The organism is Pseudomonas sp. CP4 (assembly GCF_047758505.1).
Taxonomy (GTDB): Bacteria; Pseudomonadota; Gammaproteobacteria; order Pseudomonadales; family Pseudomonadaceae; genus Aquipseudomonas; species Aquipseudomonas fluorescens_AO.
Window position 1 is genome coordinate 3,571,049 of sequence record NZ_CP180489.1, and the last position, 223,006, is coordinate 3,794,054.

Annotated in this window: 211 protein-coding genes, 1 other RNA gene and 1 riboswitch (2 of these 213 cut by a window edge); of the genes, 118 read left to right on the top strand and 94 right to left on the bottom strand. The window is 61.2% G+C overall.

Going from position 1 to position 223,006, the window contains the following annotated elements:
- The 3 genes from ACMYUN_RS15910 to ACMYUN_RS15920 all read left to right on the top strand — a co-directional run.
- On the top strand, positions 1-198 hold the 3' portion of the coding sequence (locus ACMYUN_RS15910; RefSeq protein ID WP_415761102.1) for an ATP-binding cassette domain-containing protein. 1,713 nt of this gene lie to the left of the window's left edge; the window shows 198 of its 1,911 coding nt (coding positions 1,714-1,911); the start codon falls outside the window, past its left edge; its stop codon occupies positions 196-198.
- A complete protein-coding gene (locus tag ACMYUN_RS15915; RefSeq protein WP_039757413.1) occupies positions 198-779 on the top strand; it encodes a mechanosensitive ion channel family protein in 582 nt (193 codons plus the stop codon). Before ACMYUN_RS15910 ends, ACMYUN_RS15915 begins: the two co-directional genes overlap by 1 nt.
- Positions 780-971: 192 nt before the next feature.
- Complete coding sequence (locus ACMYUN_RS15920; protein WP_039757414.1) at positions 972-1,604, top strand: LysE family transporter; 633 nt, start codon at positions 972-974, stop codon at positions 1,602-1,604.
- Between the two features lie 219 nt (positions 1,605-1,823).
- On the opposite strand, the gene ACMYUN_RS15925 is transcribed toward ACMYUN_RS15920, so the two are convergent.
- The 5 genes from ACMYUN_RS15925 to ACMYUN_RS15945 all read right to left on the bottom strand — a co-directional run bounded on the left by ACMYUN_RS15925 (position 1,824) and on the right by ACMYUN_RS15945 (position 6,590).
- The gene (locus ACMYUN_RS15925) at positions 1,824-2,570 is read right to left on the bottom strand and encodes a penicillin-binding protein activator LpoB (RefSeq protein ID WP_129997904.1); all 747 of its coding nucleotides are present in this window, start codon (positions 2,568-2,570) and stop codon (positions 1,824-1,826) included.
- A 3-nt stretch (positions 2,571-2,573) separates the two neighbouring features.
- Entirely contained in the window at positions 2,574-3,161 is a 588-nt protein-coding gene (lpoB, locus tag ACMYUN_RS15930) for a penicillin-binding protein activator LpoB (RefSeq protein WP_016772610.1), read from the bottom strand.
- Between the two features lie 36 nt (positions 3,162-3,197).
- Complete coding sequence (locus tag ACMYUN_RS15935) at positions 3,198-3,569, bottom strand: YcfL family protein (protein WP_016772611.1); 372 nt, start codon at positions 3,567-3,569, stop codon at positions 3,198-3,200.
- A 16-nt stretch (positions 3,570-3,585) separates the two neighbouring features.
- The gene (locus ACMYUN_RS15940) at positions 3,586-4,980 is read right to left on the bottom strand and encodes a COG3014 family protein (RefSeq protein WP_415761103.1); all 1,395 of its coding nucleotides are present in this window, start codon (positions 4,978-4,980) and stop codon (positions 3,586-3,588) included.
- A 215-nt stretch (positions 4,981-5,195) separates the two neighbouring features.
- Positions 5,196-6,590 (bottom strand): COG3014 family protein, encoded by a 1,395-nt coding sequence (locus ACMYUN_RS15945; RefSeq protein WP_129997902.1) that lies wholly within the window; start codon positions 6,588-6,590, stop codon positions 5,196-5,198.
- A 167-nt stretch (positions 6,591-6,757) separates the two neighbouring features.
- Here ACMYUN_RS15945 and ACMYUN_RS15950 point away from each other — a divergent pair, with 167 nt between their 5' ends.
- Complete coding sequence (locus ACMYUN_RS15950; protein WP_415761104.1) at positions 6,758-8,656, top strand: FTR1 family protein; 1,899 nt, start codon at positions 6,758-6,760, stop codon at positions 8,654-8,656.
- 102 nt (positions 8,657-8,758) lie between these two features.
- On the top strand, positions 8,759-9,214 hold the full coding sequence (locus ACMYUN_RS15955) for a YaiI/YqxD family protein (RefSeq protein ID WP_415761106.1): 456 nt from the start codon (positions 8,759-8,761) through the stop codon (positions 9,212-9,214).
- A 128-nt stretch (positions 9,215-9,342) separates the two neighbouring features.
- Here the strand turns inward: ACMYUN_RS15955 and elbB are convergent, their stop codons facing one another.
- Together elbB and ACMYUN_RS15965 are read right to left on the bottom strand one after the other, a co-directional pair.
- Positions 9,343-10,011 (bottom strand): isoprenoid biosynthesis glyoxalase ElbB, encoded by a 669-nt coding sequence (gene elbB / locus ACMYUN_RS15960; protein ID WP_016772616.1) that lies wholly within the window; start codon positions 10,009-10,011, stop codon positions 9,343-9,345.
- 166 nt (positions 10,012-10,177) lie between these two features.
- On the bottom strand, positions 10,178-10,837 hold the full coding sequence (locus tag ACMYUN_RS15965; RefSeq protein ID WP_039757420.1) for a DedA family protein: 660 nt from the start codon (positions 10,835-10,837) through the stop codon (positions 10,178-10,180).
- Between the two features lie 207 nt (positions 10,838-11,044).
- Between ACMYUN_RS15965 and hemB the strand changes: the two genes are divergently transcribed.
- Both hemB and ppk1 read left to right on the top strand, forming a co-directional pair.
- A complete protein-coding gene (gene hemB / locus ACMYUN_RS15970) occupies positions 11,045-12,058 on the top strand; it encodes a porphobilinogen synthase (RefSeq protein ID WP_415761107.1) in 1,014 nt (337 codons plus the stop codon).
- An 18-nt stretch (positions 12,059-12,076) separates the two neighbouring features.
- Positions 12,077-14,302: a polyphosphate kinase 1 gene (gene ppk1, locus ACMYUN_RS15975; RefSeq protein ID WP_101161521.1), complete on the top strand. Its 2,226-nt coding sequence runs from the start codon at positions 12,077-12,079 to the stop codon at positions 14,300-14,302.
- 171 nt (positions 14,303-14,473) lie between these two features.
- On the opposite strand, the gene ppx is transcribed toward ppk1, so the two are convergent.
- The 5 genes from ppx to ACMYUN_RS16000 all read right to left on the bottom strand — a co-directional run bounded on the left by ppx (position 14,474) and on the right by ACMYUN_RS16000 (position 18,945).
- Positions 14,474-15,976, bottom strand: coding sequence for an exopolyphosphatase (ppx, locus tag ACMYUN_RS15980; protein WP_039757422.1), 1,503 nt, complete (start codon positions 15,974-15,976; stop codon positions 14,474-14,476).
- Between the two features lie 122 nt (positions 15,977-16,098).
- Complete coding sequence (locus ACMYUN_RS15985) at positions 16,099-16,836, bottom strand: amino acid ABC transporter ATP-binding protein (protein ID WP_129997898.1); 738 nt, start codon at positions 16,834-16,836, stop codon at positions 16,099-16,101.
- On the bottom strand, positions 16,823-17,473 hold the full coding sequence (locus ACMYUN_RS15990; RefSeq protein WP_415761108.1) for an amino acid ABC transporter permease: 651 nt from the start codon (positions 17,471-17,473) through the stop codon (positions 16,823-16,825). Before ACMYUN_RS15990 ends, ACMYUN_RS15985 begins: the two co-directional genes overlap by 14 nt.
- Positions 17,470-18,138 (bottom strand): amino acid ABC transporter permease, encoded by a 669-nt coding sequence (locus tag ACMYUN_RS15995; RefSeq protein ID WP_016772622.1) that lies wholly within the window; start codon positions 18,136-18,138, stop codon positions 17,470-17,472. The genes ACMYUN_RS15990 and ACMYUN_RS15995 overlap by 4 nt, the downstream gene beginning before the upstream one ends.
- Before the next feature lie 21 nt (positions 18,139-18,159).
- Positions 18,160-18,945, bottom strand: coding sequence for a transporter substrate-binding domain-containing protein (locus ACMYUN_RS16000; protein ID WP_039757425.1), 786 nt, complete (start codon positions 18,943-18,945; stop codon positions 18,160-18,162).
- Positions 18,946-19,201: 256 nt separating this feature from the next.
- On the opposite strand from ACMYUN_RS16000, the gene ACMYUN_RS16005 reads away from it, so the two are divergent.
- The 7 genes from ACMYUN_RS16005 (at position 19,202) to ACMYUN_RS16035 (ending at position 27,379) form a co-directional block, all read left to right on the top strand.
- Positions 19,202-19,906, top strand: coding sequence for a FadR/GntR family transcriptional regulator (locus tag ACMYUN_RS16005; protein WP_415761109.1), 705 nt, complete (start codon positions 19,202-19,204; stop codon positions 19,904-19,906).
- A 120-nt stretch (positions 19,907-20,026) separates the two neighbouring features.
- Positions 20,027-20,356 carry a thioredoxin TrxA gene (trxA, locus tag ACMYUN_RS16010; protein ID WP_003206727.1) on the top strand — a complete coding sequence of 110 codons (330 nt, stop codon included), beginning with the start codon at positions 20,027-20,029 and terminating at the stop codon, positions 20,354-20,356.
- Positions 20,357-20,604: 248 nt separating this feature from the next.
- Entirely contained in the window at positions 20,605-21,864 is a 1,260-nt protein-coding gene (gene rho, locus ACMYUN_RS16015; RefSeq protein WP_003229334.1) for a transcription termination factor Rho, read from the top strand.
- Positions 21,865-22,002: 138 nt separating this feature from the next.
- Positions 22,003-23,958 carry an acyltransferase family protein gene (locus tag ACMYUN_RS16020; RefSeq protein WP_415761110.1) on the top strand — a complete coding sequence of 652 codons (1,956 nt, stop codon included), beginning with the start codon at positions 22,003-22,005 and terminating at the stop codon, positions 23,956-23,958.
- A gap of 80 nt (positions 23,959-24,038) precedes the next feature.
- Positions 24,039-25,505 carry a 4-hydroxy-3-polyprenylbenzoate decarboxylase gene (gene ubiD, locus ACMYUN_RS16025; RefSeq protein ID WP_039757427.1) on the top strand — a complete coding sequence of 489 codons (1,467 nt, stop codon included), beginning with the start codon at positions 24,039-24,041 and terminating at the stop codon, positions 25,503-25,505.
- Positions 25,505-26,473, top strand: coding sequence for a CDP-6-deoxy-delta-3,4-glucoseen reductase (locus ACMYUN_RS16030; RefSeq protein WP_415761111.1), 969 nt, complete (start codon positions 25,505-25,507; stop codon positions 26,471-26,473). The genes ubiD and ACMYUN_RS16030 overlap by 1 nt, the downstream gene beginning before the upstream one ends.
- A gap of 237 nt (positions 26,474-26,710) precedes the next feature.
- Entirely contained in the window at positions 26,711-27,379 is a 669-nt protein-coding gene (locus ACMYUN_RS16035) for a gamma-glutamylcyclotransferase (RefSeq protein WP_039757429.1), read from the top strand.
- Here the strand turns inward: ACMYUN_RS16035 and glpT are convergent.
- Positions 27,355-28,704 carry a glycerol-3-phosphate transporter gene (gene glpT / locus ACMYUN_RS16040; protein WP_039757430.1) on the bottom strand — a complete coding sequence of 450 codons (1,350 nt, stop codon included), beginning with the start codon at positions 28,702-28,704 and terminating at the stop codon, positions 27,355-27,357. The two genes, ACMYUN_RS16035 and glpT, sit on opposite strands and share 25 nt — an antisense overlap.
- Positions 28,705-28,961: 257 nt before the next feature.
- Positions 28,962-29,939, bottom strand: a complete 978-nt coding sequence (locus tag ACMYUN_RS16045) for an NADPH:quinone oxidoreductase family protein (RefSeq protein WP_415761112.1) — start codon at positions 29,937-29,939, stop codon at positions 28,962-28,964.
- A 150-nt stretch (positions 29,940-30,089) separates the two neighbouring features.
- Here ACMYUN_RS16045 and ACMYUN_RS16050 point away from each other — a divergent pair, with 150 nt between their 5' ends.
- Positions 30,090-30,497 (top strand): flagellar basal body-associated protein FliL, encoded by a 408-nt coding sequence (locus tag ACMYUN_RS16050; protein ID WP_039757432.1) that lies wholly within the window; start codon positions 30,090-30,092, stop codon positions 30,495-30,497.
- Between the two features lie 140 nt (positions 30,498-30,637).
- Here the strand turns inward: ACMYUN_RS16050 and ACMYUN_RS16055 are convergent, their stop codons facing one another.
- The gene (locus tag ACMYUN_RS16055) at positions 30,638-31,090 is read right to left on the bottom strand and encodes an EVE domain-containing protein (protein WP_415761113.1); all 453 of its coding nucleotides are present in this window, start codon (positions 31,088-31,090) and stop codon (positions 30,638-30,640) included.
- Between the two features lie 197 nt (positions 31,091-31,287).
- On the opposite strand from ACMYUN_RS16055, the gene ACMYUN_RS16060 reads away from it, so the two are divergent.
- Entirely contained in the window at positions 31,288-31,443 is a 156-nt protein-coding gene (locus tag ACMYUN_RS16060) for a hypothetical protein (protein WP_007911192.1), read from the top strand.
- A 35-nt stretch (positions 31,444-31,478) separates the two neighbouring features.
- Here ACMYUN_RS16060 and ACMYUN_RS16065 read toward each other — a convergent pair whose 3' ends face one another.
- From ACMYUN_RS16065 to ACMYUN_RS16080, 4 genes are all read right to left on the bottom strand, one after another.
- Complete coding sequence (locus tag ACMYUN_RS16065; protein WP_039757434.1) at positions 31,479-32,084, bottom strand: 5-formyltetrahydrofolate cyclo-ligase; 606 nt, start codon at positions 32,082-32,084, stop codon at positions 31,479-31,481.
- Between the two features lie 79 nt (positions 32,085-32,163).
- A non-coding RNA gene (ssrS, locus tag ACMYUN_RS16070) (6S RNA) lies at positions 32,164-32,342 on the bottom strand.
- Between the two features lie 30 nt (positions 32,343-32,372).
- Positions 32,373-32,690, bottom strand: coding sequence for a cell division protein ZapA (locus ACMYUN_RS16075; RefSeq protein WP_016772632.1), 318 nt, complete (start codon positions 32,688-32,690; stop codon positions 32,373-32,375).
- Complete coding sequence (locus tag ACMYUN_RS16080) at positions 32,687-32,896, bottom strand: TIGR02449 family protein (RefSeq protein ID WP_007911197.1); 210 nt, start codon at positions 32,894-32,896, stop codon at positions 32,687-32,689. Before ACMYUN_RS16080 ends, ACMYUN_RS16075 begins: the two co-directional genes overlap by 4 nt.
- A 125-nt stretch (positions 32,897-33,021) precedes the next feature.
- On the opposite strand from ACMYUN_RS16080, the gene ACMYUN_RS16085 reads away from it, so the two are divergent.
- From ACMYUN_RS16085 to gcvP, 10 genes are all read left to right on the top strand, one after another.
- The gene (locus ACMYUN_RS16085; protein ID WP_016772633.1) at positions 33,022-33,582 is read left to right on the top strand and encodes a YecA family protein; all 561 of its coding nucleotides are present in this window, start codon (positions 33,022-33,024) and stop codon (positions 33,580-33,582) included.
- 27 nt (positions 33,583-33,609) lie between these two features.
- Complete coding sequence (gene pepP / locus ACMYUN_RS16090; RefSeq protein ID WP_039757435.1) at positions 33,610-34,944, top strand: Xaa-Pro aminopeptidase; 1,335 nt, start codon at positions 33,610-33,612, stop codon at positions 34,942-34,944.
- Positions 34,941-36,128 (top strand): 2-octaprenyl-6-methoxyphenyl hydroxylase, encoded by a 1,188-nt coding sequence (gene ubiH, locus ACMYUN_RS16095; protein WP_415761114.1) that lies wholly within the window; start codon positions 34,941-34,943, stop codon positions 36,126-36,128. Before pepP ends, ubiH begins: the two co-directional genes overlap by 4 nt.
- The gene (locus ACMYUN_RS16100; protein ID WP_310403284.1) at positions 36,121-36,606 is read left to right on the top strand and encodes a DUF4442 domain-containing protein; all 486 of its coding nucleotides are present in this window, start codon (positions 36,121-36,123) and stop codon (positions 36,604-36,606) included. Before ubiH ends, ACMYUN_RS16100 begins: the two co-directional genes overlap by 8 nt.
- Before the next feature lie 9 nt (positions 36,607-36,615).
- Positions 36,616-37,833 carry a 2-octaprenyl-3-methyl-6-methoxy-1,4-benzoquinol hydroxylase gene (locus tag ACMYUN_RS16105; RefSeq protein ID WP_415763978.1) on the top strand — a complete coding sequence of 406 codons (1,218 nt, stop codon included), beginning with the start codon at positions 36,616-36,618 and terminating at the stop codon, positions 37,831-37,833.
- A gap of 220 nt (positions 37,834-38,053) precedes the next feature.
- A complete protein-coding gene (locus ACMYUN_RS16110) occupies positions 38,054-39,058 on the top strand; it encodes an extracellular solute-binding protein (protein ID WP_415761115.1) in 1,005 nt (334 codons plus the stop codon).
- 147 nt (positions 39,059-39,205) lie between these two features.
- Positions 39,206-40,819, top strand: coding sequence for an ABC transporter permease (locus tag ACMYUN_RS16115; protein WP_415761116.1), 1,614 nt, complete (start codon positions 39,206-39,208; stop codon positions 40,817-40,819).
- Positions 40,820-41,242: 423 nt separating this feature from the next.
- Entirely contained in the window at positions 41,243-42,325 is a 1,083-nt protein-coding gene (gcvT, locus tag ACMYUN_RS16120) for a glycine cleavage system aminomethyltransferase GcvT (protein WP_039757440.1), read from the top strand.
- Positions 42,326-42,373: 48 nt separating this feature from the next.
- Positions 42,374-42,757: a glycine cleavage system protein GcvH gene (gene gcvH, locus ACMYUN_RS16125; protein ID WP_129997883.1), complete on the top strand. Its 384-nt coding sequence runs from the start codon at positions 42,374-42,376 to the stop codon at positions 42,755-42,757.
- Between the two features lie 255 nt (positions 42,758-43,012).
- On the top strand, positions 43,013-45,886 hold the full coding sequence (gene gcvP, locus ACMYUN_RS16130) for an aminomethyl-transferring glycine dehydrogenase (protein ID WP_415761117.1): 2,874 nt from the start codon (positions 43,013-43,015) through the stop codon (positions 45,884-45,886).
- A 186-nt stretch (positions 45,887-46,072) separates the two neighbouring features.
- On the opposite strand, the gene ACMYUN_RS16135 is transcribed toward gcvP, so the two are convergent.
- The 3 genes from ACMYUN_RS16135 to ACMYUN_RS16145 all read right to left on the bottom strand — a co-directional run bounded on the left by ACMYUN_RS16135 (position 46,073) and on the right by ACMYUN_RS16145 (position 48,674).
- Complete coding sequence (locus tag ACMYUN_RS16135) at positions 46,073-46,393, bottom strand: DUF2388 domain-containing protein (RefSeq protein WP_172667868.1); 321 nt, start codon at positions 46,391-46,393, stop codon at positions 46,073-46,075.
- A gap of 65 nt (positions 46,394-46,458) precedes the next feature.
- On the bottom strand, positions 46,459-48,243 hold the full coding sequence (locus tag ACMYUN_RS16140; RefSeq protein ID WP_415761118.1) for a GspE/PulE family protein: 1,785 nt from the start codon (positions 48,241-48,243) through the stop codon (positions 46,459-46,461).
- A 92-nt stretch (positions 48,244-48,335) separates the two neighbouring features.
- Positions 48,336-48,674 (bottom strand): hypothetical protein, encoded by a 339-nt coding sequence (locus tag ACMYUN_RS16145; RefSeq protein WP_415761119.1) that lies wholly within the window; start codon positions 48,672-48,674, stop codon positions 48,336-48,338.
- A gap of 125 nt (positions 48,675-48,799) precedes the next feature.
- Between ACMYUN_RS16145 and ACMYUN_RS16150 the strand changes: the two genes are divergently transcribed.
- The gene (locus tag ACMYUN_RS16150) at positions 48,800-49,264 is read left to right on the top strand and encodes an Lrp/AsnC family transcriptional regulator (protein ID WP_024014730.1); all 465 of its coding nucleotides are present in this window, start codon (positions 48,800-48,802) and stop codon (positions 49,262-49,264) included.
- 106 nt (positions 49,265-49,370) lie between these two features.
- Here the strand turns inward: ACMYUN_RS16150 and ACMYUN_RS16155 are convergent, their stop codons facing one another.
- A complete protein-coding gene (locus ACMYUN_RS16155; protein WP_415761120.1) occupies positions 49,371-50,741 on the bottom strand; it encodes an inorganic triphosphatase in 1,371 nt (456 codons plus the stop codon).
- Between the two features lie 156 nt (positions 50,742-50,897).
- Here ACMYUN_RS16155 and argE point away from each other — a divergent pair, with 156 nt between their 5' ends.
- Together argE and argA are read left to right on the top strand one after the other, a co-directional pair.
- Positions 50,898-52,052, top strand: a complete 1,155-nt coding sequence (argE, locus tag ACMYUN_RS16160; RefSeq protein WP_415761121.1) for an acetylornithine deacetylase — start codon at positions 50,898-50,900, stop codon at positions 52,050-52,052.
- Positions 52,053-52,314: 262 nt separating this feature from the next.
- On the top strand, positions 52,315-53,616 hold the full coding sequence (gene argA / locus ACMYUN_RS16165) for an amino-acid N-acetyltransferase (RefSeq protein WP_415761122.1): 1,302 nt from the start codon (positions 52,315-52,317) through the stop codon (positions 53,614-53,616).
- 139 nt (positions 53,617-53,755) lie between these two features.
- On the opposite strand, the gene tauA is transcribed toward argA, so the two are convergent.
- Positions 53,756-54,745 carry a taurine ABC transporter substrate-binding protein gene (gene tauA, locus ACMYUN_RS16170; RefSeq protein ID WP_129997876.1) on the bottom strand — a complete coding sequence of 330 codons (990 nt, stop codon included), beginning with the start codon at positions 54,743-54,745 and terminating at the stop codon, positions 53,756-53,758.
- 364 nt (positions 54,746-55,109) lie between these two features.
- Here tauA and ACMYUN_RS16175 point away from each other — a divergent pair, with 364 nt between their 5' ends.
- The 8 genes from ACMYUN_RS16175 to ACMYUN_RS16210 all read left to right on the top strand — a co-directional run bounded on the left by ACMYUN_RS16175 (position 55,110) and on the right by ACMYUN_RS16210 (position 62,453).
- Positions 55,110-56,453, top strand: coding sequence for an OprD family porin (locus ACMYUN_RS16175; RefSeq protein ID WP_039757452.1), 1,344 nt, complete (start codon positions 55,110-55,112; stop codon positions 56,451-56,453).
- Between the two features lie 292 nt (positions 56,454-56,745).
- Entirely contained in the window at positions 56,746-57,384 is a 639-nt protein-coding gene (locus ACMYUN_RS16180) for a peroxiredoxin (RefSeq protein ID WP_024014725.1), read from the top strand.
- Positions 57,385-57,704: 320 nt separating this feature from the next.
- A complete protein-coding gene (ssuE, locus tag ACMYUN_RS16185) occupies positions 57,705-58,298 on the top strand; it encodes an NADPH-dependent FMN reductase (protein ID WP_415761123.1) in 594 nt (197 codons plus the stop codon).
- 89 nt (positions 58,299-58,387) lie between these two features.
- Complete coding sequence (locus ACMYUN_RS16190; protein ID WP_415761124.1) at positions 58,388-59,362, top strand: sulfonate ABC transporter substrate-binding protein; 975 nt, start codon at positions 58,388-58,390, stop codon at positions 59,360-59,362.
- Positions 59,363-59,387: 25 nt separating this feature from the next.
- Positions 59,388-60,536, top strand: a complete 1,149-nt coding sequence (gene ssuD, locus ACMYUN_RS16195) for an FMNH2-dependent alkanesulfonate monooxygenase (RefSeq protein WP_016772653.1) — start codon at positions 59,388-59,390, stop codon at positions 60,534-60,536.
- 9 nt (positions 60,537-60,545) lie between these two features.
- Entirely contained in the window at positions 60,546-61,328 is a 783-nt protein-coding gene (gene ssuC, locus ACMYUN_RS16200) for an aliphatic sulfonate ABC transporter permease SsuC (protein WP_027610511.1), read from the top strand.
- On the top strand, positions 61,325-62,131 hold the full coding sequence (gene ssuB, locus ACMYUN_RS16205; RefSeq protein ID WP_415761125.1) for an aliphatic sulfonates ABC transporter ATP-binding protein: 807 nt from the start codon (positions 61,325-61,327) through the stop codon (positions 62,129-62,131). Before ssuC ends, ssuB begins: the two co-directional genes overlap by 4 nt.
- 106 nt (positions 62,132-62,237) lie before the next feature.
- Positions 62,238-62,453, top strand: a complete 216-nt coding sequence (locus ACMYUN_RS16210) for a TOBE domain-containing protein (protein WP_003229256.1) — start codon at positions 62,238-62,240, stop codon at positions 62,451-62,453.
- A gap of 167 nt (positions 62,454-62,620) precedes the next feature.
- On the opposite strand, the gene ACMYUN_RS16215 is transcribed toward ACMYUN_RS16210, so the two are convergent.
- Together ACMYUN_RS16215 and ACMYUN_RS16220 are read right to left on the bottom strand one after the other, a co-directional pair.
- Entirely contained in the window at positions 62,621-63,247 is a 627-nt protein-coding gene (locus tag ACMYUN_RS16215; RefSeq protein ID WP_039757467.1) for a TetR/AcrR family transcriptional regulator, read from the bottom strand.
- Positions 63,248-63,532: 285 nt separating this feature from the next.
- On the bottom strand, positions 63,533-64,909 hold the full coding sequence (locus ACMYUN_RS16220) for a glutamine synthetase family protein (RefSeq protein ID WP_039757469.1): 1,377 nt from the start codon (positions 64,907-64,909) through the stop codon (positions 63,533-63,535).
- Between the two features lie 728 nt (positions 64,910-65,637).
- Here ACMYUN_RS16220 and ACMYUN_RS16225 point away from each other — a divergent pair.
- The 7 genes from ACMYUN_RS16225 (at position 65,638) to ACMYUN_RS16255 (ending at position 73,995) form a co-directional block, all read left to right on the top strand.
- Positions 65,638-66,996: a glutamine synthetase family protein gene (locus ACMYUN_RS16225; RefSeq protein ID WP_016772658.1), complete on the top strand. Its 1,359-nt coding sequence runs from the start codon at positions 65,638-65,640 to the stop codon at positions 66,994-66,996.
- A 56-nt stretch (positions 66,997-67,052) separates the two neighbouring features.
- On the top strand, positions 67,053-68,417 hold the full coding sequence (locus ACMYUN_RS16230; protein ID WP_039757470.1) for an aspartate aminotransferase family protein: 1,365 nt from the start codon (positions 67,053-67,055) through the stop codon (positions 68,415-68,417).
- Positions 68,418-68,588: 171 nt separating this feature from the next.
- Positions 68,589-69,701: a polyamine ABC transporter substrate-binding protein gene (locus tag ACMYUN_RS16235; protein WP_039757472.1), complete on the top strand. Its 1,113-nt coding sequence runs from the start codon at positions 68,589-68,591 to the stop codon at positions 69,699-69,701.
- Positions 69,702-69,887: 186 nt separating this feature from the next.
- Positions 69,888-70,985, top strand: a complete 1,098-nt coding sequence (locus ACMYUN_RS16240; protein WP_051600552.1) for a polyamine ABC transporter substrate-binding protein — start codon at positions 69,888-69,890, stop codon at positions 70,983-70,985.
- Positions 70,986-71,048: 63 nt separating this feature from the next.
- A complete protein-coding gene (locus tag ACMYUN_RS16245; RefSeq protein ID WP_016772662.1) occupies positions 71,049-72,191 on the top strand; it encodes an ABC transporter ATP-binding protein in 1,143 nt (380 codons plus the stop codon).
- Positions 72,192-72,226: 35 nt separating this feature from the next.
- Entirely contained in the window at positions 72,227-73,108 is an 882-nt protein-coding gene (locus ACMYUN_RS16250; RefSeq protein ID WP_178083722.1) for an ABC transporter permease subunit, read from the top strand.
- Positions 73,105-73,995 carry an ABC transporter permease subunit gene (locus ACMYUN_RS16255; protein WP_415761126.1) on the top strand — a complete coding sequence of 297 codons (891 nt, stop codon included), beginning with the start codon at positions 73,105-73,107 and terminating at the stop codon, positions 73,993-73,995. Before ACMYUN_RS16250 ends, ACMYUN_RS16255 begins: the two co-directional genes overlap by 4 nt.
- A gap of 175 nt (positions 73,996-74,170) precedes the next feature.
- Here the strand turns inward: ACMYUN_RS16255 and ACMYUN_RS16260 are convergent, their stop codons facing one another.
- Entirely contained in the window at positions 74,171-74,812 is a 642-nt protein-coding gene (locus ACMYUN_RS16260; protein ID WP_310403310.1) for an HD domain-containing protein, read from the bottom strand.
- A 311-nt stretch (positions 74,813-75,123) separates the two neighbouring features.
- Between ACMYUN_RS16260 and ACMYUN_RS16265 the strand changes: the two genes are divergently transcribed.
- Positions 75,124-76,089, top strand: coding sequence for a GlxA family transcriptional regulator (locus ACMYUN_RS16265; protein WP_415761127.1), 966 nt, complete (start codon positions 75,124-75,126; stop codon positions 76,087-76,089).
- A 114-nt stretch (positions 76,090-76,203) separates the two neighbouring features.
- On the opposite strand, the gene ACMYUN_RS16270 is transcribed toward ACMYUN_RS16265, so the two are convergent.
- Positions 76,204-78,615, bottom strand: coding sequence for a penicillin acylase family protein (locus ACMYUN_RS16270; protein ID WP_415761128.1), 2,412 nt, complete (start codon positions 78,613-78,615; stop codon positions 76,204-76,206).
- Positions 78,616-78,717: 102 nt separating this feature from the next.
- Positions 78,718-79,296, bottom strand: coding sequence for a DUF6436 domain-containing protein (locus tag ACMYUN_RS16275; protein ID WP_415761129.1), 579 nt, complete (start codon positions 79,294-79,296; stop codon positions 78,718-78,720).
- 98 nt (positions 79,297-79,394) lie between these two features.
- On the opposite strand from ACMYUN_RS16275, the gene ACMYUN_RS16280 reads away from it, so the two are divergent.
- Entirely contained in the window at positions 79,395-80,342 is a 948-nt protein-coding gene (locus tag ACMYUN_RS16280; RefSeq protein ID WP_039757480.1) for an alpha/beta hydrolase, read from the top strand.
- 132 nt (positions 80,343-80,474) lie between these two features.
- On the opposite strand, the gene ACMYUN_RS16285 is transcribed toward ACMYUN_RS16280, so the two are convergent.
- Positions 80,475-81,206, bottom strand: a complete 732-nt coding sequence (locus ACMYUN_RS16285) for a DUF2059 domain-containing protein (protein WP_024014712.1) — start codon at positions 81,204-81,206, stop codon at positions 80,475-80,477.
- A 108-nt stretch (positions 81,207-81,314) separates the two neighbouring features.
- On the opposite strand from ACMYUN_RS16285, the gene ACMYUN_RS16290 reads away from it, so the two are divergent.
- Both ACMYUN_RS16290 and ACMYUN_RS16295 read left to right on the top strand, forming a co-directional pair.
- On the top strand, positions 81,315-81,947 hold the full coding sequence (locus tag ACMYUN_RS16290; RefSeq protein WP_073470999.1) for a 2OG-Fe(II) oxygenase: 633 nt from the start codon (positions 81,315-81,317) through the stop codon (positions 81,945-81,947).
- A 2-nt stretch (positions 81,948-81,949) separates the two neighbouring features.
- Entirely contained in the window at positions 81,950-82,435 is a 486-nt protein-coding gene (locus ACMYUN_RS16295; RefSeq protein WP_415761130.1) for a DUF523 domain-containing protein, read from the top strand.
- Between the two features lie 103 nt (positions 82,436-82,538).
- On the opposite strand, the gene ACMYUN_RS16300 is transcribed toward ACMYUN_RS16295, so the two are convergent.
- A complete protein-coding gene (locus ACMYUN_RS16300) occupies positions 82,539-83,105 on the bottom strand; it encodes a transporter substrate-binding domain-containing protein (RefSeq protein WP_415761131.1) in 567 nt (188 codons plus the stop codon).
- 135 nt (positions 83,106-83,240) lie between these two features.
- On the opposite strand from ACMYUN_RS16300, the gene ACMYUN_RS16305 reads away from it, so the two are divergent.
- The gene (locus tag ACMYUN_RS16305; RefSeq protein WP_024014708.1) at positions 83,241-83,666 is read left to right on the top strand and encodes a DUF4399 domain-containing protein; all 426 of its coding nucleotides are present in this window, start codon (positions 83,241-83,243) and stop codon (positions 83,664-83,666) included.
- Positions 83,667-83,785: 119 nt separating this feature from the next.
- On the opposite strand, the gene serA is transcribed toward ACMYUN_RS16305, so the two are convergent.
- On the bottom strand, positions 83,786-85,015 hold the full coding sequence (gene serA, locus ACMYUN_RS16310) for a phosphoglycerate dehydrogenase (protein WP_415761132.1): 1,230 nt from the start codon (positions 85,013-85,015) through the stop codon (positions 83,786-83,788).
- A gap of 205 nt (positions 85,016-85,220) precedes the next feature.
- Between serA and ACMYUN_RS16315 the strand changes: the two genes are divergently transcribed.
- The 4 genes from ACMYUN_RS16315 (at position 85,221) to ACMYUN_RS16330 (ending at position 89,580) form a co-directional block, all read left to right on the top strand.
- Entirely contained in the window at positions 85,221-86,615 is a 1,395-nt protein-coding gene (locus ACMYUN_RS16315; RefSeq protein ID WP_415761133.1) for an FAD-binding oxidoreductase, read from the top strand.
- A gap of 41 nt (positions 86,616-86,656) precedes the next feature.
- Positions 86,657-87,322 (top strand): fumarylacetoacetate hydrolase family protein, encoded by a 666-nt coding sequence (locus ACMYUN_RS16320; RefSeq protein ID WP_024014705.1) that lies wholly within the window; start codon positions 86,657-86,659, stop codon positions 87,320-87,322.
- Between the two features lie 300 nt (positions 87,323-87,622).
- Positions 87,623-88,546 carry an SdiA-regulated domain-containing protein gene (locus tag ACMYUN_RS16325; RefSeq protein WP_415761134.1) on the top strand — a complete coding sequence of 308 codons (924 nt, stop codon included), beginning with the start codon at positions 87,623-87,625 and terminating at the stop codon, positions 88,544-88,546.
- Between the two features lie 116 nt (positions 88,547-88,662).
- Positions 88,663-89,580, top strand: coding sequence for an SdiA-regulated domain-containing protein (locus ACMYUN_RS16330; RefSeq protein ID WP_415761135.1), 918 nt, complete (start codon positions 88,663-88,665; stop codon positions 89,578-89,580).
- A gap of 141 nt (positions 89,581-89,721) precedes the next feature.
- Here the strand turns inward: ACMYUN_RS16330 and rpiA are convergent, their stop codons facing one another.
- Entirely contained in the window at positions 89,722-90,396 is a 675-nt protein-coding gene (gene rpiA, locus ACMYUN_RS16335) for a ribose-5-phosphate isomerase RpiA (protein ID WP_039757496.1), read from the bottom strand.
- Positions 90,397-90,711: 315 nt separating this feature from the next.
- Between rpiA and ilvA the strand changes: the two genes are divergently transcribed.
- Entirely contained in the window at positions 90,712-92,226 is a 1,515-nt protein-coding gene (gene ilvA / locus ACMYUN_RS16340; RefSeq protein ID WP_039757497.1) for a threonine ammonia-lyase, biosynthetic, read from the top strand.
- 41 nt (positions 92,227-92,267) lie between these two features.
- A complete protein-coding gene (locus tag ACMYUN_RS16345; RefSeq protein ID WP_415761136.1) occupies positions 92,268-92,681 on the top strand; it encodes a DUF2269 family protein in 414 nt (137 codons plus the stop codon).
- Between the two features lie 120 nt (positions 92,682-92,801).
- On the opposite strand, the gene ACMYUN_RS16350 is transcribed toward ACMYUN_RS16345, so the two are convergent.
- Complete coding sequence (locus ACMYUN_RS16350) at positions 92,802-93,458, bottom strand: HAD family hydrolase (protein ID WP_415761137.1); 657 nt, start codon at positions 93,456-93,458, stop codon at positions 92,802-92,804.
- Positions 93,459-93,601: 143 nt separating this feature from the next.
- Here ACMYUN_RS16350 and ACMYUN_RS16355 point away from each other — a divergent pair, with 143 nt between their 5' ends.
- Together ACMYUN_RS16355 and ptsP are read left to right on the top strand one after the other, a co-directional pair.
- A complete protein-coding gene (locus ACMYUN_RS16355) occupies positions 93,602-94,081 on the top strand; it encodes an RNA pyrophosphohydrolase (protein ID WP_003229203.1) in 480 nt (159 codons plus the stop codon).
- A gap of 22 nt (positions 94,082-94,103) precedes the next feature.
- On the top strand, positions 94,104-96,383 hold the full coding sequence (gene ptsP, locus ACMYUN_RS16360) for a phosphoenolpyruvate--protein phosphotransferase (RefSeq protein ID WP_024014698.1): 2,280 nt from the start codon (positions 94,104-94,106) through the stop codon (positions 96,381-96,383).
- A gap of 93 nt (positions 96,384-96,476) precedes the next feature.
- On the opposite strand, the gene ACMYUN_RS16365 is transcribed toward ptsP, so the two are convergent.
- Complete coding sequence (locus ACMYUN_RS16365; protein ID WP_415761138.1) at positions 96,477-97,238, bottom strand: NRDE family protein; 762 nt, start codon at positions 97,236-97,238, stop codon at positions 96,477-96,479.
- A gap of 130 nt (positions 97,239-97,368) precedes the next feature.
- Between ACMYUN_RS16365 and ACMYUN_RS16370 the strand changes: the two genes are divergently transcribed.
- From ACMYUN_RS16370 to ACMYUN_RS16380, 3 genes are all read left to right on the top strand, one after another.
- The gene (locus tag ACMYUN_RS16370) at positions 97,369-98,151 is read left to right on the top strand and encodes a sulfite exporter TauE/SafE family protein (protein WP_039757504.1); all 783 of its coding nucleotides are present in this window, start codon (positions 97,369-97,371) and stop codon (positions 98,149-98,151) included.
- 79 nt (positions 98,152-98,230) lie between these two features.
- The gene (lgt, locus tag ACMYUN_RS16375) at positions 98,231-99,046 is read left to right on the top strand and encodes a prolipoprotein diacylglyceryl transferase (protein WP_016772683.1); all 816 of its coding nucleotides are present in this window, start codon (positions 98,231-98,233) and stop codon (positions 99,044-99,046) included.
- Between the two features lie 50 nt (positions 99,047-99,096).
- Positions 99,097-100,068, top strand: a complete 972-nt coding sequence (locus ACMYUN_RS16380; RefSeq protein ID WP_160769644.1) for a thymidylate synthase — start codon at positions 99,097-99,099, stop codon at positions 100,066-100,068.
- A 128-nt stretch (positions 100,069-100,196) separates the two neighbouring features.
- Here the strand turns inward: ACMYUN_RS16380 and cadR are convergent, their stop codons facing one another.
- Positions 100,197-100,646, bottom strand: coding sequence for a Cd(II)/Pb(II)-responsive transcriptional regulator (gene cadR / locus ACMYUN_RS16385; RefSeq protein WP_401213519.1), 450 nt, complete (start codon positions 100,644-100,646; stop codon positions 100,197-100,199).
- An 85-nt stretch (positions 100,647-100,731) separates the two neighbouring features.
- On the opposite strand from cadR, the gene ACMYUN_RS16390 reads away from it, so the two are divergent.
- The 7 genes from ACMYUN_RS16390 to ACMYUN_RS16420 all read left to right on the top strand — a co-directional run bounded on the left by ACMYUN_RS16390 (position 100,732) and on the right by ACMYUN_RS16420 (position 109,728).
- On the top strand, positions 100,732-103,038 hold the full coding sequence (locus ACMYUN_RS16390) for a heavy metal translocating P-type ATPase (protein WP_415761139.1): 2,307 nt from the start codon (positions 100,732-100,734) through the stop codon (positions 103,036-103,038).
- A 15-nt stretch (positions 103,039-103,053) separates the two neighbouring features.
- Positions 103,054-103,917, top strand: coding sequence for a LysR family transcriptional regulator (locus ACMYUN_RS16395; protein WP_415763979.1), 864 nt, complete (start codon positions 103,054-103,056; stop codon positions 103,915-103,917).
- A 144-nt stretch (positions 103,918-104,061) separates the two neighbouring features.
- The gene (locus ACMYUN_RS16400; protein ID WP_415761140.1) at positions 104,062-105,138 is read left to right on the top strand and encodes a putative 2-aminoethylphosphonate ABC transporter ATP-binding protein; all 1,077 of its coding nucleotides are present in this window, start codon (positions 104,062-104,064) and stop codon (positions 105,136-105,138) included.
- Positions 105,138-106,862: a putative 2-aminoethylphosphonate ABC transporter permease subunit gene (locus ACMYUN_RS16405; protein WP_415761141.1), complete on the top strand. Its 1,725-nt coding sequence runs from the start codon at positions 105,138-105,140 to the stop codon at positions 106,860-106,862. The genes ACMYUN_RS16400 and ACMYUN_RS16405 overlap by 1 nt, the downstream gene beginning before the upstream one ends.
- Positions 106,863-106,899: 37 nt before the next feature.
- Positions 106,900-107,925, top strand: a complete 1,026-nt coding sequence (locus ACMYUN_RS16410) for a putative 2-aminoethylphosphonate ABC transporter substrate-binding protein (RefSeq protein WP_039757513.1) — start codon at positions 106,900-106,902, stop codon at positions 107,923-107,925.
- Between the two features lie 118 nt (positions 107,926-108,043).
- A complete protein-coding gene (locus tag ACMYUN_RS16415) occupies positions 108,044-109,177 on the top strand; it encodes a TIGR03364 family FAD-dependent oxidoreductase (RefSeq protein ID WP_415761142.1) in 1,134 nt (377 codons plus the stop codon).
- Positions 109,174-109,728 (top strand): phosphonate degradation HD-domain oxygenase, encoded by a 555-nt coding sequence (locus tag ACMYUN_RS16420; protein ID WP_415761143.1) that lies wholly within the window; start codon positions 109,174-109,176, stop codon positions 109,726-109,728. Before ACMYUN_RS16415 ends, ACMYUN_RS16420 begins: the two co-directional genes overlap by 4 nt.
- A gap of 114 nt (positions 109,729-109,842) precedes the next feature.
- Here ACMYUN_RS16420 and ACMYUN_RS16425 read toward each other — a convergent pair whose 3' ends face one another.
- Both ACMYUN_RS16425 and ACMYUN_RS16430 read right to left on the bottom strand, forming a co-directional pair.
- The gene (locus ACMYUN_RS16425) at positions 109,843-111,219 is read right to left on the bottom strand and encodes a GTPase/DUF3482 domain-containing protein (RefSeq protein WP_415761144.1); all 1,377 of its coding nucleotides are present in this window, start codon (positions 111,217-111,219) and stop codon (positions 109,843-109,845) included.
- The gene (locus ACMYUN_RS16430) at positions 111,212-112,585 is read right to left on the bottom strand and encodes a DUF2868 domain-containing protein (RefSeq protein ID WP_415761145.1); all 1,374 of its coding nucleotides are present in this window, start codon (positions 112,583-112,585) and stop codon (positions 111,212-111,214) included. Before ACMYUN_RS16430 ends, ACMYUN_RS16425 begins: the two co-directional genes overlap by 8 nt.
- 85 nt (positions 112,586-112,670) lie before the next feature.
- On the opposite strand from ACMYUN_RS16430, the gene ACMYUN_RS16435 reads away from it, so the two are divergent.
- Complete coding sequence (locus ACMYUN_RS16435; protein ID WP_415761146.1) at positions 112,671-113,189, top strand: dihydrofolate reductase; 519 nt, start codon at positions 112,671-112,673, stop codon at positions 113,187-113,189.
- A 128-nt stretch (positions 113,190-113,317) separates the two neighbouring features.
- On the opposite strand, the gene ACMYUN_RS16440 is transcribed toward ACMYUN_RS16435, so the two are convergent.
- Positions 113,318-114,706, bottom strand: a complete 1,389-nt coding sequence (locus tag ACMYUN_RS16440) for an L-cystine transporter (protein ID WP_415761147.1) — start codon at positions 114,704-114,706, stop codon at positions 113,318-113,320.
- A 239-nt stretch (positions 114,707-114,945) separates the two neighbouring features.
- Here ACMYUN_RS16440 and ACMYUN_RS16445 point away from each other — a divergent pair, with 239 nt between their 5' ends.
- Complete coding sequence (locus ACMYUN_RS16445; protein ID WP_415761148.1) at positions 114,946-116,001, top strand: haloacid dehalogenase-like hydrolase; 1,056 nt, start codon at positions 114,946-114,948, stop codon at positions 115,999-116,001.
- A gap of 278 nt (positions 116,002-116,279) precedes the next feature.
- On the opposite strand, the gene ilvD is transcribed toward ACMYUN_RS16445, so the two are convergent.
- The 6 genes from ilvD to ACMYUN_RS16475 all read right to left on the bottom strand — a co-directional run bounded on the left by ilvD (position 116,280) and on the right by ACMYUN_RS16475 (position 123,998).
- Positions 116,280-118,121, bottom strand: a complete 1,842-nt coding sequence (gene ilvD, locus ACMYUN_RS16450; RefSeq protein WP_024014684.1) for a dihydroxy-acid dehydratase — start codon at positions 118,119-118,121, stop codon at positions 116,280-116,282.
- A 256-nt stretch (positions 118,122-118,377) separates the two neighbouring features.
- Positions 118,378-119,610 carry a multidrug effflux MFS transporter gene (locus ACMYUN_RS16455; protein WP_415761149.1) on the bottom strand — a complete coding sequence of 411 codons (1,233 nt, stop codon included), beginning with the start codon at positions 119,608-119,610 and terminating at the stop codon, positions 118,378-118,380.
- Positions 119,603-120,580 (bottom strand): diiron oxygenase, encoded by a 978-nt coding sequence (locus ACMYUN_RS16460; protein WP_039757524.1) that lies wholly within the window; start codon positions 120,578-120,580, stop codon positions 119,603-119,605. The genes ACMYUN_RS16455 and ACMYUN_RS16460 overlap by 8 nt, the downstream gene beginning before the upstream one ends.
- The gene (locus ACMYUN_RS16465) at positions 120,577-121,650 is read right to left on the bottom strand and encodes a SagB family peptide dehydrogenase (RefSeq protein WP_415761150.1); all 1,074 of its coding nucleotides are present in this window, start codon (positions 121,648-121,650) and stop codon (positions 120,577-120,579) included. Before ACMYUN_RS16465 ends, ACMYUN_RS16460 begins: the two co-directional genes overlap by 4 nt.
- A gap of 451 nt (positions 121,651-122,101) precedes the next feature.
- Positions 122,102-123,298 carry a class I SAM-dependent rRNA methyltransferase gene (locus ACMYUN_RS16470; RefSeq protein WP_016772700.1) on the bottom strand — a complete coding sequence of 399 codons (1,197 nt, stop codon included), beginning with the start codon at positions 123,296-123,298 and terminating at the stop codon, positions 122,102-122,104.
- 160 nt (positions 123,299-123,458) lie between these two features.
- Positions 123,459-123,998: a type 1 glutamine amidotransferase domain-containing protein gene (locus ACMYUN_RS16475; RefSeq protein ID WP_039757526.1), complete on the bottom strand. Its 540-nt coding sequence runs from the start codon at positions 123,996-123,998 to the stop codon at positions 123,459-123,461.
- Between the two features lie 228 nt (positions 123,999-124,226).
- Here ACMYUN_RS16475 and ACMYUN_RS16480 point away from each other — a divergent pair, with 228 nt between their 5' ends.
- The 3 genes from ACMYUN_RS16480 to ACMYUN_RS16490 are packed head-to-tail and all read left to right on the top strand — an operon-like array spanning position 124,227 to position 126,244.
- The gene (locus ACMYUN_RS16480; RefSeq protein ID WP_415763980.1) at positions 124,227-125,039 is read left to right on the top strand and encodes an HDOD domain-containing protein; all 813 of its coding nucleotides are present in this window, start codon (positions 124,227-124,229) and stop codon (positions 125,037-125,039) included.
- Positions 125,040-125,051: 12 nt separating this feature from the next.
- On the top strand, positions 125,052-125,864 hold the full coding sequence (gene mutM, locus ACMYUN_RS16485) for a bifunctional DNA-formamidopyrimidine glycosylase/DNA-(apurinic or apyrimidinic site) lyase (RefSeq protein WP_016772703.1): 813 nt from the start codon (positions 125,052-125,054) through the stop codon (positions 125,862-125,864).
- A gap of 56 nt (positions 125,865-125,920) precedes the next feature.
- Complete coding sequence (locus ACMYUN_RS16490) at positions 125,921-126,244, top strand: multidrug transporter (protein ID WP_076564452.1); 324 nt, start codon at positions 125,921-125,923, stop codon at positions 126,242-126,244.
- A gap of 125 nt (positions 126,245-126,369) precedes the next feature.
- Here the strand turns inward: ACMYUN_RS16490 and ACMYUN_RS16495 are convergent, their stop codons facing one another.
- From ACMYUN_RS16495 to ACMYUN_RS16515, 5 genes are all read right to left on the bottom strand, one after another.
- Positions 126,370-126,621: a YfhL family 4Fe-4S dicluster ferredoxin gene (locus tag ACMYUN_RS16495; protein ID WP_003195146.1), complete on the bottom strand. Its 252-nt coding sequence runs from the start codon at positions 126,619-126,621 to the stop codon at positions 126,370-126,372.
- Positions 126,622-126,751: 130 nt separating this feature from the next.
- On the bottom strand, positions 126,752-127,231 hold the full coding sequence (gene coaD / locus ACMYUN_RS16500; RefSeq protein WP_202698266.1) for a pantetheine-phosphate adenylyltransferase: 480 nt from the start codon (positions 127,229-127,231) through the stop codon (positions 126,752-126,754).
- Between the two features lie 115 nt (positions 127,232-127,346).
- Positions 127,347-128,942, bottom strand: coding sequence for a GMC family oxidoreductase N-terminal domain-containing protein (locus ACMYUN_RS16505; protein WP_415761151.1), 1,596 nt, complete (start codon positions 128,940-128,942; stop codon positions 127,347-127,349).
- A 131-nt stretch (positions 128,943-129,073) separates the two neighbouring features.
- A complete protein-coding gene (locus ACMYUN_RS16510) occupies positions 129,074-129,619 on the bottom strand; it encodes a twin-arginine translocation pathway signal protein (protein ID WP_415761152.1) in 546 nt (181 codons plus the stop codon).
- A 29-nt stretch (positions 129,620-129,648) separates the two neighbouring features.
- Complete coding sequence (locus tag ACMYUN_RS16515) at positions 129,649-131,079, bottom strand: coniferyl aldehyde dehydrogenase (RefSeq protein ID WP_415761153.1); 1,431 nt, start codon at positions 131,077-131,079, stop codon at positions 129,649-129,651.
- 147 nt (positions 131,080-131,226) lie between these two features.
- Between ACMYUN_RS16515 and ACMYUN_RS16520 the strand changes: the two genes are divergently transcribed.
- Together ACMYUN_RS16520 and ACMYUN_RS16525 are read left to right on the top strand one after the other, a co-directional pair.
- Complete coding sequence (locus tag ACMYUN_RS16520) at positions 131,227-131,898, top strand: TetR/AcrR family transcriptional regulator (protein WP_016772708.1); 672 nt, start codon at positions 131,227-131,229, stop codon at positions 131,896-131,898.
- 31 nt (positions 131,899-131,929) lie between these two features.
- A complete protein-coding gene (locus ACMYUN_RS16525; protein ID WP_415761154.1) occupies positions 131,930-132,784 on the top strand; it encodes a sulfurtransferase in 855 nt (284 codons plus the stop codon).
- A 120-nt stretch (positions 132,785-132,904) separates the two neighbouring features.
- Here ACMYUN_RS16525 and ACMYUN_RS16530 read toward each other — a convergent pair whose 3' ends face one another.
- From ACMYUN_RS16530 to ACMYUN_RS16550, 5 genes are all read right to left on the bottom strand, one after another.
- Entirely contained in the window at positions 132,905-133,900 is a 996-nt protein-coding gene (locus tag ACMYUN_RS16530; RefSeq protein WP_415761155.1) for a hydrolase, read from the bottom strand.
- A 65-nt stretch (positions 133,901-133,965) separates the two neighbouring features.
- Positions 133,966-134,580: a 16S rRNA (guanine(966)-N(2))-methyltransferase RsmD gene (rsmD, locus tag ACMYUN_RS16535; RefSeq protein ID WP_016772711.1), complete on the bottom strand. Its 615-nt coding sequence runs from the start codon at positions 134,578-134,580 to the stop codon at positions 133,966-133,968.
- Positions 134,580-136,070 carry a M16 family metallopeptidase gene (locus ACMYUN_RS16540; protein ID WP_415761156.1) on the bottom strand — a complete coding sequence of 497 codons (1,491 nt, stop codon included), beginning with the start codon at positions 136,068-136,070 and terminating at the stop codon, positions 134,580-134,582. The genes rsmD and ACMYUN_RS16540 overlap by 1 nt, the downstream gene beginning before the upstream one ends.
- Positions 136,063-137,418, bottom strand: a complete 1,356-nt coding sequence (locus ACMYUN_RS16545) for a M16 family metallopeptidase (protein WP_415761157.1) — start codon at positions 137,416-137,418, stop codon at positions 136,063-136,065. Before ACMYUN_RS16545 ends, ACMYUN_RS16540 begins: the two co-directional genes overlap by 8 nt.
- 151 nt (positions 137,419-137,569) lie before the next feature.
- Positions 137,570-137,764 (bottom strand): hypothetical protein, encoded by a 195-nt coding sequence (locus ACMYUN_RS16550; protein WP_056786354.1) that lies wholly within the window; start codon positions 137,762-137,764, stop codon positions 137,570-137,572.
- On the opposite strand from ACMYUN_RS16550, the gene ftsY reads away from it, so the two are divergent.
- The 4 genes from ftsY to rpoH all read left to right on the top strand — a co-directional run bounded on the left by ftsY (position 137,763) and on the right by rpoH (position 141,931).
- A complete protein-coding gene (gene ftsY / locus ACMYUN_RS16555; protein WP_415761158.1) occupies positions 137,763-139,271 on the top strand; it encodes a signal recognition particle-docking protein FtsY in 1,509 nt (502 codons plus the stop codon). The genes ACMYUN_RS16550 and ftsY overlap by 2 nt on opposite strands.
- Positions 139,268-139,939, top strand: coding sequence for a cell division ATP-binding protein FtsE (ftsE, locus tag ACMYUN_RS16560; RefSeq protein ID WP_016772715.1), 672 nt, complete (start codon positions 139,268-139,270; stop codon positions 139,937-139,939). The genes ftsY and ftsE overlap by 4 nt, the downstream gene beginning before the upstream one ends.
- A complete protein-coding gene (gene ftsX / locus ACMYUN_RS16565) occupies positions 139,936-140,961 on the top strand; it encodes a permease-like cell division protein FtsX (RefSeq protein ID WP_122594673.1) in 1,026 nt (341 codons plus the stop codon). The genes ftsE and ftsX overlap by 4 nt, the downstream gene beginning before the upstream one ends.
- 115 nt (positions 140,962-141,076) lie before the next feature.
- Complete coding sequence (gene rpoH / locus ACMYUN_RS16570; protein WP_016772717.1) at positions 141,077-141,931, top strand: RNA polymerase sigma factor RpoH; 855 nt, start codon at positions 141,077-141,079, stop codon at positions 141,929-141,931.
- Positions 141,932-142,113: 182 nt separating this feature from the next.
- Here the strand turns inward: rpoH and mtgA are convergent, their stop codons facing one another.
- Positions 142,114-142,836, bottom strand: a complete 723-nt coding sequence (mtgA, locus tag ACMYUN_RS16575; protein WP_095181330.1) for a monofunctional biosynthetic peptidoglycan transglycosylase — start codon at positions 142,834-142,836, stop codon at positions 142,114-142,116.
- A gap of 74 nt (positions 142,837-142,910) precedes the next feature.
- Here mtgA and ACMYUN_RS16580 point away from each other — a divergent pair, with 74 nt between their 5' ends.
- The 4 genes from ACMYUN_RS16580 to trmB all read left to right on the top strand — a co-directional run bounded on the left by ACMYUN_RS16580 (position 142,911) and on the right by trmB (position 145,154).
- On the top strand, positions 142,911-143,291 hold the full coding sequence (locus ACMYUN_RS16580) for a DUF423 domain-containing protein (protein ID WP_039757539.1): 381 nt from the start codon (positions 142,911-142,913) through the stop codon (positions 143,289-143,291).
- Positions 143,292-143,362: 71 nt separating this feature from the next.
- Positions 143,363-143,563, top strand: coding sequence for a sulfur carrier protein ThiS (thiS, locus tag ACMYUN_RS16585; RefSeq protein ID WP_052269070.1), 201 nt, complete (start codon positions 143,363-143,365; stop codon positions 143,561-143,563).
- A 61-nt stretch (positions 143,564-143,624) separates the two neighbouring features.
- A complete protein-coding gene (locus ACMYUN_RS16590) occupies positions 143,625-144,419 on the top strand; it encodes a thiazole synthase (protein ID WP_039757540.1) in 795 nt (264 codons plus the stop codon).
- A 9-nt stretch (positions 144,420-144,428) separates the two neighbouring features.
- A complete protein-coding gene (trmB, locus tag ACMYUN_RS16595; protein WP_024014663.1) occupies positions 144,429-145,154 on the top strand; it encodes a tRNA (guanosine(46)-N7)-methyltransferase TrmB in 726 nt (241 codons plus the stop codon).
- A 133-nt stretch (positions 145,155-145,287) separates the two neighbouring features.
- Here the strand turns inward: trmB and ACMYUN_RS16600 are convergent, their stop codons facing one another.
- The 9 genes from ACMYUN_RS16600 to ACMYUN_RS16640 all read right to left on the bottom strand — a co-directional run bounded on the left by ACMYUN_RS16600 (position 145,288) and on the right by ACMYUN_RS16640 (position 151,992).
- Positions 145,288-145,611, bottom strand: a complete 324-nt coding sequence (locus ACMYUN_RS16600) for a DUF3392 domain-containing protein (protein WP_008083808.1) — start codon at positions 145,609-145,611, stop codon at positions 145,288-145,290.
- A 22-nt stretch (positions 145,612-145,633) separates the two neighbouring features.
- Entirely contained in the window at positions 145,634-146,839 is a 1,206-nt protein-coding gene (hemW, locus tag ACMYUN_RS16605) for a radical SAM family heme chaperone HemW (protein WP_136493113.1), read from the bottom strand.
- A complete protein-coding gene (gene rdgB, locus ACMYUN_RS16610) occupies positions 146,836-147,432 on the bottom strand; it encodes an RdgB/HAM1 family non-canonical purine NTP pyrophosphatase (RefSeq protein WP_122698589.1) in 597 nt (198 codons plus the stop codon). Before rdgB ends, hemW begins: the two co-directional genes overlap by 4 nt.
- Positions 147,429-147,863 carry a DUF4426 domain-containing protein gene (locus ACMYUN_RS16615; protein WP_016772726.1) on the bottom strand — a complete coding sequence of 145 codons (435 nt, stop codon included), beginning with the start codon at positions 147,861-147,863 and terminating at the stop codon, positions 147,429-147,431. Before ACMYUN_RS16615 ends, rdgB begins: the two co-directional genes overlap by 4 nt.
- 26 nt (positions 147,864-147,889) lie before the next feature.
- Positions 147,890-148,510: a methionine biosynthesis protein MetW gene (metW, locus tag ACMYUN_RS16620; RefSeq protein WP_039757544.1), complete on the bottom strand. Its 621-nt coding sequence runs from the start codon at positions 148,508-148,510 to the stop codon at positions 147,890-147,892.
- 7 nt (positions 148,511-148,517) lie between these two features.
- Positions 148,518-149,657, bottom strand: a complete 1,140-nt coding sequence (gene metX / locus ACMYUN_RS16625; protein ID WP_415761159.1) for a homoserine O-succinyltransferase MetX — start codon at positions 149,655-149,657, stop codon at positions 148,518-148,520.
- A gap of 205 nt (positions 149,658-149,862) precedes the next feature.
- Positions 149,863-150,453, bottom strand: coding sequence for a YggT family protein (locus ACMYUN_RS16630; RefSeq protein WP_039757546.1), 591 nt, complete (start codon positions 150,451-150,453; stop codon positions 149,863-149,865).
- A 10-nt stretch (positions 150,454-150,463) separates the two neighbouring features.
- Positions 150,464-151,282, bottom strand: coding sequence for a pyrroline-5-carboxylate reductase (gene proC / locus ACMYUN_RS16635; RefSeq protein WP_415761160.1), 819 nt, complete (start codon positions 151,280-151,282; stop codon positions 150,464-150,466).
- Between the two features lie 23 nt (positions 151,283-151,305).
- Positions 151,306-151,992, bottom strand: a complete 687-nt coding sequence (locus tag ACMYUN_RS16640; protein ID WP_129997824.1) for a YggS family pyridoxal phosphate-dependent enzyme — start codon at positions 151,990-151,992, stop codon at positions 151,306-151,308.
- A gap of 56 nt (positions 151,993-152,048) precedes the next feature.
- Here ACMYUN_RS16640 and ACMYUN_RS16645 point away from each other — a divergent pair, with 56 nt between their 5' ends.
- A complete protein-coding gene (locus tag ACMYUN_RS16645) occupies positions 152,049-153,083 on the top strand; it encodes a type IV pilus twitching motility protein PilT (protein ID WP_016772732.1) in 1,035 nt (344 codons plus the stop codon).
- Positions 153,084-153,234: 151 nt separating this feature from the next.
- Here ACMYUN_RS16645 and ACMYUN_RS16650 read toward each other — a convergent pair whose 3' ends face one another.
- Positions 153,235-153,852 (bottom strand): C40 family peptidase, encoded by a 618-nt coding sequence (locus tag ACMYUN_RS16650; RefSeq protein ID WP_016772733.1) that lies wholly within the window; start codon positions 153,850-153,852, stop codon positions 153,235-153,237.
- 248 nt (positions 153,853-154,100) lie between these two features.
- Between ACMYUN_RS16650 and ACMYUN_RS16655 the strand changes: the two genes are divergently transcribed.
- Complete coding sequence (locus ACMYUN_RS16655) at positions 154,101-154,535, top strand: NINE protein (RefSeq protein ID WP_039757549.1); 435 nt, start codon at positions 154,101-154,103, stop codon at positions 154,533-154,535.
- Between the two features lie 146 nt (positions 154,536-154,681).
- On the opposite strand, the gene ACMYUN_RS16660 is transcribed toward ACMYUN_RS16655, so the two are convergent.
- The 7 genes from ACMYUN_RS16660 to gshB all read right to left on the bottom strand — a co-directional run bounded on the left by ACMYUN_RS16660 (position 154,682) and on the right by gshB (position 160,791).
- Complete coding sequence (locus tag ACMYUN_RS16660) at positions 154,682-155,953, bottom strand: dihydroorotase (RefSeq protein ID WP_415761161.1); 1,272 nt, start codon at positions 155,951-155,953, stop codon at positions 154,682-154,684.
- Positions 155,950-156,954, bottom strand: coding sequence for an aspartate carbamoyltransferase catalytic subunit (locus tag ACMYUN_RS16665; RefSeq protein WP_016772736.1), 1,005 nt, complete (start codon positions 156,952-156,954; stop codon positions 155,950-155,952). Before ACMYUN_RS16665 ends, ACMYUN_RS16660 begins: the two co-directional genes overlap by 4 nt.
- Positions 156,955-156,981: 27 nt before the next feature.
- The gene (gene pyrR, locus ACMYUN_RS16670; protein ID WP_024014655.1) at positions 156,982-157,488 is read right to left on the bottom strand and encodes a bifunctional pyr operon transcriptional regulator/uracil phosphoribosyltransferase PyrR; all 507 of its coding nucleotides are present in this window, start codon (positions 157,486-157,488) and stop codon (positions 156,982-156,984) included.
- An 81-nt stretch (positions 157,489-157,569) separates the two neighbouring features.
- Positions 157,570-158,007 carry a Holliday junction resolvase RuvX gene (gene ruvX, locus ACMYUN_RS16675; protein WP_415761163.1) on the bottom strand — a complete coding sequence of 146 codons (438 nt, stop codon included), beginning with the start codon at positions 158,005-158,007 and terminating at the stop codon, positions 157,570-157,572.
- On the bottom strand, positions 158,007-158,579 hold the full coding sequence (locus ACMYUN_RS16680) for a YqgE/AlgH family protein (RefSeq protein WP_016772739.1): 573 nt from the start codon (positions 158,577-158,579) through the stop codon (positions 158,007-158,009). The genes ruvX and ACMYUN_RS16680 overlap by 1 nt, the downstream gene beginning before the upstream one ends.
- A 171-nt stretch (positions 158,580-158,750) precedes the next feature.
- The gene (locus ACMYUN_RS16685) at positions 158,751-159,650 is read right to left on the bottom strand and encodes an energy transducer TonB (protein ID WP_329515635.1); all 900 of its coding nucleotides are present in this window, start codon (positions 159,648-159,650) and stop codon (positions 158,751-158,753) included.
- A gap of 169 nt (positions 159,651-159,819) precedes the next feature.
- Positions 159,820-160,791: a glutathione synthase gene (gshB, locus tag ACMYUN_RS16690; protein WP_310403419.1), complete on the bottom strand. Its 972-nt coding sequence runs from the start codon at positions 160,789-160,791 to the stop codon at positions 159,820-159,822.
- Positions 160,792-161,016: 225 nt separating this feature from the next.
- Between gshB and pilG the strand changes: the two genes are divergently transcribed.
- The 16 genes from pilG (at position 161,017) to madM (ending at position 179,406) form a co-directional block, all read left to right on the top strand.
- Positions 161,017-161,421, top strand: a complete 405-nt coding sequence (gene pilG / locus ACMYUN_RS16695; protein WP_016772743.1) for a twitching motility response regulator PilG — start codon at positions 161,017-161,019, stop codon at positions 161,419-161,421.
- A gap of 60 nt (positions 161,422-161,481) precedes the next feature.
- Positions 161,482-161,847 (top strand): twitching motility response regulator PilH, encoded by a 366-nt coding sequence (gene pilH, locus ACMYUN_RS16700; RefSeq protein WP_039757553.1) that lies wholly within the window; start codon positions 161,482-161,484, stop codon positions 161,845-161,847.
- Positions 161,848-161,857: 10 nt separating this feature from the next.
- Positions 161,858-162,397: a chemotaxis protein CheW gene (locus ACMYUN_RS16705; RefSeq protein WP_039757554.1), complete on the top strand. Its 540-nt coding sequence runs from the start codon at positions 161,858-161,860 to the stop codon at positions 162,395-162,397.
- A 209-nt stretch (positions 162,398-162,606) separates the two neighbouring features.
- On the top strand, positions 162,607-164,655 hold the full coding sequence (locus ACMYUN_RS16710) for a methyl-accepting chemotaxis protein (RefSeq protein WP_415761164.1): 2,049 nt from the start codon (positions 162,607-162,609) through the stop codon (positions 164,653-164,655).
- 11 nt (positions 164,656-164,666) lie between these two features.
- On the top strand, positions 164,667-170,576 hold the full coding sequence (locus ACMYUN_RS16715; RefSeq protein ID WP_415761165.1) for an Hpt domain-containing protein: 5,910 nt from the start codon (positions 164,667-164,669) through the stop codon (positions 170,574-170,576).
- Entirely contained in the window at positions 170,569-171,039 is a 471-nt protein-coding gene (locus tag ACMYUN_RS16720; RefSeq protein ID WP_071172230.1) for a chemotaxis protein CheW, read from the top strand. The genes ACMYUN_RS16715 and ACMYUN_RS16720 overlap by 8 nt, the downstream gene beginning before the upstream one ends.
- Before the next feature lie 476 nt (positions 171,040-171,515).
- Positions 171,516-171,881: a DUF6124 family protein gene (locus ACMYUN_RS16725; RefSeq protein WP_415761166.1), complete on the top strand. Its 366-nt coding sequence runs from the start codon at positions 171,516-171,518 to the stop codon at positions 171,879-171,881.
- A 311-nt stretch (positions 171,882-172,192) separates the two neighbouring features.
- Positions 172,193-173,863, top strand: coding sequence for a malonate decarboxylase subunit alpha (gene mdcA / locus ACMYUN_RS16730; RefSeq protein ID WP_415761167.1), 1,671 nt, complete (start codon positions 172,193-172,195; stop codon positions 173,861-173,863).
- Positions 173,863-174,720 carry a triphosphoribosyl-dephospho-CoA synthase gene (locus ACMYUN_RS16735; protein ID WP_415761168.1) on the top strand — a complete coding sequence of 286 codons (858 nt, stop codon included), beginning with the start codon at positions 173,863-173,865 and terminating at the stop codon, positions 174,718-174,720. Before mdcA ends, ACMYUN_RS16735 begins: the two co-directional genes overlap by 1 nt.
- The gene (locus ACMYUN_RS16740; protein WP_039757560.1) at positions 174,720-175,019 is read left to right on the top strand and encodes a malonate decarboxylase subunit delta; all 300 of its coding nucleotides are present in this window, start codon (positions 174,720-174,722) and stop codon (positions 175,017-175,019) included. The genes ACMYUN_RS16735 and ACMYUN_RS16740 overlap by 1 nt, the downstream gene beginning before the upstream one ends.
- A complete protein-coding gene (locus ACMYUN_RS16745) occupies positions 175,012-175,863 on the top strand; it encodes a biotin-independent malonate decarboxylase subunit beta (RefSeq protein WP_415761169.1) in 852 nt (283 codons plus the stop codon). The genes ACMYUN_RS16740 and ACMYUN_RS16745 overlap by 8 nt, the downstream gene beginning before the upstream one ends.
- Positions 175,860-176,645: a biotin-independent malonate decarboxylase subunit gamma gene (mdcE, locus tag ACMYUN_RS16750; RefSeq protein WP_415761170.1), complete on the top strand. Its 786-nt coding sequence runs from the start codon at positions 175,860-175,862 to the stop codon at positions 176,643-176,645. The genes ACMYUN_RS16745 and mdcE overlap by 4 nt, the downstream gene beginning before the upstream one ends.
- The gene (locus ACMYUN_RS16755; protein WP_415761171.1) at positions 176,639-177,259 is read left to right on the top strand and encodes a malonate decarboxylase holo-ACP synthase; all 621 of its coding nucleotides are present in this window, start codon (positions 176,639-176,641) and stop codon (positions 177,257-177,259) included. Before mdcE ends, ACMYUN_RS16755 begins: the two co-directional genes overlap by 7 nt.
- The gene (mdcH, locus tag ACMYUN_RS16760) at positions 177,256-178,176 is read left to right on the top strand and encodes a malonate decarboxylase subunit epsilon (protein ID WP_415761172.1); all 921 of its coding nucleotides are present in this window, start codon (positions 177,256-177,258) and stop codon (positions 178,174-178,176) included. Before ACMYUN_RS16755 ends, mdcH begins: the two co-directional genes overlap by 4 nt.
- Positions 178,177-178,243: 67 nt before the next feature.
- Positions 178,244-178,636, top strand: coding sequence for a malonate transporter subunit MadL (madL, locus tag ACMYUN_RS16765; RefSeq protein ID WP_016772756.1), 393 nt, complete (start codon positions 178,244-178,246; stop codon positions 178,634-178,636).
- Between the two features lie 5 nt (positions 178,637-178,641).
- On the top strand, positions 178,642-179,406 hold the full coding sequence (gene madM / locus ACMYUN_RS16770) for a malonate transporter subunit MadM (protein ID WP_024014642.1): 765 nt from the start codon (positions 178,642-178,644) through the stop codon (positions 179,404-179,406).
- Positions 179,407-179,541: 135 nt separating this feature from the next.
- Here madM and ACMYUN_RS16775 read toward each other — a convergent pair whose 3' ends face one another.
- Positions 179,542-180,462, bottom strand: a complete 921-nt coding sequence (locus ACMYUN_RS16775; RefSeq protein WP_310403441.1) for a LysR substrate-binding domain-containing protein — start codon at positions 180,460-180,462, stop codon at positions 179,542-179,544.
- A gap of 141 nt (positions 180,463-180,603) precedes the next feature.
- On the opposite strand from ACMYUN_RS16775, the gene trhA reads away from it, so the two are divergent.
- On the top strand, positions 180,604-181,221 hold the full coding sequence (trhA, locus tag ACMYUN_RS16780; RefSeq protein ID WP_039757573.1) for a PAQR family membrane homeostasis protein TrhA: 618 nt from the start codon (positions 180,604-180,606) through the stop codon (positions 181,219-181,221).
- Positions 181,222-181,363: 142 nt separating this feature from the next.
- On the opposite strand, the gene ACMYUN_RS16785 is transcribed toward trhA, so the two are convergent.
- A complete protein-coding gene (locus tag ACMYUN_RS16785; RefSeq protein ID WP_415761173.1) occupies positions 181,364-182,083 on the bottom strand; it encodes a 16S rRNA (uracil(1498)-N(3))-methyltransferase in 720 nt (239 codons plus the stop codon).
- 208 nt (positions 182,084-182,291) lie between these two features.
- Positions 182,292-183,698, bottom strand: coding sequence for an adenosylmethionine--8-amino-7-oxononanoate transaminase (locus ACMYUN_RS16790; protein ID WP_415761174.1), 1,407 nt, complete (start codon positions 183,696-183,698; stop codon positions 182,292-182,294).
- 221 nt (positions 183,699-183,919) lie between these two features.
- Here ACMYUN_RS16790 and ACMYUN_RS16795 point away from each other — a divergent pair, with 221 nt between their 5' ends.
- The 3 genes from ACMYUN_RS16795 (at position 183,920) to ACMYUN_RS16805 (ending at position 187,198) form a co-directional block, all read left to right on the top strand.
- The gene (locus ACMYUN_RS16795) at positions 183,920-185,689 is read left to right on the top strand and encodes a flavin monoamine oxidase family protein (protein WP_415761175.1); all 1,770 of its coding nucleotides are present in this window, start codon (positions 183,920-183,922) and stop codon (positions 185,687-185,689) included.
- 347 nt (positions 185,690-186,036) lie between these two features.
- The gene (locus ACMYUN_RS16800) at positions 186,037-186,588 is read left to right on the top strand and encodes a cytochrome b (RefSeq protein WP_129997802.1); all 552 of its coding nucleotides are present in this window, start codon (positions 186,037-186,039) and stop codon (positions 186,586-186,588) included.
- 31 nt (positions 186,589-186,619) lie between these two features.
- Complete coding sequence (locus ACMYUN_RS16805) at positions 186,620-187,198, top strand: YceI family protein (protein ID WP_039757580.1); 579 nt, start codon at positions 186,620-186,622, stop codon at positions 187,196-187,198.
- A 265-nt stretch (positions 187,199-187,463) separates the two neighbouring features.
- On the opposite strand, the gene ACMYUN_RS16810 is transcribed toward ACMYUN_RS16805, so the two are convergent.
- From ACMYUN_RS16810 to ahcY, 4 genes are all read right to left on the bottom strand, one after another.
- Positions 187,464-189,323 (bottom strand): DEAD/DEAH box helicase, encoded by a 1,860-nt coding sequence (locus ACMYUN_RS16810; protein ID WP_415761176.1) that lies wholly within the window; start codon positions 189,321-189,323, stop codon positions 187,464-187,466.
- A gap of 221 nt (positions 189,324-189,544) precedes the next feature.
- On the bottom strand, positions 189,545-190,357 hold the full coding sequence (locus ACMYUN_RS16815; protein ID WP_310403453.1) for a substrate-binding periplasmic protein: 813 nt from the start codon (positions 190,355-190,357) through the stop codon (positions 189,545-189,547).
- Positions 190,358-190,520: 163 nt separating this feature from the next.
- The gene (gene metF, locus ACMYUN_RS16820) at positions 190,521-191,366 is read right to left on the bottom strand and encodes a methylenetetrahydrofolate reductase [NAD(P)H] (protein ID WP_415761178.1); all 846 of its coding nucleotides are present in this window, start codon (positions 191,364-191,366) and stop codon (positions 190,521-190,523) included.
- Between the two features lie 186 nt (positions 191,367-191,552).
- Complete coding sequence (gene ahcY / locus ACMYUN_RS16825; RefSeq protein WP_016772771.1) at positions 191,553-192,962, bottom strand: adenosylhomocysteinase; 1,410 nt, start codon at positions 192,960-192,962, stop codon at positions 191,553-191,555.
- A 23-nt stretch (positions 192,963-192,985) separates the two neighbouring features.
- A riboswitch (S-adenosyl-L-homocysteine riboswitch) is annotated at positions 192,986-193,084 on the bottom strand.
- A gap of 190 nt (positions 193,085-193,274) precedes the next feature.
- On the opposite strand from ahcY, the gene ACMYUN_RS16830 reads away from it, so the two are divergent.
- Together ACMYUN_RS16830 and ACMYUN_RS16835 are read left to right on the top strand one after the other, a co-directional pair.
- Entirely contained in the window at positions 193,275-193,679 is a 405-nt protein-coding gene (locus ACMYUN_RS16830) for an acyl-CoA thioesterase (protein WP_415761179.1), read from the top strand.
- A 174-nt stretch (positions 193,680-193,853) separates the two neighbouring features.
- Positions 193,854-194,741, top strand: coding sequence for a formate/nitrite transporter family protein (locus ACMYUN_RS16835; protein WP_415761180.1), 888 nt, complete (start codon positions 193,854-193,856; stop codon positions 194,739-194,741).
- Here ACMYUN_RS16835 and ACMYUN_RS16840 read toward each other — a convergent pair whose 3' ends face one another.
- Both ACMYUN_RS16840 and ACMYUN_RS16845 read right to left on the bottom strand, forming a co-directional pair.
- On the bottom strand, positions 194,742-196,007 hold the full coding sequence (locus tag ACMYUN_RS16840; protein ID WP_016772774.1) for a cation:proton antiporter: 1,266 nt from the start codon (positions 196,005-196,007) through the stop codon (positions 194,742-194,744).
- 250 nt (positions 196,008-196,257) lie between these two features.
- Complete coding sequence (locus ACMYUN_RS16845; RefSeq protein WP_415761181.1) at positions 196,258-197,427, bottom strand: MFS transporter; 1,170 nt, start codon at positions 197,425-197,427, stop codon at positions 196,258-196,260.
- A 344-nt stretch (positions 197,428-197,771) separates the two neighbouring features.
- On the opposite strand from ACMYUN_RS16845, the gene ACMYUN_RS16850 reads away from it, so the two are divergent.
- On the top strand, positions 197,772-198,155 hold the full coding sequence (locus ACMYUN_RS16850; protein WP_024014628.1) for an MAPEG family protein: 384 nt from the start codon (positions 197,772-197,774) through the stop codon (positions 198,153-198,155).
- Positions 198,156-198,269: 114 nt separating this feature from the next.
- Here ACMYUN_RS16850 and ACMYUN_RS16855 read toward each other — a convergent pair whose 3' ends face one another.
- Entirely contained in the window at positions 198,270-199,454 is a 1,185-nt protein-coding gene (locus tag ACMYUN_RS16855; RefSeq protein WP_310403464.1) for a murein transglycosylase A, read from the bottom strand.
- Between the two features lie 128 nt (positions 199,455-199,582).
- Between ACMYUN_RS16855 and ACMYUN_RS16860 the strand changes: the two genes are divergently transcribed.
- Positions 199,583-200,032 (top strand): c-type cytochrome, encoded by a 450-nt coding sequence (locus ACMYUN_RS16860; RefSeq protein ID WP_039757595.1) that lies wholly within the window; start codon positions 199,583-199,585, stop codon positions 200,030-200,032.
- 165 nt (positions 200,033-200,197) lie between these two features.
- Here the strand turns inward: ACMYUN_RS16860 and ACMYUN_RS16865 are convergent, their stop codons facing one another.
- The 4 genes from ACMYUN_RS16865 to ACMYUN_RS16880 all read right to left on the bottom strand — a co-directional run bounded on the left by ACMYUN_RS16865 (position 200,198) and on the right by ACMYUN_RS16880 (position 204,793).
- Entirely contained in the window at positions 200,198-200,593 is a 396-nt protein-coding gene (locus ACMYUN_RS16865) for a DUF1090 domain-containing protein (protein ID WP_039757598.1), read from the bottom strand.
- Between the two features lie 97 nt (positions 200,594-200,690).
- On the bottom strand, positions 200,691-202,367 hold the full coding sequence (ligB, locus tag ACMYUN_RS16870) for an NAD-dependent DNA ligase LigB (protein WP_415761183.1): 1,677 nt from the start codon (positions 202,365-202,367) through the stop codon (positions 200,691-200,693).
- 221 nt (positions 202,368-202,588) lie between these two features.
- The gene (metK, locus tag ACMYUN_RS16875; protein WP_024014624.1) at positions 202,589-203,779 is read right to left on the bottom strand and encodes a methionine adenosyltransferase; all 1,191 of its coding nucleotides are present in this window, start codon (positions 203,777-203,779) and stop codon (positions 202,589-202,591) included.
- Between the two features lie 18 nt (positions 203,780-203,797).
- A complete protein-coding gene (locus tag ACMYUN_RS16880; protein WP_039757602.1) occupies positions 203,798-204,793 on the bottom strand; it encodes an ArsR/SmtB family transcription factor in 996 nt (331 codons plus the stop codon).
- A gap of 259 nt (positions 204,794-205,052) precedes the next feature.
- Here ACMYUN_RS16880 and tkt point away from each other — a divergent pair, with 259 nt between their 5' ends.
- The 6 genes from tkt (at position 205,053) to fba (ending at position 211,403) form a co-directional block, all read left to right on the top strand.
- Positions 205,053-207,050, top strand: coding sequence for a transketolase (gene tkt, locus ACMYUN_RS16885; protein ID WP_039757603.1), 1,998 nt, complete (start codon positions 205,053-205,055; stop codon positions 207,048-207,050).
- Positions 207,051-207,200: 150 nt separating this feature from the next.
- Entirely contained in the window at positions 207,201-208,253 is a 1,053-nt protein-coding gene (epd, locus tag ACMYUN_RS16890; RefSeq protein ID WP_039757604.1) for an erythrose-4-phosphate dehydrogenase, read from the top strand.
- Positions 208,254-208,265: 12 nt separating this feature from the next.
- Positions 208,266-209,429, top strand: a complete 1,164-nt coding sequence (locus tag ACMYUN_RS16895; RefSeq protein WP_415761184.1) for a phosphoglycerate kinase — start codon at positions 208,266-208,268, stop codon at positions 209,427-209,429.
- A gap of 34 nt (positions 209,430-209,463) precedes the next feature.
- Entirely contained in the window at positions 209,464-209,685 is a 222-nt protein-coding gene (locus ACMYUN_RS16900) for a hypothetical protein (RefSeq protein ID WP_016772786.1), read from the top strand.
- 57 nt (positions 209,686-209,742) lie between these two features.
- Positions 209,743-210,075, top strand: coding sequence for an MliC family protein (locus tag ACMYUN_RS16905; protein ID WP_039757606.1), 333 nt, complete (start codon positions 209,743-209,745; stop codon positions 210,073-210,075).
- 263 nt (positions 210,076-210,338) lie between these two features.
- A complete protein-coding gene (gene fba, locus ACMYUN_RS16910; protein WP_008081027.1) occupies positions 210,339-211,403 on the top strand; it encodes a class II fructose-bisphosphate aldolase in 1,065 nt (354 codons plus the stop codon).
- A gap of 79 nt (positions 211,404-211,482) precedes the next feature.
- Here the strand turns inward: fba and ACMYUN_RS16915 are convergent, their stop codons facing one another.
- The 3 genes from ACMYUN_RS16915 to ACMYUN_RS16925 form a co-directional block, all read right to left on the bottom strand.
- On the bottom strand, positions 211,483-212,682 hold the full coding sequence (locus ACMYUN_RS16915; protein ID WP_415761185.1) for a type II toxin-antitoxin system HipA family toxin: 1,200 nt from the start codon (positions 212,680-212,682) through the stop codon (positions 211,483-211,485).
- Positions 212,679-212,930: a helix-turn-helix domain-containing protein gene (locus tag ACMYUN_RS16920; protein WP_415761186.1), complete on the bottom strand. Its 252-nt coding sequence runs from the start codon at positions 212,928-212,930 to the stop codon at positions 212,679-212,681. The genes ACMYUN_RS16915 and ACMYUN_RS16920 overlap by 4 nt, the downstream gene beginning before the upstream one ends.
- 166 nt (positions 212,931-213,096) lie before the next feature.
- Positions 213,097-213,765 (bottom strand): polysaccharide lyase family 7 protein, encoded by a 669-nt coding sequence (locus ACMYUN_RS16925; RefSeq protein WP_415761187.1) that lies wholly within the window; start codon positions 213,763-213,765, stop codon positions 213,097-213,099.
- 312 nt (positions 213,766-214,077) lie between these two features.
- On the opposite strand from ACMYUN_RS16925, the gene ACMYUN_RS16930 reads away from it, so the two are divergent.
- Genes ACMYUN_RS16930 through ACMYUN_RS16940 form a run of 3 tightly spaced genes read left to right on the top strand, consistent with a single transcriptional unit; the run spans position 214,078 to position 217,054 of the window.
- Complete coding sequence (locus tag ACMYUN_RS16930) at positions 214,078-216,201, top strand: putative bifunctional diguanylate cyclase/phosphodiesterase (protein WP_415761188.1); 2,124 nt, start codon at positions 214,078-214,080, stop codon at positions 216,199-216,201.
- A gap of 44 nt (positions 216,202-216,245) precedes the next feature.
- Positions 216,246-216,740 carry a M48 family metallopeptidase gene (locus ACMYUN_RS16935; protein WP_039757611.1) on the top strand — a complete coding sequence of 165 codons (495 nt, stop codon included), beginning with the start codon at positions 216,246-216,248 and terminating at the stop codon, positions 216,738-216,740.
- A gap of 17 nt (positions 216,741-216,757) precedes the next feature.
- Complete coding sequence (locus ACMYUN_RS16940; RefSeq protein WP_415763981.1) at positions 216,758-217,054, top strand: winged helix-turn-helix domain-containing protein; 297 nt, start codon at positions 216,758-216,760, stop codon at positions 217,052-217,054.
- Positions 217,055-217,150: 96 nt separating this feature from the next.
- Here the strand turns inward: ACMYUN_RS16940 and ACMYUN_RS16945 are convergent, their stop codons facing one another.
- Positions 217,151-217,603 (bottom strand): GNAT family N-acetyltransferase, encoded by a 453-nt coding sequence (locus ACMYUN_RS16945; RefSeq protein WP_415761189.1) that lies wholly within the window; start codon positions 217,601-217,603, stop codon positions 217,151-217,153.
- 255 nt (positions 217,604-217,858) lie between these two features.
- On the opposite strand from ACMYUN_RS16945, the gene ACMYUN_RS16950 reads away from it, so the two are divergent.
- The gene (locus ACMYUN_RS16950; protein WP_415761191.1) at positions 217,859-218,596 is read left to right on the top strand and encodes a substrate-binding periplasmic protein; all 738 of its coding nucleotides are present in this window, start codon (positions 217,859-217,861) and stop codon (positions 218,594-218,596) included.
- 72 nt (positions 218,597-218,668) lie between these two features.
- Here ACMYUN_RS16950 and yccS read toward each other — a convergent pair whose 3' ends face one another.
- The 3 genes from yccS to dbpA form a co-directional block, all read right to left on the bottom strand.
- Complete coding sequence (gene yccS / locus ACMYUN_RS16955) at positions 218,669-220,843, bottom strand: YccS family putative transporter (protein ID WP_415761192.1); 2,175 nt, start codon at positions 220,841-220,843, stop codon at positions 218,669-218,671.
- Positions 220,844-221,099: 256 nt separating this feature from the next.
- Positions 221,100-222,278 carry an NAD(P)/FAD-dependent oxidoreductase gene (locus ACMYUN_RS16960; RefSeq protein ID WP_129997783.1) on the bottom strand — a complete coding sequence of 393 codons (1,179 nt, stop codon included), beginning with the start codon at positions 222,276-222,278 and terminating at the stop codon, positions 221,100-221,102.
- 146 nt (positions 222,279-222,424) lie between these two features.
- Positions 222,425-223,006: the 3' portion of an ATP-dependent RNA helicase DbpA gene (gene dbpA, locus ACMYUN_RS16965; protein ID WP_024014613.1), read on the bottom strand. It continues 804 nt past the right edge of the window; 582 of the gene's 1,386 nt are visible here — the last part of the coding sequence; the start codon falls outside the window, past its right edge; it ends in the stop codon at positions 222,425-222,427.

The window sequence follows — 223,006 nt, forward strand, 5'->3', positions numbered from 1 at the left end:
CTGCACGAGAAACTGGCCAGGGTCGATGCCAGTCTCGGTGACAGCGATATCTACGAGCCGGCGCGCAAGAATGAATTGCGTGATCTGCTCGCCGCACAGGCGAAATTGAAGGTGCGTGAAGCCGAGCTGGAAGAGGCCTGGATGGAAGCCCTGGAAACCCTGGAAAGCATGCAGGCGGAGCTGGAGGCGTTGTCCTGATGGAAGCCTTCAAGCTGCCCTTTGCGGCGGTGTGGGTCGAGCCCATCTGGTTCACCGCGCAGATTCTGCTGATTCTGCTGGCCGGTTACCTCACCCAGCGTTTCGTTGCCAAAGGCCTGACTCGCCTGGGTGAGCGCTATCCGTTTCCACCGCAGTTGCTGATGCCGCTGCGCGGCGTGTTGCGCTGGCTGATCATGGGCAGCGCGCTGCTCTTCGTGCTCGAGCGCCTCGGCGTTTCGGCCACGGTGCTGTGGACGGCGCTGTCGGGATTTGTCGCGGTGGCGGCGGTGGCGTTCTTCGCCATGTGGAGTGTGCTGTCGAACCTGCTCTGCGCAATTCTCATTTTCACCGTCGGGCCGTTCCGCCTCGGCGACGTGGTCGAGCTGGTGGACACCACCGACAAGCCTGGCGTCAAAGGCCGGGTGATCGCGATCAATCTGCTCTATACCACGCTGGTCGAGGCCGAAGAGCTCGGCACCGGCAGCGCCATGGTGCAGGTGCCGAACAGCCTGTTCTTCCAGCGTTCGGTGCGGCGTTGGCGCGGGACCGATGTGTTGCCGTCGAGCGGGTTTGAGAAGTAATTTCTACGTCGTCTGTTCCGACGCCTTCGCGAGCAGGCTCGCTCCCACATTGGAATGCGTTCCCCCTGTGGGAGCGAGCCTGCTCGCGAAGGGGCCCTCAGCTTCCCGCAATATTTAGCAAAAAACTGGTAGTCATCCACACGAAGCCGCATTAGCTTAGGCATTTGTCACAAGCATCAGCCGAGGTATGCGATGGAGCTTCAAACATGGCTGGCATTCTTTGCCGCCTGCTGGGTGATCAGTTTGTCCCCGGGCGCGGGCGCCATTGCGTCGATGTCCAGCGGTCTGCAATACGGGTTCTGGCGCGGCTATTGGAACGCGCTGGGCCTGCAGATCGGTCTGGCGGTGCAGATTGCGATTGTCGGCGCGGGTGTTGGCGCCGTGCTCACTGCTTCGGCCACGGCGTTCCATGCGATCAAATGGTTCGGCGTTGCCTATCTGGTTTATCTGGCGATCAAGCAATGGCGCGCGCTGCCCATGGACATGAGCGATGACGCTGCGGTTCGGCCGATCGGCAAGCCGCTGGCCCTGGTGTTTCGCGGCTTTCTGGTGAATATCAGCAATCCCAAGGCATTGATATTCATGCTCGCGGTGCTGCCGCAGTTCATCAATCCCCATGCGCCGCTGCTGATTCAGTATCTGGTGATCGGCGTGACCATGGTCTTTGTCGACCTGATTGTCATGGCCGGCTACACCGGGCTCGCGTCGAAGGTGCTGCGCCTGTTGCGCACACCCAAGCAGCAGAAACGCATGAACCGCACCTTTGCCGGGCTGTTCATCGGCGCGGCGGCATTCATGGCGACGTTGCGCAAAGCGGCGGCGTAAACCGTTCGGGCAGAAAAAAAGGCGACCTCAAGAGGTCGCCTTTTTCATTTCTACCGAGACATCGGGGCAAGCGAGCTTTTGTGGCGAGGGGATTTATCCCCGTTGGACTGCGCAGCAGTCCCAATCGTCTTGAATCAATAGCGAGGGCCGCTTCGCGACCCAACGGGGATAAATCCCCTCGCAACAGAGCCCTTCGCCACAAAAGTCCTCAGATCCGGCTCAGCGTAAAATCACCGGCGCCGTGTCACGCGGCAGATTGTTGCGCTGCGGCGCCTCACGCGGTTGTTCATAACCGTCACCGCCACCGAGCTGCATGCTCAGTTGCCCGGCCACGTCTTCGCCCAACGCCTTGGACACGTCACGCACCACCCGCGGACGGTTCAGCGAGATCTTGATGTCGCGGTGGTTCACCAGTTTGGTGTCCTGCGCTTCGCCCATCGCCGTGAAGGCCGAGGTGATCTCGTAGGTCTTGGTATTGATCAGGCTGAAATCCGCCACCAGCGTCAGGCCCAGCACCGCCGAATAGCTGTCGGTGTGCGCCAGCTCGTTGATGTCCTGGGTGAAGTCGATGTCGGACACAGTGCCGAACAGCACATAGTCGGCGCCTTTGAAGTTGCCGGCCTTGATGCGCTTGATCACGTCATACACATCGCCTTTGGATGAGGCGGTATAAGGCGTGCCCTGCACCAGCTGGAACATACCGGTGCGCAGGATTTCACCCTTGATGTCGCCGGTGAATTTGCGCAACTCGCCCTGTTCGATGTAGCTGGTGGTTGCTTCGATCTCGTTGTAGCTCGAAGAACCGCTGGCGCTGTAGTAACTCTCGCGGTGGTTGCTCTGCGCCGAAACGATGTGGATGTATTGCTCCACGCGTTCCTGATACGCCAGATCCGTCACCGCGACTTTCGGGGCCGCCTGCGCGCTGAACGCGCAAGCCAGGGCCATCATGCCAATCCATGTGCGCATCGATTAACGCTCCGTGGTTTTGCGGATCTCTTTTTCGTCCATCCACTCGGCCAGACCGCTTTCAACGTCGATCAGTTGCAGGCTGAATTTGTAGAAGACGTCCTTGTAGTCGCTGCTGCGCTTGACGATCGAGCTGATCGAGCCTTCGATGCGGTACTTGGCGGCAACCATGTTGCCGGTCTTGGCCACGGTGCTTTTCTTGTACAGACCGCTCTGGTTTTGCAGCTTGAGCTGGTCAACCTGGCTCTGCATGGCGTTGTTGTCACTGGCGAAGCGCGCAACACCGGTCTTCATCAACTGAGTCTTGATGCTGGTGGTGATTTCGCGAGTGTCGATGTACTCGCTGGTCTTGTTCTTCACGTCGTAGACCTGAACCACCGGACGACCCTGCAGAATGCCGGACTGGGCCAGCGAGCGGGTCATCGACTCGGCGATCATTTGCAGGTCGGTCGAACCGAATTCGTTGGTCACGGTTTCAACCGCTTTGGTGTCGCCGTAGCTGATGTTCTTGCTGCCCAGGGTCGGCGAGGTGTTGGCGCAACCGGAGGCGAGCAGGGCGATGACGGCGATGCAGGAAAAGCGTGCAAACATGAGAAAGCTCTCTCAATCAGAAATAAGGTGGCGGGCTTAAGGCGTCTTGATTTCCAGACGGAAATCCACGGCTTTCGGGGTCGGCGCGATGGCCTGAATGAAGCTGGTCTGAGCGCCGTACATCATTTGGCTTTTCCACACTTCTTCTTCGGCAACCGGGAAACCTTCGGCGCCAAGCCAGGCGAAGCGGTAGTAGAAAATCTTGTTGCTGTTGAGGGTGTTGCTCAACTGCACGTTGACGGTCATGAAGCCGTTTTCCCGGGCCACGCGCATGGCGCCGACGACGATGTGTTTCTGCGGGCCCATGGCCACGACTTTGCTCGCGGCGCTGCCCGGCTCTGGCGGTGGCGGGGTGGCGCAGCCTGCCAGCAAGGCGAGGGCGGCGACGGCGATGATCTTCAAGCGCATTGCAAAGACTCCGTTCTTAAGGTTGTTTGAGGCTGGCGACGTTGGTCGCGGCAGCGCTCGGCATTACGTGAGCGGCGATGCCACCGGCGAATACCTGGTTGCCCACGGCACGCAGGCTGATCACTTGGTAACGTTGATCGACGGTGACCTTGACCACCGAGCCGCCGACGGCGCTCGGCAGGGTAACCTGATGCTCGCCTTTTTTCAGGCGCAGGCGCACCACTTGGGTGTTGTCCGGCAGGGTGCGCCATGTACGGGTATCGGCACCTTCGAGCACTGCTGAAGAAATACCCACAGCGAGACCGGCCAGCGGATTGGTTTCGTTGATCTTCTTTTGCGCCACGCCTTTGGTGATCGCGCGCACGGTGGTGCGCACGATGATCCCCGGCATGTCATCGCGCAGGGCGCGGCGCGACATGGCGGTGGTGCTGTTCAGCGCGGTCAGGTCGACTTGCTTGCCGTCGACGCCGATCTGCGCAAACGGCGCGGTGGAGGTGTCAGGCTTGATGATCGGGAACGACAGCGGAGTGATCACGACGTTATTGGAGATCGGTAATGGCAGCGGCACACGAATCGAGTCGCGGGCCGGGGCCAGACCGCTCTGCACCACGATCAGAATGTCGCTGTCGTCGGACTTCGACGGCTTGTCCAGATTGACCAGCGCCTGCTCGAGCAGCGGCGTGTTCGGGCGCAGTTCGGCAGCCTTGCGATAACCCGGCGCGGCCAGATCCTTCTCGCCCAAAGCTTCGTAAACGAAACCGGCCAGGTAATGGCTGAACGCACTCTGGTAGCTGTTCTTCAGGCCGACCACTTCCGGCGCGTCGAGGCTGGCCACCGGATAACCCTGCAAATCCTTGTACTGGGTCTTGATGCCTTCTTTCTCTGCCTCTTCTTCGCTCTTGAGGTATTCCTTGTCACGCAGGTCGGCGATCACCGCTTCGCGTTCGTGGGTCTTTTTGATCGCCGTGCGGGCGCCATCGAAATCGTTGACCGCCAACAGGTTCAGGGCCATCTGCGTGGTCAGCATGACTTTTTCGTAGTCATAGCCTTCGTAGCGACGCACCTTGTCGTTGACGATGAAGCTGCCGAACTGTGCCAGGTACTTGGCCGAGTCGAGCTTGACCGCGTCTTCCCACTGACCGACCACCTGATCGGCACTGCCCCAGGCGTTCTGGCTGCCCGACAGGTCGCCCTTGGCGCGCAGCAGTTCACCTTTCTCGAAGTAATAGAGCAGGTCTTTGTCGGCGCCGGTGTTGTTCTTTTCCAGCAGGGTCAGCGCCGCATCGACGTTGCCGGAAGCCAGTTGCTGATTGGTCTGGGCCAGTTCGGAATCGTAGTTGCGAAACGCTGCGCAGCCGGACAACAGCGTGACGGCGCTGAGCGCGAGCAGCATGGGAGCGCGGAATGCCATGGGTACTTCTTCCCTGAGTAACAAGACTTGCAGCCGCGTGTGCTGGTCGGGCTGGTGTGACCTATCGACGGCGGCGCTGGCCTCCTGCCAATTCCTCATGGGTGAGGAGCTTTTGATGCCGGCTCGCTGGGCGAGGGCGCGGCATTATAAGCGTGTAATGATGGCTATGTAATGTCTTTTTGGTGGCGTGGAGGGCGTTCGTGCCATCACTTGGTTTAGTTGTTCACGACGCGTTCGGCCGCTGTTTTGCCGGGCCCGAACGCGCTGCCATTGGCGAAAACCCGATCGCCGAGGGCGCGCAGGGCGATGACCTGGCGGTTCTGATCAATCCGGATCTTCAGCGGTGCGGCGTTGTTGATGTGGGGCAGAGTGATCGCGTGTTCGCCTTTCCTCAGGCGCACGCGCAATACCTGAGTCAGGTTGGGCAGGGTGCGCCAGGTACGCGTATCGGCCTGTTCGAAACCATCCCAATGGGTCACGTACGATGCTTTGCTCGGGTCGCGTCGGTTGTCGGTGGCTTGCACGTCGGCTGCCAGAAAGGCCCGGTAAGTGGTGCGCTGGATAATGCCGGGCATGTCATCGCGCAGCGTGCGCAAGGACATGTCGGTGATGCTGTTGACCGCGATGAGTTTCTTCTGCCGGCCATCGATGCCGATCTGATTGAAGGCCGGCGTCGAAGTGTCGGGCACCATCACCGGGAACGAGATGTTGGCGACAATGACCTGCCCGTCTGCCAGCTTCACCGGGTACGGCACACGCAGCGAACTGCGTGCGGGAGCGAGGCCGCTTTGCACGATGATCAGCACATCGCTTTCGTCACCCTTGAGGCCGGGACTGTCGAGGTCACGCAATGCCTGCTGAAAGAACGGCAAGTCCGGGCGCAATTCGATGGCCTGGCGATAGCCGGGCGCGGCGAGATTCTTTTCCCCTAGCGCTTCATAGGTAAAGCCCGCAAGGTAGTGACTGAACGCGCTTTGGTAACCGTTCTTCAAGGCGATCACCGCCGGCGCGTCCAGCATGACTACCGGATAGCCCTGCAGATCCTTGTAGTGCACACGCACGCCCTGCTTTTTCGCCACCTCTTCGACGCGCTCATATTCGAGCTCGCGCTGCCGGGCGATCAGCGCTTCGCGCTCATGGGTTTTCTTGATGTCGGCGCGAGCACCATCGAAATCATTCACGGCCAGCTGGTTGAGGGCCATCTGCGTGGTCAGCATGACTTTTTCATAGTCATAACCATCGTAGCGCCGCAGCTTGTCATTGATGATGCTGCCCCAGTGATTACCCATGGCGGCCAAGAGTTTGTCGCCGGTGGTTTCAAGGGTGTCCTGGCGCTCGATCACCATTTGCTCGGCACTGCGCCATGCCGCCTGACTCTGGGGCAGTTCACCGCCCGCGCTCAACACCGCGCCTTTCTCGAAGTAATAGAGCAGATCCTTCTGCTCGTCCGGGTTATGGGCCTCGATCAAGGCCAGCGAGCCGGCGACGTTGCCTTGTTTCAATTGCTCGGTGGTCTGTTCCAGCTCTAGGTCGTAATTGCGATAAGCCGCACAACCCGCCAGTTGTGTCATGGCGGTCAGCAGCAGGGGAAGCAGCAGGCAAGGGCGCATTGAAAGGGTCTTCCTTGAACAAAGCGGGAACATTTACGTTATTGGAGTCGATGGTGGCACATGGCTTCAACGATATGAATCATTCCCTGCCAACATCGACAAAGCTTGAGAGAAACGTCTACGAAGTGAACAATATGTAACTTCGCATTTCCATTTGAGATTCGTTCATGATTGCCTCGTCCCGATTGCTGGCCTGGCTGCTGTTCCCGTTATTGTCCCTGAGCAGCCTGCCGCTGCTGGCCGATACCGTGGAAGGCGCGCCGCAAGCGTTGCACCTGCTCGATTACATCAGTGCCGATTACCCGCCGACGGTCGCGGCAGGCAAAGTCATCGACGATGGCGAATACCGCGAGCAGCTGGAATTCACCCAGGTTCTGCAAGGCTTGATCACTGCATTACCGGCCAAACCGGAAAAAGCCGCGCTGGAACAGGGCGTCGAATCTTTGCACGCCGCCATCAGTGCGAAGCAGGACGGTGCTGATGTCGCCCGTCAGGCCCGACAGTTGGGGGCGAAACTGGCGGTGGCTTATGAAGTCAGTCAGGCGCCGATCATCACCCCGGACCCGACACGCGGTGCGCCGTTGTATGCGCAGAATTGCTCGGTGTGCCACGGCGATTCCGGTGCCGGCGACGGCCCGGCCGGCGTAGGTCTGACCCCTGCGCCAGCCAACCTGCGCGACGCTGCGCGCATGGATCACCTGAGCCTGTACGCGATCTACAGCACCCTCGGCCAGGGCGTCGAAGGCACCGACATGCCGGCGTTTGCCGATCAGCTCGATGATCGCCAGCGCTGGGATCTGGCCACCTACATCGCCGGCTTCAGTGCCGATGCGGCGGCCGCCAAGTCCGACAAGGTCTACAACATCGCCGATCTGGCCCGCCAGACCCCGGCCGAAGTGCAGGCGGCGGAAGGCGCAGAGGTTGCGGCGACGTTCCGGGCTCAGCGCGCACAACCACCGCAGGTCAAACGCGGTCCGGCGCAGTTGCTCGATTACACTGCCGCCACGCTGGACAAGAGCCTCGCGGCCTACCGCGCCGGTGAACATGATCAGGCCTATGACCTCTCGGTGGCGGCGTATCTGGAAGGCTTCGAACTGGTCGAAAGCTCGCTGGACAACGTCGATGCCAATGTGCGCAAGGACACCGAAAAATCGCTGATGGCGTATCGGCAGTCTCTGCAGGACGGTCTTCCGGTCGAGCAGGCCGAGCAGCGACTGGGTGCGGCCAAGGCCAAACTCAAGGAATCCGCCGGCCTGCTGGGCAGCGATGGTCTGAGCTGGTCGCTGAGCTACATCTCCGGTCTGCTGATTCTGCTGCGCGAAGGTCTGGAAGCGATTCTGGTGCTGGCGGCGATCCTCGCCTTCCTGCGCAACACCGGTCAGCAGTCAGCGGTGCGCAGTGTCAACGTTGGCTGGGGCCTCGCGTTGCTGGCGGGCTTGGGCACCTGGGCGCTGGCGGCGTATGTGATCGACGTCAGCGGTTCGCAGCGTGAGTTGCTGGAAGGCGCCACCGCGCTGTTTGCCAGCGTCATGGTGTTGTGGCTCGGCGTGTGGATGCATGACCGCCGTCACGCGGCGGCCTGGCAGGATTACATCAAGAGCAGCCTGGTCGGCGGCGGTGGACGTTTCGGCTTTGCGATCCTCGCGTTCTTCTCGGTCTATCGCGAGTTGTTCGAAGTGATCCTGTTCTACGAAACCCTCTGGCTGCAGGCCGGGCCCGCCGGGCACAACGCCGTGCTGGCCGGCGGTGCGACGGCGTTGGTGCTGCTGGTCGGCCTGGCCTGGGTGATTCTGCGCGGCTCGGCGAAACTGCCGCTGACGCTGTTCTTCAGCATCAACGCCGCGCTGTTGTGCGCGTTGTCGGTGGTGTTTGCCGGGCATGGCGTGAAAGCCTTGCAGGAGGCCGGGATCTTCGGCACACGGCCGGTGGCGTTCTTTGAATTCGACTGGCTGGGGATCCATGCCGATGCCTATTCGCTGATTGCGCAGGCGGTGGCGATTGTGGCGATTGTTGTGTTGTACGGGCGTAGTTGGGTGGCGGAGAAGCGCCGGGTTTCGGCTGCATAAAGGCATTCGCTGCGCTTATATTCGCGAGCAGGCTCGCTCCCACAGGTTCGGTATGTATCCTGTGGGAGCGAGCCTGCTCGCGAATTTTTTGGAGGCAAGAACATGCGTGTATGGATCGATGCCGACGCCTGTCCACGGGCGGCGAAGGATCTGGTGGTGAAGTTCGCGTTAAAGCGCCAGTTCGAAGTGGTGCTGGTGGCCGGGCAGCCGCAGACCAAGCCGGGGCTGGCCATCGTCAAACTGATCGTGGTGCCGAGCGGGCCGGATGCGGCGGATGATTATCTGGTCGAGCACGCCGTGCCGGGTGAGCTGGTGATCTGCAGCGATATCCCGCTGGCCGATCGGCTGGTGAAGAAGGGCGTGGCGGCGGTGGATCCGCGCGGCAAGGAGTTCGATGCGCAGAACATGGGCGAGCGTCTGGCAGTGCGTAACCTGTTCACCGATCTGAGGGAGCAGGGCCAGATGAGCGGCGGGCCGGCGCCGTTTGGTGAGCGTGAAAAGCAGGCGTTTGCCAATGCTTTGGACCGGATTCTGACCCGGCTCACCCGCAAGGACTGAGTCTTGCACAATCCCTGTGGGAGCGAGCTTGCTCGCGAAAGCTGTGCGTCATACAACCAGATGTTGGCTGATACGACGCATTCGCGAGCAAGCTCGCTCCCACATTTGGTTTTATCTACGGCGAGGGATCAAGCGTCGTTTTCGTGGGTCAGTTCGAGCACGCGGTCGACCAGTTTGTTGATCCCCGAAGCCGCTTCACTGATGGTCTGCGCCAGCATGTACGCCGGGGTGGTGACCAGTTTGCGCGCCTTGTCTTCGACGATTTCGGTCACGGCGCACTCTTCGTGGGTGGCGCCCATTTTGTTCATGGCCGCCGCGGTGTCGGCGTCGTTGCCAATGGTGCAGGTCACGCCCGGGCCATAGATTTTCGCCGCCAGCGCCGGGGAGATGCAGATCAGCCCGACCGGCTTGCCCGCTTCGGCAAATGCTTCGGCCAGGGCCAGCACTTCAGGTTGCACGGTGCAGCCGGCGCCTTCGATGGCGAAGTTCGACAGGTTCTTCGCTGCGCCAAATCCGCCGGGCACGATCAGTGCGTCGAAGTCCTCGACGTCGGCATCGCGGATATCCTTGACGTTGCCCCGGGCAATGCGCGCCGACTCCACCAGCACGTTGCGCGATTCCGGCATTTCTTCGCCGGTCAGGTGGTTGATCACATGCAATTGCGCGATGTTCGGCGCGAAGCACTGCACCTGTGCGCCGCGCTGGTCGAGGCGCAGCAGGGTGATGACACTTTCCTGGATTTCGGCGCCGTCGTACACGCCACTGCCGGACAGGATCACTGCAACTTTTTTGCTCATGGGCTTCTCTCCAGATTCATGGCGCTCAATGTCCCTTAAATCGTCACGCGTTGCCATAGGGCATGGGCGACGCGCGCGGGAACAGAGCGCTCTCTCAATGGATCGCAACGGCGGCGGGGTGTTCATTATTTGCCTGGGCTGCGCGTGGAAGCCGCCAGCGAATGGCTTATTCGGCTGGCGTTTTCGGTTCGGCAGGAGGGCTCGCTTCGACCTGGCGCAACTGCTCGGCCTCGGCGGCTTTGGCGAGTTGCTCGTCCTGATAGATTTTCTTCGCCAGTTGCGCATTCTTGAAGCGGCGTCGCAGCCACAGGCCCAGCCCCAGAATCAGCAAGGCGCCGAGCACCCACAGCTCGTACTTCTTGATGCTGCCGAGCATGCCTTCCAGCACTGCGCCGAAGTGGTAAGCCGCCGCAGCCAGTGCGGTGGCCCAGATTGCCGCGCCAATGCCGTTGAGCAGCAGGTAGCGTCCCGGCGGATACCCGGACAGGCCGATCGCCACCGGCATCACCGTGCGCAGGCCATAAACGAAGCGGAAGCTCAGGACCCAGATGTCCGGATGCTTGCGAATGTGCTCCAGGGCACGGTCGCCCATCATCTGCCAGCGCGGTTTGCGCGCGAGCAATTTGCGCCCGTGCTTGCGCCCCAGGAAGTACCACAGCTGATCGCCGGCGTAGCTGCCGAAGAACGCCACGACCACCACCAGATTGATGTCCATGTATCCACGGAACGCAAGGAAGCCTGCGAGCACCAGAATGGTTTCGCCTTCGAAGAACGTGCCGAGAAACAAGGCAAAGTAGCCAAAGTCGTGCAGAAATTGTTGGAGCATTGTCTGGGTGCTGGCGAAATGAACGCGCAGCCTAACCCTTCGGGCACATTCATGAAAGTGTCCAAATGTGTCTCGACGTGAACATTTCCTACATCGACAATGGATTGCGGCTACCTGTCACAGAGCACACACAACTGTCATCTGTTGGTCATAATGGCCGTCTATAACTGTCACGCTCGCCCGTTTGCCCGGGCTCAGGAGTCTGCCGTGAGCTTTACCCCCGCCAATCGTCTGTTCCCAGCCACTCGTCTGCGCCGCAATCGTCGTGATGATTTTTCGCGGCGCCTGGTGCGTGAAAACGTATTGACGGTCGATGACCTGATCCTGCCGGTGTTCGTGCTCGACGGTGAAAACCGCCGCGAAGCCGTGGCCTCGATGCCGGGCGTCGAGCGACTGAGCATTGATCTGCTGCTTGAAGAAGCGGCGAAATGGGTCGAGCTGGGCATTCCGGCGCTGGCTCTGTTCCCGGTCACCCCGCCTGAGCTGAAATCCCTTGATGCCGCCGAAGCCTGGAATCCCGAAGGCATCGCCCAGCGCGCCACTCGCGCCCTGCGCGAGCGTTTCCCGGAGCTGGGCGTGATCACTGACGTGGCGCTGGACCCGTTCACCACCCACGGTCAGGACGGCATTCTCGACGAAGAAGGCTACGTGCAGAACGACATCACCGTCGATGCGCTGGTGCGTCAGGCGCTGTCCCACGCCGAAGCCGGCGCGCAGGTCGTGGCGCCATCGGACATGATGGACGGTCGCATCCAGGCCATCCGTGAAGCGCTGGAAATCGCCGGTCACGTCAATGTGCGCATCATGGCCTACTCGGCGAAGTACGCCAGCGCCTACTACGGCCCATTCCGCGATGCTGTGGGTTCGGCGTCGAACCTCGGCAAGGCCAACAAAGCCTCTTATCAGATGGACCCGGCCAACAGCGACGAAGCGCTGCACGAAGTCGGTGCGGACTTGTCCGAAGGCGCGGACATGGTCATGGTCAAACCGGGCATGCCCTACCTGGACATTCTTTTTCGGGTCAAAGATGCCTTCAAGGTGCCGACCTTCGTCTATCAGGTCAGTGGCGAATACGCCATGCACATGGCCGCTATCAAGAATGGCTGGTTGAGCGAAGCGGTGATCCTCGAGTCACTGACCGCCTTTAAACGTGCCGGTGCAGATGGCATCCTGACTTACTTTGCCGTTCGTGCCGCTCAATTGTTACGAGAGCAGAAATAGCCCTCCCAGGAACATTCCATGAATACCGAAGGACTCACTGAAGTTGCCGTAAAAGAAGCTCAGCCGGTGGTCGAGCAAATCACCGAAACTCCGCCGGAACTGGAGCCTGCGCCACCCGCGCCGGTCGCCGAAACCGCCGCGGCGGTGCCGGCGATCGCCATTCCCGGCCTGGATGACAGCAGCCTGTACATCCACCGCGAGCTTTCGCAATTGCAGTTCAACATCCGCGTGCTGGAACAGGCGCTGGACGAGTCCTACCCGCTGCTGGAGCGGCTGAAGTTCCTGCTGATCTTCTCCAGCAACCTCGATGAATTCTTTGAAATCCGCGTCGCCGGGCTGAAAAAGCAGATCACCTTCGCCCGCGAACAGGCCGGCGCTGACGGCTTGCAGCCGCATCAGGCGCTGGCGCGGATCAGCGAGCTGGTTCACGGTCACGTTGACCGCCAGTACGCGATCCTCAACGACATCCTCCTGCCGGAGCTGGAAAAGCATCAGGTGCGCTTCATCCGTCGGCGCAACTGGACGACCAAGCTCAAGACCTGGGTCCGCCGCTATTTCCGCGACGAGATCGCGCCAATCATCACCCCGATCGGCCTCGACCCGACGCACCCGTTCCCGCTGCTGGTGAACAAGAGCCTGAACTTCATCGTCGAGCTCGAAGGCATCGACGCCTTCGGTCGCGACTCCGGTCTGGCGATCATTCCGGCGCCGCGTCTGCTGCCGCGGATCATCAAGGTGCCGGAAGAAGTCGGCGGCGCCGGCGACAACTATGTGTTCCTGTCATCGATGATCCACGCCCACGCCGATGACCTGTTTCAGGGCATGAAGGTAAAGGGCTGCTACCAGTTCCGTCTGACCCGAAATGCCGACCTGGCGCTCGACTCCGAAGACGTCGAAGACCTCGCCCGCGCCCTGCGTGGCGAGTTGTTCTCGCGGCGTTACGGTGACGCGGTGCGTCTGGAAGTCGCCGACACTTGCCCGAAACACCTCTCGGACTACCTGCTCAAGCAGTTCAACCTGAGCGAGACCGAGCTGTATCAGGTCAACGGCCCGGTCAACCTGACGCGCCTGTTCAGCATCACCGGTCTGGACAGCCATCCGGAGCTGCAATACACGCCGTTCACCCCGCAGATCCCGAAACTGCTGCAGAACAGCGAAAACATCTTCAGCGTGGTCAGCAAGCAGGACATCCTCCTGCTGCACCCGTTCGAGTCGTTCACCCCGGTGGTCGACCTGCTGCGTCAGGCGGCGAAAGACCCGCACGTTCTCGCCGTTCGCCAGACCCTGTACCGCTCCGGCGCCAACTCCGAGATCGTCGATGCGCTGGTCGACGCCGCGCGTAACGGCAAGGAAGTCACGGCGGTGATCGAGCTGCGCGCGCGCTTCGACGAAGAGTCCAACCTGCAACTGGCCAGCCGTCTGCAAGCGGCGGGTGCCGTGGTGATCTACGGTGTGGTCGGCTTCAAGACCCACGCCAAGATGATGCTGATTCTGCGCCGCGAGGCTGGCGAGATCGTCCGTTACGCGCATCTCGGCACCGGCAACTATCACGCCGGTAACGCCAAGCTCTACACCGACTACAGCCTGCTGACCTCCGATGACGCCTTGTGCGAGGACGTCGGCAAACTGTTCAGCCAGTTGATCGGCATGGGCAAGACGCTGCGCATGAAAAAGCTGCTGCATGCGCCGTTCACCCTGAAGAAGGGCATGCTCGACATGATTGCCCGCGAAACCCAGTTCGCCCTCGAAGGCAAACCGGCGCACATCATCGCCAAGTTCAACTCGCTGACCGATCCGAAGATCATCCGCGCGCTGTACAAGGCCAGTCAGTCCGGGGTGCGCATCGATCTGGTGGTGCGCGGCATGTGCTGCCTGCGCCCGGGCATCGCCGGGGTCTCGCACAACATTCATGTGCGCTCGATCATTGGCCGCTTCCTCGAGCACACGCGGGTGTTCTACTTCCTCAACGGCGGCGACGAGCAGATGTTCCTCTCCAGCGCCGACTGGATGGAGCGCAACCTCGACAAGCGCGTCGAGACCTGCTTCCCGGTGGAAGGCAAGAAGCTGCTGACCCGCGTCAAGAAGGAGCTGGAGCTGTACCTGACCGACAACACCCACAGCTGGAGTTTGCAGTCGGACGGCCGCTACATCCGCAACACGCCCACTGGCAACCAGAACCCGCGCAGTGCGCAGGCGACGTTGCTGGAGCGGTTGGGCAGCCCGATATTGCCGGTGAGCAGTTGACCGTCAGCCCAATAAAAAAGGCGATCCCTCGGGATCGCCTTTTTTGTATCTACACTGATTCCCACCTGTGGCGAGGGGATTTATCCCCGTTGGGCGCGAAGCGACCCCTTGAGGCAAAATCGGGCCTGCTGCGCAGGCCAGCGGGGATAAATCCCCTCGCCACAATCAGTGTCAGTGCACCGTGAGAACAATCCCCACCCGCGTCAGCCAGTCCGCCTCAAGTCCGAAATCCGCCTGGGTCAGCTGATTTTCATCCAGCCAGTTCTCCGGGAATTGCACATCGAGATGGTCGCCATTGGCGTGCAGCACCACCTGCGGCATCGCCTGGGTTCCGCGAATGTGATGGAACAGAATGGCAAACCGCAGCAGCACGCACAGGCGAATCAGCTTGATGCCGTCATCGCCGAATTCGGCGAACTTGTCCTTGGGAATATTGCGCCGATGGCCACGCACCAATAGCGCGAGCATCTGCTGGTCTTCTCGCGAGAAGCCGGCCAGATCGGAGTGCTCGATCAGGTAGGCACCGTGCTTGTGGTAGTGATAGTGAGCGATGTCGAGGCCGACTTCGTGGACTTTCGCCGCCCAGCCGAGCAGTTCGCGCCAGATGCCGTCGTCCAGTTCCCAGTCGACGGCGACCTGATCGAACGCGTGCAGGGCCTTGCGCTCGACCCGCGCCGCCTGTTCCAGATCGACGTGATAGCGCTCCATCAATGAGGTCAGGGTGCGTTCGCGCACGTCTTCGTGATGATGGCGGCCGAGCAGGTCGTAGAGCACGCCTTCACGCAGCGCGCCTTCGCAATGGTCCATGCGTTGCAGTTCGAGGGCGTCGAAGATCGCTTCGAGAATCGCCAGTCCCGCCGGGAAGATCGCGCGGCGGTCAGGCTTGATGCCTTCGAAATCGATCTTGTCGGCGTCGCCCAGCTTGAACAGCTTGCGCTTGAGCCACGCCAAGCCTTCGGCGTTGACCTCGCCGCTGCCATGGCCGCCAGCCTTCAGGGCCAGGCCGATGGCGCGAATCGTACCGGAAGAGCCGATGGCTTCATCCCAGGTCAGGCGATGCAGGGCGTGCTCGATGCTCATGATTTCCAGGCGCGCCGCCGTATAGGCCTGGGCGTAGCGGGCCGGGGTGATTTTGCCGTCCTTGAAGTAGCGCTGAGTGAAACTCACGCAGCCCATCTGCAGGCTTTCACGCAGCAACGGCTCGAAGCGCTGGCCGATGATGAATTCGGTACTGCCGCCGCCGATGTCGGCGACCAAACGTTTGCCTGGGGTGTCGGCGAGTGTGTGCGAAACGCCGAGATAGATCAGGCGCGCTTCTTCACGGCCGGAGATGACTTCTACCGTGTGGCCGAGGATTTCCTCGGCGCGGCGGATGAATTCGCCGCGGTTGCGCGCTTCACGCAGGGCGTTGGTGCCGACGATGCGCACGGCGCCGAGCGGCATACCGTTGATCAGTTGGGCAAAGCGCTTGAGGCAATCGAGGCCGCGCTGCATCGATTCTTCGTTGAGCTGGCGCGCGTCGTCGATGCCGGCGGCCAGTTGCACCTTCTCGCCGAGGCGCTCGAGGATGCGGATTTCGCCGTTCTGGGCCTTGGCCACGACCATGTGAAAGCTGTTGGAGCCCAGGTCGATTGCGGCGATCAGGGACAGATTCTTGGCTTGGGATTGCGGCATGGTCAGGGGGTCTCGGTCGATAACCCCGACATCGTGCCACGATCAAACGCTGGCGCCAACGCGCATGGTTCAAACCTGATCGTTCCTACGCTCTGCGTGGGAACGATCAGGATGAGGCTGCTTCAGGCTGTCGCCTCCACCGTGCCAATAAAGTTCGCCAGCTCCGCCGTCTGCGGGTTGGCAAACAACACCTTCGGATCGCCCGCCTCATGCACCTTGCCGTGGTGCATGAAAACCAATTTATCGCCGACTTCCCGGGCAAAGCGCATTTCGTGGGTGACCATGATCAGTGTCATGCCTTCCTTGGCCAACTGCCGCACCACGCTGAGCACTTCGTTGACCAGCTCAGGGTCGAGGGCCGAGGTGATTTCATCGCACAGCAACACCTTCGGCGACATCGCCAACGCCCGGGCAATCGCCACGCGCTGTTGCTGGCCGCCGGACAGGCGATCCGGAAAGGCATCGAATTTTTCCCCGAGCCCGACCCGCTCGAGCATTTCGCGCGCCAGTTCGGCTGCCTTGGCCTTGGATACTTTCTGCACCACTTGCGGGGCGAGCATGACGTTTTCGCCGACGGTCAGGTGCGGGAACAGGTTGAACTGCTGAAAGACCATGCCGACTTTCTGTCGCAGACTGCGCAGATCGGCGCGGGCGGCGTCGAGGTATTCGCCGTCGACTTCGATCACGCCGTCGTTGATCGACTCCAGGCCATTGAGCGTGCGCAACAGGGTCGATTTGCCCGAGCCACTGCGGCCGATGATCGCCACGACCTGACCTTCCTCGACGCTGAGGTCGATGCCTTTGAGTACGTGGTGATCGCCGTAATATTTATGCAGGGCGGAAATTCTAAGCAGAGGCATGCAGTCTCCTTTCCAAGTAGCGCGCACTGAGGGACAAGGGGTAGCAGAGCAGGAAGTAGCCGAGGGCGACGAGGCCGTAGACCATGAACGGTTCGAACGTGGCGTTGGCGAGCATGCCGCCGGTCTTGGTCAGTTCGGTGAAGCCGATGATCGAGGTCACCGCTGTGCCTTTGACCACTTGCACCGAGAAGCCCACGGTCGGCGCCACGGCGATGCGCAGCGCTTGCGGCAGAATCACGTAGCGCAACTGCTCGAGTGGATAGAGCGCCAGGCTCGACGAGGCTTCCCACTGACCGTGGGGAATGGCCTCGACGCAGCCGCGCCAGATCTCCGCCAGATAGGCGCTGGTGAACAAGGTCAAAGCGATCGCCGCGGCCATCCACGGCGAAATCCCGATCCCGGCCAGTGCCACACCGAAGAACACCAGAAACAGCTGCATCAGCAGCGGCGTGCCCTGGAACAGCTCGATCCAGGTGCGGGCGATGCTGCTAGGCAGGGTGTTCTTCGAGATGCGCATCACCAGAATCAGCAGGCCGACGAGGCCGCCGCCGATGAACGCCACCAGCGACAGCGCCAGGGTCCATTGCAGGCCGGTGAGCAGGTTGCGCAGGATGTCCCAGAAAGTGAAATCGCTCATTGGCTGCTCCTCGCAATGAACCGGCGGCCGAACCAGTTGAGCAATTGGCGGATCAGCAGCGCCATGCACAGGTAGATCAGGGTGGTCAGCGCGTAGGTTTCAAAGGCGCGGAAGTTGCGTGACTGAATGAAGTTGGCGGCGAAGCTCAATTCTTCCGTGGCGATCTGCGAACACACCGCCGAGCCGAGCATGACGATGATGATCTGGCTGCTCAGCGCCGGCCAGACCTTGCCCAGCGCCGGCAGCAGGACGACGTGGCGGAACGCTTCGAAGCGCGTCATCGCCAGTGCCGCAGCCGCTTCCAGTTGCCCGCGCGGAATCGCCTGGATGCCGGCGCGGATGATTTCGGTCGAATAGGCGCCAAGGTTGATCACCATCGCCAGCACCGCCGCCTGCCACTCCGAGATCTGCATGCCGAGCGACGGCAGGCCGAAGAAGATGAAGAACAGTTGCACCAGAAACGGCGTGTTGCGGATCAACTCGACGTAGACGCCGAAGATCGCCGAGAACGGGCGGATCTGCCACGCCCGCACCAGCGCCCCGACAATCCCGACGCCGACCCCGAGCAATGCGCCGATGGCGGTCAGCTCGAGGGTGAACAGGGCGCCGCGCAGCAGCAGGTCGGTGTTTTCCACCACCGGCAAAAAATCGAACTGATAAGCCATGAAGGTCTCCCGCGCAGTCGATCAGAGATCGGCCGGCAGCGGCTCTTTCAGCCAGGTCTGCGAGTTCTTTTCCAGTGCGCCGTCAGCCTTGGCGGTGTTGAGGATGTCGTTGACCCTGGCCAGCAGCGCCGCTTCGTTCTTGTTCACACCGACGTAGACCGGCGAATCCTTGAGCTTCACCTTCAGCGCCGGTACGCGCTTGGGGTTCTTCTCGCTGATGGCCACCATCACTACGTTGCCGCTGGCGATCAGATCGACTTGCCCTGCCAGATAAGCGGCGATGGTCGAGTTGTTGTCTTCGAAACGTTTGATGGTCACGCCTTCGGGGGCGACTTTGCTCAGCTCGATGTCTTCGATGGCGCCACGGGTGACGCTGATGGTCTTGCCCTTGAGGTCGTCGAGGCTGGTGATCGCAGCGTCTGGCGGGCCGAACACGGCGAGGTAGAACGGCGCATAGGCGCGAGAGAAGTCGATGACCTTCTCGCGCTCGGCGTTTTTGCCAAGGCTGGAAATCACCAGATCGACCTTGCCCGTGGTCAGGAACGGAATGCGGTTGGTGCTGTTGACCGGCGTAAGCTCGAGTTTGACCTTGAGTTGGTCAGCCAGCAGTTTCGCCGTGTCGATATCCAGGCCGCGCGGCTTCATGTCCGGGCCGACCGAGCCGAAGGGCGGGAAGTCCTGGGGCACGGCGACTTTCAGCGTGCCGCGTTTGACCACGTCGTCCAGACCGTCGGCGTGAGCGGGAGCCTGGCACAGCAGCAGGCCGGCAAACAGGGAAGCGAGGAGGGCGCTGTAACGCTGGGTCATGGACAATCTCCGGATCGGCGGGAAGTGGTTGCTGCGATCGGACAGAGCATGGGCCGTGCCAAGAGGTGGATTTCGCCCCGGCAGGCCGCGGTAGCAGCGGCTTGGTTCGGTCTTACTGGTCTGAACAGTCAACTTGGTTTTCGCACTGCGATGGCGCATCGGCTGCCCGCGCCGAACCCCGCTGGGGCACGACTTGCCGGACTCGGCGAATAGCTTTACAACTAGCCGCACCTTGGCCCTGATGCGTCCGCAAACCATGAATTCGATCTCCCGCGCCGTACCCGAAGTGGCGCTGCAAGCGATCCGCAAACTGATCACCGAACAGGGTTTCGGCGCCGGCGATGCGTTGCCGTCGCAACGGGATCTGGCGCTGCAACTGGGCGTCAGCCGCGCTTCCTTGCGTGAAGCCTTGTCGTCGCTCAGTGCACTGGGCGTGGTCAGTATTCAGCCGGGCAAAGGCGTGTTCGTGCAGACACCAGTCGAATTGTCGCGCGGCGAAGCGCCAGGCTGGCCGTTCGCGGCGCAGGCCTCGCCGCTCGACATCTTTCAGTTGCGTTACGCGCTGGAGGGCTTTGCCGCCGGGCTTGCCGCGACAACCTTGAGTACATTTGACCTGGATGCGCTGGAAGACAACGTCGCGGCGATGCGCGAGGACTTGCGCGGCGGCGACTTCGAAGCGGCGGCGAAACTCGACTTCGAATTTCATCGGCGCATCCTCCTCGCCAGCGGCAATCAGGCGATGCTGAGCATCCTCACCGCCAGCGCCGAGATCTTTCTCGAGAGTCAGAAACTGCCGTTCATCCGCGCCGAGCGCGCCATGGAAACCTGGCAGGAACACCGCAAGATCCTCCGCGCACTGGCCCGCCGTGCGTCGGGAGCTGCGCAGAAAGCCATGCAGGAACACGTGCGCAACGCCGCACTGCGCACCGGAATCGCCTTCATCGCTCCCGCCACGGCGTGACTTGAGCTATACCCAAACTCATCAGGGGCCATAGCAACACTCAATCATCTGCGGCTTCCTGAACAAGGGAAGGGCGGCTATGATGGGCCACGTTTTTTTGCTTACAACCTGGAGAATTCCATGAGCAGCGATCTGATCAAACACGTTAGCGACGCTAGCTTCGAAGCCGACGTACTCAAGGCCGAAGGCGCTGTCCTGGTCGACTACTGGGCTGAATGGTGCGGCCCTTGCAAAATGATCGCACCGGTTCTGGACGAGATTGCCGAGACTTACAAAGGCAAGCTGACCGTCGCCAAACTGAACATCGACGAAAACCAGGAAACCCCGGCCAAGCATGGCGTGCGTGGTATCCCGACGCTGATGCTGTTCAAGAACGGCAACGTTGAAGCGACCAAAGTCGGCGCACTGTCGAAGTCGCAACTGGCGGCTTTCCTCGACGCCAACATCTGAGCGTCGCAGTAAAACGCTGAAAAAAAGCCCCGCAAATCGCGGGGCTTTTTGCGTATTCAGGGCTAGACGCTCCGAAACTCAGGTGGTACATTCGGCCCCGCACTGGTTTCTCCACTGCCCCCTGCTAGCCGTCGCCGACGCACTCCTTTTCGAATTAGTTCGCGATCCTGTCGCCTTCTCCGCGGCGCGGCCTCATTAAGCCAAAAAGCTTAATTTCCCCCCTCCATAAATGATTACGTCATTCCTATATGAATCTGACTGAACTCAAGCAAAAGCCGATTACCGAACTGCTCGAATTAGCCGAACAGATGGGCATAGAAAATATGGCCCGTTCGCGCAAGCAGGACGTGATTTTCTCCCTGCTGAAAAAACATGCGAAAAGCGGCGAGGAAATCTCCGGTGATGGCGTGCTGGAGATTCTCCAGGACGGCTTCGGCTTCCTGCGCTCCGCAGACGCTTCCTACCTCGCCGGCCCTGACGACATCTACGTCTCGCCGAGCCAGATCCGCCGCTTCAACTTGCGCACCGGTGACACCATCGTCGGCAAGATTCGTCCTCCGAAGGAAGGCGAGCGGTATTTCGCCCTGCTCAAGGTCGACACGATCAACTTTGATCGTCCGGAGAACGCGAAAAACAAGATTCTCTTCGAGAACCTGACTCCGCTGTTCCCGACCGTGCGCATGAAGATGGAAGCCGGCAACGGTTCCACCGAAGACTTGACCGGTCGCGTGATCGACCTGTGCGCACCGATCGGCAAAGGTCAGCGTGGCCTGATCGTCGCACCGCCGAAAGCCGGTAAAACCATCATGCTGCAGAACATCGCAGCGAACATCGCCCGTAACAATCCTGAAGTTCACCTGATCGTGCTGTTGATCGACGAGCGTCCGGAAGAAGTGACCGAAATGCAGCGCACCGTGCGCGGCGAAGTGGTTGCCTCGACCTTCGACGAGCCGCCGACCCGTCACGTGCAGGTTGCTGAAATGGTGATCGAGAAGGCCAAGCGCCTGGTCGAACACAAGAAAGACGTGGTGATCCTGCTCGACTCCATCACCCGTCTGGCCCGAGCCTACAACACCGTGATCCCGAGCTCCGGCAAGGTCCTGACCGGTGGTGTCGATGCCCACGCCCTGGAGAAGCCGAAGCGTTTCTTCGGCGCCGCGCGTAACATCGAAGAAGGCGGCTCGCTGACCATTATCGCCACCGCGCTGGTTGAAACCGGCTCGAAGATGGACGAAGTGATCTACGAAGAGTTCAAGGGTACCGGCAACATGGAACTGCCGCTGGATCGCAAGATCGCCGAGAAGCGTGTGTTCCCGGCCATCAACATCAACCGCTCCGGCACCCGCCGCGAAGAGTTGCTGACCGCCGACGACGAGCTGCAGCGCATGTGGATTCTGCGCAAGCTGCTGCACCCGATGGACGAAGTCGCCGCCATCGAGTTCCTGGTCGACAAACTGAAAACGACCAAGACCAACGACGAGTTCTTCTTGTCGATGAAGCGCAAGTAGTACGCCGCTGACAGAAGGAGCGCTCCGCAAGGGGCGCTTTTTTTTGTCTGCGATTTATTTGTATCTGGATTGAAGTTTGCGCGGCTGCTAACGTCGCGCCTTCAAGGGATTCTGTATCCAGAACAGGTAAGGTTTTTCATGCACACGTTTGGCAATCGCCGTGATATCGACGGCTTACGCGCGCTCGCGGTACTTCCCGTCGTGCTCTTTCATTTCGGATTCAATACATTCAGCGGCGGCTTTGTCGGCGTGGATGTTTTCTTCGTCATCTCCGGATTCCTGATCACCTCGATCCTGTTCCGTGAAATCAGCGCCAAGCGTTTCAGCTTTGTCGATTTCTGGGCGCGCCGTGCCCGCCGCATTATTCCGGCCCTGACGGTGGTCATGCTGGTGACGCTGGCGCTGGGTTGGCTGCTGCTGACAGCGAAGGATTTCTCCGAACTTGGCCGGACGGTGCGTTATCAGTCGCTGTTCATCTCCAATATTCTGTTCATGCGCGAGGACGGCTACTTCCAGCCGGCCTCCGATCTGAAACCGTTGTTGCACACCTGGTCGCTGGCGGTTGAAGAGCAGTACTACATCTTCTTCCCGTTGCTGACGGCGGTGCTGGTTCGCTATGTCAGACACTGGCGCTGGATGTTGCTGGGATTGCTGCTGATTTCCTTTGGCCTGAACATCGCCTGGATTGAGCACAAGCCGGAATTCACCTTTTTCTCTCTGCCGACCCGTGCCTGGGAATTGTTGTGCGGGGCAATGCTTGCGGTAATGCCTGCGCCGAGACAGGCCGTACGACCGTGGCTGTACCAGTTGGTCGGCATTGCCGGTCTGGCAGCGGTGCTGCTCGCCGTGTTCACGTTTGATCGCTCAACGGTGTTTCCCGGATGGGCGGCGTTGCTGCCGGTATTGGGCACCACTGCCCTGATCTGGTCAGGCGCCCAGGGACCAAGCTGGGCCGCGCGACTGTTGAGCCTGCGACCGCTGGTCTGGATCGGCCTGCTGTCTTATTCGCTGTATCTGTGGCACTGGCCGATTTACGTTTACGCCAACGCCATTTCCATCGACGGTATCCAGCCGCTCGAGGCGCTCGCCTGGATGGTGCTGGCAGTGGGTCTGGCGTGGCTGAGCCTGCGCTACATCGAATTGCCGTTTCGAGAAAAGCGTTTGCTGGGCGAACGTAAATCGATACTGGCGGGTGCGGTAGTGGCCATTGCTGTACTGGTCGCGGTCGGTTCGGCGATTCGCTCGGCCGACGGTATCCCCGGGCGCCTGAGCGGCAAGGCTCTGGAATATGCGCAGGCCCGCGAATGGCGTGCCGGGCAGATGAAATGCATGGTGGTGACGCAAGACAAATCGATCGACAAGGCCTGTCTGGTCGGCGGCGAACAGAGTACGCCGCCGACCCAGGCGTTCTGGGGTGACAGCCATGCGGCTGCGTTGATGCCGGCCATCGAGGCCAATGCCCGCCGCGACGGTCGTTCGGTGTGGTTGTTCAGTATGAGCGCCTGTCCGCCGATTCTCAGCGACGAGCCGCGCCAGCGGTGCAAGGACTTCAACCAGCAGACCATGGACAAAGTGCTCAGCCTTGGCATCAAGGACGTGGTATTGGCGTCCAATTGGAGTCTTTACGTCTATGGTCGCGAGGATGGCGACAGAAAGGTTTTGCTCAACGCCCATGACGATACCGCCCAGGCTGAGGAACGCATGGCCGCCGCGTTGCGCGCGCGGGTGGCCGCCTTGCGCGCAGCCGGCGTGCAGGTCTGGCTGTTCAAGGAGGTGCCGCTGCAACGCAAGGGCACCATTAACCGCCTGACCAGTCTGGCAAGGATTGGCCGGTCCGCCGAAGGTCTGGGGCGTCCGCTTGATGAGCATCTGGCGCGCCAGCATTTTCTCGGCAACTTGTTCACGTCCATGAGCGAAGCCGATCCGGGTGTTCACGTCATCGACCCGACGCCGATGATGTGTGCTGACGGGGTCTGCAGCATCGAGGTGAACGGCCACTCGCAGTACAAGGATGAGGACCATCTCTCGGACATTGGCAGCGCCAGGCTGAGCCCGTTGTTTGCACCAATATTGCTGGGCACAAACCGACATTGAGTACTGTCAGGCTCTGACGGACTGCTGTTTGCCCGTCAGAGCAGGTAGGATGTACGCCTATTTTGAGGGTGCCATCGTCAATGAAATTCAAGGATCTTCGGGATTTCGTGCAGCAGCTTGAGCAGCGCGGAGAGTTGAAACGCATCCAGATTCCCGTCTCGCCGGTGCTGGAGATGACTGAGGTGTGCGACCGCACGCTGCGAGCCAAGGGCCCGGCGCTGCTGTTCGAAAAACCCACCGGTTACGACATTCCGGTGCTCGGCAACCTGTTCGGCACCCCCGAGCGGGTGGCCATGGGCATGGGCGCCGAGTCGGTCAGCGAGCTGCGTGAAATCGGCAAGCTGCTGGCCTTTCTCAAGGAGCCGGAGCCGCCGAAGGGCTTGAAGGACGCCTGGTCGAAACTGCCGATCTTCCGCAAGATCATTTCCATGGCGCCGAAAGTGGTCAAAGACGCGGTGTGCCAGGAAGTGGTCATCGAAGGCGACGACGTCGATCTGGCTATGTTGCCGGTGCAGACCTGCTGGCCCGGCGACGTCGGCCCGTTGATCACTTGGGGTCTGACCGTCACCAAAGGCCCGAACAAGGAACGCCAGAACCTCGGTATCTATCGCCAGCAAGTGATCGGCCGCAACAAGGTGATCATGCGCTGGCTCAGCCACCGTGGCGGCGCCCTCGACTTTCGCGAGTGGTGCGAGAAACATCCGGGCCAGCCGTTCCCGGTGTCCGTGGCCCTTGGCGCCGATCCGGCGACGATTCTCGGTGCGGTGACGCCGGTACCGGACAGCCTCTCCGAATATGCTTTCGCAGGGCTCTTGCGCGGCAATCGCACGGAACTGGTCAAGTGCCGTGGCAACGACCTGCAAGTGCCGGCCACTGCCGAAATCATCCTTGAAGGCGTGATTCATCCGGGCGAAATGGCCGATGAAGGCCCGTATGGCGACCACACCGGATACTACAACGAAGTCGACAGCTTCCCGGTGTTCACCGTCGAGCGCATCACCCACCGGATCAAGCCGATCTACCACAGCACTTACACCGGCCGTCCGCCGGATGAGCCGGCGATTCTCGGCGTGGCGCTGAACGAAGTGTTCGTGCCGATCCTGCAGAAGCAGTTTCCGGAGATCACCGACTTCTACCTGCCGCCGGAAGGCTGCTCGTACCGCATGGCCGTGGTGACGATGAAGAAGTCGTATCCGGGGCATGCCAAGCGCGTGATGCTCGGCGTCTGGTCGTTTTTGCGACAGTTCATGTACACCAAGTTCGTTATCGTCACTGACGACGATATCAACGCCCGCGACTGGAACGACGTGATCTGGGCCATCACCACGCGCATGGACCCCAAGCGCGACACGGTGATGATCGACAACACGCCGATCGACTACCTCGATTTCGCCTCGCCGATTTCCGGCCTGGGCTCGAAAATGGGCCTGGATGCCACCCACAAGTGGCCGGGCGAAACCACCCGCGAGTGGGGCCGCGTAATCGTCAAGGACGACGCCGTCACCCAACGGATCGATGCCATCTGGAATCAGTTAGGAATAGATTGATGCGTGTAACCCTGCAGCCTTCCGGAGCCGTGCTCGAGATACAACCCGGTGAGCGGATTCTCGACGGCGCGCGGCGCCTGGGCTATGACTGCCCGCAAAGCTGCCGCAACGGCAATTGCCACGTGTGTGCCGCGCTGCTGGTCGAGGGGCGCGTCGAGCAGGCCGGCAAAGTCCACGACCATGGCGAGTTCTACACCTGCATCGCCGCACCGCTGGAAGACTGCGTGCTGTTGTGGGATGGCGTGCTCGCATTGGGTGAGCTGCCAGTGCGCAGCCTGTCGTGCCAAGTCATCGAATGCCGCGAGGTCGGCGGCGACACCTGGCGCGTGCGTCTGCGCGCACCGGCGGGCAAGCCGCCGCGCTATCACGCCGGGCAATATTTGATGATCGAGCGCGAGAGCGGCGAGAAATCGGCGTTCTCCATGGCTTCGGCACCGCACGGCGGACGTGATCTGGAAATTCATGTGCTGGCGCGCGAAACCAGTGCGTTAAGCCTGGTCGAGCAGTTGCAACGCAACCCGATGGTGCGTGTCGAGCTGCCCTTCGGCGACACACATCTTGCTGAGCTACCTGACGGTCCTCTGGTGTTGATCGCTGCCGGCACCGGCATGGGCCAGATTCACAGCCTGATCGAACATTGCCGCGCCGAAGGCTTCAAGCATCCTGTGCATCTGTACTGGGGCGTGCGCCGGCCCGAGGATTTCTATCAGATCGAGCACTGGGACGAATGGCTGAAGCTGCCCAATCTGTTCCTGCACAGGGTGGTCAGCGACCAGTGCGGCTGGGAGGGGCGCTGCGGGATGTTGCACGAGGCGGTTTGCGAGGATTTCCCCGACCTGAAGCCGCTGCACGTCTATGCCAGCGGTTCGCCAGCGATGGTCTACGGCACGCTGGACGCGCTGGTCGAGGCGGGCATGGATGCGCATCAGATGCGCGCCGATGTGTTCGCCTACGCGCCGCGCTCTTGAAAATGTGGGAGCAAGCGCGCTCCCACACTGGTTTAATGCGTAGCGCTCGCAACGCGTTATAACTCTACATATAGCCGATCGGTATTTATCTAATTGCATAAATACCGCTAGGTTATATATCAATCAGGCGATTAATCAGTGGCACTTAAATTGCCTTAAAACATATGTGCCTTATTGTTACAGCGGTGCGTTCTATTAAGTAATTCTTCACCCGCGGGGAGCTGAACGCTATTCGCCATGAGCGCCATTGAAAACGCAATTCTGAACCTGGCTTACCCTCCGCGGCTCGATCTTGGGCCGCAGCTGACGCACGAACAACTTCTCGCTTCCATGCAATCGACCATGGCGCGCCACAAGGGCGGGCCGGTGTGGCTGTTCGCGTATGGTTCGCTGATCTGGCGCCCGGAATGCACGGCAGTCGAGCGCATGCGCGGTCGCGTGCATGGCTATCATCGTGGCTTGTACCTGTGGTCCCACGAGCACCGGGGTACGCCGGAAATGCCCGGCCTGGTATTCGGTCTGGATCGCGGTGGCTCATGCAGTGGCTTTGCCTACCGTTTGCCGGAAGACGATCTCGATACGGCGCTGTATGCCTTGTGGAAACGCGAGATGCCGTTTCCGTCGTATCGCCCGCACTGGCTCAATTGCCGGCTCGAAGATGGCACTCAGGTGCAGGCCTTGGGATTTGTTCTGGAGCGTCACCTGCCGAGCTATGCCGGCAACTTGCCGGATCATGTGCTCAGCCAGGTCTTTGCCAGCGCCAGCGGGCGTTACGGCACCACTCGCGATTATGTCGAGCAGACCGTGCACGCCCTGCGCAGCCACGCCATGCCGGATCGAAATCTGGAGGCGCGGCTCAAGCGCTGTAAATCACACAGCGATCAGGCGACCGCTTCACGGCTTTGACTGGCAACTTGCTTGTGCCATAGCGTTGGCGCAAGGAAGGCCATCGCCAGCAGGCAAGCGCCGACCAGCAGGACGAAACCGCCATCCCAGCCGAAGTGGTCGACGGTGTAGCCCATCGCCGCACTGGCTGCGACCGAACCGCCCAGATAACCGAACAGGCCGGTGAAGCCCGCTGCGGTACCGGCGGCTTTCTTCGGCGCCAGTTCCAGCGCCTGCAGACCGATCAGCATCACCGGACCGTAGATCAGGAACCCGATCGACAGCAGGGCGATCATGTCGACCATCGGGTTGCCGGCCGGATTCAGCCAGTACACCAGGGTCGCAACAGTCACCAGCGCCATGAACACCATGCCGGTCAGGCCACGATTGCCACGGAAGATCTTGTCCGACATCCAGCCGCACAGCAGCGTGCCCGGAATCCCCGCCCACTCGTAGAAGAAATAGGCCCACGAGGTTTTATCCACGGTGAAGCCCTTGGCTTCCTTCAAGTAGGTCGGCGCCCAGTCCAGCACGCCGTAGCGCAGCAGGTAGACGAAGACGTTGGCCATGGCGATGTACCAAAGCATTTTGTTGCGCAGCACGTACTTGACGAAGATTTCCTTGGCGCTGAATTCGTCTTCGTGGCTGGCGTCGTAGCCTTCCGGGTAATCGTTCTTGTACTGCTCGATCGGCGGCAGGCCGACCGATTGCGGGGTGTCACGCATGGTGATGAAGGCGAATACCGCCACGCCCAGCGCTACCGCTGCCGGTACGTAGAACGCCGCGTGCCAGTCGTTGAACAGGCCCATGCCGATCAGGAACAGCGGGCCGATCAGACCGCCGCCGACGTTATGCGCCACGTTCCACACCGAGACTACGCCACCGCGTTCCTTCTGCGACCACCAATGCACCATGGTCCGCCCGCTCGGCGGCCAGCCCATGCCCTGCGCCCAGCCGTTGATGAACAACAGAATGAACATCATCGTCACGCTGGACGTTGCCCACGGCGCGAAACCGAAAATGAACATCACCCCGGCCGACACCAGCAGGCCGAACGGCAGGAAGAAGCGCGGGTTGGAGCGGTCGGACACCAGGCCCATGAGGAATTTCGACAAACCATACGCAATGGCGATCGCCGACATCGCCAGACCGAGGTCGCCACGGCTGTAGCCTTCGTCGATCAGGTACGGCATGGCCAGGGAGAAGTTCTTGCGCAGCAGGTAGTAACCGGCGTAGCCGATAAAGATACCGGCGAAGATCTGCCAGCGCAGGCGGCGGTAGGTGCTGTCTATTTTTTCTTCAGGCAAAGGAGCCTGATGTGCGGCAGGACGAAAGAAAGCAAACATTCAAGAGCTCCAGTTTTCTTGTTTTGACTGCGGATGCGAATGTTACAGTTTCGTTACCGAAAATAGCATTGCTTCACGTCGGCAAAACAGCGGAAATTTGGGCAGGTGAGCGTTCCTTTATGAACATGTCGCTCTGAGACAAGTACGGGGCGCGGAGGGAATGGTGGCTCGGGTGGGTTTCTGCGGTTTTGCGTATTTCAGAGGCGCATGTCAGTGCTGAGGCGATCCGGATCGCTGCTCCGGATCGCTCCATGTTCTTAACGAACCTGAACGACAACCTTGCCCACGGCTTTGCGCTGGCCAAGATCATCGATTGCCTGTGCGGCGTTGCTCAGTGGGTACACCTGTGACACCAGCGGTTTGAGCTTGCCCTCGGCAAACCAGGCGAACAGCTGCTGAAAGTTGGCTGCGTTGTCCTGGGGTTGGCGCTGGGCAAAGGAGCCCCAGAACACGCCGAGCACCGCCGCGCCTTTGAGCAGCGCGAGGTTGACCGGCAGTTCGGGGATGCGGCCGCTGGCGAAGCCGACTACGAGCAGGCGGCCGTTCCAGGCGATGGCGCGGATGGCCTGGTCGAACAGGTCGCCGCCGACCGGGTCGTAGATCACGTCGGCGCCCTGGCCGTCGGTGAGGCGTTTGATCTCGTCCTTGAGGCTGGCTTCGCTGTAGTTGATCAGTTCTTCGGCGCCGGCAGCCTTGGCCACCGCGAGTTTCTCGGCACTGCTGGCGGCGGCGATCACGCGGGCGCCCATGGCTTTGCCGATCTCCACCGCGGCGAGGCCGACACCACCGGATGCGCCGAGCACCAGCAGGGTTTCGCCCGGTTGCAGGTTGGCGCGTTGTTTGAGCGCGTGCATCGACGTGCCGTAGGTCATGCTGAATGCAGCAGCGATATTGAAATCCATCGACGGTGGAATCGGCAGCACGTTGTAACCAGGTACCGCCACTTGCTCGGCGAAGCTGCCCCAACCGGTCAGCGCCATGACCCGGTCGCCGACTTTCAGGTGGCTGACCTTTTCCCCGACTTCGCGCACGACGCCCGCCGCTTCACCGCCCGGCGAGAAGGGGAAGGGCGGCTTGAACTGGTATTTGCCCTCGATGATCAGCGTGTCCGGGAAATTGACCCCGGCGGCGTGCACGTCCAGCAGGATTTCGTTTTTCTTGGCGACAGGGCTGGCGACGTCTTCCAGCACCAGCGATTCGGCAGGGCCGAAGGCTTTGCACAGCACGGCTTTCATCAGGGCTATTCCTTTGGGAGTGATGGCCGATAAGTGTAGGTGTGTGAATCAACGGGTCAACGAGCATGCCCGGCCCTGATAGTCAGCCATAAGCTTGTGCTTGCGCGGCGGGTCGCTATGCTAGGCCGCAAACCGGATAAGGAGCGAATTGTGAAAGCGTGGATCATGTTGTTGCTGGCCCTGTCTCTGCCTGTGGCAGCACTGGCAGAAGAAGCCAAAGAAGGCGAGGCGCCGAAGGTCAATTACATCACCCTGAGCCCGCCGTTCGTCGGCAACTATGGCCTCGACGGCACCGCCAAACTCAAGGTCTATAAGGCCGATGTGGCCCTGCGCGTCACTGGCGAAGAGGCGACCAAACTGGTCAAGGCCAACGAGCCGCTGATCCGCAATCAGCTGGTGGCGCTGTTCACTCAGCAGACCACCGAGGCGATGGGCAGCATCGAGGGCAAGGAAAAGCTGCGTCAGGAAGCGTTGAAGCAGACCCAGCAGGTGATGAATGACGAGACTGGCAAGCCTGTTGTTGAGGATCTGTTGTTCAACAACCTGATCATTCAGTAAGTCGTTCGCTGTCCGGGCTGGCCCTATCGCTGGCAAGCCAGCTCCCACAGGTTTTTCGGGTGGTCACAAAATATGTGTCCACTGAAATCCCTGTGGGAGCTGGCTTGCCAGCGATTGCATTTTGGCAGGCGCCGAATAAATCAGGGTTTAAGGGCAAGCACCGCCGCCCACTGTTCTGGTGTAACCGGCATCACCGACAACCGCGAGCCCTTCTGCACCAATGGCAGTTCGGCCAGCGCCGTCTGCTGCTTCAGATAATCGAGCTTCAACACCCGCGCAAACGTTTCGACATGCTCGACATCGATCGCGCTCCAGGCATTTTTCTCCAGCGTAGCCTTCGGATCGAAGTAATGGCTGTCCGGCTCCAGTGCCGTCGGATCGGGATACGCTGCTTCGATTATCTTGCCGATCCCGGCAATCCCCGGCTCCGGGCAGCTGGAATGGTAGAAAAAGAACTCGTCACCGACCGCCATCGCCCGCAGGAAGTTGCGTGCCTGATAGTTGCGAACCCCGTCCCAGCGCGCCTTGCCGAGCTTTTCCAGACCCTTGATCGAGAGTTCGTCGGGCTCTGATTTCATCAGCCAGTAGGCCATGTGGTGTGCTCCTGAAGCGGTCATTGGGCAGGTTGTCGGGCAATTTTATGACAAACCGACAGTCGGTTGACGTCAGCGTTTGCGCACAGGTTCACGTTGCCGCAAAATGCCGGCCTTTAAAGCTTGACGCTGCTGCACGGCCTACGAACGGAAACCGCTGCTGTCATCGTGATGATGTGCCTTGAGGGGGGCAATCGATGAAACGCAAACCGGATTTGCTATGGACTTTGGTAATTTTGTTTGGCCTGGGCGTGGTAACCACCGGTTACGCGCAGAGTCTGTGGGCGAACAAGGCCGACGCGCCGATTGAAGTGGCGCAACAAGTACAACAGTCGACTGCTTTCAAACGCTGAACCTGTTTCTTCGACGCCGCTGTTCTGTGCGGCGTCTACTCTGCGAAATACCATGCCTTGTCTGTGACCGTGCCTTGTAACGGGACATCCCAGCTCGCCTGCGCCAGACGCTCGACCTTCTGACATTCATGGGCCAGGCCCAGCAGCGTCGGCTTGCGCCAGTTCTTGCGCCGGGCCAGATAGGCGAGGCTGCGATCATAGAATCCGCCGCCCATGCCCAGGCGCCCGCCGACATCGTCAAACCCCACCAGCGGCAACAACACCAGATCCAGCGCCCAGACCTTGCGTTGCCGAGCCAGATTGGCCCGGGGTTCAAGAATCCGGAAACGATTGGGCTTGAGCTTCTCGTCGGGGCGGATGCGCTGGAAGACCATCTTCGTTCGCGGCCAGGCGCTGAGCACCGGCAGATAAGTCGCCTTGCCACGCCGCTGGGCCTCGCGCAGCAACAGGCGCGGATCGATTTCACCGTCGGTGGGTAAATACAGAGAGATATGTTTCGCCCGGCGAAAATGCGGGTCTTGGGCCAGTTGCCGGAACAGGCCTTTGGCGGCCTGGCGTTGTTCGCCCGGCGTCAGTGCGCGGCGCGCCTTGCGCAGCAGGCGGCGGAGTTGCGGGCGGGGCAGCAGCGCGGGTTCGGTCATGGTTCGGCTTCGGCAGGTTGGACGAAAACGTACGCATAAAAAATCCGATGTCGGCATACACCGACATCGGATTCGAATCAGGCTCCCCGGATGAACCGCTGTCAACTCAGCCCTTGAACCCGAAAGTTCAAGGTGGAAGAAGCAGTAGACTTTAAGGCTTTCCGTCTAGCGGACATGCACACCAGCCCAACGTGCAACTTCCAGGGTAGTGCGAATCGGCTCCGGGACATCGTCAACTGGCAAGCACCCCAGGGAGTGCCGCGAGTATACCTCAAGCTGTCAGTCGAATCAGCCCTTGGCGGTGTTCTGATCGTCGGCCAGGACCAGATCGACACGATCGAGCAAGTCGCGCACCTGTTCGCGGGTCGAACCGCTGGCCTGGATGTCCGGACGCTCTTCTTTGTGCAACAGGTCGTGGGTGATGTTCAGCGCGGCCATCACGGCAATGCGGTCGGCGCCGATGACTTTGCCGCTGCTGCGGATCTCGCGCATCTTGCCGTCCAGGTAGCGGGCGGCGCTGACCAGATTGCTGCGTTCTTCCGGCGGGCAGATGATCGAATACTCTTTGTCGAGGATCTGCACGGTAACGCTATTGCTTGAACTCATGAGTCTTGCTCCAGGGCCTTGAGGCGCGAAATCATCGATTCGACCTTACGCCGGGCGATTTCGTTTTTTTCAATGAGGTGAGCGCGTTCCTCGCGCCAGGTTTTTTCCTGAGCTAGTAAGAGTGCGTTTTGACTCTTAAGTTGCTCGACTCGGCCAATCAGCAGTTCGAGTCTGGCCATCAGCGCTTGCAGGTCGGTGTCTTCCATTGGGTCCATGTGTTCGTCTGATGGGTGGTAACTGGCGGACAGCCTTTAATGGTCTTGGCGGGGCTGTCGATGTAGGATACAAGGCCTTCATTCTAGACATAGCGCCGTCTGGCGCCTAGCTGCCCATGACCATTGCGAATTCCCCGTACCAAGCCTTTGCCACCCTGCTGACTGCCAGCGGCCACAACGTCTCGCCTGCCGAACTGCACGGCGTGCTGCTCGGGCGCAGTTGCGCCGGCGCCGGCTTCGATCACGAAGGCTGGCTGATCGACGCCGCCGAACTGCTCGAAGGCGATATCCAGGACAACGTCCGCAATGCCCTGATCGGCCTGCAGGAGATGGTCAAGGGCGAGCTGACCGGCGACGACGTCACCGTCGTTCTGCTGCTGCCGACCGACGATGCGCCGCTGGCCGACCGCGCTGCTGCACTGGGCGAATGGTGCCAGGGCTTCCTCAGCGGTTTCGGCCTGAACTGCCGCGACAGCAGCATGCTCAGCACCGAAGCCACCGAAGTGCTGCAGGATCTGGCCGCCATTTCCCAGGTGCAGGACGCGCTGGAAGAATCCGAAGACGGCGAATCCGACTACATGGAAGTCATGGAATACCTGCGCGTCGCGCCGCTGCTGCTGTTCTCGGAAACCAAAAAAGCCGATGTGCCGCCAGCCGCCAAGCCGTCGTTGCATTAATCGCGTGCCAGGGAAAGCCATCTGCCCATGACCCATATCCCCAAAGCGGAATACAGCCGTCGCCGCAAGGCCCTGATGGCGCAGATGGAACCCAACAGCATCGCGATCCTGCCCGCCGCCGCGGTGGCCATCCGCAACCGCGACGTCGAGCATGTCTACCGTCAGGACAGCGACTTCCAGTACCTCAGCGGTTTTCCCGAGCCACAAGCCGTCATCGTCCTGATGCCCGGCCGCGAGCACGGCGAGTACATCCTGTTCTGCCGTGAACGCAACGCCGAACGCGAATTGTGGGATGGCCTGCGCGCAGGGCAGGAAGGCGCGATCCGCGAGTACGGCGCCGACGATGCTTTTCCGATTACCGACATCGACGACATCCTCCCGGGCCTGATCGAAGGCCGCGACCGGGTGTATTCGGCGATGGGCAGCAATCCCGAATTCGATCGGCACCTGATGGACTGGATCAACGTGATCCGCTCCAAGGCGCACCTCGGCGCGCAGCCGCCGAATGAATTCGTTGCCCTGGATCATCTGCTGCACGACATGCGCCTGTATAAATCGGCGGCAGAAGTGAAGGTGATGCGCGAAGCCGCGCGGATTTCGGCGCAGGCGCATATCCGCGCGATGCAGGCCAGCCGTCCGGGGCTGTATGAATACAGCCTCGAAGCCGAACTGGATTACGAATTCCGCAAGGGCGGGGCGAAGATGCCGGCCTACGGTTCGATCGTCGCCGCCGGGCGCAACAGCTGCATCCTGCATTACCAGCAGAATGACGCCTTGCTCAAGGACGGCGATCTGGTGCTGATCGACGCCGGTTGCGAGATCGACTGCTACGCCAGTGACATCACCCGCACGTGGCCGGTCAACGGCAAGTTCTCGCCGGAGCAGAAGGCGATCTACGAGTTGGTGCTGGCGTCACAGGAAGCCGCGTTCGCCGAGATCGCACCGAACAAGCACTGGAACCAGGCGCACGAAGCCACGGTGCGGGTGATCACCGCAGGTCTGGTCAAGCTTGGTTTGTTGCAGGGCGAGGTTGACGAATTGATCGCCAGCGAAGCCTACAAGGCTTTTTATATGCACCGCGCCGGCCACTGGCTGGGCATGGATGTGCATGATGTTGGCGAGTACAAGGTCGGCGGCGAATGGCGCGTGCTGGAGGTCGGCATGGCGCTGACCGTGGAGCCGGGTATCTACATCGCCGCGGACAATCAGAACGTGGCGAAGAAATGGCGCGGCATTGGCGTGCGCATCGAGGATGACGTGGTCGTGACCCGATCCGGCTGTGAAATCCTCACCAGCGGCGTGCCGAAAACCGTCGCCGAGATCGAAGCGCTGATGGCACAAGCAAGGACACATGCAGCATGAGTCGAGTCAATCTGGCAATCATCGGTGGCGGTCTGGTCGGCGCCAGTCTGGCGTTGGCGTTGCAGGCCGGGGCCAAGGCGCAGGGCTGGAAAATCGTCCTGATCGAACCGTTCGCCCCCGGCGACAGCTGGCAGCCGAGCTACGACGCCCGCTCTTCGGCACTGTCGTTCGGCTCGCGGCAGATTTATCAGCGCCTGGGCGTGTGGCAGGAAATCTCCCGCCGCGCCGAGCCGATCAAACAGATTCATGTCTCCGACCGCGGCCGCTTCTCCACCGCGCGCTTGTCGGCGATGGAAGAGGGTGTGCCAGCGCTCGGTTACGTGGTGGAAAACGCCTGGCTCGGCCAGTGCCTGTGGCAGCACCTCGACAAAGACGTGATCACGTGGCGCTGCCCGGCAGAGGTCACGCGCATGGAGCCGTTGGCCGATGGCTATCGCCTGACCCTCAACGATGAAACCACGCTGGAATGCGACCTCGCGGTGCTCGCCGATGGCGGCCGCTCCGGGCTGCGCGAACAGTTGGGCATCAACGTGCGCACGCGCCCTTACAACCAGAGCGCACTGATCGCCAACATCACCCCGAGTGAAGCGCATAACGGCATGGCCTTCGAGCGCTTCACCGACGAGGGGCCGATGGCCCTGCTGCCGTTGCCGGACAATCGCTGCGCACTGGTGTGGACGCGACTGGGCATGGATGCGCAGCGTCTGACTGAATTGAGCGAGCGTGAATTCCTCAGCGAATTGCAAAGCGTGTTCGGTTACCGCCTCGGCACTTTGAAACAGGTCGGCGCACGGCATCTGTATCCGCTGTCGCTGATCGAAGCTGAAGAACAGGTGCGTTCGCATCTGGCCGTGCTCGGTAACGCCGCACACAGCCTGCACCCGATCGCCGGACAGGGCTTCAACCTGTCGCTGCGTGACGCCGACGCCTTGGCTACCGCGCTGCTGGCGAGTGATAAGCCGCTGGGCGACTTCGCTACGTTGCAGGCCTATCGCGAGCGGCAGCGCCTCGATCAGGACCTGACGGTGGGCTTCTCCGATCAGGTCACGCGCCTGTTCGGCAGCACCCAGCCGCTGGTGTCGCTGGGGCGCAACCTCGGCCTGCTCGGCCTCGACCTGCTGCCGCCAGCCAAACGCTGGTTTGCCCGGCAGGCGATGGGCCTGGGAACCCGTCCGGATGCTTGAGTGGCTGAGCAACACATTCGGCAAGGCGCGGTTGATGCGCTGGGTGATGACCTTTTATCCGCCGTATCTTGGCGCCGGAGTACGCGTTCGGCACATCAGCGATGACTTTCGCGACGTGCAGGTGTCCATGGGGTTGGGCTGGTACAACCGCAACTACGTCGGCACCCAGTTTGGTGGCAGTCTGTATTCGATGGTTGACCCGTTCTTCATGTTGATGCTTATGGAAAACCTCGGTCAGAAGTACATCGTCTGGGACAAGGCCGCCGACATCGATTTCATTGCGCCTGGCAAAGGCCCGGTGTTCGCCCGGTTCAACATCGACCAGACCCTGCTCGACGAGATCCGCCGGCAGACCGCCAACGGCGAGAAATACCTGCCGCAGTTGCAGGTCGACATTCATGACGGCGCCGGCAATCTTGTGGCGCGGGTCGGTAAAACCCTTTACGTGCGGCTCAAGCCGCAAGCGAGACAGGCCTAAAGCATGGAAATGCGCGCAGATCTGCTGATTGTCGGAGCCGGAATGGTCGGCAGCGCCCTGGCGCTGGCGCTACAGGACAGTGGGCTGGAAGTGCTGCTGCTCGACGGCAGCCCGCTGAGCGTGAAACCGTTCGATGCCGAAGCGGCGTTCGAACCGCGCGTCAGCGCGTTGTCGGCGGCGAGCCAGCGCATCCTCGAACGCCTCGGCGTCTGGGACGGCATCGTCCAGCGGCGCAGCAGCCCGTACACCGACATGCACGTCTGGGACGGCAGCGGCACCGGGCAGATTCATTTCTCGGCGAGCAGCGTGCATGCCGATGTGCTCGGGCATATCGTCGAGAACCGCGTGGTGCAGGATGCGCTGCTCGAGCGTTTGCATGACTGTGACCTCGGCATGCTGGCCAATGCGCGGCTGGAACAGATGCGTCGCTCCGGCGATGACTGGCTGCTGACCCTGGCCGATGGCCGCACCTTGCGCGCGCCGCTGGTGATCGCGGCCGATGGCGCCAATTCAGCGGTGCGCCGTCTCACCGGCGTGGCGACTCGCGAGTGGGATTATCTGCATCACGCCATCGTGACGAGCGTGCGCTGCAGCCAGCCGCACCGCAAAACCGCCTGGCAGCGCTTTACCGATCACGGGCCGTTGGCGTTTCTGCCGCTGGAGCGTGATGGTCAGCAGGACTGGTGCTCGATCGTCTGGTCGACCACACCGGGTGAAGCCGAGCGCTTGATGGCGCTGGAGGAAACCGCGTTTTGCGCTGAGCTGGAGCGAGCGTTCGAAGGGCGTCTCGGTGAAGTGATCAGTGTCGATCCGCGTTTGTGCGTGCCGCTGCGTCAGCGTCACGCCAAGCGTTATGTTGCCGAAGGCCTGGCGTTGATCGGTGATGCGGCGCACACCATTCACCCGTTAGCGGGGCAGGGCGTGAACCTTGGTTTCCTCGATGCAGCGGTGCTGGCGCAAGTGCTGCTGCAAGCGCATGAGCGTGGTGAGCGACTGGCGGATGTCAAAGTATTGAGCCGTTATGAGCGCCGGCGCATGCCACACAATCTGGCGCTGATGGCGGCGATGGAGGGCTTCGAGCGGTTGTTCCAGGCCGACCCGCTGCCACTGCGCTGGTTGCGCAATGCCGGGTTGAAACTGGTCGAGCAGATGCCCGAGGCGAAGGCGTTGTTTGTGCGCGAGGCGCTGGGGTTGACTGGGGATCTTCCAGCTCTGGCAAAGCCCTGACCGCCTCATTGAGGCTGATGGCCCCTTCGCGAGCAGGCTCGCTCCCACTGTTGAGATGCATTCCAATGTGGGAGCGAGCCTGCTCGCGAAAGCGTCCGCCCACTTACCGCAGTTTTGAGCCGTGCAACATCTGGTAACGCCTTCCCCCAGTGTTCGATTGTGGTGGTAAATGTGAGTCCTTATCATTTGGCCCACATTTCCCGACCGAGAGACCACTCCCATGTTGGCACCCAAACGTCTTCTGACCGCACTGGCCTTGACCCTGATCGGCACCACCACTGCCCAGGCTGCCGATGAAGTGGTGGTTTACTCGTCGCGTATCGATGAGCTGATCAAACCGGTATTCGACGCCTACACCGCCAAGACCGGGGTGAAGATCAAGTTCATCACCGACAAGGAAGCGCCGCTGATGCAGCGCATCAAGGCCGAAGGTGAAAACGCCACCGCCGACCTGCTGCTCACCGTCGATGCCGGCAACCTCTGGCAGGCCGAGCAGATGGGCATCCTCCAGCCATTCACTTCAAAGACCATCGACGCCAACATCCCCCTGCAATATCGCTCGTCCACCCACGCCTGGACCGGCCTGAGCCTGCGCGCGCGGACCATCGCCTATTCCACCGAGCGAGTGAAACCGGGCGAACTGACCACCTACGAAGCGCTGGCCGACAAGAACTGGGAAGGTCGCCTGTGCCTGCGTACGGCGAAGAAGGTCTACAACCAGTCGCTGACCGCGACCATGATTGAAGTCCACGGCGCCGAGAAGACCGAGCAGATCCTCAAGGGCTGGGTCAACAACCTGTCCACCGACGTGTTCTCCGATGACGTTGCAGTGCTGGAAGCGATCAACGCCGGGCAGTGCGACGTCGGCATCGTCAACACCTACTACTACGGTCGCCTGCACAAGCAAAAGCCAGAGTTGCCAGTGAAGCTGTTCTGGCCGAACCAAGCCGATCGCGGCGTGCACGTGAATCTGTCGGGCATCGGCCTGACCAAACATGCACCGCACCCGGAAGCGGCCAAGGCTCTGGTTGAATGGATGACCACGCCTGAGGCACAGAAGATTTTTGCAGATGTGAACCAGGAATTCCCGGCCAACCCGGCTGTGGCACCATCGGAAGAAGTGGCGGCGTGGGGCAAGTTTGTCGCCGATACCTTGCCGGTAGAAGTGGCGGGCAAGCGTCAGGCTGAGGCGATCCGGATGATGGATCGGGCTGGCTGGAACTGAGGCGTTTGCGATTGATCGTTCCCACGCTCCGCGTGGGAATGCAGCCTTCGACGCTCTGCGTCGTGCCGCTGAAAGCGTGACGCGGAGCGTCACAGGATGTGTGCCCACGCAGAGCGTGGGCACAATCATTTGAACGAGATTGTTTCCTTGGCCCACCCCGCCCAACGCCGCTGGTACCCCATCGTCTTCGCCATCGCCGCGCTGGTGCTCTTGCCGCTAAGCGTGCTGCTGTTGTCGTGGCAGACCATCGATCAGCAGATCTGGTCGCACCTGTGGCAAACCCAGATGCCGCGTCTGCTCGGCAACACCCTGACGCTGATCCTCGGCGTCGGTGTCGGCGTGACCCTGTTGGGTGTGAGCCTTGCCTGGCTGACCAGCCTCTGCGAATTCCCCGGTCGGCGCTGGCTCGACTGGGCGCTGATGCTGCCCTTCGCCATCCCTGCCTATGTGCTGGCGTTTGTCTTCGTCGGCCTGCTGGATTTCGCCGGCCCGGTGCAAACCCTGCTGCGCGAATGGTTCGGCAGCGGCCTGCGCCTGCCGCGAGTGCGCTCCACCGGCGGGGTGATCGTGGTGCTGGTGCTGGTCTTCTACCCCTACGTTTACCTGCTGGCGCGTACTGCGTTTCTGGCTCAGGGCAAAGGCCTGATGGAAGCGGCGCGGGTGCTCGGGCAGTCGCCGTGGCAGGCGTTCTGGCGGGTTGCGCTGCCGATGGCGCGTCCGGCGATTGGCGCGGGCGTGGCGCTGGCGCTGATGGAGACCCTGGCGGATTTCGGCGCGGTGTCCGTGTTCAATTTCGACACCTTCACCACGGCCATCTACAAGACCTGGTACGGCTTCTTCAGCCTGCCCAGCGCTGCGCAACTGGCCAGTCTGTTGCTGCTCGTGGTGATGCTGGTGCTGTACGGCGAGCGCCGCGCGCGCGGGGCGAATCGGGCCAGCAATGAGCGGCCACGGGTGAAGGCGCTGTATCACTTGCGCGGGCTCAAGGCGTTGGCGGCGACAGGCTGGTGTGGAATGGTGTTCGCCTGCGCCTTCGTCATTCCGGTTCTGCAACTGGTCGTCTGGTTCTGGCAGCGCGGACGCTTCGATCTGGATGAACGCTACGCCGGGCTGATTCTGCACACGCTGTATCTGGGCGCGATGGCCGCTCTGATCACCGTCAGCGTTGCGCTGTTGTTGGCGTTCGCCCGGCGTCTGGCGCCGACCCCAGCCATCAACTCCGGCGTCGGCCTGGCCAATCTCGGCTACGCCTTGCCTGGTTCGGTGCTGGCGGTGTCGATCATGCTCGCCTTCAGTTATCTGGATCGTGAACTGGTGATTCCGCTCTCCGCCTGGCTCGGTGGTGCCGGCAAACCGTTGCTGCTTGGCAGCCTCGCGGCGTTGCTGATGGCGTATCTGGTGCGCTTCATTGCCGTGGCGTATGGACCTCTGGAAAGCAGTCTGGCGCGTATACGGCCATCTTTGCCCGAAGCGGCACGGAGCCTGGGTGTCAGTGGGCCGCGACTGTTTTTCAAAGTGTATCTGCCGCTGTTGCTGCCCGGCACCTTGAGCGCCGCGTTGCTGGTGTTCGTCGATGTGCTCAAGGAAATGCCTGCGACCCTGCTGATGCGCCCGTTTGGCTGGGACACGCTGGCGGTGCGCATCTTCGAAATGACCAGCGAAGGCGAATGGGCGCGCGCCTCATTGCCGGCATTGACGCTGGTGCTGGTTGGCCTGTTGCCAGTGATCGGATTGATTCGACGTTCCGCGCACCGAAACTAGGGGGCGTTCTCGATTGGTTTCCCCACCGCGCCGGGTCTGCTGTTGTGCAGGGCAAGACGCGAGAAGCGTGGTTTGGTTGTTCCAAATAAGCTTCGAGCAACGCAGCCCTGCACAACAGCAGGCCCGGCCCTCCGGGTTGTGCCTAAAAGCGAGCCAGCCTGCGTTGCAGGCCTTGAAAAGGGAATACCATTCCCAGCGGCCTGCGCCTTGCCTGGCTCGCTTTTAGGCGACAACGCGGTGGGGAAACCAATTGAGAACGCCCCCGTAGTAGTGAGTCCTACATCATGCGGCTACAATGCGCGGCATTCGGTGCGGTTCGTCTGACAGACCCGTGCGCTGGAATCGACTGAAAGCCTTATCCATCAAGGCTTTCAGCCGTATAGCGGCGGTCCGCACCCTCGCCACGCCCGGAAGGAGAAACCCATGGGACAGCGTACGCCTCTGTATGACCTGCACCTCGCGCTTGGCGCGAAGATGGTCGATTTTGGCGGTTGGGACATGCCATTGCATTACGGCTCTCAGGTCGAGGAGCACCACGAAGTGCGCCGCGATTGCGGGGTGTTCGATGTTTCCCATATGACCGTGATCGATGTCACCGGCGCCCAGGCCAAGGCCTGGCTTCAGCATTTGCTGGCCAACGACGTCGAACGTCTGCACAGCCCCGGCCGGGCGTTGTACAGCACCATGCTCAACGAGCGTGGCGGCATCGTCGACGACATGATCGTCTATCGCCTCGACGATGCGTACCGGCTGGTATTCAACGCCTCCACCCGCGATCAGGATCTGGCCTGGATGAACGCCCAGCTCGGCGCTTACGACGTGCAGTTGCACGAGCGCGCCGAGCTGGCGATGCTCGCCATTCAGGGCCCGCAGGCGCGGCACAAGATTGCCGAACTGGTCACCCAGTCGCGCGCCACGCTGATCCAGCAACTCAAACCTTTCGAAGGCGCCATCGACGGCGACTGGTTCATCGCGCGTACCGGCTACACCGGCGAGGATGGCCTGGAAATCTGCCTGCCGGCGAATCAGGCGCCGGGTTTCTTCAACGACCTCGTCGGCGCCGGCATTTCGCCGATCGGCCTCGGTGCCCGTGACACCTTGCGTGTCGAGGCCGGAATGAACCTGTACGGTCAGGACATTCATCAGGACGTTTCACCGCTGGCCTCGAACATGGCCTGGAGCATCGCCTGGGAGCCGGCTTCGCGGCAGTTCATCGGCCGTGCGGCGCTGGAGGCGGAAAAAGCCACCGGCGTGGCGCACAAACTGGTCGGTCTGGTGCTGGAAGAGCGCGGGGTTTTGCGTGCTCACCAGGTGGTTCGCATCGCCGATGTTGGCGAAGGGGAGATCACCAGTGGTAGTTTCTCTCCTACGCTGAGCAAATCGATTGCCCTGGCGCGTGTACCGATGGCAACCGCCGACCGCGCCGAAGTGGAAATCCGTGGCAAGTGGTACCCGGTACGGGTGGTCAAACCGACCTTCGTACGCCATGGCAAGACTTTGATCTAACCTTTTTTGGCGGGCACGACCGCTGACCAATTCCTGAGGAAACCGAAGATGAGCGATATCCCTGCCGAACTGCGATTTGCCGAGAGTCATGAATGGGCGCGTCTGGAAGCCGACGGCACCGTCACCGTGGGCATCAGCGATCACGCGCAGGAAGCGCTGGGCGACGTGGTATTCGTCGAACTGACCGAAGTCGGCAAGGTCTTCGCTGCCGGTGATCAATCCGGTGTGGTCGAGTCGGTAAAAGCCGCCTCCGACATCTACGCCCCGGTCAGCGGTGAGGTCATCGCGATCAACGAAGACCTGAGCGGCTCGCCCGAGCTGCTGAACTCCGACCCGTACGGCGCGTGGATCTTCAAGCTCAAGCCAAGCGACCAGGCCGAGCTGGACAAGCTGCTCGATGCTGGCGCGTACAAGGCTGCCATTGGCGAGTAAGCGTTAAGCAACACCGCAAAGCCCCGACCTGTCGGGGCTTTTTTGTGCACGATGATTTCCCCCTGTGGGAGCGGGCTTGCTCGCGAAGGCGGTGTATCAGACACATTCATGTCGACTGACAAACCGCCTTCGCGAGCAAGCCCGCTCCCACAATGGAAATGCGTCTGATACTGGAATATTGGGCGCGATACGGGCTGCTATGCTGGTTTGACCGTGTTGCAATGACGCCGAGCGCAAGCCAAGAGAGAGCCCGTCATGTCCCAGTCGCCGTCCCTGAGCCAGTTACGCGATCCCGAAGCCTTTCTGCGCCGCCATCTCGGCCCGGATGCCGCCGAGCAGCAGGCGATGCTCGACAGCCTCGGCCTGGGCAGTCGCGCCGAGCTGATCGAACAGACCGTGCCGCCAGGCATTCGCTTCAATCGCGCACTGGATCTGCCGCCGGCCCTCGACGAACAGGCTGCGCTGGCGAAGCTGCGCGGTTATGCCGAGCAGAATCAGCTGTTCACCAGCCTGATCGGCATGGGCTATCACGGCACCGTCACGCCAACCGTCATTTTGCGCAACGTCCTGGAAAATCCCGGCTGGTACACCGCGTACACCCCGTACCAACCGGAGATCGCCCAGGGCCGGCTCGAAGCGCTGCTCAATTTTCAGCAACTGACCATCGACCTCACCGGCCTGGAACTGGCCAACGCCTCGCTACTCGATGAGGCCACCGCAGCGGCCGAAGCCATGGCTTTGGCCAAGCGCGTAGCGAAGTCCAAGAGCAATCTGTTCTTTGTTGACGAAAACTGCCATCCGCAGACCCTCTCAGTAGTGCAGACCCGTGCCGAAGGTTTCGGCTTCGAGCTGATCGTCGACGCGGTGGATAACCTGGCGCAGCACGAGGTGTTCGGCGCGCTGCTGCAATATCCCGACACCCACGGCGAAATCCGCGACCTCAAACCGCTGATCGATCACCTGCACGCGCATCAGGCCCTGGCCTGTGTCGCCACCGATTTGCTCAGCCTGCTGGTGCTGACGCCGCCGGGTGAGTTGGGTGCCGATGTGGTGTTCGGTTCGTCCCAGCGTTTCGGTGTGCCGATGGGTTATGGCGGCCCGCACGCGGCGTTCTTCGCCAGCCGCGAGGAATACAAACGGGCGATTCCGGGGCGAATCATCGGTGTATCGAAAGATGCTCGCGGCAGCGTCGCGCTGCGCATGGCCCTGCAAACCCGCGAGCAACACATCCGCCGCGAGAAAGCCAATTCGAACATCTGCACGGCGCAGGTGCTGCTGGCCAATATCGCCAGTTGCTACGCGGTGTATCACGGCCCCGAGGGCTTGAAGCGGATTGCCCAGCGCGTGCATCGCCTGACCTGCCTCCTCGCGGAAGGGCTCCAGCGCAACGGCATCAAACGGCTCAACAGGCACTTCTTCGACACGCTGACCCTGGAGGTCGGCGGTGCACAGACGGCGATCATCGAAAGTGCTCAGGCAGCGCAGATCAACCTGCGCATTCTTGGTCGTGGCCGCGTCGGTCTGAGTCTGGACGAGACCTGTGATGAGCACACCGTGGCGAAACTGTTCGATGTGCTGCTCGGCGCCGATCACGGCTTGAGCGTTGATGCGCTGGATGCGCAAGACATTGCCTCGGGACTTCCCGACGAACTCCGGCGCAGCACACCATATCTGCGCCATCCAGTGTTCAATGCGCACCACAGCGAAACCGAGATGTTGCGTTACCTCAAGCAGCTGGAAAACAAGGATCTGGCGCTCAACCAGTCGATGATCCCGCTGGGCTCGTGCACGATGAAACTCAACGCCACCAGCGAGATGATCCCGATCACCTGGCCGCAGTTCGCCCATCTGCATCCGTTCGTGCCGAGGGAGCAGGCGGTCGGTTATACGCTGATGATCGAGGAGCTTGAGCGTTGGCTCTGCGCGATTACCGGTTTCGATGCGATCTGCATGCAGCCAAACTCCGGCGCGCAGGGCGAGTACGCCGGGCTTTTGGCGATTCGCAAATATCATGAAAGCCGGCGCGAGGGCGCGCGGGATATCTGCCTGATTCCGTCGTCGGCCCACGGCACCAACCCGGCCTCGGCGCAGATGGCCGGGATGCGTGTGGTGATTGTCGAATGCGATGCGGCGGGCAACGTCGATCTGGATGATTTGCAGCTGAAAGCCGCCGAGGCCGGGAACAAGTTGTCGTGCCTGATGGCGACCTATCCGTCGACCCACGGGGTTTACGAGGAAGGCATCAGCGAAATCTGCGCAGTGATTCACCAGCACGGCGGCCAGGTGTACATGGATGGCGCCAACCTCAATGCCCAGGTCGGCCTGGCCAGACCGGCGGACATCGGCGCCGACGTGTCGCACATGAATTTGCACAAGACCTTCTGCATTCCCCATGGCGGCGGCGGGCCGGGCATGGGCCCGATCGGCGTTCGTGCGCACTTGGCGCCGTTTGTGGCCAACCACCCGGTGGTGCCGATCGACGGGCCGCTGGCGCAGAACGGCGCAGTCAGCGCAGCGCCGTGGGGCAGTGCGAGCATTTTGCCAATCAGCTGGATGTACATCGCTATGATGGGCCCGCAACTGGCAGACGCCAGCGAGGTGGCGATTCTGGCGGCGAATTATCTGGCGCAACATCTATCCGGCGCGTTCCCGGTGCTTTATACCGGGCGCAATGGTCGCGTGGCGCATGAATGCATTCTTGATCTGCGCCCGCTGAAGGCGCAGACCGGCATCAGCGAGGAAGACGTTGCCAAGCGGCTGATGGATTACGGTTTCCACGCGCCGACCATGTCCTTTCCGGTGCCGGGCACGTTGATGGTCGAGCCGACCGAGAGCGAATCCAAGGCGGAGCTCGACCGCTTCATCGCGGCGATGCTGAGCATTCGCGCCGAGATCAATGAAGTGCAGAAGGGCAACTGGCCGGCGGAAGATAACCCGCTGAAACGCGCGCCGCATACCTTGGCCGATGTCACCGGAATCTGGGAACGGCCCTATAGCCTCGAACAGGCCATCACCCCGGATGCGCACACACGCTTGCACAAATATTGGCCGGCGGTGAATCGGGTGGATAACGTTTACGGCGATCGCAATCTGTATTGCGCTTGTGTGCCGGTGGATGATTACCGCTGATCTCTAAATCCACCACCGTCCCTGTGGGAGCGAGCCTGCTCGCGAAAGCAATCGTCCAGCCAGCATTTTCGGTGACTGGCTCACCGCTTTCGCGAGCAGGCTCGCTCCCACAAGGGATGGTGGTGAGGCGGTAATCCGGGCAAAAAAATGCCGCTCGATCGAGCGGCATTTTTCATGGCGCGAGGCTTACTCGGAAGCCACGGCGTTCTTCGCCAGGATCGCGTTCGCCAATTCCATGTCCGAAGCCTGCAGGCCCGGGTTGTCGGCGCGGACTTTCTGCATCGCTGCTTCCAGGTACGGGCCACGGATACCGCCGTCGCTGGCGACGAAGCTGCCGGCGTCGTCCTGGGCCGCGACGATCAGCTTGTGATCCTTGAAGGTCAGGTAGGTCGAACCGGTGGTGGCACCGGAGGAGATGACGTTACGCCAAAAGCTGTCCGCCATGGCCGAACCAACGGGAAGCGACAGCAGGGCCAAGGTGGCGACAGCAAGTTTGAGACGCATGATGAGGTGACTCCTGAGATTGACTACGGCGTTGGATAGGCGATTCCCCGATCCAGTTCCGTGCCGACCTATTTCAACTCACTTTGTGGCGTCACCCGCAACACTTCTTCCACCGTGGTCAGCCCTGCCGCGACTTTCTGCGCCCCTGAGAGGCGCAGGCTGCGCATGCCTTCCTTGAACGCCTGGCGCCTGATCGCGGTGAGGTCGGTATCCGGGGTGATCAGCGCCTTGAGGCTGTCGCTCAGTTGCATGATTTCGTAGACCCCGGCGCGGCCGCGATAACCGGTGTCGCGGCATTCCAGGCAACCGATCGCTCGCTGCGCATTGCTCGGCAGCGGCGCCTGCCAGGGCCGGGTCAGGGTTTGCCAGTCTTCTTCATCGAGCGTCAACGGCGCCTTGCAGTGCGGGCACAATGTGCGCACCAGACGCTGGGCCATGACGCCGAGCACGGTGGCCTTGATCAGGTAATGCGGCACGCCGAGTTCGAGCAAACGGCTGATGGCGCTTGGCGCATCGTTGGTGTGCAGCGTCGACAGAACCAGGTGCCCGGTGAGCGCGGCCTGAATCGCCATTTCGGCAGTTTCCAGATCGCGGATCTCGCCGATCATGATGATATCCGGGTCCTGCCGCATCAGCGCGCGCACCCCGGCGGCGAAAGTCAGCTCAATGTTGTGCTGCACCTGCATCTGGTTGAAGGCCGGCTCGACCATTTCGATCGGGTCTTCGATGGTGCAGAGGTTGACCTCCGGCGTCGCCAGTTTTTTCAGCGTGGTGTACAGGGTGGTGGTCTTGCCCGAACCGGTCGGCCCGGTGACCAGAATGATGCCATTGGGCTGGCGGGTCATGTCCTGCCAGCGGCGCAGGTCGTCGGCGCTGAAACCCAACTGGTCGAAATTCTTCAGCAGCACTTCCGGGTCGAAAATCCGCATGACCATTTTTTCGCCGAACGCTGTCGGCAAGGTCGACAGCCGCAACTCAACTTCGCCGCCGTCCGGGGTCTTGGTCTTGACCCGGCCATCCTGGGGTTTGCGCTTTTCCGCGACGTTCATGCGGCCAAGACTTTTCAGGCGGCTGACGATCGCCATGGTCACCTGCGGCGGGAATTGATAGACGTTGTGCAACACGCCGTCGATGCGAAAGCGTACGGTGCCGTGCTCGCGGCGCGGTTCGATGTGGATATCACTGGCGCGCTGCTGGAAGGCGTACTGGAACAGCCAGTCGACGATGTTGACGATGTGCGCGTCGTTGGCGTCCGGCTCCTGGTCGCTGGCGCCGAGGTTGAGCAGTTGTTCGAAATTGCCGAGGTTACCGCCCTGGGCGTCGGCATTGCTGGCGCCGCTGACCGATTTGGCCAGCCGGAAAAACTCCACGCTGAAGCGCTGGATGTCGACCGGGTTGGCCACAACCCGTTTGATCGGCAGCTTCAACACGTGGGTCAGGTCAGCTTCCCAACCGTTGACGTAGGGCTGAGCGCTGGCCACGGTGACCGAGTCGCGGTCCACGGCGACGGCGAGAATCCTGTGCCGTTGCGCAAAGGCATAGGACATCAGCGGCGTGATCGCCGCAACATTGATTTTCAGCGGATCGATGCGCAAGTACGGCTGGCCGGCCTGCTGCGCCAGCCACAGGGTCAGGCTTTCCAGATCCAGATATTTGCCCGGACGGCTGAGGTCGTCGAGTTGCTGGCTGGCGATGAATTCCAGCGGATGCATCTGCCCGTGAGCCGCATGGCGACGGCGGGCATTGAGCGCCTGTTCCGCCGCGTCCTGGCAGATGAAGCCTTGGGCGACCAGTTCTCGCAACACATCGTTGAGGTCGAGCCAGCGGTCCTGAGTGACAAATTGAACGGACATGCGGCTTTCCTTTTTGAGCGTCATGCGCAAAAGGATAGTCGTGGCCCCGCTGACCGTTGGGCCACTACCCGACGAAGCCGTTGCCGGATTTGTCAGCCGGCGGCCTGGGTGGGCGCCTGCCAGGCCGCGTCGGCGTTGTGCAGGTCCACCGCGCAGACGCTGATCAGGTTGCGCAGTTTTTCCGCGATCACTTGCGCGCGGTGCCAGCTCAGGCCGCTCATGAGCAGATCGATCGACAGCAGATCGTCCTGGCGCTGGACGTTGACCTGCTCCGGAGTCAGAAACTGCAAGGCGAACAGATTCAGCACGCGCACCAGCAGATCCGGCTCGGCCTCGGCGAGGATTTGGTATTGCGCCAGGCAATGGGCGTTGTTGACGTTCCAGACATCGGCGCGGGCAGGCGCGCTGTTCACGGCTTCAAGGTGCGGCATGGCGAATCTCCAGATCAGTGGAGAAATTTTTACATTCGGTGCGGGGTATTTCTTGGCTATGATCGGGCTTTATAGCGATTTGTCGAAACGGATAATTCGTTAAAGGCGATCTTGGAGGAATTGTTATGCACAGCGAGCTGGACGCTTACGACCGGAAGATCCTCGCCCTGCTGCAGGAAGACGCTTCGCTGTCGAGCGCGCAGATCGCCGAGCAGGTCGGCCTGTCGCAATCGCCGTGCTGGCGGCGGATTCAGCGGATGAAGGAGGAGGGCATCATTCGCGGTCAGGTGACCTTGCTTGATCGCAAGAAGATCGGCCTGAACACGCAGATCTTTGCCGAGATCAAACTCAACGCTCACGGCCGCTCGAACTTCACCGAATTCACCGAGGCGATTCGCGGCTTTCCGGAAGTGCTGGAGTGTTATGTGCTGATGGGCGCGGTGGACTTCATGTTGCGCATTGTCGCGGCGGACATTGAGGCGTACGAGCGGTTCTTCTTCGAGAAGCTGTCGCTGGTGCCGGGGATACAGGAAGTGAACTCGATCGTGGCGCTGTCGGAGATCAAGTCCACCACCAGCCTGCCGGTCTAGTGCGGATGGCCTTTGTGGCGAGGGGATTCATCCCCGCTGGGCTGCGCAACAGTCCCCGCTTGATCGTTCCCACGCAGAGCGTGGGAACGATCAGGTGGGAAGGTGTTTAGCTGCGCAGCAGGATTTTCCAGGCGCGGTTCTGGTACACCGCAATCGCCTGATGCTTGCGCGCATCGAGCAGTTCGTCAGTGATGGTCGGCTCGTTGGCCAGTTGCGCCAGTTTGTTCAGCTCACCGTACAGGCGATCCATTTCCGGAATGTCCAGCACGTTGCGCGCATGGTGCAACCAGACCTGAATGCGCTCGATACGCGGCAGTTGCTCGGCGAGATCTTCCGGCTGCTGCTGATAGCGCTGCAGCTGCAAAGCGGTGGCTTCTTCACCCAACAGACGCGGCAGCCAGCTGTGCAGTTGCGCGTCACCCTGACGATTACCGCGAGTGTTGCGGTCGGCGGTCCAAGTGCGGGCCAGCAGCCAGCGCGAGGCGTTCAGCGAGAACTGACCCCAGCGCGGGTCTTCCAGCTCTTCAAGGAACTGCTCCGGCGCGGCCTTGCGCACGTCTTCGTCTTCGATGCCGACTTGCACCAGCGGGCGCCAGTCTTCCAGCAAGGCATCGAGGGCCACGCGCAAATCGTGGGTCGACTGCCGCGGTGCGGCCTGGCCGAGGCTGCTGAGCAGGGCGCGCATTTCCGCAAGGTTCTCGACCCAGTCCTGCAGCAGGCGCCAGTGGCCGTTGAAGCGATATTGCTCGGCCAGTCGCTGGCTGCTGCCGAGAAGATGCCAGCTCAGCGCGGCGAAGGTGTCGTCGAGGCGGGTTTCGCTGGTCAACTGCGGCGCCGGCAGGCTCAGCGAATAGCTGTTTGCATCGTGAAGACGATAGCCGCGCTCGGCCTTGCTGATATCGCACGGCATCAGCGCCAGGGTTTCGGCCAGTTCGGCAGCCAGTTCCAGCAACGCGGCAGGCTCGCCTTCGCGCAGCTCCAGTTCCAGCTCGCAGATTTCTTCCTTCTGCTTGCCGACCACTACGTGACCGAGATCCAGGGCGGCTTCGATGACCACTTTGGTCTTGCCACGGCCCCAGGCGATTTCGGCGCGCTCGCGGACGAAATCGGTGGTGAAGATCGGCTTGAGGGTTTTCTTGTCCAGCTCGGCGAGCGCCTCGGGCCAGCATTCGCCGTCGAGTTTCTTCACGTCGAGCTTGGCTTTCGGCAGTTTCCAGTCGTACTCGTTACGCTCGGACAGACCGGCGACGCTTTGGCCACGGGTCTTGAGGGTCTGAATCACTTCGTCACCGTCCTTGCGCAGGCGCAGGGCGACTTTGGCCTGGGCGAGGTCGCGCTCGGGGGTGTCGAAGTACTGGTTCATCAACTCACGGCGTTCCCAGCCACTTTTGTTGCGTTTCTTCAGCAGCGGGTGCTCGCGCAGGGCAGCGAGGGTTTCGCGGCTGACGCGGAGTTTGATTTCAGTTTCTTTTTGCATGGCCGGAACATCCAGAATCGGGAGCGCAGCCGGGGGGATGGGTGGCTGCCAAGGCCGTGCAGTGTACAGGAGTCAAACTTCCTACGCCCTGCGGCGGTTTATTCCGCGCGCCGGATGGTTCTATAGTGGGCCTCAATCCGGGACCTGGAGTCAGTGATGCCATTGCCGTCCATGCAAGACCAGTTCGCCGCGCTGATTGCCGCGCCATCGGTCAGCTGTACTCAACCGAACCTGGACCAGTCCAACCGCGCCGTCATTGATTTGCTCGCTGGCTGGCTCGCTGACTTGGGTTTCAGCTGTGATATCCAGCAGGTCAGCCCCGGCAAATTCAATCTGCTTGCCAGTTTCGGCAGCGGCCCCGGTGGCCTGGTGCTGGCCGGGCACAGCGACACTGTGCCTTATGACGACGCGTTGTGGCAGACCGACCCGCTGAAGCTCACCGAAGTCGATGGCCGCTGGGTCGGGCTGGGCAGCTGTGACATGAAGGGCTTCTTCGCGCTGATCATCGAGGCGGTGCGGCCGCTGCTCGATCAGCCGTTCAAACAACCGCTGCTGATTCTCGCCACCTGCGATGAAGAAAGCTCGATGTCCGGCGCCCGAGCGCTGGCCGAGGCCGGGCAACCGCTGGGCCGCGCGGCGGTGATCGGCGAGCCGACCGGGCTCAAGCCGATTCGCATGCACAAAGGCATCATGATGGAGCGCATCGACATCCTCGGGCAGAGCGGCCACTCGTCTGATCCGCGCCTGGGCCATAGCGCCCTTGAAGCGATGCACGATGCTATCGGCGAATTGCGCGGCCTGCGCCTGTTGTGGCAGCGCGAATTCAGCAATCCACAATTCAGCGTGCCGCAACCGACGATGAACTTCGGCTGCATCCATGGTGGCGACAACCCCAATCGCATCTGCGGCCAGTGTTCCCTGGAGTTTGACCTGCGGCCGCTGCCGGGCATGGACCCGAGCGTGCTGCGCGCGGAAATCCTGCGCAAGCTCAACCCGGTGGCCGAGCGGCACAAGGTGAAGATCGACTACAAGCCGCTGTTCCCGGAAGTGCCGCCGTTCGAGCAGGCCGAGGACGCAGAACTGGTGCGTATCGCCGAAAAGCTCACCGGCCATCGCGCCGAAGCAGTGGCGTTTGGTACCGAAGCGCCTTATCTTCAGCGCCTCGGCTGCGAAACCATCGTCCTCGGCCCCGGTGACATTGCCTGTGCGCATCAACCCGGCGAGTACCTTGAAATGTCACGTTTGCAGCCTACCGTGCATCTGATTCGGCAGTTGATTGAACATTATTGCCTGACGACAGACGAACGATGACGGCCCTGTGTGGGAGCGAGCCTGCTCGCGAAAGCGTTTTGTCAGTCGCCATTGATGAACCTGATCCACCGCTTTCGCGAGCAGGCTCGCTGCCACAGGGTTAAATGTCTTGCATCAACCCGGTAAATTGCCTGCACCCCAACCCGTATTCATGAGGAGAGCGCGCGTGTCGCCAAGCCTGTTCCGACGATAACCATCAGCCCGCTGTGCGTTTTTCGTTTCGCCCCTTTTTTCGGCTGCTCTTTATTACAGGCCCAGGTTCATGCCCGAATACGTCAATTGGCTCCGCCACGCGTCTCCTTACATCAATGCCCACCGCGATTGCACCTTCGTCGTCATGCTGCCCGGCGACGGCGTCGAGCATCCGAATTTCGGCAACATCGTCCACGACCTGGTCCTGCTGCACAGCCTCGGCGTGCGTCTGGTGCTGGTGCACGGCTCGCGCCCGCAGATCGAAACCCGCCTCGCCGCCCGTGGCCTGACCCCGCATTACCATCACGGCATGCGCATCACCGATGCCGCGACGCTGGAGTGTGTGATCGATGCGGTCGGCCAGTTGCGCATCGCCATTGAAGCACGACTGTCGATGGACATGGCCTCGTCGCCAATGCAGGGCTCGCGCCTGCGCGTGGCCAGCGGCAACCTCGTCACCGCGCGGCCGATCGGCGTGCTGGAGGGTGTCGACTATCACCACACCGGCGAAGTGCGCCGGGTCGATCGCAAGGGCATCAACCGCCTGCTCGATGAACGCTCGATCGTGCTGCTGTCGCCGTTGGGCTATTCGCCGACCGGCGAGATCTTCAACCTCGCCTGTGAAGACGTCGCCACCCGCGCCGCGGTCGATCTGGGCGCGGACAAGCTGCTGTTGTTCGGCGCCGAACTCGGCCTGATCGACGAGAACGGCAAACTGGTGCGTGAACTGCGCCCGCAACAAGTGCCGGCCCATTTGCAGCGCCTCGGCATGAGCAACTATCAAGCGGAGTTGCTCGATGCCGCCGCCGAAGCCTGCCGTGGCGGCGTGGCGCGCAGCCATATCGTCAGTTACGCCGAAGATGGCGCGCTGCTGACGGAGCTGTTCACCCGTGACGGTGGCGGTACGCTGGTGGCGCAGGAGCAGTTCGAACTGGTGCGCGAAGCGGCGATTGAAGACGTCGGTGGCCTGCTTGATCTGATCAGTCCGCTGGAAGAGCAGGGCATTCTGGTGCGTCGCTCGCGGGAAGTACTGGAGCGAGAGATCGAGCAGTTCAGCGTGGTCGAGCGCGAAGGCATGATCATCGCCTGTGCGGCGCTGTATCAGATTGCCGATTCCGATGCCGGCGAACTGGCGTGCCTGGCGGTGAATCCGGAATATCGCCATGGCGGTCGCGGCGACGAATTGCTCGAGCGCATCGAAACCAGAGCTCGGGCGCAGGGTTTGAAAACCCTGTTCGTGCTTACCACCCGAACGGCGCACTGGTTCCGCGAGCGCGGGTTCGAGCCAAGCAGCGTAGAACGCCTGCCAGCAGCGCGGGCATCGCTGTACAACTATCAGCGCAACTCGAAGATCTTCGAAAAGACTCTCTGAACAACAGCGAGGTCTCCTGTGGCGAGGGGATTCATCCCCGCTGGGTCGCGTAGCGGCCCCCAGTGTTTTCACCTGGAAACGCAAGGGGACTGCTGCGCAGTCCAACGGGGATAAATCCCCTCACCACAGGGTTCTGCATTCAGTCAGTGATGAATTTAGCGCTGACGTACGGCGAGTAATCCGGCAGCACCGTCTCGACCTTGCCCTGTTCCTTCAAGAATTTTGCCGTTTCGGCAATGGCCTTCGCGGTGCCGCCGTCCAGCAGCGCCGTGGTTTGCTGCGCCTGCGCGTCGGGGAATGCCGACCCGGCCAGCAGTTCCGGTACATCCGCCGCATTGGCGCCGGTCAATTTGGCGATTTTCTGCACAGGCACCGAGTCCGCCGTCCAGCTGTCCTTGTGCGCGGCGTAATCAGCGAACGAGTCCAGGGTGACCCTGGCAAACTTGGCCACGACCTCGGGATGCTTCTCGGCAAAGTCCTTGCGCGCCACCCACACTTCGAAGGTCGGCGCGCCCCACTGGCCGACTTGGGCAGCATCGGTCAGGGTCTTGCCGGTCTTGCGGATCTCGCCCAGCGCTGGTGACCAGACAAACGCCCCGTCGATGTCGCCGCGCTTCCACGCGGCGGCGATCTCGGCCGGTTGCAGATTGACCACTTTGACTTGCGAAGTCGTCAGGCCCCAGTGCTTCAGCGCCCCAAGCAGACTGTAGTGCGAGGTCGACACGAACGGCGTGGCGATGGTTTTACCGATCAGATCCTGCGGCTTGTCGATGCCGCTGCCGTTGCGCACCACCAAGGCTTCGGCGGCATTGATCTGCGCCGAGACGATGAAAGCCACGATCGGTAAATTGCGCGAGGCAGCCGCTGCCAAGGGACTCGAGCCGAGGTTGCCGATCTGTACGTCGCCAGAAGCAATGGCTGTCACTACTTCCGGGCCGCTGTTGAAGCGTCGCCAGTCGATCTTTTCGCCGATGGTTTTTTCATAGACACCATCGGCCTGCGGCACTTTGCTCGGATCAATCCCGGTCTGGTAGCCGACCGTCAGACCGGCGGCATGTGCGGAAAAACAAAACAGTGCCGACACACAAACTGTAACAAATTGACTTGATAGTGCGCGTTTCGCCATGATGCGTCGCCTTTTCGATGGGGTTTGACGTGTTGGGAGTACGGCAAAGCTAATCGATCTAAAAAAAGGTCAACAAATACCATTTAGGAATGAGCTTAGGCGCCGATACGCTGTTTCCCGGCGTGGATGGCCATTAATGGGCCATATACCCGAATGGTATGAAAAAGAATGAATAAATTCTTTTTGGGATTATCAGGAAGTCTTTACGCTGCAGGGACCCAATCACTTGCGATTAGACGATGGTCGTAGACACACAAGGTTACGATTGACTTGGCAGTCACGGTCTGGCGCTAATCGCGAATCTTAGGATTCAGGGCAAATCGACCCCGAACCAGGAACACAAGAATTAGAACGAGAGGAGCGATACATGAACAAGTCCACCTTGGCCCTGGCTGTGGCCGTTGGGGTTATGGCGCAGCAGGCAGGCGCCGCCGGTTTCATCGAAGACAGCAAGGCTACTCTGGGTCTGCGCAACTTCTATATCAACACTGACAACCGTGACGGCGCTGGCGCCAACAAGAACGAAGAGTGGGGTCAAGGCTTCGATCTGCGTTTCATCTCCGGTTACACCCAAGGCACCGTAGGTTTCGGTCTCGACGCCATCGGCCTGCTCGGCATCCGTCTTGATTCGGGCGGCGGCACCAACGGCAACAGCGGCACCGCTTACGGCGGCACCGTGTTCCCGAGCGAGTCCAACGGTAAAGCCGTGGACAACTTCTCCAGCCTGGGTCTGACGGCCAAAGCCAAGATCTCCCAGACTGAATTGAAGCTCGGCACCCTGCAGCCGAAACTGCCAGTCATCGTCACCAACGACGGCCGCCTGCTGCCACAAACCTGGCAGGGCGGTCAGATCACTTCCGGCGAGATCAAGGACCTGACCCTGGTCGGTGGTCAGATCGAAGCGGTAAAAGGTCGTAACTCCAGCAACAACGAAAACTTGTCGATCGGCGGCGCCAACACCCGCGGCACGGCTTTCCGTGACAGCAACAAGTTCATCTACGCCGGTGGTGACTACAAGATCACCAAAGACCTGACTGCCCAGTACTACTACGGCAACCTGGAAGATTTCTACAAGCAGCACTTCCTCGGTCTGGTACACAACTGGTCGATCGGCCCGGGTGTGTTGAAGTCTGACCTGCGTTACTTCAACAGCTCCGACGACGGCAAGAATGGCACTGACTCGGCTTACTACAGCTCGGGTAACTACACCGGTTTCCGTAACGGCCGTGGTGAAGTCGACAACAACCTGTACAGCGGCCTGTTCCTGTACACCGTTGCCGGTCACACCTTCGGTGGCGGTTACCAGGTTTCCAACGGCAGCAGCGACTTCCCTTGGCTGAACCAGGGTGACGGTTCGTCGAACTACACCATCACCGATATGCAGATCCAGAAGTTCGGTCGTGCCGGTGAGAAAACCTGGCAGGCTCGCTACTCCTACGACTTCGCCAAGGTCGGCGTACCTGGCCTGACCGCCGGTGTGGTTTACCTGAAAGGTGACAGCATCGACACCGTGGGCACCAATGGTCGTGAGAGCGCGTCGAACCGCTCCGAGTGGGAACGCGACTTCACCATCGGTTACGTAGTACCGGAAGGCCCGTTCAAGAACGTCGGCCTGATGTGGAAAAACGCTGTATGGCGCACCGACCTGCCGAACACCCGTTCGCAGGATGAAAATCGCCTGATCGTCAGCTACTCGATCCCGCTGCTGTAATCACGCGGCTCGACACGCAGACAAAAAAAGCCCCGTCCGGCATCGCGCCGGACGGGGCTTTTGCGTTTCGAGTCAGGCTCACCCCCGTAAGCCCTTCTCGATTTCCCTCTTTGCTGCAACTCAAGGCCTTCTCGAACCTTGCGTTGGATGTTCGTCGCGATGCCGGTCGGTGTCCAATGAACAGATGTTTAATATTCATTAATGATCTAGATATCTAGTTATTTATTCTTTTTCACGCTGACCGATCACGAGCTACAGTTGTTGTCTCCCATCCCTCATCAGGAGCAGCACCATGAGCCTCAGACTCGGCGACATCGCCCCCGATTTCGAACAGGATTCCAGCGCCGGCAAGATTCGTTTCCACGAATGGCTGGGCGATAGCTGGGGTGTGCTGTTTTCCCATCCGGCGGATTTCACTCCGGTGTGCACCACCGAGCTGGGTTTCACCGCCAAGCTCAAGGATGAATTCAGCCAGCGCGGCGTCAAGGCCATCGCGCTGTCGGTCGACCCGGTGGACTCGCACCACAAGTGGATCGAGGACATCAACGAAACCCAGAACACCATCGTCAACTTCCCGATCCTGGCCGATGCCGATCGCAAGGTCTCCGATCTTTACGACCTGATCCATCCGAACGCCAATGACACGTTGACCGTGCGTTCACTGTTCGTGATCGATCCGAACAAGAAGATCCGCTTGACCATCACCTACCCGGCGAGCACCGGGCGCAACTTCCACGAGATTCTGCGGGTGATCGACTCGCTGCAGCTCACCGACAACTACAAGGTCGCCACCCCGGCCAACTGGCAGGACGGTGAAGAGGTGGTGATCGTGCCGTCGCTCAAGGACGAAGACGAGATCAAGCAGCGCTTCCCGAAAGGCTATCGCGCGGTGAAGCCGTACCTGCGCCTGACGCCGCAGCCGAACAAATAAGTCAGTGAGATTTTGATCGTTCCCACGCTCTGCGTGGGAATGCCGCCCGTGACGCTCCGCGTCACAGTGGACGCGGAGCGTCCATGGATTCATTCCCACGCAGAGCGTGGGAACGATCTTCGTGTGACTACAACGCAGGGGAATTCGGCCGTTTCGACGGCCTTTTTTTTCGCCTGAATTCTGTCCGTCCGCATATCTCTTAAATGCATAACCAAATGAATAAATATGATTTATGGATATATAAATCAGCTGGTAAGGTCACTGCCATTGAAGCGAGATCGCAGCCTGCGAATCGCCTGTAACGCTTAAAGGAATCTGCAATGCTGGTCGTCTCACTCGGTGGCAGCCCCAGCCTGCGCTCCCGTTCCGGGGTGCTGCTGGAGCGTGCGCAACGCTGGTTGCAACAGCAAGGGGTGGAAGTGGTGAGTTATCAGGTACGGGATTTCCCGGCCGAGGATCTGCTCCACGCCCGCTTCGACAGCCCGAAGGTCCTCGACCTGCTGCAACAGATCGCAAACGCCGACGGCCTGCTGATCGCCACGCCGGTGTACAAGGCCTCGTTTTCCGGGGCGCTGAAGACCCTGCTGGATCTGCTCCCCGAGCGTGCGTTGAATCACAAGGTCGTCTTGCCGATGGCCACCGGCGGCAGCATCGCCCACATGCTGGTGGTCGATTACGCCCTCAAGCCTGTGCTGTCGGCACTCAAAGCGCAGGAAATGCTTCAGGGCATTTTCGCCGAGGACAGCCAGATCGCTTACGGCGAAGGCAGTGCCGCCGCGCAATTGGCGCCGGCCCTGGAGCAGCGCTTGCACGAGGCCCTGGACCAGTTCATCGGCGCCATGGCGCGCCGGCCGAAACCGCTGGAGCCGGGCCTGCTGAACGAACGGTTGTTGAGTGCTCGCTGGAGCATTTAAGCCTCATCGAAATTTGAAGTACTGGCCTTACTCGCCCGCCAACGGGCAAGCAGGTGCAGCCAAAACCCAACAGCAAAAAGGAGAGCGCTATGCGCACTGTATTTTTGCGTCGTGGTCTGGTCGCTCTGTTTGCTGCGGCTGTCACCTTCGGCGCCATCACCCAAGCTCAAGCCGAGACATTGCGCATCGGTTATCAGAAGTACGGCACGCTGGTGCTGCTCAAAGCCAAGGGCACGCTGGAAAAACGTCTCGCCGCGCAAGGCGTCGATGTGCAATGGACCGAGTTTCCCGGTGGCCCGCAACTGCTTGAAGGCCTTAATGTCGGCTCGATCGATTTCGGCGTGACCGGCGAAACCCCGCCGGTTTTCGCCCAGGCCGCTGGCGCGGATCTGCTCTACGTCGCCTATGAACCGCCAGCGCCGAACAGCGAAGCGATCCTTGTGCCGAAAGACTCGCCGATCAAATCGGTCGCCGATCTCAAGGGCAAGAAAGTCGCCCTGAACAAGGGCTCCAACGTGCACTACCTGTTGGTGCGTGCACTGGCAGACGCCGGTCTCAAGTACAGCGACATTCAAACCGTATTCCTGCCGCCAGCCGATGCCCGCGCCGCGTTCGAGCGTGGCAGTGTCGACGCTTGGGTCATCTGGGATCCGTACCAGGCCGCTGCCGAGAAACAACTGCAAGCGCATACCCTGCGTGACGGCAAAGGCATCGTCGACAACCACCAGTTCTATCTCGCGACCAAACCTTACGCGCAGAAAAATCCCGAGGTGATCAAGACCCTCGTCGAAGAAGTGCGCGCGGTGGGTGAATGGTCGAAAGCCAATCCCGAAGACGTGACCCAACAGGTCGCGCCGCTGCTGGGCCTGCCGGCGGACATCACCCTGACCTCGGTGAAACGCCAGGGTTACGGCGCGCTGTTCCTGACCCCGGAAGTGGTGGCCGCGCAACAGAAAATCGCCGACACGTTCTTCCAGCTCAAGCTTATTCCCAAGCCGTTGAGCATCAAGGATGTGATCTGGACCCCGCCGGCCGCTGTGGCCCAAAGCTCCCCAGCCCAGTAATTCGAATCCATAAGGAGACCACTCCATGAGCCTCAATATTTTCTGGTTCCTGCCTACTCACGGCGACGGCCATTACCTTGGCACCGCCGAAGGCGCCCGCGCGGTTGATCACGGTTATCTGCAACAGGTCGCCCAAGCGGCGGATCGTCTGGGGTTTGGCGGTGTGCTGATTCCCACCGGGCGTTCCTGCGAGGACTCATGGCTGGTCGCGGCCTCGCTGATTCCGGTCACCCAGCGTCTGAAATTCCTCGTTGCCTTGCGCCCCGGGATCATTTCTCCGACGGTCGCGGCGCGGCAGGCAGCGACGCTGGATCGCTTGTCCGGCGGGCGCGCGCTGTTCAATCTGGTCACCGGTGGCGACCCGGAAGAACTGGCCGGCGATGGCCTGTTCCTCAACCATGAAGAACGCTATCAGGCCTCGGTGGAATTCACCCGCATCTGGCGCCGTGTGCTGGAAGGCGAAACCGTCGATTACGACGGCGAGCACATCAGCGTGAAGGGCGCGAAGCTGCTCTATCCACCGATCCAGCAACCGCGTCCGCCACTGTATTTCGGTGGTTCTTCGGAAGCGGCGCAGGATCTGGCTGCCGAGCAAGTGGAAATGGTCCTGACCTGGGGCGAGCCGCCGGCCGCGGTGGCCGAGAAGATCGCACAAGTCCGGGCCAAAGCCGCCAAGCTCGGCCGTACCGTGCGCTTCGGCATTCGTCTGCATGTGATCGTCCGTGAAACCAACGCCGAAGCCTGGCAGGCGGCGGACCGGCTGATCTCGCACCTGGACGACGACACCATCCAGCGTGCCCAGGCGTCGCTGGCGCGTTTTGACTCGGTCGGCCAGCAACGCATGGCCGCGCTGCACGGCGGCAGCCGCGACAACCTTGAAGTCAGCCCGAACCTCTGGGCCGGAGTGGGTCTGGTGCGCGGCGGTGCCGGTACCGCGCTGGTCGGCGATGGCCCGACCGTGGCAGCGCGGGTCAAGGAATATGCGGATCTGGGCATCGACACCTTCATCTTCTCCGGTTATCCACACCTCGAAGAATCGTATCGGGTGGCCGAGCTGCTGTTCCCGCACCTCGACGTCGAACGCCCGGAACTGCCGAAGAGCGCCGGTTATGTGAGCCCGTTCGGCGAGATGGTCGCGAACGACATCCTGCCCAAAGCCGCATCGCAGAGCTGAGGCGCGGCCATGAACAAATTTATCCACAGCCTCGCGCCTTGGGCGTTGCCGGTGTTGCTGCTGGCGGTGTGGCAGCTGTCGGTGTCGGCGGGCTGGTTGTCGACACGGATTCTGCCGGCACCGGTGGCGGTGATCGAGGCCGGCGTCAGTCTGGTACGCAGCGGCGAGATCTGGACGCACCTGGCGATCAGCGGCTGGCGCGCGGCACTCGGGTTTACGATCGGCGGCAGCATTGGCCTGGTGCTGGGTTTCATCACCGGCCTGTCAAAATGGGGCGAGCGCCTGCTCGACAGCTCGGTACAGATGATCCGCAACGTGCCGCATCTGGCGCTGATTCCGCTGGTGATCCTGTGGTTCGGCATTGACGAGTCGGCAAAGATTTTTCTTGTGGCGCTGGGCACGTTGTTCCCGATTTACCTGAACACGTATCACGGCATCCGCAACGTCGACCCGGCGTTGGTGGAGATGGCGCGCAGTTATGGCTTGAGCGGTTTCAGCCTGTTCTGGCAGGTGATTCTGCCGGGTGCGCTGCCGTCGATTCTGGTCGGCGTGCGCTTCGCCCTGGGCTTCATGTGGCTGACGCTGATCGTCGCCGAAACCATCTCGGCCAGCTCCGGCATCGGCTATCTGGCGATGAACGCCCGAGAGTTTTTGCAGACTGACGTGGTGGTGCTGGCGATTTTGCTTTATGCGGTGCTGGGCAAACTCGCCGACCTCGCCGCCCGTGGACTTGAGCGCGTGTGGTTGCGCTGGCATCCGGCCTATCAGGTTGCCAAAGGAGGTGCGGCATGACCGCTCAACAACCTCCACGCCTGTTGCGCGGGATTCCGCTGGCGGTGCGCAACCTGCAGAAAACCTTCGGCACGCGCCAAGTGCTGCGCGACATCGATCTGCACATTCCGGCGGGGCAGTTTGTCGCCGTGGTCGGGCGCAGCGGTTGTGGCAAGAGCACGTTCTTGCGCTTGCTCGCCGGCCTCGATCAACCCACTGGCGGCGAGCTGCTGGCCGGCTCCGCGCCGCTCAGCCAGGCGCGCGACGATACGCGGCTGATGTTCCAGGAAGCGCGGCTGCTGCCGTGGAAAAGGATCATCGACAACGTCGGTCTCGGCCTCAAGGGCAACTGGCGCCAGCAAGCGCTGGATGCATTGGACGCAGTGGGTCTGTCTGATCGCGCCAATGAGTGGCCGGCAGCATTGTCCGGTGGCCAGAAGCAGCGCGTGGCGTTGGCCCGGGCGCTGATCCATCAACCGCGTCTGCTGCTGCTCGACGAACCGCTCGGCGCACTGGATGCACTGACCCGCATCGAGATGCAGCAACTGATCGAACGGCTTTGGCAGCAACACGGTTTTACCGTGCTGCTGGTGACCCACGACGTCAGTGAAGCGGTGGCGATTGCCGATCGGGTGATCCTGATCGAGGACGGCGAAGTCGGCCTCGACCTGCACGTCGAACTGCCGCGCCCAAGGGTGCGCGGCTCGCATCGCCTCGCCGCGCTGGAAACCGAAGTGCTCAACCGTGTTTTGTCCCTGCCCGGCGAACCGCCGGCGCCGGAACCCGTTTCACCCCTGCCTACGCAATTGCGTTGGGCGCAATGACGCAGCTGCAAGCTACAAGTTGCAAGCTGCAAGTAGAAGCACTGTGCTTTTACTTGTCGCTTGTAGCTTGCCCCTTGCAGCTTATTTCGACCTCAGGAGAAATATCATGACTATCAAAGCCATCAACGTGCGCAACCAGTTCAAAGGCTCGATCAAGGAAATCGTTCTCGGTGACGTGCTGTCGGAAATCGACGTGCAGACCGCTTCGGGCATCGTTACTTCGGTGATCACTACCCGCTCGGTCAAGGAGTTGGAGTTGGTCGTGGGTAGCGAAGTGATCGCCTTTGTGAAATCCACCGAGGTGTCGATCGCCAAGTTGTGAGCCGATGAGCAAAAAACAACCCCGGAGGGTGTGAGCCCTGCGGGGTTTTTTGTGCCTGTCGATCGTTCCCATGCTCCGCGTGGGAATGCCTCTAGGGACGCTCCGCGTCCAGTGACGCGGAGCGTCACGGGCTGCATTCCCACGCAGAGCGTGGGAACGATCATGTCTCAGCGCTTGGGTAGATACGGCGGTAGGTACAACCCGATATAGGCATCAAACACCCGCATCCCTTCCTCGGCCATGCGCGAGGTGATCTGTCCGTGTTGCTGCACCGAACGTGCATACACCCGGTCGCCGAGTTCCATCGCCAGGGCAAACACATCGACATCGTCCGGCAGCCTCGGCAACTCGAAATGCTGGTCGAACAGCTTGTGCATCAGGTCGCCCAGTTCGAGGTCGTGCTGGCGGTCAGCCTGGGTCACTTCGGTCAGGCCGTGTTGCGCCAGGATCAATTGCCGCGCAGCCGCATCCTGGTCGTAGATCTCGAGCATGCGCTGTTCGACCAGTCGCGACAGGTCACGCCAGTCACGCAACGCATCGTGATCGATCGGCGCTTGCAGGCAAGCACGAAATGCTGCGTGGACATCGGCGGTCAGCGCTTCGAGCAGCGCCGGGACGCTGGCGAAGAAGTGATACACGGAGGAGGGCGGGATCTGCGCGCGCTCGGCGACGCTGTAGATCGACAGACTGGCCACGCCCTCGGCCGCCAGCAGCGTGCGTGCGGCATCGAGTATCGAATCGATCCGCGCCTGACTGCGGGCACGGGGTTTGCGGACGGTGGCGGGACGCGTCATGGAAGTCTCCTGCGGGGCAGCGGGCATTGTACGAGGCGGTTCCTGTGTTGTCTGCCAGTACCCGGTGGCGAGGGGATTTAGCGAATCGTCGCACCGCCCCGTTCGGCTGCGCAGCAGTCGTAAACCCTGAGAGCCGGGTATTCCTGACACACCGAGTGGGATGGATTTGGGGCTGCTTCGCAACCCAACGGGGATAAATCCCCTCGCCACAGGTTTTGTGTTCGGCCATAAAAAAACGCCGCTGGCTGAATCAGCCAACGGCGTTTTCCTGAAACTGCAATCCGCTTAAACGGTATGCAGATACCAGTTGTACTCAAGGTCGGAGATGGAGTGTTCGAACTCCTCCAGCTCGCTTTCCTTGCAGGCGACGAAGATATCGATGTACTTCGGATCGATGTACTTGGCCATCACCTCGCTGTCGTCCAGCTCGCGCAGGGCATCGCGCAAGTTGTTCGGCAGGCTCTGTTCGTTCTGTTCGTAGCTGTTGCCTTCGACAGGCGCGCCCGGTTCGATCTGGTTGACCAGGCCGTGGTGCACGCCGGCCAGTACCGAAGCCATCAGCAGGTACGGGTTGGCGTCGGCACCGGCCACGCGGTGCTCGATACGTACGGCATCGGCCGAACCGGTCGGTACGCGAATCGCCACGGTGCGGTTGTCCAGGCCCCAGCACGGCGAGTTCGGTACGTAGAACTGCGCGCCGAAGCGACGGTAGGAGTTGACGTTCGGGCAGAGGAAAGCCATCTGCGCCGGCAGGGTCTCGAGCACACCGCCGATCGCGTGACGCAGCGCGGCGTTCTGCTCGGGATCCTCGCTGGCAAAAATGTTTTTGCCGGCTTTGTCCAGAATCGAAATGTGTACGTGCAGACCATTGCCCGCCTGGCCCGGATACGGCTTGGCCATGAAGGTGGTGTCCATTTCATGGTCGTAGGCGATGTTCTTGATCAGACGCTTGAGCAGGACCGCGTAGTCGCAGGCCTTGATCGGGTCGGCGACGTGGTGCAGGTTCACTTCGAACTGCGCCGGGGCACTTTCCTTGACGATCGCATCGGCCGGGATGCCTTGCTCTTTGGCGCCTTCCAGAATGTCCTGGAGGCAATCGACGTATTCGTCGAGGTCATCGATCAGGTAGACCTGGGTCGAGTGCGGGCGTTTGCCGGAGATCGGCGAGCGTGGCGGCTGCGGACGGCCGTTCACGTTTTCCTGGTCGATCAGGTAGAACTCGAGTTCGAAGGCGGCGCAGATGGTCAGGCCGAGCTCGTCGAACTTGGTCACCACTTGGCGCAGCACTTCACGGGGATCGGCGAAGAACGGATCGCCTTCGAGTTCGTGCATGGTCATCAACAGCTGCGCGGTCGGGCGCTTCTGCCATGGCTCGTTGCACAGGGTATCGGGGATCGGATAGCAGATACGATCGGCGTCGCCGATGTCCAGGCCCAGACCGGTGCTTTCCACCGTGGAGCCGTTGATATCCAGGGCAAATAGAGAGGCCGGCAGGTTGATGCCTTTCTCGTAAACCTTGTGGAGGCTGGTGCGTTCAATGCGCTTGCCGCGCACCACACCATTCATATCCGCAATCAGAAGGTCAACGTACAGAACCTCAGGATGTTCCTTAAGGAACGCGTTCGCTTCGTTAAGCTGAACGGCACGCGGGGGTACCGACATGATGCAACACCTTTGTTGTTAAAAATATCAATCATTGATCTTTTCTGGTTTCAGTCAACCCGAACGGCCTGCCGAAGTCAAGCGAGGCCTTTTATGCCCCGAAAAAGCGCTTGAGGGGCATTTATGGGGCACTTTGGGGCGTTTTTTCCAACCTTGAACGTTGCTCAGCTGCGGGCTTGAGCAGGCCGTGTTGTATTTTTTACGGGGGTGTTGTGTAAAAAAATGAACAAGGCTAAGCTCCGGTCAAACCCATAACAGCAATAATACCGGGGTGCTTCATGTCTCGCCTGCCGTTAATCGGCATCACCGACTGCTCGCAACAGTCCGGTCTGCATGCTCATCACATCAGTGGCGATCCATCCGTCCGGAGCGCAGCCAGCAAGGCGCGCAGCCTGTCGACGAGACTCTCGTCAGCATCGGGAAAAACGGCAGCGTCCGATATTCTGGACGTCGGACACAGCTTCCGCTTTATGGCGTCTCCTTCCACTATAGAACTCTTTCCCTCCCAAAGCCCGTGCCGCACTCAGCGTCGTGCCTGTGATTCTGCACGTTTGCAAAGTGCACGGGAAATGCAACGCCAGCGTCAAGGGCAGGTAAGCTCCTCTTTCATTGTCTATGCGCGGTGCCAGGCGTAAGCCGGCACTGCGCGAGCAAGCCCCCTTTAACGCGACGCCGCAAGCGTCAAAATTGCCTGACATTGCGTCAGGAGACTCAGCCCAGAGGCATTTATGAGTAACAACCTCGACCAGCTCACCGATTGGTTGAAAGACCGCAAGATCACAGAAGTCGAATGCATGATCGGCGACTTGACCGGGATCACCCGGGGCAAGATTTCGCCGACCAACAAGTTCATCGCCGAGAAAGGCATGCGTCTGCCGGAGAGCGTGCTGCTGCAGACCGTGACCGGCGACTACGTCGAAGACGACATCTATTACGAACTGCTCGACCCGGCCGACATCGACATGATCTGCCGTCCCGACCAGAACGCCGTGTACCTGGTGCCGTGGGCCATCGAGCCGACCGCGCAGGTGATCCACGACACCTACGACAAGCAAGGCAACCCGATCGAGCTGTCGCCGCGCAACGTCCTCAAGAAAGTCTTGAAGCTGTATGCCGACAAGGGCTGGCAGCCGATCGTCGCGCCGGAAATGGAGTTCTACCTGACCAAGCGCAGCGACGACCCCGACTATCCGTTGCAGCCGCCGATCGGCCGCTCGGGCCGTCCGGAAATCGGTCGACAGTCGTTCTCCATTGAAGCGGCGAACGAATTCGACCCGCTGTTCGAAGACGTCTACGACTGGTGCGAATTGCAGGAGCTGGACCTCGATACGCTGATCCACGAAGACGGCACGGCGCAGATGGAAATCAACTTCCGTCACGGTGACGCGCTGTCGCTGGCCGATCAGATTCTGGTGTTCAAGCGCACCATGCGCGAAGCCGCGCTCAAACACGATGTAGCGGCGACGTTCATGGCCAAGCCGATGACCGGCGAGCCGGGCAGCGCCATGCACCTGCACCAGAGCATCATCGACATTCAGACCGGCAAGAACGTCTTCTCCAACGAAGACGGGACGATGAGCCAACTGTTCCTGCACCACATCGGTGGTTTGCAGAAGCTGATCCCCGAGCTGTTGCCGCTGTTCGCTCCGAACGTCAACTCGTTTCGCCGCTTCCTGCCGGACACTTCGGCACCGGTGAACGTCGAGTGGGGCGAGGAGAACCGCACCGTTGGCTTGCGCGTGCCGGATGCCGGCCCGCAGAACCGTCGCGTGGAAAATCGCCTGCCGGGCGCCGACGCCAACCCGTACCTGGCGATCGCTGCCAGCCTGCTCTGCGGTTACATCGGCATGGTCGAGGGCCTGAACCCGAGCGCGCCAGTGGTCGGCCGTGGTTACGAGCGCCGCAACCTGCGCCTGCCGCTGACCATCGAGGACGCGCTGGAGCGTATGGAAAACAGCGCGACCATCGAGAAGTACCTCGGCAAGACCTTCATCACCGGCTACGTCGCGGTCAAGCGGGCCGAGCATGAAAACTTCAAGCGCGTGATCAGTTCCTGGGAGCGTGAGTACCTGCTCTTCGCCGTCTGATACGCCCGGCGCGGCGGCCAGCCGTCGCGCCTTCACCGATAACAAGGAGAATTGGCATGACCAGCAACAACCCGCAAACCCGCGAGTGGCAAGCACTCAGCAGTGATCATCACCTGGCCCCGTTCAGCGATTTCAAGCAACTGAAAGAGAAGGGCCCGCGGATCATCACCAATGCCAAGGGTGTTTATCTGTGGGACAGCGAAGGCAACAAGATCCTCGACGGCATGGCCGGGCTCTGGTGCGTGGCGATCGGTTACGGTCGCGATGAGCTGGCTGATGCTGCTGCCAAACAGATGCGCGAGCTGCCGTACTACAACCTGTTCTTCCAGACCGCCCACCCGCCGGCACTGGAACTGGCCAAGTCGATTGCCGACGTGGCGCCGGAAGGCATGAACCACGTGTTCTTCACTGGCTCCGGCTCCGAAGGCAACGACACCATGTTGCGCATGGTCCGTCACTACTGGGCGATCAAAGGTCAGCCGAACAAGAAAGTCATCATCAGCCGCAAGAACGGCTATCACGGTTCTACCGTGGCCGGCGCGAGCCTCGGCGGCATGACTTATATGCACGAGCAGGGCGACCTGCCGATCCCGGGCATCGTCCACATCGCGCAGCCGTACTGGTTCGCCGAAGGCGGTGACATGTCGCCGGAAGAGTTCGGCATCTGGGCGGCCAATCAGCTCGAAGAAAAGATTCTCGAAGTCGGCGTCGACAACGTCGGGGCCTTTATTGCCGAGCCGATCCAGGGTGCCGGCGGCGTGATCATTCCGCCCGACACTTACTGGCCGCGCATCAAGGAAATCCTCGCCAAGTACGACATCCTTTTCGTTGCCGATGAAGTGATCTGCGGTTTCGGCCGTACCGGTGAGTGGTTCGGTAGCGATTTCTACGACCTCAAGCCGCACATGATGACCATCGCCAAGGGCCTGACCTCAGGCTACATCCCGATGGGCGGGCTGATCGTGCGTGACTCGGTGGTGGCCGTGCTCAATGAAGGCGGCGATTTCAACCACGGCTTCACTTACTCCGGCCACCCGGTGGCCGCAGCGGTGGGTCTGGAAAACATCCGCATCCTGCGCGACGAAAAAATTATCGAGAACGCCCACAACGAAACGGCACCGTATTTGCAGAAACGTCTGCGCGAGCTGAACGATCACCCGTTGGTGGGTGAAGTTCGCGGCGTCGGTCTGCTGGGGGCGATTGAGCTGGTGCAGGACAAGGCCACGCGCAAGCGTTACGAGGGCAAGGGCGTTGGCATGATCTGCCGGCAGTTCTGCTTCGACAATGGCCTGATCATGCGCGCGGTAGGCGACACCATGATCATCGCGCCGCCGCTGGTGATCAGCAAAGCCGAGATCGATGAGTTGGTTACAAAGGCACGCAAGTGTCTGGACCTGACCCTCGGTGTGCTGCAGGCCTAGGTGCTAGGCTTTGAGCGGGGGAGCTGCGGCGCACTCGCTCAAAGCTGTCAGAAAGGCTGGTCTTTTGTTGAAAGACCGCCTCGGATCTTGCCAGACTAGCCGCGGTTCCAGTTGTCCGGGTTCGGCCGCTGAACAAAGTGGTTCAAAAAAGAAAAATTTGGAGCATGACGCATGAAGGCATTAGGTAAAAAGCTAGCTGGCAAGACTCTGCTCGCGCTGTCCATGGCGGGCATGATGGCGGGTGCGGTGCACGCGGACGACAAGGTACTGCACGTCTACAACTGGTCCGACTACATCGCGCCGGACACCGTGGCCAACTTTGAAAAAGCCACCGGGATCAAAGTCGTCTACGACGTCTTCGACAGTAACGAAACCCTGGAAGCCAAGCTGCTGGCCGGCAAGTCCGGTTACGACATCGTGGTGCCTTCCAACAATTTCCTCGCCAAGCAGATCAAGGCCGGCGTCTACCAGGAGCTGGACAAGTCCAAGCTGCCAAACTGGAAAAACCTCGACGAAGACCTGCTCAAGGCCGTTGGCGATGCCAGCGACCAAGGCAACAAACACGCCTTCCCGTACATGTGGGGCTCGATCGGCATTGGCTACAACCCGGCCAAGGTCAAGGCTGCACTGGGCATCGACAAGATCGATTCGTGGGACGTGGTGTTCAAGCCGGAAAACATCGAGAAACTCAAAAGCTGCGGCGTGAGCTTCCTCGATGCGCCGACCGAAATGATTCCGGCGGCATTGCACTATCTGGGCAAGCCGACCAACAGCAAGGACAAGGCTGACCTGAAAGCCGCCGAAGACCTGTTCCTGAAGATTCGTCCTTCGGTTGCCTACTTCCACTCTTCCAAGTACATCTCCGACCTGGCCAACGGCAACATCTGCGTCGCCGTCGGTTACTCGGGTGACCTGGAACAATCCAAGACCCGCGCTCAGGAAGCCGGTGACAAGGTCAAGCTGGCCTACACCATTCCAAAAGAAGGCGCCGGTACTTTCTACGACATGGTCGCCATTCCCAAGGATGCCGAAAACGTCGAAGCCGCCTACAAGTTCATGAACTACCTGCTGGAGCCGCAAGTGATGGCCGGCATCACCAACGCCGTGCGTTTCCCGAACGGCAACAAGGCGGCGACGCCTCTGGTGGACAAGGACATCACCAGCGACCCGAGCATCTACCCTTCGGCTGAAGTGAAGAAACAGCTCTATGCGATCAGCGATCTGGACGCCGCCACGCTGCGCCTGATCACCCGCAGCTGGACCAAGATCAAATCGGGCAAATAAGCCGGTTTGTCGCCACAACCACTGGCCGTCGTCGTCGCGACGGCGGCCAGCGGATAATTAAATGACAGAAAGTTTTGCTGGATCGGTTTTTCGAGGGTAAGTTGCGCGCCGGTTTTGTTGTCGGGCAGCCATGGCTGTCATGCAGCGCGGGGCAACTTGGGCCCAATCCATTTAGAGGACCTCCACTTGCCTGTATTTTCTTCTTTGCGCAAAGCCCTGCTGGTCGCTGCCGGCCTGACAATCGCTGTCGGAGCCCAGGCCGCCGGTACGGTGCATATTTATAACTGGTCGGATTACATCGGCGAATCGACCCTGGCCGACTTTGAGAAAGAGACCGGGATCAAACCGGTCTACGACGTTTTCGACTCCAACGAAACCCTGGAAGGCAAGCTGCTGGCCGGGCGTACCGGTTACGACGTGGTCGTGCCGTCGAACCACTTCCTTGGCAAGCAGATCAAGGCGGGCGCGTTCCAGAAGCTCGACAAGGCGCAACTGCCGAATTATTCCAACCTCGACCCGGTGCTGCTCAAGCGCCTGGAGCAGAACGATCCCGGCAACCTCTACGCCGTCCCGTATCTGTGGGGCACCAACGGCATCGGCTACAACGTCGACAAGGTCAAAGCCGTGCTCGGTATCGACAAGATCGATTCGTGGGCCGTGCTGTTCGAGCCGGAAAACATCAAGAAGCTGCACAGCTGCGGTGTCGCGTTCCTCGATTCGGCTGATGAAATGATGCCGACCATGCTCAATTATCTGGGCCTGAACGCCAACAGCACCAACACCAAGGACTACGAAAAGGCCACCGCCAAGTTGCTCGCGGTGCGTCCTTACGTGACCTATTTCCATTCCTCGAAGTACATCGGCGATCTGGCCAACGGCGACATCTGCGTGGCCATCGGTTTCTCCGGCGATATCTTCCAGGCGAAGAACCGTGCCGAGGAAGCCAAGAAGGGCGTCAACATCGCCTATTCGATTCCGAAAGAGGGCGGCGCGCTGTGGTTCGACATGCTGGCGATCCCCAAGGATTCGTCCAACGTCAAAGAGGCCCACGCCTTCATCAACTATTTGCTGAAACCTGAGGTGATCGCCCAGGTCAGTGATTACGTCGGTTACGCCAACCCCAACCCGGGTTCGGACAAGCTGATGGAACAATCCATTCGCACCGATGAAGCGGTTTACCCACCGCAAGCAGTCCTCGACAAGACCTACGTGTCGACCGAGTTGCCAGCCAATATTCAGCGTTTGATGACCCGCAGCTGGACCAAGGTCAAGTCGGGCAAATAACGCACAAACTATCCAGGGTTCGTCTTGCGGGGCGAACTGCTGCTTCTGTTGGGAGTTTCGTAAATGGCAGTTGCCTCCGGCGCCTACAAGAAAGCCCTCGAGGGCGACCAGACACCGAAACAGGTGCTGGTCAAAATCGACCGGGTCACGAAGAAGTTCGACGAGACGATTGCCGTGGACGACGTGTCCCTGGAAATCAAGAAGGGCGAGATCTTTGCCCTGCTCGGGGGTTCGGGATCGGGCAAATCCACCTTGCTACGGATGCTTGCAGGCTTCGAACGGCCCACGGAAGGGCGGATTTTCCTCGACGGCGTCGACATCACCGACATGCCGCCGTACGACCGTCCGATCAACATGATGTTTCAGTCCTACGCACTGTTCCCGCACATGACCGTGGCGCAGAACATTGCCTTCGGCCTGCAGCAGGATAAGATTCCCAAGGCTGAAATCGACGCCCGCGTGGCCGAGATGCTCAAGCTGGTGCAGATGAGCCAGTACGCCAAGCGCAAGCCGCATCAACTGTCCGGCGGTCAGCGTCAGCGCGTGGCCCTGGCCCGCTCGCTGGCCAAGCGGCCGAAGCTGTTGCTGCTCGACGAACCGATGGGCGCACTGGACAAGAAGCTGCGTTCGCAGATGCAACTGGAACTGGTGGAAATCATCGAGCGCGTCGGCGTGACCTGCGTGATGGTGACTCACGATCAGGAAGAGGCCATGACCATGGCCGAGCGCATCGCGATCATGCACCTGGGCTGGATCGCCCAGATCGGCAGCCCGATCGACATCTACGAAACCCCGACCAGCCGTCTGGTCTGTGAATTCATCGGCAACGTCAACATTTTCGAAGGCGAAGTGATCGACGACGCCGAAGGCCACGCGACCATCACCTGCAAGGACCTCGACCGGCAGATCTACGTCGGCCACGGCATCAGCACCTCGGTCCAGGACAAGTCGGTCACCTACGCGATTCGCCCGGAAAAACTGCTGGTCACCGCCGACATGCCGACCTGCGAGTACAACTGGTCGAGCGGCAAGGTCCACGACATCGCTTATCTGGGCGGGCACTCGGTGTTCTACGTCGAATTGCCGAGCGGCAAACTGGTGCAGTCGTTCGTCGCCAACGCCGAACGTCGCGGCGCACGTCCGACCTGGGGTGATCAGGTCTACGTGTGGTGGGAAGACGACAGCGGCGTGGTACTTCGCTCATGAACATGCGCAAATTCAAACGCCGTATAAACCGAATCATCCCCAATGGCCGGCAAATGGTCATCGGGGTGCCGTTCATCTGGCTGTTCCTGTTCTTCATGCTGCCGTTCTTCATCGTTCTGAAGATCAGCTTTGCCGAAGCCGATGTCGCGATCCCACCGTACACCGAGATCTACACCTACGCCGAACAGAAGCTGCAACTGCTGCTGAACCTCGGCAACTACGCGATGCTCGGCGACGACGAGCTGTACATCGCCGCCTACCTCGGCTCGCTGAAAATGGCCTTTATCAGCACCGTGCTCTGCCTGCTGATCGGTTACCCGATGGCCTATGCCATCGCCAGCGCCCGCAAAGAGCTGCAAACGGTGCTGGTGCTGCTGATCATGATGCCGACCTGGACGGCGATCCTGATCCGCGTCTACGCGTGGATGGGCATTCTCAGCAACAACGGTCTGCTCAACGGTTTCCTGATGAGCATGGGCCTGATCGACGAGCCGCTGCAGATCCTCAACACCAACCTCGCCGTGTACATCGGCGTGGTCTATTCGTACCTGCCGTTCATGATCCTGCCGCTGTACGCTAACCTGGTGAAGCACGATCAAAGCTTGCTGGAAGCAGCTTCCGACCTCGGTTCGAGCACCTTCAACAGCTTCTGGAAAATCACCATTCCGCTGTCCAAGAACGGGATCATTGCCGGTTGCATGCTGGTGTTCATTCCGGTGGTGGGCGAGTTTGTGATTCCGGAACTGCTCGGTGGCCCGGAAACCCTGATGATCGGTAAGGTGCTGTGGCAAGAATTCTTCAACAACCGCGACTGGCCGGTGGCGTCCGCGCTGGCGGTGGTGATGCTGGCGATCCTGATTGTGCCGATCATCCTGTTCAACCGCAGTCAGGCCAAGGAAATGGAGGGTAAAGAATGAAGCGCTTCCGTTTCTCCAGCCTGATGCTGGTATTGGGTCTGCTGTTCATCTATCTGCCGATGCTGATCCTGGTGATCTACTCGTTCAACGCCTCGAAACTGGTAACGGTGTGGGGCGGCTGGTCGATCAAGTGGTACGTCGGCCTGCTCGACAACTCGCAATTGATGGGCTCGGTGTTACGCTCGCTGGAAATCGCCTGCTACACGGCGGTTGCCGCGGTGGCGCTGGGTACGCTGGCGGCATTCGTGCTCACGCGTATCACCCACTTCAAGGGTCGCACGCTGTTCGGCGGCCTGGTGACTGCGCCCTTGGTGATGCCGGAAGTGATCACCGGTCTGTCGCTGTTGCTGCTGTTCGTGGCCATGGCGCAGATAATCGGCTGGCCGCAGGAACGCGGCATCGTCACCATCTGGATCGCCCACACCACGTTCTGCGCGGCGTATGTGGCAGTCGTGGTGTCGGCGCGCTTGCGTGAGCTGGACCTGTCGATCGAAGAGGCGGCGATGGACCTGGGTGCACGGCCGTGGAAGGTGTTCTTCCTGATCACCATCCCGATGATCGCACCGTCGCTGGCAGCGGGCGGGATGATGTCGTTCGCGCTGTCGCTGGATGACCTGGTGCTGGCGAGCTTCGTGTCCGGCCCGGGTTCGACGACCCTGCCGATGGAAGTGTTCTCGGCCGTGCGCCTGGGCGTGAAGCCGGAAATCAACGCCGTGGCCAGCCTGATTCTGCTGGCGGTGTCGCTGGTGACCTTCCTGGTGTGGTTCTTCAGCCGCCGTGCCGAAGAAGCACGCAAGAAAGCCATCCAGCAAGCCATCGAAGAGAGCGCGGCTGATTCGTGGAAGCAACCGGACGCACGTCGCGCGCCTGCGCCACAGACCGTGTGAGCCGACGGGGTGGTCTCATTCCCGAGGCCAACCCAAATCAAAATGTGAGAGCGGGCTTTTGTGGTGAGGGGATTTATCCCCGATGGACTGCGCAGCAGGCCTTTTTTTTTGGGGTCGCTTCGCAACCCAACGGGGATAAATCCCCTCGCCACAAGGCCCAGTTCCAAATCTGGTTTTAAGCAGTCCAGGGAGACTGCCGGATGACCTCGACGAAGTTCATCGGTTTGAACCCCGGCTCCTGATCCACCAGCACATCGGTCTTCACATTGCCGAACGTGGTCTGCGGACGATGACGCAGGCCGTCGGCAAACGCGCAGATGATGCACTCCTTGAAACCTTCCCCGCGTGGATGCGCATGCACCACGGCTTCGCGCTGCACGCTGCTGAACGCCGCGTAATCCATGCCCAGCACGTCCATTTCCACCCCGGCTGTGACCAGCGCGACGGTCGGGCGCAGATGCTTGGGCACGCCCGGCGTGGTGTGCAATGCGATCGACAGCCAGACTTGTTCGATATCGTCTTCGCTCAGCCCGTAAGGCTTGAGAAAGGCTGCCGCGGCATTCGCGCCATCGACTTCGAAGCGCTCGTCATCGCTGCGATGACCTGCGACCAGACCAAGGTCGTGGAACATTGCGCCGACGTACAGCAGCTCCGGGTTATAGGCCAGTTGCTGGCGCTCGCCGCTCAAGGCACCGAACAGAAAAACCCGGCGCGAGTGGTGATAAAGCAGGTCGGATTCAATGTCGCGGATGTATTCGGTGGTGGCCCGGGCGAGGGCGCTATCAGGGATCTTGATGCCGGCGATGGTGCTAGTCATAACGGTTTCCTCGTCGAAAACGCCGTCGTGGCGCTGCTGGAGAAAGTCTGTTCCCGGCGCGCATAGCGAACAATCGAGGCATGGCTGCGATCCTTGCCAATCCACCTGCAAATCGTGCCAGGCTCGCTTGTCGGGTGTGGATTGGCTAGGGTGACCCGGGCAACAAGCCAGGTACGGCCCATGTGGGAGCGGGCTTGCTCGCGAAGGCGGTGTGTCATTCGACAGCTATGTTGCGTGTGACGGCCTCTTCGCGAGCAGGCTCGCTCCCACAGGTTTGTGTGTTTGTCACAGGTATTGAGGACATTTGAGTCATGAGCAAAGCCGTCGCCATTGTGGTGTTCCCCGGCGTGCAGTCACTGGACGTCAGCGGCCCCATGGACGTGTTCGCCGAAGCCAACCGCTTTCTTGCGCCGCAGGATCACTATCGGCTGGAAGTGATCGGCGTCGAGCACGGGGCGATGGCCTGTTCCAATGGACTCAGCCTGCATGCCCACCGCCATTTCAGCGAATCTACGCAGGCCTGTGACCTGCTGCTGGTCGCCGGTGGACCGCAATTGCCGTTCATGGATTTTGGCCCCACATTCGACGCTTGGTTGCGTGAAGCCTGTGGCCGCGCCCGGCGTTTCGGCTCGATCTGCAATGGCGCGTTCATGCTCGCCCGCGCCGGTTTGCTCGAGGGGCGCACCGTCACCACGCACTGGAACGATGCCGACGCGTTGGCGCAGTTGTGCCCGAGCACGCGGGTCGAGGCGGATCGTCTGTATGTCGAGGACGGCGCGCTCTACACCTCGGCCGGGGTCACGGCGGGCATCGATCTGTCGCTGTACCTGCTGGCGCGCGACCACGGCGCCGAGGTGGCGCTGAGCGTGGCGAAACGGCTGGTGGTGTTCACCCAGCGCTCGGGCGGGCAATCGCAGTTCAGCCCGTTCCTCACGCCGCATGCCGAACCGACGTCAGCGGTGGCGCTGGTGCAGTTGTATGTGCTGGCCAATCTCACTGGCGATCTGACGATTGCCGACCTGGCCAATGCGGCGAACATGAGTGCGCGCAATTTCTCCCGGGTGTTCGCGCGGGAAGCCAAAGTGACCCCGGCGGAGTTCGTCGAACGGGCGCGGGTGGATGCGGCGCGGGTCATGCTGGAAAGCACCACGGCGCCGTTGAAGACTGTGGCGTATCAGTGCGGTTTTCGTGATGCGCAGCATATGCGCAGTGTGTTCAACCGCAGATTAGGCGTGACGCCGCAGCAGTTTCGGCTGAATTTTGCCGTGAAGCTTTGAGTTTCCGGTTGCTGCTGATGGCCTCTTCGCGAGCAAGCTCGCTCCCACATTTGGAATGCAATCTCCTGTGGGAGCGAGCTTGCTCGCGAAAGGGCCGGTGCAGATTGCATCAATCTATTGCGCAGCCCGCGCAGGCAACAGCTTCAACGTACTGCGCGTATTCGCCAGCACCTCTTCCTCGCTGAAATGCGCCTGAACATAAATCCCCTCCACATACGCCTCGGCCTGGTCGTCATAGTGACTGTCCAACGGTACGCCACTCTGGCCGACCGGGTTGATCGTCAAGCCATGCACCGGATCGGCAAAGTCCACCAGACGCCGGGTCGACGGCCCATAAGTCACCGGCCACGGCGCCGGGCCGATCTTCGCCGAGAGGTTGTTCGGCACTTCGTGGCTGCCCGGCGCTGCGAACGGGCCGACGTTAAACAGGCGATCCAGCGGCTTCTGCTGCCCCAGCGGATGGCCGTGAGTCAGGGTGTGCGCCGCGCCCCACTGCCAACCGGCCACGTTATCGCCGAGGGTGAGTTTCAGATGCGCCATGCTTGCCGCCCACGCCGTGCGCACGACATCGGCGCGGGTTTCTTTGGCTGGCGTGCTGCGATTGTCCCACCACGGTGAATCCGCCTTCGCCGCCAGGCGTGGCAAGGCGGAATCGATCACCCGCGTCGACAGCATCGTTTCGAAAAAGTCATTGCCCAACTCATCGCGCATCGCCGCGTCGGCAAGGTCGTAGAGGAACTGGTTGAACACCGTCGCGCTGACCGAATCCAGCGGATAGTCGCCGGGCCATTGCGCCAGTTGCTCGACCAGTTTGCGTTGCGCCGGATCGCTCACCACTTCACGCAACACCGGCAGCAGCGGCGCCAACAGACGCGGTCCATAACTTGTCGCCGTGCCCAGTTGCAGTTTCTGGTTGGCCTCGTTGCTCCACTTCACCCGGTCGTCGCTGAGTTGACGATCGAGCTGCTGGCCGCGATCGGCAAGGTTGTAGTAACCGGGAATCTCCATGCCGGTCGGCGACACGGGCTGGAAGTTGGCCGAGACGATATAGCCCCGCGCCGGGTTCTCTTCCTGCGGGTTGGCGCTGAACGGGTAGTAACCCTCCTTGTCCGCCTGATTGGTGCTGCCATCGAGAATGAATTCCGGTTTCACCCCGGCCGGCCGCTTGGGCAGCAGCGCCGACGCCCACCAGGCGATATCACCTTTGGCGTTGGCGTAAATCAGATTCAGCCCCGGTGCCTGGACCCTGGCCGCAGCCGCGCGGGCCTTGGTCAGGGTGTCGGCACGGTTGAGCTGGTAGAAGCCTTCAAGGATCGGGTTCGGCGTTTCCAGAAAGGCCCACCACATGGCGATCGGTGTTTTCCCGGCAGCAGTGCCCAGCGCATCGTTGACGATCGGCCCGTGCGGGGACTGGCGCAGGGTTATCGTCACCGGCGCCTGTCCCTTCACATTGATCTGCTGCTCGCTCACGAGCAGGTCGGTCCACTGGCCGCGATACCAGACCTGATTGGTATTGTCCGGGTTGACCTTCTCGGCGATCAGGTCGAGATCGTCGTTCTGGAACATGGTCAGGCTCCAGCCGAAATCGAGGTTGTGTCCCAGAAACGCGAACGGCACCAGCGCCTGATGATGGCCGTACAACTCGAAACCCGGCGCCGACAGCTGCGCCTCGTACCACACCGACGGCACCGAGAAACGGATATGCGGATCGCCGGCCAGCAATGGCTTGCCGCTCTGGCTGCGGCTGCCGGCAATCACCCAGGCGTTGCTGCCCTCAAACTGCGGCAGGCCGTTGTCGAGCAGCGCCTGTTCTCTGAGGCGGGCGAGGGCGGTGAGGTCCTGCCAGTCGCCGGCGGCGAGGGCCGGCGCGTGCCGGGTGTGATCGGTAGCCAGAACGCCTTTGGCCTGCCAGTCCAAATCAAAGACATTGAGGTAATCGGAGCCGAGCTGATCGCGCACGTAGGTCAGCAGCGGCTCGGTGCGAAACGCGGCGGCAAAGCTGTAGGCCATGTAACCGGCGACGCTGATGCTGTCTTCTGCCGTGAACGGCCGCTTGGGGATGCCCAGCACGTCGAACTCGATCGGCGCGGCGTGGCTGTCCTGATATTGGTTGATGCCGTCCAGATAAGCTTGCAGGCCCTTCCACGCCGGCGACTGCCTATCGAGGCTGGCGACGTAACTGGCCGCGCGCTCGCGGATGCGCAGGCTGCGAAACAGCTTATCGGTGTCGAGCAGCTTCGGCCCGAGCACTTCGGCCAGTTCACCGCGGGCGAGGCGGCGCATGGCTTCCATCTGGAACAACCGGTCCTGCGCGTGGACATATCCGAGGGCGCGATAGAGGTCGGTTTCGTTCTCGGCGCGGATATGCGGCACACCGCGCTCGTCGTAGCGCACGGTCACCGAGCCTTGCAGATTGCGCAGCTCGACCTGGCCCTGGCGCGTTGGCTGCTTGCTGTAGATATAGCCGCCAACGGCGCAGAGCAGGACAACGATGAGCAGGGCAACAACGGTGAACGCACGCTTCATGGTGACTCCTTGTGCAGGCGGGAGGGCCGCCCATCGGGCTGCAAACATTTAGCACAGAGCATCTGTGCGCTGCAGCGCTGTCCTTGAAAAGTCCGGAATGCCTTACTTCGCGTCCGCCGGCCACGGGCAATAACACCCCACCGCCAGCGTATGCGTGGCATTGACCGGGCGATCCTCGGTCAGGGCATGCAGGATCGGTTCGATAAAGCTGTTGCTCGAGTTGCAGGCCAGACCTTCGCTGTACGGGCCGAAGTATGCAAGTTTGCCGCTGCGATCCCAGATCGCCACGGCGGGACTGGCGGGTATTTGTTCGGAGCCGGGCAGGACGATGATGGTTTTCAGGCTGGCGAGGGTGGCGGGCAACTGGCCGTGGCTGCCGGGCTTTTGCACGGCGAAGAACTCCACGCCGCGAGGACCGAACTGTTCGACCATCTCGCTCAGGTGCTGTTGATTGCCGACGTTGCACGGGCAAGCCGGGTCCCAGAAGTGCACCAGGCGAATATTGCCCGGCCCGGCGAGGTTGCCCGGCAAGCGCAGCGGGTCACCGGAAAACACCGCGGTGTGCTCGCTGAATGCACGCAGATAGCGGCCCTGAAACCAGTCATACGCCGCCCACAGCACCCCGGCGCAGATCAGCGCGAGCAGGCTGGCGAACAGTGCGGTGCGGTACGGCGAACGCATGGATTGACTTCCTCAGAGGCGGGCTAGCTTGCCATGTCTGTCTCTACAGATGAATATCGCAGGCCGATAAAGTCCGTTTACCGCTCTGGAATGCCCGCATGCCTGATACTTTCGACCCCGATCATTTACGCGCGAGCCTCAAGCCGTTGGCCGAGTGGCAGCCGTTATCGGATGAGGCGAAGGCTTATCAGCGCTTCTACAAGACCGACTTCGTCGAGCGCGATGTGTGGCGCGGCATGGGTCGTTTCGAAGTCGATGGCTACGAGCTGGTCAGCCATTGCTGGTGGCCGGAGAAGGTCAAGGCGACGCTGTTTCTGCTCCACGGTTATTACGATCACATCGGCCTGTACCGGCATGTGATCGAGTGGGCGCTGGATCAGGATTTCGCCGTGATCGCCTGCGACTTGCCGGGGCATGGTCTGTCGAGCGGGCCGCGGGCGAGCATTCGCGATTTCGCCGAATATCAGCACATGCTGCAGGCGCTGTTTGCCGAAGCTCATTCGATCACGCTGCCGCAGCCGTGGCATTTGTGTGGGCAGAGCACCGGTGGGGCGATTGTCGTCGATCATCTGCTTAATCATGGCGAGAACAGTCCGGCGCAGGGGCAAGTGATTCTGCTGGCGCCATTGGTGCGACCAAGGGCGTGGGGCTGGTCGCAGTTGAGTTATTACCTGCTGCGGCCGTTTGTACGCGGTGTGGCGCGACGCTTCAGCGAGAACTCCAACGATCCGGATTTCCTGCCGTTTCTGCAGGCCGATCCGTTACAGCCAAGGCGTCTGCCGACGAAATGGGTGGGCGCGCTGTCGCGCTGGATCATTCGCGTCGAGCACGCGAAAAAAAGCCCGCGACGGCCGCTGATCATTCAGGGGCAGGCGGACATGACGGTCGATTGGCAGCACAATCTGCAGGTATTGAAATGGAAGTTCGACCGCCCGCAGATTCTGCTGTTGGCCGAGGCACGGCATCACCTGGCCAATGAGACGGCGGAGATGCGTGAGGAGTATTTCGAGTTCTTGAGCAAGCGGATCAGGGGCCGAAACCTTTAGCGCTTGTGAGGGCCTCTTCGCGAGCAGGCTCGCTCCCACAGGGGAGTTGGGCTGTTCACAAATTTTGTGTCCGCTGGAGACCCAATGTGGGAGCGAGCCTGCTCGCGAATGCGGTCTGTCAGGCAACGAAGATCACTGGCCGACCGCCAACCCCGCCCGAATCGCCGCCAGTGCCGCCTGATAATAAGCCTTGCCCTCGGTCGACTCGGCAAACGTCGCAAACTCTTCCAGCTCTTCATCCGACAAATCGCGATAAACGTAGAGCAGCGTATTGTTCAGATCCGCGCCGATCTGATCCATCAGCCGCTGGCGCTGACCGTTCAACATGCCCTGTGCCTGACCGCCACCGAGCAATCCCGGGATCATCGAACTCAAACTGTCCGCCGCTACGCCGGCAATCGCCAGACTGACCTCGGCGCCAGCTTCACGGGCCGGCAGTGCCTGAGCGAGATGGCCGATGATCAGCAAACGACTGTCGCTCGCCTGCATTTTTGGCAGGCCCTGGGCATTTTTTGCCAGTTGATCGCGACGAGTCGCTAGCAACTCGGCGGCGACGATTTTCTTGCCCAGCGGCGACTGGAAGAAGGTCAGCGCCGGTTTCGGGTCGGCGAGTTTCTGCCGCAGTTGCGCTTCGGCGCGTTGATCCATGGCCTGTGCGGCGAAGCGCTGGTTGCTATTGTTGACCAGCGCCTGAAATACCGCAGGCGGCAGGCTGTTCTGATAGCGCTGCTGAGCGGCGCTCAGGGCATCGTTGAAATGCGCGCGTTGTTCTGGCCAGCCGGCGACCTTGTACAACTGATCGTGGCCGTCCGCCCAGGCGGGCAATACGCAGAACATCAACAGTGAAAAAAGCAAACGGCGCATAGGGACTCCTGTCAGCAGCGGACTATTGTCCGTGCGGTGCCGGTACTTGTCGAGAATTCGTAGCAAGGCGCTGCATGGCTCTGTCGGATTTGTTGCCGTCGGCATACTATGCGCGCCATGCCGATATCCTCTGAACACCCGCTGCTGTTACGCATTGTCGACGACCTGGCCGAACACGGCTGGTCGCAGCAGAACATCTTCCTGCCCGCCGATCTGACCCGGGCGCTGGCGGCCGAGTGCCGTAAACGTGAAGCCGAAGGTGAGCTGGCGCCGGCAGCGGTCGGTCGCGGGCCGTTTTCGGAGATTCGCGAGGGTATTCGCGGCGATCACATCCAGTGGATCGACCCGGGTCAGGCCGAGGCCACCGACCGTTACCTGAGCCTGATGGACAGTCTGCGCGAGGCACTCAATCGCGGCTTGTTTCTGGGGCTTGAGGATTTCGAATGCCATTTCGCCCTGTACCCGCCCGGCGCGTTCTACCTCAAGCACGTTGACCGCTTTCGCGATGATGACCGGCGCATGGTGTCGGCGGTGATCTATCTCAATGACGCCTGGCTGCCGGAGGACGGTGGCCAATTGCGCATGTACCTGGGCGAGGAACGCGTGCATGACGTACAGCCGACCGGCGGCTGTCTGGTGGTGTTTCTCTCCGGCGAAGTGCCCCACGAAGTGATGCCGGCCCATCGCGAGCGCCTGTCGCTGACTGGCTGGTTCCGTCGCCGTGGCAACGAGCCGTTCTGAACATGGAAAAGATCCTGGTCAGTCGCTGCCTGTTGGGCCATCGCGTGCGTTATGACGGTGGTGCGAGCGGGCCGTTTGATCTGCTTGAGCAGTGGATCGAAGAAGGGCGCGTGGTGCCGTTGTGTCCAGAGGTGGCCGGTGGATTGCCGACGCCGCGGGCGGCGGCTGAGATTCCGGGCGGGCAGGGCGGTGAGGTGCTGGATGGCATTGCTGCTGTGATCACTACCGATGGCAAGGATGTCAGCGCGCAGTTTCTCGAGGGTGCACGGCAAGCGCTGGAACTGGTGCAAAAGCACGGCATTCGGGTGGCGGTGCTCAAGGCCAACAGTCCTTCTTGCGGGAATCTGCTGACGTATGACGGCACGTTCAGTGGGGTCAGAGTCAGTGGCGAGGGGGTGACGGCGGCGTTGCTCAAGCGTCATGGGGTTCGGGTTTTCAGTGAGCTTGAGCTGCCGCAAGCCGCGCAGGCCCTGGCCCGACTCGACTAAAGCGCCAGCACCAATTCAACTGTAGGAGGCTGACGAGTGAAACGAGGCTGCGATCTTTTGATTTTTTGAATCAACATCAAAAGATCGCAGCCTGCGGCAGCTTCTACGGTTCGGTGAACCACTTCTTCGACAGCGCCGCCAAACGCCCATCCGCCTTGATCCGTTCCAGCGCGCTCTTGAGGCTGGCCTGAAACGCCGGATTACCCTTCTGAAACGGTATCGCCAATTCCACCGGCGCTGCCGCTTTCGGCTTCGCTTCGGTCAACGCCTGCACCAGCACCATCGGCCGCGGCGTCTCGTCCTTCTTCGCCAACAACTGCCCGTCGACCTGGCCGTACGGCTCGCTGAAGTCGAAACGATCCTTGAGTTCGGGTGTCAGTGCTATGTGGTTGAGCGCGACGTCGTACTTGCCGCTTTCAACGCCCTGGAGCAGGTCGCCCTCGTCGGTGACGATGAAGTCGGCGCGTACATCCAGCTCGTTGGCGATCAGTTGCCCAAGCTCGACCTCGAACCCCGTGAGGGTGTCGCCCTCCTTGTAATTGAAGGGCGGTGTATTAGCCTCAAGGGCTATGCGCAGCTCGCCACGGTCGTTGACGTCATCAATCAGTTCGGCGTGAACCAGCGGGCTCAGAAGGGGTAGCAGGCAGAACAGGCCAGGCAGCAGGCGCATGGTCACTCCTTTGAAATCATTATCGCGACGCTCTGATTCAGGCTCGCTTTGCTATGGTTGTCGAGTGCCTTCGACAACGAATGGTCATGAAGTTGTCATGACCGTGCGGATTTTACGGAAAAACTGGAGAAGAAAATGAAAAGCTTTTTGTCACGTGCAGCGTTGGCCGGTGTGCTGATGGGTGTTTCGGTGCTGGCCAGTGCGGCGACGCCGGCGCCGAAAGATGCTGAAGTGTTCATCGTTTCTCCCGAGGATGGGGCTACCGTCTCCCAGGAATTCAAGGTCAAGTTCGGCGTCAAGAACATCGCGCTGGCCCCGGCGGGTGACACCACCAAGAACACCGGCCACCATCACCTGCTGATCGACGTCGACGACCTGCCGGCCGAAGGCGCGCCGATCCCGACTGACGCCCACCACATGCATTTCGGCAAGGCGCAGACCGAAGCCACGATCAAACTGGCTCCGGGCAAGCACACCTTGCAACTGATCCTCGGCGACAGCGGCCACATGCCGTTCGACCCATCGATCGTTTCGGAAAAAATCACGGTTAACGTGAAATAAAAAAAGGGAGCCCTGCGGGGCTCCCTTTTTTTATTCAGCTTCGAGTGGCTAGCTGCAAGCGGCAAGTAACGGCACAGCGCTTTCACTTGCCGCTTGTAGCTTGCGGCTTGTAGCTGCTTTTAGAAAAGCACCCGACTACGGATAGTACCGTTGACGTGTTGCAGCTTCTCTTGCGCCAGCTCGGAATATTCGGCGTCGACGTCGATCACCACATAGCCGACTTTCTCGTTGGTCTGCAGGAACTGACCGGAAATGTTGATGCCGTTTTCGGCAAAGACCTTGTTGATCTCGCTCATCACACCCGGGATGTTCTCGTGGATGTGCAGCAGGCGGTGCTTGCCAGGGTGAGCCGGCAGGGCCACTTCCGGGAAGTTCACCGACGACACCGAAGTACCGTTGTCGCTGTACTTGACCAGTTTCTCTGCCACTTCCAGACCGATGTTGGCTTGCGCTTCGGCGGTCGAGCCACCGATGTGCGGGGTCAGGATCACGTTGTCGAGGCCACGCAGCGGGCTTTCGAACTCTTCGTCGTTGGAGCGTGGTTCCACCGGGAACACGTCGATGGCTGCGCCGATCAGGTGCTTGTCCTTGATCGCGTCCGCCAGGGCGTTGAGCTCGACCACGGTGCCGCGCGCGGCGTTGATCAGGATGCCGCCCTTCTTGATTGCACGGATTTCCTTCTCGCCGATCATCCACTGAGTGGCGGCGGTTTCCGGTACGTGCAGGGTGACGATGTCGGACATGCCCAGCAGCTCGTGCAGGTTGTTGACCTGCGTGGCGTTGCCCAGTGGCAGCTTGGTCACGGTGTCATAGAAGAACACCTGCATGCCCAGGCCTTCAGCCAGCACCGACAGCTGCGTGCCGATCGAGCCGTAGCCGACGATGCCCAGCTTCTTGCCACGGATCTCGAACGAGTTGGCGGCGGACTTGATCCAGCCACCACGGTGGCAGGAGGCATTTTTCTCAGGGATGCCGCGCAGCAGCAGGATCGCTTCGGCCAGTACCAGTTCCGCTACGGAGCGGGTGTTGGAGTACGGCGCGTTGAACACGGCGATACCGCGCTCGCGGGCCGCACTGAGGTCAACCTGGTTGGTGCCGATGCAGAAACAGCCGACCGCGACCAGTTTCTTCGCGTGATCGAAGATCTCTTCGGTCAGTTGCGTGCGCGAGCGAATGCCGATGAAGTGAGCGTCAGCGATCTTTTCCTTGAGCTGGGCTTCCGGCAAGGAACCAGTCAGGTATTCGATGCTGGTGTAGCCCGCCGCCTTGAGGACGTCGACAGCCGATTGGTGGACGCCTTCGAGAAGAAGGAACTTGATCTTGCTCTTATCGAGAGAAGTCTTGCTCATCTGCGTAAACCTGTATCCCGGAGAAAAATGGCAGGGAGGGAGCAGCCTGGAGCTGACCCGCACGGCAACAAAGCCGTCACCGCGGATCTGGCCTTGGGCACTGTCCTGCGGGGTCGGTATGCTAGCATAGCCACCCCGCTAAACACTCATTCCTGCGACGTGAAGCGTTCTCAGGATGACCATGAATTGTTCGAGAGTTCTGTCGATGACCAATCCTGCGCTGATTGATGAACTGAAGACCCTGGTTGAGCCTGGCAAAGTCCTCACCGACGCCGACTCCCTGAACACCTACGGCAAGGATTGGACCAAGCATTTCGCCCCGGCGCCGAGCGCCATCGTGTTTCCCAAGACCATCGAGCAAGTGCAGGCCGTGGTGCGTTGGGCCAACACCCACAAGGTCGCACTGGTGCCGTCCGGCGGGCGCACCGGGCTGTCCGCCGCAGCAGTGGCGGCCAATGGCGAAGTGGTGGTTTCGTTCGATTACATGAACCAGATTCTCGACGTCAACCTCACCGACCGCACCGCCGTGTGCCAGCCGGGTGTGGTCACCGAGCATCTGCAGAACGTCGCCGAAGAAAACGGCCTGTACTATCCGGTCGACTTCGCCTCGGCGGGTTCCAGCCAGGTTGGCGGCAATATCGGCACCAATGCCGGCGGAATCAAAGTGATTCGCTACGGCATGACCCGCAACTGGGTGGCCGGCATGAAAGTCGTCACCGGCAAGGGCGACGTGCTCGAGCTGAACAAGGACCTGATCAAGAACGCTACCGGTTACGACCTGCGTCAGCTGTTCATCGGCGCCGAAGGCACCCTCGGTTTCGTCGTCGAAGCGACCATGCGCCTCGATCGCGCGCCGAAAAACCTCACGGCGATGGTCCTCGGCACCGCCGATTTCGATTCGATCATGCCGGTGCTGCACGCCTTCCAGGGCAAGCTCGACCTGACCGCTTTCGAATTCTTCTCCGACAAGGCCTTGGCCAAGGTCATGGGCCGCGGCGACGTGCCGGCTCCATTTGAAACCGAGTGCCCGTTCTACGCCTTGCTGGAATTCGAAGCGACCACTGAAGAAGTGGCCAACAGCGCGCTGGAAACCTTCGAACACTGCGTCGAGCAGGGCTGGGTGCTGGACGGCGTGATGAGTCAGAGCCAAACCCAGCTGCACAACTTGTGGAAGCTGCGCGAGTACATCTCCGAAACCATTTCCCACTGGACGCCGTACAAGAACGACATCTCGGTGACCGTCTCGAAAGTGCCGGCGTTCCTGCGCGAAATCGACGCGATCGTTGGCGAGCACTACCCGGATTTCGAAATCGTCTGGTTCGGCCACATCGGCGACGGCAATCTGCACCTGAACATCCTCAAGCCCGAAAACCTGAGCAAGGACGAGTTCTTCGCCAAGTGCGCCACCGTCAACAAGTGGGTGTTCGAAACGGTCGAGAAGTACAACGGCTCGATCTCGGCCGAGCACGGCGTGGGCATGACCAAGCGTGATTACCTGACCTACAGCCGCTCGCCGGCCGAGATCGAGTACATGAAAGCGGTCAAGGCAGTGTTCGACCCGAACGGCATCATGAACCCGGGCAAGATTTTCCCGGTTTGATCGGTAATCTCTGTTGAATCAATAAAGGCAGGAGTCGGTAAATGAGCTATCAGCACCAGTACGTCGACGGCACGCGCATCCACTTTCCGATCGGGAAAGTCGTGTGCATTGGCCGCAATTACGCCGAGCACGCCAAGGAACTGGACAACCCGGTGCCGACCGAGCCGCTGCTGTTCATCAAGCCGGGCAGTTGCGTGGTGCCGCTGGAAGGCGGTTTCAGCATTCCGACCGAGCGCGGTTCGGTGCACTACGAAGCGGAAATCGCCGTATTGATCGGCAAGCCGTTGTCGACCAAGCCGAGCCGTGAAGAAGTCCTCGATGCGATCTCCGGCTTCGCCCCGGCGCTGGACCTGACCCTGCGCGACAAGCAGGCCGAGCTGAAAGCCAAGGGCCTGCCATGGGAAATCGCCAAGTCGTTCGATGGCGCGGCGGTGATCGCCCCCTTCGTGGTCGGCAGCACCTTCGCTGACCTGACCGATATCGGCATCCGCCTGACCATCAACGGCGAAGTGCGCCAGGACGGCAACAGCAGCGCGATGCTCAACCCGATCGTGCCGATGATCCAGCACATGGCCGGCTGCTTCTCGCTGCAGGCCGGTGACGTGATCCTCACCGGTACGCCAGTGGGCGTCGGCCCGCTGAACGTCGGCGATGAGATCGTCCTCGAACTGCCAGGGGCGAGCAGCTTCAGCAGCAGCGTGCGCTAACCGCAGAACCCCTTGTAGGGGGTGAGCTTTGTGGTGAGGGGATTTATCCCCGGTGGCGCGCGAAGCGGGCCCCTCTTGATCTTAAAGAGGGGCCTGCTGCGCAGTCCAACGGGGATGAATCCCCTCGCCACAAGGGCCATTCCATATCTGTAATGTGTTGCTGCTGGCAAAATGCACACGGCGATCCCGCCATTTCCCGTTTTTTTCACATCCTCTCTGGATAATTTCCGCGATTCTGGCGTCTCAGCCGGCCTCTTTGTGCTATTACCCTTGGCCTGAATTAACGGAACGCATCCCTCGATGGCACCTCCAACTCAGCAGAAACCCTCCCTCCGATCCCGCTTCGTCCTGCGCTGGTATGTCTGGCTGTTGCTGGTCATCGCCGCAGCCTATGGGCTGGCGTTCGCCATGCACTGGGATGATCGTGGCGTGTTGTGGGTGCTGGAGCGTTTCGAGAGCAAGGCCGAGCAGAAGGAGAGTGTGTGGCTGCCCGATTATCAGGTGGTGATTGATGCCAAGCCGCTGCCGGGCATGGAAAAGGACGAAGCTTCCGACCTGGCTTACAACCCGCAGACCAAAACCCTGTTTTCGGTGATGGGCAAAAATCCGTTCCTCGCTGAGCTGACACTGCAGGGCGATGTCCTGCGCAAGATGCCGCTGGTGGGCTGGAGCAATCCGGAAGGCCTGACGGTCATGGAAAACGGCCTGCTGGCGATTGTAGATGAACGTCAGCACATACTGTCGATCGTCAAGGTCGACGCCGGTACACGCGAGCTGAACATGGCCGACTTTCCGAAGTACGACCTCGGGCCGTCGAAAGACCAGAACAAAGCCTTTGAAGCCATCACGTGGGATCCGCGTAATCGACAGCTGGTGTTGGGGGAAGAACGCCCGCCAGCGCTGTTCACCTGGAAGAGCGACGGCAGCCAGACACTGACCGGCGAAAAGCAGAAACTGGCCAGCGACGAGCTCGATATTCGCAACCTCTCAGCGCTGGCGGTCGACCCACGCACTGGCCATCTGCTGGTGTTGTCCGCCGATTCGCACCTTTTGCTGGAACTGGACGAGAGCGGCGAGCAGGTCAGCTTCATGACCCTGCTCGGCAATTTCAACGGTTTGAAAGACACCATTCCCCGCGCCGAAGGGGTGACGATGGACGAGGACGGCACGCTGTACATGGTCAGCGAACCGAACCTGTTCTACCGCTTCGAAAAACACCGGTAATTTTCCCTACGACAATCGCGGAATTGTGCGGTTGTAGTGGCAGGCAAGTGGCCATTAAGCTTCAGTTCAGACAGGCGTGATATTTCATCGGCCTGTTTTGAATCCGAGCCCCCCCAATGCGTCGACTTGCCCGTCCCAAACCGCTGATTCTTGTCCTGTTGATGATTGCCCTGATCGCGTTGCTCGCGCTCGGCCAATACCTGCGCCTGTTCGAGCGCGCCTGGTTCAACCTGCACACGTTGTGGCAGCCGTTGAGCAGCGAGGCGATTGGCCTGGATCAATATCGGGTGACCATCGAAGCGCGGCCGATTGAGGGGCTCGACGATGACGTTTCGGCGCTGACCTACGATCCGGTGCGCAAAAGCCTGTTCACCGTGACCAACAAGAATTCCGAACTGATCGAACTGTCGCTGGAAGGCAAGATCCTGCGGCGCATTGCCCTGGTCGGGTTCGGCGATCCGGAAGCGGTCGAGTACATCAGTGCCGACACTTACGTGATCACCGACGAGCGCCAGCAACGCCTGATCAAGATCCACCTTGAAGCCGACACCACTTTCCTCGATGCCGAAGACGCCGAGCAGATGACCCTCGGTGTGCACATGGCCAGCAACAAGGGTTTCGAGGGGCTGGCTTACGACTCGGTGGGCAAGCGGCTGTTCGTGGCGAAAGAACGCGACCCGATGCTGATTTACGAAGTCCACGGTTTCCCGCATTTCAAACCCGACAAGACCTACGCCGTGCACGTGATCAACAACCCCAAGCGCGATGCCGGGATGTTCGTGCGTGATCTGTCGAGTCTGCAGTACGACGAACGCAGCGGGCACTTGCTGGCACTGTCGGACGAGTCGCGTTTGATTATCGAGCTGGATGTCGACGGCCGTCCGTTGAGCACCATGTCGATCAGCGGTGGGCGCCAGGGGTTACAGAAAACCGTGCCGCAGGCCGAGGGAATTGCGATGGATGATGATGGCACGTTGTACCTGGTGAGCGAGCCGAATCTGTTTTACGTCTTCAAAAAGCCCACGCAAAACTGACCAACACCACAAAACACTGTGGGAGCGAGCCTGCTCGCGAATGCGGTTGGCCAGTCAATAAAGATGTTGGCTGAACCGGCGCATTCGCGAGCAGGCTCGCTCCCACTGGTTTATTTGTCTGCCCATGATTCGGGCAGTCTGTTACTCAGCCTTCAGGGTTTTCACGCCTTCGCTGGTGCCCAGCAATAACAGATCCGCCGGGCGCGCGGCGAACAGGCCGTTGGTGACCACGCCGACGATGGCATTGATCTGCGCTTCCAGCTCCACCGGGTTGGTGATCTGCAGGTTGAACACGTCGAGGATGATGTTGCCGTTGTCGGTCAACACGCCTTCGCGGTACACCGGGTCGCCACCGAGTTTCACCAGTTGGCGGGCTACGTGGCTGCGGGCCATCGGGATTACTTCCACCGGCAGCGGGAACTCGCCGAGTACCGGCACCAGTTTGCTGGCGTCGGCGATGCAGATGAAAGTCTTGGCCACGGCGGCGACAATCTTCTCGCGGGTCAGGGCCGCGCCGCCGCCCTTGATCAGGTTCAGGTGCGCGTCGCTCTCATCGGCGCCGTCGATGTAGAACTCCAGATCGCTGACGGTATTGAGCTCGTACACCGGAATCCCGTGGCCTTTGAGGCGCGCGGCGGTGGCTTCGGAGCTGGCGACCGCGCCATCGAACGCGCCCTTGTGCTGGGCCAGGGCGTCGATGAAGCAGTTGGCGGTGGAGCCGGTGCCGACGCCGACAATGCTCTTGTCGTCGAGTTTCGGCAGGATGAAATCGACGGCGGCCTGGGCCACGGCCTGTTTGAGTTGATCCTGGGTCATGCGGGCTCCGAAGCGGGCAAGGGGTGGGCAGAAAGGCCGGCATTATAGGCCTCGCGGTGGTACAGGGGGAAACAAGCTGTAGCGAGGGGATTTATCCCGTTCGGCGACGCAGTCGTCGTAAAACCCAGGAACGCGGTGTGACTGAAAAAAAGCAGGGGAGCGCTTCGCACTCCAACGGGGATAAATCCCCTCGCCACAACGGTGCTCACTCAAGAATGGGTTTCCAGACCCTAAAACCACCTGTTTAGTGTGGTCGCCTCGGCAAAAGGCGGGTTAGACTCGCTGGTCCCGCCCAATCGCCAGTGATGCTTTCCGATGCTCGAACAGTACGTCAAAAAGATCCTCACCTCGCGCGTTTATGACGTTGCCGTAGAAACCCCGCTGCAGAACGCTCGCCAGCTCTCCGAGCGGCTGGGCAACGACATCTGGCTCAAGCGCGAAGACTTGCAGCCGGTGTTCTCGTTCAAGATTCGCGGTGCCTACAACAAACTCACCCAGCTGACTGACGAGGAGCGCGCCCGTGGCGTGGTCACCGCGTCGGCGGGCAATCATGCGCAGGGTCTGGCTCTGGCGGCGAAAGTGTTGGGCGTCAAAGCCACTATCGTCATGCCCAAGACCACCCCGGAAATCAAAGTCGAAGGCGTGCGTTCGCGCGGCGGCAAAGTGGTGCTGCACGGTGACTCGTTCCCGGAAGCGCTGGCCTACTCGCTGAAACTGGTCGATGAAAAAGGCTACGTCTACATCCACCCGTACGACGATCCGCACACCATTGCCGGGCAGGGCACCGTGGCCATGGAAATCCTCCGTCAGCACCCGCAGCCGCTGGACGCGATTTTCGTCCCGGTCGGCGGTGGCGGGCTGATCGCCGGTATTGCGGCGTACGTGAAATACCTGCGTCCGGACATCAAGGTGATTGGCGTCGAGCCGGACGATTCCAACTGCCTGCAAGCAGCGATGGCGGCGGGCGAGCGCGTGGTTCTGCCGACCGTGGGCATCTTCGCCGACGGCGTAGCGGTGGCGCAGATCGGCCAGTACACCTTCGAGATCTGCAAGGATTACGTCGATGAAGTGATCACTGTCAGCACCGACGAAATCTGCGCGGCGATCAAGGATATCTACGACGATACCCGCTCGATCACTGAACCTGCCGGTGCGCTGGGCGTGGCCGGGATCAAGAAATACGTCGAGCAGCGTGGCGTCAGCGGCCAGACCTTCGTCGCCATCGACTCCGGCGCCAACGTCAACTTCGACCGCCTGCGCCACGTCGCCGAGCGCGCCGAACTGGGCGAAGGTCGCGAGGCGATCATCGCCGTGACCATCCCGGAAAAGGCCGGCAGCTTCAAGGCGTTCTGCGAAGCCATCGGCAAGCGCCAGATCACTGAATTCAATTACCGCTACAACACCGGCAGCGAAGCGCACATCTTCGTCGGCGTGCAGACCCATCCGGACAACGACCCGCGCAGCGCCTTGCTGGCGAGCCTGACCGAGCAGGGTTTCCCGGTCATCGACCTGACCGACAATGAACTGGCCAAGCTGCACATCCGCCACATGGTCGGCGGCCGCGCGGCGCAGGTGGTCGATGAAGTGGTGCTGCGTTTCGAGTTCCCGGAACGTCCGGGCGCGCTGTTCAACTTCCTCAACAAGCTCGGCGGGCGCTGGAATATCTCGATGTTCCACTACCGCAACCACGGCGCGGCGGACGGCCGTGTGGTTGCCGGCCTGCAAGTGCCCCATGACGAGCGTCATCTGGTGCCGGCGGCACTGGCGGAAATCGGCTACCCGTATTGGGATGAAAGCGACAACCCGGCCTATCAGCTGTTTCTTGGCTGAGCGGCTACGCTGATGGGCATGGATCTACGGAAGAGAATGACATGGAAACCCTGACCACTCTGAAAGTCCTCCACGTCGCGGCGACCGTGGTCATCCTCGCGAGCGGGCTGGGGCTCGCCGTCCTGACCTGGCGTAATCGCAGCGAAGGGCCGGCCAGTACGATGCGCCGTCCGTGGCTGTTCATCTGGTGCCTGATGCTGATCGGCATGCTCAGCATGCCTTTCACCGGCTGGTGGCTGGTGCATCTGGTTGGTTGGCCATTGGGCCAATTGTGGATTCTGGGGTCCAGCGTGATCTATGCCGTGGCCACATTCAGTGCGGTCTGGCTGCTGGTCCGGCTGGATCGGCTGTGGACAACCGGCGTGGGCAATCGAAAATTCAATCTGGCGCTGGCGATTGTCAGCGGCGTCGGCTTTGTCGCCATCGCGGGGTTGATGGGGGCCAAGCCGGTTTAAGGCTTGAGACCGGGGCGCCCCTATCGCTGGCAAGCCAGCTCCCACAAGGATTTTCAGTGAACACAGATTTTGTGACCACCCGAAAAACCTGTGGGAGCTGGCTTGCCAGCGATGGCCATTTCAGCCGCGCAGACTGATCACCGGCCAGCCCCGCTTCTCGGCCTCGGCACGCAAATTCGGATCCGGGTCTACCGCCACCGGATTCGCCACCTGCTCCAGCAACGGCAGGTCATTCATTGAATCGCTATAGAAATAGCTGCCCTCCAGCGAATGCCCGGTCTCTTCCAGCCAACGATTCAGGCGTGTGACCTTGCCTTCACGGAAGCATGGAATGTCGGTGCTGCGCCCGCTGTAGCGGCCGTCGATCATTTCGCATTCGGTGGCGATCAGGGTTTCCACGCCCAGGCGCACGGCGATCGGCGCCGTCACGAAACGGTTGGTCGCGGTGATGATCACCAGTTTGTCGCCGGCGTCGCGGTGCTTTTTCAGCAGCTCGAGTGCCTTGGGCAGCACGATCGGCTCGATGCAGTCGCGCATGTAATCGCTGTGCCAGGCGTCGAGCACGGCCATTTCGGTGCGGCCGAGAATTTCCAGGCAGAAGTTCAGGTAGGCGGCGTTGTCCAGCTTGCCGGCCAGGTAATCCTGATAGAACTCGTCGTTGCGCGCCTTGTAGGCGATCGGGTCGAGGAAGCCGCGCTCGCACAGATAATCGCCCCAAGCGTGATCGCTGTCGCCGCCCAGAAGGGTGTTGTCCAAATCGAATAGAGCCAGGCGCATTGCAGTTACCCGCTGAAAAGTCAGTAAAAAGGCGACAAGAATACGGTCTTTTCACAAGAGTGCACATAAGGTAGGAACCTTCGTTGCCGCCTGCTCAAGCTTTGTGGAACAATGCGGCGACATGCGTTTGCGAGGTTGTTGCCGTGATCGACCCCGATGGTTTCCGCCCCAATGTCGGGATCATTCTGACGAATGACGCCGGCCAGGTGCTATGGGCTCGCCGTATCAATCAGGACGCCTGGCAGTTTCCGCAAGGGGGGATCAACCCCGAGGAGACGCCGGAAGACGCCTTGTACCGCGAGCTGAACGAAGAAGTTGGCCTGGAACGTGAAGATGTTGAAATACTGGCCTGTACCCGAGGCTGGTTGCGCTATCGTTTGCCGCAACGCCTGGTGCGTACCCACAGCCAACCGCTGTGCATCGGCCAGAAACAGAAATGGTTTCTCCTGCGCCTGATCTCCAACGAGCAGCGGGTGCGGATGGATCTGACCGGTAAACCGGAGTTCGATGGCTGGCGCTGGGTCAGCTATTGGTATCCGTTGGGCCAGGTGGTGACATTCAAGCGCGAGGTGTATCGACGCGCTCTCAAAGAGCTTGCCCCGCGCCTTTTAGCGCGCGACTGACGACGGAGTTCGACCCCGAGCCATGCTCAATACGCTGCGCAAGATCGTCCAGGAAGTTAACTCCGCCAAGGATCTCAAGGCGGCGTTGGGGATTATTGTGTTGCGCGTCAAAGAGGCCATGGGCAGCCAGGTCTGCTCGGTCTACCTGCTTGATCCGGAAACCAATCGCTTCGTCCTGATGGCCACCGAGGGCTTGAACAAGCGCTCGATCGGCAAGGTCAGCATGGCCCCCAACGAGGGTCTGGTCGGTCTGGTCGGCACGCGTGAAGAACCCCTGAACCTCGAGAACGCTTCGGTCCACCCGCGCTATCGCTACTTCGCCGAAACCGGTGAAGAGCGTTACGCCTCGTTCCTCGGTGCACCGATCATTCACCACCGCCGCGTCGTCGGCGTGTTGGTCATCCAGCAGAAAGAACGCCGCCAGTTCGACGAAGGTGAAGAAGCCTTCCTCGTGACCATGAGCGCGCAGCTCGCCGGCGTTATCGCCCACGCCGAGGCCACCGGTTCGATCCGTGGTCTGGGCCGTCAGGGCAAGGGCATTCAGGAAGCCAAGTTCGTCGGCGTGCCGGGCTCGCCGGGTGCGGCCGTCGGTACCGCGGTGGTCATGCTGCCGCCAGCGGACCTGGACGTGGTGCCGGACAAGACCATCACCGATATCAACGCCGAGCTGGCGCTGTTCAAGACCGCCATCGAAGGCGTGCGCGCCGACATGCGCGCGTTGTCCGCCAAACTCGCGACCCAACTGCGCCCGGAAGAGCGCGCGCTGTTCGACGTCTACCTGATGATGCTCGACGATGCCTCGCTGGGCAGCGAAATCACCACGGTGATCAAGACCGGTCAGTGGGCCCAGGGCGCGCTGCGTCAGGTGGTCACTGAGCACGTCAACCGTTTCGAACTGATGGATGACGCCTACCTGCGCGAGCGCGCCTCGGACGTCAAAGACCTTGGCCGTCGACTGCTCGCCTATTTGCAGGAAGAGCGTCAGCAGAACCTGGTCTACCCGGAAAAAACCATTCTGGTCAGCGAAGAGCTGACGCCGGCGATGCTCGGCGAGGTACCGGAAGGCACGCTGGTCGGTCTGGTCTCGGTGCTCGGTTCAGGTAACTCCCACGTCGCGATTCTGGCCCGGGCCATGGGCATTCCGACGGTGATGGGCCTGGTCGACCTGCCGTACGCCAAGGTCGACGGCATCGAAATGATCGTCGACGGCACCCGTGGCGAGGTCTATACCAACCCCAGCGAAGTGCTGCGCAAGCAGTTCGCCGAAGTCGTCGAAGAAGAGAAACAACTGGCGCTGGGCCTCGACACCCTGCGCGACCTGCCGTGCGTGACTCTCGATGGCCACCGCATGCCGCTGTGGGTCAACACTGGTTTGCTCGCCGATGTGGCGCGGGCACAGAAGCGTGGCGCCGAAGGGGTCGGTCTGTACCGCACCGAAGTGCCGTTCATGATCAACCAGCGCTTCCCGAGCGAGAAGGAACAACTGGCGATCTACCGTGAACAGCTCGCCGCGTTCCACCCGCAACCGGTGACCATGCGCAGCCTCGACATCGGCGGTGACAAGTCGCTGTCGTACTTCCCGATCAAGGAAGACAACCCGTTCCTCGGCTGGCGCGGTATCCGTGTAACCCTCGACCACCCGGAAATCTTCCTCGTGCAGACCCGCGCGATGCTCAAGGCCAGCGAAGGCCTGAACAACCTGCGGATTCTGCTGCCGATGATCTCCGGCACCCACGAACTCGAAGAAGCCCTGCACCTGATCCACCGTGCCTGGGGCGAAGTGCGCGACGAAGGCACCGATGTGCCGATGCCGCCGATCGGCGTGATGATCGAAATCCCCGCAGCGGTGTACCAGACCAAGGAACTGGCGCGGATGGTCGATTTCCTCTCCGTCGGCTCCAACGACCTGACCCAGTACCTGCTGGCGGTCGATCGCAACAACCCGCGCGTCGCCGACCTCTACGACTATCTGCATCCGGCGGTGCTGCAAGCCCTGCAAACCGTGGTTACCGACGCCCACGCCGAAGGCAAACCGGTGAGTATCTGCGGTGAAATGGCCGGTGATCCGGCGGCAGCAGTGTTGTTGATGGCGATGGGTTTCGACAGCCTGTCGATGAACGCCACCAACCTGCCGAAGGTGAAGTGGATGTTGCGCCAGGTGAACCTGAGCAAGGCGCAGGAGATGCTGGCGGAACTGATGAAGATCGATAACCCGCAAGTTATCCACAGCTCGCTGCAACTGGCGCTGAAGAATCTAGGATTGGCGAAGATGAATTCGCCGGTGGTGACCAAGGCTCTCTAACAGGCTGATGTCCTCTTCGCGAGCAGGCTCGCTCCCACAGGGATTCGTATCGATCACGAAACCCATGTGGGAGCGAGCTTGCTCGCGAAGGCGTCAGTTCAGGCACCGCTGAACCACAATCTCCACCTCGCCCAAATGACCGCCATACGGCCCAAAACTGCGCTCTACCATCCGCCGCGTCCCGTCTGCCTGCACGATCAACGCTGTACTCGCCCGGGTGCCATAACTCTGGCTGGCAATAAACACACTCGACAACAACGCTTCCGTCGCCATGCCCACCCCCGTATCCGGCAACTCCGCCTCGGGTGCTGTCTGCGCATCGCTCAGCAAGGCCAGCAACCGCTCAGGCTGCGGATCATCCAGCACCGCGCTCAACGCCGCCCTGGCCTTGAGCAGTTTCGGCCACGGCGTATCCAGCCCCGCGTTGGATAGCCCATAAACTCCAGGCTCCAACATCACCGGCTCTGACGCCCGCGCATTGAAATGCCACAGCTCATGGGCGTTGCCCAGCAGCAGATTGAACCCGGCATATTCCGCTGCACGACCCACCACATCGCTCAAATAATCATCAATCGACAGATCACCGGTGAGAAAGCGCGCCACCAGTTCACCCCGGGATTTGGTTGCCGGCGGCTGTTGCGGATCGCGGATATTGGTCAGCGCGGCAAAGCGTCCGTTGGCGCCGATCCCCAGCCAGGTGCCGCCAGCTTCAAGATCACGCCCGGCATGCACTTGCGGCGCCTCGGGCCACGGCGCCAATGGCAGACTGGGGCGGGCGTAGAACTCGTCGCGGTTGGCCGCGACGATCAGTGGCTGGGCATGGCCCGGGCGCCAGGCGAAAACAATCAGGCACATAAGGTGGTCCTTGTGTGTTTTTTGCCCACTCTACGCATCCGGCGTCCGTGCATCCATCGCCAGTGGAGCAGAAGGCTGCGCATCCGTTAACATGCCGCTCCTGTTTTGCCGATGCGTGCTGGAGACGGTCATGGAATTTCTGCTCTACCTGGCGCTCGGCGCCTGTGCGGGCGTGCTCGCCGGGCTGTTTGGCGTTGGCGGCGGGATCATCATCGTCCCGGTGCTGGTGTTCAGCTTTACCTTGCAGGGTTTCGATCAGTCGATTCTCACGCACCTGGCGGTGGGCACGTCGCTGGCGACGATCATTTTCACCTCGGTCAACGCCGTACGTGAACATCACCGCCGGGGCGCGGTGCGCTGGGCGATTTTTCGCTGGATGACCGTGGGCATTCTGCTCGGTGCCGGTTTCGGTGCGCTGACCGCAGAAGCGATCTCCGGGCCGAACCTGCAAAAGATCATCGGCGTATTCGCACTGATTATCGCCGTGCAACTGGCGCTGGACGTCAAGCCCAAGGCCAGCCGAACGGTGCCGGGCAAACTCGGTCTGACTGCCGCTGGTACGGTGATTGGCTGGGCCTCGGCGATTTTCGGCATCGGTGGCGGCTCGCTGACCGTGCCGTTTCTGACCTGGCGCAGCGTGCCGATGCAGCAGGCCGTGGCAACCTCATCGGCCTGCGGCTTGCCGATCGCTCTGGCCAGTGCAGCAAGTTTCATGATTCTGGGGTGGCACGATCCGTTGTTGCCGGCCCATAGTCTCGGTTTTGTGTATTTGCCGGCATTGTTGGGCATCGCCCTGACCAGCATGGTGTTTGCTCGGCTCGGCGCGCGTCTGGCGCACAGGTTGTCGCCGCGCTTGCTGAAAAGGCTGTTCGCCGCTTTGCTGTTCTGCGTGGGTTTGAGCTTTCTGCTCTGACCGCGTGGCAATCCTGGCTTAATCCTGAGGTGGCAGCGTCGCCCGGGAATTTCGCTTTCCACTCTAACAAGGAGTCGCAATGCTGCCTTACCCGCAGATCGACCCGGTGGCCCTGGCCATCGGTCCGCTGAAAATCCACTGGTACGGTCTGATGTACCTGATCGGCATCGGCGGCGCGTGGCTGTTGGCGTCGCGCCGGCTCAACCGCTTCGACCCGACCTGGACCAAGGAGAAACTCTCCGATCTGGTGTTCTGGCTATCAATGGGCGTGATCGTCGGCGGCCGTCTGGGTTACGTGCTGTTCTATGATCTGAGCGCGTACCTGGCCAACCCGACGCTGATTTTCGAAGTGTGGAAGGGCGGCATGTCGTTCCACGGCGGATTCATCGGCGTGATGCTGGCGGCCTTGTGGTTCGGCAAGCGCAATGGCAAGTCGTTCTTCCAGTTGATGGACTTCGTCGCGCCGATGGTGCCGATCGGCCTGGGCGCCGGGCGCATCGGCAACTTCATCAACGCCGAGCTGTGGGGCAAGGCCACCGATGTGCCATGGGCGATGGTGTTCCCGCCGTTCAGCGATCCGGCGCAACTGCCGCGTCACCCGTCGCAGCTTTACCAGTTCGCCCTCGAAGGCGTGGCGCTGTTCCTGATCCTGTGGATTTTCTCGCGCAAACCACGCCCGACCATGGCGGTCTCCGGCATGTTCGCGCTGTTCTACGGCATCTTCCGTTTCATCGTCGAGTTCGTCCGCGTGCCTGATGCGCAGTTGGGCTATCTGGCGTGGAACTGGCTGACCATGGGTCAGGTGCTCTGCGTGCCGATGATTGTCGGCGGGCTGTTGCTGATCTGGCTGGCCTATCGTCGCGCCCCGGCAGCGCCGCTCGCGCCGACGGCTTAAACTACGAACCCCGGCGCGCGACGCCGGGGCTCAAAGGACACAGGTAACTCATGAAGCAATATCTCGAACTGGTCTCGCACGTCATAAAGAACGGCACCAAGCAGGCCAACCGCACCGGCATCAACACCATCAGTTTCCCGGGAGCGATGCTGCGTTTCGACCTGCAGGAAGGTTTTCCGGCGATCACCACGCGCAAAATGGCCTTCAAATCGGCCATCGGCGAGATGTGCGGGTTTCTGCGTGGCGTGAACAACGCCGCTGAATTCCGCGCGCTGGGCTGCAAGGTCTGGGACCAGAACGCCAACGAAAATGCGCAGTGGCTGGCCAATCCGTTCCGTCAGGGCGACGACGACCTCGGCGAAATCTACGGCGTGCAATGGCGCAAATGGCCGGCGTACAAGCAAATCCCGCTGAGCAACACCGCCGCCATTGAACAAACCCTGGCCAACGGCTACAAGCAGATCGCTCAGGGCGAAGAAGACGGCCAGGCCTACGTCGTGCTGTACAAAGCGATCGATCAGGTGCGCCAGTGCGTCGACACGATCATCAAGGATCCGGGCAGCCGGCGCATTCTGTTCCACGGCTGGAACGTCGCCCAGCTCGATGAAATGGCCCTGCCGCCGTGCCATCTGCTGTACCAGTTCCACCCGAACGTCGAGACCAAGGAAATCTCCCTTACTCTCTACATCCGCTCCAACGATCTGGGGCTGGGCACGCCGTTCAACCTCACCGAAGGCGCCGCCCTGCTAAGCCTGATCGGTCGCCTGACCGGCTACACGCCGCGCTGGTTCACCTATTTCATCGGTGATGCGCACGTTTACGAAAACCACCTCGACATGCTCAACGAACAGCTCAAGCGCGAGCCGTTTGCCATGCCGAAGCTGAAAATCTCCGACCGCGTACCGGAGTTTGCCAAGACTGGCGTGTACCAGCCAGAGTGGCTGGAATTGGTGGAGCCGAGCGATTTCTCGCTGGAAGGTTACGAGCACCATGCGCCGATGACCGCGCCGATGGCGGTCTGACGGTCCTCACGCACAACCCTTGTGGGAGCGGGCTTGCTCGCGAAAGCGGTGTATCAGTTAACGATGATGTCGACTGACATACTGCCTTCGCGAGCAAGCCCGCTCCCACATTTGGCTTTGTGTAGGGCTCAGTGGCCGTGGCTACGGCCCACATGGGAATGTTCAACTTCGGTCGCGACAACCCCGCCACTGACTTCCAGCCGCTGCAAGATCCCGCATTGATCTGCCGCCGGCCCTTCGCCACAGCGTTGGCGCAGGTCGAGCAGTTGTGTCTGCAACGCCAATAACCCATCAATTCGCGCCTTCACGTGCTGAATATGTTCGTCGATCAGCGCATTGACGCTCTCGCACTGATCCTGCGGGCTGTCGCGCAGGGCAAGGAGGCTGCGGATTTCTTCGAGGGTCATGTCGAGGGTGCGGCAGTTGCGGATGAAGGTCAGGCGCTCGGCATGGGCCTGGGTGTAGACGCGGTAGTTGCCGTCGCTGCGCGCCGGTTCCGGCAGGAGATTTTCGCGCTCGTAATAGCGGATGGTTTCCACCGCGCAGTCGGTGAGTTTCGCCAGTTCGCCGATCTTCATGACGGCCATCTCCAAAAGGGTGCTTGACCCTATAGTGGCTACAGGGTCTTTACTTGGCAACAGGCACCTTTCATGGACGCGACCAATGAGCGATTCCCTGCACACCCACAAGCCCGGCGACGGCCACGATCACAGTCATAAATTGCAGCCAGTGCATAACCATGAGCACGGCGGCGATTCCTGCTGCGCTTCGAAAGCTGCGCCGGCCCCGGTCCATTCGCACGAAGATTCCTGCTGCTCGTCGAAAGCCGCAGCGCCTGCCTTGGTGCAATTGAGCGAAAAGACCAGCGATGATGCGCGCCTGAGCAGTTTCCGCATCGAGGCGATGGACTGCCCGACCGAGCAGACGCTGATCCAGAACAAGCTCGCCAAACTGGCCGGTGTGCAGCAGCTGGAATTCAATCTGATCAACCGCGTGCTTGGCGTGACCCACAATCTGCCGGGTACCGAGCCGATCACCGAGGCGATCAAATCCCTCGGCATGCACGCCGAGCCGCTGGAGGCGGGCGTCGATGCGCCGGCCCCGGCTGCGGTGAAAAAACACTGGTGGCCACTGGCGCTGTCCGGCCTGACCGCGCTGGGCGCCGAAGTCATTCATTTCACCAGCGTCGCGCCGGACTGGGTGGTGGCAGTCGTTGCGCTGGTGTCGATCCTCAGCGGCGGCCTCGGCACTTATAAAAAGGGCTGGATCGCCCTGAAGAACCTTAACCTCAACATCAATGCGCTGATGAGCATCGCCGTAACCGGCGCCATCCTCATCGGTCAGTGGCCGGAAGCGGCGATGGTGATGTTCCTGTTCACCGTCGCCGAGCTGATCGAAGCACGCTCGCTGGACCGCGCGCGCAATGCGATCAGTGGTTTGATGCAAATGACTCCCGAGCAAGCCACGGTATTGCAGGCTGACGGCAACTGGCGCGAACAAGAGGTAAAAAGCGTCGAACTGGGCGCCCGTGTGCGGGTGAAACCCGGCGAGCGCATTGCGCTCGACGGCGCGGTGATCAGTGGCAGCTCGACCATCGATCAGGCACCGATCACCGGGGAAAGCTTGCCGGTGGAGAAAACCATCGGAGACAAAGTCTTCGCAGGCACGATCAATCAGGCCGGGTCGCTGGAATATACGGTGACCGCAGCGGCGAACAATTCGACGCTGGCGCGGATCATTCACGCCGTCGAACAGGCCCAGGGCGCGCGGGCGCCGACTCAGCGCTTCGTTGATCAATTCTCGAAAGTTTATACCCCAGCGGTATTCGTCTTCGCTTTGGCGGTGGCGGTGATCCCGCCGTTGTTCATGGGCGCGGCTTGGTTCGACTGGATCTACCGCGCGCTGGTGTTGCTGGTGGTTGCCTGCCCGTGCGCACTGGTGATTTCCACGCCGGTGACCATCGTCAGCGGCCTCGCGGCGGCGGCGCGCAAGGGCATTCTGGTCAAGGGCGGCGTGTATCTGGAGGGCGGCTTCAAGCTCGATTACCTGGCGCTTGATAAAACCGGCACCATCACCCACGGCAAACCGGTGCAGACCGATTACCTGTCGCTTGATCCGACAGCCGATGCCAGCGCGCCGGCCATCGCTGCCGCGCTGGCCGGGCGCTCCGATCATCCGGTGTCGCTGGCGATTTCCAATGCCGCTGTGGATAAAAATTTAAGCGCACTGCCTGTGGACAACTTCGAGGCACTGGGCGGGCGCGGTGTTAAAGGCGACATCAATGGCCAGACCTATCACCTGGGCAATCATCGTCTGGTTGAAGAATTGGGCCTTTGCTCGCCGCAACTGGAAGAGAAGCTGTTCGCGCTGGAAAAACAGGGCAAATCCGTGGTGCTGCTGCTCGACCACTCAGGCCCGCTGGCGCTGTTCGCCGTGGCCGACACGGTCAAGGAAACCAGCCGCGAAGCGATTCGCCAGTTGCATGAGCTCGGGGTGAAAACCCTGATGCTGACCGGCGACAACGTCCACACCGCGCAAGCGATTGCCGCCCAGGTCGGGATCGACGAGGCGCGCGGCGATTTGCTGCCGACCGACAAGCTGCAAGCCGTTGAAGATCTGTACAAGCAGGGTCACCGGGTCGGTATGGTCGGCGACGGCATCAATGACGCCCCGGCATTGGCCCGTGCCGAGATCGGTTTCGCCATGGCCGCCGCCGGCACCGACACCGCGATCGAGACCGCCGATGTCGCCTTGATGGACGACGATCTGCGCAAGATCCCTGCGTTCATCAGCCTGTCGCGCAACACCGCGAGCATCCTCAAACAGAACATCGCACTGGCGCTGGTGATCAAGGCGATCTTTCTTGCGGTAACCTTCGCCGGGCTCGCCACCATGTGGATGGCGGTGTTTGCCGATATGGGCGTGAGCCTGCTGGTGGTGTTCAACGGTTTGCGCCTGCTGCGCAAATAAACGTGAGGGATGGTTGTGCTGAGTGCCGAGCTGAAAGCGTTTTACATGGTCGCCCGCCTGGGCAGCATTACGCTGGCGGCGAAAAAACTCGGCCTCAGCCAACCGACCGTGACCACGCAGATCCGCAATCTGGAGAGTCAGTATTCGGTGGAACTGTTCTACCGTGGCGGGCGCCGTTTAAGTGTCAGTGACGAAGGCGCGCGCTTGCTGCCGATGGTCAAGGTGCTGCTGCAGCAAGAGGCGGACATCGAGTTCTTCCTGCGCAACAGCGGTCAGGTGCAGGGCGCGCTGCGCATTGCCGCCACCGCGCCGTATTACATTCTCGATCTGGTGAAGACCTTCCGCGAGCGTTTGCCGCAGGTGGAAGTGTCGGTGGAAATCGGCAATTCGCAGCAGGTGCTGGAAGCGCTGGAGGATTACCGCGTGGATGTCGCGGCCTCGTCGCAGCTGCTCGACGATGCGCGGCTGATTCGCCGGGTACTCGGCACCGATCCGCTGGTGCTGGCGGTGCATCGCAATCATCCGTTGGCGGCGCAGGAACATGTGACGCTGAGTGCGCTGGCCGGGCATACGTTGTTGATGCGCGAGCCGGGTTCGACCACGCGGCGCTTGACCGAAGAGTTGCTGGCCAGCGCCGGGGTCAGCTTCGGGCCGTTGCTGGAAATTGGTAGCCGCGAGTCGATCCGTGAAGCCGTGCTGCGCAATATCGGCATCAGCATCATTGCCCGCCAGGAGGTGCCGCATGATCCGCAACTGAGGGTGCTGACCATCGAGAATGCGCCGCAGATTCCGGAGTATCTGTATTGCCTCAAAGAGCGCAAGGGTGCGCGGTTGCCGGCGGCGTTCCTAGGCTTGGCCCAAGAGATGTCTCCCGCGTAATGATCGTTCCCACGCGGAGCGTGGGAACGATCGGCGGCGAACCAAAATCCCCGAATACCACTATCAGCCGTTTTTGCCTCGCTGCCACATGACGGACGCATTACAACTCTAGGATTGGCCTCATCTGCTTGATGAGGTCCGTCCATGAATCCTGCCATCGCAACTGCCCTGACCAACCCCGGCGCGCCGATGAAAGTGCGCGGCGTGCACAAGCGTTTCGGTGCGTTCACTGCGCTGGATAACGTTTCCCTCGACGTCGCCGCCGGCGAACTGGTGTGTCTGCTCGGCCCGTCGGGCTGTGGCAAGACCACATTGTTGCGCTGCATTGCCGGGCTGGAGCAGCAGGACAGTGGCGAGCTGTACCTGGGCGATCGCGATGTCTCGCATCTTGCCCCGCAAGCGCGGGATTACGGGATCCTGTTCCAGTCCTACGCGTTGTTCCCCAATCTGACGGTCGAGGCGAACATTGCCTACGGCCTTGCCGGCAGCGGTCGCGATGAAGTGCGCCGGCGTGTTGGTCAGATGCTGGAGCTGGTCAGCCTCAGCGGCAGTGAGAAAAAGTACCCCGGCCAATTGTCCGGCGGTCAGCAACAGCGAGTAGCACTCGCTCGCGCATTGGCTCCGGCCCCTTCGCTGCTGTTGCTTGATGAACCGATGTCGGCCCTCGACGCGCGGGTGCGCGAGCATCTATGCACCGAGCTGCGTCAGCTGCAACGCAATCTCGGCATCACCACGCTGATGGTCACGCACAATCAGGACGAAGCGATGTTGATGGCCGATCGCATCGCAGTGATGAACAACGGCCGCGTCGAGCAGTACGCCACGCCGCAGGAAATCTACAACCGCCCGGCCACGCCGTTCGTGGCCGAGTTTGTCGGCCAGGGCAACTGGCTGCCGTTTCAGCGCAGCAGTGACAGTCACGCCCAGGTCGGCGGGATGAATCTGCGTCTGGCCGATGGCAGCGTGCACGGCGCATCGGGTCGACTGTTCTGCCGCCCGGAGGCGATCAACGTCAACCCGCTGGTACACGAAGAGAACCTGTTCCCCGCCAAGGTTCGCGAAATCACTTTCCTCGGCAACCGCTGCCGGATGAGCTTCGAACTCGATCAATTGCCGGGCCATGCGCTGCTCGCCGAGCTCGCACCAGAAGCCATGCCGCGCCTGGGCGCCCAGCAGATCATGGTCGCCTTGCCGCCGCGCAGTTTGCAGGTGTTCGCCTGATGAACAGCAACCTCGCGCTGCCGCTACCGCACAAGCAGGTGCGACAGTCTTCGAAAGCCGAGATCGGCGATCGCCTGTTCGTGCTCGGCGGCAAAGTCCTCCTGCTGGTATCGCTCGGCCTCGCGGTACTGATGCCATTGCTGGCGATTTTCTGGCGCGGCTTCAGCAATGACGCCGGGCAGGGCGGTGGCTGGCTCGCGGCGAAGGAGTTGGTGACCAGCGCCAATTTCCACTGGCTCCTCGGCAACAGCCTGAAAGTGTCCCTCAGCGTTGCGGCCATTGTCGTACCGCTGGCCTACCTGTTTGCCTACGCGCTGCAACGCACGCTGATTCCGGGCAAAGGCATCTGGCGCGGTATCTCGTTGCTGCCGCTGATGGCGCCGTCGATGCTACCGGGGATTGCGCTGGTCTATCTGTTCGGCAACCAAGGCATGCTGCGTGGGCTGCTCTCGGACAATATCTACGGGTTCTGGGGCATCGTGCTCGGCGAGGTGATCTACACCTTTCCCCATGCGCTGATGATTTTGCTCTCGGCATTGTCGCTGGCCGATGCACGTTTGTTCGATGCCGCATCGAGCATGGGCGCCAGTCCGGCCAAGGCGTTTCGCAGCATCACTTGGCCGGCGACCCGCCAAGCGGTGTTTGCGGCGTTCTGTCTGGTGTTCACCCTGACCATCACCGATTTCGGTGTGCCGGTGGTGGTCGGTGGCGATTATCAAGTGTTGGCGCTGGAAGCCTACAAAGCCGTGGTCGGCCAGCAACAATTCGGTCGCGGCGCGTTGATCGGCATGGTGCTGTTGCTGCCGGCGCTGTTCAGTTTCGGTGTCGATGCGTGGTTGCGTCGGCGTCACGGCGACTCCATGAGCGGGCGCGCGCAGGTGTTCAAACCGCTGCCATCGAGGCTGCGCGACGGCTGCTATCTGGCGATCGTTTTGCTGATCTGCGCCGCGCTGCTGCTGGTGTTCGGCATGGCGGTGTTCTCCTCGCTGGTGAAATTCTGGCCGTACAACCTGTCGCTGTCGCTCAACCACTATCAGTTCAACGAGACCGCCGGCGGTGGCTGGCTCGCCTACAGCAACAGTCTGAAAATGGCGCTGGGCACGGCGCTGATTGGCAGCGTGCTGATTTTCACTGGCGCCTATCTGATGGAGAAAACCCGCACTCAGCGCGGGCTCAACCTTGCTTTGCGCATGCTCAGCTTCGTGCCGATGGCGGTGCCGGGGCTGGTGCTTGGCCTGGGTTACGTCTTTTTCTTCAACCTGACAGGCAACCCGCTGCACGTGCTCTACGGGACGATGACGCTGCTGATCGTCTGCACCATTGCGCACTATCTGACCACCGCACAAATGACCGCGACCACCGCGCTGCGCCAGCTCGACGCCGAGTTCGAAGCCGCCGCGCTGTCACTGAAGGCGCCGCTGTACCGGCATTACCTGCGTGTCACCGTGCCGATCTGCCTGCCGGCGCTGCTCGACATCGTGCGCTACCTGTTCGTCTCGGCGATGACCACGGTTTCCGCTGCGATCTTTCTCTACAGCCCCGACACCATTCTCGCGGCAGTGGCGGTGCTGAACATGGACGACGCCGGCAACGTCGGCGGTGCTGCAGCGATGTCGACCCTGATTCTGTTCACCTCGGCCGGCGTGTCCTTGCTGCTGGCGTGGGCTTCGCGCGGCCTGTTGCGCCGCTCCCAGGCCTGGCGGCAAACCGCGCCCGGTCACTGATTGCAAACCCGATCAACTCATCTACAGGAAAACGCTCATGTTCAAGCCTATGGCCCTGGCCGCTGCTGTGCTCGCGACTTTCAGCCTGAATGCCTTCGCGGCAAAAACCGAGTTGACGGTGTACACCGCCCTCGAAGCCGAACAACTGAAGTCCTACAAGGACGCTTTCGAAAAGGCCAACCCGGACGTCGCGATCAAGTGGGTGCGCGATTCCACCGGGATCATCACCGCCAAACTGCTCGCCGAAAAGGCTCGTCCGCAGGCCGACGCCGTATGGGGCCTGGCCGCGTCGAGCCTGGCGATTCTCGATCAGCAAGGCATGCTGCAAAGTTATGCGCCGAAGGATCTGGGCAAGATCGGCGCGAATTACCGCGACGCCGCCAACCCGCCAGCCTGGGTCGGCATGGACGTCTGGGCCGCGACCATCTGCTTCAACACTGTCGAAGCCGAGAAGCAGGGGCTGAGCAAACCGGTGAGCTGGCAGGACCTGACCAAGCCTGAGTACAAGGGCAAGATCGTCATGCCCAACCCGGCGTCGTCCGGCACCGGTTTCCTCGACGTCAGCGCCTGGCTGCAAACCTTTGGCGAGAAGCAGGGCTGGGCCTACATGGACGGCTTGCACCAGAACATCGGCCAGTACGTTCACTCAGGTTCCAAACCGTGCAAACTGGCGGCGGCGGGGGAGTTTCCGATCGGGATTTCCTTTGAATATCCAGCCGTACAGTTGAAACGCCAGGGCGCGCCGCTGGACATCATCCTGCCGAAGGAAGGTCTGGGCTGGGAGATCGAAGCGACGGCGGTGATTAAAGGCACACCGCATGAAGAAGCGGCGAAGAAGCTCGCCGATTTCTCCGCCAGCGCCGAGGCGATGGATCTGTACAAGGAAAACTTCGCCGTGCTCGCCCAGCCGGGGATTGCCAAGCCGCAAACCGAATTGCCCGCCGACTATGAGCAGCGCCTGATCAAGAACGACTTTGCCTGGGCCTCGAAGAATCGCGACGAGATCCTGGCTGAATGGCGCAAGCGGTATGACGGCAAGTCCGAAAAAGTTGTCGCCAAGTAAGATCTTTATCGACTGACAAGGCCCCTTCGCGAGCAGGCTCGCTCCCACAGTTGCAATGCTGTCCCCTGTGGGAGCGAGCCTGCTCGCGAAAGCGGTTTCTCATTCAGAGCACCTCTCCATGACACAACCCAAAGACCTGCTCATCATCGGCGCCGGCATCCTCGGTCTGTCCCACGCCTACGCCGCCGCCAAACGCGGCCTGAAAGTCGCGGTATTCGAACGCACCGCCACGCCCCTCGGCGCTTCGGTGCGCAACTTCGGCCAGGCGCTGGTCACCGGTCAGCCGCCCGGCATCATGCTCGACCTGGCCAAGGCCAGCCGCGAGATCTGGGGCGACTGGGCGCAACTGGCCGGCCTGCAGATCAAGCGCAACGGCTCGTACCTGTTCGCCCGCAGCGAAGCCGAAGAACACCTGCTCGAAGCCTTCTGCGCCGGCCGTGCCGTCGAGCATGGCTACGACGTCGAGCTGCTGCGCGGCGCGGCGTTGCGTGATCTGTATGGCGGCCAGTTCAGCCATCACCGCGCCGCGCTGCACGGTGTCGATGATCAGCAGTTGTACTCGCGCGAAGCGATTCCGGCGCTGATCGATTATTTGCGCCGCGAGCTCGGCGTCGAGTTTCACTTTTCCACGCTGGTGCGCGACGTCGAGCCGGGGCGACTGCGCAGCACTGCCGGTGAGTTCTGCGCCAAGCAGATCATCGTCTGCTCCGGCCACGACTATCAGACCTTGCTGGCCGAGCCGATTGCTGCGCTCAATCCGCAGATCTGTCGTTTGCAAATGCTCCGCGCCAGACCAAGCATCGAGTTGAACCTGCAACACGCCGTGCTCACCGGCCTGAGCTGCGTGCACTACGGCGCTTTCGCCGATTTGCCGCAAGCCGCAGCGGTGCAGGCGCAGATTCTCCGTGAACAACCGCACCTGCACGCCAACGGCATTCACCTGCTGATCAGCCCGACGCCGTATGGCGAACTGATCATCGGCGATTCGCATCATTACGGCAGCGATGCTTCACCGTTCAACGCTGAGCAGGTCGACAACTGGATGCTCGAACTCGCCGAGCAGACGCTGGGCTGCAAGGTTCAAGTGGTCGAGCGCTGGCAGGGCGTTTATGGCGCTCGCGGACCGGGCCCGTTCTCGTTCCTGCGTCCGGCACCGGGCCTGAGCGTGGCGCTGATGCACACCGGCGTCGGCATGAGCGTCGGCCCGGCGCTGGCCGAACGCAACGTCGCGCAGCTACTGGAGGAGGCATGAATCACGACCAGGTGATCGCGCGGGTGTTCGGCCTGTATGAACGCTTCGGCGCCAGCGATTACATCGGCGAACCGGTGTCGCAATTCGAGCACATGTCCCAAACCGCAGAACTGGCCATGGCTGAAGGCTGTGACGATGAAGTGGTGCTGGCGGCGTTCTTTCATGACATCGGCCATCTATGTGCCGAGGGCGCAGAAAACATGGGCGGCTATGGCGTGGTCAGCCATGAGCGGCTCGGGGCGGATTATCTGCGCGAGGCAGGTTTCAGCGAACGGCTGGCGCGACTGGTGGAATATCACGTCCAGGCCAAGCGCTATCTGACCTTGCGCGAGCCGGGGTATTACGCGCGGTTGAGTGAGGCGAGTCGCAGGACGCTGGAATATCAGGGCGGGGTAATGAGCGCGGCTGAGGCGGATGCGTTCGAGGCTGATCCGTTGTGTGCGCTGAGTTTGCGCATGCGGCGCTGGGATGAGTTGGCGAAGGAGAGGGCGGTGCCGGTGATGGATCTCGGTTTGCTGAAGGAGAAGGCGGCGCGGCTGCTGGCGGCGTAATCCAAGTAACCCGAGTCGCGCCATTCGCGAGCAAGCTCGCTCCCACAGGGTTTTGTGTTGTGACCACGATCCAATGTGGGAGCGAGCTTGCTCGCGAAGAGGCCGGCTAAGACGCTACAAATCTGCTGCCAGCAAATCAATCTGCTCCTGCCTTTCCGCCTGATTCAACTTCGCCTGCGGATTGAGCGACGACCACTGCGGATGCGCGCGCGCCTTGTTCAGCGCCTCCGGCAACTTGCCTTCGCGCCAGGTTTTATCCACAGGTGTGGCCACCTGAATGCTGTCCATCGCCGCATGCCCACGCTGATCGAGTGCCAGCAATAACTGCCGCTGGCGCAACGCCAACAGGCGCAGCACGGCGTCATCCACCGTCAATTCCCGCTGGCCTTTGATCTTGCCGAGCAGGCGACTGCCATAACTGCGCGCGGTTTGCAGCGCACCGCCGGCGATCGCACCGGCCAACGCCGCTGCGCCGAGGGTAATCCCGCCGACCAGCAGATCCACGCCAGCCCCGGCCGCCGCACCGGCCGCAATGCCGCCGCCGACGCGCACGCCGAGTTGCTTCAGGGTTTCCGGGTTGAACAGGTCATCGCCCCAGCGCCCGTCGAGCAACGGCAAGTCACTGGCCGCCGCGTCCTGCGGGCGAAACGCGTAGAGCTTGAGCAGCGCCTCAACGCACTTCTGCTCACGCTGACGTACGGCTTTGCGCAGCTCGCTGATCGCCTGTTGTTCCTGCTCGGCTTCGCTGACCACACTGCGCCGGCACGCAGCGCAGTCGATCAGCAATTCGGCAATCAGGCGTGCGGCGCTTTGCTGACGGGCGAGGCGCTGCGCCTGCTGGTCGGCGATCAACCGCTCCAGTTGCGGCCGGGCGTTTTCCAATAGCAGGGCGAGGCTCTCGTACAAGCGCCGCTCGCCATCCTCGGGCGGTGCGACGCTGTCGAAACGTACCAACGCATGCAGCCCCAACCGCGCCAGCGCCTCGCGCCAATCGGGTTCGCGATGGTTGGCGCTGCTGACGAAATTCAGCACCGGCAGCAGCGGTTTGCCGCAACTGGCGAGCACTTCCAGTTCGTCGCGGTACTTGGCCAGCACCGGTTCGCGGGCGTCGATCACATACAGACCGGCATCGGAGTCCAGCAGTTGTCGCAGTACCTTGGCCTCCTGCTCGAAACGCTGGCGCGCCTCGCTGCCGTCGAGAAACCGCGCCAGTCGTGCCGGGCCGTCGAGGCGTTCGCCGGGGCGTTCCAGACGCTCGAGAAAATCCAGCAGGGCGATCGCATCTTCCAGCCCCGGCGTGTCGTACAGATCGAGCAACGGCTCGCCATCCACCGACAACCGCGCGCCTTCGACATGCCGGGTGGTACTCGGCCGGTGCGAGACTTCGCCGAAGCCGACATCGCGAGTCAGCGTGCGCAGCAGCGAGGTCTTGCCGACGTTGGTGTGGCCGACCACCGCGAGTTTCAGCGGGGCCTTGCGTGCATCAGTCATGTCCGCTCTCCAGCCAGTTCATCGGCGCGCAATCGGCGAACGGCAGTTCCAGTTGTTGCAGCGCCGCGTGCCAGTCACCCAGACGTTGCCCGTCCAGCGCTTCGCCGGGTGGCGCTTGCAGCAGCCAGACGCGAGTGGCGCCGGCATTGCGTGCCAGTTCGGCGATCAGCGCAAGGCTGCCGCGATCCGGCGAACGTCGCGGATCACAGGCGATGGCCAGCCGCGCCGGCGGGAAGCGACTGAGTTGCTCGAGCAGTTTGTGTCGCGATTCCCGGCTGTCGAGGATGCCCGCGTTGCTAACATTTTTCGGCAGCACGGGTGGCCACGGACGCTGTTCGTCCAGCTCGATCGCCACCAGCAGCGCGCCCTCGCTGACGAGTTCGCCGACGTTGCTTTCGACGCGATGCAGCTGCGCCGGCTCCGGGTCGTTGACGCCGAGGCGTTCGCTGGTTGGCATCAACCGTTCGCGCAGTTGCGCGTAGCCGGGCAGGTTCAGATCCAGGTGCAACGCAGCTTTGCCGCTGTTCCAGCGCCACAGGCACAACAGCGCGAGCAGCAGACGCGGCAGCACGCCGTAGACCACCAGCACGCCGACCAGCCAAATCGCCCAGGCCTGTCGTGCGCTTTCGATGTCGAGGGCACCGGCGCCGCTGGCGCGGATCATTTCCTCGGTCGGCACGTTGAAGCCGAGCAGCGACGGCAGATAGCCTAGAGCCTGGGTGACGTGGATGAAAGTGTCGGCGCCGAGGATCGTGGTTTCCCAGACAAAGCCGTAGCGCCGCGTGGCCATCAGCGTCAGCAACAGAATCAGCGCGCTGAGCATCGCCAGCAGCCACAAACCATTGATCAGCGCGCCGAGTGCCCAGCGATTGAGTTTCTTGCGTTGCAGCAACAACAGCAGGGCCGGCGCCAGTTGCGCGGCTTTGGCGTCGCGGGCGAATTTTTCGCTGAGCCACAGCCACAAGCGCCCGAGGGTGGCGCCGTGTTCGCCAGCGAAAATCAAGCCCAGCGCCCAACTCAGCAGCAAAATCAAATTGATCCCGAGCAGACTGCCCAGCGCCCAGAACACATTCACCGGCGTCTGGCCAAGTGCGGCGAATGCCAGCCCGGCGCCGCTGAGCACGGCGAAAATCATCAACAGCACCAGCGCCAGGCGCGCGCCTTGCAGCCAGTGCTTGAGCGCGGCGGCGAGTCCGTCGCGCTCGGCCAGCCATAGCGCCCGGCGCGCAATGCGGCTCGGCAGATCGCCGCCAGCGGCACGGGCCAGACGATTGGCTTCCAGATCATCCAGCGGCCCCGCGTGTTCTTCGCGCAGGCGGATGGTTTCGGTGAGCCAGAGGTTTTGCAGTGGAGTCAGTTCAGTCACGCGGCGTCCCGTCGCTAAATCGAGCGCTGAGCATAACCGCTGTGGCGCTTATCGGGGTAAGCGCGGCTCTGGTATCCTCGCCGGCATGACTAAATCACTGCCCCTCAGCCTGATCGCAGCCCTCGGTGAAAACCGCGTGATCGGCGTCGACAACAGCATGCCCTGGCACCTGCCGGGGGACTTCAAATACTTCAAGGCGACCACGCTCGGCAAGCCGATCATCATGGGTCGCAAGACCTGGGATTCGCTCGGCCGGCCGCTGCCGGGGCGCTTGAACATCGTGGTCAGCCGCCAGACCGATCTGCAACTCGAAGGCGCCGAGGTCTATCCGTCGCTGGAAGCCGCCGTGGCCCGCGCCGAGGAATGGGCGAAGGCCCAGGGCGTTGATGAACTGATGCTGATTGGCGGCGCGCAGTTGTATGCGCAGGGACTGGCCCAGGCCGATCGGCTGTACCTGACCCGCGTGGCGCTGAGCCCGGAAGGAGACGCGTGGTTTCCGGAGTTTGATCTAAGCGAATGGAAGCTGGTGTCGAATGTTGAAAACCCGCCGGTTGAAGATAAGCCGGCGTACAGCTTCGAAGTCTGGGAGAAAAAGCAGCTTTAGCCTCAAGCTGCAAGCTGCAAGTAAAAGCTGATTGGCTCTTGGCTTGCAGCTTGCAGCTTGCAGCTTGCAGCTTGCAGCTTGCAGCTTGCAGCTTGCAGCTTGCAGCTTGCAGCTTGCAGCTTGCAGCTTCAGCTGACTAGCTGCGCGTGTTCATCGGCATCCAGCAACGCTTTATCAGTCTGCTGCATGACCTGGCTGGTAATCGCCCCAGCGGTAATCGAGCCACTCACGTTCAATGCCGTGCGACCCATATCGATCAACGGCTCGACCGAAATCAGCAACGCCACCAGCGACACCGGCAAGCCCATCGCCGGCAGCACGATCAGTGCGGCGAACGTCGCGCCGCCACCGACCCCGGCGACACCGGCCGAGCTCAACGTGACAATCGCCACCAGCGTCGCGATCCACAGCGGATCCAGCGGGTTGATGCCGACAGTTGGCGCGACCATCACCGCCAACATCGCCGGATAGAGACCGGCGCAACCGTTCTGGCCAATCGTTGCACCGAAAGACGCAGCGAAACTGGCGACCGACGACGGGATGCCCAGACGACGGGTCTGCGCTTCGATGCTCAGCGGAATGGTCGCTGCGCTGGAGCGGCTGGTGAAGGCGAACGTCAGCACCGGCCAGATCTTGCGGAAGAAACGCAACGGGTTGATCCCGGCGGCCGACACCAGCACACCGTGCACGACGAACATCAGGCCCAGGCCGATATACGAGACCACGACGAAACTGCCGAGCTTGATGATGTCCTGCAGGTTGGAACCGGCGACCACTTTGGTCATCAGCGCCAGCACACCGTACGGGGTCAGCTTCATCACCAGACGCACCAGACGCATCACCCAGGCTTGCAGGGTGTCGATGGCGGTGATCACTTTCTGGCCTTTCTCGACGTCGTCCTTGAGCAGTTGCAGCGCAGCCACCCCGAGAAATGCCGCGAAAATCACGACGCTGATGATCGAGGTCGGCTTGGCCCGGGCCAGGTCGGCGAACGGGTTCTGCGGGATGAACGACAGCAGCAATTGCGGCACATTGAGGTCGGCGACCTTGCCGGCGTAGTCGTTCTGAATGGTTTGCAGGCGCGCCATTTCCTGAGTGCCGGCGACCAGACCTTCAGCGCTGAGGCCAAACAGATTGGTCAGGCCGATGCCGATCAGCGCGGCGATGGCGGTGGTGAATAGCAGCGTGCCGATGGTGAGGAAACTGATCTTGCCCAGCGACGAGGCATTGTGCAGACGGGCGACCGCGCTGAGGATCGAGGCGAACACCAGTGGGATCACGATCATCTGCAGCAATTGCACGTAGCCGTTGCCGACCAGATCGAACCAGCCGATGGAGGCTTTCAGCACCGGGTTGCCGGCACCGTAAATCGTGTGCAGCGCAACGCCGAACGCCACGCCGAGAACCAGTGCGAGCAGCACTTTTTTCGCCAGGCTCCACGAGGTGTGGCGGGTTTGCGCGAGACCGAAGAGTAGGCCGAGGAACACCAGCAGGTTGAGAATCAGCGGTAGATTCATGAGGACTCCAGTAAAGACTGTGCCAACAGCCATCCGGGGCTGCTGTGAACCGGCAAGCCTAACAGCTTGATTTGCAATGAATTAATACCAAAATCGCAGGGTGTCCGTCGTTTTTGGAATAAGCCTGTGTCGCTGTCGGCAATGCAACTGGCGCGCAGGGGATGCAGACGGTCGCTGACAGGCGAGGGTTGTCACACTTATTTGTTAGCGTCGAACTCTTTGCATCGGGGAGTAGCGCTATGAAAATTGCACGCACGTTGTTGGCTGTGGCACTGGCGGCTGGCCTCGCCGGCCATGCATTGGCCACGGACCTCAAGCATTGGCCGGCGGATCAGGCCAAGGCGCTGGACGCGATGATCGCCGCCAACGCCAACAAGGGTAATTACGCGGTGTTCGACATGGACAACACCAGTTACCGCTACGACCTCGAAGAATCCCTGCTGCCGTTCATGGAAAACAAGGGCCTGATCACCCGCGACAAGCTCGATCCCTCGCTGAAACTGATGCCGTTCAAGGACACCGCCGAGCACAAGGAAAGCCTGTTCAGTTATTACTACCGCCTCTGCGAAGTCGACGACATGGTCTGCTACCCGTGGGTGGCGCAGGTGTTCTCCGGCTTCACCCTCAAGGAGCTCAAGGGCTACGTCGATGAGCTGATGGCTTCGGGCAAACCGGTGCCGGCGACGTATTACGAAGGCGATGTGGTGAAGAAGCTCGACGTCAATCCGCCGAAGATCTTCACTGGCCAGCAGGAGCTGTACAACAAGCTGATGGAGAACGGCATCGAGGTCTACGTAATGACCGCCGCCTCAGAGGAACTGGTGCGCATGGTCGCGGCGGATCCCAAGTACGGCTACAACGTCAAACCGCAGAACGTCATCGGCGTTTCACTGCTGCTCAAGGATCAGAAGACTGGCGAGCTGACGACCGCGCGCAAACAGATCACCGCCGGCAAATATGACGAGAAGGCCAACCTCGGGCTCGAACTGACGCCGTACCTGTGGACCCCGGCAACCTGGATGGCCGGCAAGCACGCGGCGATCCTGACCTACATCGATGAATGGAAAAAACCGGTACTGGTCGGCGGCGATACCCCGATGAGCGACGGTTACATGCTGTTCCATGATGTCGACGTGGCCAAGGGCGGCATTCACTTGTGGATCAACCGCAAGGACAAGTACATGACCCAGATCAACGGCATGATGGCCAAGCACGCGGCGGCGCAGGCCAAGGAAGGCTTGCCGGTGACAGCGGACAAGAACTGGGTGATCGTCAAACCTGAGGAAATCCAGTAAGCCACCCCGATCCAATGTGGGAGCGAGCCTGCTCGCGAAAGCGGAATGTCAGCCACCCTCTTCGTTTCTGACATACCGCATTCGCGAGCAGGCTCGCTCCCACAGTCTGATCTTCGGTGCGTTTCGGATTTTGATCGTTCCCACGCTCTGCGTGGGAATGCAGCCCGTGACGCTCCGCGTCACTGGACGCGGAGCGTCCCTTGAGACATTCCCACGCAGAGCGTGGGAACGATCAGCCCCGCACATGGCGGGGCATTTTTGCATCGGCGATTTGACGCTTACAGCCCGTCGAGCATCGCTTTGTTGCGCACCGCACCCTTGTCGGCACTGGTCGCCAGCAGGGCGTAGGCCTTGAGGGCGGTGGTCACTTTGCGTGGGCGCACTTCAACCGGTTTCCAGCCTTTCTTGTCCTGCTCGGCGCGGCGTGCCGCCAGTTCTTCGTCGCTGACCAACAGGTTGATCGAGCGGTTTGGAATGTCGATCAGCACCTTGTCGCCATCCTGCACCAGACCGATCGCGCCACCGGCCGCGGCCTCTGGCGAAGCGTGACCAATCGACAGGCCGGAAGTACCGCCGGAGAAACGCCCGTCGGTGAGCAGTGCACAGGCTTTGCCCAGGCCTTTGGATTTCAGGTAGGAAGTCGGGTAGAGCATTTCCTGCATGCCCGGGCCGCCTTTCGGGCCTTCGTAGCGAATGATGACAATGTCGCCTTCCTTTACTTCGTCGGCGAGGATGCCGCGCACGGCGCTGTCCTGGCTTTCGAAGATTTTCGCGTTGCCTTCGAAGACGTGGATCGACTCATCGACCCCGGCGGTTTTCACCACGCAACCGTCCTGCGCGATGTTGCCGTACAGCACGGCGAGGCCGCCTTCTTTCGAATAGGCGTGCTCGAAACTGCGGATGCAGCCGTTTTCACGATCGTCGTCCAGGGTTTCCCAACGGGTCGACTGGCTGAACGCGGTCTGGGTCGGGATGCCCGCAGGACCTGCCTTGAAGAAGTGATGCACGGCCTCGTCGCTGGTCTGGGTGATGTCCCACTTGGCGATGGCTTCTTCCATGCTGCGGCTGTGCACGGTCGGCAGGTCGGTGTGCAGCAGGCCGCCACGGGCCAGCGAACCGAGGATGCTGAAAATGCCGCCGGCGCGGTGCACGTCTTCCATGTGGTACTTCTGGATGTTCGGCGCGACCTTGCACAGCTGCGGCACGCTGCGCGAAAGACGGTCGATGTCGCGCAGGTCGAAATCGATCTCGGCTTCCTGGGCGGCTGCGAGCAAGTGCAAGATGGTGTTGGTCGAACCGCCCATGGCGATGTCGAGCATCATTGCGTTCTCGAACGCCTTGAAGTTGGCGATGTTGCGCGGCAATACGGAGTCATCGTTCTCGCCGTAGTAACGCTTGCACAACTCGACGATGGTGCGCCCGGCCTGCAGGAACAGCTGTTCACGATCACTGTGGGTGGCCAGGGTCGAACCGTTACCCGGCAAGGCCAGGCCCAGTGCTTCGGTCAGGCAGTTCATCGAGTTGGCGGTGAACATGCCGGAGCACGAACCGCAGGTCGGACAGGCGCTGCGCTCGTATTCGGCGACTTTCTCGTCAGAAGCGCTGGAGTCGGCGGCGATCACCATGGCGTCGACCAGATCGAGACCGTGGGAGGCGAGTTTGGTCTTGCCGGCTTCCATCGGGCCGCCGGAAACGAAGATCACCGGAATGTTCAGGCGCAATGCAGCCATCAACATGCCGGGGGTGATCTTGTCGCAGTTGGAAATGCAGACGATGGCGTCGGCGCAGTGGGCGTTGACCATGTACTCGACGGAGTCGGCGATGATCTCGCGGCTCGGCAGCGAATACAGCATGCCGTCGTGGCCCATGGCGATGCCGTCATCGACGGCGATGGTATTGAACTCCTTGGCCACGCCACCGGCGCGTTCGATCTCGCGGGCGACCAGCTGACCCAGGTCCTTCAGGTGCACATGCCCCGGGACGAACTGGGTGAACGAGTTGGCGATGGCAATGATCGGCTTCTTGAAGTCGTCATCTTTCATGCCGGTGGCGCGCCAGAGGGCGCGGGCGCCGGCCATGTTGCGGCCGTGGGTGGAAGTTTTCGAGCGGTAATCTGGCATGGAGCACTCCGGGCGGCTAATCACGTACTAAAGGGGAGTGAGCTTCTGTTGACCTCTGAAACACCCGAAAAATGGCCGTGTGTCCGGAAGCTGCCGATGACGTTGCGGGATCGCCGCTGGTCTCAGCCTGAGCTCATAAACCCGCCGGGGATGAATGGCGATGAATGAGGCGATTCTACACCGCTGGCGTCGCGAGGGAATGGCGCAAAGCGTTGTTCCCGTGCTGAAGGGGCCGGTGCAATGACGACTGGCAGGGTCAATGGTCGCCTCCCGGCATCACCGGATTGCTGCGCAGGTTGCTGACGCGACGGCCAATCACGCTGTTGAGCAACAGCGATACGCCGCTCAACACCACAAAACCGTAACCCAGCGTCGCTTGCAGGTTGGCCGGGCCGAGGCTGATCAGGGCGCTGACCAGCCCGCCACAGATAAAAATGATGGTGCTACCGGCGGATGCCGATGCGCCGGCATTTTCGGCAAACACGCTCATGGCGCGGGAGGTAGCCGGGGGGCGCGCAATGGTGGTGCCCACGGTGCAGATGAGCATTGGGACCAGCACCGCCGCGGCTGACAGCTCATGGTTGGTGGCCAGATAGAGCATCACCAGACCCGAGAGCAGGATCAGGCTCAGGCCGGTGAAAATCTGCTGTTGCGCATTGATAATCCGGTTCAGCACGCTGGCGAGCAGGCCGCCGAAGACATAAGCGGCGCCATAGATCAGCAGAATCAAGGCGAAATCGTAAGGCGCCATCTGCAACTGCTCCATGAAGATCAGCGGCGAAGTGACGATGAAGGAAAAGTGGCAGGCGAAAGCGAACGCGGAAATCAGCCAATAGCCGACAAACGGGAAGTTGCTCAGCACCCGTCTGTAGGACTGAATGAAACCCAGGTGTGGACCGTTCTGAACAGGCCGGCTGTTGTCGAGCAGTCGCCAGGTTTTGATCAGAACCACAGCCGCAAGGGCGATGAATACCCAGAAGCTGCCGCGCCAGCCGAGCGTGGCTTGCAGGAACGTACCCGCCAGCGGCGATAGCGAAATGAAGATGCCCGTGGCAGTGACCATCAGGATCCGCAGCCGGTCACGCTCCTGGCCTTCAAACAGATCCTGCACCAGTGCCTGAGACAGCACGAAACAACCGCACCCCATCGCCTGCATCACCCGGAAAACGAGGAACAGCGTGTAGTCATTGCTCAGCACGCAGCCAAGGGCGCCGAGCAGCGACACGCTCATGCCGGCCAGCAGCAAACCCTTGCGTCCAATCACGTCCGATAGCGGGCCGATCAGTAGCTGAGTGAAGGCAATACCGACGGCGAACAGACTGATCGACAGCGCGATGTCGCTCGGTGATCGACCAAAGTGTGCCGCCAGCGCCGGGAACGAGGGCAGCAGAACATCCAGCGGGAACACGCCGAGCAGGATCATTGCCAGTAACAGCGTGACTGCTCCGCGCCGTTGTCGGCGGCTGACTGCACAGCTGTGTTTATTCATCGATCAATCCTGCTTTGGCGAAAAGTGTCTGGTTATGGGGCAGAGCAAAAAAACCAGCCTTGTGCAGGGCCTCCAGTGTGGGTTTGCAGCCGGCGCGAGCGCGAGCACGGCTGGCCTGCACAGTTGCCATCGCACCGACAATCTCTTTCATGTCACTTTCGGCAATACCCGCCGAGCGCAGGCTTTGTTGCAGCCAGCTCTCGTCGACCTCGAAGAACAGGGGGATGATCTCCACAAGAGTCCTGGCGGCGAACAGGCGCTGGCGACTGTTCATCGCAATCCAGAAGTAATGGAAGGCTTCTGCGAAGTAACGGCTGTGCCGGGCTTCGTCGGCAAGATGATCACGCAGCATGTCGTTCACACTTGAAACCATCGTGTTGCGGCAGACCTCGAGCAACTCCCGGGCGATGATGGTTTCCGAGACAAATCCGAGCAGAAACCAGGCCAGTGCGCGGTTCTTCTCCGGCGTGCGCGCAATCAGAGCGTTCATGCGTGTGATCCGCTTCGGAATGACCGGTCGCCGGGTGATGCTGTAGAACGCGGCGATCTGCTCGGCTATCTGGTTGGAGAAAAGCGCGTGGTAACCCTCGTCGGTGTACAGCTGCAATGCAGCGTGTTTCATTGGCAGCGGTATATAGATGGGCAGTTCGCGGTGGACGATGACCTCCACTGCGCGGTTGACGATGCGGTGTTCGAGCAGGGTGGTGTAATCGAGGAAATACACCAGATGATTGGCGGTCAGGCGGTGCAATGTTTCGCGACCTTTGGCCTGGATCGCCGGATGCCCCAGATAAGGCAGAAAGGCCGGGGGAAACCAATAGCGATTTTGCAGTTGCTGCTCGACATCGCCCGGCAAACGATAGTCATGGGTACTGCTGCGCACCGATGCGCGGCTTTCCCAGTCGGGAAGGGTGAATTTGAGCGACCACGACACCGGTGCCTCGCCCTCATCCAGCGCTGTGGAAATCATGACGGTACCCCGGCAAGCAAATCACGCATTTCCTGGCACATGGCTTGGCCATCGCTTTCGCCGCAACCGACAAAAAACAACGGTTGCTCAGCGCTGCCTTCGAGCCCGAGCAGGGTTTCAACCTGGGCGTCGGCAAACGCGCCGGTCAGCCAGGTATTGAGCCCCAGCGTCGTTGCGACGAGCTGGAAGGTTTGCGAAAGATGGCCAGCCTCGATGAACGCCATTCGATAGGCGCGCGAGTGTTCGTACTTCCACCAGAGTCGATCAAACCTGGCGGTGATGAATACGCCCAGCGGCAGATTGTTGATGAAATGCTGGCCGCCGAGCATTTGACCCAACGCCGGTTCAGGCAAAGGGTTGATCCGGCTCAAGGCATGCTCGCCACAATGGTAGGCGTAGATGCCCGGTTCAAGCCCAATGATGTTCTGTGCCAGAAGAAAGCCTTCGCAAGCGTTCAGACCACCACCTGAGGGACTGCTCCGGCGGGCCTCAAGGCCGGGTGCGACAGGGTCGTCCTGCGAATGATTGCGCTTGGGAAGATAGCCGAGCGTGAAATACAACAGCGTTGCAACCTCGGCCAGTGTCACCGCCGCACCGGTGTAGGAGCGACAGGTTTTGCGCGTCCGCAATGCCTGAGTCAGGCTGTCATCGATCATTGCGCCGGGTGCAGGCAAGTTGATAAGCGCCTCCGCTGGCCGGCGCTTGCTGTCTGTTGAAGGTTCTGGCTTCGCCAATACTTCGCTGCAGTGCGCCAGATAGTGTCTGGACCACTCCTGAATATTCTGTGGCGTATATTCGCAGGGGATATTTTGCGTGCCGATGTGATAAATCTTCGACAATTCATCCCAGCCCCAAGTTGGGTTGTCTAGTTTTGAAATTGTTAGAATGCCTGCGTCCAGAAGTTGTGTATCTATTATGTTGTTTGGGTCAAACAGATTTGGGTTGTCTATGAGAATGGCGAGGCGGTGCGAATAGACAAGATCAAGCTCGTGTTGAGTATGGTTCTTGTAATTCCACACAACTTGTCCAGGCGGGCGCGGCAATATAAACAGAAAGGGATTGATATGCATTGGTTCAGATCACTCAGGGAAAGTCATGAGGACGCCGAAGTGCCGGCACTCTCCGGCGTCCAGACTTACTTAGCGGGCGTTGGCTGCAACCAAGAAGGCGAGGTTGGCGAGTTTATTTGTTTCCAGATAAATGGTTTTCATGATGTGAACTCCTTGTTCATCAGTAGTTGAAGTCGCCTCATGGCGACAACTTCATAATAGTTTGTAATCGAATATTGGCAAGGGGATATTAAGTAGGAATATTCCAGTAATTCTGTCGGAGTGATCGAGTGCTGGATATCTACGCTGTAGGTTAATTTCCCGTAACTAACAGGTATGGCGAAACGTCCTGCAAGGAAGCTGGAAAGTAATTGTAGGAAGACGACAAAACACTCATGTTGAGTGTGAAGGAAAGAGGGGAGGGGGGTGGAAAAAAACGGGGAGCTCAGCGGCTCCCCGTGTTCTATCGCAATCAGCTGTTGGGCAGCAGGCGGCAGGTAATGCTCTTGATGTAGCGGGTTTCGGCGATGGCCGGGTGCACCGGATGATCAGGGCCCTGACCGCCACGCTCGAGCATTTGGATGTTGCGGTCCAAATGGCGCGCGCTGGTCAGCAGAATATTCTGCAAATCGTCTTCCGGCAGGTGCATGGAGCACGAAGCACTGACCAGAATGCCGTCCTTGGTCAACAGGCGCATGGCTTGCTCATTCAGACGACGGTAGGCGCCTTCGCCGTTCTTCATGTCTTTCTTGCGCTTGATGAAGGCTGGCGGATCAGCAACGATCACGTCGAAGCGCTCTTCGCTGGCTTTCAGTTCCTTCAACGCTTCGAAGACGTCGCCTTCGATGCAGGTCATTTTGTCAGCGAAGCCGTTCAACGCCGCGTTGCGTTCGACGCCGTCGAGGGCGAATGCAGAGGCGTCGACGCAGAACACTTCGCTGGCGCCGAACGCAGCGGCCTGCACGCCCCAGCCACCGATGTAGCTATAGAGATCAAGTACGCGTTTGCCTTTGGCATAAGGCGCCAGGCGCGCGCGATTCATGCGGTGGTCGTAGAACCAGCCGGTTTTCTGCCCTTGAATGACCGGCGCTTCGAACTTCACGCCGTTCTCTTCCAGCGCGACCCACTCCGGGACCAGACCGAACACGGTCTCGACGTAGCGGTTGAGGCCTTCGGCATCACGGGCGGCGGAATCGTTCTTGAACAGGATGCCGCTTGGCTTGAGCACCTGGGTCAACGCGGCGATCACGTCGTCTTTATGCGCTTCCATGGTCGCCGAGGCGATCTGCACCACGAGGATGTCGCCGAAACGATCGACCACCAGACCCGGCAGCAGGTCGGAGTCGCCGTAGACCAGACGATAGAACGGCTTGTCGAACAGACGCTCGCGCAACGACAGCGCGACGTTCAGACGGTGCACCAGCAGCGACTTGTCGAGTGCCAGTTTGATGTCGCGCGACAGCAGGCGCGCGCAGATCAGGTTGTTCGGGCTCATGGCGACGATGCCCAACGGCTTGCCGCCAGCGGCTTCGAGCACCGCCTGATCGCCGGCCTTGAAGCCGTGCAGAGGCGTGGCGGCCACGTCGATTTCGTTGCTGTAGACCCACAAGTGGCCGTTGCGCAGGCGACGGTCGGCGTTGGCTTTGAGGCGCAGGCTAGGCAGGGACATGACGTCGCTCCGGAAAAAAGAGCGGGAGTATAGCGTGTTGAGGTTTGCGCAGGGCTGAGGATGCGATGAAACGCTGATGCCTTCGCGAGCAGGCTCGCTCCCACAGGTGAACACCAAACCATTGTGGGAGCGAGCCTGCTCGCGAAAGGGATGTCAGTCCTTATGCAGCCAGTGCGTCGATCAGCGCTTGACTGAACGCCGGCACATCATCCGGCTGGCGGCTGCTGATCAGATTGCCGTCCTTCACCACTTCCTGATCGACCCAGTTGACCCCGGCATTGACCAGATCGTCCTTGACCGTTTTGTAGCTGGTCATGGTCTTGCCATTGACCAGTCCCGCCGAGATCAGCAACCAGCTGCCGTGGCAAATCACGGCAATCGGCTTGCCCGCCGAAGCGGCAGTCTTGACCAGATGCTGAGCATCCTGGTCGATACGGATGGTGTCGGAATTCTGCACGCCTCCGGGCAGCAGCACGGCATCGTATTGATCGATGCTCACCGCCTGGAAAGTGTTGGCGACGGGGAAGTCGTCCGCCGGTTTGTCATGGTTCCAGCCTTTCACCGTGCCGGCTTCGGCCGAGAGGATATCGACCTGCACGCCGGCCTGCTCCAGGGCATCCTTGGGGCCGGTCATTTCGACCTGTTCGAAACCATCGGTAACCAAAATAGCGACGCGTTTGCCATTGAGGGAAGTTGCCATCGGTAAGCTCCTGAGTCTGTGGAGATTTTGCCTTCGCAGCGAACCGTTGAGGTCCGCTGCGCCCTACAGATTCCGAAGCCTGGGCACAGATGAAAGTTCCGGCGATGTGCCCATCGGTGTGTCGCCCTGCGGTTTCAGCGGTTAGAATCGCCGCCTGCCCCGGAGTGTGTACTTATGTCCCAAGAGCTGACCACCGAACAGATTCAACAATCGCTGCAAGGCATCAGTGTGCCGGCGCAACCGCAGATCATGGTGGATCTGCAAATGGAGCAGTACATGCCCGACCCGGATCTGGAGGTGATCGCCAAGCTGATCTCCCAGGATCCGGGCCTGTCCGGCGCGCTGCTGAAAATCGTCAACTCGCCGTATTACGGCCTGAGCAACAAGATCACCTCCATCCAGCGTGCGGTGAATCTGTTGGGTAGCCGTTCGATCATCAACCTGATCAACGCGCAGTCGATCAAGGGCGAGATGAACGATGACACCATCGTCACCCTCAACCGTTTCTGGGACACCGCGCAGGATGTGGCGATGACTTGCCTGACCCTGGCCAAGCGCATTGGCACCCAGGCCGGTGACGAAGCCTATGCCTTGGGCCTGTTCCACGATTGCGGCGTGCCATTGATGCTGCAGCGCTTCCCCAATTACATGACCGTGCTGGAAGAGGCCTACGCCAGCGCCAGCCCGGAATGCCGCGTGGTCGATACGGAAAACCGTGTGTTCAACACCAACCACGCCGTGGTCGGTTACTACACCGCCAAGTCCTGGCGCCTGCCGGAGCATGTCAGCGCTGCCATCGCCAACCACCACAATGCGCTGGCGATTTTCAGCGACGAATCGTCGAAGAACAGCCAACTGAAAAACTTGCTGGCGATTCTGAAAATGGCCGAGCACATCTGCGCCTCGTATCGGGTGCTCGGCAACCAGAGCGAAGATTTCGAGTGGGGCGCGGTGGGCCCGCTGGTGCTCGATTACGTCGGTCTGTCGGACTACGATTTCGAAACACTCAAACAAACGATTCGCGACCTCGGCGCGCATTGATCCGAGGACACCATGCCTGAACTGCCGGAAGTCGAAACCACCCGTCGCGGGATCGCCCCGCACCTGGAAGGCCAGCGGGTCAGCCGCGTCATCGTTCGTGACCGGCGTTTGCGCTGGCCTATCCCGGAGGACCTCGATGTGCGCCTGTCCGGGCAGCGCATCGTGCTGGTCGAGCGGCGCGCCAAGTACCTGTTGATCAACGCCGAGATCGGCACGCTGATCAGCCATTTGGGCATGTCCGGCAATCTGCGCCTGGTCGAGGCCGGGTTGCCGGCGTTGAAGCACGAGCACGTCGATATCGAACTGGAATCGGGTCTGGCCCTGCGCTACACCGATCCGCGACGGTTCGGCGCGATGCTGTGGAGCAACGACCCGCTCAATCACGAATTGCTGATTCGCCTCGGGCCGGAGCCGCTGACCGATCTGTTCGATGGCGAGCGCCTGTTCCAGCTGTCACGCGGGCGCTCGATGGCGGTCAAGCCGTTCATCATGGACAACGCAGTGGTAGTCGGGGTCGGCAATATCTACGCGACCGAAGCGCTGTTCGCCGCCGGCATCGACCCGCGCCGCGAAGCCGGGGGGATTTCCCGCGGGCGTTATCTGAAACTGGCGATCGAGATCAAACGCATCCTCGCCGCCGCCATCGAGCGTGGCGGCACAACCTTGCGCGACTTCATTGGCGGCGACGGTCAGCCGGGCTATTTCCAGCAGGAACTGTTTGTCTACGGCCGCGGTGGTCAGCACTGCAAGGTCTGCGGCACCGGCCTGCGCGAAGTGAAGCTGGGTCAACGCGCCAGCGTGTTTTGCCCGCGCTGCCAGACCTGAAAAAATCCTTCGGTCTATAGTGAGAAGTCTCACTGCTCAGCCCGAAGGATCGTGCCATGAAAGTCCTGCAAGTCTTCTTCGTCACGCTGCTGTTGTGTTCCAGCCTGGCTGTTCAGGCCTCGGAGACCGGCAGCGGTGATCCGCGTTACACCATCCAGAATCCCCCGGCCTATGCCATGCTCGGCGACCTGCTGATCGCCCGACCTTTGCTGGTGGTCGCCACGGTGATCGGAGCGGGAGCGTTTGTGGTGTCGTTGCCGTTTACCGCGCTGGGTGGCGGGGTGGGCGATGCCGGGCAGGCGCTGGTGGTTGATCCGGCGAAAGCGGCGTTTGTGCGGTGTCTGGGGTGTACAGGGGAGGGGTTCGAGCAGCGCGAGTGAGCTGATCGGGTTTCAGTGGTGTGGCTGATGGCCCATTCGCGAGCAGGCTGGCTCCCACAGGGGAATGCATTGCAAATGTGGGAGCGAGCCTGCTCGCGAAGAGGGCGGTACAGGCGCTGAAGTGATCAGGCCTTGCCGGTGATCTTGCGGTACTTCTCCATCAACTGTTCTTCAGTCTCCGGATGGGCTTCGTCCAGTGGAATGCAATCCACCGGGCAGACCTGCTGGCACTGCGGCTCGTCGTAGTGGCCGACGCACTGGGTGCACAGGTTCGGGTCGATCACGTAGATCTCTTCGCCTTGGGAAATGGCGGCGTTCGGGCACTCGGGTTCGCAGACGTCGCAGTTGATGCAATCGTCGGTGATGATCAGGGACATGCTAACTCCAGCCGGGGCGGCAGGCCCGGGCGCTATAAATCAATGCGCGCAATTGTGCCGCATTGGCGAGCGCAGTGCACGCGGGGGCGATCAAGGGCTGCAAAACAGAGATCGCAGCCTTCGGCAGCTCCTACTTCTTGAAGCGTTGGGTCAGCGCGTCGGCCACGGCCGGGTGGACGAACTTGCTGATATCGCCGCCCAGCGCGGCAATCTCCCGCACCAGCGTCGACGAAATGAACGAATAACGCTCCGACGGCGTGAGGAACAGGCTCTCCACATCCGGCGCCAGTTGGCGGTTCATGTTGGCCAGCTGGAATTCGTATTCGAAATCCGACACCGCGCGCAGACCACGCAGGAACACATTGGCGTTCTGCTCTTTGGCGAAATGCGCGAGCAGCGTCGAGAAGCCGACCACTTCCACGTTCGGCAGGTGTTTGGTGACCTCGCGAGCCAGTTCGACCCGTTGTTCCAGCGGGAACAGCGGGTTCTTTTTCGGGCTGGCGGCGACCGCAATGATCACGTGATCGAACAGGCGCGAGGCGCGTTCGACCAGATCGCCATGGCCCTTGGTAATAGGGTCGAAGGTACCTGGGTACAACACTCGGTTCATCGCGTCGTCCTGGCGGGAGTCCGTTGGGGAGTCGGATGGTATCGCAGCCTTCCCGGTCGGCCAAGTCGCCTGTTGGGTAAGAAAGCACTATAGACGATAGGAATATTCTGCTTTTTCATGGATTTTTCAGTCGGTCAACCAAGGCTGTCGCCAGTTGCGCGGTCAGGCCATACACCGACAACTGCGGGTTGGCGCCGATGCTGGTGGGGAACAGCGAGCCGTCGTGAATCGACAGATTGCGCAGTTGATGATGGCGACCGAGGCTGTCGGCTACCGCGTTTTTCGGATCTTCACCCATCGCACAACCACCCATGACGTGAGCGCTGCCCAAACGCGTGCGATATAGCTCCAGGCTCAATCCGTCGATCAGCGAGCGCGCCTCAGCCAGTGTCTTCACATAGCGGCCGTCGGCGTGCATCGGCATCACCGATTGCGCGCCGCCGGCGAACTGAATTTCGGCCATCACGTGAAAGGCCCGGCGCAGACCGTCCCAGGCGTACTGCGAGACTTGATAATCGAGCACTGGCGAGCCATCGCCGCGCAACTCCACCGAGCCGCCGCTGCTGTCCGGGTGGAAGCCGTCGCGCAGCAGTGCCAGCATCGCGTGTGTGTGCGGCAGATCAGCCATGTGTTGCGCGTTCTCTTGGCCGAAACCGCCGAGCAGTGTGGCTGCCAGCGCCGGGTGCAGCGGTGGCACCTCGAGTTTGAACGCCATCGGCCCGGTGGTGCCGTCCTTCCACTGGAAATGGTCGGAATAGATCGACTGCGGCGCGCCGTAAAACGGATTGACCACCTCGGCGAAACGCGCGGCGGACATGTTCACCGGGTGCAGAAAGGTGCGCTTGCCCACGCGCTCATGCGGATCCGGTGCGTCGGAGCGCAGCAACAGCGCCGGGCTGTTGATGCCGCCGCCGGCCAGCACGTAATGTCGCGCCTTGACGCTGATGCTGCGCCCGGTCGGCTCGACGCAGCGCTCGTCCATCGCCACGCAATGCAGGCCGGTGACCTTGTCGCCACTGATCAGCAGTTTCTCCACACGCGCCAGATACAGCAGCTCACCGCCCTTTTCCAACGTCGCCGGGATGGTCGTGACCATCATTGATTGCTTGGCGTTGCTCGGGCAGCCCATGCCGCAATAGCCGAGATTCCAGCAGCCACGCACGTTGCGCGGGATCACGTGCCAGCTGTAGCCGAGTTGCTCGCAGCCTTTGCGGATCACATCGTTGTTGGCGTTAGGCGGCACCATCCAGGGGGCGACGCCGAGGCGCTGCTCCATTTTTTCGAACCACGGCGCCATCTCTGCCGGGCTATGGCCTTTGACGTTGTGTTCGCTGGCCCAGTGTTCGAGGGTCGGTTCGGGTGTGCGAAAGCTTGAGGTCCAGTTGATCAGCGTCGTACCGCCGACCGCGCGGCCCTGCAGGATAGTAATCGCGGCGTCCTTGCTCATGCGTCCGATGCCTTCCTGATAGAGGCTGCTGTAGGCCTCGTCTTCGAGCAGTTTGAAATCCGAACTGGTCTTCAGCGGGCCTTCTTCGATCAGCAGGACTTTGTAGCCGGCCGCGCTGAGGATCTCCGCCGTGGTGCCGCCGCCGGCGCCACTGCCGATGATCGCCACGTCGGCTTCGAGGGTGAGGTCGTCGCTCAGTTGCGCGCCGTTGTAGGTTTTCCAGCCTCGGGCGAGGCCTTCACGGAAGGGATCGGGTACGGGCATCGGTCAGGTTCTCTTTATTATTCTGGATGCTGAGGTGATGCAGTTGGCCCCTTCGCGAGCAGGCCCGCTCCCACAGGGACATGCATTTCAAATAGGGGAGCGAGCCTGCTCGCGAAGGCCGCGCCCCGGTTTCAGACCTTCGGCGGCCCGGGATAACCGCAGTGAGCCCAGGACTCGGCGCGGGTGTACCAGGCCATCATCACCATCTGCTGCAATGAGCTATGGCCCATGCGCAGCAAGCTCAGTGAACTGTTCTCCCAGCGTTCGAGGAAATGCCGCATCGCTGCAGGGCTGGCGTTTTCCCAACTGCCCCAGATGCCGGTGAGCGGGCCACGGGTCACGGCCATACCCAGCACGTCGAACAGTTGCCGAGTGAGCTTGAGCATTTCCGGCGACACGTGATCAAGGCTGTAGTCCAGCGACTTCAGCGTGCCGTCGACCGCTGCGGGCATTTCCCCGGCGGCGACGGCGCCGTCGAGCATCACCGGGACCAGCGCGCGCAGGAACAGCAGATCGCCGTCGCGCAAAACGACAAAGCCGTTGGCGCTGACGCTCGACGAGCAGCCAGTGAGGCTGGCGCCAAGGCCGGCGGTGGCGAGAAACGCGGTGGCGCCGAGGCTGAATTTCAGCAGGCCACGGCGCGACAGGGCGGGTGTTTCGGTCAGGCTTGGGTGCATTGTTGTTATTACCCGGCGTCGACGAACGTTTAGCGAATGAACAGCTTTTGAATCAGTTTTTGAATCGATGTGCCGTAGGGCGGGTAGATGAGCCGCGCCGCGTTGAAGCGCTGTTTGATCAGCACACCCTTGGCCTTGCTGAACGTCAGGAAACCTTCGTGGCCGTGGTAATGGCCCATGCCCGAGGGGCCGATGCCACCGAAGGGCATGTCGTCCTGAGCGACATGCAACAAAGTGTCGTTCAGGCACACACCGCCGGAATGGGTCTCGTGCAGTACGCGATGCTGCTCGCGTTTGTCGTAGCCAAAGTAGTAAAGAGCCAGAGGACGAGGCCGCTGATTGATGTAAGCGAATGCCTGCTCCAGATCGCGGTAAGGCACGATCGGCAGCAATGGGCCGAAGATTTCGTCCTGCATCACGGTCATCTCATCGCTGACATTGAGCAACACGCTGTGCGGCATGCGGCGGCCCTGGCCTTGTTCGAACAGCGGGATCAGCAGCGCGCCTTTGCTGGTTGCGTCGCTGACATATCCGTTGAGCCGGGCCAACTGGCGTTCGTTGATAATCGCGGTGTAGTCGGCGTTGTCGGCCAGTGTCGGGTAGAAGCCTTTCACAGCTTGACGATAGGCCTCGACGAAAGCGCCGACGCGGTCTTCCGGCACCAGCACATAGTCAGGCGCGACGCAGGTCTGCCCGGCATTGAGGGTCTTGCCGAAGGCGATGCGTTCGGCGGCGTCCTTGAGCGGTACGTCTCTGGAGACGATGGCCGGCGACTTGCCGCCCAGTTCCAGGGTGACTGGCGTGAGATTTTCCGCCGCAGCGCGCATGACGTGTCTGCCGACGCTGGTGGAACCGGTGAACAGCAAGTGATCGAAAGGCAGACGGGAGAACGCCACGCCAACATCCGCCTCACCCAGCACCACGCAAACCAGGTCTTCGGGAAAGATCCGCGCCAGCAGCTCTTTGAGCAACAGCCCTGTGGCCGGAGTCGATTCGCTGAGCTTGAGCATCACCCGATTGCCGGCAGCCAGGGCGCCGACCATCGGCCCCACGGCCAGATACAGCGGGTAGTTCCACGGCACGATCACACCGACCACGCCCAGCGGCTGATAAACCACCTTCGCCGAAGCCGGCTGGAACGCCATGCCGACCTTGCGCCTTGAGGGCTGCATCCATTTTTTCAGATGACGACTGGCGTAGTGAATGCCGTGCAGGCTCGGCATCAATTCGGCGAGCAGGGTTTCGTCGGCGCTGCGATGACTGAAGTCGGCACTGATCGCTTCGATCAACGCCTGACGCTCGCTGCTAAGCAAATCGCGTAAAGCCTTAAGCCACTGTTGACGTTGCGCGGCCAGCGGCATCGGGTTGGCCGAGTACGCGGCTCGTTGCGCCTGGAACTGCCGATCGAGCGTTTCAAGAGGCTGTTGCAGGGTTTGCAGGTAGGCAATGTCGGCAGTCATCGCAGGCTCCGGATTTTATTGTAATGAGCACTTTTTAGAGTCGATGCTCTAGAAAGTCAAACGACTTCCGCGCACGTCAGTGTTTTATCCATTTCCGGTTAGGTCGTAAGATGCGCCGTCAACGCACTCTGAATTAAAGCTCAAGCCATGGCCCCACGAATAAAAACCAGCGAGCGCATCGTTCAGAACAGCCTGGAGCTGTTCAATCAGCAGGGCGAGCGCAGCGTCAGCACCAACCACATCGCCGCGCACATGGAGATTTCTCCGGGCAACCTGTACTACCACTTCCCCAACAAGCAGGCGATCATCGCCGTGTTGTTCAGTGAGTACGAAGCCCTGGTGGACAGCTTTTTGCGTCCGCCTCAGGGCCGCCCGGCGACCGTCGAGGACAAGCGTTTCTATCTCAAGGAACTGCTCTCGGCCATGTGGCGCTACCGCTTTTTGCACCGCGACCTCGAGCATCTGCTCGACAGCGATGCGGAACTGGCCGCGCGTTATCGGCGTTTCTCCCAGCGCTGCGTGATCCAGGGGGCCGCAATTTACGAAGGTTTTGTCGCCGCCGGCATTCTGAAAATGGATCGTGTGCAGATCGAATCGCTGACCCTCAATGCGTGGATCATCCTGACGTCGTGGGTGCGTTTTCTGTGCACCACGCGTGAAAACTCCAACCACCTCAGCGAACAGGCCGTGAAGCGTGGCGTGTATCAGGTGCTGGTGCTGGAAGCAGGGTTTGTTACCGATCAGGCGCGGGATGAAGTCAACGCACTGTTCGACGAGTTCTATGTGCCGCTGGCGCAGGCCCTTGAAGACGTGAAATAAACCGTTCAGCCGAATTCCACAGGAGCCCGTTATGTCGATTGCGCAGTTGATCAGCCCACAAGCACTGGACGCTCGCAAAGAGCAGCCGGGGCTGGTGATTCTCGATTGTCGTTTTGCCCTCGAAGATCCGGATTACGGCCAGCGCAGCTACGCCGAAGGGCACATTGCCGGGGCGAGTTTCGCCGATCTGGAGCGGGATCTGAGCGGTAAAGTCGAGAAGGGCGTGACCGGGCGTCATCCGTTGCCCGAGCCGGCGGCGCTGATCGAACGCCTGCAAGCCTGGGGCATCAGCAGCGACAGCGATGTGGTTTTGTACGACGACGGCCCGGGTGCATACGCGGCGCGGGCGTGGTGGTTGCTGGCATGGCTGGGCAAGCGCGACGGCGTATTCATTCTCGATGGCGGGCTCAAAGCCTGGCACGCGGCCGGCCTGCCGCTGAGCCTGGATCCGCCGAGCGTGACGCCGGGTAACTTCAGTGGTCAGCCGGACATGAGCCTGTTGCTCAGCGCCGAGCAATTGCAGGAACGCCTCGGCCAGCCAACCCTGACCCTGCTCGACGCCCGCGCCTTGCCGCGCTTCAAGGGCGAAATGGAACCGATCGATCCGGTGGCCGGACATATTCCCGGCGCGCAGTGCGCGGCGTTCACCGACAATCTCGGCAGTGACGGTCGCTTCTTGCCGGCCGAGCAGCTCAAGCAGCGCTTTGCCGCAAAACTGGGCGATCGCTCACCGTCGGAACTCGTCGCCTACTGCGGCTCCGGGGTGACGGCGTGTCACAACCTGTTTGCGCTGTGCCTGGCCGGTTATCCGCTGGGTGCGCTGTATGCCGGATCGTGGAGCGAATGGATCAACGAGCCATCGCGTGGTATTGCCACCGGCGAATAAACACCGTCATCTCCCTGTAGGAGTGAGCCTGCTCGCGAAGGCGTCCTGTCAGGCATTGAATTTCAAGACTGACCCACCGCCATCGCGAGCAGGCTCACTCCTACAAGGGATATGCGGCGCTCAATGACCGAGTGCGGTCAGCCATTGCGGTATGCGCCGCTCCAGGTAATACCCGGGCCTGCGCACCGAGCCGTCGACGAAACCTACGTGACCGCCACGCGCCTGTAATTCGAACTGGGTGCAGGCTGACAACTCGTCGGGTTGCGGCAAGCTGTGCGGGAACACGAACGGATCGTCCGCGGCCTGAATGATTAGCGTCGGCGTGCGGATTTCGCCAAGGTAGTAGCGGCTCGATGCGCGGCGGTAGTAATCCTCGGCGTCATTGAAACCGTGCAATGGCGCGGTAACCCGGCCGTCGAAATCCCAGAAAGTGCGCATGTTCTCCAGCGAGCCGAGCGCGGCCAGTTTTGCCAGGCCGTCTTCGCGCCCGTCATGCTGGAACTGACGCTGCTTGTTCCTGATGTAGGCGACCATTTCGCGCATGAAATGCGCCTGATACACCCGCGAAAACCCCTGGCCGATACGATCGGCACATTGATCGAGACGGAACGGCACCGACACCGCCACCGCGCCGAGCACGCCGCTGTCGCTGCCGGTTTCGCCCAGATGCTTGAGCAGCACGTTGCCGCCCAGGGAATAGCCAACCGCATACAACGGCGCCAACGGTCGTTTCGCGCGCAGGTGCTGGATGGCTTCGGCAAGGTCTTCGCTGGCGCCGGAGTGGTAGCTGCGCGGCAACAGATTCGGCTCGCCGGAACAACCGCGCCAGTTCAGTGCGACGCTGGCCCAGCCCTGGTCGGCCAAGGCCTTTTGAATGCCCGCCACATAGGGCGAATTGGAAGAGCCGGTCAAACCGTGCAGCACCAGTACCAACGGCGCCTCGGCGCTGTGCGGGCCGTGCCAGTCGAGGTCGAGGAAATCGCCGTCCTCGAGCCACAGGCGTTCGCGTTCGCGCTCGATGTGCACGGTCTTGCGCCACAGCGGCCCCCACAGGGTTTGCAGATGCGGATTGCCGAGGCCGAAGGCGGGGATGAAGCGTTCTGGCGAAGGGGGCACGATGATTCTCGATGGGCTTGTGGCGAGGGAATACGCCCCCTCGCCGCAGTTTGCTTGCGACCTTGTCAGCCGGCGATGTCCGCCGTGCGTTGCCACAACGCGTAAAAAACCCGACCGGATTTCTGTTCACGATGCAGGCGCCAGTTGCCCGGCAGGCCCAGCGTCGATGGCGCTGTTTCGCTTTCAGTGTAGATCCACGAATCGGCCGCCAGCCATTGGCGCTCTTCCAGCAAGGTACAAACCGCTGGCAACAGGTTCTGGTTGAACGGCGGGTCGAGGAACACCAGGTCGAACGGCGTTGCGGTTTGGGTTTCCAGGTAGCGCAGCGCATCGGCAGTTTGCACTTGGCCGTTGCTGCAACGCAGGGTGCCGAGGTGTTCTTTCAGGCTGGACACTGCAACGTTGCTCGCGTCCAGGGCCTGAGCAGTGGCCGCGCCACGGGACAACGCTTCGAGAAACAGCGCGCCGCTGCCGGCGAACGGGTCGAGCACTTTCGCCCCTTCGACATAGGGCGCGAGCCAGTTGAACAGGGTTTCGCGCACGCGATCCGGGGTCGGGCGCAGGCCCGGCGCGTCGGGGAAGCTCAGCTTGCGGCTGCGCCACTGGCCGCCAATGATGCGCAGCTGATTGACGCCGTTGTGCACGTTTTGCACAGGTTTTTTCGGTGCTCGAGTCGCCATTAATGCTCCGGAACCCCGAGCGGTTGCTCGGCAGGTTTATCAGATGGGGCCGGTAACGGCTTTTGCGGCACGGTCGGGCCAGCGGTGACGATGACCATTTTCTCCGTGCTCAGGTGTTTGTTCAGCGCATCGCGCACCTGCTCCACAGTCAGGCTCTGCGACTGCCGCATGAAATCGTCGAGATAGCTCAGCGGCAGATTATAGAAGCCCATCGCGCCGAGTTGGCCAACGATGTCGGCGTTGCTCGCGGTGGACAGCGGGAAGCTGCCGGCCAACTCGCGCTTGGCATCGTCGAGTTCTTTCTGCGTCGGCCCGGTTTTCAGGTAGTCGGCGAGCACGTCCTGGACCAGTTTCAGGGTGCCTTCGCTCATCTCGGCGCGGGTCTGCAGGTTGATCATGAACGGCCCACGGGCCTGCATCGGGCTGAACGCCGAATACACGCCGTAGGTGAGGCCACGCTTCTCGCGCACTTCGCTCATCAGGCGCGTACCGAAACCACCACCGCCGAGGATCTGATTGCCCAGCGACAGCGCGGCGTAATCCGGATCGTCGCGATCAATGCCCAGTTGCGCGAGCATCAGGTTGGTCTGTTTCGACGGAAATTCGATGTGGTTGACGCTGGCCTTCGGTTCCTGCGGCGCAGCGATCTTCGCCAGTGCCGGGCCTTTCGGCAGGGCAGAGGAGACCTGATTGGCGATCGCCTCGGCTTCGGCTCGCGACAGGTCGCCGACCAGTGCAATCACAGCGTTGCCGGCGGCGTAGGCCTTGGCATGAAACTCGCGCAATTGCGTGACAGTGATCTTCGGCACGCTTTGCGCATTGCCATCGCTGGAATGCGCGTATGGGTGATCGCCGTACAGACGCTTCATCAGCTCGAGGCTGGCGAGTTTGCCGGGGTTCTGTTTCTGGTACTCGAAACCGGCGAGCAGCTGGTTCTTGATGCGCGCGAAGGAGTCGGCGGGGAAGGTCGGTTTGCCGACCACATCGGCGAACAGCTTCAACGCCGGTTCACGCTGCTCAGGTGCGCTCAGACTGCGCAGCGAAGCCAGCGCCATGTCCTTGAACGCACCGTTGCCGAAGTCGGCGCCGAGGCCTTCAAACCCCTGGGCGATTGCGCCGACGTCTTTGCCGGCGATGCCTTCGTTGAGCATGGCGTTGGTTAGCACGGCGAGGCCGGGGACGTTGCCATCCTGGCTGCTGCCCGCGGCGAAGATCAGGCGCATGTCGAACATCGGCAGTTCATGGGCTTCGACGAACAGCACTTTCGCGCCTTCAGCGGTGTTCCAGGTCTGCACATCGAGCTTGCGGCTGGCCGGGGCCTTGCCGTCGAGTTCGGCCAGCGATTGCAGTTTCTGGCTGGACTTGGCGTTATCCAGTGCTTCGCTGGCCTTGCTGTCAGCGCTTGGCGACAAATAAACCGCTGCCGAGCCGATCACCGCGACAGCGAGCAGGCCAAGCAGCATCAGGCGTGGGGTTTTGCGCTCACTCATGAGTCGTCTCCATTGGCAGGACGTGGGCGACGCTGAGACGTTCGCGGGTGAAATACTTTTTCGCGGCGTTCTGGATGTCTTGCGGGGTCACGCTTTCCAGATCGGCCAGTTCGGTGTCCATCAGCTTCCACGACAGACCGACCGTTTCCAGTTGACCGATCGCGGTGGCCTGGCTGGTGATCGAGTCACGCTCGTAAACCAGGCCGGCGATGACTTGAGCACGGACGCGTTCCAGCTCTTCGGCAGACGGCGCGGTGGTTTTCAGTTGCTCAAGCAGTTTCCACAAGCCGGCTTCGGCCTGGGCGATGGTCTTTTTCTTCTGCGTATTTGGCGTCGCCGACAGGGTGAACAGGCTGTCGCCACGGGTGTAGGCGTCATAGTCCGACGAGCCGCCGGAGACCAGCTCTTCGCCGCGTTCCAGTTGCGCCGGGATGCGCCCGCTGTAGCCACCGTCGAGCAGCGCCGAGATCAGGCGCAGGGCGTTGACCGAGCGTTTGTCGTCAGCAGTAGCAATACTCGGCACGTTGAAGCCAAGCATCAGGCTCGGCAGTTGGGTTTGCACGCGCAGGGTGATCTGGCGTTCACCGGGCTCGGCCAGTTCCAGCGGTTTTTTCGCCGGTGGCACGTCGCGTTTGGCGACCGGGCCGAAATAGCGCTGGGCGAGGGTTTTCACTTCGTCTGGGGTGACGTCACCGACCACCACCAGCGTGGCGTTGTTCGGCGCGTACCAGGATTGGTACCAGTGGCGCAGTTCCTCGACTTTCATGCGGTCGAGGTCAGCCATCCAGCCGATCGTCGGCGTGTGATAACCGCTGGCCGGGTAGGCCATGGCCTTGTAGCGCTCGTAGGCCTTGGACATCGGCTTGTCATCGGTGCGCAGGCGGCGCTCTTCCTTGATGACTTCGATTTCCTTGGCGAACTCGTCGGCCGGCAGGCGCAGGTTGGCCATGCGGTCGGCTTCCAGCTCAAACGCCACGCCGAGGCGATCGCGGGCCAGCACCTGGTAATAAGCCGTGAAGTCGTCGCTGGTGAACGCGTTCTCTTCGGCGCCGAGGTCACGCAGGATCAGCGAAGCTTCGCCGGGGCCGACTTTTTCGCTGCCCTTGAACATCATGTGCTCGAGCGCGTGGGACAGACCGGTCTGGCCCGGAGTCTCGTAGCTGGAGCCGACCTTGTACCAGATCTGCGAAACGACCACCGGCGCACGATGGTCTTCGCGCACGACGACCTTGAGGCCGTTGTCGAGGGTGAATTCATGGGTCGGTTGCGGGTCGGCCGCCAGGGCCGAAAGGGGCAGACAGACTGCGCTGAGCAGCAGGCCAGCAGCGCGGCGGGCTAGAGCATTCATTCGTTTTTCAACCTGTTGGGCTGCCCGCTTGGTCTTAGCGTCGGCGGGCGAGAGGGTGCTAGGATACTGATCCGTTTTACTGGCGGCCACGCCTATCAGGTTTCGATACCCGGTCAGGCTGTATGGGTTTGTCGCGGATAGCAGCAGTTTTTCATCTGAACTGCGCGTTTTCGCCGACGATGCCGCTCCAGTCCTTCGTGTTAATTGAAGTTTGAGGTGCCTTCGGCGCCTCGACAAAATGTTGCGCGTGAACAAGCTGGGTGAAACACAGTCTGTTCTGCATCGAATATTTATTTGCCGGGGCGCCCTGTTGGCGCGTCGCTACCGTGAGATAGCCGTCCTCCATGTTTGGTTCCAACGACGACAAGAAGAGCCCAGCTGCGGCTGGCGAGAAGAAAAGCCTGTTCGGATGGCTGCGGAAGAAACCGCAGGAACCCGTCGTCGAACAGCCGCCCGCGATTGCTGAGCCGGCCCCCGCGCCTGCACCTGTAATAGAAGAAGAGCCGGCGCCGATTGTGCTGCCGATCGCCGAACCGGTGCTGCAACCGGAGGCTGAAGCCGAGCCGGAAGCGCCCGCCGCTGCCGAGTTGCCGCTGACACCCTCCGCCGAACCGTGGCTGACTTTGCCAGTGGCAGAAGAGCCGGTGGCCTTCGTCGAAGAAGCGGCGCCGCATGTGACGCCAGAGATTCCTGCGCCGGTTGCCGAGGTTATTGCGCAGCCTGTGCCTGAAGCGCTCGTCGAGCCCGTGCCGGTCATCTCTGAACCCGTCGCCCCGGTTATCCAGCCGTCCGAGCCTGAACCTGAACCTGAACCTGAACCTGAGCCTGCACCGCTTGCCGCTGCGCCAGTTGTCGCTCCGGTCGTGCCGATGGAAGCGCCCGTAGAAACGCCCGTCGAAACCCCGCGCACCGAAGAAACCAAAGCCGGCTTCTTCGCCCGTCTCAAGCAAGGCCTGTCGAAGACCAGCGCCAGCATCGGCGAGGGCATGGCCAGCCTGTTCCTCGGGCGCAAGACCATCGATGATGACCTGCTCGATGACCTCGAAACCCGTCTGCTGACCGCCGACGTCGGCGTTGAAGCCACCACGCAGATCATCCAGCGCCTGACTCAAAAGGTCGCCCGCAAGGAACTGGCCGACGCCGACGCCCTGTACAAATCCTTGCAGGCCGAACTGGCGGCGATGCTCAAGCCGGTTGAACAGCCACTGAAAATCGCCTCGCAGAACAAGCCGTTCGTGATTCTGGTGGTCGGCGTCAACGGCGCCGGCAAAACCACCACCATCGGCAAACTGGCGAAGAAGCTGCAACTGGAAGGCAAGAAGGTCATGCTGGCCGCCGGTGATACCTTCCGTGCCGCGGCAGTCGAGCAATTGCAGGTCTGGGGCGAGCGCAACAAGATTCCGGTCATCGCCCAGCACACCGGTGCCGATTCGGCTTCGGTGATCTTCGACGCCGTGCAGGCCGCCAAGGCTCGTGGCATCGACGTGTTGATCGCTGACACCGCCGGCCGTCTGCACACCAAAGACAACCTGATGGAAGAGTTGAAAAAGGTTCGCCGGGTGATCGGCAAGCTCGACGCCGACGCGCCACACGAAGTGCTGCTGGTGCTCGACGCCGGCACTGGCCAGAACGCCATCAACCAGGCCAAGCAGTTCAATCAGACTGTCGAACTGACCGGCCTGGCCCTGACCAAGCTCGACGGCACCGCCAAGGGCGGGGTGATTTTCGCCCTGGCCAAGCAGTTCGGTCTGCCGATCCGCTACATCGGCGTCGGTGAAGGCATCGACGATTTGCGTACCTTTGAAGCCGAACCCTTTGTCCAGGCACTGTTTGCCGAGCGGGAGCGTTCATGATTCGTTTCGAACAGGTCGGTAAACGCTACCCGAACGGTCACGTCGGCTTGCATGAGCTGAGCTTTCGAGTCCGTCGTGGCGAGTTCTTGTTTGTCACCGGTCACTCCGGTGCCGGTAAATCCACGCTGTTGCGCCTGTTGTTGGCAATGGAGCGGCCGACCAGCGGCAAACTGCTGCTCGCCGGGCAAGACCTGAGCACCATCAGCAACGCGCAGATTCCATTTCTGCGCCGGCAGATCGGCGTGGTGTTCCAGAATCACCAGTTGCTGTTCGACCGCACGGTGTTCAACAACGTCGCCTTGCCACTGCAGATTCTCGGCCTGTCCAAGGTCGAGATTGCCAAGCGCGTCGATTCGGCGCTGGAGCGCGTGGCACTGTCGGACAAATCCGATCTGTACCCGGGCGACCTGTCCACCGGTCAGCAACAGCGCGTCGGCATCGCCCGCGCCATCGTCCACCGCCCGGCCTTGCTGCTGGCGGACGAACCGACCGGTAACCTCGACCCGCGTCTGGCGGCGGAGATCATGGGCGTGTTCGAAGACATCAACCGTTTGGGCACCAGCGTGCTGATCGCCAGTCACGACCTGGCACTGATCGCGCGCATGCGTCATCGCATGCTGACCCTGCAACGCGGCCGCCTGATCGGCGACGGGGAGGCCGGGGTATGAGTGCAACACGCAGTCCGAAGGTTTCCGAGCGCGTGGCCCCGAAAGCCGCTGACCCGCAACCGCCAAAAAAGAAAAAGCATGACGATGACGACGGCCCGGACTTCGCCACGCTGTTTCGCGCCTGGGTCGAAAGCCATCGCGCCAGCCTGCTCGACAGCCTGCGCCGCCTCGGCAAACAGCCGATCGGCAGCTTCTTCACCTGCATGGTAATGGCCGTTGCGCTGAGTCTGCCGATGGGGCTGTCGCTGTTGCTCAATAACGTCGAGCGTCTTGGCGGTTCCTGGCAGCGTGCGGCGCAGATTTCCCTGTACCTGCAACTCGACGCCAGCCCGGAGCAGGGTGAAGCACTGCGTGAGCAGATCAAAGGCATGCCCGGCGTCGCTGATGCCGAATATGTCGGCCGCGATCAGGCGCTGGAAGAGTTCCAGCAGCAGTCCGGCCTGGGCGAAGCCCTGCGTGAGCTGCCCGAGAACCCGTTGCCGGGTGTGGTGCTGGTGACACCGAACGAAGTCGACAAGCCGACACTCGAAGCATTAAGACAAAAACTTTCCGAGCTGCCGAAGGTACAACAGGCGCAACTTGATCTAGTCTGGGTCGAGCGTCTGGCAGCCATCCTCAAGCTTGGCGACCGCTTTGTCTTCGGTCTGACGGTGTTGTTGGTGTCTGCATTACTTTTGGTGATAGGCAATACCATTCGTCTTCATATTGAAAACCGCCGCACCGAGATAGAAGTGATTAAACTCGTCGGCGGCACTGACAGTTATGTGCGTCGCCCTTTCCTGTATATGGGCGCGTTGTATGGCTTCGGTGCAGGGCTGTTGTCCTGGGGTGTATTGGCGTTCGGCCTCAACTGGCTGAACGATGCGGTGGTTGGACTGGCCGGCTTGTACGGCAGTGATTTCGCCCTGGCCGGCGTGCCAGTGGCCGACGGTCTGTCGCTCTTGCTTGGCGCGGTGCTGTTGGGTTATATCGGTGCATGGATTGCAGTCGCACGTCATCTCAGGGAGCTGGCGCCGAAGTAGAATCTTTTTTGCGCGTGATTGACCTTGCGGTTTTTATGGGAACTTGTACCTGAGTTCCCGGTCAATTTTTCGCAGTGCCGAGAGGCACGAGTATGTAAGTGGGAGGTTTTTTCGTATGACCAATTCTTTGCAACCTGCGTATGCGCTGGTTCCGGGTGCGAACCTGGAAGCCTACGTGCACACCGTCAACAGCATTCCATTGCTGACGCCGGAGCAGGAGCGTGAACTGGCCGAGAGTCTCTACTATGAGCAGGATTTGGGGGCGGCTCGGCAGATGGTGCTCGCCCACCTGCGTTTTGTCGTACACATTGCCCGTAGCTATTCCGGCTACGGTCTGGCTCAGGCTGACCTGATCCAGGAAGGTAACGTCGGCCTGATGAAGGCCGTCAAGCGCTTCAACCCGGAAATGGGTGTGCGTCTGGTGTCGTTCGCCGTGCACTGGATCAAGGCGGAAATTCACGAGTTCATCCTGCGCAACTGGCGCATTGTGAAAGTCGCGACCACCAAGGCCCAGCGCAAGCTGTTCTTCAACCTGCGCAGCCAGAAGAAGCGCCTGGCGTGGCTGAACAACGAGGAAGTCCACCGTGTGGCGGAAAGCCTTGGCGTCGAACCACGTGAAGTGCGCGAAATGGAAAGCCGCCTGACCGGCCATGACATGGCCTTCGACCCGGCTGCCGAAGCCGACGACGACAGCGCTTTCCAGTCGCCGGCCAACTATCTGGAAGACCACCGGTACGACCCGGCCCGTCAACTGGAAGATGCCGACTGGAGCGACAACTCGAACACCAACCTGCACGAAGCACTGGAAGTGCTGGACGAGCGTAGCCGCGACATCCTCTACCAGCGCTGGCTGGCAGAAGAGAAAGCCACGCTGCACGACCTGGCGCAGAAGTACAACGTGTCGGCCGAGCGAATCCGTCAGCTCGAAAAGAGCGCGATGAATAAGCTCAAGTTGTCGATCGCCGCGTAACTGGCGAAGCCGCGACAAAAAAACGCCCCGATCAGCGATGATCGGGGCGTTTTCATTTCTGGCTTCACGCAAAACCCATGTGGGAGCGAGCTTGCTCGCGAAAGCGGAGTGTCAGTCACCGCCACTGCTGAATGATCCACCGCTTTCGCGAGCAGGCTCGCTCCCACATTGGTATTTCGGTGTTATTCAGCCCAAGGCGCTCGCCGCGAATCATTCAGTCCGAGCAGATAACTATCGCCACCCAACTGACTCATCTGCTGCCGAATCCATCCGGCGCGTCGCGATACATAACCGGTCGGATGACTCGCGCTCCACACCCGTGGATTGGGCAGTACCGCGGCCAGATAACTCGCCTGCTGACGCGACAATGACTTCGCACTCACGCCAAAGTGATGACGGGCCGCCGCTTCGGCGCCAAACACGCCGTCATCCCACTCGACGCTGTTCAGGTACACCTCGAGAATCCGCTGCTTGGGCCAGAACACCTCGATCAGCGCGGTAAACCACGCTTCCAGGCCTTTGCGCAGATAACTGCGGCCCGACCACAGAAAGAGATTTTTCGACACCTGCTGGCTCAAGGTGCTGGCGCCGCGAATCGAACCGCCCAGTTCGTTGTGGGCGAGGGCGGCCTGGATTGCGCGCAGATCAAAGCCCCAGTGCTCGGGGAATTTCTGGTCTTCGCCAGCAATTACCGCCACTTTCAGGTCATCGGAGATCTCGTTCCAGGGTTTCCAGGTGCGCTGCAGATCGATCGGCTCGCCGTCGACCCAGGATTCGACCTTGCGCTCGACCATCAACGCCGTACCCGGCGGTGGCACGAAGCGAAACACCAGCACCAGCAAGACACTGCCGCCGGCGAACCAGAGCAGGGCCTTAGTGAGACGACGGAAAATTGAACGCAGCATAGAGATGGCTTGGCCGAACCCGTGGAGCGGGCCATTATACAGACCCTGCCGATGGCGTCTGACTGGAGTTCCCCATGCTGCGTGGCTTTTTGATGCTGGCCGCTTTTTTCGGATTCACCGGCGTTGCGCTGGGCGCGTTCGCCGCCCATGGCCTGAAAAACCGCCTGACCCCGGAATACCTGACGATTTTCCACACGGGCGTCACCTACCAACTGGTGCACACACTCGCGCTGTTCGGCGTTGCGCTGCTGGCCACGCAGATTCAAGGGCGACTGATCACTTGGGCCGGCGTGTCCTTCACCATCGGCATCCTGTTGTTCTCCGGCAGCCTGTACGTGCTGACCATGACCGGCATCAGCAAGCTCGGCATCATTACCCCGTTTGGTGGCCTCGCGTTTCTCATCGGTTGGGTTTGCCTCGGCCTCGCCGCCTGGCGCTTGCAGCTAACCGCTTGACGCTTGGTACTGACCTTTAGGTCATGATCGGGCTAGAATGCCAGCCCCTAAAAATGATGGCGGCGTTGTGCATGCGCATTCAGTTGAACGGTGAATCCTTTGAATTGCCCGACGGTGAAACCGTTGCGGGCCTCATCACTCGTCTGGATCTGACCGGGCGCCGTGTGGCCGTAGAGCTCAATCTGGACATCGTCCCGCGCAGCCAGCATGCCGATACCAGGCTAAACGACGGTGACAACGTCGAGGTAGTACACGCCATCGGCGGCGGCTGATCGCCCCGGCCTGCAAGGGCACAGAATTCTGCAAGACCCTCACCCCTCAAGAGGATTCCTTATGAGCATCGTTCGTAGCGACAAGCCTTTTGTGCTGGCCGGTCGTACTTACCAGTCGCGTTTGCTGGTCGGTACCGGCAAGTACCGTGACATGGAAGAAACCCGCCAGGCCATCGAAGCCTCGGGTGCCGAGATCGTCACTTTCGCCGTGCGCCGCACCAATTTGGGCCAGATCGAAGGCGAGCCGAACCTGCTCGACGTGCTGTCGCCGGAGCGCTACACCTTTCTACCGAACACCGCCGGTTGCTACGACGCCATCGAAGCCGTGCGTACCTGCCGCCTGGCGCGTGAGCTGCTCGACGGCCACAACCTGGTGAAGCTGGAAGTGCTGGCCGACCAGAAAACCCTGTTCCCCAACGTGATCGAAACCCTCAAGGCCGCCGAAACGCTGGTCAAGGAAGGCTTCGACGTGATGGTCTACACCAGCGATGACCCGATCATCGCTCGCCAGTTGGCCGAAATCGGCTGTATCGCCGTGATGCCGCTGGCCGGTCTGATCGGCTCCGGTCTGGGCATCTGCAATCCGTACAACCTGCAGATCATCCTCGAAGAAGCCAAGATCCCGGTGCTGGTCGATGCCGGTGTTGGTACCGCTTCCGACGCGACCATCGCGATGGAGCTGGGTTGCGACGCCGTACTGATGAACTCGGCCATCGCCCACGCCCAGCAACCGGTGATGATGGCGCAAGCCATGCAGCACGCCATCGTCGCCGGTCGCCTGGCGTACCTCGCCGGCCGCATGCCGAAAAAACTCTATGCCAGCGCCTCTTCGCCGCTGGATGGTCTGATCAAGTAAGAGCCATTGATGACTGAATCGAACGACACGCCTGTCCAGCCGGACGAAGGCGACGAGCGCCAACACCGCCGCATCAAGAGTTTCGTGATGCGCGCCGGGCGCATGACCGAAGGCCAGCAACGCGGCCTGGACCAGGGCGCGCCGCTGTACGTGCTGCCGCTGGCCGATGCGCCGGTCGATTACGACCAGGTGTTCGGCCGCTCGGCGCCGCGCTCGCTGGAAATCGGTTTCGGCATGGGCCACTCGCTGCTGGAAATGGCCGCTGCTGCTCCAGAGCAGGATTTCATCGGTGTTGAAGTGCACCGTCCGGGTGTCGGCGCGCTGCTCAATGGCGTGCTGACCCAAGGGCTGACCAACCTGCGGGTCTACGATTGCGACGCGATCGAAGTGCTCAACCGCTGCATCGCCGACAACAGCCTCGATCGCCTGATGCTGTTTTTCCCGGATCCGTGGCACAAGAGCCGCCACCACAAGCGCCGCATCGTCCAGGCCTCGTTCGCCGAACTGGTGCGCAGCAAGTTGAAGGTTGGCGGCATTCTGCACATGGCCACCGACTGGGAACCGTACGCCGAGTACATGCTGGAAGTGATGAACGTCGCCCCCGGCTACCGCAACCTTGCCGAAGACGGCAAATGCGTCCCACGCCCTGCCGAACGCCCGATCACCAAGTTCGAACGCCGCGGCGAACGTCTTGGCCATGGCGTGTGGGATCTGAAGTTCGAGAAGATCGCTTAAGCATCACGCAATAAAAAACTGTGGGAGCGAGCCTGCTCGCGAAAGCGGATGTTCATTCAACACTGATGTTGACTGACACACCGTATTCGCGAGCAGGCTCGCTCCCACATTTTGTTTCGGGGTGTTTGCGAAGTCAGCGGCGATCAGCAACCACGCCGATCAGCACCAGTACCACCAGCAACACCGGCGCCAGGCTGTAGTTGTTGAACTGGCTCAGGCCTTTGATCACCCATGGCGTGGCGTAGATCAGCGCGGCGCCGCTGCCAATCAGGCAGAGCAGGGCCATCAGGGGCACGCGCAGGGCGCCGGCGATGCTGCCCAGGCGTTGCTCGACCCAGCCTTTGAAGTCAGCGCCGAACAGCACCAGCAGGCAACCGACCAGCGCCAGAGCGATTTCCGAGAGATTGCTGCGGCTCCAGCGGGAGACGGTGGCCAGCAGGTCGAGTATCAAATCCATGCGTTTTCCCTTTGAGCTGAAGTCAGTTCAGAAATTGTTGCAGCAAGTCGTTGAGGAACAGCTGGCCGCGTTCGGTCGCCGCCAGGCGTGACGGTTCGACCTGCAACAGGCCGCTTTGTTCGGCCTCGCGGCGGCCTTCGGCGAGGGTCTCCAGCGACAGGCCGGTGCGTTCCGGATACAGGCGCGATTCGACCCCGGCGGTCAGGCGCAGGGCGTTCATCAGGAACTCGAACGGCATCTCGTCATTGCTCAGGGATTTCTCGCCGGCCTGAAAGCTTTTCGCCGGGTTCAGATAATCCTTCGGCAGGCGGGTTTTCCATGTGCGCACGATGCGCCCGTCCGGGTGGCTCAACTTGCCATGGGCACCGGCGCCAATGCCGATGAAGTCGCCAAAACTCCAGTAATTGAGGTTATGTCGCGCCGGGCGACCGGCCTGGGCATACGCCGACACTTCGTATTGCGCGTAACCGTGCTCGGCCAGTAGCGCTTGGCCGGCTTCCTGAATGTCCCACAGCGTGTCGTCTTCCGGCAGCACTGGCGGCTGGTTCCAGAACACCGTGTTCGGCTCCAGCGTCAGTTGATACCAGGAAATGTGCGTCGGCTTCAGCGCGATGGCCTGGCGCAGATCGCTCAAGGCATCGTCCAGCGACTGATCGGGCAAACCGTGCATGAGATCGAGATTGAAGTTATCGAACCCGGCCTGCCGGGCCATGCCCGCCGCACGCACGGCTTCGTCACCGTTGTGAATGCGGCCGAGGGCTTCAAGCTTTTCCTGCTGAAAGCTCTGGATACCGATCGACAGCCGATTGATCCCCAGCTTGCGATAGGCGACAAACTTCTCTTGCTCGAAGGTGCCCGGATTCGCCTCAAGGGTGATTTCGATGTCGGCGGCGAACGGGATGCGCTGCTCGACGCCCTGCAACAAACGCCCGAGGGCTTCGGCGCTGAACAGGCTTGGCGTCCCGCCACCAAAGAAAATCGATGTCAGCTCACGGCCGTACACCGCATGCAGATCCTGATCGAGATCGGCCAGCAACGCGTCGACGTATTCCTGCTCCGGCAGCACCGGGCTGGCGGTGTGTGAGTTGAAATCGCAATACGGGCATTTGCGCACACACCACGGGATGTGGATGTACAGCGCCAGGGGCGGCAGGGTTGGCAGCGGTGCCCGAGGCGAGGACGCGGCGCCGCCGATGATCAGCGACGACGCGGAAGAATCAGTGGTCATTTCAAGCCCAGACGCTGGCGCAGCAGATCCATTGCACGGGCGCGGTGGCTGATCTGGTTCTTGTCGGCCGGGCTCAGTTCGGCGCTGGAGCAGTCGCGCTCCGGCACCCAGAACAGTGGATCATAACCGAAGCCATGCTCGCCGCTGGCTGCGTTGAGGATGCGTCCGTGCCACAGGCCTTCGCAGAGGATCGGCAGCGGATCATCGGCGTGGCGCACCAGTGCCAATACACAGACGAACTGCGCGCCGCGCTCGGCTTGTGGCACGTCCTTGAGCGCATCGAGCAGTTTGGCGTTGTTCGCCGCATCGCCCTGGCCGTCGGCGTAACGCGCCGAATAGATGCCCGGTGCGCCGCCGAGGAAGTCCACTGCCAGCCCGGAATCGTCGGCCAGTGCCGGCAGCCCGGAAATGCGCGCGGCGTTGCGGGCCTTGAGGATCGCGTTCTCGACAAACGACAGGCCGGTTTCTTCCGGCTCGACCTTGCTCCATTCGCCAATCGAGCGCAGTTGCACCGAGTCGCCGAGCATGGCCTGGAGTTCTTTGAGTTTGCCGGCGTTATGGCTGGCCAGTACGAGCTGCTTGATGTTCATCATTCGCCGGGAAAGAGTTCTTGGTTGAAATTGATGGTGTTGATCTTGTCGCCATTCTGCACCTTGATTTCAAAGGTGCGGGTTTCCTGCTGCGGCACCGGGTACTGGGCGATGTAGTAGATCGCGCCCTGTTCGGTGACCTGACGGAATTTCAGCGCCACGCTGTTGCTGGTCAGGTCCTTGATCGTGCCGGTGACGCTGGCGATCACCGGTTTGCCGTCCTTGACCACCGAGACGTTGATCACGCCCTGGTTCTTGCTGCGGATCAGCTCGGCAGCCTTGGCGATGTCCGGTTGCAGGAACGTCGAGTTGAAGGTGTTGTAGTGCACCGTGATGTCGCCGAAGGTTTCCTTGCGTTCACCTTTGATGACGTCCGCCGCCATGGCGCTGGCGCTCAGGCAGGCGGTGAGTAACAGCAACGCTAGACGACTCATGTTCGTGCTCCTTCAAATGCCCAGACTCAGACCGCGACTCGGTGGTCCGCCAGCTGCGGACTGCTGACGCGGTAGATACCGATTTCACCTAACAGATTAGGCCATAGCTTACTGGCCCACCCGTGACGGTGCTGTTGATCCACGGCAAGCCGATCAATGACCTTCGCGTCACGTTCGCGGCACAGTTCTTCGAAATCCTCGAAGGTGCAGAAGTGGATGTTCGGCGTGTTGTACCAGGTGTAGGGCAGGAACTCCGAGACCGGCATACGGCCCTTGCTCGCCAGGTACCAGCGGCAGCGCCAGTGGCCGAAGTTGGGGAAGGTGATAATGCACTGGCGACCGACCCGGAGCATTTCGTCGAGGATCCTGTCCGGGTAATGCACCGCTTGCAGGGCCTGGGTCATGACGACGATGTCGAAACTGTTGCTGGCAAAGTTGCCCAGGCCTTTGTCCAGATCCTGCTCGATGACGTTGATGCCCTTGGCCACGCACTCGGCGATATTGTCGGCGTCGTTTTCCAGGCCATAACCGGTGACGTTCTTGTTGTCGCGCAGCCAGGTCAGCAGCTCGCCGTCACCGCAACCGAGGTCGAGGACGCGGCTGCCGGCGGGGATCCATTCCTGGATGATTTCCAGATCAGCTCTCATGGCTTTCTCACAACGAAATGCGGTTCATGTAATTGCCGAATGCCTGCAAGTAACGCGGGATCGGAATCAGGAAGGCGTCGTGGCCTTGGGGCGCGTCGATTTCCAGATAACTGACGTCCTTGCGCGCAGCCATCAGCGCATCCACCAGTTCCCGCGAGCGCGCAGGGGAGAAGCGCCAGTCGGTGGTGAACGACATCACGCAGAATTTTGCCGTAGCGTTTTCAAAGGTTTTCGCCAGATCATCGTCGAAGTTCGCCGCCGGATCGAAGTAATCCAGCGCTTTGGTCATCAACAGATAGGTGTTGGCATCGAAGCGCCCGGAGAACTCTTCGCCCTGATAACGCAGGTAGCTCTCGACCTGAAACTCGACACTGTGGAAGTCGTAGTTGAGCTTTTCGCTCTTCAGGCCACGGCCGAATTTCTCACCCATGGAGTCGTCGGACAGATAGGTGATGTGCCCGACCATGCGCGCCAGCATCAGCCCGCGCTTGGGGATCACGCCGGCTTCCTGGAACGAACCACCGTGGAATTCCGGGTCGGTGAGGATCGCCTGACGCGCGACTTCGTTGAAGGCGATGTTCTGCGCCGACAGTTTCGGCGCCGAGGCGATCGCCAGACAGTGCCGCACGCGATCCGGGTAGGTGATGGTCCATTGCAACGCCTGCATGCCGCCGAGGCTGCCGCCGATCACCGCTGCCCACTGGCCGATGCCGAGCAAATCAGCGAGGCGCGCCTGGCTGTGCACCCAGTCTTCGACGGTGAGCACCGGGAAATCAGCGCCGAACGGCTTGCCGGTCTCCGGGTTGATGCTGCTCGGCCCGGTGGAGCCGTTGCAGCCGCCGAGGTTGTTCAGGCTGACCACGAAGAATTTATTGGTGTCGATCGGCTTGCCGGGGCCGATGCAGCTGTCCCACCAACCGGGCTTGCGGTCGTCGACGTTGTGATAGCCGGCAGCGTGGTGGTGACCGGACAAGGCGTGGCAGATCAGCACGGCGTTGCTCGCCTGAGCGTTCAGCGTGCCGTAGGTTTCATAGATCAGGTCATAAGCGGCCAGCGAACGGCCACAGGCCAGCGCCAGCGGCTCGCTGAAATGCGCGGTTTGTGGCGTTACCAGGCCAACAGAATCGGCGGGAAAGGCAGTTGGCATCGACCCTGCTCTCGTTGAAATGAGGCGTAAGTCTAAAGACCGGGGGGGTTAGCGGCAAGCAACGATCAGGTCCGGCGTTTTCGCTTCGAATCGAGGTGCAGCCATTCGCGAGCAGGCTCGCTCCCACAGTTGAAATGCATTCCAATGTGGGAGCGAGCCTGCTCGCGAAAAAGGCGACTCGGTCAGTCAGACCGAACGCACTCGGTTACATCAGCAAACGCAGAATCTCCGGCATCATCGTCATCGCCGCCAAATTGTTGATCACCAGCATGTCGATCAGTTTGAGTGCAAGGAAGGCGAAGATCGGCGACAGGTCCAGGCCGCCGAGGTTTGGCAGGAAGCGGCGGAACGGTGCCAGTGCCGGCTCGCAGATCTGATTGACCAGCTCGGCGCCCGGATTGTGGCTGCCCGGTGCAACCCACGACAGAATCACGCTGATGATCAGGGCGAAGAAGAAGATCTTCAAGAACAGTGCAGTGACGCCGATCAGCGACCAGATCAACAGTTGCAGCGGGTTACCGGTGGTGCCGTAGGTCAGCAGCAGGGTCAGCGCCATCAGCAGCAGTTGCACCAGAATCGCCAGCACCAGCGACGACATGTCGAGGCCGAACAGGCTCGGGATGATCCGGCGCAAAGGTTTGAGCAGCGGCTGGGTGGCCTTGACCACGAACTGGCACAGCGGGTTGTAGAAGTTCGCCCGCACCAGTTGCAGGACGAAGCGCAGCAGCACGATCAGCAGGTACAGGCTGCCGAGGGTTTGCAGCACGTAAACCGCTGCGGTGTTCAATCCGATCATGTAAGGCTCCTTATTTGCCCAGTTGTTCGGCCATTTCGGCCGAGCGGTGCGCGGCGGCGCCGAGTGCGGTTTCAACCAGCGCTTGGAAGCCGCCAGCCTGGAATGATTTGATAGCAGCTTCCGTGGTGCCATTCGGCGAGGTCACGCGGCGGCGCAGTTCGGCCGCGTCGACATCGCTGGACACTGCCATGTGCGCGGCGCCCAAGGCAGTCTGCACGGTCAGTTGCTCAGCGATTGCTTTCGGCAGGCCCAGTTTGACGCCAGCGGCGGTCATGGCTTCGATCAGCAGGAAGAAGTACGCCGGGCCGGAGCCGGACACTGCGGTGACTGCGTCCAGTTGCTGTTCTTCGTCCAGCCACAGGGCGATGCCGACGGCGGACAGCAGCTCTTCGGCTTGCTGACGCTGCTGGGCGGTGACTTCACTGGTCGCGTACAGACCGCTGACACCCTGACGCAGCAGCGCCGGAGTATTGGGCATGCAGCGCACGATCGGCTGCTCGCCGAGCCATGCGGTCATGCTCGCGCAGGTGATGCCAGCGGCAATCGACACCACCAGTTGATTGGGCTGCAGGCTTGGGCGAATCGCCTCGCACACGGCTTTCATCGCCTGTGGCTTGACCGCCAGGACGATGACATCGACGCCGTCGATGGCCTGGGCGTTGTCAGCGAAGGTTTCGATGCCGTGTTCGGCGCTGACCTTGGCACGGGTTTCTTCGCCCGGATCGCTGGCGCGGATCTGCGCCGCTTCCAGACCCTTGGCGCGCAAGCCGCCAATCAGACTGGCCGCCATGTTGCCCGCACCGATAAACGCAATACGTGTGTTGCTCATGTGTGGTCCTTATCTGGAAACGTTCAAGACTGGGAATAATCTCTGGCGCCAAACAGCGCGGTACCGATCCGCACCCAGGTGGCTCCTTGGGCGATGGCCGACTCGAGGTCGTGGCTCATGCCCATCGACAGTGTGTCGAGCGGCAGATCGAGGCTCGCCTGCAATGCCTGCACGGCGGCGAAGGCAGCGTCCTGTTCGGCGCGCTCCTCGGTCGGCTCGGGAATCGCCATCAGTCCGCGCAGCTTCAAGCGTGGCAACGCGCTGATGGCCTCGGCCAGCGCTGGCAGATCGGCCGGGGTGCAACCGGATTTGCTCGCCTCGCCGCTGACATTGACCTGAATGCAGATGTTCAGTGGCGGCAGTTCGGGCGGACGTTGTTCGGACAGGCGTTGGGCAATTTTCAGACGATCCACGGAGTGCACCCAGTCGAAATGCTCGGCAATCGCGCGAGTCTTGTTCGATTGAATGGGGCCGATGAAGTGCCAGATCAAGGGCAGGTCGGCCAGCTCCAGCTGTTTGCCCAAGGCTTCCTGCAAGTAGTTCTCGCCGAAGTCGCGCAGGCCGGCGGCGTAGGCTTCGCGCAGGGCCTGGGCGGGTTTGGTCTTGCTCACGGCGAGCAAATGGATGCTGTTTTCGTCGCGGTGCGCGGCTTTGGCCGCTGCCTGGATGCGCGAACTAACCTGAAGGATGTTGTCTGCTATCGTGGACATCAAGAGGCGCCGGCGGTCTGTAGGTTCGCGGCATTCTACTGGAATTGAGGGACGCTATGGATATCACTGAATTGCTGGCCTTCAGCGCCAAACAGGGCGCTTCCGACCTGCACCTGTCGGCCGGCCTGCCGCCGATGATCCGCGTCGATGGCGACGTGCGACGGATCAATCTGCCGGCGCTGGATCACAAGCAAGTGCACGATCTGATCTACGACATCATGAACGACACCCAGCGCATCGAATTCGAGAAAAATCTGGAAACGGATTTTTCCTTCGATGTACCCGGCGTGGCGCGCTTTCGCGTCAACGCCTTTAACCAGAACCGTGGTGCCGGCGCTGTGTTCCGTACCATTCCGTCGAAAGTGCTGAGCATGGAAGACCTCGCCATGGGCGATGTTTTCCGCAAGATCACCGATGCGCCGCGCGGGCTGGTGCTGGTCACCGGGCCGACCGGCTCCGGCAAATCGACCACGCTGGCGGCGATGATCGATTACCTCAACACTCATCGCCATCACCATATCCTCACCATTGAAGACCCCATCGAGTTCGTTCACGAATCGCGCAAATGCCTGATCAATCAGCGCGAAGTCCATCGTGATACCCGCAGCTTCGCCACCGCACTGCGTTCGGCGCTGCGTGAAGATCCGGACGTGATTCTGGTTGGCGAGATGCGTGATCTGGAAACCATCCGCCTGGCGCTGACCGCCGCCGAGACCGGGCATCTGGTGTTCGGCACGCTGCACACGACCTCGGCGGCGAAGACCATCGACCGCGTGGTCGACGTGTTTCCCGGCGACGAGAAGTCGATGGTCCGTTCGATGCTGTCGGAGTCGTTGCTGGCGGTGGTGTCGCAGACGTTGATCAAGAAGATCGGCGGCGGGCGGGTGGCGGCGCATGAAATCATGCTCGGGACGTCGGCGATCCGTAACCTCATTCGCGAGGACAAGGTGGCGCAGATGTATTCGGCGATTCAGACCGGTGGGTCGTTGGGGATGCAGACACTCGATATGTGCCTGAAGGATCTGGTGACCAAGGGCTTGATCAGCCGCGAGCATGCGCGGGAGAAGGCGCGTACGCCGGATAATTTCTGAGGGTCGCTGGTGCGGCTGCCGGCCCCTTCGCGAGCAGGCTCGCTCCCACATCAAACCGCATCCCTTCAGCTGGAATGCATTCTTCTGTGGGAGCGAGCCTGCTCGCGAAAAAGGCCGGTACTAATGAAGCTGATTCAGGAGATCAAACAGCTCAGCGCTGGACTACGCGCATCTGCTGTTGTTCTTTCGGCAACACGCGCTTGGCGACGACGTAATGCTTCTCCCAGTACGGCTTGTTCAGCGTGTCGATGCTCACCGCTTTGCCACGACGCGGTGCGTGGATGAAGCGGTCGTTGCCCAGGTAGATGGCAACATGGTTGACCCGGCGGCTCTTGATGTTGAAGAAAATCAGGTCGCCCGGCTTCAGATCCTTGCGTTCGACCTTCTCGCCGTGACCGCTGGCCATGGCGTTGGAGGTGCGTGGCAGGTCGAACGTAGCGTCGTTGAACGCATATTTCACCAGACCGCTGCAATCGAAGCCTTTACTTGGGCTGCTGCCGCCCCAACGATAAGGTGTACCGAGGACGTTTACCGCACGGCTCAGCACATTGCTGCTTTCCTTGCTCGCCATCGGTGGCACCAGCTTGCTGCGGCTCTTGCTGCTCAGCGTGGTGGTCTTGGACTTGCTGCTTTTGCTCGATGGAGCCGAAGCATGGGATTTCGGGGTGAAGCCGTTGACGTTGGGAAGACGTTGCTCACGATTGGTGGCGTGGGCGGCCAGTGGCATTAATAGGCAAATAGTCAGCCATGTCTTGAAAAATGGTCGCATTAGGCGTGGCTCGTAAGTGATAGCGCGCAACTTTATAACAGCTTTTTTTGCCGTTCCGAGGCCGTTCATCGATTCATAGCGCTGGCTACGGAACCAAAAACGCTCAAAAAGTACGCAATTGTCCGACAGAAGTCAGGTTCTACAAGGGTTTCGCGCTAGCAACGGTAACATTTGCCATACGTCGGCCACCTGTAAAAAAGTCACAAAGAAATGAAGAATATTTATCTATCGAGTTCAATGAGGTCTTAATGAACAGCTATCAGCTACCCCGCGTGAAGGAAAAAGACACTCACAGCAAAGTTATCGGCTACCTGCTTTGGATTTTCGGATTCACGGGAGCGCACCGCTTTTATTACGGCAAGCCGGTGACCGGGACGATCTGGTTCTTCACCTTCGGTTTGCTGGGGATTGGCTGGCTGATCGACGTATTCCTGATCCCGGCGATGGATCGCGAAGCCGACCTGCGCTTTGCTGCCGGGCCGATCGAGTACAACGTCGCGTGGATCCTGCTGACTTTCCTCGGCGTGTTCGGCGTGCACCGCATGTACCAAGGCAAGTGGATCAGCGGTTTGCTATATCTGCTGACGGGCGGGTTGTTCTTTATTGGTGTGCTGTATGACTTCTGGACCCTGAACGATCAGGTGTCGGTGCGCAACGCGCAGAATCGCGGCGCCTTCCAGTAAGTTGTGGCGAGGGGATTTATCCCCGTTGGGCCGCGAAGCGGTCCTGAATCCGAGAACGCGGTGGATTTGTTCCACCGCGTGCAATGGCTTCGCGACTGCTACGCAGCCGAGCGGGGATAAATCCCCTCGCCACAATCTTCCTCAAGTCAAGCCTGGTGTGTAATCCGCCCATCCACCAGCGTATAGCGCACCACACCCGGCAGGCTGTGCCCGATGAACGGGCAGTTCTCGCCCTTCGACAGCCAGTGCTCGCCGGCTACCGTCGAAGACTTCGGATCGAACAGCACGATATCCGCCGCACCACCTACCGCCAGTTTGCCCGCCGGCAGACGCAGCGCTTCGGCCGGGCCTGCGCTGAGACGTGCCAGCAGCGTCGGCAAGTCGAGCAAACCATCCTCGACCAGCGTCATCGCCAGCGGCAGCAGCAACTCAACACTGCTGATGCCCGGCTCGGTGGCGCCGAACGGGGCCAGTTTGGCGTCGCGCTCGTGGGGCTGGTGGTGGCTGGAGATGGCCGAGACCACCCCGGATTTCACCGCCTCACGCAGGCCATCGCGGTCGGCGCGGGTGCGCAGCGGCGGTTGCACGTGATAGAGGCTGTTGAAGTCGATCAGCGCTTCGTCAGTCAGAATCAACTGATACAGCGCCACATCGGCAGTGACTTTCAGACCACGGGCCTGCGCCTGAGCAATCAGGGCAACACCGCGCGCACTGGTCAACTGGCTGAAATGCGCACGCACGCCGGTCTGCTCGACCAGCAGCAGATCGCGGGCGAGCGCCACGGTTTCGGCGGTTTCCGGGATGCCCGGCAGGCCAAGGAAACTGGCGACCGCGCCTTCGTGGGCGAGACCGCCCTCGGCCAGATCGTGATCCTGCGAGTTGAAGATCACCGTCAGGTCGAAAGTCGCCGCGTATTCCAGCGCCCGGCACAGGGTGCGGCTGTTGCGGAAGCTTTCCAGGCCGTTGCCGAACGCCACGCAACCAGCGTCGCGCAGGGCCACCAGTTCGGCCAGTTGCTCACCATCGAGACCTTTGCTCAGTGCGCCAATCGGGAACACCTTGGCGTTGCCGGCTTCGCGGGCGCGGTCGAGGATCAGCTCAGCCACGGCCGAGGTGTCGAGCACCGGTTTGGTCTTCGGCGGGCAGCACAGGCTGGTCACGCCACCGGCAGCGGCCGCGCGGGTTTCGCTGACGATCGAGCCTTTGCGGCTGTAGCCCGGCTCGCGCAGGGCAACGTTGAGGTCTACCAGGCCAGGCGCGGCCACCAGGCCATGCGCGTCGATGGTTTCTACTGCGCTGAAACCGGCCGGCGCGGCGCCGAGGGCGACGATCTTGCAGGCTTCAACGTGGATGTCGGTGATTTGATCCAGGCCGCTGCTGGGATCGATGACGCGTGCGCCGAGAATGCTGAGCTTCACTGGGCGTTCTCCTGCTCGAATTGACGTTGCGCAGTCTGCCCGCTCATGGCCATGGACAGCACGGCCATACGAATCGCGATGCCGTAGGTCACTTGATTGAGGATCACCGAGTGCGGGCCGTCGGCCACCGCCGACTCGATCTCCACGCCACGGTTGATCGGCCCCGGGTGCATCACGATGCAATCGGGTTTGGCCCCGGCCAGACGCGCAGTGGTCAGGCCGAACAGGCGATAGAACTCGCCTTCGCTGGGCAGCAGGCCGCCGGTCATGCGCTCGCGCTGCAGGCGCAGCATGATCACCACGTCGACGTCTTTCAGGCCTTCAGCCATGTCGGTATAGACCTTGACGCCGTATTGCTCGATGCCGATCGGCAGCAGGGTTTTCGGCGCGATCACGCGGATGTCCGGGCAGCCGAGGGTTTTCAGCGCGAGCATGTTCGAGCGCGCCACCCGCGAATGCAGGATGTCGCCGACGATCGCCACCGAGAGGTTTTCGAAACCGCCCTTGTGCCGACGGATGGTGAGCATGTCGAGCATGCCCTGGGTCGGGTGCGCATGCCGGCCGTCACCACCGTTGATGATCGCCACTTGCGGGCAGACATGCTCGGCGATGAAGTGCGCCGCGCCCGAGTCGCCGTGGCGCACGACGAACATGTCGGCGGCCATCGCCTCAAGGTTGCGCAGGGTATCGAGCAACGTTTCGCCCTTGCTCGCCGACGATGTCGACACGTTCAGGGTGATCACGTCTGCCGACAACCGTTGGGCCGCCAGTTCAAACGTGGTGCGGGTGCGCGTGGAGTTCTCGAAGAACACGTTGCACACGGTCTTGCCGCGCAGCAACGGGACTTTCTTCACCGCCCGGGCGCCGACTTCAAGGAACGAGTCGGCAGTGTCGAGGATTTCCGTCAGCAACTCGCGGCGCAAGCCGTCGAGCGAGAGGAAGTGGCGCAGCTGGCCCTGATCATTGAGCTGCAGCGGGCGCTTGGTATCTAGAGGCGTCATCGCGAGGGGGACTCTCAATAGGGCGGATTAAAGGGTGACGTCTTGCAGTTCGAGCGTCAGCGGCTCGGGGCCGGACAACTTGACCCGCTGGTTGCCGGCCAGGGTCAGGGTGGCGCCGACCACGTTCGGGCGGATTGGCAACTCGCCGGCGTCCAGGTCCAGCAGGCAGACCAGCGTCACGCTGGCCGGGCGGCCGTAATCGAACAGTTCATTCATGGCGGCGCGGATGGTCCGACCGCTCATCAGCACGTCGTCGATCAGCACCAGATGCTGGCCTTCGATCTCGAAGGGCAGGGCGGAAGGGCGCACTTGCGGGTGCAGGCCGTTCTGGCTGAAGTCATCGCGATAGAAGGACACGTCCAGCGTACCCAGTGGCGCATCGCTGGCCAGCTCCTTGAGCAGCGCCTGCGCGACCCAGATGCCGCCGGTGCGGATGCCGATGTAACGCGGTTCGCTGATGTCACGCTGGGCAAGGTGCGCCTTGAGGCGGGTCGCCATCTGGCTGATCAGATCGGCGGGATTGGGCAGGCTCATGGTTGCTCCTTCGTGATTCCGCGCTGCGTCCTGCCGGACGAAGCTCGGTTTATAACCAAAAGAAAAGCGCCGAAGCGCTTGTCAGGATTCAAACAATGCAGTGTTTTCATCGAGCCAGCCCTGCAGCAGCAGGGCGGCGGCGATGGCGTCCACCGGGTTGTCGCGGTAACTGCCTTTCTGCCCGCCACGCACCAGTCGCTCGCCCTTGGCTTCGAAGGTGGTCAGGCGTTCGTCGTGGGTATAGAAGGGCAGGTTGTAGCGGCCGTTGAGGCGGCGGGCGAATTTCTCCGCGCGTACGCACATCTCGCTCGGCGTGCCGTCCATGTTCAGCGGCAGGCCGACGACCACGGCGTCGGGTTTCCATTCCTTGATCAGCGCTTCGACCTGATTCCAGTTCGGCACGCCGTTCTGCGCTTTCAGGGTGCACAGTTCGCGGGCCTGGCCGGTAATCACCTGGCCGACCGCGACGCCGATCTGTTTGGTGCCGTAGTCGAAGCCGAGAATCAGGCGCAGGGCCATCAGGCGTGACCTGCCTGGCTGGTGAGCAGATTGAGATCGATGCCCAAGTGCCGCGCCGCCGCTTCCAGGCGCAATTCGCTGCGGGTATTGAACAGAATGTCGGCGTTGAACGGGCAGGTCAGCCAGGCGTTGTCGGCCAGTTCAGCTTCCAGCTGCCCGGCCTCCCAGCCGGCGTAACCGAGGGTGATCAGGCTCTGCGCGGGGCCGACGCCGTCGGCGATGGCGAACAGCACGTCCTGCGACGTCGACAGGGCCAGGTCGCCGTCCAGCTGCGCGGTGGCCTGGAAAGTCTGGCCCGCCGGGTGCAGGACGAAACCGCGATCGGTCTGCACCGGCCCGCCGATGAAGATCGGCACATCCTGGCAGCGCGCGGGCGGCTCGATGTCCGGGCGCAACTGTTCGAGGATGTCGGCCAGGTTCAAGTCTTGCGGCCTGTTGACCACCAGCCCCATCGCGCCATTGGCCGTGTGCTCGACGATGTAGGTCAAGGTGTGGGCAAAGTTCGGGTCGGCCATGTGTGGCATGGCGATCAGGAAGTGATGCTTGAGGTAGCTGGGGCTGACGTTTTTCATGAGCGCTAGTGTGGCGTTCGAGGGGCGAACTGACAAGCTGGAGATGTAAGCAACACACCGATCAACTGTAGGAGTGAGCCTGCTCGCGATAGCTGAGTGTCAGCCAAATATTCAGGTTCTGGCACACCACTATCGCGAGCAGGCTCACTCCTACAAGGGATTTGCGGTGTGTCAGTTGCTGGAGAGCTTGTCGCCCCGGGCAAATTTCCAGGTGCGGATGATTTCCAGGCGGTCGATGTCCGACAGATCGCCGGTAAACGGTGCAAACGGTGCGGCCAGGCGGACGATGCGCTGCGCCGCCTGATCAAGCAGCGGCTGGCCGGAGGATTCCAGCACCAGCACTTCATACAGCGAACCGTCGCGGTTGATCGAGACCATCAGGCGCAAATTACCGTAGATCTGCTTGCGTCGCGCTTCTTCGGGATAGTTGAGGTTGCCGATGCGCTCGACCTTCTTGCGCCAGTCGTCCTTGTACCAGGCGCCCTTGTCGCGCATGGTCGAGGCCGCGCTCAAGCGGTGGATGCGTGGGCGTTTGGCGTAAAGCTGTTGTTCCTTGGCCAGCTCCGCCTCAAGGCTGGCGATGTCGCTGGACAACTGCGAGCTGTCGAACGCCGGCGCGTCGACGGTCGGTTTGACTTCGGTTTTGCTTTCTTCTTTCTTGGTCGGCGCTTTCTTTGGTTTCGGCGCGACGGTGGTCACCGCTGCTTTCGGTGCGGCTTCCTGCACCTCTGGCTTGGCCGCGGGCGGCGGGGTGACCTTTTTCACCTGATTGTCCTGGAACGGCGCGACTTCGGTGGTCTTGGGCAGGGCTTTCTTGTCCAGCGTGCCGCTGCCTTCCTGGTTTTCCTGAGCGAGAAAATCTGCCTTTTCCGGTTTCTTCTCGGCCTTGAAGGTGGCCAGGGTGATTTCCAGGGTTTTGCTGATCTGCTGCGGCTCGACCATGGTAAAGCCGACGCCGAGCAGCAGCGCCAGGTGAATCAGCGCCGCGAGAAACAGGGTAAAACCGAGGCGATCGGCCGGGCGCACGCCACGATGGGCGAGTTCAGCAGGCAGATCGGACGGAAGAGTCATCGTAGAAAAACCAACATCGCGTTTTTTTGGGCTCGGCATGATAACGCAATGTTGGTTTTTAGCTGCAAGCGACTAGCTTCAAGCGACAAGCTGCATAGGGGCAGCTTCAAGCTTCAAGCTTCAAGCTTCAAGCTTCAAGCTTCAAGCTTCAAGCTGACGCGGGCCGGCTTCAAGCTTGTGGCTTGCGGCTCGAAGCTTGCAGCTGCTTTTCGATAGCATCCATGAGCATGCCGCCGATGTCAGTGCCGAACGCATTGTCGATTTCACGGATGCAGGTCGGGCTGGTGACGTTGATTTCGGTCAGGTGCTCGCCGATCACGTCGAGGCCGACGAACAGCAGGCCTTTCTCGCGCAGGGTGGGTCCGACCTGGGCGGCGATCCAGCGATCCTTATCGGTCAGCGGACGCGCTTCGCCACGGCCACCGGCGGCGAGGTTGCCACGGGTTTCGCCCATGGCCGGGATCCGCGCCAGGCAATAATCCACCGGCTCGCCATCGATCATCAGGATGCGCTTGTCGCCATCGACGATCGCCGGCAGGTAGCCCTGAATCATGATCTGCTGCTTGCCGTGCAGGGTCAGGGTTTCGAGGATCACCGAGAGGTTCGGGTGGCCGGCGGTGTGGCGGAAGATCGACGAACCGCCCATGCCGTCCAGCGGCTTGAGGATCACGTCACCGTGATGGTCGGCGAACTGACGCAATACGTCCGGGCGGCGGCTGACGATGGTCGGCGGCGTGCACTGCGGAAACAGCGTGGCAAACAGCTTTTCATTGCAGTCGCGCAGGCTCTGCGGCTTGTTCACCACCAGCACGCCGGCGGCTTCGGCCTGTTCCAGCAGGTAAGTGGAGTAGACGAACTCCATGTCGAACGGCGGATCCTTGCGCATCAGGATCACGTCCAGGTCGCTCAGCAGTTTGTCCTGCTCGGCGTCCAGTTCGAACCATTTGTCCGGGTTGGCGAAAACTTTCAGCGGGCTCATCCGCGCTCGCGCCTGGCCCTCGGCCTGATACAGGTCTTTCTGTTCCATGTAGAACAGTTCCCAGCCACGCTTTTGCGCGGCCAGCAGCATGGCCAGCGAGCTATCCTTTTTATAGGAGATGCTGGCGATAGGGTCCATGACAATCCCGACGCGAACGCTCATTGGGTTTTCCTCGAAATTTGGCTACCGGATCGGTATTGAAAAAGTGCCGCCAGAGTGGCGCCGGGCGGGTTTCGGGTCAAGGAAAAACCCGTCGATAGATTGCATCTGGAGACTGTGCTAAAAAGGCTGGCAGATCGCGCCGACCCTTGGCTATCAAGGGTTTCAGGCCATTATTCACAGCAAAACGGACAATTTGATTCGCCAAGGCGACGGTAGAACCCTCTTATGGAACAGCAGTCCAGCGCCTTGAAGGTCATGGTGATCGACGACTCGAAAACGATTCGCCGCACCGCCGAAACATTGTTGAAGAACGTCGGTTGCGAAGTGATCACTGCCATCGACGGTTTCGATGCGCTGGCCAAGATTGCCGACCACCATCCCGGAATCATCTTTGTCGACATCATGATGCCGCGTCTGGACGGTTATCAGACCTGCGCCCTGATCAAGAACAACAGCGCTTTCAAGGCGACGCCGGTAATCATGCTTTCATCCAGGGACGGGCTGTTCGACAAGGCCAAGGGGCGAATTGTCGGCTCTGATCAATTTCTGACCAAACCGTTCAGCAAAGAAGAACTGCTCAACGCGATCCAGGCCCATGTTCCGGGCTTCGCCGCCGTTTTGCCGCAGTAACACACGCAAAGTGACGCTCGGCCAGCGGGCCGGCAGTCGACCAGAAAAATGGGGAAGACCATGGCACGTATCCTGATCGTCGATGATTCGCCGACTGAAATGTACAAACTCACCGGCATGCTCGAAAAGCACGGCCATGAAGTGCTCAAGGCCGAGAACGGCGCCGACGGCGTGGCCCTGGCCCGTCAGGAAAAACCCGACGCCGTGCTGATGGACATCGTCATGCCCGGCCTCAATGGTTTTCAGGCGACCCGCCAGTTGACCAAGGATGCCGACACCGCGCACATCCCGGTGATCATCATCACCACCAAGGATCAGGAAACCGACAAGGTCTGGGGCACCCGTCAGGGCGCCAAGGATTACCTGACCAAACCGGTCGACGAAGACACCCTGATCAAGACCCTGAACAACGTCCTCAAAGGCTGATCGCGCGATCATGAGCGAATCGCTGACTGCGTTCGAACTGCTCTGGCAGATCGACCAGCGCTGCCGCTTGCTGGCGGCGGACCTGCCGTCGCAAGCGGCGCGCCCGGATCGCTGGAGCGGCATTGGCTTTCGCCTCGGCGAGCATTGGTATGTGGCGCCGATGGGTGAAGTCAGCGAAGTTTTGCATGAGCCGCGCTTCACCCAGTTGCCCGGGGTCAAGCCGTGGGTCAAGGGGGTGGCTAACCTTCGCGGGCGGCTGCTGCCGATCATGGACCTGTGCGGGTTTTTCGGCCATGAACTGTCGCCGCTGCGCAAACAGCGGCGGGTATTGGTGGTGGAACATGAAGACGTGTTCGCCGGGGTGATGGTCGACGAGGTGATCGGATTGCAGCATTTCGAACAGGGCAGTTTCGAACCACTGTCGATCAGCAAGCGCCAGGGCTCCAAGGCCGAATTCGTCAAAGGCTATTTCCGCCGCGAACAGAATTGGCGGGTGTTCAGCCTGTTTGCGTTGGCCAAATCCCCGGTGTTCATGGGTGTGGCTCTATAGCACGAACAACAGAACCCATGTGGACGCGGGCCATGTGGCGAGGGGATTTATCCCCGTTGGGTCGCGCAGCGGCCCCAAAAACTGCAATGCCTGACACCGTCAGCGCATGCGATTTTTTTACGACTGCTTCGCAGCCGAACGGGGATAAATCCCCTCGCCACAAGGCTCGCTCCCACAAGGGCCATGGCAGGTTTCATAGGCGAGGACCGATGACAAAAGCAAAAACAGGCAAGTCGGCAGAAGCATCGCGCAGTCGTGCGCAGATCATCGTGCTGTTTATCGCACTGATCGTGTTCATCATGCTGCTGTTCGCCAACTTCGCTTACCTCAACACCCAGGCGAACTACGACAAGCAGTACATCGGCCATGCCGGCGAACTGCGCGTGCTCTCGCAACGCATCGCCAAGAACGCCACCGAAGCGGCCGCTGGCAAGGCGGCCGCATTCAAATTGCTCAGCGATGCGCGCAACGATTTCGCCCAGCGCTGGGGTTACCTGAAAAAGGGAGACCCGAACACCGGCCTGCCACCGGCACCCGCCGCCGTGCGCCCGGAAATGCGTGCGGTGCAGATGGACTGGGAACGCCTGCTGAAAAACACCGATGCGATCCTCACCAGCGAACAGACCGTGCTGTCGCTGCATCAGGTCGCCGCGACACTCGCAGAAACCGTGCCGCAGTTGCAGATCGAATACGAGAAAGTCGTGGAAATCCTCCTCCAGCGCGGCGCTCCAGCGGCGCAGGTGGCGATGGCGCAACGGCAATCGCTACTGGCTGAACGCATTCTTGGCGCGGTCAACACCGTGCTCGCCGGTGACGAAAACTCGCAGCAGGCCGCCGACGCCTTTGGCCGCGATGCCGCGCGTTTCGGTCTGGTGCTCAACGGCATGTTGCAGGGCAACCCGGCGCTGAAAATCAGCCAGGTCGAAGACCGCGACGCCCGTGCGCGTTTGAGCGAAATCTCCGAGCTGTTCCAGTTCGTTTCCGGCTCGGTGGATGAAATCCTCGAAACCTCGCCTGAGCTGTTCAAGGTCCGCGAGTCGGCCAGCAACATCTTCACCCTGTCGCAAACCCTGCTCGACGAAGCTTCGCACCTTGCTACAGGTTTCGAGCACCTGGCCGGCGGGCGCAACACCGACACCATTGGCGGCTATGTGCTGGGCTTGCTTGCGCTGGCCTCGATCATCCTCATCGGCCTGGTCATGGTCCGCGAAACCAATCGCCAACTGCGCGAAACGGCCGAAAAGAACGAGCGCAACCAGAACGCAATCATGCGCCTGCTCGACGAAATCGAAGACCTTGCCGATGGCGACCTCACGGTGACCGCGTCGGTGACCGAAGACTTCACCGGCACCATCGCCGACTCGATCAACTATTCCGTCGACCAGTTGCGCGATCTGGTGGCGACCATCAACCTCACCGCCGGCCAGGTTGCCGCCGCCGTGCAGGAAACCCAGGCCACCGCCATGCACCTGGCCCAGGCCTCGGAGCAACAGGCCCAGCAGATTTCCGAAGCCTCGACGGCGATCAGCGACATGGCCGAATCCATCGATCAAGTCTCGGCCAACGCTGCCGAATCGTCGGCGGTGGCCGAACGCTCGGTGGAAATCGCCAACAAAGGCAACGAGGTGGTGCACAACACCATCCACGGCATGGACAACATTCGCGAACAGATTCAGGACACCGCCAAGCGCATCAAGCGCCTCGGCGAATCGTCCCAGGAAATCGGCGACATCGTCAGCCTGATCGACGACATCGCCGACCAGACCAACATCCTCGCCCTCAACGCGGCGATCCAGGCATCGATGGCCGGGGATGCCGGGCGCGGGTTTGCCGTGGTTGCCGACGAAGTGCAACGGCTGGCCGAACGTTCGTCCGCCGCGACCCGGCAGATCGAAACCCTGGTGCGGGCGATTCAGGCCGACACCAACGAAGCGGTGATTTCCATGGAGCAGACCACCACCGAAGTGGTGCGCGGCGCGCGACTGGCGCAGGATGCCGGTGTGGCCCTGGAAGAAATCGAAGGCGTGTCCAAGACCCTCGCGGCGCTGATCCAGAGCATTTCCAACGCGGCGCAGCAGCAGACCTCTTCGGCCGGGCAGATCTCGCTGACGATGAACGTGATCCAGCAGATCACCTCGCAGACTTCGTCGGGGTCCACGGCCACCGCCGAGAGCATCGGCAACCTGGCGAAAATGGCCAGTCAGCTGCGTCGTTCGGTGTCCGGATTCACCTTGCCGGCGGCGACAGATAAAGCGTGAGTGGAGTGGTTATGGGTGATCGGCACGACTACGTGGCCCTGGAATGGGTCAAGGGCGAAATTGCCGAAACGCTGAAGCTGGCGCATCAGGCGATCGAAGCCGTGCTCGACGATCCGCAGGCCTTCCCCGGGCTGGACGAGTGCCTGGCGTACATTCATCAGGTACACGGCAGCCTGCAGATGGTCGAGTTCTACGGCGCAGCGTTGCTTGCCGAAGAAATGGAGCATCTGGTCGAAGCCCTGCAACATCAACGCGTGCCACACCGCGACGAAGCCTTGCACCTGATGCTGCAAGCCCTGGGCCAACTGCCGCTTTACCTGGACCGCGTGCAGAGCGCCCGCCGCGACCTGCCGTTGGTGGTGTTGCCGCTGATCAACGACCTGCGCAGCGCCCGTGGTGAAAGCCTGCTGGCGGAAACCAGCCTGTTCAGCCCGCCACTGCCCGAGCTGGCGCCGCTCGGCGACGAGGCACTCGCGGCATTGGAACCGCCCGATGTGCCGAACGTGCTGCGCAAACTGCGGCAGATGCTGCAAATGGCTCTGGTCGGTCTGCTGCGCGAACAGGACGACCAGACGCACCTTGGCTATCTGGCCAAAGTCTTCAGCCGTCTCGAAGCGCTGAGCGGCGACGCGCCGTTGAGCCCGTTGTGGCAGGTCGCCTCGGCGTTGGTCGAGGGCATGCGCGAGGGCGTCATCGCCAACAGTCCGGCGCTGCGCAGCCTGTTCAAGGACGCCGACCAAGAGCTCAAGCGCCTGCTCGAGCAGGGCATCGTCGGGCTCAACCAGCCGGCGCCGGCCGAGCTGCTGAAAAGCCTGTTGTTCTATATTGCCAAAGCCGAACATCCCACCGGGCAGATGCTGACCATGAAAGATCGCTACTCCCTGGACGACGCGTTGCCCGACAGCGCGATGGTCGATGAAGAACGCGCGCGCCTCGCCGGCCCCGACCGCGATGCCATGCGCTCGGTGCTGGCAGCGCTGTGCGAAGAGCTGGTGCGGGTCAAGGAGCGCCTCGATCTGTTCGTGCGCAGCGACCGCCAGCACGCCTCGGATCTGGACAGCCTGCTCGCACCGCTGCGGCAGATCGCCGATACCCTCGCGGTGCTGGGTTTCGGTCAGCCGCGCAAAGTCATCATCGATCAACTGGCGGTGGTGCTCAGCCTCGCCCAGGGCCAACGCGAACCGAACGACGCGATCCTCATGGACGTCGCCGGGGCCTTGCTCTACGTCGAAGCAACGCTGGCCGGCATGGTCGGCACGGTGGAGACGCAAAGGGCCGACGACACGCGCCTGCCGACCACCGACCTGACGCAGATCCATCAGATTGTGATCAAGGAAGCGCGCATCTGCCTGCAACAGGCCAAGGACATGATCGTCGACTACATCGACGCCGATTGGGACCGCCAGCATCTGCAATCGCTGCCCGAATTGCTGACACAGGTGCGCGGCGCGCTGGCGATGATTCCGCTGGCCCGCGCAGCGAGTCTGGTCGAGGCCTGCAACGGCTTCATTCGCGAGCATTTGATGCTCGATGCCCACGAACCGGGTTGGGAACAACTCGATCATCTGGCCGATGTGATCAGCAGCCTGGAGTATTACCTCGAACGCCTGAGCGACGACCCGCAGGCGCCCGCCGAGCATCTGCTCGATGTCGCGCAGAACAGCCTCGCCAGCCTCGGCTTCTTCGCCAACGAGCAGCCCGGCGAAGCGCAAGTGCCGGTGCTCGATGAGGTACTCAGCCCCAGCGAAGCCCAGGTCATACATGATCTGCAAACTCTCGACGACCCTGACGTCGTGCAGTCGCTGGCCGATGTGCTGGCCAGCCCGTTGTCGGCGCTCAACCCGCCGGCGCGCAACAGCCCCGACAGCCTGATGCCGCCGCCGGCCGATGAAGAAGCGGTCGACGATGAACTGCGCGAAGTGTTCCTGGAGGAAACCGACGAAGTTCTCGCAGTTCTCCACGAATACCTGCCGCGCTGGACCGCCAATCCCCAGGACCGCGCCGCGCTGACCGAACTGCGCCGGGCTTTCCATACCTTGAAGGGCAGCGGGCGCATGGTCCGCGCATTGGTTCTCGGCGAGCTGGCCTGGGCGGTAGAAAATCTGCTCAATCGCGTGCTCGAACAAAGCGTCGAGCCCGGCGCAGTGCTGCGCCAATTGCTCGACGACACGGTGTTGCTGCTGCCCGAGCTGATCAACGAATTTGCCACCCAGCGTCAGCGCCAGCGCAACGATGTCGACCAACTCGCCGCACGCGCCCACGCGTTGGCCAAAGGCGATGAGCCGCTGGCTGCCGAAGACACCGACGACGTCGCCGCCCTCGATCCGCTGCTGCTGGAAATCTTCCGCAAAGAAGCCGAAACCCACCTCGCGAGCCTCAACCGGTTCCTCGATCAGGCCGCCGAACAGGTGCCGTTGCCGGCCAGCGACGAACTGCAACGCGCGCTGCACACGCTCAAGGGCAGTGCCTCGATGGCCGGCGTATTGCCGATGGCCGAACTGGCGGCTTCACTGGATCAACTGGCCCGCGAGTTCAAGGCGCATCAGTTGCCGCTGGATCTGGACGAGGTCGAATTGCTGCTCGAAGCCGAGGGCTTGTTCCGCGTCGGCCTGCGTCAGCTCAAACACGATCCGCTGGCGCCGATTGTCGGTGCGCAGTCGCTGATCAAACGCACCGAGGCGCTGCTCGCCGAGCGCCTGCAAGCCAGCACCGATGGCGCTGACAGCGGCCTGCGCCTCAAGCGCGATCCGCAACTGATCAACAACTTCCTCGCCAAGGGCATGGACATCCTCCTCGACGCGGAAAACCTCTTGCAGCGCTGGCAGCAGCACCCCGGCGAACGCCAGGAACTCAGCGCCTTGCTCGATGAACTGACCACCCTCGGCGAAGGCGCGCACCTTGCCGATCTGCTGCCGGTCGACGGTTTATGCGAAGCCTTGCTCGATCTGTATGGCGCGGTGGAAGAAAGCAGCCTTGCGGTCAGCGAGCGGTTTTTCCACGAAGCGCAACTGGCCCACGAAGCGCTGATCAACATGCTCGACGAACTCGCCGCCGGCCAGGAAATCACCCCGCAGCCGGAGCGGATTCGGGCCTTGCAGGAACTGCTCGACGAAGGCCTCGACCCGGCGGCGATGGGCCTGATCCGCAGCGATGGCAGCCGCACCCTCGATATTCGCGAGCTGGGCAACGCCACCGCGCAATTGCAGCAATCGGTTGCCGCCCTCGAGCCGGACGATGAAATCGTCGAAATCTTCCTCGAAGAGGCGGTGGACATTCTCGACAGCGCCGGGCAAGCCTTGCAGCGCTGGCTCAAGGACCCGGACAACGCTGCGCCGCTGTCGTCATTGCAGCGCGACTTGCACACGCTGAAGGGCGGCGCGCGCATGGCCGAGGTCGAGGCCGTCGGCGACCTCGCCCAGGAGCTGGAAAATCTCTACGAAGGGCTGGTTGATCGACGCTACAACCACAGCGCCGCGCTCGAAGGTTTGTTGCAGCACAGTCATGAGCGTTTGGCACTGATGCTCGAGCAACTGCAAGCGCATCAAGCGCTGACCCCGGCGCAGGATCTGATCGACGCGATCCGTCAGTTGCGTCAGGGCCAGGCCGCCAGCGAATCTGCCCCCGCAGCGGTCGAACACGACAACGCCGGGCATGATCCGGAGTTGCTGGAGATCTTCCTTGAAGAAGGTTTCGACATCATCGAAAGCTCCGGCGCCGCGCTGTTGCGTTGGCAGGCCGAGCCGGGCAATCGTCAGGAAGTCGAAACCCTGCTGCGCGATCTGCACACCCTCAAGGGTGGCGCGCGGATGGTCGAAATCGGCCCGATCGGCGACCTCGCCCACGAGCTGGAATTTCTCTACGAAAGCCTCTCTAGCGGTGCGCTGCAACCGTCCGCCGAGCTGTTCGCGCTGGTGCAGCGCGGCCATGACCGACTGGCGCAAATGCTCGATGGCGTGCGCGCCGGGCAACCGTGCCCGCCGGCCGATCGGCTGATCAGCGCGATCCAGAATTTCAGCCATCCGGCGCAGGTTGAAGCGCCGCTGGCGCCAGCTCCGGTCATCAAGCCTGAGGCAGCGCCACCGGTGGCCGATGCTGGCGCAGACATGGTCAAGGTTTCTTCCGAACTGCTCGATGAACTGGTCAATCTGGCCGGGGAAACCTCGATTTTTCGCGGGCGAATCGAGGAGCAAGTCAACGATGCGCAGATTGCTCTCAACGAGATGGAAACCACCATCGAGCGCATGCGCGATCAGTTGCGCCGGCTCGACACGGAAACACAGGGGCGCATCCTCAGCCGTCAGCAAGTCGACGGTGAGCGCCTCGGTTATGAAGACTTCGATCCGCTGGAAATGGACCGCCATTCGCAGCTCCAGCAGCTGTCGCGGGCGCTGTTCGAATCTGCCTCGGACCTGCTCGACCTCAAGGAAACCCTCGACCGCCGCAACCACGACGCGGAAAACCTGTTGCAGCAACAGGGGCGGATCAACACCGAATTGCAGGAAGGCCTGATGCGCACGCGCATGGTGCCGTTCGAGCGCATGGTGCCGCGTCTGAAGCGCATCGTGCGGCAGGTCGCCGAGGAGCTGGGCAAGGATGTCGCGTTCGTCGTCGGCAATGCCGATGGCGAGATGGATCGCAACGTGCTGGAGCGCATGGCCGCGCCGCTGGAACACATGCTGCGCAACGCCGTCGACCATGGCCTTGAATCCGCCGAGGTGCGGTTGGCGGCGGGCAAACCGGCGCAAGGGCAGATCTCCCTCGATCTGTTGCGCGAGGGCGGCGACATGGTTTTCGACATCCGCGATGACGGCGCCGGCGTGCCGCTGGAAGCCGTGCGGCGCAAAGCGATCAAGCGCGGTCTGCTGGCGCCCGATGCCGAGATCAGCGACCGCGATGTGTTGCAGTTCATTCTCCAGCCGGGTTTCTCCACGGCGGAAAAGATCACTCAGATTTCCGGGCGTGGCGTCGGCATGGACGTGGTCCACGAAGAAGTGCGCCAGCTCGGCGGCAGCATGAGTATCGATTCGGTGCCGGGGCAGGGCGTGCATTTCCGCATTCGCTTGCCGTTCACCGTGTCGGTCAACCGCGCGCTGATGGTGCAGTGCGCTGAGGATCAGTACGCGATCCCGCTGAACACCATCGAAGGCATCGTGCGTGTGTTGCCGAATGATCTGGAAGGGCACTTCCGTCAGGATCCACCGAGTTATCAATACGCCGGCCAGCGTTACGAACTGTGCTATCTCGGCGAGCTGTTGAAGACTGCGCCACGGCCAAAACTGCTTGGGCAGAACCTGCCGTTGCCGGTGCTGTTGGTGCATTACAACGACCGCCACATTGCCGTGCTGGTCGACGCCATGGCCGGCACCCGTGAAATCGTGGTCAAAAGCCTCGGCGCACAATTCGCGGCGGTGCAGGGCGTGTCGGGGGCGACGATTCTCGGCGATGGCCGGGTGGTGCTGATTCTGGATCTGCTCGCACCGATTCGGGCGATGCAGGCGCGCCTGGCGCAGGAGCCGTCACCCACGGAGATCGACAGCGAACCGCACAAGCCGCTGCTGATCATGGTCGTCGATGACTCGGTGACGGTGCGCAAGGTCACCAGCCGTTTGCTCGAGCGTCACGGCATGAACGTGCTGACCGCCAAGGACGGTGTCGATGCGATGCTGCTGCTTGAAGAGCACTTGCCCGACCTGATGCTGCTCGACATCGAAATGCCGCGCATGGACGGCTTCGAAGTCGCCACCCAGGTGCGCGCCGACGAACGCCTGCGCCACTTGCCGATCATTATGATCACCTCGCGCACCGGGCAGAAACACCGCGACCGCGCCATGGCCATCGGCGTCAACGACTACCTCGGCAAGCCGTATCAGGAATCGGTGTTGCTGGAGAGCATCGCCCAGTGGAGCAAGAAACATGCATGAGCACCGGCACAACCCGCGCACCAGCCAACTTACCGGGCTGCTGCTGCCGCTGGCCGATCGCAACCTGATCCTGCCGAATGTCGCCATCGCCGAGCTGATCGACTACCAGGCCAGCGCCTTCGACCTCGACACGCCGCCGTGGTACCTGGGGCGGGTGACCTGGCGCGAGCGACAGATTCCGCTGATCAGTTTCGAATCGGCCTGCGGGCAGAAAATCGTCATCGGCGAACGGGCACGGATCGTCATCCTGAATGCGCTGGGCGGCTTGCCGGAGCTGAGATTCATCGCGCTGCTGGTGCAGGGGATTCCTCGCTCCTACAAGCTGGACAGTCAGTTGAGTTATGTCGATGTGCCGTTGTGTGCGCTGGAGCAGGCGGCGGTGCAGGTGGGCGAGCAGGTGGCGAAGGTGCCGGATTTGTTGGGGCTGGAGCAGTTACTGGTGGATGCGGGATTGGCCCGCTGATCCAAGGCTTGACTGATCGTTCCCACGCGCAGCAAAGGAATGCAGCCGGGACGCTCCGCGTCCCTTTCAGAAGCCGAACGCGGAGCGTCCGTGGAGGCATTCCCACGCAGAGCGTGGGAACGATCAACATCAAGCCATGCCTGTGTTTAAAGACACCCAGTGTTACGCCCCGCCAGCCTACAAATCCTTGCGCCGCTGCCTACGCCTGCGCCAGAATCCGCCGGCTTGTGCGCCCAGGGCTTGCTGCGTAACTTGGATCGGGTCACTGATTCCCAGTGATCGGGTTTAGCAGCCCGTGGTCAATCTGAGGTTGCACGAGCACCGTCAGTCAGGCGTCACGCCTGCACTTGATGGCGGCTGTGCGCAGGGCGCTTCGGCGCGCCGGCTTCCTTAGGTTCCCCGGTCTGCTAACCTGCGTTCAGCTGCCACCCTTCTTTTAGCAGAGATGCGGTTGCGGCTTTATCCGGAACCTTAAGATGAAAAAACCATCGCCAAACCCGCCGGTAGCAAGTCCGGCATCGCCCTACCAATCCCCCGACTCAAAGAAATTCCACGAAGCCGCCGAGCGCGCCCTCGACCATTACCTCGGCCCACCCAGCGCTGACTTCATGGCCCCGCCGTACACCCCCAACACGCTGTACATGGCCAACCCCGAAGCCGACACCGAATCGCTGCTGGCCGATGCCTGTGAAACCCTGGGTTCGGCGACAGTCATGTTGCATAACCACGCCGCCTCGGTGGACGGCTCACAGCGCAAGACCCTACAGGGCATCGCGCAGATTGTCATGGTGGCGGAGATGGCGGTGAACCGGGTGCTGGACAAAATGGTGCCAACCGACTGAGCGAATGCGCTGAGGCGACTGGCCTCTTCGCGAGCAGGCTCGCTCCCACAATTGGAATGCGTTCGATCGTTCCCACGCTCCGCGTGGGAATGCCGCAACGGACGCTCCGCGTTCGGCTTTGGAAGGGACGCGGAGCGTCCCGGGCTGCATTCCTTTGCTGCGCGTGGGAACGATCAATGTGGGAGCGAGCCTGCTCGCGAAAGCGATCGTGACCATTACTCTCAGCGTAATGATTCACCGCCCAGCTTGATTGATGCCCTCATCGCACACGCCTAACTTGGCTCCACGACAGCGAACCCCGTGGAGTGAGCATGACAACAACAATTTCCCCCGACTCGCGCTGGACGCGGCGGCGTGACGAGAAGCAGCGCCGCCTCGACAAGGTGCGCGGGCTGGCCGATGGTGCGGTGTTGCCCAGCGACAAAATCGTCGCCGCGCTTGAAGCGCTGATCCATCCCGGCGATCGCGTGGTGCTGGAGGGCAACAACCAGAAGCAGGCGGATTTCCTTTCGCGCTCACTGGCCAAGGCCGACCCGGAAAAGCTCCACGATCTGCACATGATCATGCCCAGCGTCGGCCGCTCCGAGCACCTTGATCTGTTCGAACGCGGCATCGCCCGCAAGCTCGATTTCTCCTTCGCCGGCACCCAGAGCCTGCGCATCAGCCAGTTGCTTGAAGATGGCTTGCTCGAAGTCGGCGCCATTCACACCTACATCGAACTCTACGCCCGCCTCGTTGTGGACCTGATCCCCAACGTCGTGCTCTCGGCCGGTTTCATGGCCGACCGCGCCGGTAACATCTACACCGGCCCGAGCACCGAAGACACCCCGGCACTGATCGAACCGGCGGCGTTCAGCGATGGCATCGTCATCGTCCAGGTCAACCAATTGGTCGACGACGTCAGTGAGCTGCCCCGCGTAGACATCCCGGCGTCGTGGGTCGATTTCGTCGTGGTCGCCGACAAGCCGTTCTACATCGAGCCGCTGTTCACCCGCGACCCACGCCACATCAAGCCTGTGCACGTGCTGATGGCGATGATGGCGATTCGCGGCATCTACGAAAAACACAACGTGCAGTCGCTCAACCACGGCATTGGTTTCAACACCGCTGCCATCGAACTGATCCTGCCGACCTACGGCGAATCCCTCGGCCTCAAAGGCAAGATCTGCCGCAACTGGACGCTCAATCCGCACCCAACGCTGATCCCGGCGATCGAAAGCGGCTGGGTCGAGAGCGTGCATTGCTTCGGCACCGAATTGGGCATGGAAAACTACATTGCCGCTCGGCCCGATGTGTTCTTCACTGGCCGCGACGGCTCGCTGCGCTCCAACCGTATGGTCTGCCAACTGGCCGGGCAGTACGCGGTGGACCTGTTCATCGGCGCGACGTTGCAAGTTGATGGCGACGGCCATTCCTCGACCGTCACCCGTGGCCGTCTGGCCGGTTTCGGTGGTGCGCCAAACATGGGTCACGATCCGCGCGGCCGGCGTCACGGCACCCCGGCGTGGCTGGACATGCGCCATGCCGATGGGCCGCAACCGATGCTCGAACGCGGCAAGAAACTCGTGGTGCAGATGGTCGAGACCTTCCAGGAGGGCGGCAAACCGACCTTCGTCGAAACCCTCGACGCGGTGGAGGTGGCGAAGAAAAGCGGCATGCCGCTGGCGCCGATCATGATCTACGGCGACGACGTCACCCACTTGCTCACCGAAGAAGGCATCGCCTACCTGTACAAGGCGCGCTCGCTGGAAGAGCGCCAGGCGATGATCGCCGCAGTCGCCGGGGTTACCGCCATCGGCCTGCGGCACAACCCGAAAGACACCGAACGCATGCGCCGCGAGGGCCTGATCGCCTTGCCCGAAGACCTCGGCATCCGCCGCACTGACGCTACCCGCGAATTGCTCGCGGCGAAAAGCGTGGCCGATCTGGTCGAGTGGTCCGGCGGCCTGTACAACCCGCCCGCCAAATTCAGGAGCTGGTAATGCACGCATTCAACCTGCAAGCGAAACCGCTGTCCCTGGCTGACCGCTTGGCCGATCTGGCGGTGGACGCGCTGATCGACGAAGCCGATCTGTCGCCGAAACCGGCGCTGGTCGACCGTCGCGGCAACGGCGCGCACACTGATCTGCACTTGGGCCTGATGCACGCGTCGGCGTTGGCCTTGTGGCCGGCATTCAAGGAAATGGCCGAGGCGGCGCTGGAGCTGGGCGAAGTCGGTTTGCCGTTGCGCGAAGCGATTGGCCGCATCGGTCGCGAGGGCGAACAAGCCATGCTCGTGACCACCAACGGCGTCAACACCCATCGCGGTGCGATCTGGGCGTTGGGACTGTTGGTGACGGCCGCCGCGCTGCAAACGAAATCCATCGCCCTGTGTGCCGCACGCCTGGCATTGCTCGACGACCGCTACGCGCCGAAACCGCTCAGCCACGGCGCACAAGTCGCCCAGCGTTACGGCGCACGCGGTGCTCGCGAGGAAGCGCAACTGGGCTTCCCGTCCGTGCTGCAACGCGGCCTGCCGCAACTGCACAAAAGCCGCGCCAGCGGCCACGGCGAACAGAACGCCCGGCTCGATGCGTTGCTGGCGATCATGACCGAGCTGGCCGACACCTGCGTGCTCTACCGCGCCGGCGAACCGGGCCTGCAGGCCATGCAGGCCGGCGCGCAAGCGGTGCTCGATGCCGGCGGCAGCGCCAGCCTCAGCGGTCGTCGTCGCCTGCACGAACTGGATCAACAACTCATCGCATTGAATGCCTCGCCCGGTGGCGCCGCCGACCTGCTCGCCGCCACGCTGCTGCTTGATCGTATCGAGCGCGACGGCCTCTCTCAGGGAGCGTTTTGATGGAAAACCTATCGTTTGAATTCCCCGCCGGGCAGCCGCCACGCGGGCGTGCGCTGGTCGGTTGTGTCGGCTCCGGTGATCTGGAAGTGCTGATCGAACCGGGTCTGGCCGGCAAACTGACGATCAACGTGCAAACCTCGGTCAACGGCGCGCAACAGCGCTGGCAGCATCTGTTTGCACGGATGTTCGACGGCACCACGCCGCCAGCGATGGCCATCGATATCCACGATTTCGGCGCGACGCCGGGGGTGGTGCGCTTGCGCCTGGAACAGGGTTTCGAGGAGATCGGCCATGACTGACAGCGCAGCGTTGCTCAACAAACACAGCTTCGTCGAACTCGGCGCGCGGCAGCGGGCGCAAGCCTTGCTCGACGTCGGGACCTTTCGCGAACTGCTCGATCCGTTTCAACGGGTCATGTCGCCATGGCTTGAGCGCCAGGGCGTAGTGCCGCAAGCCGACGACGGCGTAATCATCGTCAAGGGCAGCCTCGACGGTTTGCCGGTAGTCATCGCGGCAATTGAGGGCGCTTTTCAGGGCGGCAGCCTCGGTGAAGTCGGCGGGGCGAAGATTGCCGGTGCGCTGGAACTGGCCGCCGAAGACAACCGCAACGGTATCCCCACCCGCGCCGTGCTACTGCTGGAAACCGGTGGCGTGCGCTTGCAGGAAGCCAATCTAGGGCTGGCGGCGATTGCCGATATCCATGCGGCGATTGTCGATCTGCAGCAGTACCAACCGGTGGTCGGCGTGGTCGCCGGCAGCGTCGGTTGCTTCGGCGGCATGTCGATCGCCGCTGCGCTGTGCAGCTATTTGCTGGTGACCCAGGAAGCACGTCTCGGCCTGAACGGCCCGCAAGTCATCGAGCAGGAAGCCGGGATCGAGGAGTACGACTCCCGTGACCGGCCCTTCATCTGGAGCCTGACCGGCGGCGAACAGCGTTTCAACACCGGACTGGTGGACCGTTATGTCGGCGATGACGTGGCGAAGATTCGTCAGCAGGTTGGTGAATTGCTCCAGCAAGGCCTGCCGGCACAGCCGCGCAGTCAACGCGCCGAGTGGTTCCTGCAACGCCTCGGCAAGCTGAACACTGACCTGCAAATCGAACCGTCGGTGGTTCGCGATCTGTATCAAGGAGAGCGCTCATGAGCGGTTATTCATTGCGCGGCTTGCACTGGTTCAATGCGCTCAGCGCTGGCGCCAGTGTCGTCGAAGGTTTGCCGCCGTCAGTGAAAGTGGCGGACGCTGAGCTGGGGCGATTCATTGCTGTGGTCGCCGACCCGGACAATCGTTTTCCCCGCGCCCGCAATGGCGAGGTCGGTTTGCTCGAAGGCTGGGGTCTGGCCAAGGCTGTGGATGACGCGATCAGTGCCGACCGCGACAGCGCACAGAAGCGCCCGATCATCGCCATCGTCGATGTGCCGAGCCAGGCGTATGGCCGCCGCGAAGAAGCCCTCGGCATTCATCAGGCGCTGGCCGGCGCGGCGGACAGTTATGCCCGTGCGCGTCTGGCCGGGCATCCGGTGATTGCGCTGCTGGTGGGCAAGGCCATGTCGGGTGCATTTCTCGCCCACGGTTATCAGGCCAATCGCCTGATCGCGCTGCGCGATCCCGGCGTGATGGTTCACGCGATGGGTAAGGCCTCGGCGGCGCGGGTCACCTTGCGCAGTGTCGAGGAACTGGAGGCGCTGGCCTCCAGCGTGCCGCCGATGGCCTATGACATCGACAGTTACGCCAGCCTCGGATTGCTTTGGGAAACCCTGTCGGTGCAGCAAATTGAACAGCCGACGGCGGAAGATCTGGCGCGCGTGACTGAGTGCCTGAAGCTAGCGATCAACGATGTGAGCAGCACTGATTTGAACGGGCGCCTTGGTGCGAATAATCGTGCCGCCTCCAGCAAAGTCCGCGAATTGCTGAGGGCGCAGTGGTGAACCTGCCCCTGGCCCACGATCTGCTCTGGGGCATGACCCCGGCGCAGTTGCCGGCGGATGCGCCGGCGTGGGCGATCGCGGCGCTGGCGGTCGGGCAACCGGTGGTGGTTCGCCGTGCCTTGAGCAAGGAAGGTCTGGTCGCGGTCGGCGTTCGTGGTGTGTTGCGCGAGCAGCGGCTGGCGACGTTTATGCCGCTCGACTCGATTGCCTGTCGGGTCAGTCCCGAGGCCCTTCGTCATGTTGAGTGCGAGCGAGATCTGCCGGTGATGCAGGGGCTCAAACAACTGCGGCCGCTGCTCGATGGCTGCGGTTGGGTCTGGGGTGTCAGCGGCAGTGTCGGGTTTGAATTGGCCAGTGGCTTCAGAGCAATGCATGCGGCCAGTGATCTCGATCTGATTCTGCGTGCGCCGCAGATGATCACGCGCAATCAGGCACGCAAACTCGTGGAGCTTTTCGATCAGGCTGTGTGCCGGATCGACATGCAATTGCAAACGCCGTTCGGCGCTGTGGCCTTGCGGGAATGGGCCAGCGGTTCGTCCAGGGTGCTGCTGAAATATGCCCATCAGGCGGCATTGGTGGTCGATCCGTGGAACCCGCAGGAGCAGGCAGCGTGAGCAGTCTGCTGGTGTTTCCCGGCCAGGGCGCGCAGCAATCCGGCATGCTCCAGCGTTTGCCTCGGGAAACGCTGGTCGAGGCCAGTGATGTGCTCGGCGAGGATGTTTTGCAGCTGGATTCAGCCGAGGCATTGCGCACGACCAGAGCGGTGCAACTATGCCTGCTGATCGCCGGTGTCGCTGCTTCGCGGCAGTTATTGCAGGATGAACTGAGCGCGGATTACGTCGCTGGCCTCTCCATCGGCGCCTACCCGGCAGCAGTGCTGGCGGGAGCCTTGAGTTTCAGCGATGCGCTGCATCTGGTCAGCCTGCGCGGTGAGCTGATGCAACAGGCTTATCCACAGGGCTACGGCATGACCGCGATCATCGGCTTGCAGTTGTCCACCGTCGAAACCCTGCTGGCGCAAGTGCACAGCGAAGATGCGCCGGTGTACCTGGCCAATATCAACGCCGATAACCAAGTGGTCATCGCCGGCTGCGACAAGGCCATGCACGCGGTGGCCGAACTGGCGCGCGGTCGTGGTGCCGGAGTGGCGAAACGGCTGGCGGTGAGCGTGCCGTCGCATTGCCCGTTGCTGGAAAAACCGGCGCAGGCGCTTGCCGAGGCCTTCGCCAAGGTTGAACTGAAGAACCCGAAAATCGCTTATCTGAGCGGCAGTCGCGCGCGGCCTGTGAGCAAAGTCGAAGCGCTGCGCGATGACCTCGCTTTCAACATGTGCCGCGTGGTGGACTGGCGCGGCACCGTGCAAAGCGCCTACGAGCGCGGCGTACGTCTACAGATCGAACTGCCGCCCGGTGCGGTGCTGACCGGGCTGGCGCGTCGGGTGTTCGAGCAGGGCACCGTCACTGCCTTCGACAGTGCCCGCCTCGACACCCTGCAAGCGCTGTTGCGCGAGGAGGGTGGCCGCCAACTCTAAAACCGCCGCGACTCAAGCTTCGAACAACAAAAACAACATTCGACGATGCACTTTGAGGACTACAACAATGATTATTTACGGTGTGGCGTTTCTCGCCTTCTGCACGCTGGTCGGTATCTGGGTCGGTGAATTGCTCGGCAAGCTGATCGGCGTGCCGGCCAACGTCGGTGGCGTCGGCATTGCGATGCTGCTGTTGATCGGCCTGGGCAGCTACCTCTACAAGAGCGGCTGGCTCAAGGGCAAGACCGAGCAGGGCGTGGAGTTCTGGAGCGCGATCTACATTCCCATCGTGGTCGCCATGGCCGCGCAGCAGAATGTCTACGGTGCGCTGAAGGGCGGGCCGATGGCGATTCTTGCCGGCACCCTCGCCGTAGTGATCGCTTTTGCCCTGGTGCCGGTGCTGACACGCATGGGCAACAAGCAAGAGACGCCGATTGCTCCTGCCAAGACCGCGGGGTAATCGCCATGTACGAATCAATGATGAAAGTGATCACCGGTTACGGTCTGATCAGCGGCTTCCTGATTGTCGGCCTGACCATGTGGGTGTCCTACTGGATGTCCAACACCTTCACCAAGGGCCGTCTGCACGGTTCGGCGATCGCCATTCTTCTCGGGCTGGTGCTGTCGTATATCGGCGGCGCACTCACCGGTGGGCAAAAAGGCGTGGTGGATATTCCCCTGCTGTCCGGCATCGGCCTGCTCGGCGGCGCCATGCTGCGGGATTTCGCGATTGTCGCCACCGCGTTCGGCGTCAGTGTCGACGAGCTCAAACGCGCCGGGCTTGTCGGCGTGCTGGCGCTGTTTGTCGGCGTTGGCACCTCGTTCGTCGCCGGCGTCGGTGTGGCGATGGCGTTCGGGTACACCGATGCGGTGAGCTTGACCACCATTGGCGCCGGTGCGGTTACTTATATCGTTGGCCCGGTGACCGGTGCGGCGATTGGCGCCAGTTCCGAGGTGATGGCGCTGTCGATTGCGGCGGGGCTGATCAAGGCGATTCTGGTGATGGTGATGACACCATTCGTGGCACCGATGATCGGCCTGAACAACCCGCGCAGCGCGGTGATTTTCGGCGGCTTGATGGGCACCTCAAGTGGCGTCGCCGGCGGGTTGGCCGCCACCGATCCGAAGCTGGTGCCGTATGGTTGCCTGACGGCAGCGTTTTACACCGCGCTAGGGTGTCTGCTCGGGCCTTCGCTGCTGTTTCTGGCGATGCGCGGGTTGATGGGCTGACGCTTTCGCGAGCAGGCTCGCTCCCACAGTTGATCGTTCCCACGCTCTGCGTGGGAATGCAGCCCGGGACGCTCCGCGTCCCAAAGCGGACGCAGAGCGTCCATTGAGGCATTCCCACGCAGAGCGTGGGAACGATCATGGGCTCGCCTGCCGATTGGCATACATCCGACACTCCGCCAGCAACGCCAGCAAATTCGGATCGCGCTCCTTGGCCTTGAGAAACACCACGCCAATGTGCTGCTGCAACCGGTACTTCTCCTGCAACGGAATCAGCTTCACTCGATTTTCGTACACCGCCGCAATCCGCCCCGGCAACAAGGCGTACCCCACCCCGGAGCTGACCATGCTCAGCAAAGTGAAGATGTCATTGACCTGCATCGCCACTTTCGGCTCGAACCCCGCTTGCTTGAACACCCGATTGCCATCCTGATGCGTGGCAAAGCCCTGGGTCAGGGTGATGAACGTTTCATCCCGCACCTCGGCCAGATCGACTTCACTGCGCTGAGCAAACTTCGAATCCGCCGGGGTGGCGAGGAAGATGTCGTCGGAAAACAGCGCAATCTGTTCGCAGTCCGGATCGTTGATGCTGTCGTCCAGCGACACCAGAATCGCGTCGACTTCCATGTTTTTCAGTTTGTAGAGCAAGTCGATGTTCGAGCCGAGGATCAGGTCGATGTTGAGTTCGCTGCGGCGGATTTTCAAGCCCATGATCAGTTGCGGCACGGTTTTCACCGTCAGCGAATACAGCGAGCCAAGCTTGAAGCGCTCAGCGGAGAATCCGGCGGCTTCGCGGGTCAGGCGCACGCTGTCGACCACATCGTTGATCAGCTTCTGCGCGCGCTCTTCCAGCACGTAAGCACTTTCCAGCGGCGTCAGATTGCGACCCTCGTGTTTGAACAGCGGGCAGCGCAGGGCGTTTTCCAGTGAGTGAATCGCGCGGTGCACGCTGACGTTGCTGGTCTGCAATTCGGCGGCGGCGCGGGCGAGGTTGCCGGTGCGCATGAAGGCGAGGAACACCTCGAGTTTTTTCAGGGTCAATTCTTCGTCGATCAGCATGGCGCGGACTCTTTTTGGTATCGGCCGATTGTGCCCAATTCCGACGTGCCGCGCAGGCGAGGTTGAACAGAAACATTGCGCTTTTACGCTCAAGGCCCGAGCCTTGCGCGCTTGCGCTAGTGACTACGAGGTCTGCGACACATGTATCACGGGGAAAAACTCAACGCCTGGACCCATCTGGTCGGAGCCATCGCCGCGTTTATCGGCGGCGTTTGGATGCTGGTGATTGCCAGCCTCGACGGCAGTCCATGGAAGATCGTCAGCGTGGCGATCTACGCCTTCACTTTGCTGGTGCTCTACAGCGCTTCGACCGTGTACCACAGCGTGCGCGGGCGCAAGAAAGCGATCATGAAAAAGGTCGATCACTTTTCGATCTACCTGCTGATCGCCGGCAGCTACACGCCGTTCTGCCTGGTGACGTTACGCGGGCCGTGGGGCTGGACGCTGTTCGGGATCGTCTGGGGGCTGGCGCTGATCGGCATTCTGCAAGAGATCAAACCGCGCTCCGAGGCACGGATTCTGTCGATCGTGATTTACGCGGTGATGGGCTGGATCGTGCTGGTCGCGGTCAAACCGCTGATTGCCGCGCTGGGCACGGCGGGGTTTGCCTGGCTGGCGTCGGGCGGGGTGCTGTATACGGTGGGGATTATCTTTTTTGCCCTCGATCACCGGCTGCGGCATGCCCATGGCATCTGGCATTTGTTCGTGATTGCCGGGAGTTTGCTGCATTTTGTCGCGATTCTGTTTTACGTCCTGTAAATGCAATCCCTGTGACTGATCGTTCCCACGCTCTGCGTGGTAACGCCTCCTGTGACGCTCTGCGTCACGCTGTTTGGGACGCAGAGCGTCCCGGGCTGCATTCCCACGCAGAGCGTGGGAACGATCAGTCCGGCAAAAAGGTTTAGAAATCCCCCCAAAGTTGCTGGGCTACCGCCAGCGCAACCACCGGCGCAGTTTCGGTGCGAAGTACGCGTGGGCCGAGGCGGGCGGCGTGGAAGCCGTTGCCTTTGGCCTGCTCGACTTCGCCATCGGTCAAGCCACCTTCAGGCCCGATCAGGAACGCCAGCGCCGCCGGTTTTGCATGGCTCACCAGCGGCTCGGCCACCGGGTGCAGGACCAATTTCAATTCGGCGTCGGTCTGCTTGAGCCAGTCCGCCAGCAACACTGGCGGATGAATCACCGGCACCCGTGAACGCCCGCACTGTTCGCAAGCACTGATTGCTACCTGACGCCAGTGCAGCAAGCGCTTGTCGGCGCGTTCGTCCTTGAGGCGCACTTCGCAGCGTTCGCTGAAGATCGGGGTGATTTCCGTCACGCCCAATTCAGTGGCTTTCTGTATCGCCCAGTCCATCCGCTCGCCGCGGGACAAGCCCTGGCCGAGGTGGATCTGCAGCGGCGATTCGACCTGCCCGGCGAATTGCTCGTCGATCTGCACGACGACGCGCTTCTTGCCAACGTCCACCAGCGATCCGCGAAATTCATGGCCGGAGCCGTCGAACAACTGCACCGCATCGCCCTCGGCCATGCGCAGCACGCGGCTGATGTAATGCGCCTGGGCTTCCGGCAGTTCGTGTTCGCCGGTGCTCAGCGGGGCGTCGATAAAGAAGCGGGACAGTCTCATTTCGGGTCTCTAAAAAATTGGCGCGTAGCCATTGTAGTGAAGAGCTTCTGTGGCGAGGGGATTTATCCCCGTTGGGTGGCGAAGCCGCCCCAAAATCAGCACACGCGGTGACTCAGGAGTACCGCGTGTGCTGATTTCACGACTGCTGCGCAGCCGAACGGGGATAAATCCCCTCGCCACAGGGTCCTTCTCAAACCTTTGGTATCGATCAGCCCGGATCGCGAAATCCCGGGTGGAAGTCTTTCGGCACCGCCACGCTGACGCTGTCACGCGTAGCAATGTCGATACCTTCGCTAGCCACCTCAGCAAGGAAATCGATCTGCTCCGGGGTAATCACGTACGGCGGCAGGAAATACACCACGCTGCCCAGCGGCCGCAGCAACGCGCCTCGCTCCAACGCATGCTGGAACACCTTCAGGCCACGACGCTCCTGCCAAGGGTAGGCCTCTTTCGTGGCTTTATCCTTGACCATCTCGATGGCCAGAACCATGCCGGTCTGGCGCACTTCGGAAACGTTCGGGTGATCGACCAGATGCGCCGTCGCCGAAGCCATGCGCTGAGCCAGGGCCTGGTTGTTCTCGATGACGTCGTCCTGCTCGAAGATATCCAGCGTCGCCAGTGCCGCCGCGCACGCCAGCGGGTTGCCGGTGTAGCTGTGCGAATGCAGGAAGGCGCGCAGGGTCAGGTAGTCGTCATAGAACGCGCTGTAGACCTCATCGGTGGTCAGGCACGCTGCCAGCGGCAGGTAGCCGCCGGTGAGGGCTTTCGACAGGCAGAGGAAGTCCGGGCGGATGCCGGCCTGTTCGCAGGCGAACATCGTCCCGCTGCGGCCGAAGCCGACGGCGATTTCGTCGTGGATCAGGTGCACGCCGTAGCGGTCGCAGGCCTCGCGCAACAGCTTGAGGTACACCGGGTGATACATGCGCATGCCGCCGGCGCCCTGAATCAGCGGCTCGACGATTACTGCCGCGACGCTGTCATGATTTTCCGCCAGTGTCTGTTCCATGGCGGCGAACATGTTGCGCGAATGTTCTTCCCAGCTCATGCCGTCGGGGCGCAGATAGCAATCCGGGCTCGGCACCTTGATGGTATCCATCAGCAGCGCTTTGTAGGTCTCGGTGAACAGCGGCACATCGCCGACCGCCATCGCTGCCATGGTTTCACCGTGGTAGCTGTTGGTCAGGGTGACGAAGCGCTTCTTGTTCGGCTGGCCGCGATTGAGCCAGTAGTGAAAGCTCATCTTCAGTGCGACTTCGATGCAGGACGAACCGTTATCGGCGTAGAACACCCGGCTCAAGCCTTGCGGGGTCATTTTCACCAGACGCTCGGACAGCTCGATCACCGGCTGATGGCTGAAACCGGCAAGAATCACGTGTTCGAGTTGATCGACCTGATCCTTGATGCGCTGGTTGATACGCGGGTTGGCGTGGCCGAACACGTTGACCCACCAGGAGCTGACCGCGTCGAGGTAGCGCTTGCCTTCGAAGTCTTCGAGCCAGACGCCTTCGCCGCGTTTGATCGGGATCAGCGGCAGCTGTTCGTGGTCTTTCATCTGGGTGCAGGGATGCCACAACACCGCGAGATCGCGTTGCATCCACTGGTTATTCAGGCCCATTTACAGTCTCCTCGAGGCGGCTCGCGTCAGGCGCGGGCGAACAATCGCGCAAGCCTATGCAATGCGTCGCGCGGGAACAACCCATTGTGTCGATTGAGCTACTTTGTCTGAGCCGATAGACGTCGCTGGCGGCGTTTTGATGGCTAACGTATTCTTCGCGGTTCTTTGAGTCGTCTGGCTCGCAAACTGCTTTTCCCACCTGTTTTTCCGGAGTTCGCTGAATGTCTGTCGGTTGGCTGCGCGCCTGTGCGCTGGTGATGTTGGGGCTGTTCAGCGTTACGGCGCTGGCCAAGGATAAAACCGCAATCGTGATCGGCGGCGGCCTGTCGGGTCTGACCGCTGCTTACGAGCTGCAGAACAAGGGCTGGCAGGTCACCCTGCTGGAAGCCAAACCGAGCCTGGGCGGTCGCTCGGGCATGGCCACCAGCGAGTGGATCGGCAACGACAAGACCCAGCCGGTGCTGAACAAGTACGTGTCGACCTTCAAGCTCGGCACCACGCCGGCGCCGGAATTCGTGCGCACGCCGAGCTATCTGATCGACGGTGATTATTTCTCCGCTACCGATCTGGCCACCAAGCAGCCAGCCACCGCCGACGCACTCAAGCGCTACCAGAAGACCCTCGACGATCTGGCGCGCTCGATCGACGATCCGCAGAACCCGGCGGCGACTGCCACCCTGCATGCGCTGGATCAGATCACCGTATCGAGCTGGCTCGACAAGCAGAACCTGCCGGCCACCGCGCGTCAGTTGATCAACCAGGACATCCGCACCCACTACGACGAACCTTCGCGTCTGTCGCTGCTGTATTTCGCTCAGCAGAACCGCGTCTATCGCGGCGTTTCCGACCGCGACCTGCGCGCCTCGCGTCTGGTCGGCGGCAGCCAGGTGCTGGCCCAGGCCTTCGTCAAACAGATCAAGACCATCAAGACCAGCTCTCCGGTGTCGGCCATCACTCAGGACAAGGACGGCGTGACCGTCAAGGTCGGCAGCGTCGGCTACCAGGCAGACTACGTGGTGCTGGCAGTGCCGTTGCGCGCACTGAACAAGATCGCCCTGACCCCGGCGCTGGATGCCCAGCACCTGGCGGCGATCAAAGGTACCAACTACGGTTGGCGTGACCAGATCATGCTGAAGTTCAAGACGCCCGTGTGGGAAAGCAAGTCGCGCATGTCCGGCGAGATCTACAGCAACACCGGTTTAGGCATGCTCTGGATCGAGCCGGCGCTGAAGGGCGGCGCCAATGTGGTGATCAACCTGTCCGGCGATAACGCCCGTGTAATGCAGGCGTTCGGCGACAAGCAGATGGTCGATCAGGTGCTGATCCGTCTGCATGCGTTTTATCCACAGGCCCGTGGCTCGTTCACCGGTTATGAAATCCGTCGCTACAGCACCGACCCGTCGATGGGCGGCGCCTACCTGGCTTACGGCCCGGGGCAGATCAGCAAGTTCTGGCGCCTGTGGGAACGTCCGCTGCAACGCGTAGCGTTCGCCGGCGAACACACCGACACCCTGTACCCGGGCACCCTGGAAGGCGCACTGCGCACCGGCCAGCGCGCGGCCAGCCAGGTTGAAGATCTGGCGGCCGGCAAGTCGTTCGAACCGGTCAAAGTGGTTCCGGCTGCAGCAGCGGCAGGCGCAGCGGGCGCGGTGGCGGTGAAGAAGGGCAACTTCTTCACTAACCTCTTCGGCGGTTCGGATGACGAGAAGAAGCCTGAGCCTGCGAAAGCGCCAGAGCCAGCACCTGCTCCGGTCGCTCCAGCGCCTGCACCGACCCCGGCACCTGCGCCAGCGCCGGTGGAAGCACCGAAGCCAGCGGCCCCGGTAAAAGCCGAGCCGGCAAAGAAAGCAGCGACCAAGCCTGCGGCGAAGAAGCCTGCAGCCAAAACCGATACGAAAAAGCCGGCTGCCAAACCCGCAGCAAAAAAGGCTGAACCGGCGAAGAAACCAGCGGCCAAGCCTGCTGCAACGACCGAGACCAAGGCGCAGTAAACCTTGCGGTGAATGAAAAAGCGCGGCGTATATGCCGCGCTTTTTTTTGCCTGTGAGGGCCCCATCGCTGGCAAGCCAGCTCCCACAGGTTTCTGAGGTAAACGCGGGATTTGTGCACGCCACTAACCACTGTGGGAGCGGGCTTGCCCGCGATGAGGCCTGTCCAGACAGCGCATCATCAGGATCTGCCACCTGACATTCCGCCACACTTTTGCCTTTAATCTTTTCTTAACTCGTCACTACCAGACTCTTGATCGTATTTCTCGATATTTCAAAGCAAAATTTTCCGCTTTAATTCGATAGATAACTCGCTAGTCTTGGTTCGCAGTTCTCACAGGATTTGGGCAATGCAGCTACGTAACTCTTCTTCGCGCTATGGTTGGGTCAGCATCTTCATGCACTGGGGCGTGGCGCTGGCGGTCTTCGGGCTGTTCGCGCTGGGTTTGTGGATGGTCGGGCTGGATTACTACAGCACCTGGCGCAAAGACGCGCCGGACCTGCACAAGAGCATCGGTCTGGTGCTGCTCGGTGTGATGCTGTTGCGGGTGCTGTGGCGCTTCATCAGCCCACCGCCTTCTACGCTGCAAAGCTACAGCCGCATGACCCGTATCGGCGCCAAATTCGGCCACGGGTTTCTGTATCTGGCGCTGTTCGCTGTGATGATTGCCGGTTACCTGATTTCCACCGCAGACGGTGTCGGGATCCCGGTGTTTGGCCTGTTTGAAGTCCCTGCTCTGCTCTCCGGACTACCGGATCAGGCAGATACCGCTGGGGTGATTCATCTCTGGCTGGCGTGGGCACTGGTAATTTTTTCCGGTCTCCATGCGTTGGCAGCATTGAAGCACCACTTTATCGATCGTGATGCGACCCTCACTCGAATGCTCGGTCGCAAAGCCTGAAGTTCAACCTCGACTCAAAGGAAAAGAAAGCATGTTGAAAAAGACTCTGGCCGCTCTGGCAATCGGTTCCGCCGTGCTGTCCGCCAACGTAATGGCTGCTGACTACGTAGTAGACAAGGAAGGCCAGCACGCCTTCGTCGACTTCAAGATCAGCCACCTGGGCTACAGCTACATCACCGGTACCTTCAAGGACATCGACGGCAAGTTCAGCTTCGACGCTGCCAAGCCTGAAGACAGCAAGATCGAATTCAACGTGAACACTGCCAGCGTGTTCACCAACCACGCCGAGCGCGACAAGCACATCGCCAGCGCTGACTTCCTCAACGCCAGCAAATTCGGCAAGGCCACTTTCGTTTCCACCAGCGTCAAATCCACCGGTGCCAACACCGCTGACGTGACCGGCGACCTGACCCTGCTGGGCGTGACCAAGCCAGTTGTCGTCAAGGCCACCTTCCTGGGCGAAGGCAAGGATCCATGGGGCGGCTACCGTGCCGGCTTCGAAGGCACCACCACCATCAAGCGTTCCGATTTCGGCAAGCAGAAAGACCTCGGTCCGAAGTCCGATGCGGTCGAGCTATATGTTTCGTTTGAAGGTGTGAAAGCGAAATAAATTTCGCCGCCACATGAAAAACGCCCCCGGTCGCAAGGCCGGGGGCGTTTTTTATTGTCTGATACATCACTTCGCGTCACTGAAAACCTATGGGAGCGAGCTTGCTCGCGAAGGCGTCAGGTCAATCACTTGATTTGTTGAATGACGCACCGCTTTCGCGAGCAAGCTCGCTCCCACAGGGATCTGAGTGATCTTGCGATTTTCACAAGTCAAAAAAATGCCCCGGCTCTTTCGAGTCGGGGCATTTTTCATGGCGGCTTGAAACTCAGCGATTGCGGGTCAGCAAAGCCGGTTTCTCGCCACGCGGGCGGCTTGGCAGTTGATCGAGCTGTTCAGGCGTCGGGAAGCGGTCGGCTTTCGATTCCTTGTGCATGATCTTCGGACCGTTGCTGCGCGGGTTCTGCACGGCCGGTTCGCTGCGTGGCTGATCGTCACGGGCCGGACGGCGGTTGCGCGGCGCGGATTCGTCACGACGACCCTGACCGTCACGCGGAGCGCCATTGCGCGGGCCGCTGCGTTTGGCCGGTGGCGTGCCGGTGCTCGAGCCGTTGCTGTTGCGCGGACCGTTCTGGCGACCCTGTGGCTGACCGCCGCGCGGTGCGCCAGTGCCTGAGCCTTGCGCCGGTGCGCCCGGACGACGGCCACGGCCACCGGCAGGAGCGGCTTTCGGCACGTAGTCGACGCGGTTACCGAAGTTATCGATATCGTCGTCGAGGAATTCGTCCGGAGCACGATCAGCCGCTGCACGCGGTGGCTGGCTTGGGCGCTGGTCGCGGCTCGGGGTGCCTTCGCGCGGTTTCTGTTGACGGGCAGGGCGCTCGCCACGTTCACCGGCCGGTTTTTCCTTGCCCTTGTCTTTGCCTTTGTCCTTGCGACCGCCGCCACCATTCGGGCCATCGCCACGTGGGCCACGGGAATTGCGCGGGTTGCGGATGTCGGGACGCTCGCGGGCTTCCGGCTTCTCGGCTTCGATGGTGCTGGAGTCGAAGCCCATCAGATCGCCGTCGGCAATCTTCTGCCTGGTCATGCGCTCGATGCTTTTCAGCAGTTTTTCTTCGTCCGGCGCGACCAGCGAGATCGCTTCGCCGGAACGACCGGCGCGGCCGGTACGGCCGATACGGTGCACATAGTCTTCATCGACGTTCGGCAGCTCGAAGTTGACCACATGCGGCAACTGATCAATGTCCAGACCACGAGCAGCAATGTCGGTGGCAACCAGAATGCGCACTTCGCCAGCCTTGAAGTCGGCCAGGGCTTTGGTGCGGGCGTTCTGGCTCTTGTTGCCGTGGATCGCTACAGCCGGCAGGCCGTGTTTGTCCAGGTATTCAGCGAGACGGTTGGCGCCGTGCTTGGTGCGGGTGAACACCAGCACCTGTTCCCACGCGCCAGCGGTGATCAGGTGCGCCAGCAGCGCACGTTTGTGGCTGGCGGGCAGGCGGAACACGCGTTGTTCGATGCGCTCGACCGTGGTGTTCGGCGGCGTGACTTCGATGCGCTCCGGGTTGTGCAGCAGTTTGCCGGCGAGGTCGGTGATGTCTTTCGAGAACGTTGCCGAGAACAGCAGGTTCTGACGCTTGGCCGGCAGACGCGCGAGGACTTTTTTCACGTCGTGCACGAAACCCATGTCGAGCATGCGGTCGGCTTCGTCGAGAACGAGGATTTCCACGTGGGACAGATCGACACTGCCCTGGCCGGCGAGGTCGAGCAAGCGACCCGGGCAGGCGACGAGGACGTCGACGCCACGGGACATGGCCTGGACCTGCGGGTTCATGCCGACGCCGCCGAAGATGCAGGCGCTGACGAATTTCAGGTCACGGGCGTAGATCTTGAAGCTCTCGTGCACCTGGGCCGCGAGTTCGCGGGTCGGGGTCAGGACCAGTACGCGCGGTTGGCGCGGGCCGTGACGCTGGGATTTGTCCGGGTGACCGTTGGGGAACAACCGCTCCAGAATCGGGAGGGCGAAACCGCCGGTTTTACCGGTACCTGTCTGAGCCGCCACCATCAGGTCGCGACCTTGCAACACGGCGGGAATGGCCCGCTGTTGCACCGGAGTAGGCTCGGTATAGCCCGCATCTTCGATGGCACGGACTAAAGCCTCGGAGAGACCGAGGGAAGCAAAGGACATGAGTAATCCTGTTTTAGTTAGGGCTTGGCCCAATGGGAGTCTTGCCTGGCGCGAATCACGTTTAAGAGGACGCAATCCCGTCCGGTCCAGCGGCGGTTCCGAAGGCACGTCAGGAGTGCTCGCGCGGGCTGGAAGCTGCGCTGTAGCGGGTCGAGAGGCCTGTTACGGTTCCGGGCGTCCGGGCGTGAGCCTGGCGGGAACGCCGGAGTATAACAGAGCAATCACTGCGCGCTGCTTTCCTGCTGCTCAACGGTTTTGCCGCTGGCCGTGGCTGAGCGCAGTGAGGCGTTGTCGACGGGCGCAGCGCCATAGCGCGCGCTGAGCTCGGCGTAGGCTGGTTCGCGCTTGAAACGCTTGAGTTCGGCACCGAATCGCTGCACCAGCAAGTCCATGCCGGCATTGCGCCGAACTGCCAAAAACTGGCTCTGACGGCTGATAACTGTCGGGTTTTCGGTGATCAGATTGCGAATATTCAGCTCATCGAGCAAATGCTGGCCGACGCGGCGATCGGTAATCAGCAGGTCGATACGCCCGCGTACCAGTTTGCCGAAGTTGGCTTCATGGGTTGGCGCCGGCTCCCGGGTAAACAGCTCCGACTGGCTGAAGTCAGGGCTGTACAGATAACCCGGCGAGGTGCCGATGGTCAGGCCTTTCAGTTGTTCGAGGGTGCGGAAAGGATGTGGCCGGTCGTTGGCGTAGAACATCACGAATTCGACGTCGGACAACGGTTCGCTGGGATAGAGCAGGGTGGCGTCACGCTCTGCGCTGTGAAAGATGTCCAGCGCACCGTCGGCCTGACCGGTTTCGAGCATCGACAGGCAGCGCTTCCACGGCAGGAACTGCCATTCGACTTCAATGCCCAGACGCTTGAACACGATGGCGGTGGTTTCGTAGTCCAGCCCGAGATTCTGCCCGCCCTGTTCGTACACGTACGGCGCCCAGGGCTCGGTGACAATACGCAACTTCTCGCCCCGAGCGGCGAAGCTCAGGCAAGCAAAAACCAGCACGGCGAATAACTGCGTGATCAAAGGCATGGCTGGAGATTACGACGAGAAACCCGAAAGAGCCAGAAAGTGCCTGCACAAGCTCTGTTCCGAGGTTCAAAACGCAAAAAATCGCAGCCGCGACACCCCTGTAGGAGCCGCCGAAGGCTGCGATCTGTTGCTTGTAGCTTTCAACTTGAAGCTTGCGGCTGCCTCAACGCGGCAACTTCAGGTTATTCCAGATCGCCAGGCTAGGTTCGGCCTGGTTCATGGAATAAAAATGCAGCCCCGGTGCGCCGCCCTGCAGCAGGCGTTCGCACATTTCGCTGACGACTTGTTCGCCAAAGCGTTGAATGCTTCGCGTGTCGTCGCCGTAGGCTTCCAGTTGCTTGCGGATCCAGCGCGGAATTTCCGCACCGCAGGCATCGGAGAAGCGCGCTAGCTTGCTGTAGTTGGTAATCGGCATGATCCCCGGCACGATTGGCAGATCCACGCCCAGCGCCTGCAAACGGTCGACGAAGTAGAAGTAGCTGTCGGCGTTGAAGAAGTACTGGGTGATCGCGCTGTCGCCACCGGCCTTTGCCTTGCGCACGAAGTTGGCGAGATCGTCTTCGTAGTTGCGCGCTTGTGGATGCATTTCCGGGTAAGCGGCGACTTCGATGTGGAAGTGATCGGCGGTTTCTTCACGAATGAATTCCACCAGCTCATTGGCGTGACGCAGCTCACCGCTGGTCATGCCCATGCCGGACGGCAGGTCGCCACGCAGGGCAACGATGCGCTTGATGCCGGCAGCCTTGTATTCGTTCAGCAGGCCGCGCAGATCGTCCTTGCTGTCACCGACGCACGACAGGTGCGGAGCGGCGGGAACTTTGACTTCGCTTTCCAGCTGCAACACGGTGTTGAGCGTGCGATCACGGGTCGAACCGCCAGCGCCGTAGGTGCAGGAAAAGAAATCAGGGTTGTAAGTGGCCAACTGACGGGCAGTGGCGAGCAGCTTTTCTTGCCCGGCATCGGTCTTGGTCGGGAAAAACTCGAAGCTGTAGCGACGGTCTTGGGACATTGGAGGGGGCCTCCAGCTGCAAGCTGCAAGCTTCAAGCTGCAAGAGGGCGGAGCGCCGGGATCCTGTACCTGAAGCTTGCAGCCAGCGGCTGCGTAATAACGATGAAGAAGCCAGCGACAGCTACAAGCCTCAAGTAAACCAACCGCTTTTACTTGCCGCTTGCAGCTTGAAGCTCGCAGCTGCTCTTAATAGCGATAGGCGTGCGGCTTGAACGGGCCTTCGACGGTGACGCCGATGTAGTCAGCCTGTTGCTTGGTCAGTTGGGTGACCACGCCGCCGAAGCCGCGAACCATTTCCAGGGCCACTTCTTCGTCGAGTTTCTTCGGCAGTACTTCAACGGTCAGACGCTCGGCTTTCTGCGCTGGCGACAGGTCGGCGTATTTCTGGCCGAACAGGAAGATCTGTGCCAGAACCTGGTTGGCGAACGAACCGTCCATGATGCGGCTCGGGTGACCGGTGGCGTTGCCCAGGTTCACCAGACGGCCTTCGGCCAGCAGGATCAGGTAGTCGTCGTTCTGAGGGTCGAAGCTGCCGGCGCCGGTGCGGTGAACCTTGTGCACCTGTGGCTTGACTTCTTCCCATGCCCAGTTCTTGCGCATGAAAGCGGTGTCGATTTCGTTGTCGAAGTGACCGATGTTGCAGACCACGGCGCGCTTCTTCAGGGCCTTGAGCATGTTCGCGTCGCAAACATTGACGTTACCGGTGGTGGTCACGATCAGGTCGATCTTGCCCAGCAGTGCTTTGTCGATGCTCGCTTCGGAACCGTCGTTGATACCGTCGATGAACGGCGACACCAGTTCGAAACCATCCATGCAGGCTTGCATGGCGCAGATCGGGTCGACTTCCGACACTTTGACGATCATGCCTTCCTGACGCAGCGACTGAGCCGAGCCCTTGCCCACGTCACCGTAACCGATGACCAGCGCTTGCTTGCCGGACAGCAGGTGGTCGGTGCCGCGCTTGATTGCATCGTTCAGGCTGTGACGGCAGCCGTACTTGTTGTCGTTCTTGGACTTGGTCACCGAGTCGTTGACGTTGATGGCCGGGATTTTCAGCTCGCCCTTGGCCAGCATGTCCAGCAGACGGTGTACGCCAGTGGTGGTTTCTTCGGTCACGCCGTGAACGCGATCGAGCACTTGCGGGTATTTCTTGTGCAGCAGCTCGGTCAGGTCGCCGCCGTCGTCGAGGATCATGTTGGCGTCCCAAGGCTGGCCATCCTTGAGGATGGTCTGCTCCAGGCACCACTCGTACTCTTCTTCAGTCTCGCCTTTCCAGGCGAACACCGGAATACCGGCAGCAGCGATTGCGGCAGCGGCCTGATCCTGAGTAGAGAAAATGTTGCAGGACGACCAGCGTACTTCGGCACCCAGGGCAACCAGGGTTTCGATCAGCACGGCGGTCTGAATGGTCATGTGGATGCAGCCGAGGATTTTCGCGCCCTTGAGCGGCTGCTCGGCAGCGTATTTGCGGCGCAGACCCATCAGGGCAGGCATTTCCGATTCGGCGATGATGGTTTCGCGACGGCCCCAGGCAGCCAGGGACATGTCGGCAACTTTGTAATCGGTAAAATCTGCAGGCGTGTTGACAGCGCTCATGAAGAGCCTCCATTCGTAATGTATGCGAATGGGCGCCGTTGTGCGTTTAGTGTCCGGCGCAGGCCGGTCAACGCCCCATCCGAGCCTGACAGGTCGAACCTGCTGCAGCGCCCCTCGGACAGGTGGCGGGAAAACGGCATAGCCGTTCTGAATCGGTGGCGATTATAGCGGTCTTCGCCCGGCTAGTGGCAAGCGGCAAGCTACAAGCGGCAAGTAAAAGCCAATCCGCTTTTACTTGCAGCTTGTAGCTGAAAACTTGAAGCTGGGGGCCAATACCCCTAACGCTCAAACGCCTCGACCCAGGAGCCCCCCATGAATTTCCACACCCGCAAATGGGTTAAACCCGAAGACCTCAACCCCAACGGCACCCTGTTCGGCGGCAGCCTGCTGCGCTGGATCGACGAAGAAGCGGCGATCTACGCCATCGTGCAACTGGGCAACCAGCGTGTGGTGACCAAGTACATCTCGGAAATCAACTTCGTCAGCGCCTCGCGCCAGGGCGACATCATCGAACTGGGCATCACCGCCACCGAATTCGGCCGCACCTCGATCACCCTGACCTGCGAAGTGCGCAACAAGATCACCCGCAAGAGCATCCTGACCGTCGAGAAGATGGTATTCGTCAACCTCGGCGAAGACGGCCTGCCGGCGCCGCACGGGCGGACCGAGATCAAATATGTGAAAGACCAGTTCCAGGATGACGAAGCCGTTCAATAACCTCGGCGGCGCATTCTTCGCGAGCAGGCTCGCTCCCATAGGTACAGCGTGATCCTTGTGGGAGCGAGCCTGCTCGCGAAATCGCTTGCCAGGTCAGCGAAGATTCGCCTGGCCACTGAACAGCCATGAAGCGCAACGGTCGTAGCTACATCGCCCCCCACCGGTTGCCACGCCATGACCACCCCCACCAGCGAAAAGACCCCCGACCTTTCGGCCAAAGAGCAGCACGAAGTCGAGAAGAGCCAGCCGCCGCGCGCGGCCGTTCTGCATGAAATCATCCGCACCCAGGGCGATCAGGAACTGGAGCGCAGCATTGCCGCGCTGTGGTGGTCGGCGCTGGCGGCGGGCCTGACCATGGGCCTGTCCTTGATGGGCATGGGATTGCTCAATTCACGCCTGCCCGATGGCGACGAATTCAAGGTGATCGCCAGTTTCGGCTACTGCGCCGGTTTCCTCGCGGTGATCCTTGCGCGCCAGCAATTGTTCACCGAAAACACCCTGACCGCCGTGCTGCCGGTGATGACCAAGCCGACGCTGAAGAATTTCCTGCGCCTGATCCGTCTGTGGACAGTGGTATTGGTCGGCAACCTCTGCGGGACGATTCTGGTGGCCTACGTGATGCTGGAACTGCCGATCTTCGACAGCAAGACCGACGTCGCTTTCCTCGAAATCGGCCGCAAGGTCATGGAACACAGCGCCAGTCAGATGTTCGCCAAGGGCATCGTCTCCGGCTGGATGATCGCCACCATGGTCTGGATGATCCCGTCCATGGAGAGCGCGAAGATGTGGATCATCATCCTCATCACTTACTTCATGGCGCTGGGCGACTTCACCCACATCGTCGTCGGATCGGCGGAAGTGTCCTATCTGGTGTTTGCCGGCGAGTTGCCGTGGAGTGACTTCTGGGCAGTGTTCGCCGCGCCGACGCTGGCGGGAAACATCATCGGCGGCAGCTTCATCTTCGCGCTGATCAGCCATGCGCAGATTCGCAGCGAAAGTGGTGCGCCGAAGGAATCTGCGGATCAGACTCTCGAGCCCGATCCGCAGTCGATCAAGAAATGATCAGTGGTGGGCTGGCTCAGGCACGCTGGCCGGCTCATTGCGCGTTGCGTGCTTGACCAGTTTGCCGATGGTCAGGCCCTGCAGCAGGATCGACGACAGCACCACGATGTAGGTGATGCTCAGCAGCAGGTCGCGCTCCGGGCCCAGCGGCAGGGCCAGCGCCAGTGCCACCGAGACACCGCCGCGCAGACCACCCCAGGTCAGGATGCGGATGGTGCCGGCCGGCACTGAGCGCCAGCGCCGCAGCAGCAGGATCGCCGGGGCCACGGTGAGCAGGCGCGACAGCAGAATCGCCACCGCCAGCAGGCCTGCGGCGGCCATGTGCAGCCAGTTGAACGGCAGCAGCAACAGCTCCATGCCGATCAGCGCAAACAGCAGCGCGTTGAGCATGTCATCGAGCAATTCCCAGAAACCGTCCAGATAGCGCCGGGTCATGTCGTTCATCGCCAGATTGCGCCCGAGGTTGCCGATGATCAGACCGGCCACCACCATCGCAATCGGCGCCGAAACGTGGAGTTCGGTGGACATCGCCGAACCGCCGATCACCAGGGCCAGGGTCAGCATCACGGTGATCTGGTGCTGCTCGACGCTTTTGATCATCCGATAGACCAGATAACCGATCAGTCCGCCGAACAACACACCGCCGATCGCCTCGTGGACGAAGAGCATGGCCGTGGCACTGACGGTCGGGGTTTCGCCCAGTTGCGCGATGCCCAGCAGCACGGTGAAGACCACGACAGCCGTGCCGTCGTTGAATAGCGATTCGCCGACGATGGTGGTTTTAAGTGGTTTCGAGGCGTTGGCGGTACGCAACACGCCGAGCACGGCAATCGGGTCGGTCGGTGAGATCAGCGCACCGAACAACAGGCAGTAGAGGAAGCTCACGTGCCAGCCGAACAGGGCAAAAATGTAGAACGCCAAGCTGCCGATCACTACGGTGGCGATCAACACACCGAAGGTGGCCAGCAGACCGATCGGCCAACGGTAGCTGCGCAAGTCATTCAAGTTGACGTGCAGAGCGCCGGCGAACAGCAGGAACGAAAGCATCCAGTTCATCAGCAGATCACCGAAATCGATCTGGCCGATCAGTTGCTGCACGCGGTCTTCGAGGCCGGGAAAGCCGAGCACGCTGAGGCCTTGCAGGAGCAATGAGAACAGCAGGGCGGTAACCATCACGCCGATGGTCGGCGGCAAGCCGATAAAGCGGAAATTGACGAAAGTCAGGAGGGTGGTGAGGCAGATGAAAGCGGCGACAAGTTCAAGCATCCGGGGTCCTTTGGATGAAGGGTGAATGGAGCGCGACCGGAGGTTGGACGCAGGGGTTTGATGGGCGAACAGCGACATGGGACACACCACAGTTCATTGTGGCGAGGGGATTTATCCCCGCTCGGCGGCGAAGCCGTCGCAATCCGGCTTATCGATTATTTCTGACAAAACCCGATTGAAGGTTTTTGGGGCTGCTGCGCAGCCCAACGGGGATAAATCCCCTCGCCACAGGTGGTCAGTCGCAGAGGTCTCAGCCAGACACATTGACCGCACTGGCCCGCCGACGTTGCAGGTAAATGAACAGCAGCGCCGTCAACACCGTCAGCCCGCCAACCAGCGCCCCGGTCCAAGGCAAGTCCGCCAAGTCCGCGCCGCTGGCGACCACGAGTCCGCCGATCCAGGCGCCTGCCGCATTGCCGAGGTTGAACGCGCTCTGGTTCAGCGTCGAACCCAGATTCGGCGCTTCGTGGGCCTGATCGATGATCAACAGCTGCAGAATCGGGCACAGCGCGAAGGCAAAAATGCCCCACAGCACCAAGGTGATCGCCGCCGGAATCACGGCACGGCTGGTTTGGCTGAACGCCGCGAGAACCACCACGACCGCCAGCGCTACACCGACCAGCGACGGTAACAAGCGACTATCGGCCAGGCGCCCGCCGAGCATGCTGCCCGCCGTCAGGCCGACACCAAACAACAGCAGCATCACCGTCACGCCGTGGGGGCTGACGCCAGTGATGTCTTGCAGAATCGGCGCGATATAGGTGAACACGCTGAACAGACTGGTCGAGGCCAGCACGCTCATGCCCAGCGCCAGCAGGACGTTGGCCTTGCCCAGTACTTTGAATTCGCTGGCGAGGTTGGCCTTGTCCATCGCGATGTGTTTCGGCAACCACAGCCACTGCGCCAGCGCGGCGACAATGCCGATCACCGACACCGCCCAGAAGGTCGAGCGCCAGCCAGCGTATTGCCCCAGCGCTGTGCCCAGCGGCACGCCGAGGACGTTGGCGAGCGTCAGGCCGGTGAACATCATGGCAATGGCTTGCGCGCGTTTGTTCGGCGCCACCAGTCCGGCGGCGACCACCGAGCCGATGCCGAAAAACGCCCCGTGGCACAGCGCCGTGACCACACGCGCGGCCATTAGCGTTGCGTAGTTCGGCGCGAGCGCGCAGAGCACGTTGCCGAGAATGAACATCAGCGTCATGCCCAGCAGTGTCGCTTTGCGCGGCATGTTGGCGGTACCGATCGCCAGAATCGGCGCGCCGAACACCACGCCCAGGGCGTAACCGGTGATCAGCAGGCCTGCGTGAGGAATGCTCACCGCAAGGTCGCGGGCGACATCGGGCAGCAGGCCCATGATGACGAATTCGGTGGTGCCGATGCCGAACGCGGCAACGGCGAGTGCAAGCAAAGCGAGGGGCATGCGCAAGGTCTCTGTCGGTAGTCTTGACGCTTTGATCAGGCATACGCGTGCCAGCGACCGTTTTCGAAGAAAGCGGAGCAGGCAGCTTTTATTGGAATTTTTGGGTGTGCAGCTGAGTACGGCGTGGTGGGTTGCAGTATAAACAGCTGCTGACACATGGCGAATCAATTCTGACCAGTCGGTTCTGCAATCGCATATTCACCGTAAACGCTGCCGTGAAATATCCGCCTGAAAGAACCTTTCGGCCGGCCACGGCTCTTAGCCTGTGGGCAGGTGCTGATCGGCATGCTGGTGATGAAGCTCTGACCGCTCGCCAATTATTCGAATCGAAAAAGGACGACGTTATGACAGTGGCTCTGTGGTGTGTGTTGATCGCGATTTTCCTGCCTTACGTGTGCACGATCGTGGCGAAGGCCACCGGCGGTTTCCGCTTGAAGGACAATTACGATCCACGGGATTTTCTCGATAGCGTCGATGGCGTCGCCCGTCGCGCCCATGCGGCGCAATTGAACAGCTTTGAAGTCACACCGGCGTTTGCCGCCGCGGTGATCGTCGCGCATCTGGTCGGCACTGCGGAGCTGGTGACGGTCAATGTGCTGGCGGTGCTGTTTATCACCAGTCGCCTGCTGTACATCATCTGCTACCTGGCTGACTGGGCTGCACTGCGTTCGGTGGTGTGGTTTATCGGGATGGGGCTGATTGCTTCGTTTTTCTTTGTGTCGATCTGATTATCGGCTGTTGCTGCCGGCCTCTTCGCGAGCAGGCTCGCTCCCACATGGAAATGCATTCCAAATGTGGGAGCGAGCCTGCTCGCGAAAGCGATGGATCAGACGACGAAGAACCTAAGACTTTTGCTTCGGTGTATCCGCCACCTGCGGCACTTGCGGCAATTCTTTTCCTTTAGGCCAGAGCATCCATATCTGCCCCTGCTGTTTCATGTCCCCGGCCAGTTGCCCGGCCGCATCGCCGGTGCCCCAGAACAGATCCGCGCGCACCTCACCGGCAATCGCGCCGCCGGTATCCTGCGCGGCGACCGGGCGCACCAGCGGTGTGCCGTCCGGCTTGGTGGTCGACAGCCATAACAGACTGCCCAAGGGAATCACCTTGCGATCCACCGCCGCGCTGTAGCCGGCGGTCAGCGGTACGTTCAGCGAGCCGCGCGGGCCTTCGTTGCTGTCCGGGTTGCGGGTGAAGAACACATAGCTCGGGTTGCTGGCGAGCAGTTGCGGAATGCGCGTCGGGTTGGCCTTGGCCCAGTTGCTGATCGCGCTCATGGTTACCTCTTCCTTCTTCAGCTCACCTTGCTCAACCAGCCAGCGACCGATCGGCCGGTACGGGTGGCCGTTCTGGTCGGCGTAGGCGATGCGTAACTGTTTGCCGTCCTCGGTCTGAATCCGGCCTGAGCCCTGGATCTGCAGAAATTGCAGATTCATCGGATCAGTCAGATAGGCGACCACCGGCGCTTTCACGCCTTTGGATTCAATGGTCGCCGCGTCGTCGTAAGGCTTGAGCACGCGGCCTTCGAGGCGGCCGCGCAGGCGCTTGCCTTTCAATTCCGGGTAGATGCTGTCGAGCGAGACGATGATCATGTCTTCCGGCACGCCATACACTGGCACGTTTGCCGTTGCGGTGGGCGTCAGGCTACCGGGATAGACCGGTTCGTAATAGCCCGTGATCAGACCGTTGGGGTTGTCGTTCTCGGCGCGCAGGCCGTAGACATCGAGGTTCTGTTTGAGGAATGCACGAATCTCGGCGGCGCTTTGCGGCACATTCGCCGCCGCAGTGCAGGTCGGCCCCCAGACCGCGTCGGTTTTGAGTCGCGTGCAGGCGCTGCGCCAGGATCCGAAACCGGCGACCAGATCGTTGTCGGAGACCGCGGGCAACGCTTCCCAGGTCGCGCTGGAATAAGTGGCCAGCGCATGGGTTTTCGGTTCGGCATTGTCGCCGCCGGTGCAGCCTGCGAGAGCCGCCAATAAGGGCAGGGTAGCGAAGAGCGGGTGACGCCAGGCCGTGAAGCGGCTGTTCATGGAGTGATTCCTGTGCCGGTTGGCCGAGTGCTCCATGCGCTCGACCAACCCGTATTTTTAATAGGGCTATTGGTGTTTGGCGGTGAGCCGAGGATACTGGCCGCCGATTTCCGCGACCTGAAGCCACCATGACTCTGAAACCCATTGCTGTTGTATTGCTGGCCTGCCTGACCTTGTCCGCCTGTGGCGGCGTCGACCCTAATTCGCCGTTGGGCCAGCGCAAAGCCATCTTCAAGCAGATGCTCAAGACCAGCGAAGACCTCGGCGGCATGTTGCGCGGGCGCATTGCCTTTGACGGGCCGAAATTTGCCGAGGGCGCAGTCAGGCTTGATGCGTTGGCCCATGAGCCGTGGAAGCATTTCCCGCAGGTGCGCGAAGAAGATCACACCAGCGCCAAAGATGATGTCTGGCAGAAACAGGCGCGTTTTCAGGAGCTGGCCCGCGCGCTGGAGGCAGCTACCGGTGAACTGGTGGTCGCCAGCCAGATTCAGCCATACAAGGCCAGCAATCTTGGGCCGGCAGTGCAGAAAGTCGAGGATGCCTGCAGTGCTTGCCATAAAGAGTTTCGCGATCATTGATTCCTGAGGCTGCTGAGTACCTTGTGGCGAGGGGATCTATCCCCGATGGGCTGCGAAGCAGCCCCAACACCATACAACCGGGTTTTTTCAGTCGGACCCGACCAGCCGAATTTGCGACGGCTTCGCCGCCGGACGGGGATAAATCCCCTCGCCACAGGGCTTTGGTTACTTGTCGATCTCGTCCAGCGCGTCCTGCAGTTCCTTGCGCGACTCGGCGAGCTTTTCCTTGCGCTTGTTGATCTTCTCCGGATCGCCCTTCTTCATGGCCTTGTCGAGGTCCGCCTGACGCTGGCTCACCTCATGCTTGGCCTCAAGCACTTTGTTCTCACGTTCTTTCTTCAGCCCGGCGTCGGTGCAGTGTTCGTTCACTTCACGCAGTGCGGTTTCCAGACCCGCCTGCTGCTCCATGTTGCCGCGCGACTTGGCCTGTTCGATCTGGTTGATGATGCCCTGCTTCTTGGCAGCGCAACCGGTCAGGCCCGGGCCGTCTTCCTCGGCCATGACCGGGGCGGCCATGACGCCGCAAAGAGTGAGCAGGGCGAGCGGTGCGAGAAATTTCATAAAAGCTCCATGTGCAAAGGCAATCGGGGTTGGAGGGCACTGCGCTGTTGGAGCGTCTGGCCGGCCGTTGGGTTCCCGCCGGGCGGGGATTGCAGGTTCAGAAGCCGTCGATTCCGGCGGCTTTCAAGGTTTCACTCAAAGCCACTACCTGCGGGTCGCGAAAGAATGCGCTCAGTTGCGCCGCGCGTCCCGGGCCGATGCCGGTTTCTGCCTGCCATTGTTCCGTGTCGCGTTGTGCCAGGGCCTGCCACGAATCGTCCAGTTGTGCCTGTCCGGTCGGCGGCATGCCCAGCGCTTTCAACCATCGAGCGAACGGCTGTTGCCGCGCGCCGTGAAAACTCTGGATCAGACGTGCGCTGCTGCGCTCGCCGAGGCCGGCAATGGTAGCAAGCTCTGACGCATCGAGGGTCAGCCAATCCAGCAGGTGTTTCAGACGGCCTGTTTCCAAAAGTTTCTCCCAGGTGCCACGACCGACATGCTGCATGGCCAGGCCCTGCTTGCCACTGAGCCAGGTCAGACGCGCGAGAAACTGGCTTTCACACCCCGGCGTCAGTTGCCAACAACTCAGGACGTGGTAGTCGTCGCCATTGGGAATACTGATGTCTGCCCGTTCGCTGGTGCGCAGCACGACACTGTCGAGGCGCGGAATGGTCAGCCCGGCCAGACTGATTGCCACCTGATCGCCGGGACGGATGTCGAGGCTTTTCCAGCGTTTCAGCGAGCTGACGCTGACTCGTTTGATTTCGCGGTCATCGAGTCTGACCGGCAGCAGTTCCAGTACTGGTGTGATCCGCCCTGTACGGCCGATCTTGAAGTTGACCTTGCGCACTTCGGCCAATGCCTGGGCGAACGGGTACTTCCAGGCAATCGCCCAATAAGGTGCCTTGGCCTGCCAGCGTTCGGCGGGCGGCCGTTGGCTCTGACGCAGCACCACGCCGTCGCTGGCAAAGGGCAGGGGCGAGCGATACCAGTGCTCGCGCCATTTTTGCGCGTCTTCGTATTGGCTGATGGGCTGTGTAAAGGGCTCGGTTGCGGCGAACCCCAATGCCTGAAGTTCGGACAATCGCTCCGGCAGTCGCACAGGGCCTTGCGGCCAGTCCCAGACAAACAGCCCGATCCCGGCAGCCTGTTCGGCATCCAGCGATTTGCGCCCCATCAGACCGGCGACGGTGGCGCGGGCATTGACGCTGCCGGACTGTGATTGAACATGGGCGTTCAGGCGCCAATAAAGCTCGCCCTGTACCAGCAGATCCCGTGGCTGCCTCAACCGTTGCGGAATGGCAGCGATCCTGCGCGCGGAGGCGGTCCAGTCCTGGCCGTTGATCCCGTCACCGCGACTGATCGCCTGCTGCAATATTCCCTGGCGGTAGATCAGCGTGACAGCCACGCCGTCGACCTTGGGCTGCACCCAGACGTTCTGGCGAGCGCGCAGCCAGTGGGCGACGTCCTCGGCCTTGTGCAGCTTGTCCAGACCGGTGTGGGCGATGGGGTGGGGGAACGTGCCGGACGCGGTGCGTAACGGCTGCGGGGATGAGGTGTGGTTGAAACAGGCCTGCCATTCTTTCAGTCGCAGTTGGGACTGGTCATAGAGTTCGTCGCTGATCAATGAGCGGCCTTCGCGGTGATAGGCGTCGTCCCATTGATCGATCCGGTTTTGCAGGGCGGTGATTTCGCGTTGGGCTTGGGGTAAGGGCCAGTCGGGGCAGTTGGCTTGGCTGACGAGGGTGATGAGTGCCAGCAGGAAGGCCAGCAACAGGCGCAGTGTGAAGAGCATTGTGAGCATCCTTGCTCGGGGGGTGATGCTTGAAGGGTAGGTGAGGATCAGAAGAACGTTGCGCGGCTTTTTTGCGAACTGTTTCGGGGCAGGGGAACTGGTGTTGCCGGGGCGGGCGCCTTCGCGAGCAGGCTCGCTCCCACACGGATCTCAAAAATCTGTCAGGCATGAAAAAGCCCCGCACTGCGCGAACCGTGCGGGGCTTTCATGCAGCCAGGGTTTTACAGGCCAGCGGCGGAACGCAGGGCGTCGGCGCGGTCGGTTTTTTCCCAGGTGAACGTGGTGAAGCTGTCTTCGCCAACGGTCTTGGTCTGCGGTGCCCGACCGAAGTGGCCGTAGGCTGCGGTTTCCTGATACATCGGGTGCAGCAGGTCGAGCATGGTGGTGATCGCGTATGGACGCAGGTCGAACACTTCACGCACCAGTTTGATGATCTTGTCATCGCTGATCTTGCCGGTGCCGAAGGTGTTCAGCGAGATCGACGTAGGCTGGGCCACACCGATTGCGTAGGACACCTGAATCTCGCAACGCTCGGCCAGGCCGGCCGCAACGATGTTCTTGGCCACGTAACGGCCAGCGTAGGCAGCCGAACGGTCAACCTTCGATGGATCCTTGCCGGAGAATGCGCCGCCGCCGTGACGGGCCATGCCGCCGTAGCTGTCGACGATGATCTTGCGACCGGTCAGACCGCAGTCGCCTACCGGGCCGCCAATGATGAACTGGCCGGTCGGGTTGATGTGGAACTGGGTGTCCTTGCTCAGCAGTTCGGCAGGCAGCACGTGCTTGACGATCAGCTCCATCACGCCTTCGCGCAAATCTTTGTACGAGACTTCCGGGTTGTGCTGGGTCGACAGAACCACAGCGTCGATGCCGACAACCTTGCCGCCTTCGTAACGGCAGGTCACTTGCGACTTGGCATCCGGACGCAGCCAAGGCAGCAGGCCCGACTTGCGTGCTTCAGCCTGACGCTGCACCAGCTGGTGCGAGAAGGTGATCGGTGCTGGCATCAAAACGTCGGTTTCGTTGCTGGCGTAACCGAACATCAGGCCCTGGTCGCCGGCGCCCTGATCTTCAGGCTTGGCACGGTCAACACCCTGATTGATGTCGGGGGACTGCTTGCCGATGATGTTCATCACGCCGCAGGTGGCGCCGTCGAAGCCGACTTCGGAGCTGGTGTAGCCGATGTCGCAAATCACGTCACGAACGATCTGCTCCAGGTCGACCCAGGCGCTGGTGGTCACTTCACCGGCAACGATGGCCACGCCGGTCTTGACCAGGGTTTCCACAGCCACGCGAGCGTGTTTGTCCTGGGCAATAATGGCGTCCAGCACCGCATCGGAAATCTGGTCGGCGATTTTGTCCGGATGTCCTTCAGACACGGACTCGGAGGTGAAGAGGGAGTATTCGCTCATCTCGATGTTTTCCTGAATTTACCGATGGTGAGTGTCGCCAGCCGGTCGCTGAAAGTGGCGAACCTGGATCTGGAAACCATTACGTAAGCCTACATAGAGGCTTTCCCCGGGAACGAGTCCCGCAGCGGTGGCCCAACGGGCCAGATCGTCCTGTTCAAACCCCAACCAGAGATCACCGCAGGCCTCCCTGGCCCAACTCTGGTTGTGGCTACATAACTCTGTCACGAGCAGGCTACCGCCCGGTTGCAGCAAGTCGGCCATGTGCCTGAGCGCATCGGCCGGGGCGGCAAAATGGTGCAGGACCATGTTCAGCACCACGCAATCAGCCGTAAGGCTCGTGCCGTTCAATGCATCGGCCAATTGCAGGCTGACGTTAGCCAGCTGTTCACGTTCGCATACCTGACGCGCCAGTTCGAGCATCGCCGGGCTGTTGTCCAGCGCGGTGACGGTGCCGAAGCGACGGGCCAGTTCCGGCAGAAAAGCACCATCGCCGGGGCCGACTTCAATGGCCGTGGCTGCACCATCGAAGTTCAGTTTGTCGAGCAGGGCCAGCACGCTGTCACGGTACTGAGGCAGGCCTGCGATCAAGTCTTGCTGGGCACGGAATTTTTCCGCGACCCGGGCGAAAAAGTCCTGACTGGCCGCGGCACGCTGGCCGTGAACCTGCTCGATGCGCGCTCGCACCTCGTCAGGCAGATCCAGATTGTCGACTTCTTCCAGCAATGCCGCGTGCAGCTTGCCGCCGAGCAATTCGCTGTGGGGCAGGGCGCGACGATAGAAAATCGCATTGCCTTCACGGCGTGTCGCCACCAGATCGGCTTGCGCCAGCACCTTGAGGTGATGGCTCATGCCTGACTGGCCGATGCCGAAAATCTGCGCCAGCTCCAGCACGCCAAACGAATCGTTGGCCAGCGCGCGCAAGACATTCAGCCGCAGCGGATCGCCGCCGGCCTTGCACAGGGCCGCCAGCTCGTCGCAATCGTCATGGCGAATGGAAGGCACGCGTAAGTTCATAGGGCTGGCAGTCTAGAGACGGGGGGGTGGCACCGCAAGGCCAATATCAAAAAGTTTTGATATTGCTCGATAAATGGCACTTCTCAGCGGACGGTAGTCTCTACAAACGAACAGCGGAAAGGTTTCACCAAGCGAAACCGGTGCTATCGATTGGAAAAACGCCTGCCGATGACTATCTGTCATTGCCCCGAGGCGCATGGGTGAGGGAAAATGCCCTCCTTTTTTCCGTTTCAGTCTATTCACACCCAGGAGATCAGCGATGCCTAGCCGTCGTGAGCGTGCCAACGCCATTCGTGCCCTCAGCATGGATGCCGTGCAAAAAGCCAACAGCGGCCATCCCGGTGCCCCTATGGGTATGGCAGATATTGCCGAAGTGCTGTGGCGCGACTACCTCAAGCACAACCCGAGCAACCCGTCGTTCGCCGACCGTGACCGCTTCGTGCTGTCCAACGGCCACGGCTCGATGTTGATCTACTCGCTGCTGCACCTGACCGGTTACGACCTGTCGATCGACGACCTGAAGCAGTTCCGTCAACTGCACAGCCGCACCCCGGGTCACCCTGAATTCGGTTACACCCCGGGCGTTGAAACCACCACCGGCCCACTGGGTCAGGGTCTGGCCAACGCCGTCGGTTTCGCGCTGGCTGAAAAAGTCCTGGGCGCGCAGTTCAACCGTCCTGGCCACGACATCGTCGACCACCATACCTACGTGTTCCTCGGTGATGGCTGCATGATGGAAGGCATTTCCCACGAAGTCGCCTCTTTGGCCGGCACGCTGGGCCTGGGCAAGCTGATTGCCTTCTACGATGACAACGGCATTTCCATCGACGGCGAAGTCGAAGGCTGGTTCACCGATGACACGCCGAAGCGTTTCGAAGCCTATAACTGGCAGGTGATCCGCAATGTCGACGGTCACGATCCGGAAGAGATCAAGACCGCCATCGAAACCGCGCGCAAGAGCGCTCAGCCGACGCTGATCTGCTGCAAGACCACCATCGGTTTCGGTTCGCCGAACAAGCAGGGCAAGGAAGATTGCCACGGCGCCCCACTGGGTGACGCGGAAATCGCCCTGACCCGTCAGGCGCTGAACTGGAACTACGGCCCGTTCGAAATTCCGGCCGACATCTACGCCGAGTGGGACGCCAAAGAAGCTGGCCGCGCGGTCGAAGCCGAGTGGGATCAGCGTTTCGCTGCTTACTCCGCTGCATTCCCGACCGAAGCCAACGAGCTGATTCGTCGTCTGAGCGGCGAGCTGCCGGCCGACTTCTCGGAAAAAGCCTCGGCCTACATCGCCGAAGTCGCGGCCAAGGGCGAAACCATCGCCAGCCGCAAGGCCAGCCAGAACACCCTTAACGCGTTTGGCCCGCTGCTGCCGGAGCTGCTCGGCGGTTCGGCTGACCTCGCCGGTTCCAACCTGACCCTGTGGAAAGGTTGCAAGGGCGTCAGCGCTGAAGATGCCAGCGGTAACTACATGTACTACGGCGTGCGCGAATTCGGCATGACCGCGATCATGAACGGCGTGACCCTGCACGGCGGCCTGGTGCCTTACGGCGCGACCTTCCTGATGTTCATGGAATACGCGCGCAATGCCGTACGTATGTCGGCTTTGATGAAGAAGCGCGTGATCCACGTCTACACCCACGACTCGATCGGCCTGGGCGAAGACGGCCCGACGCACCAGCCGATCGAGCAACTGACCAGCCTGCGCACCACGCCGAACCTCGACACCTGGCGTCCAGCCGATGCCGTTGAATCGGCAGTCGCGTGGAAAAACGCACTGGAGCGCAAGGACGGCCCTTCGGCGCTGATCTTCTCGCGGCAGAACCTGCAGCACCAGGAACGCGATGCTGGCCAGATCGCCAACATCAGCCGTGGTGGTTATGTACTGAAGGACTGCGCAGGCGAGCCTGAGCTGATCCTGATCGCCACCGGTTCGGAAGTCGGTCTGGCTGTTCAAGCCTTCGACAAACTGACCGAGCAGGGCCGTAAGGTTCGCGTGGTATCGATGCCTTGCACCAGCGCGTTCGATGCTCAGGATGCGGAGTACAAGCAGTCGGTGCTGCCGTTGCAGGTCGGCGCACGTATTGCCATCGAAGCGGCCCACGCCGATTTCTGGTTCAAGTACGTAGGTCTGGAAGGTCGTGTGATCGGCATGACCACCTACGGTGAGTCGGCGCCGGCCTCGGCATTGTTCGAAGAGTTCGGTTTTACCCTGGAGAACATCCTCGGTCAGGCTGAAGAGCTGCTGGAAGACTAAATCTGACAGTTGTGTTGTCCGGGCTGACGCCTTCGCGAGCAGGCTCGCTCCCACAGGGAAATGCATTCCAATGTGGGAGCGAGCCTGCTCGCGAAAGCGTTGGTTCAGGCAACATCGCAGTGCCTGATTCACCACGGAATCGAGAACCCCATGCCTCAACCGCGTCCCTACAAAGTTGCACTCAACGGCTATGGCCGCATTGGTCGTTGCGTCTTGCGGGCGTTGTTCGAGCGCGGCGATAAGGCCGGGTTTGAGATTGTCGCGATCAACGATCTGGCCGACATGGCCAGCATCGAATACCTGACACGCTTCGACTCCACCCACGGGCGATTCCCCGGCGAAGTGCGGGTTGAAGGCGATTGTCTGCATATCAATGGCGACTGCGTGAAGGTCTTGCGCAGTGCCACCCCCGAAGGCATCGATTGGGCGTCGCTGGGCGTCGATCTGGTGCTCGAGTGCTCCGGCGCTTACCACACTCGTGCCGATGGCCAGCGCTTTCTCGACGCCGGCGCGCCGCGCGTGCTGTTCTCGCAGCCGATGGCCAGCGAAGCGGATGTCGACGCCACCATCGTCTACGGCGTCAATCAGAACTGCCTGACCGGCGACGAACTGCTGGTATCCAACGCCTCGTGCACCACCAACTGCGGCGTGCCGTTGCTGCGTCTGCTCGATCAGGCGATTGGCCTGGATTATGTGTCGATCACCACGATTCACTCGGCGATGAACGATCAGCCGGTGATCGATGCCTATCACCACGAAGACCTGCGCCGCACGCGTTCGGCGTTCCAGTCGGTGATCCCGGTGTCCACTGGTCTGGCGCGGGGCATCGAGCGCCTGCTGCCGGAACTTGCCGGACGAATTCAGGCCAAAGCCGTGCGCGTGCCGACAGTCAACGTGTCCTGCCTCGACATCACGATGCAGACCGCCACGGCGACTGATGCCAATGAGGTCAACCGGATCCTGCGCGAAGCCGCCACCAGCGGCCCGCTCAAAGGCCTGCTGGCCTACACCGAGTTGCCGCACGCCAGCTGTGATTTCAACCATGACCCACATTCGGCCATCGTCGATGCCAGTCAGACCCGTGTTTCCGGCCCCAAACTGGTGAACATCCTGGCCTGGTTCGACAACGAATGGGGTTTTGCCAACCGAATGCTGGACGTTGCAGACCACTATCTGCAAACAGCAACTTCAAAAAAACCGTAGGAAGTGCGACCCATGACCGTGTTGAAGATGTCCGACCTCGATCTGCAAGGTAAGCGCGTATTGATCCGCGAAGACCTCAACGTCCCCGTCAAGGACGGTGTTGTCACCAGCGACGCGCGCATCCTGGCTTCGCTGCCGACCATCAAGCTGGCCCTGGAAAAAGGCGCGGCAGTGATGGTCTGCTCGCACTTGGGCCGTCCGACTGAAGGCGAGTTCTCCGCCGAGAACAGCCTGAAACCTGTCGCCGACTACCTGAGCAAAGCGCTGGGCCGTGAAGTGCCGCTGGTGGCTGATTACCTCGGTGGCGTTGAGGTCAAGGCTGGCGACATCGTGCTGTTCGAAAACGTGCGCTTCAACAAGGGCGAGAAAAAGAACGCCGACGACCTGGCCCAGCAATACGCGGCCCTGTGCGACGTGTTCGTGATGGACGCTTTCGGCACCGCTCACCGCGCCGAGGGTTCGACCCACGGCGTGGCCAAGTTCGCCAAAGTCGCTGCCGCTGGCCCGCTGCTGGCCGCTGAACTGGAAGCACTGGGCAAAGCTCTTGGTGCACCGGCCAAGCCAATGGCGGCCATCGTTGCCGGCTCCAAGGTGTCGACCAAGCTCGACGTGCTGAACAGCCTGAGCCAGATCTGCGATCAACTGATTGTCGGCGGCGGCATCGCCAACACCTTCCTCGCGGCCGCTGGTCACCCGGTTGGCAAGTCGCTGTACGAACCGGATCTGCTCGACACCGCCCGTGAAATCGCGGCGAAAGTCAGCGTGCCGTTGCCGGTTGACGTCGTGGTCGCCAAGGAATTTGCCGAAAGCGCTGAAGCGACTGTGAAGCTGATCGCTGATGTTGCGGCTGACGACATGATTCTCGACATCGGCCCGCAAACCGCCGCCAATTTCGCCGAACTGCTGAAGTCGTCGAAAACCATTATGTGGAACGGCCCGGTCGGCGTGTTCGAGTTCGATCAGTTCGGCAACGGCACCAAAGTGCTGGCCCAGGCCATCGCCGAAAGCTCGGCATTCTCCATCGCGGGCGGTGGCGACACCCTGGCGGCGATCGATAAATATGGCGTGGCTGAGCAGATCTCCTACATTTCCACCGGTGGTGGCGCGTTCCTCGAATTCGTCGAGGGCAAGGTGCTGCCTGCCGTTGAAGTCCTGGAAAGCCGGGCCAAGGCCTGAGGCCGCCCGTTTGGCCAGGCAAAGGAGTGTTCACATGGTCAAGTCGTTAGCGCTGTTGTTGCTGACCGGTACGCTGGCGGCCTGCGGGAGCACCCCGAAGGCCGACGCGACGCCAGCACCGAGCGAGCCGCAGAAGGGCTGTTATCAGGCCGACTGGCAGGCCGAAACCAACCCGGTGCTGAACAAGCGCTCGGGCCCGGACGGCCTGGACAAATACGAGACGCAAACCCCGGTCAAGGAACATGGTTGTCCTTGACGGGTCTGACTCTTTAACTCAGGGCTGGCGGCATGCGTCGTCAGTCGAGGAACACGGATGAAAGGCTTGATCGCCGTTGCGGCGTTGGCATTGTTGGGTGGTTGCGCGCAGTTGAGCCTGTTTCAGTCGTCAGCCCCGGCAGACAACTGGACGACCTGGACCTGCGACAGTCAGGCCAAGGTGTTGTGGCGTTACGCCGATGCCGGCCAGAAGGAAGTCGATGTGCGACTGGGCGGCGCTGATCAGGTCTATCGCCTGAAAGAAGAGCCGGGCGCCTCGGGCACGCTGTACAGCGATGGCATGCTGGCGTTTCACGTCAAGGGTGACGAAGGCCTGGTGTACTGGGTCGCCACCAATGACCTGATTGGCCGTGGTTGCAAGACCGAGTAAAACGATTGATTTGATTCACAGCGATCCAAATGTGGGAGCGGGCTTGCTCGCGAAGGCGGTGGATCAGCTCGCATAGATGTTGAATGTTTAACCGCATTCGCGAGCAAGCCCGCTCCCACAGTGGTTGTCTGTAGTTCTTGAGATTTTGTATCACCGAATTCGCAGCCCGGGCCCAAACCCCCGATCTGCATTAACTTGAATAGCCGCCGCCGCTCCGGCAGGCTGGCACGATCAACGACCCTCAACCGGGAGAGACACACACAATGGCACTTATCAGCATGCGCCAGATGCTGGACCACGCAGCCGAGTTCGGCTACGGCGTTCCAGCTTTCAACGTCAACAACCTTGAGCAGATGCGCGCCATCATGGAAGCCGCTGACAAGACTGACTCCCCGGTGATCGTCCAGGCTTCGGCCGGCGCCCGCAAATACGCCGGTGCGCCATTCCTGCGTCACCTGATCCTGGCCGCGATCGAAGAATTCCCGCACATCCCGGTGTGCATGCACCAGGACCACGGCACCAGCCCTGACGTCTGCCAGCGTTCGATTCAACTGGGCTTCAGCTCGGTAATGATGGACGGCTCGCTGGGCGAAGACGGCAAGACCCCGACCGATTACGACTACAACGTCCGCGTTACCCAACAAACCGTGGCCATGGCTCACGCCTGCGGCGTTTCGGTAGAAGGCGAGCTGGGCTGCCTGGGTTCGCTGGAAACCGGTATGGCCGGTGAAGAAGACGGCATCGGCGCCGAAGGCGTTCTGGATCACAGTCAGATGCTGACCGACCCGGAAGAAGCCGCTGACTTCGTCAAGCGCACCCAGGTCGATGCCTTGGCCATTGCCATCGGCACCAGCCACGGTGCCTACAAGTTCACCAAGCCACCAACCGGCGACGTGCTGGCGATCGACCGCATCAAGGAAATCCACAAACGCATCCCGAACACCCACCTGGTGATGCACGGTTCGTCCTCGGTTCCGCAAGAGTGGCTGGCGATCATCAACCAATATGGCGGCGACATCAAAGAAACCTACGGCGTCCCGGTTGAAGAGATCGTCGAAGGCATCAAGCACGGCGTGCGCAAGGTCAACATCGACACCGACCTGCGCCTGGCATCCACCGGCGCCATGCGCCGCCTGATGGCCACCAACCCGAGCGAATTCGACCCACGTAAATTCTTCGGTGCCACCGTGACCGCAATGCGTGACGTGTGTATCGCTCGTTACGAAGCGTTCGGTACTGCTGGCAATGCTTCGAAGATCAAACCGATCTCGCTGGAAGCGATGTATCAGCGTTATCTGAAGGGTGAGTTGAACGCTAAGGTCAACTGAGCCTGAGCGTTGAGCTGATTAAAAAGAAACCCGCCGAGAGGCGGGTTTTTTGTGGGCGGGATTTCTCGTGGTAACGATGCTATCCAAAAGTCAGAGAAAATGGCGCTGCCGCGTGCTTAATGGCGTTGAACACTTGGGGCGCCTGTTCGCGATACTGAGGATAGCGATCGAGCACCGTATCAACCGAGGCAAGCAGATGCTGAATGCGCTCTTTGGGTTGGTCGATTTCACAGGTGTGAGCGAACTCCAGGAGTCCTTGTCGTGAGGCGAACATTGACTTGTTGCCCGCCAGATCCAATGCCAGAACATCTTCTGGAATATAGGCCGTGGTGTTGACGATGTCGTAAGCCGGAGCCAGATGCGCGTCGCGTCGCGTCGGTTCGGAATAGAGCAATCCGAAGTTTTTCAAATGAGCGTCGCCATTCCCAACAATGCAGCTCAGAGCGACGCTATCGAAGAGTTGATCAAGCGACGTACGCAAGTGTTTCGCTGGGCAAAACACTCGAACAGCCTTGGCGATTGCCGCATAACTCTTGCTGTACTTCTCGTTAGCCGAGAGCCCCATCAGCACCGCCATGTCTTCAAACCCAATGGAATTGAGCTGGTCGTCGCGATCAAATCGACGCATGACAAACAGCTTGGCATTATCGGAAAGGTAAAACGGTGGAACGGGAATCCCCGCGTCTTTCGCCATGGACATGCAAAGGAATTCGTTGATCGCCAGGCCCGGGAATTCGTCTCTTCCACTCTTGATGATCAGATCCGAGGTTTTGGATGTCACTCTCGGCAACTCTATTTCTTGTCGCTCCGGCACCAGCAACTTGGGTTGAACACCTGAAATGCCTGCCCGCAGGATGTAGCGATCAAGCATGTTGGCGAAGATATCTTCCGTACCGTCCCACGTGAGAATCTCTTCAAGTTTTTCTCCCGGAAATTCTTGCGCCTGCAACAATGCATCAACGGTTTCAGAGCGTACGTGAACCCTGCCAATGGGCGATGTACTGCCGGAAAGCGCCAGTAGCAGCATTGGGTCGACGTTAACAGTCTTGGCCAAGCGGTTGCGCAACTGCTCCAGTACATAGCCTTCTGGCAGGTTCATTTGAAAAACAGGGTGCAACTCCCGCCGACGAAACTCGTTATGCCGTACAGGCATCAGGAGGCTGATCGCCATTTGTGGCGATGCATCTTCGTGATAACGAAAAGTGAAATCCTCGGCATCGCTGAAAAGCCTGCCGCTATTACCTTCAGGGGTACTGACTTGAAGAGAGGCCATTTTCATTCGAATAAATCTCCGATCTCTTCAAGGGTTGGCATCGTTGCTGGAACCACCGAGAGTTCGCAGTCCAAAGCAGCCAAAACGCGCGCGTAAGCGATCATGCCGACAGAAAGGGTACCTTTCTCTACCGCAATGACTTTGTATCGTGTCAGTCCCGCCAGATCGGCAAGTTGAGCCTGCGTCAGGCCACGATTTACACGTTTTTCACGCAACTGAATGCCGAGACGGGTAATTAAAAGAGAATAATCCATGTTGCGCTACCGTAACATTTTGATGTCAATGTACCGTATGCGGAACATTTAATCCATTTGGCTCAAGAGACCCGTCCTCAGGCGAGCTTTTCTGAACGACTATTCTTCAGTTCAACGTGATCGAATGCCTGACGGGCGCGCTCGCTAGCTCCTTGTGGTGTTTGGGTTACTTGTCGTGATCAATATCCAGTTTGGTAAACGTCACCTGCCCACCTTCACTGGTGTAGCCGGTATTGTCCTGCACATATACCCCGGCCTTGAAGTACAGCGGCTTGTTGCGCCACGTCGCGCTGATCTGCGAATCCCACTGATATCCCGCCGCACTGACGCCCAACGCGCCGCCAGGACTCAGATGGATGAGGTAGTTGAATTCGCGATCGAGCTTGATGCCAGTGGCGAGGGTGATGACGCGGCTTTCGTCATCATCGGGGCGCATGCGCACTTTGATCACCAGATTGCCGGTCTCGGTTTTTTCCTTGTACTGGTACTCGAGTTTGAGCATCGGCTTCTGGCTTTCATAGGCGTGAATCTGGCCGATGACGATCTTGCCCGAGCTGGGCACTTTGTTTACCGCGAGGGTGGCGCGCAGCAGGTTATCGGCGTCAGGGTAATACCAGTTGCGCAGGGTGCCGTTGCTGTAGGTTTCGCGCAGTTCGGTGCGCGGATAGACAGCGTTTTCGGTTTTTGACCCGGTGACCGGTGACCAGAAAAACAAGGTCCCGGTATCGGAATGGAAGTATTGATCCTTGAAGCCTTTCACCAGTTTTTCGGTTTCGACGGTGTATGGCGGGCTGCCAACGGGAACGCTGAGGTTCCAGGTTGCGAGATCGATCATGTCGGTGCTTCCACTCGATTCATCCTGAACGCGGGTGCCAGAAGCTCTAGCCCGCGCCTTTTCGGGGCGCCTTTATAAGCGTAGCGGCTATTTTTGTTAATGCCCGTCCGGCGGTTGATTGGCGTCAACATCCTGTCGAAATGCCATCCTTCCCGGTTTTCGGGGGCTGTAGGCGTGACCGTTAGTCGGCTCGACGGAACAATGGTCGAATGATGGCGCCATGACAGCTTCTGCTTTATGGGAACCGCGACTAGAGTGAAGGCTCAGTACGTCTATGGTTTTTGCCGGCAACGGCTTGATAAGAGAAGCAGCATGGAATGCGCGCAACCCCAGCCAGGTGAAGGCAGCTCGGTCCTTTTGATCGTCGATGATTACCCCGAAAACCTGATCAGCATGCGCGCGTTGCTGCAGCGTCAGGATTGGCACGTGATGACCGCCGCCTCCGGTTTCGAGGCGCTGAACCTTTTGCTCGAATACGACATCGATCTGGTCCTGCTCGATGTGCAGATGCCCGGCATGGACGGTTTCGAGGTTGCGCGGCTGATGCGCGGCAGCCAGCGCACGCGGCTGACGCCGATCATTTTCCTCACCGCCAACGAGCAATCCCAGGACGCCGTGATCAAGGGCTATGCCAGTGGCGCGGTGGATTACCTGTTCAAGCCGTTCGATCCGCAGATTCTCAAGCCCAAGGTCCAGGCGCTGCTCGAGCACCAGCGCAATCGCCGTGCCTTGCAACGCCTGAGTCATGATCTGGAAGTGGCGCGGGCCTTCAATGCTTCAGTGCTGGATAACGCCGCCGAAGGCATTCTGGTGCTGAGCGAGGACGGCGTGATCCGTTTTGCCAATCCGGCGATTTCACGGCTGCTCAATGCGCCGGTGAAGGAACTCGAGGGCAAGGAGTTTCTCGATTTCCTGCAGAAGCCGCACATTCCGCTATGGGCCGATTCCGAGTTCTACGCCGGCTACCAGCGCGGTGAAACCCTGCGTCTGCATGATGCATTGTTGCGTACGGCGCCGGGGCAGCAAGTGCCGGTGGCCTTGTCTTGTGCTCCGCTGCCCTCGGAGCAGCATGCAATGGTTGTGACGGTGCTGGACATGTCGGTGGTGCGTCACTTGCACCAGCAACTGGAGTTCCAGGCGGTGACCGATCCGCTGACCGGGTTGCTCAACCGACGCGGGTTCTACCAGACCGTGGAAAACCTGCTGCTGCGCGGCGAGCGCAGTGACAGCAGCTGGGTGTTGCTCTACCTCGATCTCGACGGTTTCAAACGCGTCAACGACTCCCTTGGCCACGATGCCGGCGACCGCGTGTTGCGCTGGGTTTCCGAGCAACTGAAGGCGTGCCTGCGGCCGTTCGATATTCTCGCGCGCATGGGCGGCGATGAATTCACCGCGCTGCTGGATCTGGAGTTTCCCGAGCAAGCGGCGAAGATTGCCGAGAAGCTCATCGAGCGTGTGTCGGTCTGTCAGCAGATCGAAGGTCTGGATATCGTCCTTGGCGCCAGTATCGGCATCGCTACTTATCCCGACTGTGGCCGTAACCTCGACGGCTTGCTGCGCGCCTCGGACATTGCCATGTACGAAGCCAAGCGTGCCGGGCGTCAGCAATATCGCTTCTATGATCATGAGATGAACGGCCGCGCACGCTCGCGTCTGATGCTTGAAGACAGCGTGCGCGAGGCCATCGAAAACCGCGATTTCAACCTGGTCTATCAGCCGCAGGTAGCGATTGGCAGCGGGCAGATCCGTGGGTTCGAAGCGTTGCTGCGCTGGCAGCACCCGAGCGTCGGCGATGTGCCGCCGGGGTTGTTTCTGCCGTTGCTGGAAGAGGCGCGCTTGATCAGTCGCCTCGGCAGCTGGATCTATCACCGTGGCGCCGGTCAGCGCAAAGCCTGGGAAACCTTGTTCGCCGAAGATCTGGTGCTCGGCGTGAGCCTGAGCAACACCCAGTTCGGCCTGCCGAATCTGGTCACTGAATTGCGTCAGGTCATGGAGCGCCATGCGCTGCAGCCACGGCAACTGGAAGTCGAAGTCACCGAAGAAGCGTTGATGCATAACCCGGACGAGACCCGCAAGCAACTGCGGCTGCTGCGTCATCTCGGGGTGCGCGTGGCGCTGGACGATTTCGGTTCAGGGCCGTGCTCGCTGGCGCATCTGCGCGATCTGGAACTGGACACTCTGAAGCTCGATCGCCACTTGATCGCGCGCCTGCCGGACTCGCCACGCGATGCGGCGCTGGTGCGCATGGTCATCGACCTGTGCAAGCAATACGGTCTGCTGGTGATCGCCGAAGGTGTAGAAACCATCGAACAATATCAGTGGCTGCAAGCCCATGGCTGTGAGTACGTGCAGGGCTTCCTGGTGGCGCGCCCTCTGGTCGCCGAGGACGCCGTGCGCTTCGCCGAACCGTTTGACTGGAGCGCGCTGGCCGGCTGAATTCGCTACACTGGCGCACCTTTTCCGAACCGCGTCGCTCGTCCATGACTGTGTTGAAATACCTCCAGGCCTATCCCGAGCGTTTGCAGGATCAGGTGCGCCAGCTGATCGCCGAAGGGCGGCTGGGTGATTACCTCGATCAGCGCTATTCGGGACGGCATGACGTACAGAGCGACAAGGCACTGTACAGCTACGCGCTGGATCTCAAACAGCAGTATATGCGCAACGCGCCGGCCATCGACAAAGTGCTGTTCGACAACCGCCTCGACCTGACCCACCGCGCCCTCGGCCTGCACACCACGGTGTCACGGGTGCAGGGCGGCAAGCTCAAGGCCAACAAGGAAATCCGTATTGCCGCGCTGTTCAAGGACGCCGCGCCGGATTTTCTGAAGATGATCGTGGTGCACGAGCTGGCGCACTTCAAGGAATCGGACCACAACAAGGCGTTCTATAAACTGTGCGAGCACATGCTGCCGGGGTATCACCAGATCGAGTTCGATCTGCGTGTGTACCTGACGTGGCGGGATATGCAGGCTTGACCAATCAGGAAGGTGTGATGGACGTCAGCAAGACCAAAAGCAGTTTCTACCGCCGTTTGTACGTGGCCTATCTGATCGACAGTGGCTTGGCGCCAAGCGTGCCGGCGCTGACCGAAGTCACCGGCATGCCTCGACGCACGGCGCAGGACACCATCGCCGCGCTGGCTGATCTGGACATCATCTGTGAGTTCGAACAGGAGGAGGGCGCGCGCAATCATGCCGGGTGCTATCGGATTCGCGAGTGGGGAGCGATTGATTGCGGCTGGATCGAGCGCAATTTGCGGCAGATAAAGGCAGTGCTTGAATATCCCTGATTCCTGCGCCGACGGTTCTGACGCCTTCGCGAGCAGGCTCGCTCCCACAATGGATGCGCATTCCCTGTGGGAGCGAGCCTGCTCGCGAAAGGGCCTTCAGGACCGACGCATGCCGATATGTGGAATGTCATCCTCGAGATATTCCTCGCCGACTGCGACAAATCCGTACTGGCCGTAATACCTCTGCAAGTGTGCCTGCGCCGACAGATAGATCGGTACCTGCGGCCAGTGCTTTTCGGCCTGCTTCAGCGCCTGTTCCATCATCGCGTGGCCCAACCCTTTGCCACGGCCGGCGGGCGCGGTCACCACGCGGCCAATCACCACGTCGCCGCCCTGGGATTCCGGATCCAGCAGGCGCAGGTAAGCCATCAGTTGATCATCCACCCAGCCCATCAGGTGATGGGTATCGCCGTCCAGATCCTGGCCGTCGAGATCCGGATAGGCGCATTTCTGTTCGACCACGAATACATCAGAGCGCAGCTTCAACAAGGCGTACAACTGCTCTTTGCCCAGATCACGATGATGTTTGCAGATCCACTCGATTGTCATTTTTCGATTCCTTGACCATGTCGCCCGATACTAAGCGCAGCAGCGCCGTATGTCTGTATGGCGCAACAGTCTGTGATAAAGGTCAAAATGCCACTATTCCTTTCTCACGCTGGCTGCGACTTTGTGTAATCTGCTGAAGAGCACTGTCCACTGGCTCCCATGAGCTAATGTTCAATGCTTGGGTTTTGCCGGTAAGGGGCCTTGGATTTTGACGTGAAACCACGTCGGGCGGTTGCCCGCTGAGGATGTTCAAGCATGCTGCGATTGCTTCAAGCCGTTGCGTTGATCGGACTGCTGGTGCTGGGCCAGGATGCTTTGGCGCAGAAGCTGCGGCTGGCGTTCGATAACTGGCCGCCGTTTACCGACGATGCGCTGGTCAATGGTGGCCTGGCCACCGACATCGTAAGCACCGCACTGGCTCGCGCCGGTTATGCCAGCGGCTACGAGCAAGTGCCGTGGGCGCGAGCATTGCTGGGGATTGGCGAAGGGCGTTACGACGTGCTGGTCAACGCCTGGTACAACGACGAGCGCACGCAGATCGGCCAGTTTTCCGCTGAGTACCTGATCAACCGCATCCGCTTCCTCAAACGCAAAGACGCACCCATTGAATACAACACCCTTGAGCAACTGCACACCTATCCGATTGCGGTGGTGCGCGGCTATGCCTATTCCGCACCGTTCGATGCTGACACCGCGATGCAGAAGGTCCCTGTGCACAACTTCGCCATGGGCGTACGCATGCTCTCGGCGGATCGGGTCAAGCTGACGCTGGAGGATGAGTACGTAGCGAAGTATTACCTGGCTCGGGAATCGGCCAAGGTGCGCAATTCGGTGGAGTTTCTAGCCAAGCCGTTGAGTGAGAACAGCCTGCACATACTGGTCAGCCTGCAGAACCCACAGCATGAGCAGATTGTCGCGGGGTTTGATCGGGCGATTGCCGCGATGAAGGCTGACGGCACCTATGAGAAGTTGTTGCGGCGGCATGGAATGTAGTTGGTAGCTACAAGTTTCAAGCTGCAAGCTTCAAGTTAGAAGCCGGGGCAGCGTCTGGCTTGCAGCTTGCAGCTAGACCTCTTTGATCAAATGCGCCGCCAACGTCCGAAGTGGCCCCAACTGCCGGCAAATCAGCGCCAGCTGCGTCTGCACCAGTCGCTGGCCCTCATCGATTTCATCTGGCATCTGTTCCAGTTCATTGGCCAGCGCTTCTTCTTCATCACTTTGAATCGCAATCGGCTGCTTGCTCGCCAGGCCTTGAGCGATTTCGTCGATGCTGGTGGCCAGTCTCACCCCGGCGCCTTCGATCAAATGCTCGCGCACATCCGCCGGCAGTTGCGTTTCGCGGTGCGCGCCGAGGCCGGAAAGGTAGCTGAGCAACGTGTGCGACAGCACCAGGAAACGAAAACCGACATCCGCCTCCTTACGGAAATGCCCCGGCTCCATGAGCATGTTCGCCAGTGTCGTCGATAGCGCAGCATCAGCGTTGTGCGCGTTGCGGCGCGCCAGGCGATAGGCGAGGTCGTCGCTCTTGCCGGCGGCGTATTGCTGCATGATCTGGCGCAGGTAGATGCTGTTGCAGGTCAGAGTGTTGGCCAGCACTTTGTTCAGACGCCGACCCTGCCAGTCTGGCAGGAACAGGAACACCGCCAGCCCTGCGATCAGGCTGCCCAGCAATGTATCGAACAGCCGGGGCAGGAACAGCCCGTAGCCGTCGCCGACCTGGTTGAAGCAGAACAGCACCATGATCGTGATCGCCGCCGTCGCCAGGGTGTAGCGGGTGGTGCGGTTGGTAAAGAACACCACGCCGGCAGCAATGGCGAAGCACGATTGCACCACCGGGTTGGGGAACAGATCGAACAGCGCCCAGGCCACCGTCAGACCAATGGCCGTGCCGATGATCCGCTGGCCGAGCTTGCGCCGGGTGGCGCCGTAGTTCGGCTGGCAGACGAACAGCGTGGTGAGGATGATCCAGTAGCCTTGCGACGGGTGGATCAGGTGCACCATGCCGTAGCCGATGCTGAGTGCCAGCGGCAGGCGCAGGGCATGACGGAACAGCAGAGAAGTCGGCGTCAGTTGCGTACGCAGGCGAATCCATACGTCCTTGAGGTTGCGCGGTGAGCGGTCGAGCAGGCTGCTGTCGGTAGCATCAGCCAAGGCGTCAGGATTGCTGGCATCGCTGAGCAAGCGATCGAGGGTGCCGAGGTTGGCCGCCAGTGCGCGCAGCGAGCGCAGCAGGCCGCGCCATGCCGGGTTGCTCTGGATGCGCAAGTGTTCGAGGGAGGCATGCAGGTCGCTCAAAGCTTCGGCGAAACTAGCGTCGTAGATGAACGGCTGGCGCATCTGGATTGACTCGGCCAAGGCCCGGCAGGCCTTGCCTTGCTGGCGCAGCAGGCGCTGGCAGCGAAACAGCACGTCGCTGTGGAAGAATGCCTCGGCCAGCGCGTTGTAAGGGTAGTGCGAAGAGCTGGCGCGTTCGTGGATGTCCTGCGCAAGGAAGTACAGCTTCAGGTAACGGCTGACTTTCGAGCCCGGTCGACCATTGCCGACCCGGTGCAGGATGATTTCCTTGGCGGTGTTGAGTGCGGCGACCACCCGGCCGTTCTGTTGCGCCAGTTCGAGGCGGCGGGCCTCGACGTCCATCTGCCGGATCGGCTCGAACAGCGAGGATTTCAGCTTCAGATACAGGCCCAGTTCGCGGAACAGCCGCGCCAGACTCTGCTGCACCGGTTGATTGGAAAACAGCGCCTGCCACAGCACCGAGAGCAAGCCATACCACGCTGCACCGGCGACCAGCAGCATCGGTTCATGCCAGAAATCGGTAACCGCGCCGCCGCGCTGATCGACGCCGATCATCGTGTACACCGAGAGAATCAGCGTCGCCGAGGCGATCGCACCGTATCGCTCGCCCAGCGCGCCGAGCATGGTCAGGCCGAAACTGGCCAGCGCCAGGGCCACGGCAAAAATGATCGGGTAGGGAAAGAGCAATTCCACCGACAGCGCGGCGATGCTGAAACACACCAGCGTCACCGCCAGAGCGTTGAGACGCCCCTGCCAACTGTCGTCGGTCTCGGCCAGGGCGCTGGCGATGATGCCGAGGAACAACGGGATCAGCAGGCCCATTTCATCCTGATACCAGCACAGCGCCATGCTGCCGGTCAGGGCGATGAATACCCGCACGCTGTAGCTGAATTTATCCAGCGCCCACAGGCGCCGCAAAGACTGACGAAACGAGGTCGAGGACATGAAGTGCGAAGGCCTTCCGAGGCGATGCCGCTAAATTGAGCCAGTAATGACGCCGACGCAATGGCGCCGAGCACATCTGACAGCAAAAAGTGTTCCTTTGAGGTCTTGTGCCGAACTAAATCTCAAATGGCGTACATATCCCTGTGGGAGCTGGCTTGCCAGCGATGGCGGTCTGACATTCAACATTGATGTACCGGCCTCATCGCTGGCAAGCCAGCTCCCACAGAGATTGCATTTCACATTCGAGAGAATGGGATCAGACGTATTGCGCGGCAGCGTAACCGGAGGCCCACGCCCATTGAAAGTTGAACCCGCCCAGATGCCCGGTAACGTCGAGCACTTCGCCTATAAAATACAGCCCCGGGCTTTTCAGCGACTCCATGGTCTTGGACGACACCTCGCGGGTATCGACGCCACCCAGGGTCACTTCAGCCGTGCGATAGCCTTCAGTCCCCGCCGGTACAACCTTCCAGCTGCCAAGCTTCTCGGCGATCTCCGCCAGTTCCGCGTGGGTGTACTGCTTCATTGGTTTGGAAACGAACCAGTTATCCGCCAGCAGGTTGGCCATTTTCTTGGTGAAAATCTCGCCAAGCAAAGTCTTCAGTTCACTGTTCGGGCGCTCGGCGACTTGCTCTTGCAGCCAGCTCGCCGCGTCGTGATCCGGCAGCAGGTTGATCTCCACCGTGTCGCCGGGCTCCCAGAACGAAGAGATCTGCAGAATCGCCGGGCCACTGAGGCCGCGATGGGTGAACAGGATGTTTTCGCGAAAGCTCTGGTCATTGCAGCTGACCAGACAATCCACCGAGGTCCCGGACAGCTCTGTGCACAACTCCTTGAGCTGGTCGGTAATGGTGAACGGCACCAGCCCGGCGCGGGTCGGCAGCAGTTCATGGCCGAATTGTCTGGCGACCTGATAACCGAAACCGGTGGCGCCCAGGGTCGGGATCGACAGGCCGCCGGTGGCGATCACCAGAGACTGGCACTGAACCTGGCCAAGTGTGGTGTCGAGGAGATAACCGCTGTCGATTTTTTCAATGGTCTGGATCGAGGTGTCCAGACGCAGATCGACACCGGCCTGATCGCATTCATCGAGCAGCATGCCGAGGATGTCGCTGGATTTGTTATCGCAGAACAGCTGGCCGAGTTTCTTCTCGTGGTACGGCACGCCGTGTTTGCCGACCAGACCGATGAAATCCCACTGGGTGTAACGCGCCAGCGCGGATTTGCAGAAATGCGGGTTCTGCGAGAGGAAATTGCTCGGTTCGGTGTACATGTTGGTGAAATTGCAGCGACCGCCTCCGGACATGAGGATTTTCTTGCCGGCCTTGTTCGCGTGGTCGAGCAGCAACACCTGACGCCCGCGCCCGGCGGCGGTCAGGGCACACATCAAGCCGGCCGCGCCAGCGCCAATGATCACGACTTCGGTAGAGCGCAAAACGGTGTCCTCACACAAATGATCGTTCCCACGCTCTGCGTGGGAATGCCGCCATGGACGCTCTGCGTCCGCTTTCAAGACGTGACGCGGAGCGTCACAGGATGCATTCCCACGCGGAGCGTGGGAACGATCAATCTACGCGGTCCTTAGAGGATGCGTACGCGCAGCGAACGGCCCTTGATCTTGCCGTCGTTCAAGCGCTGCAAGGCCTGCATGGCTACGGTGCGTTCCACGGCCACATACGCCTGGAAATCGAAGATCGCAATCTTGCCCACTTGCGCACCGGGAATGCCCGCTTCGCCGGTCAGTGCGCCAAGAATGTCGCCCGGGCGCACTTTGTCTTTGCGGCCAGCGCCGATGCACAGGGTAGTCATCGGCGGTTGCAGCGGTGCCAGGCCCTGGGACTTGAGGTTGTCGATCTGATCCCAGTTCAGCGGCGCTTTCTGCAACTGTTCAATGGCTTGCGCACGATGAGCTTCGGACGGCGCGACCAGGCTGATGGCGATGCCTTTCTCGCCCGCGCGACCGGTGCGGCCGACGCGGTGGATGTGGATTTCCGAATCGCGCGCCAGCTCGACGTTGATCACCATGTCCAGCGCATCGATGTCCAGGCCACGGGCGGCGACGTCGGTGGCGACCAGCACCGAGGTGCTGCGGTTGGCGAACATCGCCAGCACCTGATCGCGGTCACGCTGTTCCAGATCGCCGTGCAGGCCGACGGCGGAAAT

Excerpts from the sequence above, each read along its gene's own strand:
- ACMYUN_RS16930 (WP_415761188.1), top strand. The coding sequence starts at position 214,078 with ATGGAATGCGCGCAACCCCAGCCAGGTGAAGGCAGCTCGGTCCTTTTG.
- metK (WP_024014624.1), bottom strand. The coding sequence starts at position 203,779 with ATGAGCGAATACTCCCTCTTCACCTCCGAGTCCGTGTCTGAAGGACAT.
- ACMYUN_RS16725 (WP_415761166.1), top strand. The coding sequence starts at position 171,516 with ATGAAAAAACCATCGCCAAACCCGCCGGTAGCAAGTCCGGCATCGCCC.
- ACMYUN_RS16790 (WP_415761174.1), bottom strand. The coding sequence starts at position 183,698 with ATGGGCCTGAATAACCAGTGGATGCAACGCGATCTCGCGGTGTTGTGG.
- ACMYUN_RS16950 (WP_415761191.1), top strand. The coding sequence starts at position 217,859 with ATGCTGCGATTGCTTCAAGCCGTTGCGTTGATCGGACTGCTGGTGCTG.
- ACMYUN_RS16065 (WP_039757434.1), bottom strand. The coding sequence starts at position 32,084 with ATGACCGAACCCGCGCTGCTGCCCCGCCCGCAACTCCGCCGCCTGCTG.
- ACMYUN_RS16615 (WP_016772726.1), bottom strand. The coding sequence starts at position 147,863 with ATGAGTCGTCTAGCGTTGCTGTTACTCACCGCCTGCCTGAGCGCCAGC.
- ACMYUN_RS15955 (WP_415761106.1), top strand. The coding sequence starts at position 8,759 with ATGCGTGTATGGATCGATGCCGACGCCTGTCCACGGGCGGCGAAGGAT.
- lgt (WP_016772683.1), top strand. The coding sequence starts at position 98,231 with ATGCTGCCTTACCCGCAGATCGACCCGGTGGCCCTGGCCATCGGTCCG.
- ACMYUN_RS16270 (WP_415761128.1), bottom strand. The coding sequence starts at position 78,615 with ATGAAGCGTGCGTTCACCGTTGTTGCCCTGCTCATCGTTGTCCTGCTC.
- ACMYUN_RS16005 (WP_415761109.1), top strand. The coding sequence starts at position 19,202 with ATGAATTCGATCTCCCGCGCCGTACCCGAAGTGGCGCTGCAAGCGATC.
- ACMYUN_RS16465 (WP_415761150.1), bottom strand. The coding sequence starts at position 121,650 with ATGCATATCAATCCCTTTCTGTTTATATTGCCGCGCCCGCCTGGACAA.
- ACMYUN_RS16325 (WP_415761134.1), top strand. The coding sequence starts at position 87,623 with ATGGCACCTCCAACTCAGCAGAAACCCTCCCTCCGATCCCGCTTCGTC.
- rho (WP_003229334.1), top strand. The coding sequence starts at position 20,605 with ATGAATCTGACTGAACTCAAGCAAAAGCCGATTACCGAACTGCTCGAA.
- ACMYUN_RS16715 (WP_415761165.1), top strand. The coding sequence starts at position 164,667 with ATGGGTGATCGGCACGACTACGTGGCCCTGGAATGGGTCAAGGGCGAA.
- rpiA (WP_039757496.1), bottom strand. The coding sequence starts at position 90,396 with ATGACCCAGGATCAACTCAAACAGGCCGTGGCCCAGGCCGCCGTCGAT.
- ACMYUN_RS16645 (WP_016772732.1), top strand. The coding sequence starts at position 152,049 with ATGGATATCACTGAATTGCTGGCCTTCAGCGCCAAACAGGGCGCTTCC.
- ACMYUN_RS16785 (WP_415761173.1), bottom strand. The coding sequence starts at position 182,083 with ATGAGACTGTCCCGCTTCTTTATCGACGCCCCGCTGAGCACCGGCGAA.
- ACMYUN_RS16000 (WP_039757425.1), bottom strand. The coding sequence starts at position 18,945 with ATGACCCAGCGTTACAGCGCCCTCCTCGCTTCCCTGTTTGCCGGCCTG.
- ACMYUN_RS16175 (WP_039757452.1), top strand. The coding sequence starts at position 55,110 with ATGAACAAGTCCACCTTGGCCCTGGCTGTGGCCGTTGGGGTTATGGCG.
- ACMYUN_RS16580 (WP_039757539.1), top strand. The coding sequence starts at position 142,911 with ATGCTGCGTGGCTTTTTGATGCTGGCCGCTTTTTTCGGATTCACCGGC.
- ACMYUN_RS16440 (WP_415761147.1), bottom strand. The coding sequence starts at position 114,706 with ATGAATCTACCGCTGATTCTCAACCTGCTGGTGTTCCTCGGCCTACTC.
- ACMYUN_RS16935 (WP_039757611.1), top strand. The coding sequence starts at position 216,246 with ATGACTGTGTTGAAATACCTCCAGGCCTATCCCGAGCGTTTGCAGGAT.
- ACMYUN_RS15935 (WP_016772611.1), bottom strand. The coding sequence starts at position 3,569 with ATGCGCTTGAAGATCATCGCCGTCGCCGCCCTCGCCTTGCTGGCAGGC.
- ACMYUN_RS16210 (WP_003229256.1), top strand. The coding sequence starts at position 62,238 with ATGACTATCAAAGCCATCAACGTGCGCAACCAGTTCAAAGGCTCGATC.
- ACMYUN_RS16515 (WP_415761153.1), bottom strand. The coding sequence starts at position 131,079 with ATGACTGCCGACATTGCCTACCTGCAAACCCTGCAACAGCCTCTTGAA.
- ACMYUN_RS16085 (WP_016772633.1), top strand. The coding sequence starts at position 33,022 with ATGACCATTGCGAATTCCCCGTACCAAGCCTTTGCCACCCTGCTGACT.
- ACMYUN_RS16260 (WP_310403310.1), bottom strand. The coding sequence starts at position 74,812 with ATGACTAGCACCATCGCCGGCATCAAGATCCCTGATAGCGCCCTCGCC.
- ACMYUN_RS16035 (WP_039757429.1), top strand. The coding sequence starts at position 26,711 with ATGAGCGCCATTGAAAACGCAATTCTGAACCTGGCTTACCCTCCGCGG.
- ACMYUN_RS16305 (WP_024014708.1), top strand. The coding sequence starts at position 83,241 with ATGAAAAGCTTTTTGTCACGTGCAGCGTTGGCCGGTGTGCTGATGGGT.
- coaD (WP_202698266.1), bottom strand. The coding sequence starts at position 127,231 with ATGAACCGAGTGTTGTACCCAGGTACCTTCGACCCTATTACCAAGGGC.
- ACMYUN_RS16470 (WP_016772700.1), bottom strand. The coding sequence starts at position 123,298 with ATGTCCCTGCCTAGCCTGCGCCTCAAAGCCAACGCCGACCGTCGCCTG.
- ACMYUN_RS16285 (WP_024014712.1), bottom strand. The coding sequence starts at position 81,206 with ATGCGCCGTTTGCTTTTTTCACTGTTGATGTTCTGCGTATTGCCCGCC.
- glpT (WP_039757430.1), bottom strand. The coding sequence starts at position 28,704 with ATGTTTGCTTTCTTTCGTCCTGCCGCACATCAGGCTCCTTTGCCTGAA.
- ACMYUN_RS16215 (WP_039757467.1), bottom strand. The coding sequence starts at position 63,247 with ATGACGCGTCCCGCCACCGTCCGCAAACCCCGTGCCCGCAGTCAGGCG.
- mtgA (WP_095181330.1), bottom strand. The coding sequence starts at position 142,836 with ATGCTGCGTTCAATTTTCCGTCGTCTCACTAAGGCCCTGCTCTGGTTC.
- ACMYUN_RS16920 (WP_415761186.1), bottom strand. The coding sequence starts at position 212,930 with ATGGATTATTCTCTTTTAATTACCCGTCTCGGCATTCAGTTGCGTGAA.
- argE (WP_415761121.1), top strand. The coding sequence starts at position 50,898 with ATGCCATTGCCGTCCATGCAAGACCAGTTCGCCGCGCTGATTGCCGCG.
- ACMYUN_RS16275 (WP_415761129.1), bottom strand. The coding sequence starts at position 79,296 with ATGCGTTCGCCGTACCGCACCGCACTGTTCGCCAGCCTGCTCGCGCTG.
- ACMYUN_RS16840 (WP_016772774.1), bottom strand. The coding sequence starts at position 196,007 with ATGCTTGAACTTGTCGCCGCTTTCATCTGCCTCACCACCCTCCTGACT.
- ACMYUN_RS16735 (WP_415761168.1), top strand. The coding sequence starts at position 173,863 with ATGCACGCATTCAACCTGCAAGCGAAACCGCTGTCCCTGGCTGACCGC.
- ssuB (WP_415761125.1), top strand. The coding sequence starts at position 61,325 with ATGACCGCTCAACAACCTCCACGCCTGTTGCGCGGGATTCCGCTGGCG.
- ACMYUN_RS16460 (WP_039757524.1), bottom strand. The coding sequence starts at position 120,580 with ATGATTTCCACAGCGCTGGATGAGGGCGAGGCACCGGTGTCGTGGTCG.
- ACMYUN_RS16315 (WP_415761133.1), top strand. The coding sequence starts at position 85,221 with ATGACCAATCCTGCGCTGATTGATGAACTGAAGACCCTGGTTGAGCCT.
- ACMYUN_RS16665 (WP_016772736.1), bottom strand. The coding sequence starts at position 156,954 with ATGACGCCTCTAGATACCAAGCGCCCGCTGCAGCTCAATGATCAGGGC.
- ACMYUN_RS16835 (WP_415761180.1), top strand. The coding sequence starts at position 193,854 with ATGACCACCCCCACCAGCGAAAAGACCCCCGACCTTTCGGCCAAAGAG.
- ubiD (WP_039757427.1), top strand. The coding sequence starts at position 24,039 with ATGAAATTCAAGGATCTTCGGGATTTCGTGCAGCAGCTTGAGCAGCGC.
- pyrR (WP_024014655.1), bottom strand. The coding sequence starts at position 157,488 with ATGAGCCTGCCCAATCCCGCCGATCTGATCAGCCAGATGGCGACCCGC.
- ACMYUN_RS16855 (WP_310403464.1), bottom strand. The coding sequence starts at position 199,454 with ATGAACAGCCGCTTCACGGCCTGGCGTCACCCGCTCTTCGCTACCCTG.
- ACMYUN_RS16290 (WP_073470999.1), top strand. The coding sequence starts at position 81,315 with ATGCGCGCCATGCCGATATCCTCTGAACACCCGCTGCTGTTACGCATT.
- proC (WP_415761160.1), bottom strand. The coding sequence starts at position 151,282 with ATGAGCAACACACGTATTGCGTTTATCGGTGCGGGCAACATGGCGGCC.
- ACMYUN_RS16445 (WP_415761148.1), top strand. The coding sequence starts at position 114,946 with ATGAAAATTGCACGCACGTTGTTGGCTGTGGCACTGGCGGCTGGCCTC.
- ACMYUN_RS16180 (WP_024014725.1), top strand. The coding sequence starts at position 56,746 with ATGAGCCTCAGACTCGGCGACATCGCCCCCGATTTCGAACAGGATTCC.
- ACMYUN_RS16525 (WP_415761154.1), top strand. The coding sequence starts at position 131,930 with ATGTCGATTGCGCAGTTGATCAGCCCACAAGCACTGGACGCTCGCAAA.
- gcvH (WP_129997883.1), top strand. The coding sequence starts at position 42,374 with ATGAGCGATATCCCTGCCGAACTGCGATTTGCCGAGAGTCATGAATGG.
- ACMYUN_RS16055 (WP_415761113.1), bottom strand. The coding sequence starts at position 31,090 with ATGGCCTACTGGCTGATGAAATCAGAGCCCGACGAACTCTCGATCAAG.
- ACMYUN_RS16020 (WP_415761110.1), top strand. The coding sequence starts at position 22,003 with ATGCACACGTTTGGCAATCGCCGTGATATCGACGGCTTACGCGCGCTC.
- ilvD (WP_024014684.1), bottom strand. The coding sequence starts at position 118,121 with ATGCCAGATTACCGCTCGAAAACTTCCACCCACGGCCGCAACATGGCC.
- ACMYUN_RS16895 (WP_415761184.1), top strand. The coding sequence starts at position 208,266 with ATGACCGTGTTGAAGATGTCCGACCTCGATCTGCAAGGTAAGCGCGTA.
- mdcA (WP_415761167.1), top strand. The coding sequence starts at position 172,193 with ATGACAACAACAATTTCCCCCGACTCGCGCTGGACGCGGCGGCGTGAC.
- ACMYUN_RS16685 (WP_329515635.1), bottom strand. The coding sequence starts at position 159,650 with ATGACTCTTCCGTCCGATCTGCCTGCTGAACTCGCCCATCGTGGCGTG.
- madL (WP_016772756.1), top strand. The coding sequence starts at position 178,244 with ATGATTATTTACGGTGTGGCGTTTCTCGCCTTCTGCACGCTGGTCGGT.
- ACMYUN_RS16845 (WP_415761181.1), bottom strand. The coding sequence starts at position 197,427 with ATGCCCCTCGCTTTGCTTGCACTCGCCGTTGCCGCGTTCGGCATCGGC.
- ACMYUN_RS15950 (WP_415761104.1), top strand. The coding sequence starts at position 6,758 with ATGATTGCCTCGTCCCGATTGCTGGCCTGGCTGCTGTTCCCGTTATTG.
- ACMYUN_RS16155 (WP_415761120.1), bottom strand. The coding sequence starts at position 50,741 with ATGCAAAAAGAAACTGAAATCAAACTCCGCGTCAGCCGCGAAACCCTC.
- metW (WP_039757544.1), bottom strand. The coding sequence starts at position 148,510 with ATGAGAGCTGATCTGGAAATCATCCAGGAATGGATCCCCGCCGGCAGC.
- ACMYUN_RS15990 (WP_415761108.1), bottom strand. The coding sequence starts at position 17,473 with ATGAGCGATTTCACTTTCTGGGACATCCTGCGCAACCTGCTCACCGGC.
- ACMYUN_RS16030 (WP_415761111.1), top strand. The coding sequence starts at position 25,505 with ATGCGTGTAACCCTGCAGCCTTCCGGAGCCGTGCTCGAGATACAACCC.
- ACMYUN_RS16390 (WP_415761139.1), top strand. The coding sequence starts at position 100,732 with ATGAGCGATTCCCTGCACACCCACAAGCCCGGCGACGGCCACGATCAC.
- ACMYUN_RS16630 (WP_039757546.1), bottom strand. The coding sequence starts at position 150,453 with ATGATCGGATTGAACACCGCAGCGGTTTACGTGCTGCAAACCCTCGGC.
- ACMYUN_RS16455 (WP_415761149.1), bottom strand. The coding sequence starts at position 119,610 with ATGAATAAACACAGCTGTGCAGTCAGCCGCCGACAACGGCGCGGAGCA.
- ACMYUN_RS16860 (WP_039757595.1), top strand. The coding sequence starts at position 199,583 with ATGACTCTGAAACCCATTGCTGTTGTATTGCTGGCCTGCCTGACCTTG.
- fba (WP_008081027.1), top strand. The coding sequence starts at position 210,339 with ATGGCACTTATCAGCATGCGCCAGATGCTGGACCACGCAGCCGAGTTC.
- ACMYUN_RS16075 (WP_016772632.1), bottom strand. The coding sequence starts at position 32,690 with ATGAGTTCAAGCAATAGCGTTACCGTGCAGATCCTCGACAAAGAGTAT.
- ACMYUN_RS15925 (WP_129997904.1), bottom strand. The coding sequence starts at position 2,570 with ATGCGCACATGGATTGGCATGATGGCCCTGGCTTGCGCGTTCAGCGCG.
- ACMYUN_RS16280 (WP_039757480.1), top strand. The coding sequence starts at position 79,395 with ATGCCTGATACTTTCGACCCCGATCATTTACGCGCGAGCCTCAAGCCG.
- ACMYUN_RS16425 (WP_415761144.1), bottom strand. The coding sequence starts at position 111,219 with ATGACTGATGCACGCAAGGCCCCGCTGAAACTCGCGGTGGTCGGCCAC.
- ACMYUN_RS16410 (WP_039757513.1), top strand. The coding sequence starts at position 106,900 with ATGTTCAAGCCTATGGCCCTGGCCGCTGCTGTGCTCGCGACTTTCAGC.
- trmB (WP_024014663.1), top strand. The coding sequence starts at position 144,429 with ATGACTGAATCGAACGACACGCCTGTCCAGCCGGACGAAGGCGACGAG.
- ACMYUN_RS16520 (WP_016772708.1), top strand. The coding sequence starts at position 131,227 with ATGGCCCCACGAATAAAAACCAGCGAGCGCATCGTTCAGAACAGCCTG.
- rdgB (WP_122698589.1), bottom strand. The coding sequence starts at position 147,432 with ATGATGAACATCAAGCAGCTCGTACTGGCCAGCCATAACGCCGGCAAA.
- ahcY (WP_016772771.1), bottom strand. The coding sequence starts at position 192,962 with ATGAGCGCTGTCAACACGCCTGCAGATTTTACCGATTACAAAGTTGCC.
- trhA (WP_039757573.1), top strand. The coding sequence starts at position 180,604 with ATGTATCACGGGGAAAAACTCAACGCCTGGACCCATCTGGTCGGAGCC.
- ftsX (WP_122594673.1), top strand. The coding sequence starts at position 139,936 with ATGAGTGCAACACGCAGTCCGAAGGTTTCCGAGCGCGTGGCCCCGAAA.
- ftsY (WP_415761158.1), top strand. The coding sequence starts at position 137,763 with ATGTTTGGTTCCAACGACGACAAGAAGAGCCCAGCTGCGGCTGGCGAG.
- ACMYUN_RS16650 (WP_016772733.1), bottom strand. The coding sequence starts at position 153,852 with ATGCGACCATTTTTCAAGACATGGCTGACTATTTGCCTATTAATGCCA.
- ACMYUN_RS16320 (WP_024014705.1), top strand. The coding sequence starts at position 86,657 with ATGAGCTATCAGCACCAGTACGTCGACGGCACGCGCATCCACTTTCCG.
- ACMYUN_RS16795 (WP_415761175.1), top strand. The coding sequence starts at position 183,920 with ATGTCTGTCGGTTGGCTGCGCGCCTGTGCGCTGGTGATGTTGGGGCTG.
- ACMYUN_RS16380 (WP_160769644.1), top strand. The coding sequence starts at position 99,097 with ATGAAGCAATATCTCGAACTGGTCTCGCACGTCATAAAGAACGGCACC.
- ACMYUN_RS16915 (WP_415761185.1), bottom strand. The coding sequence starts at position 212,682 with ATGAAAATGGCCTCTCTTCAAGTCAGTACCCCTGAAGGTAATAGCGGC.
- ssuE (WP_415761123.1), top strand. The coding sequence starts at position 57,705 with ATGCTGGTCGTCTCACTCGGTGGCAGCCCCAGCCTGCGCTCCCGTTCC.
- ACMYUN_RS16510 (WP_415761152.1), bottom strand. The coding sequence starts at position 129,619 with ATGCACCCAAGCCTGACCGAAACACCCGCCCTGTCGCGCCGTGGCCTG.
- mutM (WP_016772703.1), top strand. The coding sequence starts at position 125,052 with ATGCCTGAACTGCCGGAAGTCGAAACCACCCGTCGCGGGATCGCCCCG.
- ACMYUN_RS16945 (WP_415761189.1), bottom strand. The coding sequence starts at position 217,603 with ATGACAATCGAGTGGATCTGCAAACATCATCGTGATCTGGGCAAAGAG.
- ptsP (WP_024014698.1), top strand. The coding sequence starts at position 94,104 with ATGCTCAATACGCTGCGCAAGATCGTCCAGGAAGTTAACTCCGCCAAG.
- gcvP (WP_415761117.1), top strand. The coding sequence starts at position 43,013 with ATGTCCCAGTCGCCGTCCCTGAGCCAGTTACGCGATCCCGAAGCCTTT.
- madM (WP_024014642.1), top strand. The coding sequence starts at position 178,642 with ATGTACGAATCAATGATGAAAGTGATCACCGGTTACGGTCTGATCAGC.
- ACMYUN_RS16680 (WP_016772739.1), bottom strand. The coding sequence starts at position 158,579 with ATGAAAAACGTCAGCCCCAGCTACCTCAAGCATCACTTCCTGATCGCC.
- rsmD (WP_016772711.1), bottom strand. The coding sequence starts at position 134,580 with ATGGCGACTCGAGCACCGAAAAAACCTGTGCAAAACGTGCACAACGGC.
- ACMYUN_RS16435 (WP_415761146.1), top strand. The coding sequence starts at position 112,671 with ATGACTAAATCACTGCCCCTCAGCCTGATCGCAGCCCTCGGTGAAAAC.
- cadR (WP_401213519.1), bottom strand. The coding sequence starts at position 100,646 with ATGAAGATCGGCGAACTGGCGAAACTCACCGACTGCGCGGTGGAAACC.
- lpoB (WP_016772610.1), bottom strand. The coding sequence starts at position 3,161 with ATGTTTGCACGCTTTTCCTGCATCGCCGTCATCGCCCTGCTCGCCTCC.
- ACMYUN_RS16060 (WP_007911192.1), top strand. The coding sequence starts at position 31,288 with ATGAAACGCAAACCGGATTTGCTATGGACTTTGGTAATTTTGTTTGGC.
- gcvT (WP_039757440.1), top strand. The coding sequence starts at position 41,243 with ATGGGACAGCGTACGCCTCTGTATGACCTGCACCTCGCGCTTGGCGCG.
- ACMYUN_RS16415 (WP_415761142.1), top strand. The coding sequence starts at position 108,044 with ATGACACAACCCAAAGACCTGCTCATCATCGGCGCCGGCATCCTCGGT.
- yccS (WP_415761192.1), bottom strand. The coding sequence starts at position 220,843 with ATGTCCTCGACCTCGTTTCGTCAGTCTTTGCGGCGCCTGTGGGCGCTG.
- ACMYUN_RS16640 (WP_129997824.1), bottom strand. The coding sequence starts at position 151,992 with ATGTCCACGATAGCAGACAACATCCTTCAGGTTAGTTCGCGCATCCAG.
- mdcE (WP_415761170.1), top strand. The coding sequence starts at position 175,860 with ATGAGCGGTTATTCATTGCGCGGCTTGCACTGGTTCAATGCGCTCAGC.
- ACMYUN_RS16880 (WP_039757602.1), bottom strand. The coding sequence starts at position 204,793 with ATGAACTTACGCGTGCCTTCCATTCGCCATGACGATTGCGACGAGCTG.
- ssuC (WP_027610511.1), top strand. The coding sequence starts at position 60,546 with ATGAACAAATTTATCCACAGCCTCGCGCCTTGGGCGTTGCCGGTGTTG.
- ACMYUN_RS16505 (WP_415761151.1), bottom strand. The coding sequence starts at position 128,942 with ATGCCCGTACCCGATCCCTTCCGTGAAGGCCTCGCCCGAGGCTGGAAA.
- ACMYUN_RS16225 (WP_016772658.1), top strand. The coding sequence starts at position 65,638 with ATGAGTAACAACCTCGACCAGCTCACCGATTGGTTGAAAGACCGCAAG.
- ACMYUN_RS16495 (WP_003195146.1), bottom strand. The coding sequence starts at position 126,621 with ATGTCCCTGATCATCACCGACGATTGCATCAACTGCGACGTCTGCGAA.
- pilG (WP_016772743.1), top strand. The coding sequence starts at position 161,017 with ATGGAACAGCAGTCCAGCGCCTTGAAGGTCATGGTGATCGACGACTCG.
- ACMYUN_RS15920 (WP_039757414.1), top strand. The coding sequence starts at position 972 with ATGGAGCTTCAAACATGGCTGGCATTCTTTGCCGCCTGCTGGGTGATC.
- ppx (WP_039757422.1), bottom strand. The coding sequence starts at position 15,976 with ATGCCGCAATCCCAAGCCAAGAATCTGTCCCTGATCGCCGCAATCGAC.
- serA (WP_415761132.1), bottom strand. The coding sequence starts at position 85,015 with ATGAGCAAGACTTCTCTCGATAAGAGCAAGATCAAGTTCCTTCTTCTC.
- ACMYUN_RS16405 (WP_415761141.1), top strand. The coding sequence starts at position 105,138 with ATGAACAGCAACCTCGCGCTGCCGCTACCGCACAAGCAGGTGCGACAG.
- pepP (WP_039757435.1), top strand. The coding sequence starts at position 33,610 with ATGACCCATATCCCCAAAGCGGAATACAGCCGTCGCCGCAAGGCCCTG.
- ACMYUN_RS16265 (WP_415761127.1), top strand. The coding sequence starts at position 75,124 with ATGAGCAAAGCCGTCGCCATTGTGGTGTTCCCCGGCGTGCAGTCACTG.
- ACMYUN_RS16815 (WP_310403453.1), bottom strand. The coding sequence starts at position 190,357 with ATGCCTTTGATCACGCAGTTATTCGCCGTGCTGGTTTTTGCTTGCCTG.
- rpoH (WP_016772717.1), top strand. The coding sequence starts at position 141,077 with ATGACCAATTCTTTGCAACCTGCGTATGCGCTGGTTCCGGGTGCGAAC.
- ACMYUN_RS16235 (WP_039757472.1), top strand. The coding sequence starts at position 68,589 with ATGAAGGCATTAGGTAAAAAGCTAGCTGGCAAGACTCTGCTCGCGCTG.
- ACMYUN_RS16365 (WP_415761138.1), bottom strand. The coding sequence starts at position 97,238 with ATGTGCCTGATTGTTTTCGCCTGGCGCCCGGGCCATGCCCAGCCACTG.
- ACMYUN_RS15915 (WP_039757413.1), top strand. The coding sequence starts at position 198 with ATGGAAGCCTTCAAGCTGCCCTTTGCGGCGGTGTGGGTCGAGCCCATC.
- ACMYUN_RS16350 (WP_415761137.1), bottom strand. The coding sequence starts at position 93,458 with ATGCGCCTGGCTCTATTCGATTTGGACAACACCCTTCTGGGCGGCGAC.
- ACMYUN_RS16925 (WP_415761187.1), bottom strand. The coding sequence starts at position 213,765 with ATGATCGATCTCGCAACCTGGAACCTCAGCGTTCCCGTTGGCAGCCCG.
- ACMYUN_RS16045 (WP_415761112.1), bottom strand. The coding sequence starts at position 29,939 with ATGAAAGCCGTGCTGTGCAAAGCCTTCGGCCCTGCCGAATCGCTGGTG.
- ACMYUN_RS16810 (WP_415761176.1), bottom strand. The coding sequence starts at position 189,323 with ATGTCCTTTGCTTCCCTCGGTCTCTCCGAGGCTTTAGTCCGTGCCATC.
- tkt (WP_039757603.1), top strand. The coding sequence starts at position 205,053 with ATGCCTAGCCGTCGTGAGCGTGCCAACGCCATTCGTGCCCTCAGCATG.
- ACMYUN_RS16220 (WP_039757469.1), bottom strand. The coding sequence starts at position 64,909 with ATGTCGGTACCCCCGCGTGCCGTTCAGCTTAACGAAGCGAACGCGTTC.
- elbB (WP_016772616.1), bottom strand. The coding sequence starts at position 10,011 with ATGAGCAAAAAAGTTGCAGTGATCCTGTCCGGCAGTGGCGTGTACGAC.
- ubiH (WP_415761114.1), top strand. The coding sequence starts at position 34,941 with ATGAGTCGAGTCAATCTGGCAATCATCGGTGGCGGTCTGGTCGGCGCC.
- ACMYUN_RS16940 (WP_415763981.1), top strand. The coding sequence starts at position 216,758 with ATGGACGTCAGCAAGACCAAAAGCAGTTTCTACCGCCGTTTGTACGTG.
- ACMYUN_RS16490 (WP_076564452.1), top strand. The coding sequence starts at position 125,921 with ATGAAAGTCCTGCAAGTCTTCTTCGTCACGCTGCTGTTGTGTTCCAGC.
- ACMYUN_RS16345 (WP_415761136.1), top strand. The coding sequence starts at position 92,268 with ATGGAAACCCTGACCACTCTGAAAGTCCTCCACGTCGCGGCGACCGTG.
- ACMYUN_RS16900 (WP_016772786.1), top strand. The coding sequence starts at position 209,464 with ATGGTCAAGTCGTTAGCGCTGTTGTTGCTGACCGGTACGCTGGCGGCC.
- hemW (WP_136493113.1), bottom strand. The coding sequence starts at position 146,839 with ATGACCACTGATTCTTCCGCGTCGTCGCTGATCATCGGCGGCGCCGCG.
- ACMYUN_RS16475 (WP_039757526.1), bottom strand. The coding sequence starts at position 123,998 with ATGGCAACTTCCCTCAATGGCAAACGCGTCGCTATTTTGGTTACCGAT.
- ppk1 (WP_101161521.1), top strand. The coding sequence starts at position 12,077 with ATGAATACCGAAGGACTCACTGAAGTTGCCGTAAAAGAAGCTCAGCCG.
- ACMYUN_RS16550 (WP_056786354.1), bottom strand. The coding sequence starts at position 137,764 with ATGGAGGACGGCTATCTCACGGTAGCGACGCGCCAACAGGGCGCCCCG.
- ACMYUN_RS16745 (WP_415761169.1), top strand. The coding sequence starts at position 175,012 with ATGACTGACAGCGCAGCGTTGCTCAACAAACACAGCTTCGTCGAACTC.
- ACMYUN_RS15985 (WP_129997898.1), bottom strand. The coding sequence starts at position 16,836 with ATGCCTCTGCTTAGAATTTCCGCCCTGCATAAATATTACGGCGATCAC.
- ACMYUN_RS16865 (WP_039757598.1), bottom strand. The coding sequence starts at position 200,593 with ATGAAATTTCTCGCACCGCTCGCCCTGCTCACTCTTTGCGGCGTCATG.
- thiS (WP_052269070.1), top strand. The coding sequence starts at position 143,363 with ATGCGCATTCAGTTGAACGGTGAATCCTTTGAATTGCCCGACGGTGAA.
- ACMYUN_RS16775 (WP_310403441.1), bottom strand. The coding sequence starts at position 180,462 with ATGCTGATCGACGAAGAATTGACCCTGAAAAAACTCGAGGTGTTCCTC.
- ACMYUN_RS16140 (WP_415761118.1), bottom strand. The coding sequence starts at position 48,243 with ATGTCCGTTCAATTTGTCACTCAGGACCGCTGGCTCGACCTCAACGAT.
- ACMYUN_RS16105 (WP_415763978.1), top strand. The coding sequence starts at position 36,616 with ATGCGCGCAGATCTGCTGATTGTCGGAGCCGGAATGGTCGGCAGCGCC.
- ACMYUN_RS15995 (WP_016772622.1), bottom strand. The coding sequence starts at position 18,138 with ATGGCTTATCAGTTCGATTTTTTGCCGGTGGTGGAAAACACCGACCTG.
- ACMYUN_RS16850 (WP_024014628.1), top strand. The coding sequence starts at position 197,772 with ATGACAGTGGCTCTGTGGTGTGTGTTGATCGCGATTTTCCTGCCTTAC.
- ACMYUN_RS16300 (WP_415761131.1), bottom strand. The coding sequence starts at position 83,105 with ATGCGCCTGCTGCCTGGCCTGTTCTGCCTGCTACCCCTTCTGAGCCCG.
- ACMYUN_RS16545 (WP_415761157.1), bottom strand. The coding sequence starts at position 137,418 with ATGAATGCTCTAGCCCGCCGCGCTGCTGGCCTGCTGCTCAGCGCAGTC.
- ACMYUN_RS16245 (WP_016772662.1), top strand. The coding sequence starts at position 71,049 with ATGGCAGTTGCCTCCGGCGCCTACAAGAAAGCCCTCGAGGGCGACCAG.
- ligB (WP_415761183.1), bottom strand. The coding sequence starts at position 202,367 with ATGCTCTTCACACTGCGCCTGTTGCTGGCCTTCCTGCTGGCACTCATC.
- ilvA (WP_039757497.1), top strand. The coding sequence starts at position 90,712 with ATGCTCGAACAGTACGTCAAAAAGATCCTCACCTCGCGCGTTTATGAC.
- ftsE (WP_016772715.1), top strand. The coding sequence starts at position 139,268 with ATGATTCGTTTCGAACAGGTCGGTAAACGCTACCCGAACGGTCACGTC.
- ACMYUN_RS16295 (WP_415761130.1), top strand. The coding sequence starts at position 81,950 with ATGGAAAAGATCCTGGTCAGTCGCTGCCTGTTGGGCCATCGCGTGCGT.
- ACMYUN_RS16830 (WP_415761179.1), top strand. The coding sequence starts at position 193,275 with ATGAATTTCCACACCCGCAAATGGGTTAAACCCGAAGACCTCAACCCC.
- epd (WP_039757604.1), top strand. The coding sequence starts at position 207,201 with ATGCCTCAACCGCGTCCCTACAAAGTTGCACTCAACGGCTATGGCCGC.
- ACMYUN_RS15965 (WP_039757420.1), bottom strand. The coding sequence starts at position 10,837 with ATGCTCCAACAATTTCTGCACGACTTTGGCTACTTTGCCTTGTTTCTC.
- metF (WP_415761178.1), bottom strand. The coding sequence starts at position 191,366 with ATGTCCCAAGACCGTCGCTACAGCTTCGAGTTTTTCCCGACCAAGACC.
- ACMYUN_RS16655 (WP_039757549.1), top strand. The coding sequence starts at position 154,101 with ATGAACAGCTATCAGCTACCCCGCGTGAAGGAAAAAGACACTCACAGC.
- ACMYUN_RS16145 (WP_415761119.1), bottom strand. The coding sequence starts at position 48,674 with ATGCCGCACCTTGAAGCCGTGAACAGCGCGCCTGCCCGCGCCGATGTC.
- ACMYUN_RS16255 (WP_415761126.1), top strand. The coding sequence starts at position 73,105 with ATGAAGCGCTTCCGTTTCTCCAGCCTGATGCTGGTATTGGGTCTGCTG.
- ACMYUN_RS16600 (WP_008083808.1), bottom strand. The coding sequence starts at position 145,611 with ATGGATTTGATACTCGACCTGCTGGCCACCGTCTCCCGCTGGAGCCGC.
- pilH (WP_039757553.1), top strand. The coding sequence starts at position 161,482 with ATGGCACGTATCCTGATCGTCGATGATTCGCCGACTGAAATGTACAAA.
- ACMYUN_RS15945 (WP_129997902.1), bottom strand. The coding sequence starts at position 6,590 with ATGCGCCCTTGCCTGCTGCTTCCCCTGCTGCTGACCGCCATGACACAA.
- ACMYUN_RS16110 (WP_415761115.1), top strand. The coding sequence starts at position 38,054 with ATGTTGGCACCCAAACGTCTTCTGACCGCACTGGCCTTGACCCTGATC.
- ACMYUN_RS16705 (WP_039757554.1), top strand. The coding sequence starts at position 161,858 with ATGAGCGAATCGCTGACTGCGTTCGAACTGCTCTGGCAGATCGACCAG.
- ACMYUN_RS16805 (WP_039757580.1), top strand. The coding sequence starts at position 186,620 with ATGTTGAAAAAGACTCTGGCCGCTCTGGCAATCGGTTCCGCCGTGCTG.
- ACMYUN_RS16400 (WP_415761140.1), top strand. The coding sequence starts at position 104,062 with ATGAATCCTGCCATCGCAACTGCCCTGACCAACCCCGGCGCGCCGATG.
- ACMYUN_RS16370 (WP_039757504.1), top strand. The coding sequence starts at position 97,369 with ATGGAATTTCTGCTCTACCTGGCGCTCGGCGCCTGTGCGGGCGTGCTC.
- ACMYUN_RS16710 (WP_415761164.1), top strand. The coding sequence starts at position 162,607 with ATGACAAAAGCAAAAACAGGCAAGTCGGCAGAAGCATCGCGCAGTCGT.
- gshB (WP_310403419.1), bottom strand. The coding sequence starts at position 160,791 with ATGAGCGTTCGCGTCGGGATTGTCATGGACCCTATCGCCAGCATCTCC.
- ACMYUN_RS16080 (WP_007911197.1), bottom strand. The coding sequence starts at position 32,896 with ATGGAAGACACCGACCTGCAAGCGCTGATGGCCAGACTCGAACTGCTG.
- ACMYUN_RS16540 (WP_415761156.1), bottom strand. The coding sequence starts at position 136,070 with ATGAGTGAGCGCAAAACCCCACGCCTGATGCTGCTTGGCCTGCTCGCT.
- ACMYUN_RS16905 (WP_039757606.1), top strand. The coding sequence starts at position 209,743 with ATGAAAGGCTTGATCGCCGTTGCGGCGTTGGCATTGTTGGGTGGTTGC.
- argA (WP_415761122.1), top strand. The coding sequence starts at position 52,315 with ATGCCCGAATACGTCAATTGGCTCCGCCACGCGTCTCCTTACATCAAT.
- ACMYUN_RS16230 (WP_039757470.1), top strand. The coding sequence starts at position 67,053 with ATGACCAGCAACAACCCGCAAACCCGCGAGTGGCAAGCACTCAGCAGT.
- ACMYUN_RS16590 (WP_039757540.1), top strand. The coding sequence starts at position 143,625 with ATGAGCATCGTTCGTAGCGACAAGCCTTTTGTGCTGGCCGGTCGTACT.
- ACMYUN_RS16720 (WP_071172230.1), top strand. The coding sequence starts at position 170,569 with ATGCATGAGCACCGGCACAACCCGCGCACCAGCCAACTTACCGGGCTG.
- ACMYUN_RS16330 (WP_415761135.1), top strand. The coding sequence starts at position 88,663 with ATGCGTCGACTTGCCCGTCCCAAACCGCTGATTCTTGTCCTGTTGATG.
- ACMYUN_RS16150 (WP_024014730.1), top strand. The coding sequence starts at position 48,800 with ATGCACAGCGAGCTGGACGCTTACGACCGGAAGATCCTCGCCCTGCTG.
- ruvX (WP_415761163.1), bottom strand. The coding sequence starts at position 158,007 with ATGGCCCTGCGCCTGATTCTCGGCTTCGACTACGGCACCAAACAGATC.
- ACMYUN_RS16800 (WP_129997802.1), top strand. The coding sequence starts at position 186,037 with ATGCAGCTACGTAACTCTTCTTCGCGCTATGGTTGGGTCAGCATCTTC.
- ACMYUN_RS16740 (WP_039757560.1), top strand. The coding sequence starts at position 174,720 with ATGGAAAACCTATCGTTTGAATTCCCCGCCGGGCAGCCGCCACGCGGG.
- ACMYUN_RS16100 (WP_310403284.1), top strand. The coding sequence starts at position 36,121 with ATGCTTGAGTGGCTGAGCAACACATTCGGCAAGGCGCGGTTGATGCGC.
- metX (WP_415761159.1), bottom strand. The coding sequence starts at position 149,657 with ATGCCAACTGCCTTTCCCGCCGATTCTGTTGGCCTGGTAACGCCACAA.
- ssuD (WP_016772653.1), top strand. The coding sequence starts at position 59,388 with ATGAGCCTCAATATTTTCTGGTTCCTGCCTACTCACGGCGACGGCCAT.
- trxA (WP_003206727.1), top strand. The coding sequence starts at position 20,027 with ATGAGCAGCGATCTGATCAAACACGTTAGCGACGCTAGCTTCGAAGCC.
- ACMYUN_RS16420 (WP_415761143.1), top strand. The coding sequence starts at position 109,174 with ATGAATCACGACCAGGTGATCGCGCGGGTGTTCGGCCTGTATGAACGC.
- ACMYUN_RS15940 (WP_415761103.1), bottom strand. The coding sequence starts at position 4,980 with ATGGCATTCCGCGCTCCCATGCTGCTCGCGCTCAGCGCCGTCACGCTG.
- ACMYUN_RS16190 (WP_415761124.1), top strand. The coding sequence starts at position 58,388 with ATGCGCACTGTATTTTTGCGTCGTGGTCTGGTCGCTCTGTTTGCTGCG.